Here is a 230,686-nt window from a genome sequence, read left to right as displayed (position 1 = left end):
AGACCATCCGCCGGATGGAGGAGGCTGGGTCACCGGTTGTGACCGACGGCGAGCAGTCCAAGCCCAGCTTCGCGACCTACCCGATCGGCGGGACGGACCTGGCGGGCGACGGGGTGGTGATCCCGTTCGCGGACGGGCATCAGCGGCAGCTGCCGGTTATCACGGCCGGGCCGTTCGGGTACGCCGTGCACGCCGACCGCTATCTGAGGGCGGCCCTGCCGCACGCCAACGTTCCGGTGAAGCAGGCCGTGATCGCACCGTCGGCGTTGAGCCTGCTCTACCCTCCAGGCGGGATCGACGGCTACTCACAGGCCGCATTCCTCGACGACCTGGCCGACGAGGCAGAAGCCGACATCCGAGGCTGCCTGGACGCCGGGGCGCACGCCGTCCAGCTCGACTTCACCGAAGGTCGCCTGTCGCTCAAGCTGGACCCGTCCGGTGGCGTCCTGGACGCCTTCATCGCGTTGAACAACCGGGTGCTGGAGCGGTTCACCCAAGCCGAACGGGCCCGGATCGGCGTCCACACCTGCCCGGGCGGCGACCAGGACTCCACCCACAGCCTCGACATCGACTACACGGGCCTGCTGCCCAAACTGTTCCAGCTCAAAGCCGGCAACTTCTATCTGCAGCTGGCCAGCGAACCCGACCCTGACAAGGTCCTGGCGGTCATCGCCGACCACCTGCCGCCCACCGCCCGCGTCTTCATCGGCGTCACCGACCCCATCAACCCCGAGATCGAAACGCCGGAACAAGTCCGCGACCGCGTCCTGCGGGCCGCTCGCCACCTGCCCGCCGACCGCCTCGGCACCTGCGACGACTGCGGCTTCGCCCCCTTCGCCGACGACACCTCCACCTCCCGCGACACCGCCTTCGCCAAAATCGCCGCCCGCATCCAGGGCACCGCCCTGGCCGCCATCGACCTCGGCCTCTAACCCGACCCGCACAGACACCCGAGAAGCCGGTCGAGAAGCCGGCCGTGACCTCACCATCACCCATGCCCGATGAGAGGCGGACCGGTGGGCGAGCGGCGGTGCCTATGGAGCGGTACGCCACGCACGCTCAGGGCGCGCTGGCCGAGGGCAGGTGCTCCCGACTTGCGGCCGCGCCCGGTGACGCTGGCCGACTGGGAGGCACCGAGCGGACCGTAGAGGTGCTGGTGTGCCGGTCCTGCGATACCGATTGGTTGCCGGCGTGGATCCTGCGGCCGGGCGCGAGGACCGCGCGTTCCACGCCAAGCGGGATCGGCGCGAGGCCATCAAGAGGTGGGGTCGGCTGAGTGGACGGCCGGTGAGGACGCCCCGCAGGCGCTCGTCGAGGCGTACGAGGTCGCCGTCGAGGCACGTCGCAGACCGGCGGCCGGTTGCTGGGCGTTGGTGTCACGACATCGAGACCGTTCTCGGACGTCGCCATGACAACCCGGTAGTGGACTCGTGTGGCGTAACCGACCGACCAAGAAGGCGGAGCATCACATGAGAAAGCTCGTTACGGTCGCCGTCTCGGCGGCCGTCCTCGGCGGTGTCACCACGGCCGGCGGGACGGCAGCCGCGACAGCCACGCCCGCCCAGGAGTCCCCCAAGCCCTCAGCCACAGCCCCCGGTGTCACCGCTGTTGGCGGGATCTACGGCACAGTGATCTCAGGGCCCATGACAGCACCGACCGCGAAAGCCCAGGCTGGCTGGTCCGGCTGCCGTTACGCCTCGAGCGCGATCGCCGGCGCCTCGATTAAGGGCAAGCTGTGCTGGGACTGGGGCGAGGGCATCTCGGTGAAGGGGTCGGTGACCGACAGCGCGCGCGACGGCAAGTACGCGATGTTCCGGATCCACTGGCGCTGGTCGCGCACCCCCTTCCCCGGCTGGCAAACGCAGACGAAATTCATCCGCACGACCAAGGGCAAGAAGGCGCCGATCACGCGCAGGTTCTACTGGGACCAGCCTGACGGCAAGGTCAAGGACTTCTGGATTCAGGTCTGCAAGCAGGGCAGCGGAAAGCGTACCTGCGACTCCCGTTGGCACTGACCTGGCGTCCGGCCACCCGGCGACAAGCCGCCCGTGCCATGCGAGAGCGGCGTCGGGCGGCCGCCGTCACGTCATCACCATGCACGTGAACGACGCCGAGTACGAGGCGATCACCGCGCGCGATCGTGGCCCGGGTGTCCAAGCAACGGCTCGTGATGGTGGCCGCCGGGTCAGCCCACGCCAAGTCGTCTCAAACCAAAGACACCGTCGATATCCGTGTCCCGAGAACACAACGCCGCCGATCTTCGCTAGGCGCAAGTGACGATCGCGCGCCATCGCAAGCGCGCTTACGCACCCTCCAAGCACCGGCCGCCTTCGCGGGCGAGCGACGCCACCACCACGTCGTGGTGATGGCGTCGCTGAGTTCCAGTCGAGCCGGACCGCGCCTGCGGATGCTGGCAGGCGGGCCCGGCAGTGGGCTTAGTAGTAGAAGCGCTGACCGCGTCCGCACTGGAGCCGGGGCCTCGTGGAGCACACCTGGACCTTGACACCCTGCGAAAAGACACCAGGACGATAGTCTCTGTGGAACCCGCGACCGTTGTTGCAGGCGGTGTTGCTGTAGAAGGAGTAGTCCCCCCCAGGCTCCATCCAGGTCATTTTGACGCGGCTGCCGCCGTAGTAGCGACAGTTGCGGTCACGGACGATCCCCTCGATGCGAGTCCGGCCGTTTCTGAGCCTGATGACCTTTCCATCGGCCCATCCGTCCCGGTAGGAGGTCTTGATCTTCTTGGTCCCTCGGTAGGAGCTGGATTTGGCGGCGGTCGACGACTGTCCAGCGGCGGCGGTCTGTGCGGCAGGTGCCGGTTGCGTGGAGACGCGAGTCTGGGTGGCGGCGTTGGCGGCCTCGGCTACCGGAACCACCGCTATCAAGCCGGCCATTCCGATGACCACGCCCGCGAGTGTCTTGCGCATCGACAGAGTCCCTTCTTTGCTCAAGGCCCGCCGCCCGGATGGGTCGGCGTCGAAGGCCTCGGCAGCACTGTCGACGCGGACGTTCGACGGCCACAAGATCTTCGCTGTCCAGGACAGTCCCAAGACATCCACGGACATACAAACAGTGCGCTGAACAGCAGAGATACGGCCCAACACTCGGGTGACGCACTTGAGCTCGTGCCGCCGGCACGGCCCAGTCGGCGCGGTGCGCTGGTTCGCCGCCCGCCACGCCGACGATTGGCGTGCTGATCCGTCAACGTCTCAGCCACACCCGCCCCGGCAGATCACCGGCTAGCGTCGCGGTGTCGTGTGTGCCGCTTGATCGCGGGCGGTCCGGGTGCCATTTGGGTGATAAAGATCTTGAACTCTGATCGACTGGAGTTGATCAGGGCTCTGGGTTGCTTGAAGCGAGTGACGGAAATCGAGCCCGCGCTACCAGCTTGGAAATTTAAATTCTTGTCCATTCCAGTCGCCAGCATGTTCGGCATTTCTTGTTAAGTGCTACCTCGGAAACCGGCAGGTCATCATGCCCTGCCGACGTGGGCGCGACGGCGGCGAACTGCTGGCCTGGCAGGACGAGGTCAACACCGTCCCCAAGAAGGTCCATGCCACCATCGAGCATGCGTTCGCACGGCTGAAGTGGTGGAACATCTTGCGCAACGGCTGCCGCGAACGCGACGGCGTCTACCACGCCACCCGGCGGTATCGCACTCATGCGCAACCTGGCGATGACCAGCTGAGCGGCCGGACGCTAGGCGGTGGCGCTCCAGGCCAGCACTTCATGGCGGCCTCTAGACTGAACGTCGATGGACGTGGTCGCAAAAGGAATGTGGACATACGCCGACTCTGTCCTCATGCCTGTCTTCATCGTGGGACTGCGTCACGACTTCTGGTATGAGGTCGCTAAAGAAGACGGCCGTCTGGACCTCGGCGAAGAACCTCAGCTCAAGAATGAGGGATTCGCCTACTACGTCTCCTTCCACGGCATCCGCGCCGACGGATCGTTCTGGCCGGACTCCGAAGGACACCTCTCCATCGAGGACGCGAAGACGGCCGCGGCATCAAAAGTGCCCACCGCTATCACGTGGTCCGGAACCCCGACCTGACGCGTCGCCCGGCCGTTACCGGAGGGCGGCGGTGGAGTCGCCGAGGAAGACGAACCGCCCGCCTTTCACCTGGTAGGCGTAGCTCACACTGTCGAGGAGCAGCCCATGGGCATCGAACCGGATGCGCTGGGTCGCGCCGGGACGGCTCATCCCAATGAGATAGTCGCTGATCTGTTCTCCGGTGCGTTTGCCGTCCTTGACGGCGTGCAGGATCGCCCAGGTCGAGTCGTAGGCCTCGGGGACGTCATCGGCAGGTTCCTTCCCGCCGTTCGCCTTCGCATAGCGGGACGCGAAGTCAGCGAGCCTGGGTGGCAACGGAACGGCTGCTGCGCCGGTGAAGCGAACGCATGAGCAGATCAGAACGCTTCCTTCGGCTTCGCCATTGGCCGCCTCCTTGAGAAACCACGAGTTCAAGGAACCATCGCCTAGATAGAACCTTCCGGTGAAACCCGCGGCGCGCGCCTCCCGGATGAGTCGCACCGTACGGTCGCCGACACCGCCGTAGTAGATGGCGTCGGCGTCCTTCAGTTGCTTGGCGGCGGGCCTGAAGTCGTGTTTCTCGTCGTCCGGTGGCACCGGGATCCTGACGCGCCGCACCGACTTGCCCCCGGCCTTCACACCGGCTTCGAAAACGTCCGCCGTGGGTGCGAGGCCGTCGTCCACCACCACGACCTTCTCCGTCTCTCGCTGGCGGACCACGAGCCGGGCAAGATCATCCGCGGGCTTCTCGAAGTCGGGACGCATCGTGAACCAGTACTTGCGATGATCACCTGACAGGCCGTAGTTGTCGTGGGTGGGCGAGACGCTGGGGATCTTCTGGGGAGCCAGGATCTCCACGGCCTGCTGGCTCTCCCCGCTCATCATCGGTCCGACCACGGCGTCCACCCCGAGCCGGACCGCCTCGCGCGCCTGCCTCGTGCCCTCTTGCGGGTCGGCGTTCTTGGTGTCCAGGCGTACCAGTTCCGCGCGCCCGGGCGGGTTGGCGGAGTTGTACTCGGCCACGGCCAACTGTGCGCCCGCCCACAACGCCGTGCCCCTGCTCGACTGGAACTTGCCGCTCATCGGTCCCATCACGCCGATCCGTGCAGTCCCGGGGAAGTCATCGCCTGCTTCGCCGGAACGAACCAGGACGACCACCGTCGTACCGACGGCCGCCAGCGCCACAGGCAGGCCGATGCCGAAAATCAGGCGGCTACGACGAGACGATCGGCCACCGGCCGTCGTGGGAGTGGCCATGGGGGTTCCCTTCGTGAGCGGCGAGTTTCCCGATCATGGCAGGAAACCGACGACTCCGACCACGGCCGCCCACATCGACGCTCCACCAGCGCTACCTGACAAGAGCCCACACGCATTTCCAGGTGACTCGCTCCGCAGGACATGGCTGTCGTACAGCAACGCGGCGCGGTGCCTCAGACGGGACGGCCGACCGCTACGGGACAGCCCTTCGCAGCACCGTGTCGTCCAGCAAGACCCAGGCGATCCGGATCCGAGATCGCCGGCAAAGCCGCTGAGACCTGCCAGTTGTCTGGACGCCAACGACAACCTGATCCGGTCCCGCTGTCAGCGGCCTCAGAATGTACGAGGCTCGCACGAGAACACCTCTCGTTTTCCACGACGGCCGAGACGAGGCCAAACAGGGCGTCGTGGTCAACGAGCTGTCGAGTCGTGATGCTGCCCGGGCGATGAGTTCAGCAGGATTTTGGCGTGCTCCCGAACGAGGCGGTCGTGGATGGGGTCGCGTTCGGCGGCTGGAGCAGGATTGCCGCCACGGTGAGCTCGGCAAACCAGCCTTCGGGTGTCGTGAGGATGTCGGCGAAGGTCTTGCGGACCTGGGTGGGGCCTGCTCGGGGATCGGCAGGGTGTAGGCGTGTAGGTGGGGCGGCGTCGAAGCCGTAGGAGGCGGGGCCGAATCCTTCCCAGTCCAGGATGGTTAGTTCGGGGCTGGTGAGGTTGGCTCAGTGCAGGTCACCGTGGACCAGGCTCCATCGCTGAACGGTGGTGTCGATGTCGGTCTCGCCGAGGTAGCGGTCGGGCGCCGTCGACCTTGGCACGGAAGGCCGCTGCGCCAGCCGGCGAAAGGCGACCTGGCCGGAACGTGTCGGGTACGTGCGCTTGTCCGATCCAGACCGCCTGGCCCTTAAGGGTGCCGTTCTCATACCACTCGTACTTCAGGTACGCGGTGGCGCAGGCCGAAAGCGCGACAGGTTCACATACCCGAGCTTGCACACCTCGGTGGTGCGCGGAGCAGCAGAGGGCTTCACCCGGACCGCGCCAGGCGCCAGCTTCGGTTCGGTGAACGACACCGAGCTGCGCACCGTCCGGCCTGGCTTGCCCGAGACGGGGCCACAGTCGGCGGTCTGGTCGGTGCATGCCTGCGGCCGTGGGATCTCCATCATCTCGTCGTCGATGAAGACCGGGTCCAGCGCATTCGGGTCGGCCTCAGCAGCGTGATGTCGGGCATCGAGCCAGAGGTGTCGGTCAGGAAATGGCGGCTGGTATCCGAGGACGCTTCGAGGCCGCACTCACCCATAGCGACGGTAGGGATGTGGTTGCGCTACGGCGTCCGATGCAGACGCGCTGGTCAAGAGCTTGGTGTACATGATTCTCAGTGACTTGAATCACTTTGATCTTGGGAACTGGCTTCTTCCACCCGCTTCGCGATCACGCTAAGTTAAGCCGACTTTATCTCCGCTTTACCTCGTGTTGGGGTGTCTGTGTCTGCTTGGCATCATCGAGGCTCTCTGCGCCTCACCTCCCGGTCTGGTGTAGTTAGAAGGCTTCGATCGCGTCGTTCGCCCAAACGGCCTGCCCCGACGGACTCCGGCCGAGGACTCAACAAGGCGCAGCAGGCGATGCTGCGTCAGGGAGATCAGAAGGGGTTTGGTGCTGGAGCCTTCTAGGGCGCGTGGATGCGAGAAGCTATTCGGCACTACTGGTCGCCCTTACGGTGATGCCAGAGGTGAGAACATTTCTCGGGAAGTGTCGAACAGCTAGGGATGAACTCAGTTGAGGTGCACGACGATATCGCCGCCGAAATCTCCCTGCGGCGACCCGCTGCGTGACGATATAGAACGCGCCAGGGCGTCCTCTACGCTCAGGATGGTAGGCATAGGATGTCTGAAGCCCTTCGTCGCTACCTCGGCGGTAGCACGGTGGTATCGAGCGTCTTCTTAATCCTGCCGGCGTCCTAGGAGAACAGGGGGCGTCGACGGGTTTTTAAGGCCCGCTCTCAAGGGCATGAGAATTGGTATCCGCCAGACCTGGTGTGTCATATTTATTATGTTGAGTTGAGGACTTTTGTGAAAAATAGGGTTGTTGGGCTTCTGCTGCTTGGTGCTGGTTCGGTTGCCGTTGTGCCTGCGGCTGCGGCGGCTGAGGTTGGTGCGCGGGTCGCGTTGGTGGACGTCGGGGCGAGCCGCGCGTTCGTTGACCTGGACAATCAGGTGGTGCATTTTCAGGGTCGGGTCGTGGTGGGCGGGCAGCCGGTGGGCGGGATTTATGTCTACGCCCGGTGTGACGGTCACGAGGGCATGGCCTTGGCCTCCGGGGCCGATGGCGGTTTCCGGGTCTCGGCGGGCGTTTTCGGCGCCGGGGATTGCTCGGTCAACACTGGTGCCAGCAGCGACTACGATCCCGCGACTGTCGCGGTGAAGGTGCCGGTGCGCCGGCAGCAGGTACGGATCAGCGTGAACGGTGGACCGCCGCGGCTCGCCCCGGGCAAGTCGGTGACCATCACCGGTCGCGTACAGCGCCTTGGTTCCTCCGGGTGGGTGGACCTTCGAGAGGGCAGGTGGCTGTCGTTCTACGAGCAGGACGGTCGCCGGCACATCGGTGACGCCTTCAAGCCGGGCGGGACGGCGGCCTTCACCGCCGCGCTCACCTCGGACGGCCTTGGCCCGATCACCGCGCGCTTTGACGGCGATCAGTGGTTGGAGCCCCTGCAGGGGCAGATCGTGGTCCGCAGCCGCTGGCTGACCAACTTCGCGCAGGTGCGGCCGCTGATGCCGGAGTATCCGCACTACGGCAAGAAGATGACGGTCAGTGCCCGCCTGATGCCCATGGTCAGTGCCAAGGGTCCCGTAGCCGGCGCGAAACTGGAGCTGCAGGCGGGCCCCTTCCGCGGCCGTGGGCGCTGGACCACCATCCGCACGCTCACCACCGGACCCCAGGGATACGCGCGGGTCAGCCTGCCGGTGAACAAGCGGCAATCGTTGCGCTTCCTCTTCAGGGGCAGCGAGTCGTACGCGCCCGCGGAGGGTTCCTACTCCCTCGTCCACGCCACCTACCAAACCGCCATCACCAAGTTCAACGCCGGCCCCGAACCTGTGCGCAGGGGTAAGGAGGTCACCCTGACGGGCCGCCTCACGCGGTGGACGACCAAGGGTGGCTGGCGCCCCATAGCCAGCAAGCGGATCAGCGCGCAGTACCGCCTCAAGGGAACCAAGCGGTGGCGTTCGGGCTACTGCGCCAACGGCGGCGCCCCCACCAGCGCTAACGGCTGGTTCCGCCTGAGCTGCGATGTCACGGGCGACGCAACCTGGCGCGTCTACTATCTCACCGACTACGCCTCGCCGTACGGCCTCGTAGCCGACTTCCCCGCGCGTTCTGCAACCGACTACGTCGACGTTCGCTGACAGATGGTGCTGCTGATGCCCGCCCCGACCGAGACGGCCGCCGAGCAGCGATTCGCCGAGTTCGAGGCCACCTGGGGCGACCGCTACCCGGCGGTGATCCGGCTCTGGCGCGACGCGTGGCCGACCTTCATCTACACCACCAACGCGATCGAAAGCCTCAACGCCCGGTTCCGCCAGGCGGCCCGCCGACGAGGACACTTCCCCACCGAGCAAGCCGCGCTCAAGGTCCTCTATCTGGTCATCCGCAACCCGATCAAGAACCGGCCCAACGTGACCGGCCAAATCCGCGGATGGAAGGCCGGGCTGTACGCACTCTCGCTGCACTACGGCGACCGCATCACACTGAACTGACAGCGATCACCGCCTCACCCACAGACTTTCGGACAGTCCCCAAGGCGGCGTGACGAGCCGCGATAGCTGTCACTCGCCACGATAGTTGTCACCAAGATCCCGCTGGTGCGGTTAATGGCTGTGGTTCCCCGGCCATAGATGGCAGTTCCCAGACCTTGTTGGCGGCTGGAGGGTCGGCTTGAACCCAGCTCGGTGTCGATGGCTGGTTGGTGTTGACTTGATCGCTATGACCGAGCTGCCCGCTGGCGCTCCCCTGTCGGATGAAGAATTCCAGACGATGCTTGGCCTGCTCCGCAGGTCCACTGATCGCGAGATGGACCAATTCGCCCTCTGGCAGTTCTGCAGCCGCGTGTGGGGACGGTGTTCGTCTCGGTCGTCTTGGAGCCTGTGGGAGCTTCCGCTGCGGCGTTCACCGAGGTGACACACCTCATGGAGGGGTGAGCTGTTGGGGCGCTATCTCAACAGGTCTTTCGCTGCTGGGGCCGTCTTCAGGGGCGGGAGATCGGTCAGCTGCTGGGTTCCTTCGAAGGGGAGGGCCGCCGGGGTCTGCGGTGGGCCTGTGCCTGGCCGGCTGGCCGGTTCGAGCCCATCCGGGTCCGGCTGTATGAGGTCGAGGATCTCGGCCCGGGGATGCTGCCGATGGATCAGTTCCCTGCCTTCTATCCGGCCGAGAACTTCGATCCGGAGACCCTCCGGGTAAATGAGTTCCGTCGCGACGACGCGGGCGGGGCGCACCGTTGCGACCAGCGAGTCCGCCGAAGAGGCGCTTTCGATCGCAGAACGCGAGGTAAGAGCGGGTCCGAGGCGTTGGGTGAACGGGTCGGTGCTGCTGGACGAATACATCGACTACCTGGAGCGGGCCGCCCGTTGGGCCCGTGGCCGCCCGCCTGAGCGATGTACGTAAGTCGATTGCGAACAGCGTCCAGGTGACAAGAATCTTGAGCAACGGTGACAACCATCCTGGCGAACGGTCAGAGCACAGCCCGTGTGACAACTAACGTGGCGAGTCAAGGCGGACGCGGTGGCGGCACGACTGAACGTCTCGCCGAGTTGCGCGGGGTGCCGTCCTGCTCGGTGGTGGTCTGCACGGGCGTCGGAACTCTTGTGCATGTGCTGCCGCAGGGCGCCCGTCGGCGGACGGCCCACGACCCGCGTGATCACGGTTCGGGGATGATGCTTCTGTGAACCATGTCCTTTGCGGGCTGGCGCGGAATCCGGCTCTTGGCGCTGAGCTGGTCGATCAACTGATCACGATGGTCGATGAGGACATCGCTGCGGATCTGGTCGAGCGTGCGGATCTCACTCGTGCGCAGGCGGTTGCGTTGGCCCCGCGCATCGAACAGAGCATTGTGCGGCTGGTGGCGCGGGGCCTGCTGATGGCCGACGACATCGACCCGGTCGCGCGGCCGGACGCCGCGCTCGCCGTGCTCGCCGATGGTGGCGGCTATGCGGCATGGGCACGCTGGCTTGCGGCGGATCCGAGCGTCGGACGCCGTGAGAGATTGGCCACGTGTCCCGGCCTTCCCGGTGACGTGCGGGAGCTTCTGGCAGCCGATGGGGACCTCCGGGTCGTGGCAGAGCTGGCGTTGTGGACGACACCGGATACGGCGGCGCTGCTCGCGGAGCATCCGCACGCCGAGGTCCGCTGCGCGGTGGCGGGCAATGAAGCGACACCGCCGCAGGTGTTGGCTGCGCTGATCACCGCAGAGGGCGTGGACCCGGCGCGATCGTGCCTGGTCTGCGACCGCGTCGCAACGCCGTTCGCTCATGATCCGCATTGCCCAGAGCCCGACTGTGACCTGCCGCCGGGGGCCTCATGCGACGGCTCCCACGAGTCCACCGTTCACGAAACTCAGCTGAGGGCGCTGCGGAATCCGGCCACGCCGACCGCAGCCGTCATCGGCTTCGCCGACCATCCCTCGATGCTGCTGCGCCAGCAACTGGCCGCCCGCCCCGATCTTCCGCCGGCGACCTACGAACACCTCGCCGGCGCCCCAGAACCCGGTGTCCGCGCCACCCTGGCCCAGAATCCCGCGATCGGGGACCGCCTGATCGGCGAATGGCCACCGACCCCGGCCACGACGTCCAACGCAGCGTCGCGCACAATCCCCGGGTGCCGCTGGAGGTGATCATCCGGCTGGCGGGTACAGCCAAGATCGGCCGCGCTCTGTTGCCCCGGGTCGCCGCTGCCTCACCCGCCGAGGTCAGGGAACTGGCGGGTTCACCGGATCCGGCCGTGCGGATGCTGGTGGCCGGGCGACGTGATCTGCCGCCTGAGATTCGTGACGCGCTGGCCGCCGACCCTGACGCCAAGGTGCTCAAGTCCATCGCACCGCACCCAGGCCTGTCCGACAGGCAACTACGTGCCATGGTCGACCAGCATGGTGTGCGCGTTGTCACCAAGGTCGCGACGAATCCGGACGTCTCACCGGCACTGCTGGAGCACCTGACTCGGCACCGGCCGCCGGTGCGGAAAGCGTTCCGCGAGGTCGCCCGCCATCACAACGCGACGGCCCCGGCACTGCTGGCCTGCCTGACCGACCGGCAGGCCAGGCCCATCGCGGCCGATCACCCGGCCCTGCCGCCGGAGGTCATTGCCGACTTGCTCAGCGATGAGGACTGGCAAGTCGTGGAGGCAGCGGCCGCCAACCCGTCGCTGCCGACCTCGCTGATGTCGAAGCTGATGCCCTGGTGATCAGGGAAGCGACCAACAACTGCGTTTCCAGAAACAGCCTGCAGTGAGCGCCCGGTCAGCGTTTGCGGCCCTATACCCGTGGCAGAGCAGCGATCCCTGTCGTAGTCCGCGCCGCCGTTCAGCTCGTTGCGCCCAGGCCGCCGCCGATTACGCCCTGGCGTCGGCGCACGACTTCAAGTGCATGGCCAGGTAAAATGGCTGGGGGATCGTGCCCGACGCGGTGGCGTCTGGGCACGTGCGGGTGCCATTTGGGTGCCGAATGATCTTGAGCCCTTCATAGACCGAACGATGGCAGTCATGGCGTGCCACACTGAGTGACCATGGCGGAGTACAGCCCCACAGTGCGGCATCGGCGTCTGGCCAGCGAGTTGAGGGCGCTTCGCGAAAGCGCCGGCCTCAGCCCCGAGAACGCCGCCGCAGCACTTGGCTGGAGCCGTCCAAAGCTCGTGCGGTTCGAGACGGCCAAGGCCCAACCCAAGCCGGCGGATGTCGCGGCGATCCTCGATTTGTACGGCTGCGAGGAGAGCCTCAGGCTGGCGCTCATGCAACTGGCCCGCGACATCCGCAAGCGCGGCTGGTGGACGGCTTACGACGATGTCCTCACAGGCCCGTTCGCCGAACTGGAGGACGTCGCCTCCGAGATCAAGAGCTGGCAGATCGAACTCATCCCCGGACTGCTCCAAACGGAGCAGTACGCGTTCGCGATGATCCGCTCAGGTGACCTCTCAGAAGAGGAGCTCGACCGGCGGCTCCAGGCGCGCATGACCCGCAAAACCCTCCTCGCCCGCCAGAACGCACCGAAGCTCACGGTGATTCTCGGCGAGGTCGTCCTCCGCCGGGTCGTCGGCGACGCCGCCACCATGCAAGGCCAACTCCAATCACTGCTCGCCTCGGGCCAGCGCCCCAACGTCTCCATCCGTATCGTCCCGATGTCGGCCGGACTACATCCCGGGCTCGGCGAAGGATCCTTCGTCATCTTCGGCTTCCCCAGCCCGATGGAACTGGACGTGGTCTACCTCGAAAGCGCAGTCGGCGACGTCTACGTCGAAGAGATCGAACAGGTCCGGCGCTGTAATCTCACATTCAGCCGCATATCGGATGTGGCGCTGTCTGAGGAGGACTCGGCACACCTCATCGCCGACATCGCCAAGGAGTACACCCAGTCCCATGAGAACCCCGCCTGACAACCCCCAGCTGATCTGGCGCAAAGCCAGCCGATCAAGCGCCACCGGCAACGACTGCGTAGAGATCGCATCAACCCACCACGGCGTCGCGATCAGAGACTCCAAGAACCCCAACGGCCCCAAGCTGACTCTTAGCCGTTCCCAGTGGCGAGGAATCGCCGCCCACATTACCGCCGACGAACTGAAGCCCTGATCTTCTAGCACGCGACCAGACAACGCTTCACGTAGGCCCAGCCGTCCCGGCTCATAGGGTCCGAGTGTGTAGTGCACGCGCCGGAAGGGCGGCTGTGGCTAGCCTCTTGAGTCTCCGCGCACCCATCGCTTGATGGATGGTTCCCGCCCAATACACGGGCACAGGTCGCGCGGGTCTACTCGAACGGTGGGGGATCGCCCGTGCCGAACCATCCCGCGTGCGCGGGGAGCAGGGCCAGTCCGAGTCGCCCTGGGAGCTGGACCCGGGACCATCCCCGCGCAGGGATGGTCCCAGTTCGGACTCATGGACGTGCCGGGACTGCCACTGCTCCCCGCGCACGCGGGGATGGAGCCGGCTCAAGGCGTTCCTTGGCCGCCCGGATGAACTGCCCCCCGCGCATGCGGGGATGGCCCGCCTGGCGCTACGGCAGATGCGCCCGGTTTGTCTGCTGCCCGTGTGCGGGGGATGGTCCCAACGTGGTCCAAACGGGTTCGGAAGAGAATCCGCTGCCCAAGTGGGGCATGGTCCGGCGAGTGCGCAGCGTCAAGATCGGCTGTAGCCAGCCATGTGATGGGGCTGGTCAAAGAAGCTCGTGAGCTGGCCAGCATGCGCGCCGTGTGAAACTATAGAGCGTATCCATTGTCAAACAATGTCAAACAGATTTCACAGAGCAGTCCAGGCTTGCTCGGCCCTCGAAGATCACTTCCCTCCAGTGCTCCACCCTGCTGACAAGGTTCTAGATCAACGGCCGTGACCGAGCTCTCTCGCGAATGGCGACGTCCGTGGCGCTGGCCTTGTTGGACGTGACTTGGCACCGCCTTCCCGAAGGCAACCGAGTGGCCTTGCCTTCGCGGAGCAAGAAATGGCGTAACCAGCACTTACACAAGTTCTGGACCGGGCGCGGTCCAGAGGGAGGCAGTTCGTCTGAGGCTCTGACAGCTGGTCGGCGCCGGGCCTGCAGAGACGATTTAGGAGGTTCGTTGGACGAAGTCAGCGACGGCATTGCCGAGCAGAGGCAGGGGCGTCGTCGATGTCGGCGTCGTGGCGTGCTGCGGGACAGGAGCTTGCGAGTGCAGGTCTCGGAGTCGGAGTACATCGTCGTGCGTTCGGCGGCCCAGCGGTTGGGCTTAGCGGTGGGTGCCTACGCTGCGGAGGTCGTGGTGGCGGTGGCGTCCCAAAGCGATCCGCCGCAGTGGTCGCCACTCCGCGAGCTGATGAGCGAGGTCATGCGTGCGGCCGGGCAGGTGCGCCGCGTCGGCGTCAATCTCAATCAAGCGGTAGCCGCGTTGCATTCGGCCGGCTATCCCACGGCTGCTCTGCAGGAGTACGCGCGAGTGGCCGTTACGACCGTCACCAAGCTGGACGACGTCGCGGAGGAAATCAGGAGGAACGTTCGATGAGTGCGAACGTCCGGCGGACGTGGTCGCGCTGATCACGCGTTTGTTCGCCGAGGGCTGCTGCGCGAGTGGTGGTGTGCCTCGCATCATCACCGGCTACCCGGACTTGTTCTTGGAGCCTTTCCTGGAACCTGAGCCGCTGGTCGGTGGTGACTGGGACTGCCGCGAGCTGATCACGATGTTGAGTCCTCCGGCGAGATGGCGGCAGGAAGAGCCCGTGTGGCACAGCCGGGTACACATCTCGCCAGAGGAACTCCTCCTAGACGAGGAGGGATGGGCGCAGGTCGCGCTGGCGATCGCGATTCAGAACGGCGTCGCCATCAATGACGGGTTCTCGTCCTCGATCGCACCCTGCACGGCGATCCAGCACGCAGACAATCACATTCACATCGTCATCCGCCTGCACTCCTGCGCAGGCGACCGTCTGCTGCTGTCTCGCGATCATCTGCAGGTCGCGCATGCCTGCGCCGTACTCAAGAGCCGCTTTCGGCTGGCGGCCTCGGGCAACGAAGCCACATATCGGGACCGCGAGGCCAGCGCAGCCGTGTCGAAGGCGAGCAGAACGGTAGCCAAAGGCACGACCTCGCAGGGGGCGTCAGCGCCTCGTGATCGGGAAGGTGTTGCGGGGAAGCCGAGTGCAGGGCCTGATCCGATACCTGTACGGGCCGGGACGATTCAACGAACACCGCAACCCGCACGTCGTCGCGGGATTTGACACTCCAGCCGCCCTGGAACCCGGAATGCTGGCTGATGGACGGCGGGACTTCCGGCGGCTGGAGACGCTTCTGAGCCAACCGCTGGCCCTGTTGGCTGATCGCACCCACCCACGGCCGGTGTGGCACCTTCCCCTTCGCGCTCACCCAGATGACCCAATCCTGTCCGACGACCAATGGGCCGATATCGCGACCGAAATCATGCAGCGCACCGGCCTGGCACCGCGGGGAGATTCTGACGCGGTTCGCTGGATCGCCGTCCGCCACGCCGACGACCACATTCACATTGTCGCCACCCTCGCCCGCGTGGACGGCGGACGGCCGAACGTGTGGAACGACGGCTACCGAGTTAGAGATGCCTGCCGCACCGTCGAAGACCGCTACGGGCTCCGGTCCACCGCCCCAGCGGACCGGACCGCGGCCCGTCGACCCAAACGTGCCGAGGCCGAGAAGGCAGTCCGAGAAGGACGGACCGAACCGGCCCGGACCGCCTTGCGGCGTCAGGTCCAGACCGCGGCGGCCGGAGCGCGGACCGAGCAGGAATTCTTCGACCGGCTGGCCAGCGCAGGCATCTTGATCCACAAGCGCATGAGCCGGCACGATCCGCACACAGCCACCGGATACGCGGTCGCGCTTCCTAGCGACCGCGCTCCATCTGGACAACCGGTCTGGTACGGCGGAGGCAAGCTCGCCGCCGACCTCACCCTCCCCAAACTCCGCCGCCGCTGGTCCGTCCCCGGTCCGCGCAGAACCACCGGTCCGCGCATCGGATTGTGCTCCGGTCCGGCCGGTCCGCAGGCCGCGGACTACCAGCCGGTATCCGGACGGCATCTATCCGGCCGGTCCGCCCGAGCGGTCCTGCGGTCCACCGTCCGCCAAGCCGCAGACCAGGCGCGGACGAGTGACGAGTTCTTCGAGCAGCTTCACCGCGTAGGTGTGTTGATCCGCCAGCGCTTCAGCCAGACCCATCCAGGGCAGATCACCGGCTACGCCGTCTCGCTGCCCGAACATTTAGGGCAGGACGGCAAGCTCATCTGGTACAGCGGCGGACGTCTCGCCGCCGACCTCACCTGGTCCCGTCTCACCCAAAGATGGAACGGCGACGTCCGCCGACAGCGCAGCGACCTCGTGCAGCTCGATCTGATCCCGGATGAACGACAAGCGATCTACCAGGACGCCGCCCGCGCCGCCAGCTACGCCACCGGCCAGATTCGCCGCTACAGCGTCATCAACCCCTACGCGGCCCGTGATGCCTGCTGGGCCGCAGCCGATCTACTGCACTCCGCGGCCCAGGCGACCGGCAATGTGCACCTACGACGAGCAGCCGATGCCTACGACCGCGCCGCCCGCGCACCGTTCGGACGCATCCCCCACCCGACACCCGCCGGCCAAGGCCTCCGCACCGCCGCACGCATCCTCGCGCTCGCCGGTCGCATCACACCGTCCATGAACAACGCGGTCACCGTCTTGACACAGAGCCTGCTCACACTCATGGTCGCCGTCACCCAGCTCCACCGCGCCCGCGGCCGACCTCCTCAGGAAGCAGCCTCCCGCATGGCCTGCACACACCTCCGCCGCAGCAGTGCCTCACCGACCACGCCGGAAGAGACTCCCTGGCTGATCACCTCAATCAGTCCTTCGTCTCCCGCCACGATCGCCATGAGTGGCTTCCCCGCTCCGGAGACGGCGACCGTCGTTCGAAGCCGTGCTGACTCCAGCACGGCACAGCGAAGCGATCAATCCCGACCTTCCTCGGCAAGAAGGCACCGCAGGTAGCCGTCGCTCCTTGGTCACCGGCTCCTTCGGCGGCCTGGGAGACGATCACGGCAGCATGATCGATGGCGCTGGCTACCGGTATGAGGGCTTGGACGTTTCAAGATCCAAGGTGAGCTGGCCGACGGAAACTCACCCGGTCTTGTGTCGGGTGGTGCCGCTTGATCGCGGGCGGTCCGGGTGCCATTTGGGTGCCGAATGATCTTGAGCCCTGATCATCTTCGGATGATCAGGGCTCTGAGCTGGGGGTTCTTGGAGCGAGTGACGGGAATCGAACCCGCGCTACCAGCTTGGGAAGCTGGAGTTCTGCCATTGAACTACACTCGCGCGGGCCGTCGGTGGGGACGGCCGTGCGGTTATGGTACCGGAATCCGGGTGGTTGGCGAGACGGGGTGTGTGGCGGACGCGGGTGGGGGCTCGGCACGGTAGTTTTCTGGCGTGCTGCTCTCCGATCGCGATATCAGGTCCGAGCTCGAGTCCGGGCGGGTCAAGATCGACCCGTACGAGCCGGGCATGGTTCAGCCGTCCAGTGTCGACGTGCGGTTGGATCGGTATTTCCGGGTCTTCGAGAACCACAAGTATCCGCACATCGATCCGGCGGTCGAGCAGGGTGATCTGACCCGGTTGGTGGAGGTCGAGTCGGACGAGGCGTTCGTCCTGCATCCCGGGGAGTTCGTGCTCGCCTCGACTTATGAGGTCTTCGGGTTGCCGGAGGACCTGGCCGCAAGGCTGGAGGGGAAGTCCAGCCTGGGGCGGCTGGGGCTGCTCACGCACTCGACGGCGGGTTGGATCGACCCCGGGTTCAGCGGTCATGTGACGTTGGAGCTGTCGAACGTGGCGACGTTGCCGATCAAGTTGTGGCCGGGGATGAAGATCGGGCAGATGTGCTTGTTCAGGACGAGTTCGCCGGCTGAGTTCCCTTACGGGTCGGAGCGGTACGGGTCGCGGTACCAGGACCAGCGGGGGCCTACGCCGTCGCGGAGTTACCTCAACTTCCACCGCACCAAGGTGTGACCCAGAACACCCAAAGATGAAACATTTGGTGACTGCAGGTAGTTTCGGGTAGCACAAAGCGTTGGTTTATGCCTTCGTGCTCTGTTTCCGCGCTGTGCCGCGGAAGCCCGAAAGGAGACCGTGTCCATACTGCGCGCGGAAAGCGTCACAAAGGTGTTCGGCCGGAGGACGGCGGAGGTCGCTCGGAGGCTCGATTCGGGCGCCGACATTCGTGATCTGGGTTGCACGGCCGCTGTGGTCGACGTCTCGTTCGAGGTGCGCCGGGGCGAGATCTTCGTGGTCATGGGCCTGTCCGGGTCCGGGAAGTCCACGCTGATCCGGATGCTCAACGGCCTGGTGGAGCCCACGTCGGGCAAGATTCTGATCGATGGTACGGACCTGACGAAGCTCTCTCCCAAGGCGTTGCGGGAGGTGCGGCAGAAGAAGGTCAGCATGGTGTTCCAGCACTTTGCCTTGTTCCCGCACCGGACGGTGCTGGAGAACGCGGCGTACGCCTTGGAAGTGCAGAACGTTCCTCGGACCGAACGGCTTGAGAAGGCCACCGAGTTCCTGCGTCTGGTGGGGCTTGAGGGCTGGGGCGACCGGTTTCCGGACGAGTTGTCCGGCGGCATGCAGCAGCGGGTGGGGATCGCGCGGGCGTTGACCGCGGGCACCGAGGTCCTGCTCATGGACGAGGCGTTCAGCGCTCTCGACCCGCTCATCCGGCGGGAGATGCAGGAGCTTTTGCTGGAGCTGCAGAGCGAGCTCGGTAAGACCATCGTGTTCATCACGCACGACCTGAAGGAGGCGATGCGGCTGGGTGACCGGATCGCGATGCTGCGGGACGGGCGCGTGATCCAGATCGGGACCGCCGAGGAGATCCTCACGGACCCGGCGAACGACTACGTGGCGCAGTTCGTGGCGGACGTGGACCGCACACGGGTGCTGACGGCGAGCTCGGTGATGGAGAAGCCGCTGTCGGTCGTTGATCCTGGGAACGGTCCACGGGCCGCGGTACGGGCGATGCGCGAGGCGCAGACCGCCGGGGCGTTCGTGGTGGGACGCGACCGCAAGCTGATCGGTGCCGTGTACGCCAAGGAGGCGGCGCAAGCCGTCCGGGACGGCGTCGGCGCTCTGGACACGCTGATCGAACGTGAGCTGGACCCGGTCGGGCCCGACACGCCGCTGGCCGATCTCTTCAGCCGGTGCGCGGAGAGCGCGTTGCCGGTGCCGGTGGTGGACGGGGCCGGGCGGCTGCTCGGCGTCATCCCGCGGGTCACGCTGCTGGCCGCGCTCGGCAATCTGAACGGTTCGGCGGAGGAGGCGGTGATGGCCGATGCGTAAGATCCCCATCGGCGACTGGGTGAACGACGCCGTCGACTACCTGACCGACCACGGCCGGCCGGTGTTCGACGCGATCAGTGACGCGGTCAGCGGCCTGGTCGGCGGGCTGGAGTCGGTACTCGGGGGCCCGCCCGCGCTGGCCCTGGCCGGCATCGTCGCGGTGCTGGGGTGGTGGCTGCGCGGCCCGCTGTTCGCGGTGCTGAGTTTCGTCGGGCTCGCGCTCATCGACAACCTGGGCGAGTGGGACGCGGCGATGTCGACGCTGGCGTTGGTGCTGGTGGCGAGCATCGCGGCGCTGGTCATCGGGGTGCCGCTCGGCATCCTGGCGGCACGGCGGCCGGGTGTGGCGACGGTGGTCCAGCCGGTGCTGGACTTCATGCAGACGATGCCCGCGTTCGTCTATCTCATTCCGGCGATCTTCTTCTTCGGGGTCGGCGAGGTGCCCGGCGTCATCGCCACCGTGATCTTCGCGCTGCCGCCCGGGGTGCGCCTCACCCGGCTGGGCATCAGCCAGGTCGACAAGGAGATGGTGGAGGCCGCCGACGCGTTCGGCACCCCGCCCGGCCGCACCCTGACCCGGGTGCAGCTGCCGCTGGCGCTGAGCACCATCATGACCGGTGTCAACCAGGTGATCATGCTGTCGCTGTCCATGGTCGTCATCGCCGGCATGGTCGGCGCGGGCGGGCTGGGCGGCGAGGTGTTCGGCGCGATCACGCAGCTGGACGTCGGCCGCGGTTTCGAGGCGGGTCTCTCGGTGGTCATCCTGGCCATCACGCTGGACCGGCTGACCGGCGCGCTCGGCGTCCGGCTGAGCCCGGTGACGCGTGCCCGGTCCGCGGCGGCCACCGCCGCCCGCGGCTGGCAGGGGGCGTTGCACTACCGGCCGCGGCCCGCGTTCGCGCTGGGCGGCGTGCTCGTTCTCGCGCTGGTCTCCGGCGGCATCGGGCTGACCGGTGACGACAAGGGCGACGGCGGCAAGAAGCAGCTGACCATCGGCTACATCCCGTGGGACGAGGACATCGCCATCAGCTATCTCTGGAAGGGCGAGCTGGAGAAGCGCGGCTACGCCGTCAAGCTCCAGCAGGTCGACGCGGGGCCGCTCTACTCGGGTCTCGCCGCCGGTCAGATCGATCTCTTCCTTGACGCCTGGCTCCCGGCCACGCATGCCGACTATTACGCCAAGTACAAGAACAAGATCGAGGACCTGGGCACCTGGTACGACAACGCCAGCATGCAGCTCGCCGTACCCAAGGACGACCCGGCCAACAGCGTCGCCGACCTGGCCGCGAACCCCGGGCGCTACAAGCGCCGGATCATCGGCATCGAGCCCAGCGCGGGCGAGATGAAGCTCGTCAAGAACAAGGTGATACCCGGGTACGGCCTGAACGGCAGGTTCGAGCTGATCCAGGGCAGCACGCCCGCGATGCTGGCCGAGCTCACCCGGGCGACGAACGCCAAGCAGCCGATCGTGGTGACGCTGTGGAAGCCGCACTGGGCGTACGCCACGTTCCCGATCAAGCCGCTGGCCGACCCGAAGGGCACCTTCGGCTCCGCCGAGAAGCTGCACATGCTCGGCCGTCAGGGCTTCGCGAAGGACTTCCCGGAGCTGACCGGCTGGCTTAAGAAGTTCAAGATGGCCGACCAGGAGCTGTTCCCCCTGGAAGACCTGATCATGAACAAGTACAAGGGCCGCGAGGCCGCGGCCGTCGAGGAGTGGACCAAGGCCAATCCCGGCTTCATGAAGAAGATCACCGGCTGATCCACCCTCCGCGTACATGACGGAAGGCCGCCCGGGACGACGCGTCCGGCGTACATGACGGAAGGCCGCCCGGGACGACGCGTTCGGCGTACGTGAACGACGGAAGGCCGCTCGGACGACGTGTCCGGGCGGCCTTCGGCCGTTCTCACCCGGCGATGCCGACGATCAGCATGACCGCCAGCACGCCGAAACCGGTCGCGCACAGGGTCAGCGCGCTCGGATGGCGGCTGTGCGCCTCCGGCAGGATCTCCGCCGCCGCCAGATACAGCAGGACACCCGCGAAGAAGCCGAGGTACGGCCCGAGCGCCGCCTTCGGCACCTGGACGAACAGCGTGACCACGGCCCCCGCCACCGGCGCCAGCGAGTCCGCGATGAGCAACGTGATCGCCGGCCCGCGGTCCGTACGGTGCAGGGACGCGGCGGTGAACGTGTTGAAGCCGTCCGCGAAGTCGTGCGCGATCACGGCCATCGCCACGAAGATCCCCACCGAGGTACCGGACTGGAACCCCAGCCCGATGCTCAGCCCGTCGACGAAGCTGTGCCCGACCAGCGCGCTCGCCGCCACCAGCCCGACCTTGCCCTGTTCGCCGCCCGTCCCGTGACCATGCCCGCCGCCCGTCCCGTGACCATGCCCGCCGCCCGTCCCGTGACCATGCCGGCCGCCCGTCCCGTGACCATGCCCGCCGCCGCACTTTCGGCCGCCGCCTCCGCGCACTTGGTCACCGCCGAACGCCTGGTCACCCTGGGGACCGTGGCGGTGGTGGTGCAGGGCGTAGGCGTTCTCGTGCGCCTGGTGGATCGCGGTCGCCTGCTCGATGACGTGCAGCAGCAGGAACCCGCAGGCGAAGCCCGCCATCGGCGCCGGAACGCCCAGGACCGCCAGGTCCGACAACTCCAGCGACTCGGGTACCAGGTCGAACGCGGAGATGCCGAGGATCAGCCCGCCGACGAGCCCGAGCACCAGGTGCCGGTGGTGGCGTACGCGCATCGCCGCGACGCCGCCGACCAGCGTCATCAGGCACGACACCACCGCCAGGACCACGACCATGATCCGGTCCTATCAGCCGCCAGGCCACCCGGGAGCCAGGCACGGGCCAAGAAAGCCCGACGATGCAACGGAACGGTAACGATCTTCTCGGCCCAGCCCGCACCGCGATAGCGTCCGCATCCGCGAACGATCTTGATTTCGGCGCCCCCGAAGGGAACTCACGCCCATGCGTCGACCGACCGCCGCCCTCACCACCACCACGCTCGCCCTCGCCGCCATGGCCGTCACCGCCTGCTCCGCGGCGGCCCCGAGCCGCGAAGGCCTGCCCGCCGGCGCCGAGACCACCGCGCTGACGGGCAAGCTGCACGCCACCGCCAAAGAGGCCTTCGTCCGTCCGAACGGCAAGCCCGTACGGCTGAACGGCCCGAACCTCCAGCCGATCTGGGACGCCAACTCCTCCGGCACCTGGAACCAGGCCACCTACAACGCCATCAAGGCCAAGGGCTTCACGGGCGTGCGGATGGTCCTCTTCTGGGACGACTTCGAGCCGCGCAAGGGCGCCTGGAACGAGAAAGCCTTCACGACGCTCTCCACGGCTCTCGCCCGCGCCAAGTCCGCCGGGCTCTACGTCGTGCTCGACTGCGTTCACCTGTACGGCAAGCCGGAGGGCCAGTCCCGGGTGCCCGCCTGGGCTCGCAAGGCCGACGGCATGGGCGCGGTAGCGGCCAACGGCCTGCGCTTTCTGCAGCAACTCGCGTCCCGTTACGGCAAGAACCCCGCGCTGGCGGCGTACGACCCGGTGAACGAGCCGTACCGCTGGCCGGTGAACCACAAGAGCGTCCTCGCCGACTACACCAAGATCGTCAACGCCATCCGTGCCAAAGACGCCAAGACCACGATCGTCCTGGAGCCCACCTACGGCGACGCGAAGGTGCCGGTGTCGGCGTTCGCCTCGTTCAAGCCCGCCAAGCGCACCAATCTGGTCTGGTCGATCCACGACTACTACGTGGGGAACGCGGGCGCGGGCTACGACCGCAACGGCATCGGCACCTCGCCGAACGCCTCGGACGGCAAGACCGGCTACCGGCCCGCCGACAAGGCGAACCTCGCCAAGCACCTGAACGTCCAGCTCGCCATGGCCAGGTCGGTCAAGCTTCCGGTCTGGATCGGCGAGTTCGGGATCGGCGCGCGTGCGGCGGGCCACGACCAGTTCATCAAGGACAAGGTCGCGCTCTACAAGTCCAAGGGCATCGGCTACTCGTGGTGGGAGTACCACGACGGCAGCGGGGCCTTCAGCATGATCAACGCCAACGGCACCTGGAAGCCCTGGGCCACCTGGGTCCGCTAGCCGACAAACGACAACCGTGTCATCGGGGCGTGACGGTGACCTTGATCCTGCTGCCCGGAATCCCGGTGGCGTACACGCTCAGGATGTTCTTCGTCCCGTCCCAGGCCTTGGTCGCCAGGCCCTCGATGGCCACGTCGAATCCGTTCGGGTAGACCTCGTCCGGAAGTGAGATCTCCGTCGTGCCGACAGCGGTCAGGGGCAGGGTGTAGGCGGTGCTGAAGACGCGGCTCGAGTCATTGAAGCTGTGCGCGGTCAGCTTTCCCCCGATCCACCGGGCGTACGGGGCGAACGCGGGTTCGTGGCCCGGCGCGGGAGCGCCGCTCGGGTCCAGGGCGCAGTAGCCGCCGGTCCCCTTGCACCAGTACCAGACCGCCTCACCCACGGCGAACCGGTTCATGGCCTCCATCTGCCGGGCGACCAGCCGCCTGTTCCCCTCCGTACGCGCCGTGGGCGGCCCCCATTCGCCGACGACCAGCGGCAGCCGGTTGGCCTTGGCGTAGGCGGTGATGGCCGCCTCGTAGCGCTGGACGAAGCCGCCATCGGGGTCCCAGTCCTGGCCGGACTCGACCGAGGTGTCGTAGAAGTGCGGCGCGTAGGCGATCCGCGCGTCGTCGAACGCGGGCAGCTTGGTGGGCACCCCCTCGCCGACCAGAACGGTCGGCTCGACGAAGATCCACGACCTGCGATCCACCTCCCGGATGCCGGTGATGAGGCGCCGGTACATGTCGGCGAGCTGACCCTGCTCGAACCGGGCGGAGGCGGTCGGCAGGTCCTCGCCCTCCTTGATCTTGGCCATCGGCTCGTTGAACAGGTCGTACCCGAGCAACGACGGATGCGGGGAGGCCGTCCGGGCCAGCTTCTGCCACATCGCCACCTGTGCCTGCCGCAGGTCGGCGTCCTCGTAGAGGTGATCGAACGCCGCCTGGACGCCCGGCTGGAAGTAGTCGTTGAACCAGTTGCCGTCCGGATCCTTCTCGAACGGCAGCCCGTCGTCGCGGGTGGCCCACGCGGGCATGCCGTTGTGGCCGCCGAAGTACGGCCCGAACACGTCCTGGTGCATGTCGATCATGACGAACACGCCATGGCGGTCGCCGTAGCCCAGCACCCGGTCGATGTAGTCGAGATAGGCCTGGTCGTACACGCCCTTCTGCGGCTCGATGTACTGCCACTGCACGACCAGCCGGAGGAGGTTGAGCCCCTTGGCGGCCATCTCCTTCACGTCGGCCTCGGAGACGCGGTCACCGGGGTACTTCCCCCGGTTGGCGCCGCGCAACTGCAGCGACCGGCCGGCGGAGTCGGTGATGAACGTACGGTCGCCGACCGTCACCTTGCCGTATCCGAGGGGCAGCGCTGCCGCCGCGGCGACGGGCGCGACGGTCTCCGCCGCCCCGGACCCGGTCCCGGCATACACCCCCACGGCCGTTCCGGCGACGGCGATCGCGGTGAGCGTGGTGGTGGCGGTGACCGCCAGACGACGGCTGATTCGGCGGTGAAGGCGCACGGGAGCGATCTTTCCCGAACGCCCTACGCCGTCTCTAGACAAATTGTGAGCAAACGGAACGCCCCGGCGGTCCGTGCGGACCTCCGGGGCGTCACCCTTCGAACGGACAGGAGCAGCGAGCCCTACTCGGCTCCGACCGGCTCCTTCTCGGTCGGGGCGGTGCCCTCGCCCTTGATGGAGCGGATGAGCAGCTGGGAGACGTCGACGACTTCCAGCGACTCCTTGGCGGCGCCCTCGTTCTTCTTCTCGTTGATGGCGTCGCCCAGCATCACCAGGCAGAACGGGCAGGCCGTGGAGACGGTGTCGGGGTTGGTCTCCAGCGCCTCGTCGACGCGCTCGGTGTTGATGCGCTTGCCGATGCGCTCTTCCATCCACATCCGGGCACCACCGGCGCCGCAGCAGAAGCCGCGGTCCTTGTGCCGGTGCATCTCCTGCGTCTTGACGCCCGGGACCTTGGCCATGATGTCGCGCGGCTGCTTGTAGACCTTGTTGTGGCGGCCCAGGAAGCAGGGGTCGTGGTAGGTGATGTTCTCCTCGATCGGGGTGACCGGGGTGAGCTTGCCCTCGTCGACCAGGTGCGCGAGCAGCTGGGTGTGGTGGACGACCTCGTACTGGCCGCCGATCTGCGGGTACTCGTTGGCCAGCGTGTTGAAGCAGTGCGGGCAGGTCGCGACGATCTTCTTGACGCCCGCCTCGTTCAGCGTCTCGACGTTCTGCTGGCCGAGCATCTGGAAGACGAACTCCATGCCGAGGCGGCGCGCCGGGTCACCGGTGCAGGCCTCCATCGGGCCGAGCACGCCGAACTTGACGCCCGCGATGTGCAGCAGCTCCGCGACCGCCTTGGTGGTCTTCTTGGCCCGGTCCTCCAGGGCCCCGGCGCAGCCGACCCAGAAGAGGTACTCGACGTCCTCGGGCATCTTCTCGTCGATGACCTCGACCTCGAAGTCGAGCTCCTCGATCCATTCGAGGCGCTTCATCTCGGACATGCCCCACGGGTTGCCCTTGTTCTCGAGGTTCTTCAGCATGACGCCGGCCTCGCTCGGGAATGAGGACTCGATCATCACCTGGAAGCGGCGCATGTCCAGGATGTGGTCGATGTGCTCGATGTCGACCGGGCACTGCTCGACGCAGGCACCGCAGTTGGTGCAGGACCAGAGGACGTCGGGGTGGATGACGCCGTCCTCGGCGACGAGCTCCTTGTCCACCTGCATGGCGAGCTTCTGCTCGTCGGTGAACTTCTCGCGCTCCTCCGACGAGGCGATCATGTACGGCGCCTTGGCGAACGCGTGGTCGCGCAGCTCCAGGATCACCATCTTCGGCGACAGCGGCTTGCCGGTGTTCCAGGCGGGGCACTGCGACTGGCAACGCCCGCACTCGGTGCAGGTGGCCATGTCGAGGAGGCCCTTCCAGGTGAAGTCCTCGATCTTGCCGCGGCCGAAGGTGTCCTCGTCGGGGTCGGCCTCCTCGAAGTCCAGCGGCTTGCCGTTGCTCATCATCGGCTGGACGGCGCCCAGGCCGTCGGGGCGGCGCTTGAACATGACGTTCAGCGGCGCGATGAAGATGTGCAGGTGCTTGCTGTTGACGACGATCACCAGGAAGACGAGCGCGACGCCGATGTGCAGCAGCAGGCCGATGGACCCGAGCACCTCCAGCGTGTCGTGGCTCAGCCCGTCGAACAGCTTGCCGGTGGCGTACGAGCCGTACGCCGCCTTCCCGTAGGCCAGCTCGTCGGCCGCCGACGACACGCCCCGGAAGAAGAACATCGTCCAGATGACGTTGAAGATCATGAAGAGGATGAGCCACGCGCCGCCCAGGTGTGACCCGGAGAATCGGGATTTGCGGCCCAGCTTCTTCGGCGCGTTCTTGAACCGGATGATCGCGAACGTGATCAGGCCGAGCAGGCACAGGATCGCGATCGTGTCCTGGACGAACCCGATCGGCCCCCACGTCTGGAGGAACGGAATGTGCGTGCCGAGCCCGAACAGCAGCTCGACGGCCGCCTCGCCGTAAACGGTCGCCAGGAGGATGAACGCCCACATGACGGCGGCGTGCGCCAGGCCCGCGACGGTCCACTTGAGCAGCTTCTTCTGCCCCATGACCTCGACGACCTGACCCTCGACGTCGGCCTTGGGGTCACGCTTGACCTGCAGGACGCGCTCGGGGTCGGGCTGGCCGCTCTTGAACAGCTTCCACAGGAACAGCACTCGCCGGCCGGCGAGCGCCAACGCGACCGCCGTTCCGGCGAGCCCAATGATCAATGTGAGCCAGAACACTGTTCCGTCCTCCTGAGGTACGGGCGTTGGCTGTCAGCGTAGGGCTCGCGACAGACTGCACTTCATCCGGGGCCCGAATACTACTCGGCAGTAGCTTATGCGTCATAGTCGTCCCCGCCACGAACGCGGGTCCAGATCTTTGACCGCTGTATATATACGCGTACCGATGCCCACCGCAATGCCCTTGCAACCTCGCGTCACGCCCCGACGCCGAACGGGGCGCCCTCCTTGCCCTACGGCAAGAAGAACGCCCCTGCAACAGGCCCCGGCGAAAGTTCCCAGCGACAAGGCCCTGCTGAGAGCTTCCGGCGGGAGGTCCCAGCGCCGGTCGGTCAGAAACGCTTCGGCGGCATGCCCGGGGGAACGGCCGGCGCCTGCGGCTTCGCGTTCGTCCAGCCCGAGTCGAGGAAGATGCTGGCCTTCTGCTTGATCTGCGCGTTCTTGCCGCCGGAGGACTTGATACCCCTGGCCAGTACCCGAGCCGTCTCGGGATCGATGATCAGCTTGAAGTCATCGGCCGCCCAGCGGTAGACGAATCCCACTCCGGACCGGCCCAGGTCGTCCTTCACCCGGCCCTGCGCACGAACGGCGGGCATGTCGGCGAGTGCCCGGAAGGCCGCCGCCCGGACCTTCGCCGTCGCCGGCACGTCGGTCAGCAGGTCCACGAGGCTCTCAATGGCATGGGCGGACCTGGCCTCGGGCCCATCCGCTTCAATTTCACCATCGGGGCCGTCCCACAGCGCGTTCTTCTCGGCCATGGCGCGCAACCGCCGTGGATCGGCCGGCAGCTTCCTCACCTCGGCCAGCGTGAGCTGGCCGGCCGCGAGCCTCACGCGGAAGCGCTCCTTCCCCTCCAGCTTGATCAGGCTCCCCCTGCCGGGCGCGGTCGTGAGGATGTCGTGCCGGCGGTCCGCGGTGTCCATGGGGCCGAGATCCCACTTCCGCGGTGAGCCGTCGGCCTTCCACGCCGCCACGTCGCCCGGTGACCACGGCCCGGCCCCCACCTCCCGCATGCCCATCCAACCGGCCCCGTCGCGGGCGGTCCAGGTCTCAAGGAGCCTCCACCGGTGCACGGTGTACGGCCGCGACTTCGGTCCGACCTGCGTCGGGAATCCGACGGCCGTCGCGACCCGCCAGTATCTGCCGTCGGACGCCTGCTCGGCCTTCTGCGCCGCGGCGAGCAGCACCGTCCGGGAGTTCTGCGGATCGACCGCCGTCCCCTGGGCTCCGTCCTTGCCCTCCGGGCTGCCCGGGCCGGTCGCCGTCGTGGCGACCACCAGGGCGGCGGCCGCCGCGGCGCCGACGAGGCCGAGCCCCCACATCGGCCGTACGCGGCGCCGGGCGGGGAGCACCCCCGCCGAACGGCCCGCCGAACGAGGCGGCGCCGTCATGGCCCGCGTCAGTTCGGCGTTCCTCGTGGCCTCGTCGACCCTCGCCTCCGGGTCGAGCTCCTGCGGCCGGGCCTCCGCCAGCATGCGCAGTACGTCTCTCGTCATGACAACTCCTCACTGGTGATCCCGACACGGGCACGAACGGCGGGGGCGGCACCGGCCGCCGGTTCGTCGACCGCACGCAGCAGCCGCTTGCGCGCCCGGTGCAGCCGTACGCGCAGCGCCGCGGGGGAGCAGCCCACGACGCGGGCCGCGTCGCGGGGCGACAACCCCTCCCAGGCGACCAGGATCAAGATCTCCCGGTCGTCCTCCGAGAGCGTGGCCATGGCCCGCAGCACCGCGAGCCGCTCGGCCACCCCCTCGGCGACGTCCCGTTCGGCCGAGCGGCTCCACCTCCGCAGTTCGGTGTCGAACGCCTCGCGCCGGGCCTGCGCCCGGTAGTTGTCGCGCAGCACGTTGCGAGCGACGCCGAGCAACCAGGGCAAGGCCGGCTCGGGCACGTCGTCCCGCCGCCGCCACGCCACCGCGAAGGTCTCGCTCACCACCTCGTCGGCGACCTGGTGCCCGGCACGGCTGACCGCATAGGCCCACACGCGCTGACGGCAGGCGTCATAGATCGCCGTGAAGCGCCGTGCGCTCTCGGACTCTCCGGCCTCGTCGGCCATCGCCCGCACCTCCGTCCATCCGTCCCGTGTTCTCCATCACCAGGAAGTGGGGCGAGGAGGCCCATCGTTACCGATGGGATGTGACCGGGCGAAGGCGTCGATCACTCGCGGGCAGCATTGCAGAAGTGATTTCTGTAAGACAGACTCCAGATTCCGGCCTCTTCATCCTATTTCGCCCGATGGAGGTCCGCCGTGCTGGATGTGGCCGCCGTCGTCGCCGAGGTCCGGCGCGGCATGATCCCCGCGCACGTCTACAACGACCCGGAGATCTTCGCGCTCGAACGCGACCGGCTGTTCTCGCGCGCCTGGGTCTTCGTCGCCCACGAGTCCGAGATCCCCCAGCCCGGCGACTACGTGGTCCGCCGCGTGCTCGCGGACTCGTTCATCGTCGCGCGGGACGAGGGCGGCACGGTGCGTGCGATGTTCAACATGTGCCTGCACCGGGGGATGCAGGTGTGCCGGGCCGAGATGGGCAACGCCTCGCACTTCCGGTGCCCGTACCACGCGTGGACCTACCGCAACGACGGGCGCCTGGTCGGCCTGCCGTTCCACATGGACGCGTACGGCGGCGAGGACGGTTTCGCCAAGGAGGGCCAGAGCCTGCTGCCCGCCCCGGCACTGGACACCTACCGGGGACTGATCTTCGTCAGCCTGGACCCGGACGCACCGCCGCTGCGCCACTACCTCGGCGACTTCGCCTTCTACCTGGACCTCTACGCGCGGCAGAGCCCGGCGGGCCTGGTGCTGCGCGGCCCGCAGCGCTGGCGCATCAAGGCCAACTGGAAGATCGGCGCGGAGAACTTCGCCGGCGACAGCTATCACACGCCCCACACCCACGCGAGCGTCGTCGACATCGGGCTCTTCCGCGAACCGCGGGCGAACAAGCGCAAGGAAGGGGCGCTCTACACCGCGGGGCCGGGCGCGGGCACCACCTACAAGCTCCCTCCGGGCGACCTCACCGCCAGGCTGCGGCACGTCGGCTATCCGGACGAGATGATCGCGCGCATGCGGGCGTCGTGGACGCGCGCCCAGCGCGGCCTGGTGGAGGACGACGGCTTCATGGTCTCCGCGGCGACGCTCTTCCCCAACCTCAGCCTCGTGCACAACTGGCCGAAGATCGACGACCGGGGCACCGTCGTCCCCTTCATCTCGCTGCGCCAGTGGCAGCCCGTCTCGGCGAACGAGACCGAGGTGCTGTCGTGGTTCGCCGTGGACGCCGCCGCGCCCGAGCCGTTCACGCGCGACTCCTACAAGGCGTACGTGATGTGTTTCGGCAGCTCGGGCATGTTCGAGCAGGACGACGTGGAGAACTGGGTGTCGATCACCGATGTCGCGGCGGGCACCATGGCCCGGCGCCTCAATCTCAACAGCCGGATGGGGCTGACGTCCGCCGGTGAGCCGCTCAGGCCGCCGCTCGCGGGCTTCTCCGGTCCGGGCACCGCCTACCAGGGCTTCGGCGAGTTCAACCAGCGGCACTGGCTGTCCATGTGGGGCGACCACGTGCTGAGACCGCCTCCCGCGCACGCCTCCGCCGACATGGGGGCCGCACAGTGAACGCGCCGCTCCGCTACACCGACCCCGACCACCACGACGCGCACCAGTTCCTCGTCGAGGAGGCGGCGACGCTCGACCGCCAGGACTTCACGGCCTGGCTCGGCCTGCTGACCGACGACATCCGGTACGTGATGCCCGTCAGGGTCACCACGGCCCGCGGCGCGGGCTTCGACTCGCTCGCCGGCATGGGTCATTTCGACGAGGACCTGTACTCGCTGCGCAAGCGCGTCGAACGCTTCGGCACCGAGCACGCGTGGACGGAGGACCCGCCGTCGCGCACCCGCCGCCTGGTCACCAACGTCCGGACGTTCGGCACGGCCGGCGGCGAGCTGCGCGTCGAGTCGTACCTCCTGCTCTTCCGCAGCCGTGGCGACACCCGCGAACCCGACCTGGTGTCGGCCGGCCGCGCCGACACGCTCCGCCCCGCGCCGGACGGGCTCCGGCTCGCCCGTCGCCAGATCACCGTCGACGAGTCCGTGCTCCGCACCCAGAACCTGGCGTTGTTCCTATGACCGGAGTTCCCTCCGCCGACGTTCCCTCGGCCGAACCACTCGTGATCGCCAACGAGTTCGCCGAGGTGCTCATCGAGAAGGTCCAGACGCGCAACGGCGTACGGCTCCGGATCAGGGCACCGCACGCGGGCCGGGAGATCCTGCTCTGCCCGCTGGAGCTGGAGGCCCTGACCCGGCAGGACCACGACCTGTTCTCCCGGCTCCTGGCGGACTGATGGGCTGGCTCGACGGCAAACGCGCGCTGGTGGTCGGCGCGGGCTCGGGCATCGGCCGCGCGGTCCTCGACGCGTTCGCCGCCGAGGGCGCCCGCATCGCCTCGCTGGAAATCGACCCGGCCAAATGCGAACGGCTCGCCCGCGAGCTACCCGGCTGCCTGGTCAACCACGGGGACGCCACCAGCCTGCCGCAGGCCGAGACGGCGATGGCCGCCGTACGCGAGGCGCTGGGCGGGCTGGACGTGCTCGTCAACTGCGTCGGGATCTTCGACTTCTACCGGGGCCTGGGCGACCTGGACGCCGGATCGCTGGACGACGCGTTCGACGAGACGTTCCGCGTCAACGTCAAGAGCCAGCTGGTGTCGGTGAAGGCCGCGCTGCCGGACCTGCGCCGGTCGCACGGCTCGGTGGTGCTGACCGTGTCGACGTCGGGCTTCTACCCGGGACGCGGCGGCGTTCTGTATGTGGCGTCGAAGTTCGCCGTGCGCGGTTGCGTCGTCGCGCTCGCCCATGAGCTGGCGCCCGACGTACGGGTGAACGGCGTGGCCCCGGGCGGGACGCTCGGCACCGAGCTCACCGGCCCCCGGAGTCTCGGCCTGGACGGGCGGAGCCTCGGCGGCGCACCCGGACGGGAGGACGACCTCAAGGGGCGCACGCCGCTCGCCGTCGCGCTGACCGGCGCCGACCACGCGGGCGGTTACGTCTTCCTCGCCTCCGACCGGGCCCGCGGCGTCACCGGGACGATCGTGCACTCCGACGGCGGCATGGGAATCCGCTGACCGCGCCGCAACCCTGTTGTGACCACAGCGTGAGACCCTCCGATCACTCCTTTCGAGCACGGAGTGGACCTTGGGCGATCGGGTTTCTCTCGCCGCGGCGGTACGCGCCCGGCCGGCAGCCGCCGCACTCGTCATCGTGCTGGTCGCGACCGGAGGATCGAGCCGGCCGGCCGACGCGGGATCGTGCTGTGCCCGTCCGGCCGGGCACTCGTCCGCCGACGCCGCCGTCCTGGAACCACCGGCCCCGGCCCCGGCGCCGCCCCCGTCGGCCGGACGTCGCGCACCAGCGCGTCCGGTCCTTACCGGGGCCGCGCGCAAGAAGCTGACCCGCAGCCTGGAGCGGTATCTGGGCGGCCGGTCCGGCACCGTCTCGGTGGCGGTCACCGACCTGACCACTGGCCTCGGCTACGCCTTTCACGGTTCGCGCCAGGTGGCGACCGCGAGCACGGTGAAGGTGGCCATCCTCATGGCGCTCCTGCTCCGGGCACAGCGCGCGAAGCGGGCGCTCAGCCCGCTGGAACGGAGTCTGGCCGCCGCAATGATCAAAACGAGTGACAACGGCGCGGCCACCACGCTGTGGCACATGGTCGGCGGATCGGCCGGGATGGCGTCCGCCTATCGCAGGTTCGGGTTGCGCCGCACGACGCCCGGCAACGGCGACTACTGGGGTTCGACGACGACCACCGCCATCGAGCAGATCCGGTTGCTGCGCGCGCTCACCTTGCGCACGAGCCCGCTGAACGCCAGGAACCGCCGCCACGTTCTGGAGCTGATGGCGAGCGTCGCCCCCGAGCAGGCCTGGGGCGTCAGCGCCGCGGCGGTGAGGGGTGACACGGTCGCGCTCAAGAACGGCTGGCAGCCCCGCAAGTCGGACGGCGGCCTGTATGCGATCAACACGATGGGCCGGGTCCGGGGCGCCGCCCATGACTTTCTCATCGCGGTGATGACGAGCCGCAATGTCAGCTCGGCGGCGGGCATCGACACGGTCGAACGGGTCGCCCAGCTCGTCACGAACGCCCTCCGGAAGGCCGGGCACGTCTGACCGGCTCCTCTCCAAGCCGCTCAAGCCGCCCAAGCCGTTCAAGCCGTTCAGGCCCTCTGGCCCTCCGTCCGGCTCGTTCAGGCGGCGGTACCGAAGCCCACGAGGCGCGCCAGCCGTTCGGCTTCGTCACCGAGGCGCGCCGCCAGCTCCCCGGCACGTTCGCCGGGCAGCCGGGAGACGGGCGCCGAGATCGCCAGCGCCGCGACCGGCCTGCCGCGCGGCCCGAGCACCGCGACCGCCACGGACGCGACGCCGTCCTCGCTCTCCTCGCGGTTGACCGCGTGGCCGCGCTCGCGCACCCGGGCGAGCTCGGCCATCAGGCCGGCCGTGTCGGTGATGGAGTGGCCGGTCTCGGCGGGCAGCGGCCGTCCGGCGGGAAGGAGCGCGGCGACCTCGGCCTCGGGGAGGGCGGCCAGCATCGCCTTGCCCGACGCCGTGCAGTGGGCCGCGAGCGTCGTGCCTATGCGGGCGGCCACCCGCAACGACCTGGCACTTTCCACCGCGTCCAGGTAGCGCACCATCGCCCCTTCGAGCGCGACGAGATGGACCGTCTCCCCGGCCCAGGTCGCCAGATCCTCCAGCAGCGGCCGGGCGTGCAGCCGGATGTCCATGTTGCGGACGGCCGAGAGCCCGATCTCGACGAGCATCGGGCCGGCCACGTACACCCGTGAGTCCGGCTCCTGCCGTACGAAGCCGTGGTAGGCGAGCATCGCCAGCAGCCGGTGCGCGGTCGAGTGCGCGACGCCGAGGAACTCGCGCGCTTCCGACAACCGCACCTTCTCGTTCTCGCGGAACAGCGTCAGCAGGCGCAGGGCGTTGTCGACCGACGCGATCGGATACGCGGGCCGTGGCCCACCGTCTTTCCGCACACCAGAACAATAGAGCGCAGGTCCCTCGCCCACACCGCCCGCGAAGCCTTGACCACCGCGATGTCGAGCGCGGGCTAGTCCTTGGGGAGGTAGGCGCACAGAGCACGCAGGCCCGCGATGACCTCCTCGGCGGTCGGGGCGGACTCGGGGTCGGTGAGGTGCTGCATCATCACGCCGCTGACCAGCGCGAGCTGCACCGCTCCCAGTGAACGGACGGTCGCCTCCGGCAGGTCCTCCTCAGCCTCGCCTGTGACGACTCGCGCCATCCCGCTGCGGCCCTGCCCCTGCCCTCCGGCTATCTGCGCGCGCAAGTCCGGATCGCGTTGCGCCCGCAGCACGGTTTCGAGGTTGGCGATCCAGAAGGTCCGGTTGGACGAGAACGACGCGACCAGGCGCCGCCAGAGCGCCGCGTAGGCCTCCGCGTCCCCGGTCTCCTCGTGCTCCCCGAGGAACGCGTCGCCGCCGTCGAGTGCCTGGAAGAGCGCCTCGTTCAGCAACGCCTCCTTCGACCCGAAGTGGTAGCCGATGGCGGCCATGCTCACGCCCGCCGCCGACGCGAGGTCGCGCACGGTCGTGCGCTCGTAGCCCTTCTCGAAGAGGCACTGCTTCGCGGCCTCCAGCAGCTTCTCCCGATTGCCCATGGCAGGACCCTACCAAAGGACTTGCGCAAACGCCTTAGGCGATCGCCTTGCGCAAACGTCTTGCGCAATTGCCCAAATCCGGGCTACGGTCCTCCCACTGACAGCACACGCCGGTTGGAGCACGAGATGAGCAAGAAGACGCGTTACACCGCCGCGGCCACGGTCGCGGTCGCCGCGACCCTTGGCGGCACGATCGCGGCCGGTTCTGTGGCCGGTGCCGCCACTGCGGCACAGCCCGACGCCACGAAGGTCACGACCGTTGAGGGTCCGGTGCGAGGTGCGGTCTCCGGAGACGTCCGCACGTTCCAGGGCATCCCGTACGCGGCGCCACCCATCGGCGACCTGCGGTGGAAGTCACCGCGACCCGTCACGCCGTGGTCGGCTCCCCTGGACGCGCGGAAGCCGGGAAGCGCCTGCCCGCAACCCGCCGACCAGCCGATCGCCGTGCCCGGTACCAACGGCGAGGACTGCCTGTACCTGAACGTGACGACCCCGGCCAAGACCGGCAAGCGCCTGCCCGTCATCGTGTGGATCCACGGGGGCAGCTTCGTGTACGGCGACGGGGCGACCTACAAGGCGGCCAAGCTGGCGTCCAGGGGCAAGGCGGTCGTCGTGACCGTCAACTACCGGCTCGGCGTCTTCGGCTTTCTCTCCCACCCGGGTCTGCGCGCCCCGGCCAACCTGGGCCTCCAGGACCAGCAGGCGGCCCTCGGCTGGGTGCGGCGCAACGCGGCGGCGTTCGGCGGCGACGCCCGCAACGTGACGATCATGGGCCAGTCGGGCGGCGGCTACAGCGTCTGCGCACAGCTCGCGTCGCCCGGCGCCCGCGGCCTCTTCGACAAGGCGATCGTGCAGAGCGCCGGATGCGTGGGAGAAGACGGGTCGATGTCGTTGAAGCAGGCCCACGCCAACGGCATCGCCACCGCCAAGGCCCTCGGCTGGGACGGCGCGGCCGACGCCGACGCGTACCTGCGGAGCGCGAAGACGGCCGACCTGGTCAAGGCCACGGCCGCGGGCCACGGGGGTTACCGTCCGGTCGTCGACGGCAAGGTGCTGCCTCTCGCTCCCGCGCGTGCCCTCGCCACCGGCCGGTTCAACCGCGTGCCGGTGCTGCACGGCTCCACGCACGACGAGATGAGCGGGCCGGTCGGGGCCGAGGAGACGAGGACCGGCAAGCCGCTCACCGCCGCCGGCTACGCGACCGAGGTCACGAAGGTGTTCGGCGACGACGCGGCGGCGGTGCTGGCCGAATACCCCGCCGGGAGCCACGGCTCGCCCGGCGCCACCCTGTCGGCGGTGCTCACCGACTCCGCGTGGTCGGCCCCCGCGTTCGACACCCAGCGCGTGCTCGCCCGTCACGTGCCGGTCTACGCCTACGACTTCGCCGACGCGGACGCCCCGTACTTCAAGGGCGTCCCCAGGCCGAAGAGCTTCTCCCTCGGCACCGGCCACATGGTCGACCTCGCGTATCTCTTCGAGAACGACCTGTTCGAGCCCCTCAACGAGCGTCAGGCCCGGCTGTCGGACACGGTGATCTCCTACTGGAGCCGCTTCGCGCGCACCGGGCGGCCGAACGGGCACGGGACCCCGGCGTGGCGGCGGTTCACGCCGCGCGACGCCTACGTCCAGAAGCTCTCCTCCGGCAAGGACGGCATCGGCCGCACCGACTTCGCCGCCGACCACCACTACACGTTCTGGACGTCGCTCCGGAAGTGACCCGGTACGACCTGGCGGCGGTCAGGCCTGGACGCGCTCGAAGACGGCGGCCAGGCCCTGGCCGCCGCCGATGCACATGGTCTCCAGGCCGTAGCGGACGCCGCGCCGGTCCATCTCCCGGGCCAGGGTGGCGAGGATGCGGCCGCCGGTCGCGCCGACCGGATGGCCGAGCGAGATGCCGGAACCGTTGACGTTGGTGCGGTCCCAGTCGGCGTCCTTGAAACCCCATTCGCGGGTGACGGCGAGGACCTGGGCGGCGAACGCCTCGTTCAGCTCGATGAGGTCGAGGTCGGCCAGCGTGAGCCCGGCCGCCTCCAGCGCCTTGGCCGTGGCGGGCACCGGTCCGATGCCCATGGTGCGCGGCGGCACTCCGGCACGGGCCCACGACACCAGCCGGACGAGCGGGCGCAGGCCCAGCTGGGCGGCACGTTCGGGCGTCGTCACCACGGCCACAGCGGCGGCGTCGTTCTGGCCGCTCGCGTTCCCGGCGGTGACCGTCGCCTCAGGATCGGCCTTGCCCAGCACCGGCTTCAGCTTGGCCAGGCTCTCCACGGTCGTGTCGGGACGCGGGTGCTCGTCGGTGTCGACGACGGTCTCGCCCTTACGGGAACGTACGGTCACCGGCACGAGCTCGTCGGCGAAGCGGCCTTCCCTTTGGGCGGCCACAGCGCGCTCGTGTGAGCGTACGGCGAGTTCGTCCTGCTCCAGCCGTCCGATGCCGTACTCGCGGCGGAGGTTTTCGGCGGTCTCCAGCATCCCGCCGGGCACGGGGTGGTTGACGCCGCCCGCCGTGACGCGTCCGCGCGCGAGTGCGTCGTGCAGCTCCAACCCGGCGCCGCGGATGCCCCACCGGGCCTCGGTCGTGTAGAACGGCGCGCCGCTCATGCTCTCGGTGCCGCCGGCGAGAACGAGGTCGCTCACTCCCAGCTGTACCTGCATGGCCGCGTTCAGCACGGCCTGGAGACCGGAGCCGCAGCGCCGGTCGACCTGGCTGCCGCCGACCTCGACCGGCAGCCCGGCGTCGAGCGCCGCCACCCGGCCGATCGCGGGGGCGTCGGAGTTGGGGTTGCACTGCCCGAGGATCACCTCGTCGACCGCGTCGCCGGGCAGCCCGGTGCGCGCCAGCACCGCCCTGATCACGGTGGCGGCCAGCTCGACCGGCGGCACGTCCCTCAGCACCCCGCCGAACCGGCCGATCGGGGTGCGCACCGGCTCGCAGATCACCGCTTCGCGCATCGTCGACTCCTCATCCTCGTGTTCCCAGTCGCAGGCTAGCGCCGGGCGTGCCCGCACTCCCACGGTCCTTCCGCTCAGTGGTTGAGTGGGGCCGGTGGCGTGGGTCACGCTCGCTTTGAATATATTTCTAGAATGCTTTTCTAGGATGAGGAGGACGGGCATGGAGCGGTGGGCGCGGCAGGTCTCGGCGATCCGGGTGATCGGGACCGGGGTGATGGGACGCGGGATCGCCCAGCTCGCGGCGGCCTCCGGGATCACCGTCGAGCTCGCCGACGCTCGTGCCGAGGCCGTGGACGAGGCCATCGCCCACATCGGCGGGATGTACGACAAGCTCGCCGCCAAGGGCCGGATGGACGAGGCAGGCGCGGCGGCGGCCAAGGCCCGGCTGCGTCCCCTGGGAGATCCGCTCGCTCCCGCCACCGGCTGCGACCTGGTGATCGAGGCCGTGCGCGAGGATCTGGAGACCAAGCGGGAGCTCTTCGCCTCCCTGGAGAAGGTCGTCGGCGAACGGACCGTCCTCGCCACCAACACCAGCTCCCTGTCGGTCACCGCGATCGCCACCGCGCTGGCCGACCCGTCCCGCCTGGCCGGGCTGCACTTCTTCAACCCGGTGCCGCTGATGCGCCTGGTGGAGGTCATCGCGGGCGCCCGCACGGCCGGCTGGATTCCGGACGCCCTGACCGACCTCGTACGGCGCCTGGGACACGAACCCGTGCGCGCCCCCGACACCCCCGGCTTCCTTGTCAACCACGCCGGACGCGGCCTGCCCACCGAAGCGCTGCAGATCGTCTCCGAAGGCATCGCCGAGCCCGTCGACATCGACCGCATCGCCCGCGACGTCCTCGGCCTCAGGATGGGCCCGTTCGAGCTCATGGACCTGACCGGCCTGGACGTGTCCCATCCCGTCCTGGAGACCGTCTGGTCAGGCTTCCACGGCGAACCGCGCCTGCGCCCGTCCCACCTCACCCGCATCCGCCACGAGGCCGGACTCCTCGGCCGCAAGACCGGCGAAGGCTTCTACACGTACGTGGACGGCGTCAAGCAGGAGCCCGCCGAGCCCACCCCGCCGCAGGCCGAGCCTCGTCCGGTCTGGGTGGACGGCAACGCCGACCTGGCGGCGCGCACCCGCCTGGAGGTGTCGCTGCGGGAGAACGGCGTCGCGATCGAGTTCACCCGGTCGCCGTCCCCCGAAGCGATCGTCCTCACCGCCACGTACGGCACGAGCGTCACGGCGCACGCGGGCGCCCACGGCCTTCCGCTCGAACGCACCTTCGGCGTGGACCCGCTGGGCGACTTCGCGTCCCGGCTCACGCTCGCCGTCCACCCCGGCGCGGATCCGGCCGCCGGACGCGCCGCGCTCGCCGCCCTGGCCTCGCTCGGACGCCCGGTCACCGTGGTCCGGGACGCGCCGGGGTCGGTGGCCCAGCGGATCGTCGCCTCGATCGTGAACGTGGCCTGCGGCATCGCCGAACGCCGCCTGGCCGATCCGCGTGACATCGACACCGCCGTGCGACTCGGGCTCGGATATCCGCGCGGCCCCCTGGAATGGGGCGACCATGTGGGCCCGGCGACCGTTCAGAAAATCCTGCGCGGGCTCCAGGACGCGACCGGCGACCCGCGCTACCGGCCGAGCCAGTGGCTGGTCGAACGCGCCGAGCTGGGAATCCCCCTGGCCTCCACCGGCACGGCCCCCGCCGACCTCTACCGCTAAGGACCTACGACATGGACTTGGAACTCAACGAGACCCAGACCGCCTTCCGCACGATGGCGGCGGAGTTCGTGGACGCGGAGATCATGCCCAACGTGCGCGAATGGGATCGGCGCGAGGAGGTCGATCTCGGCATCGTGCGGCGCCTGGGCGAGCTCGGCTTCCTCGCCCTCGGGATCCCGGAGGAGTACGGCGGCGTCGAGTGCGACATGGTGGGCTACACGACGGTGATCGAGGAGCTCGGCCGGGGTGACTCGTCGGTACGCGGCATCGTGTCGGTGTCGCTGGGGCTGGTGGCCAAGTCGATCGCCGCGTACGGCACCGAGGAGCAGAAGCGCCGGTGGCTGCCGCCGCTGACGAGCGGCGAGGCGCTCGGGTGCTTCGCGCTGACCGAGCCGGGCACCGGTTCGGACGCCGGATCGCTGATCAGCCGGGCGCGCAGGGACGGCGGCGACTGGCTGATCAGCGGTCAGAAGATGTTCATCACCAACGGCACGTGGGCGAAGGTCGCGCTGGTCTTCGCCCGGACGAGCGATGACGGAGGTCGTGGGATCACCGCGTTCCTGGTGCCGGCCGACGCTCCCGGTTTCACCGCCAACACCATCCACGGCAAGCTCGGACTGCGCGGCCAGGCCACCGCCGAGCTCGTCCTCGACGACGTCCGCGTGCCGGACTCGGCGCGACTCGGCGAGGTCGGGAAGGGGCTCGGCATCGCGCTCGGCGCGCTCACCAAGGGCCGCATCTCGGTCGCGGCGGGCGCCACCGGCCTCGCTCAGGGAGCGTTGAACGCCGCCGTGAAGTACGCGGGCGAACGCGAGCAGTTCGGCCGGCCGATCGCCGCGTTCCAGCTCGTCCAGGAACTGCTCGCCGACTCGGCCGTGGAGGTCGAGGCCGCGCGGCTGCTCACGTGGCGGGCCGCGTCGATGGCCGACCGCGGGGCGGCGCGCCAGGAGCTGGCGACCGCCGCCTCGATGGCGAAGTACCACGCCAGCGAGACGGCGGTGAAGGTGTCCAACAACGCGCTCCAGGTCTTCGGCGGCTACGGCTACACCGACGAGACCCCGGTCGGGAAGTACGTGCGCGACGCCCGCGTGCTCACCCTCTACGAGGGCACCAGCCAGATGCAGAAGCTCATCATCGGCCGGGCGCTGACGGGCATCGACGCCCTGGTCCCGCGCTAGCAGCGACGGCCTGTTTCAGACCGGCGCCGCGCTAGCCGATCTTGCCGAGCGGGTAGTCCGGGACCGTGTCCGTCCAGCCGTACGAGACGATCGCGTGGTAGCCGGTCACGGTCGCGGGCTTGCGGACGTCCTGGTGCGCGAGCACCCGCCCGGTCGCCGGGTCGAGCACCAGCCACTCCTCGTACTGGCCGCCCTTGACGACCTGGCGGGCGATGGCGGTGCCCTTCCGGCCGAGCGGGTCGGTGACCTGGCCGACGACGCGGAGCCCGGGGTCGGTGGCGAGCAGCCGGTAGGTCGCGCCGATCGCCTTCGGCGACGCGGGCGTGGTGCCGATCTTCTGCGCGTTGCTGAAGAGCCACTCCACCGGGTCGACCCTGCCGCCCTCGGCCTTCTCCAGCCGCTTGAGCGCCCGCGCCAGGAAGGCCTTGAGCGCCTGCGGGTCTCCCGGGAGCCTCCGCACGTCCGGCGGCGTGAGGGCGCCCCACTCCTGGAGCCGGAACGCATGGCCGCCCGGCACCTTGACCTTCGTCCAGCCGGTCGGGCCGCTGTCGGTGGTGCGTTCGGGCCGCGGCTTGCCGCTCTCCTGGGTGATCACGGGACCGCCGTGCGGCGCGCGACCGAGGTAGCGGGTGCCCAGGCCGCGTTCGGCGTACCAGGCCTCGCGTCCGGGACCGGCGTCCCACCATCCCGTTTGCGAGCTCGTGTCGTACTGGCTCTTCCCTGACGTCATGAGGAAGCGCTCCTGCGTCACCACGTGCCAGTACTTCCCATGGGCGAGCGATGCCCTCTCGACCTTCGACGCCGCCGAGAGCAGCACCGTACGGGCCGACATCGGCGCCGCCGAGACGGAGCCGTCGGAACCGTCGGAGCCGTCGGGCGCTCGCGGGGTGGTGCCGGAGGACATCCCGACCGCGATCGCGGTCACCGCGGCGACCGTGCCCGTGGCCAGCACCGGGACCGCGATCCTCCAGCGCGGCATCGAGAACCGGGGCCTCGGTGACGTGATCTCCCGCTCCAGCCGGGCGCGCCCTTCCTCGACCGACCGCTCGGACGGCCGCTCGTCGAGCAGCGTGCTGATCATCCGCATGTCGTCCATCGCTACAGACCTTCCAGTTCGAGGGCGGCGCGCAGCTTGCGGCGCGCGCGGTTGAGGCGGGAGCCGACCGTGCCGTACGGGATGCCGAGCGCGGTCGCGATCTCGTCATGGCCGAGGTCGCCCAGCGCCACGAGGAGCACGACATCGCGCTCCTTCGCCGACAGGGCGGCGAGCGCCCGGGCGAGCTGCGGCTGGAGGCCCTCAGCGGTCACCCACGTGACGACCCGTTCCTCGTGGCTGCCGATCGCGGGGTCCGACCCGACCCGGGCGAGGGCCTGGAAGCGGCGCGTCTCAGCGCGGCGGTGCTGGGACACCAGCTTGGTCGCGATGCCGAAGAGCCAGGACCGCAGCGTGCCCTTGCCCGCGTCGAAGCTCCGGCGCCGCCGGAACGCGACCAGGAAGGCCTCGGCCGCGATGTCGTCCGCGGCCTGCGGCCCGAGGCGGCCCGCGACGTAGCGATAGATGATCGTGTAATGACGGTCGTAGACGGCGGTGAAACACTCGGGGTCGCGGAGCGACGCGGCGATGAGCCGCGCGTCCTCAGCGTTCGGTATTTCGTCCGCGTTGTGCGCGTGATGCGCGTGATGCGCCGCCCCTGACTCCGATGTCCGGTCGTCGTCGGGCGGCGCATCCACGGGGTAGGTCATGGGGAACCCTCCGGGATCATGTGTCCGGCTGTCACTCCTTACTCCGCCGCGAACACCGATCCCTTTCGCTCCGGAGGGTCAGCGTATGTTGTAGGTCTTGATGATCCGCTGGTCGACGGCGCTGCCCCCCGCGTCGCGGGCGGCGACGCGGAGCGAGATCGACTGGCCCTTCGCCGGGGCCGGGAGCGGCGCCGAGAACCGGCCGCCGCCGAGGGCCTTGACGGTGACGGGCGTCCACGTCCTGCCGTCGTCGGCCGACGTCCAGAACTTCAGGCCGGTGACCTTCGCCGTGCCGCCGCCCTTGACGCGCGCGACCGTGAAGACGGCGGGCCTGCCCACCGGCTGGTTGCGCAGGTCGAGGCCGAGGTCGTAGTCGACGGTCAGGAGCGGGAGCCGTACGGTGCCGGTGCCGGACGGGCCGGCGGACTTGAACGTCCAGGTCGTGGACGTACGCGTGGAGACCGGCAGCTTGGCGGACGCGTCGTTGTCATAGCGGAGGCGGTACGTGGTGGCCGCCCTCGGGACCGGGAACCGGGCGCCCTGGGCGCTCGCCTCTCCGACCTTGCGGTTCCCCGCGTACAGGGTCATCGTCCGCTTGATCGGGTCAGGCTCGTCCAGCAGGCCGCAGTCGAAGCCGTCCGGGCGGGTCTGCAGGTCGACGAGGTAGACGGTCATGACCTCGCGCGACCTGACCGACGGCGGCGGTGAGCAGAAGCTCGGCGAGACGGCGGTCGCCGAGTACGGGCCGGGGCGCATCGGCTGGCGGCCCCACGTCTTGGTTTCCCGGCTGCCGGGCGCGCGCTCGTAGAACGGCTCCTGGTCCACCCAGCCGTCCATCGCGCCGGGGAATGCCTCGTCGTTCCACAGGAGGCCGCGCCCGGCCGACATGTAGTCGGTGCGGGTGGTCCCTGCGGGCGCGTCACTCGCGGCGTCGTGGATCATGAAGCCCTCCGGGGTGATGCCGTACCGCTTCTCTCCCACCGGCTTGGTGGTGTCGCCATCGATCGCGGCGAACCGCTGGTCGAGGCGCGCCATCCTCGACTGGACGGCGGGCGTGACGACGAACGAGGGGTCGGCGGGGAAGCGGTCGCCGAGCCGCTCCTGGAGATCCCAGACGTTGCCCGGCGCGGCCAGCCGGAACCCGACATAGGCGTTGAACGTGCCGGTGCTCACCTTCTCGGTGGGCTGGGCGTAGACGGTCTCGTTGTCGCCCTCGAACGTGAACCAGCCGCCTCCCCAGAGAGCCTGGCCGTTCCCCTGGGACCAGAATCCGTAGGACATGGTGGTCTTGGTGTCCCGGCCCTGGACGCTTCCCTTGATCTCCTTGGCCGCGGCGCCGTCGAACGTGACGGTCAGGTCGCGGTCGAGCATGACGTCCGGGTCTCCCACCAGGGCGGCCCGCAGCTTCCCCTCGGTGCCGTCGACGACCTGGCCCATCACGCTGTAGCGCCCGCGCGGCAGCCGTACCGTCCCGGTGCCGTCGGCGCCGATCTCCACCTCTGGGACCGGCGACGTCACGTCCGTCAGGTTCGTGATGTTGGGGCTGGCCGAGAACGCGCCGTCCGGGGTGCCCGGCAGCGGTGTCGCCTTGATCGTCAGCGTGTGGCCGGGCGGCTCCACGGTGAACGTGACGAACGTCCGGGGCCCGCCCTTGGCCGTCACCTCAGCCACGTACAGGCCCGGCTTGCTCTTCAGCCTGGCGGCGTCGATCTTCAGGCCGACCGTGGCCGTGCCGTTCGCGGGCACCTTTACCGTCGGCGCCGAGAGCTTCAGCGCGCCGTTCACGACCCCGCCCCGGCGCCGGATCAGCTTGGCCGAAAGCGCGAGGTCGGTGGCCTTGCGCCCGGTCCAGCTCAGCTCGACCGCGCGGGTCCCCTCGACGGAGCCGAGATCGATCACCCCGGTCGACGACACGACCGGCGCGGTGACGGCGGCGCCCGCGTTCAGGCGTCCCGCGCCGCGCTCGAACGCGTCGCCGCCCTTGGCCGGGTCCGCCGAGCCGGTCAGCGCGGCCTTGAGCCGCGCCGCGTTCCAGTCCGGGTGCCGCTGTGCCAGCAGGGCCGCCGCGCCCGCGACATGGGGCGTGGCCATCGACGTCCCGGACGCGGCCGTGTAGCGGGCGTCCACCGGCTCGCCCATCGTCGTGCCCTTGGCCCGCGCCGCGACGACGTCCACTCCCGGCGCGACGATCTCCGGTTTCATCGCGGCCCTGCCGGGACGCGGCCCCCGCGAGGAAAACTCGGCCAGCGTGTCCTTGCCGTCGACCGCGCCGACGGTGAGCGCCGAGCCTGCCGCGGCGGGCGTGGAGATGTCCGCCAGCCCGCCGCTGTTGCCCGCCGCGGCGACGAACAACGACCCGTGTGCCGCCGTCAGCTTGTCGATCGCCTGGGAGAGGGGGTCGGTGCCGTCCGACTGCTCCCATCCGCCGAGGCTGAGGTTGACGACCCTGGATCGCGGCGCGGCCCATTCCGCTCCGGCGATGAGGTCGGAGAGCTCGCCCTCGCCCTCGTCGTCCAGCACCTTGCCGATCATCAGGGAGGCTCCGGGCGCCACGCCCCTGCGTTCGCCGCCCGAGGCCTTGCCGGTGCCCGCGACGGTGGCGGCGACGTGCGTGCCGTGCCCGTTGCGGTCCACGACGTCGGCGGCCTTGCTGAAGTTCTTGGACTCGGCCACACGTCCGGCGAGATCGGGATGGGTGGCGTCCACTCCGGTGTCGAGCACGGCGACCTTGACGCCGCTGCCGGTGAATCCCGCCTTCCACGCCCTGGGCGCCCCGACCTGGCTCAGGTTGCGGTCGAGCCTGGGCGCCCTGGACGCCGCTGGGCTGAGCTTTGGAGTGCCCGGCGCCGCCGTGGCCCGCACCTTCTGGTCGAGCCAGATGTGCCGGACGCCGCCGGAACGCGCCGACAGGGCCGACGCCAGCCGTGTCCCCTGCCCCTTGGGCTGCCGGACCGCGACGGCCCCGATGCTGGACAGGCGCTGGTCCTCCCGTGCGCCGAGCGCCCGCACCCCCGGGGCGCCGGCCACGATCAGCGGCAGTTCCCTGGTGCGCGCGTCGTCGTACCCCTGCCGGATCAGGGTCGTCACGTCGAACAGCGCCGGGTCGAGGACCCGTCCCACCTGCGACGCCACGTCCGCCGGCGTCACGATGACCCGCCCGTCCGGACGGAACGACTGGTGGAACAGCCTGTTGGCCCGTCCCTTGCCCGGCTGGACGGACACCAGTGGCGGGCGCCCCTTGACCGTCCGTACCTTCACCACGTCACCCGTGAGCAGGGTGACCGTCCATGATCTCCCCGCCGGTAGTGCCCCGGCCGGTAGTGGCCTCGGCTCCGCCTGCGCGGCGCCGGCCGGTAGCACGGCCATGCCGCCGCCCACCAGCATCGCGCAGACCGCGACTCGCCCTGTTCGTCTCACCCAGACCTCCTTGTGATCGTCCGCCCTTGATCACCCGAAGCGCCGTCGCGCTTTCCCGGCGATCAAGGTCGATCAGAAAGGAGTCCCGGGACGGAGGGCCTTCTTACAGGCGCGGTGGCGGCTCCTGCCTGAGGGGGAGACGCCGGGGCGGGAGGTCGTCCTGGATGAGGAAAACGACCCCGGGATGGCGCCCGGCGGGAACGGGAATACCCGGCTCACTCGTCCTGTTGACGAGGGCAGCAGCAAAGTTGAGTCTGGTCGACTCAAGTCATTTGACAACGTGATCCGTACCAGGCAACCTTGCGAAACAGAGACTCAGTCGGCCGCCCTCCGGGGGCGACGGCGGCCGGGTCGCACAGCGAACACAGAGCAACCAGACACCGACGAAGCAGCATCACGACGGAGGACGAGAGACATGGCACGTGCGGTCGGCATCGACCTCGGGACGACCAACTCGGTCGTCGCGATCCTTGAGGGTGGCGAGCCCACCGTCATCGCCAACGCGGAGGGGTCGCGGACCACGCCGTCCGTCGTCGCCTTCGCCAAGAACGGTGAGGTCCTGGTAGGCGAGGTGGCCAAGCGCCAGGCCGTGACCAACGTTGACCGCACCATCCGGTCGGTCAAGCGCGAGATGGGCACGGACTGGAAGACCACCATCGACGGGAAGGACTTCACGCCGCAGCAGATCAGCGCGTTCGTGCTGCAGAAGCTGAAGAGGGACGCCGAGTCCTACCTCGGTGAGACCGTCACCGACGCGGTCATCACCGTCCCGGCGTACTTCTCCGACCACCAGCGCCAGGCCACCAAGGAGGCCGGCCAGATCGCGGGCCTCAACGTCCTGCGCATCATCAACGAGCCGACGTCCGCGGCGCTGGCCTACCACCTGGAGAAGGAGAACGAGGCCACGATCCTCGTCTTCGACCTCGGTGGCGGCACCTTCGACGTCTCCCTCCTGGAGGTGGGCGACGGCGTGGTCGAGGTCAAGGCCACCAGCGGTGACAACCACCTCGGCGGCGACGACTGGGACCAGAAGGTCGTCGACTGGCTGGTCGAGAAGTTCAAGAACGCCAACGGCGTGGACCTCGGCAAGGACAAGATGGCGCTCCAGCGGCTGCGCGAGGCCGCGGAGAAGGCCAAGATCGAGCTGTCCAGCTCGACCGAGACGCAGATCAACCTGCCCTACATCACGGCGTCGTCCGAGGGTCCGCTGCACCTGGACGAGAAGCTCTCCCGCGCCGAGTTCCAGCGGCTGACCGCCGACCTGCTCGAGCGCACCAAGGCGCCGTTCCACAACGTGCTCAAGGACGCCGGCATCACGGTCGACGGCATCCACCAGGTCGTCCTGGTCGGCGGCTCGACCCGCATGCCCGCCGTCTCCGAGCTCGTCAAGGAGCTGACCGGCGGCAAGGAGCCCAACAAGGGCGTCAACCCCGACGAGGTCGTCGCCATCGGCGCCAGCCTCCAGGCGGGCGTGCTCAAGGGCGAGGTCAAGGACGTCCTCCTGCTGGACGTGACCCCGCTGTCGCTGGGCATCGAGACCAAGGGCGGCATCTTCACCAAGATCATCGAGCGGAACACCACGATCCCGACCAAGCGCTCGGAGACGTTCACCACCGCCGACGACAACCAGCCGTCCGTGGAGATCCAGGTCTTCCAGGGCGAGCGCGAGATCGCCGCGTACAACAAGAAGCTCGGCACCTTCCAGCTGACCGGCCTGCCGCCGGCGCCGCGCGGCGTGCCGCAGATCGAGGTCACCTTCGACATCGACGCCAACGGCATCGTCAACGTCAGCGCGAAGGACCAGGGCACCGGCCGCGAGCAGTCGATGGTCATCACGGGCGGCTCCGCGCTGCCCAAGGACGACATCGAGAAGATGATGCGCGAGGCCGAGGAGTACGCCGAGGAGGACCGCAAGCGCAAGGAGGAGGCCGAGGTCCGCAACCAGGCCGACACCCTCGCCTACTCGACCGAGAAGTTCCTGCGCGAGAACGACGAGAAGGTCCCGGGCGACCTCAAGAAGGAGGTCGGGGACGCGGTCGCCGAGGTCAAGAAGAACCTTGAGGGCACCGACGTCGACGCGATCCGCACCAGCGCCGAGAAGCTGGCCCAGGTGAGCCAGAAGATGGGCGCCGCGATGTACGCGCAGAACCCCGAGGGCGCCGCGGCCGCCGGTGACGACGCCGGTCCGACCGCCGACGCCCAGGGCGGTGAGCAGGCGCAGGACGACGAGGTCGTCGACGCCGAGATCGTGGACGACGACAAGCCGAAGGGCGGTGCCGCGTGACGAACCCTCCCGTCGAGGGCGAGGAGCGCGAGGGCCCGGTGATCCGCGACAAGCGGCGCATCGACCCCGAGACCGGCAAGGTCCGGGAGCCGGCGGAGCAGCCGGCCCCCGGAGCGCCGGGGGCCGGGGGCGCCGCGGCGTCGGGGAGCACCGCGGCCGGCGAGGAGACCGAAGCCCTCAAGACGCAGCTCGACGAGCGCACCGCCGACCTCAAGCGGCTCAAGGCGGAATACGACAACTACCGCAAGCGGGTCGAGCGTGACCGGGTGGCCGTGCGCGAGCAGGCCCTCGCCAACGTGCTGAACGAGTTCCTCCCGGTGCTCGACGACATCGGCCGGGCACGTGACCACGACGAGCTCACCGGCGGCTTCAAGTCGGTGGGCGAGGCGCTGGAGGCCGTGACCGGCAAGCTCGGACTGGAACGTTTCGGTGAGAAGGGCGAGCCCTTCGACCCGATGGTGCACGAGGCGCTCATGCACGCGTACTCGTCCGACGTGACCGAGACGAGCGTGGCGGACGTGCTCCAGCCCGGTTACCGCATCGGCGAGCGGGTCCTGCGGCCCGCCCGTGTCGCGGTGGCCGAGCCCGAGCCGGACGCCGGCGACGCCGAGAGCGGCGGCGAAGGCGAGTGACCCACCGGTCCGGGTGGTCCCGCTATGGAACCACCCGGGCCGGGAACGACCCAGAAGCAGTGAATGACGAAGACGCCGCGGGCGAAGACGCAGTAGACGAAGACGCAGTGGCACTAGCAGAAAGCGGGGCGCCGTGAGCACCAAGGACTACCTGGAGAAGGACTACTACAAGGTCCTCGGTGTCTCGAAGTCCGCCTCGCAGGACGAGATCAAGAAGTCCTATCGCAAGCTGGCGCGCAAGTACCACCCGGACGCCAACAAGGGCGACGTCGACTCCGAGGAGAGGTTCAAGGAGGTCTCCGAGGCCTACGACGTCCTCTCCGACGAGAAGCGCCGCAAGGAGTACGACGCCATGCGGGCCATGCCCGGCGGCTTCCGCGGCCAGCAGGGCGGCGGGTTCGGCTTCGACCTGGGCGACCTGTTCGGCCAGACCGGGACCTCCGGCGCGGGTGGTGCCGGCGAGCGCATAGGCGACATCTTCGGCGGCCTGTTCAACCGCGGCGGCGCGACCGGCGGCCGGACGACCGGAGCACGGCGCGCCCGGCGCGGCGCGGACGTCGAGACCGAGGTGACGCTGTCGTTCGGCCGTTCGATGAACGGCGTCACCGTACCCATCAAGCTGACCAGCGAGGCCGCGTGCCCGACCTGCCGCGGCACCGGAGCCAAGGCCGGGACCGTGCCCCGGGTGTGCCCCAACTGTGAGGGCACCGGGCACGAGACGCGCAATCTGGGCAGCTTCGGCTTCCAGGAGCCGTGCCGCGAGTGCCGGGGCCGCGGGCTCGTCGTCGACGACCCGTGCACCACGTGCCACGGCAGCGGCCGCGCGACCGGTACCCGGACGATCCAGGCCCGCATCCCGGCGGGCGTCGCCGACGGGCAGAAGATCCGCCTGAAGGGCAAGGGCGCGCCCGGCGAGAACGGCGGCCCGGCCGGCGACCTCTACGTGAACATCAAGGTGCTGCCGCACCGGGCGTTCGGCCGCAGCGGCGACAACCTGACCCTGACGGTCCCGGTGACCTTCCCCGAGGCCGCGCTGGGCGCCGAGATCAAGGTCCCCACGTTCCAGGGCCAGCCGGTGACGCTGCGCCTGCCGGAGGGCACGCCCAACGGCCGCACGCTCCGCGTGAAGGGCCGCGGCGCCCCGCGCCGCGACGGCACCAAGGGCGACCTGCTCGTCACGATCGACGTGCAGGTGCCGCAGAAGCTCGACGACACGACCCGCGAGGCGCTGGAGCGGATGCGCGCCGCCGGTGACGGCGACGACCTGCGCGGCGAGCTGCTCCAGCAGGCCCGAGAGGAGTGATCATGGACCCGTTCGGCGACGACACCCCGGTCTATGTGATCTCGGTGGCGGCGCAACTGTCCGGCCTCCATCCGCAGACGCTGCGGACCTACGACCGGCTCGGCCTGGTCTGCCCCGGCCGCACCGCGGGCCGCGGCCGCCGCTACTCCATGCGCGACATCGTGCAGTTGCGGGAGATCCAGCGGCTCTCCCAGGAGGAGGGCATCAATCTCTCCGGCATCAAGCACATCCTCGAACTGCAGCGCGACAACATCCATCTCCGCGAGGAGCTGGCCAAGGCGCACGCGGCACTCGAAGAGCTCGCCAACGAGCTCGAATCGACCCGGGCCGTGGCGGCGCGGCTGGCGCAGCAGCGCCGGCGCGGCGACGTCACCGAGTCACCGGGCACCGACCTCGTGCCGATCCGCCACACGGGCGTCGTGATCTGGCACGAACGCCACTCTGACTGACCACACGGGGCGAACGATGGAAAACAGGCTGACACTCAAGAGCCGCGAGGCGCTGACCGTGGCGCTCCGCCAGGCCGCGGGCGAGGGCAATCCGCAGGTCGAGCCCCTGCACCTGCTCGCGGCGCTGCTGACGGTTCCGGAGGGCACGACGGTGCCCCTGCTGAAGACGGTCGGCGCCGACCCGCAGGCGGTGCGCCGCCGGGTGGACGAGCAGCTGGAGCAGCTGCCCAAGGCCTCGGGCTCCACCGTTCCCGAGCCGCGGCTGTCGGGCCAGCTGCAGCGCGTCATCAACACCGCGCAGCACCGCGCCGAAGAGCTTGAGGACGAGTACGTCTCGACCGAGCACCTGCTGGTCGGCCTGGCCACCGACGGCGGGCCGACGGCCGAGCTGCTCAAGGAGTTCGGCGCGACCCCGCAGGCGCTGCTCGACGCGTTCAAGGACGTGCGCGGCAGCGCCAAGGTGACGAGCGAGAGCCCGGAAGACACCTACAAGGCGCTGGAGAAGTACGGCGTCGACCTGACCTCGGCGGCCCGTGAGGGCAAGCTCGACCCGGTCATCGGCCGCGACACCGAGATCCGCCGCGTCGTGCAGGTGCTCTCGCGCCGCACGAAGAACAACCCGGTCCTCATCGGCGAGCCCGGCGTCGGCAAGACCGCCGTCGTGGAGGGCCTCGCCCAGCGCATCGTCGCGGGTGACGTGCCCGAGTCGCTGCGCAACAAGCGGCTGATCTCACTCGACCTGGGCTCGATGGTCGCGGGCGCCAAGTACCGCGGCGAGTTCGAGGAACGCCTCAAGGCCGTGCTCACCGAGATCAAGGAGAGCGAGGGCCAGGTCGTCACGTTCATCGACGAGCTGCACACGGTCGTCGGCGCGGGCGCGGCCGAGGGCGCGATGGACGCCGGCAACATGCTCAAGCCGATGCTGGCGCGCGGCGAGCTGCGCATGATCGGCGCGACCACGCTCGACGAGTACCGCGAGCGGATCGAGAAGGACCCGGCGCTGGAGCGCCGCTTCCAGCAGGTCTTCGTCGGCGAGCCGTCGGTCGAGGACACGATCGCGATCCTGCGCGGGCTCAAGGGCCGGTACGAGGCGCACCACAAGGTACAGATCTCCGACGCCGCGCTCGTCGCCGCCGCGACCCTGTCCGACCGCTACATCACCGCGCGGTTCCTGCCCGACAAGGCGATCGACCTCGTGGACGAGTCGGCGTCCCGGCTCCGCATGGAGATCGACTCGCGGCCGGTGGAGATCGACGAGCTGCAGCGCGCGGTGGACCGGCTCACGATGGAGGAGCTGACGCTCGCCAAGGAGACCGACGAGGCGTCCAAGCAGCGCCTGGAGCGGCTCCGCAAGGACCTCGCCGACCGGCAGGAGCAGCTCAACGCGCTCAACGCCCGGTGGGAGCACGAGAAGGCCGGGCTCAACCGGGTCGGTGAGATCAAGGAGCGCATCGACCAGCTGCGCGGCGAGGCCGAGCGCGCCCAGCGCGACGGCGACCTGGAGACCTCCGCGCGCCTGACGTACGGGGAGATCCCGGCCCTGGAGAAGCAGCTCGCCGAGGCCTCCGAGCAGGCCGAGAGCGACACCACCGACGCGATGGTCAAGGAGGAGGTCGGCCCCGACGACATCGCCGACGTGGTCGCCTCCTGGACCGGCATCCCGGCCGGGCGCCTGCTGGAGGGCGAGACCGCCAAGCTGCTCCGCATGGAGGACGAGCTCGGCAGGCGCCTCATCGGGCAGCGCGCCGCCGTGAAGGCCGTCTCGGACGCGGTGCGCCGCGCCCGCGCGGGCATCTCCGACCCGGACCGGCCCACCGGCTCGTTCCTGTTCCTCGGCCCGACCGGCGTCGGCAAGACCGAGCTGGCCAAGGCCCTGGCGGAGTTCCTCTTCGACGACGAACGGGCCATCACGCGCATCGACATGAGCGAGTACTCCGAGAAGCACTCGGTGGCCCGTCTGGTCGGCGCGCCTCCCGGCTACGTCGGCTACGAGGAGGGCGGCCAGCTCACCGAGGCCGTCCGGCGCCGTCCTTACTCGGCGGTCCTGCTGGACGAGGTGGAGAAGGCCCATCCCGAGGTCTTCGACATCCTGCTCCAGGTGCTGGACGACGGGCGGCTCACCGACGGGCAGGGCCGCACGGTCGACTTCCGCAACACGATCCTGATCCTGACGTCCAACATCGGCTCCCAGTTCCTGGTCGATCCGACCTTGCAGAACGGGGCCAAGCGCGACGCCGTGATGAACGCGGTGCGGAGCTCGTTCAAGCCGGAGTTCCTCAACCGGCTCGACGACGTGATCCTGTTCGACGCGCTGACCACCGACGATCTGACCCGGATCGTCGACCTGCAGGTCGACCGCCTGGCCGCGCGCCTGGCCGACCGGCAGCTCGGACTGGAGGTCACCGACGCGGCCCGCGAGTGGCTGGCGCTGACCGGCTACGACCCGCTGTACGGGGCGCGCCCGCTGCGCCGGCTCGTGCAGACCGCGATCGGCGACGAGCTCGCCCGGGAGCTGCTGGCGGGCGAGGTCCGCGACGGCGACCGGGTGGTCGTGGATCTCGACGAGGCCGCCGACGCCCTTACCGTCACCCCGGCCAAGGGCCTGTCGCTGGCCAAGTGAATACGCCGAAAGGCCGCCGCCCGGGGCTGCGGGCGGCGGCCTTTCGCATGGGCACGAAATCTGGCGAAGAAAGGGGTTGACGGGCCGGGGACTCGTTTATAAAGTCTCCCGCATGGAGTCCTGATCCTCACGGTTGAGCACAGTCGCCGCCTCGCGCGGCCCGCTCCCAACGCATCGCTCCCGGCCCGTCAGCCCGTGATCTTCGCCGTTCCTCGTTGGTGCCCCATCGTGCCCGCATGGGACGCGACCTCGCGCTGAACGCCCGGCGAGCACACCCCGTCCATTCACCGGTTCGCCATGACCCTTTTTCGGCGACCATTCACAAGCGTGCTCGGAGGTTTGTCTTATGCGTGCCCAAAATCAGGACCTCGCCACTATTCTCGCCGCCAAGAACCTGAGCGAGAACGGCAAGAAGGACAAAAACAAGAAGAAGCCGCAGCGCAACTTCGATCCCAGGTCGGCCGCGGCCTTCACCCGAGGCGCGACGGCGCGCCGCAACGCCCGGCAGATGCCCACGCGGCAGCTCAACCGAGGCCGCTGAGACGACGAGCGGGCCGGCCCTGGTTCACCGGAACCAGGACCGGCCCGCTCATGCCTCATGCCTCACGCCTCCCGCGTCACCGCCGCGCCGGGTCTGCGCAGCGCATCATGCTCCTCTGATGGGGAGTGATCATGTAGGGCGGTCCACATTGTTCACCTCCGCCCGCTTCGCGGGGGTGTATCTGGCTACACCCTGGATTCGGGAGCCTGCTCGCTCGTTGTGGCGGCCCGCGTTCAGCAGAGTGGAGCACGTTCGACAGATCACCCGCACCCTCGGAGGACAACCGTGAAAGCCCTGCTCTGGCTCGTGCTCGCCGCCGGCATCGCCGTCAACGCCTTCGTCAGCCTCACTGGAGGAGGCGCCGTCGAGACCACGGTGAACGTGGCGACCGGCGTGGTCGTGATCGCCGCCATCGCGGGCCTGGTGATGGTCCGCGGCCGGAGCCGCTCCTGACGGCCCGGCCCCGTCCGTTCACGGTCCCCCCGCATGTTTCCGCCCGACAGGGCATGTAACGTACGACGTACATTTGTCCATGGCGCGAAGTACCAACGGTGGGGAATCGATGGACCTGACCGGCGCTGTCTGGCGCAAGAGCAGCCGCAGCGGCCCCAACGGCGGTAACTGCGTGGAGGTCGCGGGGCTTGCCGGTCTGGTGGCGCTCCGGGATTCGAAGAACGGCGCGGACGGGCCCGCGCTGATCCTCACCGGCGACCAGTGGCGCGCACTGCTCGGGGCCCTTCGCGCTCCGGAGACTTCTGGTTGAAACTGCAACCACTGTAGGTCCGCCGGGGTTCCCCCTCATGAGAGCTCACGCGAGAGCTCTTTCCCGTCCACCGGGACGGGACCGTACCTCGTGAGGTAGGAACAGATGGACCTGCAGCTTTCCGGCCGCGTCGCCGTCGTCACCGGAGCGTCGAAGGGGATGGGCCTCGCCATCACCCGCACCCTGCTGGAGGAAGGCGCCCGCGTGGTGGCGGCCTCCCGCAAGACCAGTCCCGAGTTGGACGCGCTCGCCGGCCCGCACCTGGTGCACGTCGCGGTGGACCTCATGGACCCGGAGGCACCGGGGCTGCTGGTGGAGCGGGCGGTCGCTGAGTTCGGCGGGCTCGACATCCTGGTCAACAACGCGGGCGGCCCGCCGCCTGGAGTGTCCCTGCCGCGTTTCGGTTTCCTGACGCCGGACGACGACGACTGGCGGCAGATGTTCGAGTTCAACCTCTTCTCCGTCGTGCGCGCCGTCCGGGCCGCCATTCCGGCGATGCTGGAGCGGGGCGGGGGCTCGATCGTGAACATCTCCTCGGGCGTCGCGCGGCGTCCCGGCCCGATGAACTACGACTACAGCGCCGCCAAGGCGGGTCTGAACAACCTGACCAAGGGGCTGTCGGAGGAGTTCGGCCCGCAGGGCATCCGCGTCAACACGGTGTCTCCCGGCCCGGTGCGCACGGCGTGGTGGACCGAGGAGGGCGGCGCGGCCGACATCCTGGCGGGTGCGACCGGCGCCGACCGCGACGCCGTGCTCACCAAGGTCGCGCCCGAGATGATGAACCTCACCACGGGCCGGCTGGTCGAGCCGCAGGAGGTCGCCGACGTGGTCGCGCTGCTCGCCTCGCCGCGTTCGGCCAGCACGACCGGCGCGGAACTCGCCGTGGACGGCGGATTCCTCAAGGAGCTGTGACGACCTCTTTGCCCTGCTGAACGATTCGCCTTGGCGTGCGGACGGGCACAATCACGCCCGTGACTCCCGCACACGAAGGGAGTCGGAGGAGCCTGTCACTGGCCCGGAGGGCCGGCGCCCCGCCTCTGCGGCCGGGCGCACGCCCCCGGGCCGGGGCAGGCCAGAGACGCCGACCTACTCAGGGAAGCCGTGGAACGGTTCGGCCCCGGCAAGCTCCTCGTCCTGTAGCTCCGGCCCTGCGCGGAGACCCTCTTCGAAGGCGGCGGTGTAGGCGTCGTCTCCCAGGGCGTCGCGTACGGCGGTGGAGATGCGGTCCACGTCTCCGCGTTCCGCCTTGGGCAGGGGAGCGCCGACCGACTCGCGGAGCGCGGTCGCCGCACCCAGCAGCCGTGCGGCCCGTTCCGGCTTTCCGGCGAGCGAGCGGACACCGGCGAGACCTTCGAAGGCGAGGGCGACCGCACGGGGATCGCCGATCTTGCGGGCGGAGGCGAGGCCGTCCAGGTGGTACGCGAGAGCGGCCGAGGCGTCACCACGTTGCTCGGCCGCGAAGCCCAGCTCCGCCAGAACGAGCGCCAGGCCCGGTTCGCCCTTCACACCGCGTATCCAGCCGAGCCACTTGCCCAGGTGCGCCTCGGCCAGGTCGAACCTGCCCTGCCGCCGGGCGCTGAGCGCGAGACCGACCTCGGCGAAGTGTTCGGCCACCTTGTTCGACTGCCCGGACGCCAGTCGCATCGCCCGTTCGTGGAACTCGTCGGCCGCCGCGAAGTCGCCGGTGAGCAGCGCGATCCGCCCCAGCCCCGAGAGCCGGAACGAGGCGTCGGTCCAGAGTCCGAGCTCCTCGGCCATGCGCAGGCCCTCCCGGTGCAGCCGGGCCGCGCGGTCGTAGTCGCCCGCGATCTCGGCCAGCTCGCCGAGGGTGTTGGTCGCCTTCAACCGGCCCCAGCGGTCACCCAGCTCACGGAACCCAGCCTCGCTCTCGGCGGCGTCCAGCCGTGCGCGTCCGAGGTCCCCGCGTGCCCGGCCGACCGTGGCGCGCACGCTCAGCGCCGCCGCGACACCCCAGCGGTCGTCCAGCGCGCGGAACTCGCCGAGCGCCGCCTCGACCAGCTCCACGGTGCGGGCGAGATCGCCGAAACCGCGCCGGGCGAACGCCAGGAACCAGCGGGCCCGCGCACGCGCCTGCGGATCGTCGATCCGCTCGCATGCCCTGGCGGCCGCCTCGTCCCGTTCGGCGCCGTCACTCCCCAGCAGCGCGAGACCCGCCTGCCAGGCCAGCGCCTGTGCCCGCGCCGAGGCCTGCCCGCCGTCGAGCCCGATGGCCCACTCCAGGGACCGCTGCGCCTCGGTCCACCTGCCACGCAGGTACCAATACCAGACCAGCGCGTTGACCAGCCGCAACGCGCTGTCGGCGGACGTCGCGCCCTCGAACGCGGCGCGCAGCTCGGCGGTCTCGCGGTCAAGCCGTTCGAGCCACTCCCGCTGGCCGGGACCACGCAGATGCGGCGCGGCGCGTTCGGCCAGCTCGGTGTAGAACGCGAGATGCCTGCGCCTGATCTCCTCGTACTCTCCCGCCTCCCGCAGTCGTTCGACGCAGTACGCCTTGACCGTTTCGAGCAGCCGGTAACGCGGGCCGTCCGACATGAGGACGAGCGACCGGTCCACCAGGCGCGGCAGGACGTCGAGAACGTCCTCGCCGGTCACCCGTTCCGCCGACGCCAGGGTGAAGCCGCCCGCATGGACCGCCAGGCGCCGCAGGACGGTCCGCTCCGGCCCGGTCAGCAGCTCCCAGCTCCAGTCGATCACCGCGCGGAGCGTCTGCTGGCGCGGCGGGGCACCGCGCCGCCCCGACGTCAGCACCCGGAACCGGTCGTCCAGGCGGGCGGCCAGCTCGTGCACGCCCAGCGCCCGTACGCGGGTCGCCGCCAGCTCCAGCGCCAGCGGAATCCCGTCCAGCCGCCGGCAGATCGTCGCCACGGCCTCCGCGTTGTCCGGCGTCAGCTCGAAACCGGGAGCGGCCGCCGTCGCCCTCTCCACGAAGAGCCGTACGGCGCCGGGCTCCGCGAGCGGCGGCACGTTCCACAGCGTCTCACCGCCGAGGCCGAGCGGCTCCTGGCTCGTGGCCAGGATGCGCAGGCCGGGCGCGGCCTTGAGCAGCGACTCGGCCAAGGCCGCGACGGGCTCGACCACGTGCTCGCAGTTGTCGAGCACCAGCAGCGGCCCGCGGTCGCGCAGAACGCTCTCCAGCTGCCCGGTCAGATCGGCCTCGGCGTCGTCGTCACGGACGCCGAGCGCGGTCGCGACGACATCGGCCGGTGTGGCGCCGGACGCGGGTTCGAGCCCGGCCAGTTCGACGAGCCACACGCCGTCGGCCACCTCACCGGACACGGCCCTCGCCGCCTCGATGGCCAGCCGCGTCTTGCCGACACCGCCAGGACCGATGAGCGTGACCAGCCTCGCCTCGTCAAGCAGCCCGCGCAGCCGCTCCAGCTCCCCGTCCCGCCCGACCAGATCCGTCAATGAGGCAGGCAGATTGCCACCCATACGGCCAGATCTCCCCACCGAACGACCCACTCTGGTTGGAGAGGGAGGGGCGGATGCGGGGATTGGTCGGGACGGGGCTAGCGCGGGGTCTTGACGGAGGATCGCCTTGTGGAGGGCGGCGAGCTCTGGGCTTGGGTCGAGGCCGAGCTCCTCGGCCAGCCGTTCGCGCAGGTCGGCGTAGGCCGCGAGTGCCTCGTTCTGCCGTCCGGCGCGGTAGAGGGCCCGGAGGTGTACGGCGCGCAGCCGTTCCCGGAGCGGGTGCTGTGCCACCAGGTCGCCCAGCTCGCCGACCAGCAGACGGTGTTCTCCCAGGTCCAGCCGGACCTCCGCGTGCTCCTCCAGGACGGCGAGCCGCTTGTCCTCCAGGCGGGTCACCGCGGGCCGCGCGAACTCCTCATCGGCGAAGTCCGCGTACGCCGTGCCCCGCCACAACGCCAGCGCGTCCGCGAGCAGATCCGCCTTGGCGCCGAGATCGTCGGTGGTCCGGGCCCGGTCGACGAGCGTGTGGAAGCGGCCCGCGTCCACAGCCTGTGGATCGAGCGCCAGCAGATAGCCGGGGGCCTGGGAGACCAGGAGGTCCCGCGCGCCCGGCTCGGCCGCCTCCAGGGCGCGCCGTAGCTGCGACACCCGGGTCTGGAGCGTGTTGATGGGGTTGCGCGGCAGCCGGTCGCCCCACAGGTCGTCGATCAGCCGGTCGACCGACGCCGGGCGTCCCTCATGCGCGAGGAGATCCGCGAGCAGCGCGCGGACCTTCAGTTCGGGGAGGCGAACGGGCCGCCCGTCGTCGGTCCAGGCGGCGAGCGGACCGAGTACCCCGAATCGCATGAACGCAGGCTAGCCGCCGACCTACAGCGGACCTACAGGGGACCTGAAGTGCCCGTCGGCACAGTGAGGCCATCGAACGGAACAACCTGAGAAGGGCACCACTGATGATTTCCCGTGAGATCCGCCTTGCGTCCCGGCCCACCGGCGAGCCGACCCTGGAGAACTTCGAACTGGCCCAGGTGGACGTGCCGGAGCCCGGTGAGGGCCAGATCCTGGTCCGCAACACCTGGATGTCCGTGGACCCCTACATGAGGGGCCGCATGGACGACGCCGAGTCGTACATCCCGCCGTTCCAGCTCGGCTCGCCGTTGGAGGGCAGCGCCGTCGGCGAGGTCGTCGCCTCCGGTGACCCGGGCGTCCCGGTCGGCGCGACGGTGTCGCACTTCCTCGGCTGGCGCGAGCACGTGGTCCTGAACGCGGCGGAGGCCGTGGTGATCGACACCGGGCTCGCCCGGCCCGAGGACTACCTCGGGGCGCTCGGGACGACCGGCCTGACCGCCTACCTCGCGGTCACCGAGATCGCTCCGGTGCGCGAGGGAGACGTCGTCTTCGTCTCCGGCGCCGCGGGCGCGGTGGGCAGCGTCGCCGGTCAGCTGGCGCGCGGTCTCGGCGCGGCCAAGGTGATCGGCTCGGCGGGCGGTCCGGAGAAGGCCAGGAAGCTGGTCGACGACTTCGGCTTCGACGCCGCCATCGACTACCGGGCCGGCTCCCTCTCCGAGAGGCTCGCCGACCATGCTCCCGAGGGCATCGACGTCTATGTGGACAACGTCGGCGGCGACCACCTCGAAGCCGCCATCGACGCGTTCAAGGACCACGGCCGCGCGGCGCTGGTCGGCATGATCAGCGAGTACAACGCGCCCGTGCCCGGCCCCCGCAACCTCTACAGCGCCGTCAAGAAGCGCCTCACCCTGCGCGGTGTGCTGGTCAGCGACCACCTCGACCGCTTCCCCGAGTACATCGGCAAGGCCGCGGGCTGGCTCGCCGACGGCACCCTGCACACCGAGAAGACCGTCGTGGAAGGTCTGGAGCACGCACCGGACGCCCTCCTCGGCGTGCTGCGCGGCGCCAACACCGGCAAGATGCTCGTCCGGCTCTGAGGAGAGAACCCATGAAGAACGCGCTACTGGTGGTCGCCCACCCCCGCCGCGACTCACTCACCGCCCAGGTGGCCGAACGGTCCCGCGCACAGCTGGCCGCGAACGGCTTCACCGTCGACCTGCTCGACCTCCACGGCGAAAACTTCGACCCGCGGATGACCTTGGAGGACGAGCCCGACTGGACCGACCGTGACAAGGCCTACTCGGCCGAGGTCCGCGACCACATGCGGCGGATCGACGCGGCGGACCTCATCGTGGTGGTCTTCCCGGTCTGGTGGTACGGCCTGCCGGCCATCCTCAAAGGCTGGATCGACCGGGTGTGGAACTACGGCTTCGCCTACGGCCGCAGCAAGGCGCGCCTTGACGGGAAACGCATGTTGTGGCTCGGCCTGGCAGGGGAGTCACGCGAGTCGTACGCCGAACACGGCCTGGACGAGTTGCTGGCCAAGCAACTGCGCGTGGGCATCTCCAACTACTGCGGCATCAAGGACGCGGAGGTGCGGTTCGTGTACGGAACCATCCCCGAGGAGCCCGCAAGCGCCACACCCCTGGCCGACGCGGACACCGCGCTGGGCGACTACCTGTGACGATCCGAGTGCCCGCGAGGAGCCGAGCGCCCTCGCGGGCACTCGTCCCGCGCCGTCCGCCTCCCTACTTGGGCAGGCGTTCGAGAAGCTCTCCCAGCCGGTCGTCCCGGCGTTTCGCGGCGCTCCAGAAGAACGAGGCCAGGCCGGAGAAGAACGCGGCGCCGGACAGGACCGCCAGGACCACGCCGCGCAGGAACGCGGTGGCCTCGATCGTCTGTGGGCCTTGGTCGGCTTCCCTCAGCACCATGGGCCTGAAGGGCACGGGCTGGAGCGAGGCGAAGACCTGTTGCGTCGATGCGATGGCCAGGATGGCCGCGAGGGTCAGGAAAGCCCATCCCAGGATGATCCAGCGCTGTGGAGTCATGCGGTGATCGTGCTCCCTCCGTGCTCCCGGAGGAAAGCGGCGGCCGGATTCGGCCTCGGGCTCGGAATCCGCCGGATTCCGAGCCCGGCGGCGGTCAGTGGTGCGGGTTGTTGGTGTCGGGGATCTCGATGCTGATGGGCAGCTTGCCCTCGGACAGGAAGAGCAGTGCCCCGATGCGGAGGATCTCGTCGAACGCCCAGTAGGCCTTCTGGAGGGCTCCCGGCGCCTTCTCCAGGGAGAGCAGCCCTTCACGGACGGCGACGAAGGGCTCCCAGGCCACCTCGAAGAGCGGGTCCCACAGCGGGTCCCTGCGGATCTTCAGCCAGCCGGCGATCTCGTCACCGAGCACGTAGCGGGTGAGCGAGCCGAGGATCGGCTTGGTGAGCAGGCCCCCGTCGATCGTGGCGCCGAGGTTGAGCAGGATGTCGGCCAGCTTGACGCCCTCGGGCGTCGGGGCCAGCACCGGGGTGAGGATCTGCTCGGCCTGCGCGTTGGCCTCGGCCCACGACTTGGGGATGTACTCGTCCCTGATGCCGAGCATGTGCGCGGACAGCTGCCAGGTGTGCAGGAAGGCCTCCGACTCGGCGGCGGGGATGGGCACCTTCCACTTGACCAGGTTCTGCATGACGGTCGTGGGCAGGCTGTGCCACGTGACCATCATGTCCCGCTGGCTGATCGGGATCTCCTCGTCGGCGACCTTGGACCAGTACGGGGACTTCGGCAGCAGGTGGCGGACGCCCGCGTGCGCCAGCCGGGTCTTGACGCAGGTCACGATCATTTCGCCGTCGGGCTTGTAGGCGTTCGACGTGCCGATGTCGTAGCCGAGCTTGGCGGTCTTGGTGATGCGGTCCTTCATGTCCGCACCGCCCTTGGAGTAGTAGACCGCGCGGGCCTCCCTGGGGATGACGGTGCTCATCATCCCGCTGGCGAAGCCGTAGGTGACGCCGAGGTAGAGGCCGCGCTTCTCGTTGAAGCCGACCGCGGTGGCGAGCTTGCCCTGGTCGGCCCAGGACGGCAGGCGGCGGGCGCGTTCCATGAAGTCGCGCAGGTCCGCCGGGAGCCCGCTCGGGAGCGGCTGGCCGTTCTTGGTCCAGGTCCGCAGCAGCTTGTTGACCTCGGGTACGGCGCCCCGGTCGAGCAGCGAGGCGACCAGCGGGTCGGCCTCCTCGTCCCACACCCAACGCGGGTCGGCGCCCGCCCCCGTACCGGCGACCGAGCCCTTGGGCGACCACGTCCACGCCTGCGCGGGCGTCGCGGCGCTCACCGCGCCGAACGCGCCCAGCGTCCCCCCCGCCATCAGCACGTTGCGTCTGCTGGGTTTCTCCATGCTTCGCTCCTCCTCGGGGCCGAGAGCGCCGTCCTGATACGATGAAACAGATCAAGCCTCTGCGTATCATCGACCGCGAGTCCCATGACAGCACACTGTGGTGGGCATCACAAGACCTCAGGCGAGGCACAATGAAGCGCCTTAGGAGGAGCACGTGGAACCTACGCAGTCCTTCCTCGCGACCGCCTCGGGTCAAAAGTCGCTGCTCGAACGCGCGTACAGCGACGCCGTCGAACAGGTCGACGACCAGGACGAGAGCCGCGCGCGCATCCTCGACGCGGCCTACGAGCAGTTCTGCCGGATGGGCATCCAGCGGTCCACCATGGACGACGTGGCCCGCCGCGCCGGGGTCTCGCGGATCACGGTCTACCGGCGGTTCGCCACCAAGGACGCCCTGGTGGAGCAGGTCGTGCGCCGGGAGTTCCGCCGTTACTTCGACCAGTTCCTCGTCGAGATCCAGCAGGCCGCCACCGCCGCCGACCGCGTCGTGCTGGGCTTTGTGAGCTCGCTCCGGGCCATCCGCCGCAACCCGCTGATCGGCGGACTGATCACCACGGAACCCGACCTGCTGGTGACCTCCCTGATCAAGGACGGCGGGATGACCGTCGCCACCGTCCGGCAGTTCGTCGCGGGCCAGCTGCGCCACGAACAACGCGCGGACAACGTGCCGGACGACCTCGACATCGACCACGTCGCCGAGCTGATGGTCCGCGTCTCCGCCTCGTTCCTGGCCATCCCCAGCCACCTCATCGACCTCGACGACGACGGCCAGCTGGCCGCGGTGGCCCGCCGGTTCCTCGTGCCCATGCTCGAATCACCGCCCCCCGGGACGTGGTGACCATCCGGCGCTGAGACCACGCGCGGCTGGCGGTGCGTCCTCGTCGGACGCACCGCCTGCCGAATGTTGGGGGCTAGATGCGGCGGTACGACCAGTTCGCGACGGTGGTGTACCCGGTCCTGGTCTTCTTCTTCTGGTGCAGGCGCAGGGTCTTGGCCGTGCAGGTGAACGACACGTGGAGGGGAACGAGCGCCTCGTCGGCCTGGCCACGCTTGAAGAGATGGGTGAAGGACTGCTTCTTCAGGGGGTACTGGGCGGGCTTCATGACACGGCCGTGCAGGGTGGCCCGCCCGGTGGCGGTCTTGGGACGCAGGGTGATGGTGCCCTTCTTGTTGCCGGTGATCTTGGCGTTGATCAGCACGCCCTTGTCGTACTTCAGCCACAGCTGGAACGGCACGCCCTTGGCGCTTCCGTATTCCGTCACACGGGCCGAGCGCGTGAAGGTGTAGATCGCCCTGCCCTTGGGCGTGAGCTGCAGCGTCGTGCCGTGGCCGCCCGCGAACCTGAGCGTTGAGCTGGGTCCCTTCACCTGGCCCGCCGCCTTGGTCAACCGCCACTTACCCACGGTGCACTTGCGCGGCGCCGCCTCGGCCGGTGCGCTGATCGCCACCAGAGTGCTCGCCGCCGTCAGAACGGCCAGGGCCGCCCCCGTCACCTTCCGCATGATTCTCCTCGTCGCCAGAGCGCCGCAGGATGCCGACGCGACCGAAGATTCTCCGGGTGCGCGAGGGGCGGCGCCATGGACTCCACGACGAAAAAGGCGCCGGGGATGTGTGTCCAGGGCAGGTTCCGCCGCCTCCGGGGGACCATTCCTCTCAACGAGAATAATCTCAACGTTCATCTACTTGACGATGAAGCAACTGATGAGGAGCGTCCGACATGGCCAGCATCGCCGCCCCGCGCGCCGCGTCCTTCCCCCACCTCCGGGATCTCGCTCTCACCGCCTACGCGCCTGCCACCTGGGGCACCACCTACGTGGTCACGACCACGATGCTGCCGCCCGATCGGCCCCTCCTGGCCGCCACGCTGAGAGCCCTCCCGGCCGGGCTGATCCTGCTGGCGGTGACCCGGCGCCTGCCGTTCGGCTCCTGGTGGTGGAAGTCGGCGGTCCTGGGCCTGCTCAACTTCGGCGCGTTCTTCCCGCTCCTGTTCTTCGCGGCCTACCGCCTGCCCGGTGGCGTCGCCGCCACCATCGGCTCGGTGCAACCGCTGATCGTCGCGCTGGTCGCCGGCCAGGCCCGCCGCCGGGCCTGACCGCCGCACCGCGCTCCTATTCGATAGATGTCCAAAAAGGCCGTACGGCGGCTACGGTGGGACTCAGTTGATCTACGTCGGTACTCGCCGCAGGGGGCGATGGCATGCGGATCAAGGGCAAGGGCACGCCCGAGGCGGAAGCGCCGTGGCATGAGATCGTCCCCGGGCTCTGGATGGGCGGTCACGTGTACCGCGACGCCACCGGAGCATCGGTGCCCGCCGTGGTCACGGCCGAGTTCGACCTCGTGCTCAGCCTCTACCGGCGCGACGGGCACGGGCCGGACGCCGCGGTCGAGCACCACTGCGTCGAGGTACCGGACGGGCCGCTGGTCCCCGAGCAGATCGCGGCGGTCTGCGAGCTGGCCGATACGGCGGCGGCGGCCGTCCGCGACCGGCGCCGGGTCCTGGTGCGCTGCCATTCGGGATACAACCGCTCCGGGCTCGTCGTGGTGCAGGCCCTCGTCACCCTCGGCTACTCGACCGAGGACGCGATCTTCCTCGTGCGTTACCGGCGCTCCAAGTGGGCGCTCAACAACCCGCTCTTCGTGGAGTACCTCACCTCCGGGCTCGACGTCGCGCGGCTCCTCACAGGATTGGCCGCGCTGGACGGATGATCCGTTCGTGCCCCGGTGCGAACGGCTGCGGTCCCAGGGATTTCCCAGTCAATTCCAGGGCCTTTGGCAGCGCCCGTCGCTTGGCTGGGGCCATGAGAATCGACAGGAAGACCGGCGTGGCGGCGGTCGGCGCGGCGGGACTGCTCGGTCTGGGTCTCTACCTCGCCGTTCCGGCGGCCGCGGCCAAGCCGTCTCCGTCCGCCTCGCCCACGGCGTCGTCCTCGGCCGCCCCCGACCGCCACAAGCACCGGCATCCGCGCCTGCACGCGGCACGCGGCATGCGCGGTGTGCACGGCGAGATGACGGTACGGCGGGACGGCAAGTTCGTGGAGATGGCCTGGCAGCGGGGCGAGGTCACGGCACGGACCGGAACGAGCCTGACCGTGCGCAGCGCCGACGGCGTGAGCTGGACGTGGAGCACGAGCGCCGACACCAAGGTGCGCAAGAACCGGGCCAAGGCCGCCCTCGGTGACGTGGCCGGCGGCGACCAGGTCGTGGTGTGGGGCGACCGGAGCGGGACGGCCCGTACCGCCAAGATCGTCCGGGTGCCGGGCGCGAAGGACCGGCCGCGGCCGACCCCGAGCTGACGGGCGGTTCTCCTCGCCGCCGGGCTGCAGTAACGTCGAGGCCGGACGGCGGGAGGACGGCGGACGGACGCGGCGGGGAGCCCATGAACGAGGAACGGCGGCGCGTTCTCGTCGTGGACGACGAGGCCAACATCCGCGACCTGATCGAGGTGGCGCTGCGTTTCCACGGCTTCGAGCCCGTGACCGCGGGCAGCGGCGCCGCCGCGCTGCGCGAGGCCCGCGACAGGCCGCCGGACCTGATCCTGCTGGACGTGATGTTGCCGGATCTCGACGGGTTCGAGGTCTGCCGGCGGCTCCGGGCCGCCGGCGACGAGGTGCCGGTCATCTTCCTGACGGCCCGCGACACCCCCTCGGACACCGTCACCGGCCTCACGCTCGGCGGCGACGACTACGTGACCAAGCCGTTCTCCATCGACGCCCTGGTGGCCCGCGTCCGCGCCGTCCTGCGCCGGACGGCGCGCACGCCCGTGCTCGACGGCGCGCCGGCCTCCGACGACGTGCTGCGCGTCGGCGACCTGGAGCTCGACGAGGTCCGCTGGACCGTGCGGCGGGCGGGCGTGGAGGTGGACCTGTCTCCCACCGAGTTCCGGCTGCTCGCGCACCTGATGCACAACGTGGGCCGGGTGCTGACCCGCGCGCAGCTCCTGGAGTCGGTCTGGGGCTGGGAGCACCACGGCAACGGCCAGGTCGTGGAGACCTACATCAGCTATCTGCGGCGCAAGCTCGATCCGCTCGGCCCGCCGCTGATCCACACTCGGCGCGGGGTGGGGTACGCGCTGCGGCCATGACGCTGAACGCGCGGCTCACGGCCGGGCTGCTCGCGGTGACGCTGGCCGGGTCGCTGATCACCGGGTTCGTCAGCGCGTTCTTCCTGCACGGCTATCTCATGGACCGGGTGGACGACCAGTTGCGGGCCGCGCGCGACCGGGCGGTGGCGCGGCTGATCCGGCCGGGGCTGTCCGGCGAGGGGGTCGCCCCGGCCCCGTTCATCGTGCTGTCGGTGACGCCGGCGAGCCAGGTCCGCGTGCTCAGCGACCACGAACCCGATCCCATCCCCGCGGTCGTCGAGGTCCGGCGGCTGGGCTACTCCGGTGTCCAGGCCCGCTCGTCCACCCTCGACCCGTTCTCGCTCGCCGGCCTGCGCGCCGTCGCCCGGCCCGCGCGCAACGGCAACCTGATCGTGGTCGCGACCCCGCTGGAGGAGATCAACTCCGAGGTCCGCAACCTGGTGCTCGCCGAGCTCGCCACGACGACGGCGCTGGTCGGGCTGCTGGCGCTGCTGGGCCGGCAGCTGATCGCGCGCGGGCTGCTGCCGCTCGGCCGGATGGCCGAGACCGCGCACGGGATCGCGACCGGCGGCGATCTGCGGGCCCGCATGCCGGACGCGGACGCGCGCACCGAGGTCGGCCGGCTGGCGGCGGCGATCAACGTGATGCTGGACCGCATCGAGCAGGCGTTCTGGGCGCGCGGGCGGTCCGAGGCCCGGGTGCGGGAGTTCGCCGCCGACGCCTCGCACGAGCTCCGCACGCCGCTCACGACGATCCAGGGGTACGCCGAGCTCTACCGGCACGGTGCCCTCGGCCCCGACCAGCTGCCGGACGCGATGCGCCGCATCGAGGAGGAGGCGCAGCGGATGAGCCGGATCGTCGGCGATCTGCTGGAGCTGGCCCGGCTCGACCGCGGGCAGTCGTTGCAGCCCGCCGAGACCGATCTGGCGGCGCTGGTCAGGGACGCGGTCGCGGACGCCTCCGCCGTCGCGCCGGACCGATCGCATGAGGTCGACGTGCCGGACTCCCTGCTCGCCGTGGTGGACGAGGCCCGCATCCGGCAGGTGCTCGCGAACCTCCTGGCCAACGTGCGGGTGCACACGCCCGATGACACCCCGGTGACCGCCCGGGCGGCCCGGACGCCCCACGGGATCGTCCTGGAGGTCGCCGACCGGGGGCCGGGCATGAGCCCCGAGGACGCCGCCCGCGCGTTCGAACGGTTTCACCGCGCCGAACACCAGTCCGGCGGCGCGGGCCTCGGCCTCCCGATCGTCGCGGCGATCGCGGCGGCCCATGGCGGGCGGGCTGACCTGTTCTCCGAGCCCGGGAAGGGCACGACCGTCCGGGTGACGATCCCCGGTGCCGGTGGCGGGTCTGACGGGAAGGCCGCCGGGGGTGGGCGGCGGCCTCGGGCGTCAGGCGCTGCGGAAGGCCCGCCGCGCCGCTTTTTGGGTGGTCCGGCGTTGTGATCCGGCCTGCCGGGCGCGATCGAGGCTGGCGCGGGCCTTCGCGGCGCCGCGCATGGCGATCGTGGAGTCTTTGACCCGGCCCGCATAGGGAGCCAGGACTTCGGCGATGGGTGGCGGGGACGCCTCTTCGCGAACGAGCGCGAAAGGCGCACCGGACGGTTGGCTCCCCGCGGCGGGGACGAGCGTGAGAGCCGTTTGGCAATGCGGGCACCGCAACCCCGGATGGGAGTCTCTGCTCATACCACGGATCATTACCCGAAGGTCTGACATTTGAGCCCCGCCGCTGTCTGAACGGCGGCTTAACCGCGAGAAGAGTTTCCGGTGTCGAAAAGATGATCAAAAGGGTCGACCGCGACCGGGGTCTGTGGAACCTTCGAAGATGATCGTGCTTCCCAGGGAGGGACGGCCTTGTGATCTTGGTCTCGGGTGCGACCGGCAACGTCGGCGGGGAGTTGGCGCGGCGGCTGGCCGCGTCCGGGACGGCGGTCAGGGCGCTGGTACGGGATCCGGCGACGAGCGAGCCACCGGCCGGCGCCGAGCCGGTCGCCGGGGACCTCGATCACCCGGAGTCGCTCGTGGGGGCGCTCAAGGGAGTCGACGGCGTCTTCCTGCTGAGCGGCTACGCGGACATGCCGGGATTGCTGGCGGAGATCGACCGCGCCGGGGTGGGGAAGGTCGTGCTGCTCTCGGGCAGCGCGGTGCTGGCCACCGATACCAAGAACGTCATCTCGCGCTATATGCAGGAATCCGAAAGGGCCGTGCGGGAGTCCGGTGTGCCCTGGACATTCCTGCGCCCCAGCGGCTTCATGTCCAACACCTTGCAATGGGCCCCGCAGATCCGCGCGGGCGGTGACGTCGTGCGGGCGCCTTTCCCGGACGTGCGCGTAGCGATGGTGGACCCGTACGACATCGCGGCGGTGGCGGCCGAGGCGCTGCTGGGAGACGGCCACGAGGGCAACATCTACCATCCGACCGGCCCGGAGGCGCTGCTGCCCGCCGATCGCGTCCGTGTCCTCGGCGAAGTGCTGGGCCGTGAACTGCGCTTCGAGGGGCAGACGCACGCCGAGGCGCGCGAAGACATGATCGGCTCGATGCCGGTCGAGTACGTGGAGGCGTTCTTCGGCTTCTACGCCGACGGCAAGCTCGACGAGTCCCACGTTCTGCCGACCGTACGCGAGGTCACGGGCAACGAGCCGCGCACGTTCGCGCAGTGGGCCGCCGCGCACGCCGACGCCTTCCGCTGAACCGCCGGTACGGCCGGCCGCCCGAACGTCATGCCGACTCGGCCGGCGCGGCGGCGGCCTCCTCGGGCGAGTGCACGCGGATCCAGGTGTGCAGCAGCAGGAGGAGTTCGACCCGCCGGTCCGGGTCATAGAGCACGTCGCCGAACATCTCCTCCAGCCGCCGGATGCGGTAGCGGACGGTCTGCTCGTGGACCAGCAGCCGTTCCGCCGCCGCCACCGCGTTGTCGTGGCACTCCATGTAGGTCAGCAACGTCCGGGCGAGCGGCTCGCGCCGATGACGGGGGAGGTCCATCAGCGGCGCGAGCCGGGTCCGGAGCGCGACGTCGATCAGTTCCTGGCTCGTCGCCGTGACCAGGGTGGGAACGTGGTCCAGGCAGCGGACCGGGTCCTTGGACGGCAGCACGCCGCGTTCGATGAGCCGCAGCGCCTGGCTCGCCCAGCGCAGCGACAGCGCGCCGCGCGTCATCGGCACGGTCGGGCCCACGGCCGCCTGGCAGTCGCGGACGAGCGAAGCGATCAGCCGGTCCTGCCCGGGGCCGTCGGGATCGGGGACGATCAGGTAGGGCGTCGGACCGTGCCAATCGGCGAGCACCGCCGGCGGCAGCACGGGCGCGGTATGCCCGTCCGGCGGCCGGACGGCGATGACGGCGAGCGTGCGGGGCGGCTCCCAGCGCGCCGGGCGGGCGAGTTCGACGATGGCCTCCCGGCTGGCGGGCGGGTCGACGACGAGGAGGTCGCGAAGCCGCCAGCGGAAGCGTTCCCGCTCGGTGGCCAGCAGCTCCTGGGCCTCGGCGTACCCGCGGGCCGCCGCCCCGGCGATCTTCTCCAGGAAGACGAACAGCGACTCGGTGATCTCGCCGAGGGTCTGGAGCGACCAGTTCAGGCGCTGGGCCTCCTTGATGAAACGGCGGCAGGCGACCTGGCCGCTGACCCTGATCGCGCTCTGTAGGCCGTCCAGGCTGCGTCCCTTGCGGGCCTCGTACGCCCCGATGCCCGCGAAGATGTCGGTCACGGTGACCCAGGAGATGTCCTTGTTGCCGAAGGCCTCCACGAACTGCCGGACGCTCTGCGTGACCGCCCATTGCATCCGCTGCCCGTACGCGCTGTCGGTCGGCCGCGCGTACTCCGGTACGAGCGCCTTGATCTCGCGGACCATCTCCTCGGCGGCGGCTTCGAGGTGGGGACGGAGGGGTTCGGCGAGGTCCGCCGAGATCTCCGTGAGTGGACGGCAGGCGGCCGTCGACCGCGCCTCGCCCATGCTGACCTCCCGGGAAGGGTGGTGCCAGATGACTCTGACGGTCCAGGATCAACCGGTGGGGACCCGAGCCATAAGTGGCTCATGGACGAGTTTCCGAGGCGTGAATTGTCACATTCGCAACAAGGGTGTCATGTAGTGCCGTAGCTGCCCCGCCACAACCTGCAGTTCTCGGTATAGGCGGCCAGCTCGTGCTCGCTGAAATACGCCGGATCCCAGTCGTAGGGCTCGGTGGCGTCTTTCCAGACGTACGCCCAGGCCTTCTCGCCGCCGTCGAGAGACAGCAGCGTCGGCTCGTAGAGGTCGTTCTCGTAGTCATCCAGCAGCCGCCGCTCGGCGGGGGCCAGCCCGGTGATCAGCAGACCCTCGGCGACGCCCGCCGGGTCCGCGACGAGCCCGGGATAGACGGCGCCTGGAAGCGCGCGGACGCGCCAGCCCGTCGCGGTGGCGGGGACGAGGTCCGGGACACGGCCGAGGAGGACCTCAAGCACGGCCGGGAAACGCAGCGTCCCGTACACGAACAGTCCGGCGGTCATGTCCTCGGAGCGTACGCCTGCCCGCCCCGAACGAGTGACGGCCCGGAACGAGTGACGGCCCTGGACGAGCCGTGGGCCGGTTCACTTCCTGCGGAAGATCCGGGTGATGCCCCGCGACTTCGCCTTGGACCCGACCAGCGACTTCGGCTTGGACCGGATCACGGCCTTCGGCTTGGACCGCAGCATCGGCTTCGCCTTGGAACGGATCATCGGCTTCGGCTTGGACCTGGTCATCGACCTGGCCTTGGCGCCGGCCTTCGTGCTCGCCTTGGCCCGCGCCTTGGTGGCGGCGCGGGAGAGACGGCGGCCGCGCAGCAGGCGGCGGCCGACGATGAGGGCCACGGCCGCGGCGGCGGTGCCGGCCACGGGTCCCGGGCGCTTGCGCACCTGGTCGGCGGCCTTGGTGGCGGCCTCGGGCGTCGCCTCGCGGGCCCGTTCCTTCAGCTCTCCGGCCTTCTGCTGGGCGCGGGCCTTGACGTCCGCGCGCGAGGCGAGCTCGCCGACCGTCGCGCCCAGGTCGTTGCGGGCCTGTTCGGTGCGGTCGCGCTGCGCCCGGAGTTCCTGGTCATGGTCGGTCATCGGTGGCCCCTGTTCTTGATCTCCTGGACGTCGGCCCGGACGCTCTCGGCGGTCTGCTCCGGTTTGGGCGGGGTGGCCAGGGCCATCTCCTTCTTGCCCCGCTGTGCGAGCACGCCGGCCACGACGAACAGGACGGCTGCGACGATCACGGCGGCGGCCCAGGTGGGCAGGGCCAGCGCAAGCAGCGCGATGATGCCGGCGATCAGCGCACCGCCGCCGTAGAGCGCCGTGATCCCGGCACCTCCGAACATCTTGGCGCCCTTGGCCGCGCTGCTGCCCTTCTGCCGTAGTTCCAGCTGGGCCAGGCGCAGTTCCTCGCGGACCAGCCGGGCACTCTGCTCGCTCAGCTGCTTGACGAGCTCCGACGTCGGCGCGCCTGTCATATCGCTCATCGGTCCTCCCTCATGAGACTGTTCGAATACCCGTTGTCATGGCGTCCTAACGGGGCTTGGCGACGCTGTGCCGAATCGGAGGCGCGGCAAATAGACGCAGGTCACAGGCCTGACGCGGTGGCGCTCCGACGGGCAGGCCGGTGTGAGGCGGCCCAGGGGTCCCGAATACGGGCGGAGTGCGTTCTATGGGGCCTGTTGGGGGAGAATGCTCTTATGAGGTGCCCGCGGTGCGGGCCGGCCGCCGCCCCCGGACATCGAATGATCTCTGGAACCAGGGGGATGACTCGTATGTCTGACCAATGCTGAAACGAGATCGTTCGACTGCTGTTCATCTTGGCCAGGGAACATTAAGAACATGAGCGTCAATCCAGGACATTTCCCCCTCGACGAGGAGTCGCTGCCCGATGACCGGTTCTTGGACCGCGAGGAGAGCTGGCTCCGGTTCAACCAACGTGTCCTGGAGCTCGCCGAGGACCAGGAGCTGCCGCTGCTGGAACGGCTGCGGTTCCTGTCGATCTTCGCCAGCAACCTCGACGAGTTCTTCATGGTGCGGGTCGCCGGGCTGACCCGCCGCATGGCCACCGGCCTCGCGGTCCAGTCCGCCAGCGGCCGCCAGCCCCGTGAGGTGCTGGAACGGACCGGCGCCGTGGCCCATGAGCTGATGCTCCGGCACGCCGCGTGCTTCCGGGACGACCTGTGCCCGGCGCTCTCGGAGAAGGGCATCGAGATCCTGCGGTGGGCCGACCTCGCCGAGACCGAGCAGGAACGGCTGCGCCGGCTGTTCCGCGACCGCATCTACCCGGTGCTGACCCCGCTGGTCGTCGACTCCGCCCACCCGTTCCCCTACATCTCCGGCCTCTCGCTCAACCTCGCGGTGATAGTGCGCGATCCGGAGACCGACGCCACGATGTTCGCGCGCGTCAAGGTGCCGCCGGTGCTGCCCCGCTTCATCGAGGCCTCGCCCGACCGCTTCACTCCGCTCGAAGACGTCATCGCCGCGCATCTGGGCCAGCTGTTCGTGGGCATGGAGGTCGTCGAGCACCACGCGTTCCGCGTCACCCGCAACCAGGATCTGGAGATAGACGACGACATCAGCGAGGGGCTCCTCCAGGCGCTCGAACGCGAGCTGCTGCGCCGCCGCTTCGGCCCGGTCGTCCGGCTGGAGGTGGAGGACTCGATCTCCGACGCCGTGCTGGAGCTGCTCATCGAGGAGCTCACCATCGACGAGGGCCAGGTCTACAAGGTGGACGGCCCCCTCGACCTGGCCGGGCTGGCGGCGATCGCGGACCTGGACCGGCCGGAACTGAAGTACCCCCCTTTCGTGCCGTCGAAGGAGGCGATCCCCGAGGACGCCGGGATCTTCGCCGCGATCCGTGAGCGCGACATCCTCCTGCACCACCCCTACGACTCGTTCACCACGACCGTGCAGCGCTTCATCGAGGACGCCGCGGTCGACCCGCGGGTCCTGGCGATCAAGCAGACGCTCTACCGCACCAGCGGTGACTCGCCGGTCGTGAACTCCCTGATCAACGCCGCCGAGGCGGGCAAGCAGGTCGTGGTCGTGGTCGAGCTCAAGGCGCGCTTCGACGAGCGCGCCAACATCGCGTGGGCACGCGAGCTGGAGAAGGCGGGCTGCCATGTGGTGTACGGCTTCGTCGGGCTGAAGACGCACTGCAAGCTCGCCATGGTCGTACGGCAGGAGCGCGACGGCACGCTGCGCCGCTACTGCCACATCGGCACCGGCAACTACCACCCCAAGACCGCCCGGCTCTACGAGGACTTCGGCATCCTCACCGCCGAGCCGGAGATCGGCGAGGACGTCAGCGTCCTGTTCAACCACCTCACCGGATACTCGCGGCAGAACTCCTACCGCCGCCTGCTGGTCGCGCCGCACAGCCTGCGCTCCGGGCTGGTGCTGCGCGTCGAGCGGGAGATCGAGAACCGCCTGGCCGGACGGCCGGCGCGGGTGCGGGTGAAGTGCAACTCGCTGGTCGACGAGGTCGTCATCGACGCGCTCTACCGCGCCTCCCAGGCGGGCGTTCCGGTCGACATCTGGGTGCGCGGCATCTGCGCGCTGCGGCCGGGCGTCCCCGGTCTGTCGGAGACCATCCGGGTGCGCAGCGTGCTGGGGCGCTTCCTGGAGCACTCCCGGGTGTTCGCGTTCGAGAACGGCGGCGAGCCGGAGGTGTGGGTCGGCAGCGCCGACCTCATGCACCGCAACCTCGACCGGCGTGTGGAGGCACTGGTCCGGGTGGCCGAGCGGACGCAGCGGACCGACCTGGTACGGCTGTTCGACCGGGCCATGGACGACGGCACCCAGGCGTGGTGGCTGGACGGCGACGGCACGTGGACGCGGCGCGCGGAGATGACGGGCGAGCCGCTCCTGGACATTCAGAGCCATCTGGTGAAGAGCCGGCGCTGGAGGACCGTGGATGCGACGCCATGATCCGCAGGGCTCCGGCCGGGACGGGGACCGGGTGGGCGACGACGTGATCCGCGCGGCGGGCGCCGTGTTGTGGCGGAACGGCGCGGACGGCCCGGACGTCGCGTTGATCCATCGGCCCAAGTACGACGACTGGTCGTTCCCCAAGGGCAAGCTCAAGAGCGGCGAGCACGTCCTGCGCGCCGCGGTGCGCGAGGTGGAGGAGGAGACCGGCCTCGTGCCAAGGCTCGGCCGCAGGCTGCCGACCAGCTCGTATCCGAAGGACGGCAGGACCAAGCGCGTCGACTACTGGGTCGCGCGGGCGGCCTCGGCCGCGCCGTTCACGCCGAACGACGAGGTCGACCGGCTGGAGTGGCTGCCGGTCGCGGACGCCTACGAACGGCTCAGCTACTCCCACGACGTCGATCTGCTGCGGGAGTTCGAGGCGGGCCCGGCGGACACCTGGCCGCTGGTGATCCTGCGGCATGGATCGGCGGGCGAGAAACGCGAGTGGGAGGGGCCCGACGAGCTTCGCCCTCTGGACGGTCGCGGGCGCGCCGAGGCGAGCCTGCTGGCCGGACTGCTGCGCTCGTACGGGCCGTCCCGGCCGATCAGCTCGGCCACCGCGCGGTGCCTGGAGACCCTCCTGCCGTACGTCCGGCGGCAGGGCGTGGAGGTCGTCACCGAGGAGGCCTTCACGGTCGGCGCCACCGACGCCGAGCGGGCGTGCGAGCGGCTGTTCCGGCTGGTGGACGGCGGCACCGCGGCCATCGTGTGCACGCACGGCGAGGTCGTCTCCGATCTCGTCACCGGCTTGTGCAAACGCCTCGGCGAGAAGGTCCCCGACGATCCGGGCCTGCGGAAGGGCTCGTTCTGGGTCGCGCACCTCGGCCCGGACGGTGGCGGCGAGCCGGCCATCGCCGCCCTGGAACGCCACGCCCCCGCCGCCCGGTGAGCGGGCGACGGGGTTCGTGACGGGTCCGGGATCCGTCAGGCGGCCGCCTGGTTGACCGCGGTGACCTGGCCCGTCTCCGTGGGAGCGGTGCGCCGGGGCTTGGGCAGCGTCCGCGCGCCCAGCAGACCGAGCAGGGTGAACGCGGCGGCGAGATAGACCGCGGTGCGTAGCCCGTCGGCGGTCGCGACGCGGAGCGCCTCTCCGGTCAGGTCGCCCAAGCCGGAGTTGGCGATCCCGACGAGGACGGCGAGGCCCGCGCTGGTGCCGACCTGCAACGCCGTGTTGGCCATGCCGCCCGCGGTGCCCTGCTCCTGCGCCGCGACTCCGGTGCTCGCGGCGCCGAACATGGTCGGGAAGATGGTGCCCATGCCGAGGCCGTAGACCACGATCCCGGCGAGCACGGTCCAGTACGAACCGTCGGCGAGCATCCCGGCGCCGAGCAGAGCGCCGCCGGCGGCCCCGAGCAGCAGGGCGATCATCAGCGTGGGCCGGTTGCCGATGCGGACGATCAGGCGTTCGGCGATGAAGTTGCCGATCCCGATGACGACGGAGAGCCCGAGGAACGCCAGCCCGCCCTGCAGCGCCGAGTAGCCGAGCACTCCCTGGAAGTAGAGCGTCATGAAGTAGACGATGTTCTGCATGCTCAGGCCGAAGACGAAGATCACCAGCAGGGCGGCGCGGAGGTCGCGGTTACGCAAGAGCCGAAGGGGCATGAGCGGGCTCGCGCTCCTGGCCTCGATGCCGAAGAAGACCGCGAGCAGCACGACCGAGAGCACCCCGGCGACGAGGACGGCCGGGTCGCCCCAGCCCGCCTCCGGACCCTGCGCGATCGCGAACACCAGCGAGGTCACCCCGACAGTGCCGGTCAGCGCCCCCGGGAGATCGAAGCTCCGGCCGCGCTCACGAGGCCCGTCCGGGTTCAGCAGCACGAACGCCGCCGCGGCCCCGACGACGACCAGCGGCACGTTCACCAGGAACACCGCCTCCCAGCCGAACGCGTAGGTCAGGACGCCGCCCAGCAGCGCGCCGAGGCTGAGCCCGCCCGCCCCGGCCATGGCCCAGACCGCCAGCGCCCGGACCCGTTCCCTGCCCTCCGGGAAGCCGGTCGCGACGAGCGACAGCGTGGTCGGGAACAGCACCGCGCCGCCGATCCCCTGGACCACGCGGGCCGCGATGAGCGTGCCGGGCGAGGTCGCCAGCCCGCCGAGCAGTGAGGCGCCGCCGAAGAGCAGCATGCCGAGCACGAACATGCGCCGGCGGCCCAGCAGGTCGGCGGAGCGCCCGCCGAGCAGCAGGAAGCCGCCGAAGAAGATCGCGTAAGCGCTGACGATCCACTGCGTGGAGTGGGCCGACAGCCCGACCTCCCGCGCGATGTCGGGCAACGCCACGTACACGACCGTGAAGTCCAGCGAGGTGATCAGGCTGGAGAAGGCGAGCAGGCCGAGGCCCAGGCCCGCCCTCCCTCGAACGAGCGGTGCGGATTGAACGGAGGTCATCACAAGCTCCTTAGAAAGGTCATCGGGGTGCGGTCATCGCGGCGGGATCAGGCGGCTTGGGGCTGGGGAAGCCCGATGCGGGCCGCGCGCAGCGCGCGGGCCCACCAGGTGAGCTGGTCGAGCAGGCCGTCGGCGGCGGCAGCGGCGCCCTCGGCGTCGACGGGCCGCCCGCGTTCGTCGAACCTGGCCCAGCAGGAGTGGAAGCTGACCGTCTCGCGGATCGTGACGGCCTGCAGCTCGGCGAAGACCGGCCGGAGCTGCTCGACCGCGTGCAGGCCGCCGGACGTGCCGCCGTAGGAGACGAACCCGACCGGCTTGGCCCTCCACTCGTCCACGTACCAGTCGATGGCGGTCTTGAGCGGCGCCGGGAAGCTGTGGTTGTACTCGGGCGTCACGATCACGAAGGCGTCCGCGGCGGCGAGGCGGGGGGCCAGCGCCCGGACGGCGGCGGGCTCGGCTCCGCCGGCCCCGTCGGTCGCGCCGAGCGTGTCGGGGAGCCGGGTCTCGGCCAGGTCGACGACGTCGAGGTCCAGGTCGGCGCGGTGGGCGGCCCGGCCCGTGAACCAGCCGGCCACCGTGAGGCCGAACCTCCCCTCGCGGGTGCTGCCGATGATGATCGCCGTGCGTAGCGGGCGGGTCTCGGACATCGTGGGTGCCTCCTTCGGTCATCCGGTGCACCGAGGCTGCCGGGGCGCGCTTACCGCTCTCTTACGGAGCGCTTTCCACCGGCGGTTATGGTGGCGCCATGCGATTCGGGGTGCTCGGGCCGCTGGCGGTGTGGACGGCGGCGGGAGACCCGGTGACCGTTCCGGGGGCGAAGGTCCGGGCGCTGCTCGCCGATCTGCTCCTGCACGACGGGCGGGCCGTGTCGGCCGACCGGCTGATCGACGATCTGTGGGGTGCCGAGCCGCCGCGCAATCCGGCCGGGGCCTTGCAGGTCAAGGTGTCGCAGTTGCGCAGGACGCTGGAGGACGCCGAGCCCGGTGGCCGCAAACTGGTGGTCTCCGAGGCCGCGGGCTATCTGCTGCGGGCGGACGAGGAGGCGGTGGACGCCGCGCGCTTCACCGCGCTCGTGGCCCGCGCGCGGAGGACGGCGGAGCCCCGGGTCAGGGCGGACCTGCTCGCCGACGCGCTGGCGTTGTGGCGGGGCGCGCCGCTCGCCGATCTGGCCGATGAGAGATTCGTGCGGGCGGGCGCGGCGGCGCTGGAAGAGCAACGGCTCACCGCCGAGGAGGAACGGGCCGAGGCGCGGCTGGCGATCGGGGGCGAGCACGGCGCCCTCGCGGCCGAGCTCGGTGAGCTCGTGGCTCGCCATCCGTTGCGGGAGCGGCTGCGCGCCGCCCACATGCGGGCCCTCTACGGCGCCGGGCGGCAGAGCGAGGCGCTGGAGACGTACGCGGAGCTGCGGGATCGTCTCCGTGACGAACTCGGGCTCGACCCAGGACCCGACATCGCCGCTCTGCACCGGGCGATCCTCGAACAACGTCCCGAGCTGAGCGCCACGTCCGTTCCGGAGGCCGCCGCCGCGCCGCCGCCGTCCGTGCCGAGGCCTCGCACCAACCTCCCGGCTTCGTTCAGCGAACTGGTGGGGCGTGACGAGGCGGTCGTCGAGGTGGAGGCGCTGCTGAACGCCAGGCGCCTGGTGACCCTGACCGGACCGGGCGGGGTCGGCAAGACGCGGCTCGCCCTGGAGACGGCCGCGCGGCTGGTGGACGCCCAGCCCGACGGGGTGTGGATCGTGGAGCTGGCAGGTCTCGACGGGACGTCGGCGGACGGCGTCAACGATGTGGCCGACGTCGTCGCCGCCGCGCTCGGCGTCCGTGACGACGCCGCTCCCGGGCTGCCGCAGGCCAGCCGTCCGGACGAACCCTCGGGGCGGCTCGCCGAGGCGTTGCGCGACCGGACGCTGCTGCTCGTCCTGGACAACTGCGAGCACGTGGTCGAGCCGGTCGCGCGGCTGAGCGAGCGGCTGCTGCGGGCGGCGCCCGGCGTCCGCATCCTCGCCACGAGCCAGGAGCCGCTCGGGCTGGCCGGTGAGTCGGTGTGGGGCGTGCCGCCGCTGGAGCTGCCCCACTCCCCGGCCGAGGCGGAGCCCGCGGCGCTCCGGCGCTTCAGCGCCGTGCGGCTGTTCGCGGCACGGGCGGCCGCCGCCGCGCCGGGCTTCCGGATCGACGCGGACAACGCGCGGGCGGTCGCGGCGATCTGCCGGCGGCTGGACGGCATTCCGCTGGCGCTGGAGCTGGCGGCCACGCGCGTCCGGGCACTGGGCGTGCACGAGCTGGCCGAGCGGCTCGACGACCGGTTCCGGGTGCTGGCCGCCGGCGCACGGCGCGGCGGGCCGGCCCGGCAGCAGACGCTGCGCGCCATGATCGACTGGAGCTGGGAGCTGCTGCCGGAGCCGGAACGCGTCGTGCTGCGGCGGCTCGCGGTGCACGCCGAGGGATGCACGCTGGAGGCCGCCGAAGAGGTGTGCGGCGGGGAGGACGTCCTCGGGGCGCTGGCCCGCCTGGTGGATCGTTCGATGGTCATCATGACCGGCACGGGTCCGGGCGGTTCCCGTTACCGGCTGCTGGAGTCGGTCTCCGCCTACGCGCTGGAGAGGCTGGACGAGGCGGGCGAGACAGACCAGGCCAGGCTCCGGCACGTTCAGTACTACACGGCGCTGGCTGAACGGGCCGAGTCGCACCTGCGCGGCCCTGAGCAGCGGCGCTGGCTGCAACGCCTGGACGCTGAGCACGCCAACCTGCGGGCGGCCCTCGACGAGGCCGTGCGTGCCGGACGGGCGGAGGTCGCGCTGCGCCTGGTGAACGCGCTGGCCTGGTACTGGTTCGTTCGCGGGCGCATCGGGGAGGGGCGGCGCGCGCTGGAACGGGCGCTGTCGCTGGGGGCCGGGGACGGGGACGCGCTCGCCGAAGCCTGGCGGATCGGCCTGGACCTGCTGGGCCGGCGCGGCGCGGGCACCGTCGAACCGATCCGTGCCGTACCCGCCGCTTACGACCGGATCGCCGATCCGGCTCTGCGGGCCAGGGCGGAGTGGTTCCTCAGCGAGGTGCTGCTGGGCGCGGGCGAGGTGGCGACCAGCGCCATGCTGGTCGAGCGGGCGCTCCCGGTTTTCCGCAACCTGGACGACCGCTGGGGTGAGGCGGCGGCGCAGGCCACGACGGCGAACCTCGCGCTGGTGCGCGGCGACATCGCCGGGCTCGAACGGGCCGCGGCCGAAAGCCTGGCGGCCTTCCGCGAGCTCGGCGAACGCTGGGGGCAGGTCCGTGCCACCGAGCTGCTCGGCAAGCACACCGAGATCACCGGCGATCACCGGCGCGCGGCCGAGCTCCTGCGGGACGGTCTGCGGCTGGCCGAGGAGCTGGGGCTGTGGTTGCAGGTGTCCCTGCTGACCTCGGGCCTGGGCAGGCTCGCCCTGCTGGCGGCGGACTACGAGGAGTCCGACCGCCTCCACGAACGTGGCCGGAGCCTCGCCGCCGAACACGGCTACAAGCCCGGCGAGGCGTTCGCGCTCACCGGCCTGGCGCTCACCTCCCGCCGCGCCGGGCGTCTCGACCCGGCCGAGTCGTACATGCGCCGGGCCCTGGAGTGGGAACGCCAGGTCAACTACGCGCCGGGCATCACACTGGCCCTCGCCGAGCTGGGCTTCATCGCCGAATTGCGCGGCGACGCCGAGACAGCGCGCTCGCTGCACCAGGAGAGTCTCGCCGTGGCCCGGGAGCACGGCGATCCGCGCGCGGTGGCTCTCGCGCTGGAAGGGCTCGCGGGAGCGGCGGCCCTCGCCGGCCGCCCGGCCGACGCCGCCCGGCTGCTCGCCGAAGCGGGCGCCGCGCGCGAGTCGGTCGGCGCGCCCCTGCCGCCGGCCGAACGCGGCGACGTCGACCGCATCGCCAAGGCCATCGGCTAGAGGACGGCTAGAGGGACGGCTCGGGGATGGCGTTCCAGGTCTCGGTGAGGGTGGCGATCGTGGCCTTGGCCTCGCACTGCTCCACGCCATAGAGCACGCCGAGGGTGAAGGCCTCCGACGTGCTGCTCGTACGGTCCAGGGCGGCCCTGAGGCGCTCCATGGCGATCACGCCGTCCTGGTAGCCGCCGAGGACCTCCTGCACCGTCTTGGCGCTCTCGGAGATCCGCCTGGCGGGTCTGCCGAGGACGGGCCGGGCCAGATCCGCCGCGTACCTGGCCTTCTTGGCGGCCTTGCGGGTCTCGTGCCGGGCGACGTCGACGTCTTCGGCCTGGTCGATCTGCTCGTAGGCCTTCCCGAGCTTGTTCCACATGCGGATGACGAGGCCGGGCAGCTCCTTGTGCGCCTTGCGCCCGGCCCGTTCCGTGAGAGGCGGGTCGGTGACCAGCGCCTCCAGCGAATCAAGGAGGGCGAAGTATCGGGGCTCCTTCAGCGTCCCGTTGAGGCGCCGGTAGGCGGTCGCCTCCTGGCGGCCGATCTCCTCCAGCCAGCTCTGCGGCCCGGTCTCGCCGAGCTGCTCCAGCCGTTCGGTGAACCGCATCCGGAGCACCTCCAGGTCGCGGACCTCGCCCAGCGCGTCCGCGAGCCGCTTCAGCTCCACCCGCAACGGATCGGTGCGCTCGCGGTCGAGGATCGCCCTATAGCTCTGCAACGCGCTGCGAATCCGCCGCGTCGCCACCCGCATCTGGTGGACCGCGTCGTCCTCGCCCAGCCGCGCCTTGGGATCCCACTTCAGGACGGCCGCCACCTGATCGTTCAGATAGGAGACGACCGCCTCCCCGGCCGTCCCCGAAGGCTCACCGCGAACGGGCCGCCGGATCGACCCGTTGAGCACCCGGCCGAGCTTGGACGACGACTCGGCCTTGCGCGCGCCCGCCTTGAGCAGGCGCTTGCCCGCCGCCTTGAGCAGCGCGGCGTCGCCCGCCGCCAGCTCGACCTCGATCTCGCGCCACACCTGGGCGTCGCCGTCGCCCACCACCCGCCCCGTCACCGCGTCGTCCGCGATCTCGGCGAGGGCGCCGCCCTCCCCGTCCACCAGCCGGACGACCGTCCGTGCGGTCTCCAGCGTGGCGACGGGCGCCAGCGCCTTGCCGCGCGTGTAGGCCGCGACCAGCGAGGCCAGCCGGGCGGGCACGACCTGCGCCCGGCCCAGCGGGGCGCGCAGCTCGTTCTTGCTGTCCGGGCCGGCGGGGATCTTCAGATGCCAGCCCGCGTCCTCACCGCCGCGTCTCCTGCGCAAGGTGATGCCATGCGAGGCCAGTCGCAGATCGTCGGTGTCGAAGTAGGTGGCGACCAGATGATGCGTCTCCGGATCGCCGATCCCGGCCACTCCGGGCAGCCCGGTCAGGTCCGGGACGACGAAGTCCGGCCCGGCATCGTACTTGCGCTCGACCTCAAGGTGATTCACGGCCATGCTCCGGGGCTCCTCCCACGCCAAGGTGGCCAGCATTCCACGCTCAGGTGAACGACGACAGAGAAGATCCCCAACGCTCGGCGCCCGGAGGGTGTGCCGCGTCCATTGGTATAGCGTTCGACAATAGTGTGCGCCACACACTATAGTGTGACGCGTGTCCTCTGAAGATCTGATCCTGAGCCAGGCGCAGGAGTTGCGGCGCGGCACCGTCGTGCTGGCCTGCCTGGCGCTGCTCCGGGAGCCGCAGTACGGCTACGCGCTCCTGGAGACGCTCGACGACGCCGGGATCACCGTTGACGGCAACACCCTCTATCCGCTGCTGCGACGGCTGGAAAAGCAGGGGCTGCTCACCAGCGAGTGGAACACCGACGAATCGCGACCACGGAAGTTCTACCGCGTGAGCCCCGAGGGCTCCCAGGTGCGCGACGGCCTGGTGCGCGAGTGGGAGGACCTGGTCGCCTCTATCTCACGACTGACGAAGGAATGCTGATGAGCCCCCTGACCGAACGTTATGTGCACGAGGTGGTCCGGCGGATACCCGCCGACCAGCGCGATGACATCGCCGAAGAGTTGCGTACGACGATCGCCGACACCGTTGAGGCGCGCGGCTCCGGCGAACGCGAGGTCCTCTTGGAAATGGGCGATCCGCTGCGCCTCGCCGCCCGCTACTCGGGCAGGCCTTTGGCGTTGATCGGCCCCGACCTGTACCCCGCGTACGTGCGCCTCCTGAAGCTGCTCCTGTGGACCGTGCTGCCATTGATCACCGCGATCGCCGTCGTCGCGGACGTTCTCGACGACAACGACGCGGGCTCCGCGATCGGTACGGGCATCGGCACGGCCCTCACCGTCGGCGCCCAGATGCTGGCCTGGCTCACCGTGGTGTTCGCCTTGATCGAACGTGTCTCGAAGGGCACCAAGGTCGACACCTGGACCCCCGACGACCTGCCCGAGCTCCGGGAGCCGGAAAAGGGCACCCTAGGCCCGGCAATCGCGGTGGCCGGCAACGTGCTCCTGATCGGCTTGATCGTTTGGCAGCGCATCGCCGAGCCCTTCCGGGCCGGCTCCGACGAACGGGTGCAGGTGCTCGACCCGGCGCTGTGGTCGGGCTGGATCTGGCCCATCCTCGCAAGCCTCGCCGCGATCGTGGCCATCCAGCTGATCAGGATCGGCATGCGCCGCTGGACCGTCCCTCTGGCCGCCGGATACGCCGTGGCCGAAGCGGCCTTCGCGCTGCCCCTGGCCTGGGTCCTCTACCAGAAGAAGTTCTTCTCCCCGGCCTTCCTGGCGGAGGTCGAGGTGCTCGACTCGTTCTACACCATCGCCGCCCTGGGCGTCCTCGCGGTGAGCGCCGGCAACGTCTTCAGCGCCTTCCGGGCCGCACACCGCTGAGCCGACCGGTCAGGCGTCCCGGAGGTGGTACTTCATGCCCATGTGGGACGGGCGGAAGCCGATCTTCTGGTAGAAGCGGATCGAGTCGGGGCGCTGGCGGTCGGTGGTGAGCTGCACCACGCGGCAGCCGCGGGCCCGGGCCTGGTCGATGGCCCAGCCGATCATGGCCTGGCCGACGCCGTGGCCGCGCTGTTCGGAGGCGACGCGGACGCCCTCGATCTGGGCGCGCTCGCCGCCGGTGTAGGTCAGGCCGGGAATGTAGGTGAGCTGCATCGTGCCGGCGATGGTGCCGTCGATGACGGCGACGACCAGCGTGTTGTTGGGATCGTGCTCGATCGCGTCGAAGGCCTTCCAGTACGCGTCGGGGATCTGCTCGCCGGGGGCCTCGCGGGTGGCGCCCAGCGGGTCGTCGGCGAGCAGGCGCACGATTTCGGGCACGTCGTCCCTGGTGGCGGCGCGGAAGGTCACTTGTCGATCACGGTGCACGCCCACAGGCTATCCGGACGTTGTGTAGCAAACGTCACCCTGGCTTGTAGTACTACGGGTTGTAGTACTACGTTGGGTGGACAACCACCCCGACTCTCCGCGAAGGCGTGTCATGAAGACCAGCAACGAGGAGCACTGGACGGACCGTGCCATCTGCCGTGGCGCCGACCCGGACCTCTTCTTCCCCATCGGCTACTCGGCCGAGGTGCTCCAGGAGCAGCAGCGGGCGGCCAAGGAGATCTGCGGTCACTGCCCGGTGACCGCCGACTGCCTGTCCTGGGCGCTGCGGGTCGGCGAGCCGGACGGGATCTGGGGCGGGACGACCCCCGACGAGCGCCGACACCTGCGCCGCAGGGCCGACGCCCCGGCCCGGCACCGCCTGCCCGTCATCTCCGTCCGCAACGACGTCGAGGACCACGAGCAGGCGGTCAACGCCGCCTAAACGAGCAGCGCACGGCCTGAATGACGCCCGCGCGGCCGCCTTGACGTCCTGCGCGGAGGTGTCGACCACCGCGTCGGGCCCCGCCGCCAGCCCGCCTCGCTCGCGCAGGGCGAAGAGCGCGGTGCAGTAGCTCTGGGTGAACGTGGCGGCCCGCGGGGCGTCGAGCCCGTCCGGGATCGGCACGGCCGCTGCGGCGGGCACCGCGACCTGGCTCGCGAAACCGCCGAGCCCGCAGCCCGCCAGCACGCGCGTGCCGACCGCCGGCCCGGTGACGTCCGGCCCGGTCGCGGTCACCGTGCCCGCCACCTCGGAGCCCGGGACGAACGGGAGGGGCGGCTTGATCTGGTACCGGCCCTGGACGAAGAGCCCGTCGACGTAGTCGACCCCGGCCGCCTCGACCGTGATGACGACCTGGCCGGGCCCCGCTTCGAGCGGTTTCACCCCGGACACCGTCACCGAGCCCGGTTCTTCACACAGCACAGCGTGCATTGGCCCAATATGGCCGAAACCGAATCCCGTTCGCTAGGTGAGAAGGGGTATGAAGGAGACCGCTCCGGGCACCAACCTGGACGGGTGAACGTTTCACGTTCTGACGGCAGGGTCACGAGTACGGGCGGCACACATGAGTTATCCGGCGGTCCCCCAACGCAGTCGTTCCGAGGGCCTGGCCGCCCATGGCGTCCGGGCCGTCTCCGCACTCGCGCTGATCGGTGCCATGACCGCGGTCATGTGGGTGCTGGAGATCGCCGACTACACGATGAACGGCGCGCTCGACCGCTACGGCATCCAGCCCCATGACGTGAACGACCTCCCCGACGTCTTCACCGCCCCGTTCATGCACGGCGGCTTCGAGCACCTGGTCGGCAACACCGTCCCGTTCGTCATCCTGGGCTTCCTCGCCGCCGCCCGCGGCGTCGGCAAGTTCCTCGCTGCCAACTTGATCATCATCGTGGCCGGCGGCCTCGGCGTCTGGTTCACCAGCTCCGCCAATACCCTCGGCTCCAGCATCCTGATCTTCGGCTACTTCGGCTACCTGCTGGGCCGCGGGCTGTTCGAGCGCCGCCTCCTCGACATCGCCATCGCGATCGGCGTCGTCCTGCTCTACGGCGGCATCATCGTCGGGGTCCTGCCCAGCGACCCCGGCATCTCCTGGCAGGGGCACCTCTTCGGCCTCATCGGCGGCGTCCTCGCCTCCTGGACGCTCCGCCGCCGCACCTCGGACTCCGTCTGACCCTCCGGCACGGGCGTTCAGTTGGGGCGAACGGTGATGTCGGAGACCACGGCGTCACGCGGCATTTCCAGCGCCGCGAGCACGCCCCGCGCGACCGATCTCGGATCGGCGAAGTCGGCGGCGTCGTAGGGCTGGCCTTCCTGCGCGCGGACCTTCTGCTGCATCTCCGTGGCGGTCCGGCCCGGATAGACCGTCGTCACCCGCACGGCCGTCTCCTCGGCGCGCAAGGAGTCGGCGAGGGCGCGCAGTCCGAACTTGCTCGCCGCGTACGCGGACCAGTTCTTGTTGGCCTGCAGCCCGGCGGTGGAGTTGACGAAGACGACCTGGCCCTGGGCGGCGCGCAGCGCGGGGAGCAGGATGCGGGTCAGCTCGGCGGCCGAGACCAGGTTGACCATGAGCTGGTCGATCCAGTGGTCGGCGTCCTGCTCGGCGACCGGGCCCAGATCGACCATGCCCGCGCTGTGGACGACGCCGTCGAGCCGGCCCGGCATGGTGGTCTCGGCCAGGGCCGCTTCGAGGCGGCGTGGTTCGGTGAGGTCGAGGGCGATCGTCTGGATCGCGCCCCGCTGCGGGGTCGCGGTGCGGACGGCGCCCGGGTCGCCGTTGTGAATGATCACCTGCGTGCTGGCGTGCGCTCCGGTGCCCAGCGCCTTGGTGAGGGTCGCGAGGCGTTCGGGTGAACGCCCGGTGAGGATGAGGTCGTGGCCGCGCTGGCGGAGTTGCTCGGCGACCGCCCTGCCGATGCCGCCGGTCGCGCCCGTGATGAGGAAGGTGCCCATGGAGGCCCATTCTCACCGATCTTGTGCGCCGAGTCTCGGCAACGGTGAACGCCGCCGGACGGCCCGCGTCAGTTCGGGCGCAGCACGCGGGTCACACCGGCGATCAGCGCGGTGGCCAGCACCCAGCCGACGGCGATCAGGGTGTAGGCCACCCAGCGTGACCAGCCCATCGGGTCGAAGGTCTGCTGCTGGCCGAACGTGTCGATCGGGATCAGCAGGTCGAGCGTGTAGACGAACGCGTGGAACGCGGGCTGCTCGGCGGGCTGCTTGATGCCGCGCGGATGCTGGATCGAGAAGACCGTCGTTCCGATCGCCACCAGCGTGCCGAACCAGGCGAACGCCAGCCACGGCCGGTAGCCGTAGCCCACGGTCCAGTCGAGGAGGAAGTTCCACGCCTTGCCGATCGGGTGGAGGGCGCGGCGGCGGGCACGCAGCTTGGCGAGTTGAACGCGGCGGGCGAGGTTGTCGTGGCCGATCGCGTGATACCAGGCGGCGAGCTGTTCGTACGGCTGCAGGTGGAACCGTTCGTCCTGGTCCACCCACTTCAGCCGGTCCTTGAACTCGCCGCCCTGGAGCCTGTCGTAGACGAGGCCGTTCAGCCAGACCTTGTCGGGATAGATCTCGGGGGAGTCCAGCAGCACGCCGACGCGCGAGTCGGAGAGGTTGACGATCCCCTTGATGCGTTCCTCCGGCCACAGGATGAACTCGTCCACCTGCATGTGGCTGCCGTGCACCGCCATGCGCGCGGGATCGCCCGAGTCGAGGTAGGCGCGGGAGAACGACAGGGTGCCGTTCACCCGCAGGCCGCGCAGCCGCATGGTGCCCTCGGCGCGGAAGCCGCCGGCGAACTCGGCGGCGTCATCGACGATCATGTTCTGGCCGTCGAGCGCGATGCGGCCGGGGTTGCGCAGCACGGTGCGCTCCATGAACAGTCCGCCGCTCATCCGCGCGCCGACGAGCCGTACCCCGCCGGTGATCTCGGCGTCCCGGACGAAGCAGCCGACGTCGACCACCAGACCGCCGCTGAACAGCGCCCACTTCGCCGGATCGGTCTCGGTGATCTTCGTCGCGTTCATCCGGAGACCACCGGTCAGCTGCGCCCGCGGCAGCCGGACCTGACCCTCGATCACCGACCGGGACAGGCTGAGATAGCCGTCGGCGTGCAGCCCGCCGCCGTCGAAGCCCGGCATCCGGCACTCCGACAGCCGCAGCTGCCGGGTGGTGCAGTTGGAGAACTTCGGCGCCTCCAGCAGCCGGCAGGACTCCAGCCGCAGCTCGTGCTCCACCGTGCCGCCGGTCACGTCGATCCGGCCCATGACGTAGGCGCCCCGCAGCCGGACGGCGGGCACGAAACCGTCACGCGTCTCGCACGCGCCCAGAAGCAGCTGGGTGATGATCTCGGCGCGCACGATGCGGTCGGGGTCGGGCCCGGCGGGCAGGTCGTCGCCGAGGGCGACCATCGCTCCGGTCGGGAAGGCTCGCCAGAGGCGGCGTTCGGTCGCGCTCAATCCGGGGGGTTCGGCCACGGGGTCAGTTTCTATGATCGATCCCCTCCGCGATCAAGTGCCGCGGCGGCGTTCGCCGGTCTAGAAGAACCCCCGCCGCCGGCCGGCCTGCTGCAGGAAGCCGTCGAGCTGCTGCTCCCAGTTGGCCTGCTCCACGGTGGCGTAGTCCACGGTGAAGCGGGCGAACGCGTCGTGGCCCTCGGAGACGAAGCCGCCGCGCTTGTCGAGCTCCAGCACGACCTCCATCGAGGTGGGGTAGGAGACGAACGTCACCTCAAGCTGCTTGATGCCGCGCGCGTACTGCTGCGGCGGGTAGAACTCGATCTCCTGGTAGAACGGCAGCTCCTGGTGGACGCCCCAGATGCGGCCCTTCTCGCAGTCGGCGTTGCGGAACTGGAAGCCCAGGTTGGCGAACGCCTTCAGGATGCGCTCCTGCGCCGGCAGCGGGTGCACCGCGATCGGGTCGAGGTCGGTCGCGTCGACCGCCCGCGCGACTTCGAGCTCGGTGGCGAGGCCGACGGTCGTGCCGTGCAGGGCGCGCCCGTAGAAGTGCGTGAGCGGCGCCTCCCACGGGATCGGGAACTGGAACGGGACGGTGTGCCGGGCGCCGTCGTCCAGCCGGAAGCTGCCCGCGATCGGGAGCTTGGCGTACTCCAGGTTGGAGGAGTACTCGTTGTCGCCGGACTCGACCTCGACGCGGGTCTTCAGTGCCAGGTTGACGGCGATGATGTCGGAGTCGTGCTTGCCACCGATGATCGTGACCTCTCCGGTGATGGTGCCGCCCGGCGCCGTGTTGGGGTTGTGCAGGACGGTCTCGACCTCGGGACCGCCGACCCCGGCCGCCTGCAAGAGCTTCTTGAAGACCACTTCGTTTCCCTCCCGTGACGGGCGTGATCACGCCCTCGTCCACTAGACGCCCGTACGGGAGGTTACGTTCCCGCAGGCGCCCGGCGCATCAGGATCGAACGTCCTGGTCGGGCCGGTAACGGACACGCGGCGGACGGTGGTGGCGGACGGGGCGGCGGGCCGGGCGGCGGGCCGGGGGCTCAGTGGCCGCCCGCGAGGTTGAGTCCGACGACCCCGAGGACGATCAGCGCCAGGGCGCCGATCTTGACCGCGGACACCTGGTCGCCCATGACGAGCATGCCGAGCGCGGCGGTCCCGACCGCGCCGATGCCGACCCACACCGCGTACGCGGTGCCGACGTCGAGGGTCTTGAGGGCCGTGTTGAGCAGGCCGAAGCTGATGACGGCGAAGAGCAGGAAGCCGGCGGTGGGGAGGGGTTGCGAGAAGCCCTTGCTGGCCTTGAGGCAGAGCGCCATGACCGTTTCGAAGAGGCCGGCGACGACGATGAGGATCCAAGCCATGATCTAGCTCCCGGAACGAGGCGTGCGTGCAGGTGCCACGCGTCGTCTTCGCGTTCCGGGTACGGCGCGCTCCTCGTCCGGGAGAGGCCTGATCGACCCCTCACTTCACACTAACCGCGCCCCACCTGAGCTTTGTTCCAGGCCCGGGTGGAGCGCGGTACGCCGTCAATGGCCGGTTGGAAGCGGCCTCAGGCCCGGCCCAGGGCTCGGTATTCCCAGCCGGCCTCCCGCCACTGCGCCGCGTCCAGCGCGTGCCGGCCGTCCACGACGCGCTTGTGCTTGACGACCATGGCGAGGGCGTCCGGGGAGACCTCGCGGAAGTCGGCCCACTCGGTGAGGAGCACGACGACGTCGGCGTCCTCCGCGACGTCGAGCGCGCTCTCGCCGTACCGCAGCTCGGGGAAGGCGCGGCGGGCGTTGTCGAGCGCGGCCGGATCATAGACGCGCACCCGCCCGCCCAGCCCGTGCATCGTCCGGGCCACGTCCAGCGCGGGCGCGTCACGGATGTCGTCGGAGTTGGGCTTGAACGCGGCGCCCCAGCAGGCGATCCGGGCTCCGAAGATCCGCCCGCCGAGGAGCTCGCGCACCAGGTCGACCGTGCGGGCCCGGCGGCGCCGGTTGATGTCGTCGACCTCGCGCAGGAACGCCACGGCCTGGCCCACGCCGAGCTCCTCGGCGCGGTGGGCGAAAGCGCGGATGTCCTTGGGCAGGCAGCCGCCGCCGAAGCCCAGGCCCGGCTTGAGGAACCTGCCGCCGATGCGGTCGTCCAGCGCGAGCGAGTCGGCCAGGTCCTTGATGTCGGCGCCGACGGCCTCGCACACCTCGGCCATCGCGTTGATGTAGGAGATCTTGGTGGCGAGGAACGAGTTGGCCGCCACCTTGACCAGTTCCGCGGTGCCCAGATCGGTCCGCACCACCGGCGTGCCCAGCTCCAGGATCGGCCGGAACGCGGCGTACAGCCGCTCCTCCGCCCACGCCGAGGCGACACCGAAGACCAGCCGGTCGGGCCGCATCGTGTCGTCGACGGCGAAGCCCTCGCGCAGGAACTCCGGGTTCCAGGCGAGCTCGACGTCCGCCCCCGCCGGAGCGAGCTCGCGCAGCAGGTCGCTCAACCGGGCCGCGGTGCCGACCGGGACGGTGGACTTGCCGACGACCAGGGCGCGGCGATCGAGATGCGGCGCCAGCGACCGGACCGCGGCGTCCACGTACGTGAGGTCGGCCGCGTCCGAGCCGGGTTGCTGCGGCGTGCCCACGCAGATGAAGTGCACGTCGCCGAACCGTCCGGCCTCCTCGAAGGAGGTGGTGAAGCGCAGCCGTCCCGATTCGAGCGCCTTGGTGAGCAGTTCGGGCAGGCCGGGCTCGAAGAAGGGCACCTCACCGGAGGCGAGTCTGGCGATCTTCCGTTCGTCCACGTCCACACCGAGGACGTCGTAGCCCAGCACGGCCATGCAGATCGCATGGGTGGCGCCGAGGTAGCCGGTGCCGATCACGGTGAGGCGTGGTGGCTCGCTCGGCGGCGGGGTGTCGTTCATGGGTCTCCTTGTTCGTTCAGGATGCCGGCGCCGTCCACCGGGGTGCCGATGCCCTTGTTCCCCTCGGTGACGTACCCGTTGCCCTTGACGTCGATCCACAAGTCGTTGCGCTCGCTGCCGGTCGAGAAATCGCGCGGCTGGTGTAGGCCATCACACCCTTCTGGCTGTCGCGCACCGTGAGCCCGACCAGCCGCCAGTGGTTTGCCCGGTCGAGGTGGAACGCGTAACCCTTCTTGACCCGCCGCCATCAGCCCGACGATCAACTTCAGATCGAGCTTGGACCTCTTCCCTGGACAACCCCTTTCGGGGCCCTGAGAATCTGCTCCGATCCGGCGCGAGGCGGGATCGGGTGGTTCTGGATGGTTGCCACTGGTTACCAACGGGTAGCATGATGATGAGTTACTGACCAGTACGTACAGCGGGGTCCGCGCGGCGCCGCAGGATCTGATGACGGAGTGTCGAAGCGATGGGGCACTACAAGAGCAACCTCCGGGACCTGGAGTTCAACCTCTTCGAGGTGTTCGACCGCCAGGACCTGCTCGGCAGCGGACCCTACGCGGAGCTGGACGAGGACACCGTGCGCAGCATCCTGGACGAGGTCAACCGCCTCGCCGAGGGCCCGCTCGCCGACTCGTTCGAGGACGCCGACCGCAACCCGCCGAAGTTCGACCCGGCGACCGGCGACGTGACGATGCCGGAGAGCTTCAAGAAGTCCTTCAAGGCGTGGATGGACGCCGAGTGGTACCGCGTCGACCTGACGCCGGAGTTCGGCGGCACCGGCGCGCCCCGCAGCCTCACCTGGGCGATCGCCGAGCAGGTGCTGGGCGCCAACCCGGCCGTCTACATGTTCGCCTCAGGCCCCGGCTTCGCCCACATCCTGTGGAACATCGGCACCCCCGAGCAGAAGAAGTTCGCCGAGCTGGCGCTGGAGCGCCAGTGGGGCGCCACGATGGTGCTGACCGAGCCGGACGCCGGTTCCGACGTCGGCGCCGGCCGCGCCAAGGCGATCCAGCAGCCCGACGGCACCTGGCACATCGAGGGCGTCAAGCGCTTCATCACCTCGGCCGAGCACGACATGGCCGAGAACATCTTCCACCTGGTGCTGGCCCGCCCCGAGGGCGCCGGCCCCGGCACCAAGGGCCTGTCGATGTTCCTGGTGCCCAAGTACCTGGTGAACGTCGAGACCGGTGAGCTGGGCGAGCGCAACGGCGCCTACGTCACCAACGTCGAGAAGAAGATGGGCCTCAAGGTCTCCACGACCTGCGAGCTCACGTTCGGCGAGAAGCACCCGGCCATCGGCTACCTCGTGGGCGACGTGCACGAGGGCATCAAGCAGATGTTCATGGTGATCGAGTACGCCCGGATGATGGTGGGCACCAAGGCCATCGCCACCCTCTCCACCGGCTACCTCAACGCGCTGGAGTACGCCAAGGAGCGGGTGCAGGGCGCCGACCTCACCCAGATGACCGACAAGACCGCGCCGCGGGTGACGATCACCCACCACCCGGACGTGCGGCGCAGCCTGCTGACCCAGAAGGCCTACGCCGAGGGCATGCGGGCGCTGGTCCTGCTGACCGCCTCCTACCAGGACGCCGTGCAGATCGCCGAGCACGAGGGCCGCAAGGACGAGCTCGCCGAGAAGATCAACGACCTGCTGCTGCCGATCGTGAAGGGCTTCGGCTCCGAGCGGGCGTACGCGCTGCTGGGCGCCGAGTCGCTGCAGACCCTGGGCGGCTCGGGCTTCCTCCAGGAGTACCCGATCGAGCAGTACATCCGGGACTCCAAGATCGACACCCTGTACGAGGGCACCACGGCCATCCAGGGCATGGACCTGTTCTTCCGGAAGATCCTCCGGGACAACGGCGAGGGCCTCAAGCACCTGGCAGGCGAGATCCAGGCGTTCGCCGGGAGCGACGCCGGCAACGGCCGCCTCAAGAACGAGCGGGCGCTGCTCGGCAAGGCGCTGGAGGACGTGCAGGGCATCCTCAACCCGATGATCGGCTGGGCACTAGGTTCCATGGAGAACCCGAAGGAGCTCTACAAGGTCGGCCTCAACAGCAGCCGCTTCCTGCTCGCCCTCGGCGACGTGGTCGTGGGCTGGCTGCTGCTGCGCCAGGCCGAGATCGCCCTCGGCAAGCTGTCCGGCGGCGACATCTCCGACGCCGACAAGAACTTCTACACCGGCAAGGTGGCCGCCGCGCAGTTCTTCGCGCAGACCGTGCTGCCGAAGATCGCCGCCGAGCGCGTCATCACCGAGGCGACCACGCTCGACGTGATGGACCTCCCGGAAGAGGCGTTCTGAGCCCGGCCTGACCCCGGCCTGAGCCCGGCCTGAGCCCGGCCCCGGCGTCGGCTCCGAGCACCGGTACCGTCCGTCTCCCGCGGACTGGATGGAGCGGCCCCCGTCACCTCAAGGTGGCGGGGGCCGCTCGCTTCATCTGCGGGCGGGCGGTCACTAAGGTTTGGGCGTACCGTCGGCGCCCCCACCGAACGGAGAACCCGATGTCGGCCCGCAGGCTCGCCGTTCCCCTCGTTCTGCCGCTCGCCGGGATCGTCCTCGTGGCCACGGGTTGCACCGGCTCGGGGCCGCCGCGGAAGGTGGAGCCGCCGCGCGCCAAACCGGGGGCCTCGTCCGCGCCCACGCAGCCGCGGCCGGGCGCGGGTCTGGTCAAGGAGGGCTGGTTCGGCGGCGGAGACGCCCTGCGCGCCAGGGTGGAGATCAGAGGCGTCGAACGGCAGGGCGCCAAGTCCGTGCTCAGGCTCGGCGTCACCTCTCTGGACAGCGCCGCCAAGTCGATGGCGTTCCCCGTTCCGCTGGTCGACCCGGTCGGCCGCAAGCTGTACCGCCCGGTCAGCCCCAACACGGCCGTGCAGTTCCAGCCGAACGCGGTCCGCGAGGTCACGGCCGAATACCCGCCGATCCCGCAGAACGTCACGAAGGTCACCGCGCTCACTCCCGGCACCGCCGGGGAGTTCACCGGCGTTCCGGTCACCGGCACCGCGGCGTCCCCCGCCGCGGACGCCCAGGCCGACCAGGCGAACCCGGTCGACCTCTACGACATCACCGAGGGCGAGATCCGGGACGTCACGTCCAGCGGTTCGGACGTGACGGTCAACCTGCGCACCGACGTGCTCTTCGCCGTCGACTCGGCCAAGCTCTCCGACCGCGCCAAGGCGGTGCTCGACCAGGCCGCGCAGGAGATCAAGGCGAAGGCCGACCCCGCGCGACGGCCGCTGACCATCACCGGTCACACCGACAGCAAGGGCGCCGACGACCACAACCTCAAGCTCTCCCGCGAACGTGCCGAGGCCGTGGCGAAGGAACTGAAGGCCCGGCTGGGTGACGGCTACCGGTACTCGACCGAGGGCAAGGGCGAGACGGGCCTGCTCGCCAAGGAGGGCGACAAGGACGACGCCCAGGCCCGTGCGCGCAACCGGCGGGTGGAGATCTCCTATGTCGTACGGCAGGAGGCGCAGAACACGACGGCGGCCACGACTTCCGCGGCCGGTGGCCGGGGCGGCACACCGCAGCCCGCAGCCTTCAGGGCACAGGACGGTAAGACCGTGGCGAGCCGCTACGGGCGCTTCGGGGCGGAGAAACGGCGGCTGGACGTCAAGCCGTTCTACCGGGACGGCGCGTACATCGTCGCGGTGTTCGACCTGGTGAGCGAGGGGCCGGGTACGACCCCTGCCAACGCGGCCTACCCGCACAAGGACTATCCGGGCGGCGCCTTCACGTCGTTCTCCATCGTCGGCCCGAACGGCAAGGACGTCTACCGCGCGGTGCGCGTGGGGCAGTCCGCGGGTGAGGCCACCGTCTACGTCGACCCGGGCCGCGCCGCGTACCGCACCGCGCCCAACCAGCCGAGCCGGGCGTTCGTCTACATTCCGGCTCCGCCGGGCGAACTCACCACCGTCGTCTTCGACGGCGGTCCCTTCGGCAGGGTCAACAACGTTCCGGTCCAGTAGTTCCGGTGGATGGGGCGATCAAACAGGGTGTGATGTACGACCCGAGCGGATAGTTAAAAAGCACGACAACGGATCGTCTGGCGGAGGTCACATGGGTGTCGGCGTCAGTGTTTTCACGATCACGCTCGGGCTGATCCTCAAGTTCGCGATCCGCGAGGACGCGATGAAGGATCCGGTCGACATCCATGTGATCGGGGTCATCCTGATCATCGTCGGCGGTGTCTCGTTCGCCCTGCAGCTGCTGATGATGGTCCGGATGCAGCAGCGGAGCGATCGACATCCCGAGAGCAACCGGGACCGCCTCTACAACGGGGACAACCCGCCCCCGGTCTGATCGTTCACCCCGCGCCGGACACCCCCGGCCGCCCGCGCGTGCGACGGCCGAGGGTGTCCGATGTCTTCATGGCCGCCGCGTCAGCCGGTGGTGCCGGTCCACCAGAGCGGGGTACGGCCCTTGTAGACGACCACGTTGCCGTCGTTCTGTACGGCGAGGAACGCACCCCACTTGCCGCCAGTACGGGTTGACCACAGAGCCGTACGTCCCCTGTAGGTCACCAGGTTGCCGTCCTTCTGCATCACCGTGTAGGCGCCAGGGCGGCCGGCCTGGCGGTTGCTCCACAGAGCCGTGCGGCCCTTGTACAGCACGAGGTTGCCGTCCAGCTGCTGCACGAACCTGTACTTGCGGTTGGGCGAGACCACGTACTGCCCGGCGTTGAGACGCTGCGGCGCGACGAGCGTGCCGATGTACATGTGGCGAGACCAGATCGCCTTGCGCCCCTTGTAGATGACAAGGTTGCCGTCGTTCTGCACCGCCAGGAACGCGCCGTGGCTACGGCCGGTGTTGGACGCCCAGAGCGCCTTACGGCCCTTGTAGACGACGAGGTTGCCGTCCTTCTGCATGATGGCGAAGGCGCCCTTGTGCCCCGCCGTAAGGCTGCTCCAGAGGGCCCTGCGGCCCTTGTAGAGAACGAGGTTGCCGTCCTGTTGCTGGATCAGGCGGTACTTGCCGTTCCGCGACTTGCGGAACTTGCCGGCCTTGAGAGTCTGGCCGGGCTTGAGCAGGTCCCCGACCGCGCGGGTCGCCTGAGCGGTGGGGGCCGAGGTCGTCTCGGCGTGGGCGGTGGTGCCCACGACCAGCGGTGCGACGACGACGCCCGTGGTCATTGCCACCGCGGCGAGGCGCAGTTTGTTCACGAATGGTCTCCCTTGACTCGCGGATACAACGAAATCGTCCGTCACGGACGTCACATCAGATGCCGGAACGACATGCGGGGTTCCCGGCGGGACATGTGACAAGGGCCGCCCCGGTGACGTTCCGGGACGGCCCTTGTGGCACGTCGTGCTACGCGCGTGATGAGCGCTGTGCGACGCGCGTGATGAGCGCCGTGCTACGCGCGCGGTGCGAGCGTCGTGCGACGCGCGCGGTGCGTGCGGTGCGGTGCGCCGTGCGAGGCCCGATCAGCTCCAGGCGAGCATGCGCATCGGGTCTTCGAGCATGTCGCCGATGTCGCGCAGCACCCGCGAGCCGAGCTCGCCGTCGATGATGCGGTGGTCGAACGACAGCGCGAGCGTGGTGACCTTGCGGATCGCCAGCTCACCCTCGTGGACCCACGGCATGTCCCGGACCTGCCCGAACGCGAGGATGGCGGCCTCGCCCGGGGTGATGATCGGGGTGCCGGTGTCGACGCCGAAGACGCCGACGTTGGTGATCGTGAACGTGCCGCCGGAGAGGTCGGCCGGGGAGGCCTTGCCCGCCCGCGCCGTCTCGACCAGCTCGTTCAGCGCCTTGGCCAGGCCGGGCAGCGACAGGTCCTGCGCGTCCTTGACGTTGGGGACCAGGAGCCCGCGCGGCGTGGCGGCCGCGATGCCGAGGTTCACGTAGTGCTTGACCACGATCTCGGCGCCGGATTCGCCCTCGGCCCAGGAGGAGTTGGCTCCCGGGTTGCGGCGCAGCGCGGTGAGCACCGCCTTGGCGACCAGCAGCAGCGGCGAGACCTTGACGTCGGCGAACTCGGGAAGCTCGCGGAGCCGCCGCGTGGTCTCCATCGTCCGGGTCACGTCCACCTGCAGCCACTCGGTGACGTGCGGCGCGGTGAACGCCGAGCTGACCATGGCCGTGGCGATGGCCTTGCGCACGCCCTTGACCGGGATGCGCTCCTCACGGACGCCCGGGGCCGCAGCGGTAGCCGTGGCCGCCGACGGTGCGGGGGCCTCGGCCGGAGCGGTGGTGAGCGCGGCCTGAACGTCCTCACGGGTGATCGAGCCGCGCGGTCCCGATCCGATGAGGGTGGACAGGTCGACGCCGAGATCCTTGGCCATCTTGCGTACGGGCGGCTTGGCCAGGGTTCGTTTATCCACAGGCTGTGGATGGCTGGCCGGTTCCTCTCGTACGGGCTGAGGCGGAGCCGCCGGAGCCGCCTGAGGCGGGGCCGCCGGGGCCGCGGACGCTGCAGGAGCCTGGGACGGCTTGCGCGGACGACGCTTGGTGGCACCGGGCTTCACCCCGTACCCCACCAGCACCGGCTGGCGCTTGGGCTTGTCCGGCGCGACCATCCCGGGCTCCTCGACCCGGGGCACCATGTCCTCCTTGAGCGCCGCGGGCTGCGCCGGAGGCTCCGACACGGGCGTCGCGGCGGCGGCGGACGGAGGCTCCTCACCCTCGGCCGCCACGTCCACCGAGATGATCGGGATGCCCACGTCGATCGTGTCGCCCTCGGTGGCCAGGAGTTCGGCCACCACGCCCTCGAACGGGCAGGGCAGTTCGACGATCGCCTTGGCGGTCTCGATCTCGACGATGGTCTGGTTGACCTCGACCTGGTCGCCCGGCTGCACGTGCCACTTGACGATCTCGGCCTCGGTCAGGCCCTCGCCCACGTCGGGAAGCTTGAACTGCTTGCGGTCCGTCATCGGCGTCACCAGGCGAAGGTCCGGTCGACCGCGTCCAGGATGCGATCGAGGTCGGGCAGGTAGTGGTCTTCGAGGCGGGACGGTGGATACGGGGTCGAAAAACCGCCGACCCGCAGCACCGGCGCCTCCAGCCGGTAGAAGCACCGCTCGGTGATGCGCGCGGCCAGCTCGGCGCCGTACCCCGAGAAGACCGGGGCCTCGTGCACGACCACGCAGCGTCCGGTCCGGTCGACCGACTCGGTGACGGTGTCGATGTCGAGCGGGTTGAGCGACCGCAGGTCGATGACCTCCAGCGAGCGCCCCTCCTCGGCGGCGGCAGCGGCGGCCTCCAGGCAGGTCTTCACCGCCGGCCCGTACGCGAGGACGGTCACGTGCTCACCCGGGTTGACCACGTGCGCGACGTGCAGCGGACGCCAGTCGGCGGCGGCCGCCTCCACGTCCACCGGGGCCTTGTCCCAGTAGCGGCGCTTGGGCTCGAAGAAGATCACGGGGTCCGGCGAGGAGATCGCCTGCTGGATCATCGTGTACGCGTCGGAGGAGTTGGAACAGGCCACCACGCGCAGCCCGGCGGTGTGGGTGAAGTAGTTCTCGGGCGACTCCGAGTGGTGCTCGACCGCGCCGATGCCGCCGCCGCACGGGATGCGGATCACGACGGGAAGCTGGAGGGCGCCCAGCGACCGCATGTGCATCTTGGCGAGCTGCGTGATGATCTGGTCGGCCGCCGGGAACACGAACCCGTCGAACTGGATCTCCACGACCGGGCGGTAGCCGCGCAGGGCGAGGCCGATCGCGGTGCCGACGATGCCCGACTCGGCCAGCGGGGTGTCGATGACCCGCTCCTCGCCGAAGTCCTTCTGCAGCCCGTCCGTCACCCGGAACACGCCGCCGAGCTTGCCCACGTCCTCGCCCATGACGAGGACCTTGGGGTCGTTCTCCATGGCCTTGCGCATGCCCTCGTTGAGAGCCTTCGCCATGGGCAGGGTCTCAGCCGACTTTGTCTCCGTTGACTCCGTCACGAGGACACCTCCTCAAAGGACGCCAGGTAGGCGGCGAACTGCTCTTGTTCCTCGGTCATCAGCGGGTGCTCGGTGGCGTACACGTTCTCGAACATCGCCAGCGGCTGCGGGTCGGGCAGCGCCAGGCAGGCCTTGCGCAGCTCGGTCGCGAACTTCTTGGCCTCGGCGTCGAGGTCGTCGAAGAAGTCGGTGTCGGCCAGGTCGTTGCGGACCAGGTAGGCCTTGACCCGCTCGATCGGGTCCTTGAGCTTCCACGCCTCTTCCTCGGCCTTGAGCCGGTAGCGCGTGGGGTCGTCGGTCGTGGTGTGGGCGCCCATCCGGTAGGTGTAGGCCTCGACGAGCGTCGGACCCTGTCCCGTACGCGCCGCCTCAAGCGCCTTGCGGGTCACCGCCAGGCAGGCGAACACGTCGTTGCCGTCCACCCGGAGCCCGGGGAACCCGTAGCCCTGCGCACGCTTGTAGAGCGGGATCCGGGACTGCTTCTCCAGGGGCTCGGAGATCGCCCACTGGTTGTTCTGGCAGAAGAACACCACCGGGGCGTTGAACACCGAGGCGAACACGAACGACTCGTTCACATCGCCCTGGGAGGTCGCGCCGTCGCCGAAGTAGGCGATCGTCGCGCCGGCCTTGTCGGTGCCGAGCACACCGTCGCGCTGGATGCCCATCGCGTAGCCGGTGGCGTGCAGCGTCTGGCTGCCGATCACGATCGTGTAGAGGTGGAAACCGTGCTCGGCGGGGTCCCAGCCGCCGTGGTTCACGCCGCGGAACAGCCCCAGCAGGTTGAGGGGCTCGACGTCGCGGCACCAGGCGACACCGTGCTCGCGGTAGGTCGGGAAGACCATGTCGTTGGCCGTGAGGGCCCGTCCGGAGCCGATCTGCGCGGCCTCCTGGCCCAGCAGCGAGGCCCAGATGCCGAGCTCGCCCTGGCGGGTGAGCGCCACCGCCTCCAGGTCGACACGGCGGGTGATCACAAGGTCGCGGTACAGCCCGCGGACCTCGTCCGCGGAGAGGTCCAGGGGGTAGTCCGGGTGCTCGACGCGCTCACCCTCGGGGGTGAGCAGCTGGATGAGCTCGGTCCCGTCCGGCCGGGCGAGCTCGGGGGTGTCGGGCGCGCCGCGCACGGAGTCAATCGTCATCGATGACACTCCTCGTTCGGGGTCGGTACGCGGGATCGCCGCGGTCCGACCGGCGTCAGTGACATCCACCCCCAGGTAAAGGGACGAATGCCGCTAATGCCATCGTGGCAGACATCACACCCAGGGACGCAAGTCCCGATTACGGCTGTCCTACCCAGCCGACGGCCCAACCCACCGGATTGTGCGTGTGGCGTGGGCTCCTGGGCTTCAGGAACGGCGAGTCAGCTCCTCGCGAACGCGGTCCCGAACCGGTCCCGAACCGGTCCCGACCGGTCCTGACCCGGTCTCATTCGCGGGACAGGGCACGGGTGGCGCCCGCGGCGACGGTCAGGCCGAGGATGAAGCCCGAGATCACCAGGAAGTTGGCGATCCACTGGTAGGGGCCCTCGGGCGAGAACACCCGTTCCTGGCCGAGATCACCGATCGGCAGCATCAGGTCGAGGGTGTAGAAGAACGGGTTGAAGTGCGGACGGTCGTCGGAGTTGAGGACGTCCGGCTGGTGCAGCGAGAAGACGATCGTGCCGAACGCGAGCAGCCCGACCAGCCAGCTCGCGGCGCGGAACGGGCGGTAGCCGTAGCCGACCAGCACGTCCTGGCCCCAGCCGACGACCTTGCGCGGCAGTCCCTGGGTCTTGCGGCGGTCGCGGGCCTTGGCCAGCAGGACCGTACGGCCGTCGGCGTCCAGCCCTAGCGTCCGGTAGGCCTGGGCCAGCCGCTCGTACGGCTGGGGCGCGTAGCCGTCGGTGTCTCGGCGCAGCCAGTCCAAGCGTTCGCGGGCGGTCATCGGCGGGTCGAGCGTTTCGTACTGCAGCCCGTCCAGTTGGAGGCGCGGCGCCCAGGTCCGCTTGTCGTCGCGGAGCAAACCGATCTTGGCGTACGACATGTCCGTGGTGCCCTCGATCGGGTCCTCCGGAGTGAGCAGGACCTCCTCGGCCTGGAGCCGCTGGAGGCTTAGGGCCGTCCCGGAGGGGTTCGCCAGCTTGGCGCCGCGCAGGCTGAGCTGGCCGTTGACGTGGGCGCCGGCGAAGCTCACCGTGCCGTCGGCGGAGAACCTGTCGGAGCAGTAGACGTCGGTCTCCACCGAGAGGTCGTCGGCGTTCAGCGCGGTCCGTTCCGGATGCGAGAGGACGGCGCCGACGAACGACAGGTAACCGCCCACCCGGGCGCCGCGCAGGCGGATCTCGCCCTGCGCGGAGAAACCGCCGTCGCAGAAGACGTTGGCCGCCACGTCCAGCCGGCTCGCGTACAGGGCGGCGCCGGACGGGTTGTGCAGCCGGGCCTTGCGGAAGATCAGCTGGCCGCCGACGTGGGCGCCGGGGAGCCGCACCTCGCCGTTCGCCATGAAGTCACGGTCGCAGTAGACGTTCGCGTCGACGGTGAGCCGGTCGGCCAGCAGCGCGTCCCCGCCCGGATTGATCAGGTGGACCCCGGACATGTTGAGGATGCCGGCGATGTGCGCCCCGTCCAGCCACAGCCCGTTGGAGACGCGGCTGCCCTCCAGCCACAGGTGGCCGTCGATCCGGGTGCCGGAGGCGACCAGGCCGGGCAGGCGGCAGCGCATCATGTGGACGCTGTTCATGCTCGCCCAGTAGAGGTGCGGTGGCTCGTCGAACGAACAGCCGGTCAGGGCCAGCGGAACCTTCACCTCGGCGTGTCCCAGGTTGAGCGCCCCGGTGATCCGCGCACCGGTGAGCCGTACGGCCGCCACCTGGCCGGGCTCAGGGTCGATGGCACCGGCCAGCAGCGCGACCAGCACCTCCGCGCGCACGAGCCGGTCCTGCCCCCAGTGGTCGGAGAACGCGGGATCGTTCTGCGCCGGATCGGGACTGGACAGGTCGACGGCCTCGCCGCGCGGGAACGCCTCCCAGAGACGACGCTCCTGCGGTGACAGCTCCTCGATGTTCATCGGGACGGCTCCGTTGAGGGGAGGGAGGGTGGGGAAGCCAGCAGGGTATGGCCCACAGGTCAGGGCGATGGGCCGCAAGAGGTAATGGTGCCGTACGCTTCAGCCGTACGGAAAAGAGCAGATCAGTGAGGGGGGCGGTCGTGGCGCGTGTCGTCGTCGACGTCATGCTCAAGCCGGAGATCCTCGATCCGCAGGGACAGGCGATCGCCAGGAAGCTCCCGCAGATGGGTTTCGACGGGGTCGTGGGTGTCCGGCAGGGCAAGCGGTTCGAACTAGAACTGGACGGGCCCGCGGACGAGGCCGCGCTCGAGCAGGCCAACAAGATCGCTGAAACTCTGCTGGCGAATCCGGTCATCGAGAGTTACGAAGTCCGCGTTCTCTGAGGTTCACGTTCACCCTGACGAGTAGAGGCGTTACCGGCTGTGCGCATGACAGGAGTCACTCTGCGAATGACCGGTAAATTGGCGGAGTGGCAAGACTGTGATGATTGCCACATTTGGCGCGGTCCAAAGGTCTAGACCTTAAGCGCCAAAACTCCCAATCTCAGAGCGCGTGAGCACCCGCATCCGGTGTTCATGAGAAAGACCGCCCAGTGTAACGATTACGGAAGTAATCGCCGGGGAAGTCTTACCTGCGTCGAGTCGTCGATAGCGGCCCGCACACGGGGTCGGCCACGGGAGAGCCTGGAAATGACACGAGGTGGCCGGTGGACATGAAGTTCAGCCTCGCGCTACCCCGCGAGGCTCTCAGCATCCCGGTGATTCGCCGCGTCCTGGGTGACGCGCTGCGCGGCCTCGGCGTTTCCGACGACTGTGTCGCGGATATCCTCGTCGCCACTTCCGAAGCGTGCACGAATGTCATCCAGCACGCGCGTTCCAGCGGCAATTACGAAGTCATCGGCTGTGTCGACGACGACGCGTGTGTCCTGAAGATCATGGATTGGGGCCGGGGCCTCCGGACGGCCGACTCCGACGAGGATCGCGGGATATTGAGCGAATCCGGCCGCGGGATTAGGATCATGCGGGCGCTGGTGGACGACCTCACCATCGAGTCCGTTCCGGACGCGGGGACCGTCGTCCATCTGCAAAAGCGCTTGACCTGGCGCGATGAGGCGCTGATCCGCCGCCTTGAGCGCCAGCTCATGCACAGCGCCGGGTAGATTGGTACGCGCGCGGGGGGATCCAGGCGCGCATCGCGAGGCGGGGCTTGACACCCGTCAGGGAGCTGGAACCGGCGGCCGGTGTGCCGCCTGGTGCCGGCGGCCCTCTTTTCGGAGGAACAGAGCAAATGGACGCTGCCCGGGTAGGGGTCATCACCTTCCCTGGTTCGCTAGACGACCGGGACGCCGCACGGGCCGTACGACTCGCCGGAGCCGAGCCGGTGGCGCTGTGGCACGCCGACCACGACCTGCAGGGCGTGGACGCCGTCGTGCTTCCCGGAGGGTTCTCCTACGGGGACTACCTGCGGGCGGGGGCGATCTCACGGTTCGCGCCGATCATGACCGAGCTGGTGGCCGCCGCGGGCGACGGCCTGCCCGTGCTCGGCATCTGCAACGGCTTCCAGGTGCTGTGCGAGTCGCACCTGCTGCCGGGCGCCCTGCTGCCCAACGCCGGACTGCACTTCGTCTGCCGCGACCAGCGGCTCCGTGTGGAGAACGCGGAGACCTCGTGGACCTCCGAATACCGTGAGGGCCAGGAGCTCGTCGTGCCCATCAAGAACCGGGACGGCCGCTTCACCGCCGACCCCGCCACCCTCAAGGAGCTGGAGGAGAGCGGCCGGATCGTGGCCCGTTACCTCGACCTCAACCCCAACGGCTCGCTCGACGACATCGCCGGCATCTGCAACGAGGCCGGCAACGTGGTCGGCCTCATGCCCCACCCCGAGCACGCCGTGGAATCCCTCACCGGCCCGTCCACCGACGGGCTCGGCTTCTTCACCTCGATCGTCAAGAGACTGGTCAGCGCATGAGCGAGCAGCCGCCCAGCACGTCCGGCGAGGGACGTTCCCGTTCGCGGGAGGACGAGCCGAGCCTGGAGTGGCTCGCCGACCTCAAGTCGGACGCCGACGACCCCGAGCTGCAGCCCGTCGACCCCTCCGTCACCCAGGCCTTCGAGGCCATAGCGGAGGAGGCCGAAGCCGAGGCCGCCGCCGGCACCGGCCCCATCCCGCCCGTCCCCGCCTCCGAGGGCATCCCGATCCCACCAGCAGAGCCCACCGGGGAGGCCGTTAAGCCTGCCCACGCCTCCGGCCAGACCCCTCAAGCTCCCGGCCAGGCCGCCCACACCTCCAGCCAGGCCGGTGACACGTCTGGACAGGCCGCCCACGCTTCCGGCCAGACCCCTCAAGCTCCCGGCCAGGCCGTTCAGGCGCCTGGCCAGGCCGGTGACACGTCTGGGCAGGCCGGTCATGCCTTCGGGCAGGGAGCTCACGCTCCCGGCCAAGCCGCGCAGCCATCCGGCGAGCCCGCCCACACACCCGAACAGACCACCCACGCCTCCGGCCAGACCCCTCAAGCTCCCGGCCAGCCCGTTCAGGCGTCTGGCCAGACCGGTGACACGTCTGGGCAGGCCGCTCACGCCTCCGGGCAGATCTCTCAGGCTCCTGGGGAGGCCGCTCACACATCCGGCCAAGCCAGCCACGCGGCGGGAGAGGTCGCTCAGACCTCCGGCCAGGCTTCTCATGCGCCTGGTCAGCCGCCTCACGCCACCGAGGAGCCTCAGCCGTCCGGGCAGGCCACCGACACTTCCGGGCAGGCCGTTCAGGCGCCCGGCCAGGGCGTTCAGGCGTCAAGGCAGGCGGGCCGCGCGTCCGAGCAAGATGCTCAGGCGTCCGGGGAGCACGCCCAGGTGGGCGCAGGGGACGCTCAGGCGGCCGCACAGGCTCTCCACGGGGAGAGCGGGACACCTGGGGGCCGGGAGGCGGAGACGCCCGCTCAGCCCGACGACGCGCTCGCCGCGCTGACCGGTCTCGCCAACGCCGAGCCGCCCAAGCCCTCTCTGTCGGACGCGGACGCGGCCTTGGTCGCCGCGGCGACGACCGAGGAGACCGCCGTTCCGCCCGCCGACACGGGCGAGCAGCCCGCGGTCCGCACGCCGGCGGACATGACGCCGCCCGTGGTGTACGAGACCGACACCGTCGCGGCCGCGACCGCGACGCCGGACCGGCCGCAGCCGTTCGCCGAGCTCGGCATGAAGGAGGAGGAGTACCGGCGGGTCCGCGACATCCTGGGCCGCCGTCCCACCTCGGCCGAGCTGGCGATCTACTCGGTCATGTGGAGCGAGCACTGCTCGTACAAGAGTTCCAAGGTGCACCTGCGCCAGTTCGGTGACAAGGCGCCCAAGACCGACGCCCTGCTCGTCGGCATGGGCGAGAACGCCGGCGTCGTCGACGTGGGCCACGGCTGGGCGGTCACCTTCAAGGTGGAGTCGCACAACCACCCCTCGTACGTCGAGCCCTACCAGGGCGCGGCCACCGGCGTCGGCGGCATCGTCCGCGACATCATGTCGATGGGCGCCCGGCCGGTCGCCGTCATGGACTCGCTGCGCTTCGGCCCGGCCGACGCGCCCGACACCCACCGGGTGCTCCCGGGCGTGGTGGCCGGGGTCGGCGGCTACGGCAACTCGCTCGGCCTGCCCAATATCGGCGGCGAGACCGTCTTCGACGCCTGCTACGCGCAGAACCCGCTCGTCAACGCGCTCTGCGTGGGCGTGATGAAGCACGAGGACATCAAGCGTGCGGTCGCCCCAGGCCCGGGCAACCGGGTGATCCTTTTCGGCGCCGGCACCGGCCCCGACGGTATCGGCGGCGCCTCCGTGCTCGCCTCCGCGACGTTCGACGACGAGTCCCAGGCCAAGCGCCCGAGCGTGCAGGTCGGCGACCCGTTCATGGAGAAGCTGCTCATCGAGTGCTGCCTGGAGCTGTTCCGCGAGGACCTCGTGGTCGGCATCCAGGACCTCGGCGCCGCCGGCGTGTCCTGCGCCACCACCGAGCTGGCCGCGGCGGGCACCGGCGGCATGCACGTCGAGCTCGACTCCGTCCCGCTGCGCGACGCGACGCTCCTCCCCGAGGAGATCCTCATGAGCGAGTCGCAGGAACGCATGATGGCGGTGGTCTCGCCGGACAAGGTCGACCGCTTCATGGAGATCTGCGGCAGGTGGGAGATCCCGGCCACCGTGATCGGCTCGGTCACCGACACCGGCCGCCTGGTGATGACCTGGCGCGGCGAGACGATCGTCGACATCCCGCCGGGCACCGCCGCCGACGAGGGACCGGTCTACGAGCGGCCGTACGAGCCGCCCGCCGACCTCGGCTCGCTCCAGGCCGACACGCCCGGACGTCTGGCCCGTCCCGCCAACGCCGACGACCTGCGCAACACCGTTCTGTGGCTCGCGGGCTCGCCCAACCTGGCCAGCAAGACCTGGGTGACGTCGCAGTACGACCGGTACGTCCTCGGCAACACGGTCCTGGCCATGCCCGAAGACGCGGGCGTCGTCCGCATCGACGACGAGAGCGGCCTCGGCATCGCCCTCTCCCTCGATGGCAACGGCCGTTACACGCGTCTCGACCCCTACTCCGGTGCTCAGCTGGCGCTGTCCGAGGCGTACCGCAACGTCGCGTCGACCGGCGCCCGGCCCCTCGCCGTCACCAACTGCCTCAACTTCGGCTCCCCGGAAGACCCGGGCGTCATGTGGCAGTTCGCGCGCGCGGTCGAAGGGCTCGCCGACGCCTGCCAATACCTGGGCATCCCGGTCACCGGCGGCAACGTCAGCTTCTACAACCAGACCGGTGCCACGCCGATCAACCCGACTCCGGTCATCGGCGTCCTCGGCGTCCACGACGACGTCCGGCGCCGCGTGAACATGTCGTTCACCTCCGAAGGCGCCACCATCGCGCTCCTCGGCGAGACCCGCGAGGAGTTCGGCGGCTCGGAGTGGGCTCACGTGGTCTACGACCACCTGGGCGGCCTCCCGCCCCTGGTCGATCTGGCCGCCGAGGCCGCGCTGGCGTCGGTCCTGGTCAACGCGGCCCGCGAAGGACTCCTGACGGCCTCGCACGACATCTCCGACGGCGGCCTGTCCCAGACCCTCGTCGAGTCCTGCCTGCGCGGCGGCCTGGGCGCCCGGATCACCCTTCCGGGCGACCCGTTTGTGGCGCTCTTCAGCGAGTCCGTGGCCCGCGCCGTCGTGGCGATCCGCCCCGGCGGCGAGGCCCGCCTCGCGGCCCTCTGCGAGCAGGCCGGTGTCCCGGTCACCCAGATCGGCGTCACCGGCGGTGACTCCCTCACCGTCGCCGGACACGGCGACACGCAGGAGCTGTTCTCCATCCCCCTCGCGGAGCTGCGCGAGGCCCACGAGCGCACGCTTCCCAGCTACGCCGACTGACCCACCCGAACGAGTCGAGCGCCCGGGCCCCGAAACAGGGTGTCCGGGCGCTCTTCCATGTCGGTACCCAGTGTTTGCCGTCCTTGCCTGTTTCCTGGGGTAAGGGCGAGTTTTTACTGACAGCGCCGGGGCATTATTGGTGACGTTCGGTACTTATTCACTCACAGAACGTGATTGGAGAAACTTGTGAAGCGTCTCCTCATGCTGGCGGCCACCTGTGCCGCCGCAGCAACCGCCGGCCTTGCCGGCGCCGGGCCGGCCACTGCCGACCCGGGCGTCCCGGGCTGGCTGTGCAAGGAGAAGGGCGGCTCGGTCCTGCCCGTCGGAGATGACTACGTCTGCTACGGCGGTTACTTCAACGGTGAACCGGTCCACAAGTACAAGGACAAGGGCTGGGACAAGAAGAAGGACAAGCACGACGACTGAGCAATAACGCCGCGCCTCGCCGCAGGTGGTGCCGGATGCCTGTCCACCCCGGCACCACCTGCACGTGCGTGGAGCCCCGGCGACCCGCCGGGCCCGGCCGCCGACCGGGCCCGGCAACGCCGCCCGCACCCCGCGCCGCCCGCACCGCACCCGCACAGCGCTTCGGCTGTACCGCGCCTCACCACCTGCGCCCCGCGCCAGCTCCATCTGCGCTCGTCGCGTCCACACCACACCGCCCGCATGCCGCGCCGTCTGCACACCGCGCCTGCACTACGCGCCGTCTGCGTGCCGCGCGTCTGCGTGCCGCGCCGCCCGCACCGCGCCCGCACAGCGCTTCGGCTGTGTCGCGCGTCCACCTGCGCCCGCGCTGGCTTCGTCTGCGCTCGTCGCGTCCACGCGGCGTCGCGTCCACACCGCACCGCGCGCATGTCGCGCTGTCAGCACACCGCGCCTGCACTACGCGCCGTCTGCGTGCCGCGCGTCTGCGTGCCGCGCCGCCCGCACCGCGCCCGCACAGCGCTTCGGCTGTGTCGCGCGTCCACCTGCGCCCGCGCTGGCTTCGTCTGCGCTCGTCGCCTCCACGCGGCGTCGCGTCCACACCGCACCGCCCGCATGCCGCGCCGTCTGCACACCGCACCGTCCGCGCACCGCACCGTCCCACCGCGTCCACACCGCGTCTGATCACGCGCGTCCGCACCGCACCCGCATCGTGCTTCGCCTGTGCCGTGCCTCAGCCACGCTGCGTCGCGCTGTCCACGCCGCGTCTGCACCACGTCGACATCGCACCCGCAGTGCACCCGCGCCGCGTCTGCAGCACGGCGCTTCCACACCGCGCTTCGCTTGTGCTGTGCTACCCGTTCACCCACGCCGCGCTTCGGGTGTGCGGCCCTCACGTCGAGCTGCGGGCGGGGTCTCCGGCTATGCCGGACGTCTTGCCGTGCTTTCGGATGTGTGCGGGGAGCTTGCTAGAAGACTGAGATGTGTACGTGGTCGTAGTGGTTGGCGGTTACGCCGCCTCGGTTGCTCATGGAGTTCCAGCCGGGGCTGCGCATGTCGTAGATGCGCTGGCGCCAGATCACGTACTTGATGCCTAGCTTGCTGGCGTTGGCGATGGCGTACGCGGCGGTGCGGTCGCCCAGGGTTTGGGCGCTGCCGGTGGCCATTCGGCCTCCGGTGGTGACCATGAAGTCGCAGGCGTGGCCGGTGCCGTGGTCTTGGGGGTCGCCGGTGGAGCGTACGCAGCCGATGGTCGGGTACGGGCCGAACTCCACGTCCAGGATGTCGTGGACCTTTTTCATCCGGGGCGTGACGCCGTTCATGCCGACGCTGGGCGACTCGGGCTTGTACTTCTTCAGGAGGGCCTTGACGCGCGCCTTCTCCTTGAGCAGATCCTTGATCTGCTTCTCCAGTTGCTTGATCTTATTCTGGGCCTCGGTCCGGGCCTGTTCCTGTTGCGCGACGAGTTGCTGGATCTGGCGGACCTTGGCGGCCTGGTTCTGGGCTACGTGGCTGACCAGTGAGGCGTTGTTGAGGTACGTGGAGGGGTCGTCGTCGGCCAGCACGGCCACGGAGGGGTCGGCGCCGCCCGTCATGTACTGGGAGGCGGCGATCTGGGCGACCAGCCCGCGTGCCACGGCCAGATCCTGCTTGAGGTCCTGGGCCTTCTTGAGGGCCTCCCTGACCTCGTGCTGGGTGTCCTTCAGCTTGGCCAGGTCGCCGCCGTACGCTTTGTCCAGCTTCTCGATCTGGTCGTTCAGCCTGCTCACGCGGCCGCTGTCGCCGGGATCGGCCTGCGCCGCCGGACCGGTGACCGTGGCGCTCGCCACCAACGGCACGACGCCGGCCACGGCCACAAGGGCGAGCCGTACGCGGCGCCAGCGGGTGGAGGTCGGGGTCTCCACGTATCTCCTCTCCTCGATCGCCTACCGGGTTAGCTGACGGGTTCGGGCTAGAGGTCGCCCTACCGGATCCGCTGGCTGCGAATCCGGATTCACCCCGGTCGGGTCGTCCGACATGTGGGTCCCCGGCTCCCGCGTGGCATCGCGCGGGACTCGGCGGGTTCGGCCAGACTGCCCGTCTAGCCGAGGCGAGTCACCGACCGAATGCCAATGAGCTGGAAAGAACGTTCGTTGCCTCGCCAAGATTAAACCCCTGGCGGGGCTGCGGTGCCCGCCGGTCCCGGAAGCGGGGCGCCACATGGAAGCCGGGCCATCTTATGTGAGCCGGTTCACACTCTCACCTTGAAAAGAAGCTTGTTCGGCGTGCCGTTGCGCAGACCCTTGATACGCCCTTGGGTCGCGTTGGTCTTCAGCCACCGTTCGATTTGGGCGAAGCTCGCCTTGGGTCGGCTCACCAGGAACATCGCGGCCACACCGGACACGTACGGAGCCGCCATCGAAGTGCCGTCGAGTACCTCGCGACCGTTGCCCGGCCAGGTGGAGGGCACGCCCACGCCCGGCGCGTTGATGTCCACGCACTTGCCGTAGTTGGAGAAGTCCGCGCGGCGGTCGGAGGCGTTGGTCGCGCCGACCGTCACGACCCCGGCGGCGCCGGCGGGAGAGGTGTGGCACGCCGGCTTGTCGTCGTTGCCGGCAGCGACGGCGACGAAGACACCGGAACGGGAGAGGTTGGCGACGGCGGTGTTGAGCGCCGGGGACTTCGGGCCGCCGACCGAGATGTTGGCGACCGCGGGCTTGACGGCGTGGCCGCGCAGCCATCTGACGGCGGCCACGACGTTGGACATCGGGCCCGTGCCGTCGCAGCCCAGCACCCGCAGCGCACGGAGCTTGACCTTCTTGGCGACGCCGTACCGCTTCGACCCGATGATGCCCGCGACGTGCGTGCCGTGGCCGTTGCAGTCGGCGCCGTTCGGGTACTGCGCGGCCTTCCAGACGATCGACGCCCGCCCCTCGAACTGGGGATGCTTGACGTCGATCCCGGTGTCGATCACGTACGCGTGGATGCCGCGGGCGACGCTGTTGTACCGGTAGGAGCCGGAGAGCGGGCGCTTGCGCTGGTCGATCCGGTCCAGGCCCCACGGCAGCGGCCGGCGCTGGGTGCCGCCCTCACTGATCTTGACGATCTGGTCCTGCTCGATCGCGACCACGCGGCTGTCGCGGCGGAGCTTGTCGAGCTGGGTGGAGTCGAGCTTGGCGGCGAAGCCGTTGAGCACGCCGTCGAATCGTTCCACCGCGGCGGCCTTGACCTGCTGAGCGGCCGCTGCGGTCGAGGCGCCGTCCTTCAGGGTGACGATGTACTTGCCCGGAATCGGCGTGCCCTCTGCGGCGGTGACCTGAACGAGGGCCGAGTGGTCGGGGTCGGCAAGCACGGGGAACACGGCGGCCGTGGCGGCGCAGGACACGACCGCGCCGGTGATCAGCAGCCTTCGGGGGACAGCCCGCACGAGGGACTCCTTCTGTCGCGGCCACGAGCGGGGGCACGGGCGGTGCGACCATGATCCAGGGGGAACCGACAAGGGGGTACCTTATTGGATGCGTCCCGATATCTGCAGCTAGACCAGACAATTCGGTCGAGCTCGGGCGGCGTCTCCTCGATCAGGCCTTTCTGAGCTTGCCCTGGTAACCGGGGTCGGCCCCGGGCTGGTGCATCCACGCGTACTGCAGCGTGCCGTCAGGCTGGCGCACGACCCGTACATTGCCGCTCGTGCAGGGCTTGGCCACGGTCAGGGACATCTCCAGGCGCTGCGTCGTCCCGCTGGTGAGCGTCAGCGTGCCGACGCAGTTGTTGTTGAGCCGGGCCTGCGCGACCTTGTTGCCGGCCTGGAACGTCACCTCGATGGGGAACGAGGCGGAGCTCCTGGCGTTGACGGCGGTGCCCTTCCAGGTGCCCGCGAAGGACGCGGGGATCGTCGACACCGGGCGGTCGTCGTTCGCCGGCCTTGTCTGCGGCGAGTCGTCGGAGTCACCCTTGAGCTGCGGCCACAGCACCAAAGCGATGATCGCGATGCCGACCAGGACACCGATGGTCAGCGAGGCCGCGACGCCGAGCACGTGGTTGTCGGGTCGCCGGAACCTCGGCATGCGCGGCATCCGCGAGACCGGGGGAGCCGCCAAGACCGCCGTGTGGTGGCGTTGGTCGTCGTCTGGAAGCTGCCGCTGGGCGCCGGTGTCCATACCGGGGATGAGGTGCGGGACCCGTTCGGAAGACTCGGCGGGAGCGGGGATGGCCGCGGGGAGGGACAGCGGGCCGGCCAGGCCTCCCGGGCTCCCCGGGCCGGCGGGGTTTCTTGGGGAGGCCGGGCCTGCCGGGCTTCCCGGGCCTGCCGGGGCCGGGCTTCCCGGGCCTCCCGGAGCGGCCGGGCCTGCTGGGCTTCCCGGGCCTGCTGGGGGCGTCGGCGGACGGGCGGGCGGGAGCGCTTGGGGATGTGCCGGGACGGCGGGCATGGCCTGGGTCGCCTCGTCCGACCGTACGCCCGGAGGGACCTCCTCCGCCTGGCCCACACGAGCCGCCTTCCCCGCCGGGGCCCCGGCGGGGCTTTCGGGTCTGGTGACCTCCATCTCGTTCCGCAGAGCAGGCGGAACGGAGATCGGGGGCCGCACCGTGATCGTGGGCTGGGAACGGGGCGCGGCAGGCCCCGCCGGCGCGGGCCCGGGGACCGGAGCGCTGGCGGCCGCGAGAGCACGCCCCTCGGTCACCATCCGGTCCGGCAGCCGGTCGGCCAACGTCCCCTCCGTCCCGACCAGCCGGTCGAGAACGTCGCGCGCGGCGGGCCGGTCGTCCGGCTCCTTGGCCAGCGCGTCGCCCACCACCTCGCGCAGGGACTCGGGAAGCGCGGAAAGATCGGGCTCGTCGTAGACGATGCGCTGCATCACCTCCGACTGGGAGTCTTCACCGAACGGAGCCGAACCGGTCACCGCGAACAGCAGAGTGGCGCCCCAGGCGAAGATGTCGGCCGCGGGGCCGATGCCCACCCCGCGGAGCTGTTCGGGGGCCTTGTAGGAAGGATCATCGGTGACGCGGCCGGTCGGGGCGGCGGTGACCGCCTCCAGCGCCCGCGCGACGCCGAGATCGGTGACGCGGGGCCCGTCCCTGCCGAGCAGGACGTTGCCGGGCTTGAAGTCGTGATGCACCGCCCCGGCGCGGTGGGCGGCCGCGAGGGCGACCGCCATGCCGGCCGCAAGCCGTTCGGTCACGGCGCCGCCGCGCGGGCCCTCCTCGGTGACCAGCCGGTGCAGCGACGGACCGCCGACGTACTCGCTCACCACGTACGGGCGGTCGCTCTCCACGTCGGCGTCGATGATCGCGGCCGTGCAGAAACCGCTGACCCGCCGGGCCGCGGCGAACGCGCCGGCGAACCGCGCCCGCGCGGCGGGCTCGCCGCTGAGCCGCAGGTGCAGCAGCTTCACCGCGACGGTGCCGCCCGCTGGGCTGCGGCCCAGGAAGACGGCGCCCTGTTCGCCCACGCCGAGCCGGCCGATGATCTCGTAGTCGCCGAGCTGCCGCGGATCACCGGGCTGCAGGGGCAGAGCCTCGGCCATCTAACGAACCTCCGTGTTCTCCCGCCGGGACCTCGTTCCGGCGGGCCCCCCGATCCTTGCTCTTCGCCCCCGTGTCGTCGCCGGTCCCTTTCTACCGGGTGACGTCCGATTGTGGCGGGTGAGGTGGCCGGACGGCCACCGGAAGCGACGCGCTAACCTCGGTGCCGATGTCGCGTAACCGCCTCACCCGTTCCGTGCTGGACGAGCAGCGTGCCGAGCTCGGCCTCGATCCGCACGCCGGCGACGACGAGCCCCGGTCGCTTCGCCGCACCGCGCTCGACACCGTCCTGGCGGCCTATGACGCGGGTGCCGCCGAGCCCGCCCGGCCGGTCGTCAAGGGGGCCGTGAGGTTCCTGCTCGACCGGCTCGCCGAACTCGCGCCCGGCCGTTCGGTGGAGGTCCGGGTCCCGCCACACGCCGCGGTGCAGTGCATCGACGGCCCGCACCATACCCGGGGAACCCCGCCCAATGTGGTGGAGATGGACGCGATCACCTGGATTTCGCTGGCGACCGGGCGTCTGACCTGGACGGACGCTCTGGAGAACGGCCGGGTCCGCGCCAGTGGCTCGCGGGCCGACCTCTCCGCCCACCTTCCGCTGTACTGACCGCACGTCCAATTTCGGGCCTTGCCTCGATGGCGGTGCGCTGAAAACGTGGAGGGATCACAACCCGGGGTGATGCCATGCTCATCGCGCACTGGACGTTCGATGTCACGGACCTCGACGGGCCACGGGTGAACGACACGACCGGCGGGGGGCTGCCCGCGGCACTGGACGGGGACGCCGAGATCGTGCCCGGCCGCGACGGCGAGGCGCTCAGCGTGGACGGGAACGGGCGGGCCGTCGTCCAGGCGGCCCCCCAGCTGGTCCTGAGCCAGGTCTTCGGGTTCAGCCTGGCCTTCTTCGTCAACGTGACCGCGGCCCCGACCGGAGAATGGCGTGGGCTCCTCTACAAACCGGTCGCCGAACACGACGCCCGCGGCATCGGCATGTGGCTCTATCCCGACGCCCAGCGCCTGCGCGTCCAGCTGTTCACGGTCAAGGGGCCCGAATACATGGACAGTCGCGCCGTCCTGGCCGAAGGCGCATGGGCGCACGTGACGTTCGTGGTCGACACCGGCGGCATGTTCCTCTACATCAACGGCAAGCTCGATGTGGCCGTCCCGCTGGAACACGCGGTCGTCACGCCCGGCGGACCGATCTACCTGGGAGGCGAACCCGGCAAACCGGGCCTCAGTGGCCTCCTGGACGACGTCCGGGTGTACGCGTCGGCCCTGGACGAGGAAGCCGTCCGAGCCCTCGCCGAATGATCACGGTGTCTCGGTGTGCCGGGCGAACGGAAACTCCCGTTCGACGCACAATCGCCGCGCCGACTCGTCGGGATACCGCCCCGCATCAGCACATTCCGCGGCCTTGCTGAGCAAAAAGAAGATCGCCACCCCGCCTATGACCAAAGTCACGACCGAACAAACGATCCCCATCACGGCGATATTGCGCCCGCCACCCCGCACGGCCGCGACGACCCCCAGGATGAGCCCCGCCACCCCCAGGACCAGTCCGACACCACACAGCATCAGCGCGGGCAGTCCGGCGACTCCGAGCACCAGAGACGCGACCGCCAGCCCCTTACGCTCAGGCGGCGCGGGCGGCGAGTAGGTCTGGTAACCCGGCATCGTCATGGCGTCCTCCCCCGTGTAGCCCTTCACACTCCCGCGCCAGAGTCACGGCCCGCCGATTCGGCAGGTAAAGGTCGGTTGAAGGAACCGTCCCGGTCACGTCGCGATCAGCGCCCACAGGAGCCGCCGGTCATGCGGACTTCGCGACCTCCCTTTCGAAGATCACGTCCATCGTGGTGGCCCAACACCTGCTCCCAAGCGAGCATGAGCAGGCATTCACTTGCGGCTGTTGCCACCTACGTGCCGCATCCCGTTGCGGCGTGGCTCAACGACCGTCCGGTCTGCTTGCTGTGACCAAGAGAGGCGGCCCGTGGGAAACCGTCCCGGGGCGCACACGGCCGCCTCTACCAGCTGACGCGGTCAGGCGACGGGGCGCTGCCATCCCAAGCGCCGGGCAAGGTCATCGATATCATCGTCGAGCTCGGCCTGCTCCCGCACCTCGTGGAACCGCTCGATCTCCTTCAGCCGCGCCTCGCGCTCATGCTTGAGCTGCTTGGTGCGGATGACGTTGTCGATGGTGCCCGATTCATGGCGCAACCCGTCGGTTATCTCGTGCAGGTTGAGCGCTGTGTCGAGTTGCCGGGTCACCAGATGGTCGTAATACGTAGTGCCCCCCAAACGCTTGATCAGAACGGGCAGGCAGTCCACCAGGATCAGCAACGCCCGCAGGAACCAGGGGGCGGCGAACACCAGGATGCTCTGCGACGACAACGTGCCGAGCGCGTCGTGTTCCTCCAGCAGACCGATCTGCTCCTGCGCACGGCGCCGCTCGTCGACCTTCTTCTCTATCGCAGCGGTGAGCTGTTGCCCGTAGACCTGTGTGTCCGACCCGAGCTGCTGGGTCAGGGACTCGATCGTCCGGTCCAGGGCAGCGAGCTGCTTCTCGCGTTCGGGGAGTCTGCTCGTCGCAATGAACGCGTCCCTTTGAGTCCGGTTGTCCCTGCAGTTCGGCCCTACTCCGGGGATACCGCTGAACTCGGCCCCGCGACTACCGCCGCATTCAGCCCGGGCCAGTGAACCCAGTCGCCGTGCCTCTTTCCTGTCCCGCTCGATCGAGGCCGCCAGCCAGCCCCGCTCTCGCCGCGCCTGCCGCAACTTTTCCCATTGCCCCTCCGGGGCCCCGGCGACGCTCAGCAAATGATCCGCACACTTGTCCTGATCGGCCTGGGCTCCGTCGGGACGGTTGCAGGTCTTCAGGAGACTTTCGTAGGCGATCACTTCGGTCGCTCGGGTCTCACGTACCTGTTGATGGATCGCCGGTTGGAAGACGCGCAGGACCAGCGGCTCGGCGATCACGATCCCGATCACTACCGACAGCACCAGGCGGGGCACGAAAGCCCGCAGCCGACTGCCGGTCCCATGCGTGCTGGCCACGAGCCACCCGTCGATGGTCGCGATCACCCAGCCCCAGAACGCGGCGATCGGAAGAAGTAGGGGCCATGGCAATGACCACACCTTCACCAGGGCCGCCAGCATCGAGAGACCGGCAAGGCAGCCCGCGACCAGGACCACCGCGCCGAGCCGGGTGTAGCGGGGGCGCTCCTCCGGAACCCAGTCCAGGATCTCCTCCCGGACGCCCGCCAGGGCGCGCAGCCGCCGGGCGAACGAGTTGTCCGGAGGAGCGGGCCGGTACGGGTCGATCCGGGCCTGCGCGCGATCGGTTCCCACCGGGATGTCGGTCCTAGTTGACATCCTCTTCCCTCAGTTCTTCCTCGGGGGCCGCAGGGTCCAGAGACCGCGCTTCCAACGCGTCGGAATCCAGCACCTTCTCGCCGACGCCGGAGCCAGGCACCAGTTCCTGCATGAGGCCCTGCACGAGCAGGCGCACGTCGGGGGAGTTCTCATCGAGGTAGCCGGCGTCGGCCAGCTTCCCGATCACACGTTGCACCATCTGGCGCCGATGCTGTTCGTCGGTGCGGTCGTGCTGGCGGGAGAGGCGTTGGTCCGCGCGGTCCTCGCGCCGTGCTTCTTGCTGGATCTCGATGAGCCACCGGCGTTCTTCCCGCGTGGCCCGGTCGCGCTCGCGCTGGTCGGCGAGTCGTTCCTGCCACACCTCCCGGCTGTCACCGCGGTCGCGCTCCCGCGCCTCTTCCAGTGCCCGGACGATCTCCGTTGCGGGCAGGTCGCCGCGTGCCACCGCGTACTTCATCGCTTCGAGGGGATCGCTTCCGAACAAGGGCGCGAGTTCCGCGTATTCCTGCTGGGCATGAACCCGGCGCAGGCGCCCGATCTCCTGTTCCATCCACTCGTCGAAGAGCCGCCGCTGCTCTTCCATCTTCCGGTCGTGGTCGGCCCTCTCCCGCTCGAACTGCAGGTTCATCCGTTCCAACAGGTGGGCCTGCTCCGCGTGAAGCCGCTCCAGGTCGTGGCCATGGTTCTTCTCCTGCCAGACCACACGCTGGTCGTTGGAACCCTTGCGCAGGCGACCGTGGACCTCTCGCAGCTCGTTCGGTGTGAGCACTTCGATGCTATTGAGAACGACCTTCATTCCCGGAATCGGCGCCGGCGCCTTCATGGTGTAGGCCAGCACCTGGGCCTTGACGTCCCGGCGTACTTCGTGGATCTCGCTCAACTCGTACGGCAGGCCCAGCTCGAAGATCCGGTGGTGGCCGCGAAGGTAGCCAAGGAGCGAGACCGAGACGTTCTGCTTTCCCTTCCCGACGATCACCTCCGGATCGGTCACCGTGCACAGGAACGCTGCCTGGATGGTGAACTCGCTGGAGTCCTTCGACGGGATGGCCAACTGGATCGTGACCGGTACGCGATCGCTGATATCGACAAGGCTCACGCTGGTGGCCTCAAGGACTCGCTCGTCGTCGAGACCGAATCGTCCATCGTCCACCAGGTGCTTGCCACCTACGCAGAACACCAGCACCTGGTTGCCCTTCGGCCGGGGCAACTCGTCGTAGTCGCGGCGGCGCCCGCGCAGACCGAACGCCCCGCGCTTGGGCGGCTCGCGCAGGAACCGCTCCTCGATGATCGGATAACTCTGTGTCATGGCCCTTCCTCAGAGGCATGCCGGAATCCCGAGCGGAACTCGTCCAGCACGGTGATCAGGATCTGGATGTGGTCTGTCGGCCGCCCGTGTTTGCGGCAGTTCCGGAGCAGGTGCGCCGCCTCAGTCCGCAGTACGGCCTGCTCGTTCGCATCGAGTGCCCGGACCAGCGCGTCGGCCAGCCGTCGCGCCTCGCCTACGTCGAGCAGCGAGAACAGGGCTCTGTCGAGGGCCTGCATCGCCTCCTCGCGATGGTGAGTGTTCCTCAGCGCCGCCGCCCACAGGGCGCCGAGGCGGACGGCCTGGTCGGGACGGGAGATCAAGAAATGCGCCACCGCGGGCCTGCCACTGACCGGATCGCGTTCTGACAGCACCGCCCGGATCGCGGTGAGGATCAGACGGCGCAGTTCCCTGGTCGTGCCGACGGTCCGGGTCAGCGCGAGCCGCTCACCGAGCAGCCTGATCACCTCGGCGGCGCCTTTCGAACCGTGGACGAGCGTGGCGAACAACCGCCCCATGGCCAGCGCGGCGGGCACGCTCAGGTCGTTGCACTGGGGAATGAGCTGCCAGAGCCTGCGGACGGCATCGGTCGGATAGCGGGCGCCCAGTTCCCCGGAGAAGACCAGTGCCGCGGTCCATCGTTGTGACGAGTTGCCGTGGCTCACCCAGCGGGTCGCGATGTGCAACGCGGTGGTCGAGCGCTCATCTTCGGTGGCCAGGTGCGACAGCGCGTACGCGGCGCAGAGCTGGCCCGCGGTGCCGATCGCGCCCCGCGACCACGGTTCTAGGTACTGCTCTTCAACTTCCTCCGGGGCCACAGTCGCCAGCAGGACCAGACCGGCGGTGGCGGGCAGCCGCAGGTCGATCTCCTGGACCACCTCATACAGCCAGCTTCGTACGGCGTTCCACAGGCCGCTGTCGAAGCGCCTCCACAACTCCGACAGGACGAGCGCGCGGTAGTCGGGCTCTTTGAACCGCGGCGCGAACGTCACAGGCTCTTCCCCGGCGCCAGAATGCGAGGCGATCAGGTTGGACGCATCGGCCCGCTCCGAACGGACCTGCGGCAAGGCCTCTTCGGCGGAGATCCGCTCCTGAGAGTCCTCTCGCGCCGGTGAAGCCTGTGCCGGAGGCATGGACGCCGCCAGCTCATCCTCCAGCCGCGCGAGCAGCTCCTCGAAGCGGCGATCCTTCACCTCTGGCAGCAGTGCGAGGACGACGACCTCGACGATCTCGCGCCGACTCGGCTTCTGCTGGAACCATCCCGTCACGTGTTCGCGATCCACCAGATCCAGGACCTCGTCGACCGCGGCCTGCGGGTCCTTTCCGGCAGCCAGCCGTTCGGCGATTCGGAGCACGCCCGAGACCGCGCAGTCGGCCGGAACGAGGGCCGCCGTCCGCTCGATCTCGGCGGCCCCGACGCGTTCGCCGAGCCGGCGAAAGAGCAGGCGTCGCGGTGGCGGAGGCTCCCACCGGACGGCCGGAACCGCCTTCCCCGCATCCCCGACCGTGCAGTCGACCGTGGTGATCACCAAGTAGGCGCCGGCCCGCCGAATATTGGTTCGCACCGCGAGCCATTCGAGTTCGCTCGCCGGACGACCGGTGTCGAGGCCGTGGTCAGGGTCGCACCAGTCGATCACCGCGTAACCATGGCCCCTGAGGTAGGTGCGGGACGCCAGCCTGCTCAGGGAGATCGTGGGCGACAGCACGATCAACGGTTTCTGGGTGACCTCCCGCAGCAGCTTGATCGCCGCGTGCCGTTTCCCGATGAGGGGCGCCCCGGCCAGCACCACGAACTTCTGCTTCGCCAGTGCCGGCGCGGCCGTGGCGTGCGGGTCCGGAGCGACGTAGCCGTCGATCAGTTCGTCGATCTCGACGTCGTCGATCCTGCCGACCACGGCGGTCGGGGCGCGCTCACCTCCCGCCCCCTTGAAGGCGGCTCCGATCAAGGCGCGGGAGGCGTCCACGTTCCCGTGGAAGATGAACTGGTTGAGCGAGGCGAAGGCCTCCGGGTCCGGCTGGGTCTGCCTCGCGGCCTTGTCGGAGGGTACGTGCGCGAAGTCGTCTTCGCATGACGGACCGGGGGCGTCCTGTGAGTCCTCGTCGTTTGGCTCTTCGGGGTCTCTGTCGTCCATCTGCTCACCCGTGCTGGTGGAACGACCCGGCGTGGACGGTCCCGATCACGCCATGAGACACGACCGGGCCATGGAATGTGGTGACCGTGGTACCCGGGGCATGCGGAGCCGCAGGCGATGGGTCGGACGGCTCCCGACCGTGTGATACGCCATCACTCGCCTCTTCCTGCCCGTCTCCGGCGCTACCAGGCTCTTCGGCGCGTTCCTCCGCTGCGGGGGAGGGGGAGGCGGTACCGCTCGATCGGGGGCGTGTCACCGTCCGCGCACCCGGAAAGACGACCGCGTCGGGCTCCCACAGCTCCGGGTCTCCGCGCAGCATGCGGTCGTGGAGATCCGAGAGTGGCTGCAGGATGTCGAGCCCGTCCCGGTCCACGAGCCGCGCTCGTAGGTCCCGGAAGGCCTTCAGGGCGTCGTCCTGACGGCCCGAGCGGTAGAGGGCGTGCATGAGCAGCCAGGTCACCATCTCGTTGTCGGGATGCTCCGCCGCCAGAGCTGTGAGCTGTGAGATCCGCTCGAGGTGCCGGTCGTTCCTCATCCGGAGCTGGTTGAGCGTGAGTTCGGCGTTGAGCATTTCCTCTTCAAGGGTCACCCGGAATCCCTCGATCTTGCGGCCGTTCAGGCCCGCGAGTGGTTCCCCTCGCACCCGCCGCAGCGCGACCTCCAGCAGCTCTGCCGCTTGCTCCTCGTCCTCGCTCATCGCCTGCCCGGCGTTCGCGAGTTCCGCCGCGAAGCGGTGAAGGTCGACGTCGGCAACGGCCATGTCGAACGCGTAGCATCCGTTGCGCCAGGTCAGGGTGTTGTGCAGGCCCACCGACTCCAGCCGCCGCCGTAGCTTCCTTACGAGCTGGTGGAGGGCGTCCACCTGGCTTTTGAACCTCTCCGGCGTGTCCCAGATCTCGTCCCAGATCCATATGAGGAGCGTGTCTCGCGACACCGGTCGGCCTCCTGCGGCGAGCAGGCCGACCAGCATCCGCTGCATCTGCTCCGTACCGAGATCCAGCTGCCGGCCGTTCACACGAACCTCCAGGTTCCCGAAGATCTGGATGGCCACGGCCGGGGGCCGGGACGGTTCGATCGATCCCGCCATCACTTACCTTTCCTTTGACTTCTTTGTCATGGTCAGAGTCGGTGAGTGCCGCTTCAGGAAGACGCCCATCGGCCGTCTCGGCAGGACGCCCAGGTCGGGGGCCGAATCTGCACTCGTCGGGCTGCACCAGGCCGCCCGGGGAGTCGGAGGACGAGCATGAGCAAGGACAAGACCGCGGTGTCGGGGTACCGAAAGAGCAGCTTCTCGGGAGGCGTGAACGACGCCTGTGTCGAGGTCAAGATCACCAATGACGCGGTCATGATGCGTGATTCCAAGGACCCGGCCGGCCCGGCCCTTTCGTTCACCCATGAGGAGTGGGAGGCGTTCCTGCTCGGTGTCAAGGACGAGCAGTTCGAGCTTCCCGAGGGCTGATCTCATGAGCGTCCGTATGTGGCGGTGGCAGGTTGCCGCCGGCCACCGCCACATACGGGACGCCGCGGCGGAACTCAGCATCGCTTCAGCAGGTCGAGGAGGAACGAGCGGGACCGTTCCGCACTCATCGCGCAGGCTCCGGCCGCGGCGAAGGCCCGTATGTAGGAGGCGATCTCGGCCTGGTCCTCGGCGAACCTCACCCGGTCGAGCATCTCGATCTGCACCGCGGCGGGCTCCCTGCCCGCCGACTCGAAAATGTGAAAAGCGAATCCGACCGCGCGGTGGAGTCCGGCGCTGAGCGGAACCACTCGTACGCTCAGCCGGTCGGTTTCGGTGACTTCCAGCAATCGCTCGTACTGGTCCCGCATCACCGCAGCGGTCCCGACGGGCCTGCGCAACGCGGCCTCATCGAGCACGACCCTCAGGACGGGGCCGTTCTCGTCCGCCACGACACGTTGGCGGGCCATGCGCAGCCGTAGGCGCTGCTCGACCGCGTCCAACGGGATGTCGCCCGCGATCTGCATGAGTTCCCAGGCGTAACGCTCTGTCTGGAGCAACCCGGGTATGAGGCTTGGCTGGTGGGTCTGGATCAGGTCGGCCTCGTCCTCGAGAATCAACATCTGCTCGACATCTCCAGTGACCAGATCGCCGTACGGGTACCACCAGTTCCGCGAGCGCATCGCATCGACCCTCGCCAGAAAAGAGGAGCGCGGCGCACCCTGTATGCCGTACAGATCGAGAAGGCCGATCGCGTGGGCCCGGCGTAGCGCGGCGGTGCCGGTCTCCAGCCGGACCACGAGAGAAGGGGGCTGGTCGAGATGCACCGCGGCCTCGCCCACCGAGCGGGCACTCTCCTCGCGCAACCGCCGGAACTCGGCCGCCAGCTCCTGGCGTGCGGTGCGACCGTGGCCCCGCTGTTCCTTCATGTGAACCCCGTAGTGCTTGCTGTATGGAAGTTGAAGTATGCGACTAGCGATGTGAAATTTGCAATAAGTATGAGGAAAGCAGCAGAACATCACGCATCGTCATCATCTGACCACGATTCGTCACCGTCTTCGCGGCCCCTTTGTGAGCGGGCCTGCGACAGTGCTGACAGCACCAAGAGGCATGCCGACGCGGCCAGGGAGCCTATGGCGAGGCCTATCCCGACTCTCAAATCAGGATGCCACCCCGCAGTGCCGTAGAAGGCCACAATCAGGGCAAAAAGTCGTTCTGCCCGGTCAGAGAGGGTTCGTCTCCACCGAGGGCGCCGAGCGGGCCCTTGGCTCCGGGAGTGCTCGGGGTCGGCCATCACTTCTCCTGAGCTCGTGGCCTGAGTGTGGGGACTGGGAACCAGTATGCATGAAACTTGCTAGTTGCAACTTGCAGAATTCATATCTAGGATGTCAAGTGAATCGGTGGTCCGGATCGACTACTATCCGCATGATCCGCACTACGCCGGTCGGGTCGAACGACCGCGCGGGGAAATGAGCGAACGGTGAACGCAGGCAGAAGCCCGGTGATGAAGCGCCGCAGGCTCGCGGCACAGCTGCACCGGCTTCGCGCGGCCTCAGACTTGACGCTGGAGGCCGTCGCCGAGCACCTCGAATGTTCCCCTGCCAAGATCAGTAGAATCGAGAACGGCCAGGTCGCCGTCCGTATCCAGGACGCCCGCGAACTCCTCGACCTCTACGAGGTCAAGGGGGAGGAGCGGGAGAACCTTCTGCAAATGGTGCGTCAAGCCCGCCGCAAGGGTTGGTGGACCGCTTATGCCGACATCCTTGCCGAGGACACCGAGACTCTCCTGAGTCTGGAGGACGAGGCCGCCACGATCTCGATCTATGAGTCCAACATCGTGACGGGCCTTCTGCAGACCCCGCGTTACGCGTGGGAACTGATGACGTCCTGGTCCGATGTTCCCCTCGAGATGGTCGACCGCAAGGCCGCCCTGCGCGTCGAGAGGCAAGCAGTGCTCGAACGGATCGATGCTCCGGCTCTCACCGTGGTGCTCGACGAGGCTTGCCTGCACCGGCCCGTGGGGAACGAGGAAGTGATGAGGGAGCAGTACCGCCGCCTGCTCGAAGTCTCCGCGCGCCCCGACGAGCTCACGCTGCTGATACTGCCTTTCTCTGCTGGTGCCCACCAGGCGATGGGGTTTCCGTTCCATCTGTTCTCGTTCAGCGGGAACGACCACCCCATCGTCTACGTCGAGTTGCTGAACAAGGGCCAGTTCATCGAGGACATCAGTGAGATCGCCCGTTACAGCACCGCTTTCAACCAGGTGCGTGACGCGGCCCTCAACCCGAAGGAGTCACGGGAGTTCCTCGAAGGAATGATCCGCAGGCCGTGAGTGGGCGCTCGGCATGGAACGCCCACTCCACCGGCGTCAGGTGAGATCGTGCACGCCCTCCTTGATCTCGCCGAGGAAGGCCTTCCACGGAAGCGAGTCGAACCTTAGGACGGTCCCACCGGGATCCTTGGAATGCCGCATCGCCATCCCGGAGCCTGTCATCGCGGTCTCGACACATGCGCCGTTGCCACTGGCGCCGCTGTAGGTGCTCTTGAACCAGCACAGTCCGTTGTCTGCCGCCTTGATGTTCTGCATCGTCCTCTCCTCTCGGGCAGTGAGCCGTTGCATCGCGATGAGGGGAACTCTCTTGGGTCAAGCCGGGTCCACCCCTGAGTCAGCAACTGACCCGTCACCGGTCCAATCGCTGGACGCTCCGGCCAGTGCTTCGCCTTGGATCACTCGAACGGCAGCTGTCCGGTGACGCTGGCCGCCGTGGGCGGGATGTCAGAAAGGAGCGGGCCGCCCTCGGGCGACTTCGGAGTGAGTCGATGCGTGTCGACGTGATGCGATCACCGGCATCAGTCGAAGGGAGGCTCCCAGTTCTTGTTCCAGATCCATCCGGGAAGCAGCTTCCTGGAGGACTCGTTCGTCCAATCCGCCTTCTTGACGATCTGAAAGAACTGGCGCGAACCAGGTGGAACTCCGGCGTTCTTGGAGCCACCTTTCACGACGACGCCTTGGCTGGCGGTGAGCCTACCGGTGGAGGGATCGATGAAGAGCTGCCAGTCGATCGTGCCGTAGGCGGGCGTGGTCTGAACCATGGAGACGGCCCTGCCCTTGCGGCCCGTGGCATCAGTGGCATCGACCATCCGTACGCCCTTCAAGCTGGCCAGGATCCGGTATGTGGCGATGCGAACACGGTCGGAGACCGGTAGCTCGGCAAGCAGAAGCGGAGCGTAGATGAAGAGGTAGAGATCCGGCTGACGCAGGCGCTCGTGGTCGAACTTGGTCGCATAGTTCAGGATCCAGGCACGCAGCTCGGACGGATCAGACGGCAGTTCGCGCGCCTCCGGGGGGCCGATGTCGAAGTAGCCGCCCTCTTCGGGCTCGGGCCCACGCTGACCATGAGGAGGCTCGACCTTGAGAGCGTCGGCATCGGGCTGCCAGTCGGCGGTCCATGCAGCGTGGTCGGCAGGGCTCACAGGACGGACTTCGACGTCATCCCCATCCCACTCATACATCTTCGCCCCGCTGCTCGCGCCGTTCTGCGCCAGGTTGAAGACACTGGCTCTGACTTCGACGGTGTACCGGACGTTCGGTCGCGTAGGAGATCTGACCACTGCGGTCGTGCCGTTCAGCGTGTGCAGGTACCAGTGCCGGCCGGAGGAGGCATGACGTGCCCTGCCATCGGCGGCGGCAAGCAGGAATGATGCGGCCGGCCCGCTCTGGCCCGCCAATGGTTCAGGGTGGTAGAGCGGACGCGTCATCCATGCATGGACACCCCACGCCGCAGCGACCATCATGACGGCGCTCAGACCCGCGACGAGGGCCGTTCGCCGGCTCGTCGCTTTGCCCGCCGGCTCCGAGGAACGTCGAGGATGCCATCGATGGCGCCGGGCCGCCTCGTTCATCAGGCGGCGGCGACTCTTTTCGATCGCCTGGGCGCTCGACGGGTGATCGGCGGTCAGCAGTCCCGCGACCTCAGCCAATTCGTCCACGGGTGCCTCCTTCGATGTCTGCACGATCCTGAGCGTCAAGCGCCGTCCTGATCTGTCGTCGTGCTCGGCTGAGTCGAGAACAGACGGTTCCGTACTTGATCCCTAGCGCCGCGGCGACCTCCGGATAGCTGAGCTCGGCCAAGGCGACCAACATCAGAACGTCCCGATCGGCGCTCGATAGACCTGCCAACGCCTCGCTGAGACCGGTGTTGGCCGCGACCACCGCGGAGGTAACGCGCTCTTCGTGTCCTTCCAGGGCATCGCTCCTGTCCAAACGCGCCAACGCGCGGTAGCGGCGCAGCTCGTCGCGACGGTGCCGGCCGACCAGCTTGGTCGCGATGCCGTACAGCCACGGCCGCGCGGATGCCTGGGCGGTGTCGAAACGAGCGCGCCTGCGAAAGGCGATCAGGAACGTCTCAGCAGCGATGTCGTCGGCATCGTCCCGCCCGAGCCGCCGGTCCACGTATCGCTGGATGTCCCGGTAGTGGCGGTCGAAGATCACAGCGAACCGCGCCGGGACACGGCGCGAGGCGGCGATGATCTCCGCGTCGGACAAGCGCCGGTCAGCCCCAGGAGGCTCGCCCTGCGGGCCGTCACTCGTCACGACCACCTCGAAGATGCCCGGGGGTTGGTCATCGAAGATCCTTCTCGAGGTAGAGGCTACGGTCACACCCCTTGTTGCCCGTTGCGGACCGAACCCTTCTCCCCATCCTCACGACCGTCCTTGACCTACGCCCGCCCAGACCGAAGCGACAAGACCCAGCCGAACCTGGCCACGATCAAGGACCTCAAAAGGTCGGTTAAGGAGATGCGCTGATCGGAGCAGGTGAGGGGGGCAACTAGGATGGGGGCTGTGCCTCTCCGTGACGGACGTCTGAGCCACGACATCGACCCCTCCGACCGTGCCCCCCAGGATGCCTGCGGGGTTTTCGGTGTTTGGGTTCCGCCTGGCGAGGCGAGCCGGGCGGAGGTCAGCAAGCTCGCCTACTACGGCCTGTACGCGTTGCAGCATCGTGGGCAGGAATCGGCTGGGATCGCGGTCAGTGATGGATCGCGCATCGTCGTCTTCAAGGACATGGGGCTGGTGGCCCAGGTCTTCGACGAGTCGGTGCTCAACACGTTGCGTGGCCATATCGCTGTCGGCCACTGCCGCTACTCCACGACTGGTTCGCCTACGTGGGAGAACGCGCAGCCTACGTTCCGGTCTACGGGGGCGGGTGGGCTGGCCCTCACGCATAACGGCAATCTCATCAACACGCCTGAGCTGGCCGCCAAGCTGCCCTCGGGGGTGCTGACCGCCACGAGTGACACCGAGGTCCTCACGGCGCTTCTGGCGACGCGTGAGGGTGGTCCGCTGTCGGCGGCGCGGGAGATCCTGCCGGTGACGCGGGGGGCGTACTCCCTGGTTTTCATGAACGAGAGCACGCTGTACGCGGCGCGCGATCCTGAGGGCATCCGGCCGCTGGTGCTGGGACGCCTCGGTGAGCGCGGGTGGGTGGTGGCGTCGGAGACCGCCGGGCTCGACATCGTGGGCGCGCAGTTCGCCCGGGAGATCGAGCCGGGCGAGCTGATCGCGATCGACGCCGATGGGGTGCGGTCGGAGCGATTCGCGGAGCCGCGGCCTAAGGGTTGTTTGTTTGAGTACGTTTACTTGGCTCGGCCTGACACGACTATCGCTGGGCGCAGTGTGCAGGCCACGCGGGTTGAGGTTGGGCGACGGCTAGCCCGTGAGCATCCGGTCGAGGCCGATCTGGTGATTCCTACGCCCGAGTCGGGGACGCCGGCTGCCATTGGGTATGCGGAGGCTTCGGGCATCCCGTATGGGCAGGGGCTCGTCAAGAATTCGTATGTCGGGCGTACGTTCATCCAGCCGTCCCAGACCATCCGGCAGTTGGGCATTCGTTTGAAGCTCAACCCGCTCCGGGAGGCCATCGAGGGCAAGCGGCTCGTGGTGGTGGACGACTCGATCGTGCGAGGCAACACGCAGAGGGCCATCGTGGGGATGCTGCGGGACGCCGGCGCCGATGAGGTGCATGTGCGGATCTCCAGTCCGCCGGTGGCCTGGCCGTGTTTTTACGGCATCGACTTCGCCAGCCGGGCCGAGCTGATCGCGGGCAACCTGTCGATCGAGGAGGTCCGCGACTCGATCGGGGCCGACTCGCTGGGCTACATCTCGCTGGACGAGCTGATCGCCTCCTCCCAGATCGCCAAGGACCGGCTGTGCCGGGCGTGCTTCGACGGGGTCTACCCGATCCCGGTCGAGGAGGACGCGCGTGGCAAGCACCTGCTGGAAGGGGCCGTCAAGTGACGTCCTACGAGGCGGCCGGGGTCGACATCGCGGCCGGTGAGCGGGCCGTCGAGCTGATGAAGTCGCGGGTGGCGCGGTCGCGGCGCCCGGAGGTCGTGGACGATGTCAGCGGCTTCGCGGGGCTCTTCGACGCGTCGGCGTTCCTCAAGTACCGCCGTCCGCTGCTGGCGACGTCCACCGACGGGGTCGGTACCAAGGTCGATCTGGCCCGGCGGCTGGGCGTCTACGACACCGTGGGGCACGATCTGGTCGGCATGGTGATCGACGACCTGGCGGTCTGCGGCGCCGAGCCGCTGTTCATGACCGACTACATCGCCTGCGGCAAGGTGATCCCGGAGCGCATCGCCGATCTCGTCGGCGGCATCGCGGACGCCTGTGTGCTGGCGGGCTGCGCGCTGATCGGCGGCGAGACCGCCGAGCACCCGGGCCTGCTGCAGCCGGACGAGTTCGACATCGCGGGCGCCGGTACGGGGGTCGTGGAGGCCGACGAGATCCTCGGACCCGACCGGGTCCGCCCCGGCGACGCCGTGATCGGAATGGCGTCCTCGGGCATCCACTCCAACGGGTATTCGCTGGTGCGCCACATTCTGGCTACCACCGATCTGGCGCTGGAGACCCAGCTGGCCGATCTTGCCCGTCCACTCGGCGAGGAGTTGCTGACACCCACACGCATCTACGCCCAGGACTGCCTGAGCCTCGTGCGCGCCGGTGGGGTACGTGCGTTCGCCCACATCACCGGCGGGGGCCTGACGGCCAATCTGGCCCGTTCGCTGCCGCCGACGGCCGACGCCGTGCTGCAGCGGTCCTCGTGGGAGGTTCCGCCGCTGTTCACGGCCCTCCAGACGTACGGCAAGGTGCCGCAGGCCGAGATGGACAAGACGTTCAACCTGGGCGTGGGCATGGTCGCGATCGTGGCTCCCGACGCTGCCGACGCCGCCGTCGCGACCCTCGCCGACCGGGGTGTCCCCGCCTGGGTCCTCGGCGAGATCATCAAAGGCACCGGCTCGGCGAACCTCGCATAACGCTCACGCGTCCCATGAGTGTGATGATCTCTCGTGTGCTGGCCTGGGCCACGCCCGCGCGCCTGCGCCGCCTCGTGCTGCCGCTGTCGGTCCTGGTGGGGTTGCTGGCGTACGGCGTCCTGGCGCCGCTGGGCTGGGCCTACGCGGACACGGCCCGCTACCGGCACTCACCCGACAAGGTCCCCACCACACCCGTGGCTCTGGTCTTGGGCGCGGGCGTCTGGGGCGGCCAGCCGTCGATCCTCCTGGCCCGCCGTCTGGACGTCGCCGCGGACCTCTATCGGCGCGGCAAGGTCAAGGTGCTCCTGGTCTCAGGCGACAACCGGGTCGAGCACTACGACGAGCCCACCGTGATGCGCGACTACCTGATCGCCCACGGGGTGCCCGCACACAAGATCGTCCGAGACTTCGCGGGACTCGACACGTGGGACTCCTGCGCCCGCGCCAAGCGGATCTTCCAGGTGGACCGGCTCACCGTGGTGACCCAGAACTTCCACCTGCCGCGCGCCGTGGCCCTCTGCCGGGCCGCCGGGCTCGAGGCGTTCGGCGTCGGGGACGACAGCATGGCCGACCGCCGGGACGCCACCGTCAAGGGCTACGTCCGCGAACCCCTCGCCATGATCAAGGCCATGACGGACCTCAGCGCCCGCCGCGACCCCAAGCTCCTCGGCCGCCAGGAACCCGGCGTCAAGGAAGCCCTGGCCACCCCCTGATTCCAGAGGCCCGGCCCAACGCTCGGATCAACGCTCGTGGAGACCGGTAAGGCCCCGCCCAACGCTCCCAACGCTTCGCAGACACGAGAAGGCCCGCAAGCCTTGCTTGCGGGCACAGCTCATGAAAGTCAGCCTGAGGTACCGTCCTTGCGGTCGTCCTCAGCGACTACGCCGTATTCCTCGGCGTAGTCGGCGTACTTGTCGGCGAGCTCGTCGTACGGGTCGGTCTCCGTCGAGTCGGGGACTCCCAGCTCACTCTTCAGGCGGTCGAGGTCCGTGTTGCCGCTGTTGTACTTGAGCTGACGGGCAACCTTCACCTGCTTGGCCTTGGCTCGGCCGCGACCCATTGGCTCGACCCCCTCGATGGTCAGGGCTTTCGTGGGCCCATCAACGCGCGCGTCCACCACACGAACCGGTGCCTGATGAGCCATGGTTCAGTCACGGATACAACCGTACCCGTTTTGCGCCCGGCTCGGTACATCGTCAGACCTGTGGCGGCATGCTCGCTGCGGAGAACCCCAGTGTATCGGGTGATTGCGAGTTCACAGACCTGGCGTGTTGGAAGGCTCCTGCGGCTGTGCTGGACGGCTCCTGCGACCTCGGCCCCTCGCCTGGCGGCTCGGGGCCGAACCGCATGAGCGGCGAACGCGACATCGCTTCGCGATCTTCCCGTGGAGCTTCGCCTTCGGCTCGCTCCACGCTCAGGTAGCGCGTTCGCGTGACGGCTGAGGCTTTGTGCGTGGGGAACGAGAGCCAAGTCGTCACGCACGGGGAGGGGACGTGGCCAAAACCACTCCTACGCCACGGCTGAGGTCGGCGGGAGACGACGTGTTTGCTGGAGTGCCGCCGGGCCCGGGGAGAGCGGCCCGGCGGCCAGTGTGACTAAGGCAATAGACCTTTAGCTCAGCCAGATGCTGCGGAGGCGGCCTACGGCCGTCATGCGCTGCTCGGCCAGGCGATCGGCGGCGACGGCTGGGGGTACGCCCTCGTCGGCGGCCAGGACGAAGATCCGGCGAGTGGTCTCGAAGATCTCGGTGGCCCGGGCCTTGGCGCGTTCGAAGTTGAAACCCTCGATCTCGTCGGCGACCTGGATCACACCACCGGAGTTGACCACGTAGTCGGGAGCGTAGAGGACGCCGCGGTCGGCCAGCTGCTTCTCGATACCGGGGTGGGCCAGCTGGTTGTTGGCGGCGCCGCAGACGATCTTGGAACGGAGGACGGGCACGGTCTCGTCGTCGAGTGCCCCGCCCAGCGCGCACGGGGCGTACACGTCGATCTCGGAACGGACCAGGGCCTCGTTGTCGGCGACGACCTCGACTCCGGGATGCCGTTCCAGAACGCGTTCGACGGCGGCCTCGCTGACGTCGCAGATCACGACCTCGGCGCCGTCCTCGCGCAGCAGGTCGACCAGGCGGTGGCCCACCTTGCCCACGCCCTCGACGCCGACCCGGCGGCCGCGGAGCGTGGGGCTGCCCCAGATGTGGTCCGCAGCGGCGCGCATGCCCTGGTAGACGCCGTACGAGGTGAGGATGGACGAGTCGCCGGCGCCGCCGTGCGCGACCGTACGGCCGGTCACGTAGCGGCTCTCGCGGGCGACGATGTCCATGTCCTCGCTGTACGTGCCGACGTCGCAGGCCGTGTAGTAGCGGCCGTTCAGCGACTGGACGAACCGTCCATAGGCGCGCAGCAGAGCCTCGGACTTGTCGGTGTCGGGATCGCCGATGATGACGGCCTTGCCGCCTCCGAGGTCCAGCCCGGCCAGGGCGTTCTTGTACGCCATGCCGCGGGACAGGTTCAGGACGTCGGTGAGCGCCTCTTCCTCGGACCTGTAGGGGTAGAAGCGGGTGCCGCCCAGCCCGGGGCCGAGCGCGGTGGAGTAGAGCGCGATGATGGCACGCAGGCCGCTGGCCTCGTCCTGGCAGAAGACGACCTGCTCGTGTCGGGGTTCTGTGCCCTTGTGGGGCGACCCGAAGACGTTAGGCACGGTAGTGCCCTCCTCTCAGTCTTAAGGATCAGACTAGAACCGGACAGGGCACCACGGGCGAGCCTGCAGGTAACACAGGGATCTCGGTGGGGTCGTCGAAGCCTTGTCCGCGCCCCCTCCATGTCACGATGCGGTGTGCTTCCGTACGCCGCGTATCTACGGGTATATGAACCGCTGACCGCCTTCCCGGAGCCGGAACGGACCCTGTGGACGGCCTACGCCGACTCCCGGCGGCGCCCAAGGCGAATCCACGCGCTGCGTGCCGAGCACCGCGAGGCCGCGTTGCGGCTGGCCGCGTTCCCGCCGGAGCCCGTACCTGAACGGGAGAGCCGGAACGCCTACGTGCGGCGTTCGGCGGACATGATCTATGTGTGCCCGTGGGAGACGCGGCTGCGTTCCTGGCTCGCTTTCGACCGGTTCCAGGCGACGCTTCCGGCGGGCGTGGCCGAGGCGTTCGTGCCGCGGGCGGTGGCGGAGCATGCCGAGCAGGAGTTCGGACGGTGGAAGGCGGCGGGACGCTCCCTACGGCCCCACATCCTCTCCAGTACATGGCACGTCCCCTTGGCCTGGTTCGCGGCGTTCGGCCGTACGGAACGTTGCCTGCTGCTAGGCGAGCCCCCGCGGGCTGAACGTAAATCCGCGACGTGCTTCGGGGAAAACCCAGGCCGTGGGCCTGCGACAGCGGCTGTGACGCGTACTCTCATCTACGTCACGGCGATGCCCGAGGCGCGGCGCCGGGTCGCCGCGGCCCTGCGCATCGTTCGCGACAACCTCGGTGAGGGGACCGGTGAGACCACGGCGCTGGCCGCCGGGCACGTGGAAGCGCTCGGCCGCTGGCTCGACGGGTTCCACCCGCGCGCCCTGGTCGAGCTCGACTACGGCGGACTGGTCCATCTGCTGGACGATCTGACCCTGCGTGCCGACGACTCCGTGGGCGAGCTCGAAGTGGCCCTTGAGGCGATGGAACGTGGTGAGGCCGAACTGGCCGTCGCGATGTACAAGCGTCTCCTCGCCCGGTGGCGGCCTGTACGAGCCCTTGAATCGGCGAACTGAACAAATTTCCCGAATCTGCGCGCGATACGACTATACGTGTCGCTAGAATCACGCAGCGTGACCCAGTCGCCACTGAACACGCAACTACGCTCAGGGACTTGCTTGTTGCGTTGAGTGGTGGCAAGGTTACACGTTGTGATGTCATAGTGGCTCTTTCGGGCCATAGGGGACATCAGTGACCGCGCGAGGATCAATCGCAGGATCGCTGTCATCGGTCCACGGAGGAGAGGCCGCACAAATGTCAGCACGTACGCCAGAGGCTGAGCCCCTGCTGACGCCGGCAGAGGTGGCGACGATGTTCCGCGTCGACCCCAAGACCGTCACGCGGTGGGCGAAGGCCGGAAAGCTCACGTCCATCCGCACCCTGGGGGGGCACCGGCGCTACCGCGAGGCTGAGGTTCGTGCGCTGCTGGCGGGTATCCCGCAGCAGCGCTCGGAGTAACGCACTCCGGCCGGCGAGTGGGGGCTCGCCGGGCGCACACAGTGAAATATTGGGGGGCGACCAGGAGGCCGCTGAACAACCTCGCACCCGGCAGTGGGTGGAAGTCCTGTTCAGGGGTCCCCTGGGCGAAGGTCCAGGGCTGTGGTCATCCGAGAATCGCCGTCCTGGGCCGCGCATCGTCCAACCGGGTGTCCCGCTCGCCCTCGTGCGAGCGGGACATTCCGTCCGCGTGAGCCATGATCATCCCGCGTGAGCTCAAACCCGAGTCTCCGGCGTCCGAGCCTCAACGACGTCCGAGCCCTCGACCTGAGCCGCGCCAGGCTCGCGTGGACCCCAGGCATCGCCGCTCGTGTGGAGCTCAGACGCCGCCGCTCACGTAGAGCTCAAGCGTCGCTGCTCGTGTGGAGCTCAAGCGTCGCTGCTCACGTAGAGCTCAGGCGTTGCCGCTCGTGTGGAGCTCGAACGTCTCCGTTCGCGTGGAGCTCAGGCGTTGCCGCTCGTGTGGAGCTCGAACGTCTCCGTTCGCGTGGAGCTCAGGCGTTGCCGCTCGTGTGGAGCTCAGGCGTTGCCGCTCGTGTGGAGCTCGAACGTCTCCGTTCGCGTGGAGCTCAGGCGTTGCCGCTCGTGTGGAGCTCGAACGTCTCCGTTCGCGTGGAGCTCAGGCGTCGCCGCTCGCGTGGATGCGAGGCGTCGCTGCTCACGTGGAGCTCGAACGTCTCCGCTCGCGTGGCTCCCGGGCGTTGCCGCTCGTGTGGAGCTCAGACGTCGCCGCTCGCGTGGAGTTCAAGCGTCGCTGTTCGCGTGGAGCTTAGGTGTCGCTGCTCGTGTGAAGCTCAGGCGTCTCCGTTCGCGTGGATCCCGGGCGTCGCTGCTCGTGTTGAGCTCGAACGTCGCCGCTCGTGTGAAGCTCAGACGCCTCCGCTCGCGTGGAGCTCAGACGTCGCTGCTCGTGTGGCTCCCGGGCGTTGCTGTTCGTGTGGAGCTCAGGTGTCGCCGGTGGGTAGTTCTTCCTGGGCGAGTCTCTCGAAGAGGTCCGCTATCGCCGGTTCGTGCTGGCCGGCGACGTGCAGCAGGACCACTAGGTGGTCGACCAGCAGGCGTTCGAGTTCCTCCCGGGTGACATCTCTGTTTTCCAGCCAGTCCAGTCCGGCGGTCTCGACCGAGGCCATCCATGAACGCAGCGTGATGCGCAGCACGGGCGTGGGCGTCTCGACGTCCATCGCGTGCAGGATTCGGCCCAGCAGCAGTTGCCGGATGCCGTCGACGATCTCGCCGACCTCGCCCGACCGGTCCGCGGGGCCGCCGCGCAGCAGCGCGGTGTAGCCCGGCGCGTGGCTCTCCACGAAATCGAAGTAGCGCTTCAGCGAGATCTGCAGGCGCTCGATCGGCGTGCCCTCGGTCGGCGGCTCCAGCAGCACCGAGAGCTGCTTGGCCGCACTGGCGAGCGCCGCGATGTAGAGCTCGTACTTACCGCCGAAGTAGTGATAGACGAGCGCGCGGGAGGCACCGGCCGCCGCCGCGACGTCGTCGATCGAGACGTCCTCCGGCGACTTGGTGCTGAACAGTCCGAGCGCGGCCTCGATCAGCTCGTCCCGGCGTTCGTCGACGCTCAGCCTGCGCCGGCCGCGTTGCCGGGGACGAGCGGAGGGGGCGGAACCCTGTCCGCTCCTGGTCTTTCCGCCTGCCACTGCACGATCTCCCACGTGGGCAGCGTATCCGAGCGCGGGCGCGGCGGCGCTCCGGGCGGCGCGCTCGAAAGGGGGTTTTGCTCCGGGTTGGCCCCTGTGACCCAGGACACCACAGGCAAGAACTGGCATTGGCGGCTGCCCGTTACTCACTGTTGCGACGATATGGGGTGAAGGCGAGGCATCATGGCATCTCCCCCCGAGTGGGGAAGGTGTTCCGTCCCGGTCCAAAAGGGCTCGGAGCGCCCTGGCGGCAGGTCCTGCAGGCCCCCCGGACGGAGAGCCATGTCAGCTGGTGATGTAAGGCCCCCCAAGCCCACCATCCGCAACGTTGCCGAGAGGGCCGGTGTCTCGAAGTCGCTCGTCTCCCTCGTCATGCGCGGATCGCCGCACGTCAGCGAGCGCCGTCGCCAGGCGGTGCTGCAGGCCGCGCGAGAGCTCGGTTACCGGCCCAACGCCGTCGCGCGCAGCCTGGTGGAAGGTCGCACCCGCCTCATCGGCGCCATCGTCGCGGATCTGCACAACCCGTTCTTCGCCGAGTTCCTGGACGGCCTCCAGGAGAGCCTGCACGGCGAAGGGCTCCGGATGCTCGTCGGCAGCGGCCGCTGGGACCCCCTCTTCGAGGCCGAGGCCGTCGAGGCCTTCCTGGAGATGCGCGTCGACGGCCTCGTGCTGCTGAGCGTCGTCCCCGACTCCCTCAAGGAGGCGGCCGCCAGCGTGCCCGTGGTCGTGGTCGGCGAACGTGACGTCTCCGGCGTCGACATCGTCGTGGACGACGACGAGCTCGGCGCCAGCCTCGCCGTCGATCACCTCGTCGAGCTCGGTCACCGCCGCATCGCGCACATCGAGGGCGCCCCCTCGACGACCGCCCACTATCGCCGCACGGGTTACGAGAAGGCGATGGACCGCCACGGCCTGACCGCCGAGGTCGTCGTGGAGTCCGGCGACTTCACCGAGGAGGGCGGCTATCGCGCCGCCCGCGCGCTGCTCACCCGGCACCGGCGCCCCACCGCCATCTTCGCGCCGAACGACCTGGTCGCCACCGGGGCGCTGTCCGCCGCCGACGAGCTGGAGCTCACGGTCCCCGGACAGCTCTCGATCGTCGGCTACGACAACACGCACCTGGCCGCCATCCGCCACATCTCGCTGACCAGCGTCGACCAGCCGCGCCGCGACATGGGGCGCGTGGCGGCCGAGCTCCTCACCGCCCGCATCGACGACCCGGCCCGTGCCGCCCGCCAGAATCTGGTCGTTCCGCACCTGGTCGTCCGTTCCACGACCGGTCCCGTTCCCGCCAACTGATCGGGCGGTCGCGCAGCGGCCGCCCGAGCGCCAGGACCGCCGATCGGTCTTGCGAAGGTCGATCAATGGCCTGAACTGGTGGAGGAGAGGTAAGGGGCTGGCCAAGCCTGCCGCAATCGGCAGCGTCAGGGGCGCCGGTGGGGCGTTAATGGGTGCACCGTTCGGCGGGTCGGGGGAACCGCATGACCGGGCCGGTCTCGGGGGAGGCGGCCCGGCCGGGGACTCCGCCGAGTGGACACGGAGCAGGATCATGTTCACCAGGGGGGTTCAATCCGTGCGTGATCCGGAATTGGTGTCGTGCGCCCAGCGCGCGGCTAGTGAGTTGGAACGCGCGTGGTCGGAATGGCGGCACGCGCGTGGACTGGCCGAACAGGTCTCGGAGTCCGTCGCCAGCTACGTGGCCCACTCGATCGATCATCCGTGGGGGCGACCCCGCGTGGTGCTGGGCCTCGACGCGGACGAGGCGCGCGCCCTTGCAGCGCTCCTCGGCAAGGAGGACATGCTTCGCTGACCCGCGGTGCTGTCGCGGCCGTGCGGCCTCATAGGGGAGAGCACGGCCGCGGCGGCGTTTTCTGTGAACCTCGTTTGACGAACGCATGCCGGTGTGCAGACTGGCAGGGTTGGTAACGAAGAAATCACAGGGGGGCGGGTCTTGCTAATCCACCGAAGCGGCATGACGACGGCCGGCTTGGTTCTGTGCCTGGCGGCCCTCTCCGCATGCGGTGGTGACTCGTCGACCGACGGCGGCGAGACCGCGCAGCCGCCCAACGCGGATTCCTCGGCGCGTTCCAAGGCATCCTCCGGAACGTCGCCCGGTGCACCCAGGCAGCTGGGGGACGTGGGCTCGCTCAAGGGGAAGGTCATCGTGATCGACCCCGGGCACAACGGGGGGAACGCCAGGCACCCGGAGGTCATCAACAGGCAGGTCGACATCGGCAACGGGCGCAAGGCCTGTGACACGACGGGGACCTCGACGAACGCCGGCTACAGCGAGGCGGCCTTCACCTGGGACGTGTCCGTCCGGTTCGCCAAGCTGCTGCGGGCCAGGGGCGCCAAGGTCGTGCTCACCCGGGACGGCAACACCGGGGTGGGGCCGTGCATCACCGAGCGTGCCGCGATCGGCAACCGTGCCAAGGCGGACGCGGCGATCTCGGTGCACGCGGACGGCGCCCCGGCGAGCGGCCACGGCTTCCACGTGATCGAGCCCAAGACGGTCAAGGGGCAGAACGCCTCGATGGTGTCGGCGTCGCGCAAGCTCGGCAAGGCCCTCCGGGACGCCTACAGGAGCGGCACCGGCATGCCGTACTCGACCTACATCGGCACCAACGCCCTTGACGCACGCGATGACCTGGGCGGACTCAACCTGTCCACGGTGCCCAAGGTCTTCGTCGAGACCGGCAACATGCGCAATCCTGGGGACGCGGCCAAGCTGTCGAGCGCGTCGTTCCGGCAGCGCATCGCCGAGTCGTTCACCACGGGATTGATCCAGTACTTCCGCTGACGGCGATCCTGACTTCGCCCTAGCCGTCCCGCCGGGCAGGATGTGGCGGGTGTCTGATTCGCTGAGCCGCGTTCGCGGCGCCTTCGCCGAGCACGAGTACACCGTCGCGGGGGTACGGGAGTTGCTCGGCCCGGTCGCGGGCGGGGCGCTGGCGCGGGACGAGATCGTGCCGGCGTTGCGTGCCACGGGCGGCGGGTCGCCGCTGGAGGCGTTCACCCGGTTGTTCTGGTTGCAGGTCACGGTGGGCGAGGCCGCCGTGAAGCACGTGGCCGACGATCTGGTCGCGGCCGGGCTGGTGGAACGGTCGGGAGGCGAGCTGCGGGCTCTGCTGCACGTCGAGCCGCTGGAGTCGGTGAACGGAGCGGGCCATGTCGGATATGCGGTCTCCGATCTGAAGGCCCGGCCCGGAGCCGGCGTCACGCTCAAGCCCGATCATGTCGTGGGAGTGGGAGGTGCCTCCGACAGCCTGGCGCGGCTCGTTGTCCACAGGGCTGTGGATAACGTGCTCGATCTCGGTACGGGATGCGGCGTCCAGGCCGTCCGTCTCGCGGCCGAACCGGGGCGGCCCCGGCCGCGTGCGATCACGGTGACGGACGTCAACGCGCGGGCGCTCGAACTGTCGGCGCTGAGCTTCGCGCTCTCCGGCGTCGAGGGCGTCGAGGCCCTCCAGGGATCACTGCTGGAGCCGGTACGGGACCGGCGGTTCGACCTCATCGTCTCCAACCCGCCGTTCGTGATCGCGCCGCCCGAAGGCGGTTACGTCTACCGCGAGTCGGGGCTGCACGGCGACGAGTTCTGCCGCCGCCTGGTCGTCGAGGGGCCCCGGTCGCTGAACGAGGGCGGCACCTGCCAGTTGCTGGCGAACTGGCTGCATATCGAGGGTGTGCCGTGGGAAGACCGGGTCGGCGCGTGGGTGCGCGAGTCGGGATGTGACGCCTGGGTGGTGCAGCGCGACGTTCAGGATCCGGCCGAGTATGCCGAGCTCTGGCTGCGGGACTCCGTGGAGGCCGGTACGTCCGAGTACGCGGCGCGCTATGACGCGTGGCTGGAGTATTTCGAGCGGCAGCGGGTGACGGGCGTCGGGTTCGGCTGGATCACCTTGCGACGCACGGACACGGCCCAACGGACCGTACGGCTCGAAGAGCTGCGGCACTCCGTAGATCAGCCCGTCGGTGCGTATGTGGATCGTGTCCTCGCCGGACTGAGAGAGGCCGAAAAGTTTTCCACAGCCTGTGCACAAGATCTGGACCGGCTGTCACTGCGTACCGTCCCCGGCATCGTCCAGGAGCAGATCGGCCCGCCCGGAGCCGAGGACCCGGAGCGGATTCTGCTCAGGCAGACCGAACGGCTGCGCCGTGCGGCCGGTGTCGGAACGGTCGAAGCGGGGCTCGCCGGCGTCTGCGACGGCTCCCTGCCGCTCGGCCCCCTCCTGTCCGCCATCGCCCAGCTCACCGGAATGGACCCCGACCAGGTCCGGGCTCACGCGGCCGCCGTCCTGCCCGAACTCATCACCGACGGCTTCTTCGAACCGGCCTGAAGACGTCAGTGTGACCGGGGGGTCACCAGCGTCGCCATCGACTTTCCGAGGTCGCGATGCCGCGCGATGAGGACCGAGAAGCCGATCGCCAGGTAGACCGCCGACAACCACAGCCGGGCCGTCTCGCCCGGCAGCACGAACTGGATCACGAAGAGCCCGAACAACAGCGCCGCCTCGGCCCGCCTGAAGTACAGATCGATCAGCATGGCCAGGCCGAGCACGGTCTGGGCGGCGGTCAGCAGCACCTCTTCGGCCTGCCGCGAGTCCAGCGGGAGCGACCAGCCGCCGCCGCCCGCCTTGTAGGCCAGCGGCAGGCTGCCGACCAGGAGCGTCCACTGGTTCAGCTTGCTGGACAGCAGCGCGCCGATCGCGTCGTTGTCGCGCAGCCGCCAGGCGAAGACGACGGCGACGATCAGCTCCGGCGCCTCGGAGGCCAGCGGGGCCAGCCACTGCACCAGCAGGAACTCGTCGATGCCGAGGCTGCCGCCGGCCTCGACCAGCGCCTCGGCGAACGGCTCGGCCGAGGCGAAGACGATCAACGCGCCCAACGCGAAGCCGCCCCAGGTCACCGCGCGGCGCCGCGGCGTGGGCAACTGTGCCAGGACGGCCGGGACGCCGACCAGTTGTTCGACGTCCTCGCCGCCGCTTCCGGCGATCCGGACGATGTACGCGACATAAAGAGCGATCAGCAGTATGGAGACGTACCAGCCGATCTCGCCCACCAGCGGTGGCACGAACGCGATCACCGCCGCGACCGCCAAGAACCCGAGCTCGATGCGGTGATGCCCGGAAAGGTGCACGTCCCGCCGGTTCGGCGCCGGCCCGCCGCGCCTTGCCACCCGCCGCGTGCCGAGCGCGAACGCCAGCACGACCAGGGCCCAGCCGACCCCGACCAGCAGCCGGTTCGCTCCGGTCATGTTGGCCGCGGCGTACGAGGTGTACTCCGGCTTGGACCCCGCGCGGTACGCGTAATAAAGGTCCACCGCATACTCGGGAAGCACCGCGATCAGTGCCAGCAGGGCCAGCGCCAGCGCCCCCGAGATGTCCGCCCGCGCCGTCTCGGCCGCCCACATCAGCACGACGGCCGCGGCGAGCACCCCCGCCCCAAAGATGATCATCCCCGCCACCGGCGCCGGATGCACGCCCGACAACCGCAGCACGACCGCCGGCAGGGCGAGAACCAGCGTGGCGGCCACCCGGGCGATCAGAGCCCCGCGCGGCATCATCTCAACGGACATACCTGCACGGTGCCGCCATTCAGCTCTGCGAACACCATAGCCCCCGTCGCCGAAAGGCAAAGAAAGCGCCCAGCTCAAAGCCCTGGTAGCTCAGTAACACAACCCGACAGCTCAGTAACGAACCGACAGGTCGGTGATGGTTTTGTAGGGGGTGGCGTGGAGGCGGCGGGATAGGGCTCGGTTGAGGTGGTGTGCCCAGAGGGGGCCGCCGTAGATCATTCCGGTGTAGCCCTGGACGAGGGTTGCTCCGGCGCGGAGGCGGTCCCAGACGTCGTCGGCGGTCTCGATGCCGCCGACCGAGATCAGGACGAGGCGGTCGCCGGTACGGGTGCGGAGGCGGCGCAGGACTTGGAGCGACCGCTCCTTGAGCGGTGCGCCCGAGAGGCCGCCGGTCTCCTTGACCAGTTCGGGGGGGCTTGCCAGCCCCTCCCGGGCGATGGTGGTGTTGGTGGCGATGATGCCGTCCAGGCCCAGTTCGAGGGCGAGGTCGGCCACCGCGTCCACGTCGTCGTCCGCGAGGTCTGGGGCGATCTTGACGAGCAGCGGGACACGGCGGCGGGTCACCCTGTCGGCGGCCTCCCGTACGGCGGTCAGCAGGGGCCGCAGGTGCTCGACCGCCTGCAGGTCGCGCAGGCCGGGCGTGTTGGGGGAGCTGACGTTCACCACGAGGTAGTCGGCGTAGGGCGCCAGCCGTTCGGTGCTCGTCACGTAGTCGGCGGTGGCCTCGGCCTCAGGGACCAGCTTGGTCTTGCCGATGTTGACGCCGACGATTGTGCCGGGTCGCCGTTTCCGCAGTCGCGTGGCTGCGGCTGCGGATCCCTCGTTGTTGAAGCCCATCCGGTTGATGACGGCTCGATCCGGCATCAGCCGCCAGAGGCGGGGCCTGGGGTTGCCCGGCTGTGCTTGGCCGGTGACCGTCCCGATCTCGACGTGGCTGAACCCGAACGCGCCGAGCGCCTCGTACGCCACGGCGTCCTTGTCGAACCCGGCGGCCAATCCTAGTGGTCCCGGGAACTCCAGCCCGAGCGCTCGCACGGTCAGTGCCGGGTCGTGCGGCGCCAAGACCTTGCGGAGCAGCGGGGCCGTTCCCGACCGCTGGATAGCGCGCAACCCGCGCATGGTCGCGTGGTGTGTTCTCTCGGCGTCCATGAAGCGGGCGATGACCTGGGTGAACAGCAGCTTGTACATCGCCGCCGATTGTCTCAAAAACCGGTTGAGCACTAGCGACGGGGGATGCGACGCTGATGAACATGCTGGTCAATGCCTGGGCCACCGCATGGTGGCCCACTCCGCAGCGCGTGGTTCGCGAGCGCCGCACGGCCGGGTCCGGCCGCGCCGCGATCACGTCGTAGATCGCTCCCGCGCGGGTCGGACATGGGACCTCGCACACCTGTCTGACGGGAGAACCACCATGTCCAAGAGCCGTGGCCGAGACGGCCTGCTCGGCGTAGGCGGGCAACGCCGCAAGCTCTCGCGCAAGGCGTTCCGCGGCGATTCGGGGTCGATGCCTCCAGCGGGCCACGACCCTGTCGCCCAGAAGAAGGAACTGCTGCGCAAGCTTCAAGAGCGCTCGCAACAGGCCACCAAGCATCAGGACGGCGACGCCTGAGCTGAGACCCGGGGCGGGGCGCGTCACCAGTGCCCCGCCCCGGGCGGCGTCAGGTTCTGCGGAACGAGCGGCGGAGTTGGAGCCGGACGTCGCGGCCGGTCTGCCGTACGGGGGCGACGATGCTCGCGTTCATCCAGTGTGCGGGTTCGCGGACCGTGATCCGCCAGGTCTCGCGGATCAGGTTTCCGGCCGGGCGGAGTACGGCGTCACGGGCCCAGCGCGCCGGGGACGTCCACAGCCAGCGCAGTAGGCGTCCGGAGCCGTGGAGGACGGGGCGTAGGACGTAGGCCCAGATCGCCAGCGCGGGGATCACGAAGAGGACGCGGCCAAGCCACCGCAGGATGCGGCCTGCCATGCGCCAGGCCCAGCTGAACGCGCTCGCCGTGACACGCCATCCGGCGAGGAACGCGGTGCCGATGCCCCGTCCGGCGTAGGCGAGGCCTGAGCCGATCAACCGGCACAGCCAGGTGAGGCCCAGCAGGGGCGGGCGCAGGACGTACTGCCACAGCAGCGCCAGCGGCAGGACGATTAGTACGGCGAAAAGCCACGCTAGGCCGGTGGCGACACCCCGCGCGGCGTACGCGAGGACGCGGCCGGTGCCGATCAGCAGCCATGCCAGGCCGCCGCCGACGAAGGCCAGCGGGACGACGATGAGGATGTTGAGTAGCCAGAGGAGCCCCCTGCCGACGTACGCCAGGAAGCGGCCAGTCGGGGCTAGCAGCGTCCGGTGGAACCAGCGGGCGAGACGGCCGCTGCCCCGGCCGCACAACCGCAGGAATCCGAGCACGACGACGTTCAGAAGCCAACCGAGCGGGCTCACGATCGTGACGTTGAGCAGCCAGGCCAAGCCGGTGCCGATGGCCTGGGCCGCGGCGGCGATGCCTAGGCCCAGCGGGCGCAGCAGCCACGTGTAGAGCTGACGGAACGGCCATGCCAGCGCTCGCGACAGGCCCTTCGAGCCCGCTTTGAGGCCGCGGCCGGTGACCACGAGCAGGTCGTACACGAGCCGGACCGGCAGCACGACGACGAGCGCGACGAGCCGGGCCGGTATCACGATCCAGGCAGGGCCTGGAGGAGGGGTGGGCCGCGCCTGCCCTGTGAGACGACGCTCAGGAACCGTGGGCCGTGCCGGGGTGATGTTCGCTGCCGGTGCCTTGATCAGGCTGACCGGCTCCTCGTCTGATCGCCTCGCCGTGGTCACCGCCTTGCTCCCCTCGTTGGCCTGCTTGAACTCTGACGCATTGAACCCGTGTGCCGTTCACGCCCGTACTGCCCCTCGATCAGGGGAGAGCGGTGCGGCTGCTCCGCCTTCAGCGAAAGCGACCGACATGGAGGGCACGACATGCAATTCCCACGCTGGGCGATCCCCGCGGCGGCCGCCCTGACCGCGTCTGGAGTTCTCCTCACGGCCTGTGGGCAGGAGAGGCAGCAGAACACCTCGGCCGGCTCGGCTCAGCAGGTGCGGCAGCCGAAGACCCCGGCGAACGAGCCCGCGGCACCTGAGACGGCCACGCTGGAGGTGGCCAGCGTGAGCGAGGTCGGCAAGGTCGTCACCGACGGTGAAGGCCGCACGCTCTACCGGTTCGACAAGGACACGGCTCGGCCCCCCGCCTCCACCTGCCTCGACGCGTGCGCGAAGGCCTGGCCGCCCGTACTGGCCAACGATCAGGAAGTGCAGGTGAAGGGCGTCGACGAGACGCTCGTCGGCAAGGTCAAGCGGCCGGACGGCAAGTGGCAGGTCACCCTCGGCGGCTGGCCGCTCTACCGGTACGCCAAGGACCAGAGTCCCGGTGACGCCAAGGGCCAGGGCGTTCAGGGCACCTGGTACGCCGCCGCGCCCACCGGCAAGAAGGCCGGTGCCAAGGCGACGCAGCCGAGCCGGCCTCCGCGGCAGGCCGAGGGCGGAGGCCGCTGGGCGGGCTGGACCACCATCAAGGTACGGCAGGACCCGGACCTCGGCATGATCGTGACGGACGGCAAGGGCCGCACGATGTACCGGTTCGACAAGGACAGGCCGAAGGTCACCAACTGCTCCGGCGACTGCCGGGCGAAGTGGCCGATCGTGCCCTTCAACGGCTTCAAGAAGCTCAGGGTCACCGGCGTCGACCGCAGCCTGATCAGCTTCATCGAACGCAAGGACGGCAAGCCCGGGGAGTGCCAGCTGCTCATCAACGGCTGGCCCATGTACTACTTCGCCAAGGACGCGCAGGCCGGTGACACCAAGGGGCAGGCCGTGCAGAACGTCTGGTGGGTCGTCTCCCCGCAGGGCAAGAAGATCACCACGAAGGCGGGAGGTGACGGCGGTTACGGCGGCGGCTACTGAGCGGCCTCTCGACCTGTGGCGTGCCGGCCATCCGGACCGGCACGCCGCCGGCATGTTTCAGCTGTTCTTCATGTGTCCGATGGGTTGCGTTTTCCTCACCTGTCACGCATCCGTGCTCGACAGCCTCCGGCTCCGGTGTTTGAGTGGAGATCAATCCGCCCGCTTGGCAGTGGTCTCGGAGAGGCGAGTCCGCGCAGGTGGAGCGGAGCTTCGGGAGGCCTGATGGGCGAGGTCGAGCGAGCACGGACGAGGCGAGGGCGTCGCGGCGGCGGCAGGCGGGGCCGCCGGAGACGGGCGGGCGGGGCCGGTCCGCTTCGCGGGTCGATGGCGCTGGCCCTGCTGGCGGGCGGGCTGACCGCCTGCGGCGGTGAGGGCGGGACGCCGACCCTGACCTGGTACACCAACCCCGACAACGGCGGGCAGGCCAAGCTCGCCGCGGCCTGCACGCAGGCGGCGGGCGGCAGGTACCGCATCAAGACCTCGGTGCTGCCGAACGACGCGACCCAGCAGCGTGAGCAGCTGGTGCGGCGCCTCGCCGCCAAGGACGCGGGTCTCGACCTGATGAGCCTCGACCCGGTGTTCATCGCGGAGGCCGCCAACGCCGGCTTCCTCCGCCCGTTCAGCGCGGCGGAGGAGAGGCAGTTCATCCAGGGCGTCTTCCCCGCCTCGGTGGAGAACGCGCGGTGGGAGGGCAAGCTCTACGCGGCGCCGTTCTGGGCCAACACGCAGCTGCTCTGGTACCGCAAGTCGGCCGCCAAGAAGGCCGGCGTCGATCCGGCCGCACCCGACTTCACCTGGGACAAGCTCATCGACGCGGCCGTGCGCAGCGACACCACGGTCGCGGTCACCGGCAACAAGTACGAGGGCTACATGGTGTGGATCAGCGCCCTCATGGCCTCCGCCGGCGGTCGCATCATCACCAATCCCGAACGCGGATCGGACGCGACCGTCGAGTTCGACAGCCCGGCGGGACGGCAGACGGCGACGATCATCTCCAAGCTGGCCCGGTCCCGGGCGGCCAGCCCGACGTTGTCCACCGAGATCGAGGACCCGGCGCGCAACACGTTCAACGGCGCGCGCGGGGGTTTCATGATCAATTGGCCGTACATCTACGCGGCCGACGTCGCCGACGCCGAGGCGGGTGTCATCGACAAGAGCATCCCCGCCGACATCGGCTGGGCACGCTACCCGCAGGTGACGGCCGGTCAGCAGAGCAGGCCGCCGCTGGGCGGCATCAGCCTGGGCATCGGCGCGTACGGCAAGCGCCAGAACGAGGCGGTCGAGGCCGCCCGGTGCATCACCAGCGAGCCGAACATGAAGGCCTACATGCTCGGCGAGGGCAACTCGGCGGCCCGCCCAGCGGTCTTCGACGATCCCGACATCGTCAAGCAGTTCCCGATGGCCACGCTGATCCGCGACTCCATCAACGCCGCCGCGCCGCGCCCGATCACGCCGTACTACCCGGACGTGTCCAGCGGCGTGCAGAGCAAGTGGCACCCGCCGGCCTCGGTCGACCCCGGCACGACTCCCAAGGAAACCGACGACTTCATTCCCAAGGTGCTGCGCGACCAGCGGCTGCTGTGACCGAAGGAGGGCCATGAAGGACAGACCGGCCGCGAGTCACAGGAGAGCGCCATGACCGTCACCGTGGACAAGCCCCCTCCCGCGAAAGCCGGACGGGCCGAGGTCACCGACCGGGCGAGGGCCGAGCGCCGGCTCGGGCTGCTGCTGTCGGCCCCCGCCATCGTCGTGATGTTGCTGGTGACCGCGTATCCGCTGCTCAACGCCCTCTACCTGTCGATGTTCAGTTACCGGCTGACCGCTCCGGACGACAAGCGGTTCGTCTGGTTCGGCAACTACGTCACCGCGCTGACCGACGGCCTGTTCTGGCAGGACGTGTTCACCACGTTCTTCGTCACGGCGGTGACGGTCGGCATCGAGCTGGTGCTGGGGTTCGCGTTCGCCATGGTCATGCATCGCGCGATCTTCATGCGGCGGACCGTGCGGACCTCGATCCTCGTCCCGTACGGCATCGTCACCGTGATCTCGGCGTTCGCCTGGCGGTACGCCTTCGACCTCAACTCGGGGTTCGTCAACGGCTGGCTCGGCCTCGGCGACTACGCCTGGTTCACCGGGCGCTGGTCGTCGCTGTCGGTCGTCATCCTGTCCGAGGTGTGGAAGACCACGCCGTTCGTGTCGTTGCTGCTGCTGGCCGGGCTGGCGCAGGTGCCGCGCGACCTCGGCGAGGCGGCGACCGTGGACGGCGCGACGGCCTGGCAGCGGCTCTGGCGGGTGACCATCCCCAACATGAAGGCCGCCATCCTCGTCGCGGTGCTGTTCCGCACCCTCGACGCCTGGCGGATCTTCGACAGCATCTTCGTGATGACGGCCGGTCAGAACCAGACCGAGAGCCTGTCGTTCCTCACGTACCGGCAGACGATCACGCGTACGGCGATCGGGCTCGGTGACGCGGTCGGCGTGCTGCTGTTCCTGTCCGTGGTGCTCATCGCGGCGGTGTTCATCAAGGGCTTCAAGGTGGACCTGGCGCAGGCGAGGGGAGAACGCTGATGGAGACCGCACGTTCCCGGTGGTTGTGGCTGGTCGGCGCGCTGCTGATCCTGGCCTGGACGCTGCTGCCGACGCTCTGGATCGTGTCGCTGTCGTTCAAGCAGCCGGGCGAGGTCGGCAACGTCAAGGGCTTCCTGCCCAAGGACTGGACCTGGCAGAACTACGAGACCGTCTTCGACACCAGCATCTTCACCTCCGCGCTCATCAACTCGATCGGCATCTCGCTGATCGCCACGGTCGTCGGGGTGACGTTCGCGACCCTGGTGGCGTACGCGATCGCCCGGCTGGAGTTCCCGGGCAAGCGGCTGATCCTGTCGTTCGCGCTGGCCATCGCGATGTTCCCGGTGGTCTCGCTGGTCGGGCCGCTGTTCGACCTGTGGCGCAACATCGGGCTGTACGACACCTGGCCGGGGCTGATCATCCCCTACATCTCGTTCGCGCTGCCGCTGGCGATCTGGACGCTGTCGGCGTTCTTCCGTGAGATCCCGTGGGAGATGGAGCAGGCGGCGCAGGTCGACGGGGCCACCACCTGGCAGGCGTTCCGCAGGGTGATCGTGCCGCTCGCGGCGCCCGGGGTGTTCACCGCCGCGATCCTGACGTTCTTCTTCTGCTGGAACGACTTCGTCTTCGGGATCTCGCTGACCTCGACCGACAACGCCCGGCCGGTGCCGGCGGCGCTGGCGTTCTTCACCGGGGCCTCCCAGTTCGAGCAGCCCACGACGGCGATCTGCGCCGCGGCCGTCGTGGTGACCATCCCGGTCGTGGTCATCGTCCTGCTGTTCCAGCGCCGCATCGTGGCCGGGCTGACGTCCGGCGCAGTGAAGGGGTAGCCATGGCCGTCATCACCATGAAGAACATCGTCAAGCGGTACGGCGACGGCTTCCCGGCCGTGAACGACGTCTCGCTGGACGTGCAGGACGGCGAGTTCATGATCCTCGTCGGCCCGTCCGGCTGCGGCAAGTCCACGCTGCTGCGCATGATCGTCGGTCTGGAGGACATCACCTCCGGCGAGATGAGGATCGCCGACCGGGTCGTCAACAAGATCGCGCCACGGCAGCGCAACCTGTCGATGGTCTTCCAGAACTACGCCCTCTACCCGCACCTCACCGTCTTCGAGAACATCGCGTTCCCGCTGCGCCTGGCCAAGAAGTCGGGCGACGAGGTGCGGCGCCGCGTCACCGAGACGGCCGAGCTGCTGGAGCTGACCGAGCACCTGGAGCGCAAGCCCGCCAACCTGTCCGGCGGGCAGCGGCAGCGGGTGGCGATGGGCCGCGCCATCGTGCGGCAGGCCGACGCGTTCCTGTTCGACGAGCCGCTGTCCAACCTCGACGCCAAGCTGCGCGGCCAGATGCGCGCCGAGATCTCGCGCCTCCAGCGGCGGCTCGGCGTCACCACGGTGTACGTGACGCACGACCAGACCGAGGCGATGACGCTCGGCGACCGGGTGGCGGTGCTGCGCAAGGGCGTGCTCCAGCAGGTCGGCAGCCCGCGCGAGCTGTACGAGCAGCCCGCGAACCTGTTCGTCGCGGGGTTCATCGGCTCTCCGTCGATGAACTTCCTGCCCGCCACGCTCGGCAGCGCGGCCAGTGGCACGGTGCTGGAGACCCCGCTGGGCCGCTTCGACGTGCCGGGCGACCGCCTGGCCACCGCGATCGAGGGCCGCGACGTGGTGCTGGTGGGCCTGCGGCCGGAGAACTTCGAGGACGCCTCTCTGGTGAGCGACGAGAAACGGGCCCGCGGCACCGTCGTGAGGGTCCACGTCGACGTCACCGAGTGGCTCGGCAATGAGCAGTACGCCTACGTCCCGTACGAGGCGCCCGAGGATCTGGCGGCCCAGCTGCGGGAACTGTCCCGGGAGCTGGACAGTGACCAGCTGCGCACCCAGGCCGTCGTCGCGCTCGATCCGGCCAGCCTGATCAGCGAGGGTCAGGAAGCGGAGTTGTGGATCGACACGAGCCGGGCCCACATCTTCGACCCGGCCACCGGCGACAACCTCACCCGTGACGAGGAACGTGTCGCGGCGCTGGGCCGCCAGGCCCAGGAGGCCCGGTTGCGGCAGCGCCAGGCCCAGGCGGGCCAGGCGGATGCCACCAGCCCCGACTGACCCGACGCCGACCGATGCACTTCGTCTTCCGGCCACCGGGAGAGTCCGCGGCGGGGCTGCTCACGCTTCCGTGGCGGCTGCCGCTGGAGCACTGGACCGACGACCGGCTGGTGGAGATCCGGCAGCGCGGGCTGTCGCGGCATGTGGTGCGGTTCGCCGCCGAGGGCGGGACGCTGTACGCGCTGAAGGAGCTGCACGAACGGCTGGCCCGCCGCGAGTACCGGCTGCTGCGCGAGCTCCACGAGCTCGGCCTGCCCGCCGTCGAGACGGTCGGGGCCGTGGTCGAACGCGGCGGCGACCTGGACGCGATCCTGGTGACGCGCTATCTCGACCACGCCATCTCCTACCGGTCGCTCTTCACCGCTCCGCGCGGCGGGCAGCACCCCACCGACCGGCTGCTCGACGCCCTGGTGGAGCTGCTCGTGAGGTTGCACCTGGCGGGCTTCATGTGGGGTGACTGCTCACTGTCCAACACGCTGTTCAGGCTCGACGCGGGCGCGTTCGCGGCGTACCTGGTGGACGCCGAGACCGCCGAGCTGCACCCCGAGGGACTCAGCGAGGGGCAGCGCGAGTACGACGTCGACCTGGCGCGCGAACGCATCGGCGGCGAGCTGTTCGACCTCTTCGCCGCCGGGCTGCTCCCGTCCGGGGTGGATCCGGTCGAGACCGCCGACGAGGTGGTGCGCCGGTACGAGGGGCTCTGGGACGAGCTCACCCGCGAGGAGATCCTGCATCCGGACGACCAGCGGTACCGCATCGCCGAACGGCTCCGCCGGATCAACGACCTCGGCTTCGACGTGGACGAGGTGGAGCTCGCCGACGCGCGTGGCGACGGCGAAGGCATCCGCATGCGGGTCCGCACCCGCGTCGCCGAACCCGGCCACCATCGCCGCATCCTCTACACCCGTGCGGGGATCGACGCCCAGGAGAACCAGGCCCGCCTGCTCCTCAACGACATCGCGGCCTACCGGGCCCACCTCGAACGTGAGGCGGGCCATCCCGTTCCCGAGGTGGTCGCCGCCAACCGCTGGCTGGCCGAGGTGTACGACCCGGTCGTCCAGGCGATCCCCGACGAGCTGCGCGGCCGGCTGGACGAGGTGGAGATCTTCCTGGAGATCCTGGAACACCGCTGGTTCATGTCCGAGCGGGCAGGCAAGGACGTCGGGACCATGGCGGCCGCCCTCGGCTACTTCGAGAACGTCCTCCCGCACGTTCCCGACGACCTCACCGGCACGCCGTGACCTTCCTCACCGGCACGACGCCGTGAGGCTGCTCAGGCGGGGGTCCAGCCGGGGCGGCGGCCGAGGAAGCGCAGCAGCGCGGCCACCTCGTCGTCGCCCTCCTCGGCCTCGTGCGGCGCGGCGTACATGCCGTACTGCCGGATCGGGTCGGTGACGGTGGCCTCGGCCGCGGGCATGAGCGCGCGGGCCAGCGCGGGGGTGAGCGGTGACGGCCGGCCGGTCGCCACCGCGATGTCCCAGCCGTGGACCGCCGCGTCCAGCGCGCAGGCGGCGACACCGATCTCGGCGGTCAGCTTGTTCGGCGGGATCGGGACCGGCACCTCGCGCGTGCCCGGGGCGACCGTGGACCAGGCGGCGGCGGAGGCCCGGAGGGCGTCGTCGAGGATCGTCTCGGGATCGCCGGACAGCGTGCCGGACGGGGCGAAGGGGTTGTCCTCAGGTCCCGGGCCGCCGGTGATGAACGCGGCGTAGCCGAGCTGGTCGCCCGCCGCGTGCTGGAGCACCTGGGTGACGTTCCACTCCGTGCACGGGGTGGGCCTGGTCCAGGCGTCGGCGGGGACTCCCCGGACGGCAGTGCGCAAGATCTCGTGCGCCTCGTTCAGAACCGCCCACGGGGTGGTGTCGCTCATCGTTCCGCCCTTCTGTCGTCCCGCTGTGACACGCCAGCATACCAGAACGGAATAATCCATTCCACTAGGAACCACTATGACCGCCCGGGGAGATATACCTAGGGTGGTGCGGGTGTTGTACGGCAGGACGGCGGAGATCGCCGTGATCGACCGGCTGCTGGCCGGGGCCCGGCAGGGCACGAGCGGCGCGCTGTGCGTCCACGGCGAGGCGGGGATCGGCAAGTCCGCCCTCCTCGACCACGCGGCGCGGGCCGCGTCGGCGGCCGGGATGCGCGTGCTGCGCGCGGTGGGCACCGAGACCGAGGCCGAGCTGCCGTTCGCCGGGCTGCACCTGCTGCTGAACGCCTACGACGGCCGTCTCGACGACAGGCTGGCCGAGCTCGCCGCGCCGCAGGCCGCCGCACTGCGTGCCGCCCTCGGCGGAACGCTCGACGGGACGCCGGGTGACACGTGCGGCGGGGTGGCGGCGAAGGGCGAAGGGCGATTCCTCATCGGGCTGGCCACGCTGACGCTGCTGTCCGACCTCGCCGAAGACCGGCCGCTCGTGTGCCTCGTCGATGACGCGCAGTGGGTCGACCAGGCGTCGGTGCAGGCACTGGTGTTCGCCGCCCGCAGGCTGCGCTGTGAAGGCGTCATCCTGGTGTTCGCCCTGCGCGACGACCCCGAGACGGTGCCCATCCGGGGCATCCCGGAGCTGCCGGTCGCGGGGCTCGCCGAGCGGGACGCGGCGGCCCTGCTCGCCGACCTGTCGCCGGAGCTGCCCGCGCGGGTGCGGGCCCGGGTGCTGGCCGAGGCCGGCGGCAACCCGCTGGCCCTGATCGAGCTGCCGCGCTCCGCGGCGGGCGAGGGCTGGTCGCCGGTGCGCCCGCTGCCGATCGGGCACCGCGTCCGCCGCGCGTTCGTGACCCAGATCGAACGCCTTCCGGCGCGCACCCGCAGCCTGCTCACGGTCGCCGCGGCCGACGACTCGGGCGAGGCCGCGGTCGTGCTGCGCGCCGCGCGCATGCTGGCGATCCCGGTCGGCGCCATCGAACCCGCCGAACGGGCGGGCCTGGTCACGGTGACCGGAGGCGTGCTGCGCTTCCGTCATCCGCTCGTACGGTCGGCCGCGTACCAGCGCGCGGTACAGGCCGAGCGCAGCGCCGCGCACCGTGCCCTCGCCCGGGCCTGGGACGAGGACCAGGACGCCGACCGCCGCGCCTGGCAACTGGCCGCCGCGGCGACCGGCCCGGACGACGAGGTCGCCGACCTGCTCGAACGCACCGCGCGGCGGGCCGCCGAACGCAGCGGTCATGCCGCCGTCGTCGCGGCGTACGAACGTGCCGCGCAGCTCACCACCGACCCGCGTGAGGTGGTCCGCCGGGGCGCCGCAGCCGCGCTCGCCGCGACCGACGCGGGCCAGTTCGACCGCGCGGCCGAGCTGACCGAACGGGTCGCCAGGTCCGCCGGGGAGCCCGCCGACCACGCGCTGCTGGCCGTCGTGCGCGGCCTGGTGGAGTTCGAGTGCGGATCACCGCGCGAGTCGGGACGCGCGCTCATCAGCGGAGCGCGGCGGGTCGCCGAGGTGCAGCCGGGCTGGTCGGGCAAGCTGCTGGTGATCGGCGTGCACAACGCCTGGCACGGCGGCGACGCCAGGTCGGTCGCCGACGGCGTCGCGCGGCTCCGCGAGCTGCCGCTGTCCCCGGACGATCCGATCGTTCCGTACATCGGTGCCGTCGAAGCACTCAACCGGCTGGTGAGCGACGACGTTCCGGGCGCGTACCCGTTGCTGCGCTCGTTCGCCGCGCGGGCGCGCGACCTCGTGCCCGAGACCGACTGGCTGCGGCAGTTCACCGCGCAACTGCTGCTCATCGCCGGCCAGGACCCGGCGCTCGTCCACGAGCTCGCGGCCGCGATGGTCGCCGACTGGCGCGGCACCGGGCAGATCGGGCATCTCACCGTAGGGCTCCACCACCTCGCGTACGCGCAGATCCTGCTGGGGCGCCACAAGGTCGCCGCGGTCACGGCGGCCGAGGGGCTGCAGCTGGCCACCGACACCGGGCACAGTCCGATCGCCGCGCATTTCAGCAGCTGGCTCGGCTGGCTCGCCGCCCTCGAAGGGGACGAGGAGCGCTGCCGTGCCCTGGCGAACGAGGGCATCCGCTACGGCGAGGATCACCAGAGCCCGCACAGCGTGCTCAGCGGCCAGTGGGCCCTCGCGCTGCTCGACCTCGGTCTCGGACGGCATCGCGCGGCGTTCGACCGCATGTCCGAGCACTGGCGCGGCTGGTCGTTCGTCGCCGGCCGCAGCGTCGCCGACCTGGTCGACGCCGCCGTGCGCGTCGACCGCGCCGACGCCGCCCGCGGGCCGCTGGCCCAGGCCGAGGAGTGGACCGCCGGCTGCGAGGAGGAATGGGCCGCCGCGATCCTGCTGCGGTGCCGCGCGATGCTGGGCCCCGCCGACTCCGCCGAGGCCCTCTTCACCGAGGCCCTGAGCCTGCATCAGAAGAGCGACCAGCCCTACGAGCAGGCGCGGACCTGGCTGGCGTACGGCGAGTGGCTGCGCCGCCGGCGCCGCAAGCACGAGGCACGAGCCCCGCTCCGCAACGCGCTGGAGAGCTTCGAACGCCTGGGCGCCCGGCTGTGGGCCGAACGCGCCCGCCTCGAACTGCGCGCCGCCGGGGAACGGACCGCCGCGCGCCGGCCGAAGACCGAGGCGGCGGCGTCCCTCACCCCGCAGGAGCTGCAGGTCGCCCGGCTCGCGGCCACCGGTGCCACCAACCGGGACATCGCGGCGCAGCTGCTGATCAGCCCGCGTACGGTCGGCCGGCACCTCTACAACGCGTTCCCCAAGCTCGGCGTCTCCACCCGGGCCGAGCTCGCCAGCCTCGATCTCGACGCCGCGCTCTAGCCGGAGCGACCCGCGGTCAGCGGCCGTCAGCCGGTGGTGCGTTCCCGGTCAGCGCGGTCAGCGAGTCTCTGCGCATCGAGACGGACGCCTGACCGAGGAGCCCGAAATGCAGAACACCCCCGAACCGAAGAACCGCGACGTGCTGATCTCCGGCGCCAGCATCGGCGGCCCGGCCCTGGCGTACTGGCTGGTCCGGTACGGCTTCAACGTGACGATCGTGGAGCTGACCCCCGGCCTGCGCGTCGGTGGACAGGCGATCGACGTGCGCGGCCCGGCGCTGGAGGTCGCCGAACGGATGGGCGTACTGGACGAGATCCGCGCCAAGCGTGTCCAGATGCGCGGGATGTCGATGGTGGACGCCGACGGCAACGAGCTGTTCAGCACGACCGAGCGCACGATCACGGGCGGCGACCTGGCCGGCCCGGACATCGAGATCCTTCGCGACGACCTGTCGTTCGTCATGGCCGCGGCGGCGGAGTCGGCCGGGAAGGTCGAGTACCTGTTCGGCGACTCGATCACCGCGATCGACCAGGACGGCGACGGCGTGCGCGTCACGTTCAGGAACGCCGAGCCGCGGACCTTCGACCTGGTGGTGGGCGCCGACGGCCTGCACTCCACCACTCGCAGGCTGGCCTTCGGCCCGGAGACCGACTACATCAAGTACATGGGGACCTACCTGGCCGTGTGGAGCATCCCCAACTACCTGGAGCTGGATCGCTGGCAGCTGTTCCACCAGGTGGCGGGCGGCTCCTGGGGCGGCGGCGTGATGAGCGTCCGCGACGACACCGAATGCCGCATCTACCTGGGCTTCGAGACCGACGCGACGCTGGACTACGACTATCGGGACACCGACGCACAGAAGCGGATCCTGGCCGGCCGCCTCGGCGGTGAGGGCTGGGAGGTGCCGCGGATGCTGGAGTACATGTGGGAGGCCGAGGACTTCCACTTCGACGCCATGGCGCAGATCCACATGGACACCTGGTCCAGCGGACGGGTCGTGCTGCTCGGCGACGCGGCGTACTGCGGGTCGCCGCTGTCCGGACAGGGCACCACGATGGCGATGGTCGCGGCGTACGTGCTGGCGGGCGAGCTGAAGGCCGCGGGCGGCGACCACGTGCGGGCGTTCGCCGCGTACGAGCGGGAGCTGCGCGAATACGTGCAGGGCAACCAGGAGCTGGCCTACACCAACAAGGCCCGGGTCGAGGCCCAGGCCGCCGTGGACATGGGCGGCGACGTCGAACTGGACGAGGCGGTGCCCGACTTCCAGGAGGCAGGCGACATCATCAACAACCTCGTCCTCAAGGAGTACTGAGGTCTGAGCAGCAGCGGCAGCGGCAGCAACAGCCGTCCGGACGGCCTGAAACCACGGTGAAACCGCCGTGAATCCGGGCGGCCGCATGCTCGGGGCATGACTTCGAGCTCCTCGCCAACGGCGATTCACGTGGCCGGGCTGCGCAGGTCGTTCGGCGACAAGGTCGTGCTCGACGGCATCGGCTTCGATGTCCCGCGCGGAACGATCTTCTCGCTGCTCGGCCCCAACGGCGCCGGCAAGACCACCGTCGTGCGCATCCTCTCCACGCTGATCGGCGCCGACGCCGGGGACATCTGGATCATGGGTCGTGACCTGGCCGCGGATCCGGACGGTGTGCGCGGCGCGATCGGGGTCACCGGCCAGTACTCGGCGATCGACGGCCTGCTGACCGGTGCGGAGAACCTCCGGATGATGGCCGACCTCCACCATGTGGGCAGAGCGGCGGGCCGGCGGCGGGCCGCGGAGCTGCTGGAGCGGTTCGACCTGGCCGAGGCGGCCGGGAAGCCCGCCGCCACGTACTCCGGCGGGATGCGGCGCCGGCTCGACCTGGCGATGACCCTGATCGGCGAGCCGCGACTGATCTTCCTGGACGAGCCCACGACCGGCCTCGACCCGCGCAGCCGGCGGACCACCTGGGAGATCATCCGCGAACTGGTCGCGGCCGGGGTAACGATCTTCCTGACCACGCAGTACCTGGAGGAGGCCGACCAGCTCGCCGACCGGATCGCGCTGCTCGACCGCGGCAGGATCGTCGCCGAGGGCACCGCGCGGGAGCTCAAGCGCATGGTGCCCGGCGGGCACGTCCGGCTGCGGTTCGCCGAGGCCGGCGATCTCCGGCGGGCGGCGGACGTGCTCGGCGGGGTGTCGCGGGCCGAGGACGAGCTCACCCTCCACGTGCCCGGCGACGGCGGCGTCAGGTCGCTGCGCCTCCTGCTCGCCGCGCTCGACGCCGAGTCGATCGAGGTCGTGGACCTGTCGATCCACACCCCCGATCTCGACGACGTCTTCCTCGCCCTGACCGGCCGCCCGAAGGAGAACGCGCGATGAGCACGATGACCCATGCCGTGCACGACACGGCGACCATGGTGCGGCGCGCCCTCAAGCACATGCTCCGCTACCCCTCCATGACGCTGACGATGATCGCTGTGCCGGTCGTGTTCCTGCTGCTGTTCGTCTACGTCTTCGGGGGGACGCTGGGCGACGGGCTCGGCGGGACGTCCGGCGGCCGGGAGGCGTACGTCAACTACGTCACCCCGGGTGTCCTGCTCCTCGCCGTGGTCGGCACCGCCACCGCGACGGCGGTGATGGTCTCGGTCGACATGACCGAGGGCATCATGGCGCGGTTCCGCACGATGCGGATCTTCCGGCCGGCGATCCTGACCGCGTACGTCATCGGCAGCATGATCCAGACCCTGCTCTGCATGGTGGTGGTGCTCGGCGTCGCCCTGCTCGTCGGTTTCCGGCCGAACGCCGAGCCCGTGGAGTGGCTGGCGGCGGCGGGCATGTTCACGCTGCTCGTGCTCGCCGTCACCTGGATGGCGGTGGGGTTCGGCCTGACGGCCCGCGGGCCCGAGACCGCGAGCAACATGCCGATGCCGCTGATGCTCCTGCCTTTCCTCGGCAGCGGCTTCGTCCCGACCGGCTCCATGCCCGCCTGGCTCGGTGAGTTCGCCGAGCACCAGCCGTTCACGCCGGTCATCGAGACCGTGCGAGGGCTGCTGCTGGGCACCGAGATCGGAGACAGCGCCTGGGCGGCGATCGCGTGGTGCGCCGGCATCACGGTCGTCTGCTTCGTCTGGTCGCGAAGCCGGTTCAACCGCGAGCCGGCGCCCTAGCGCGCGGGACGTTCCCGCAGTGCCGTCAAGGCGGCCACGCGCAGCTCGTCCTGGCCGAGACGGGCGTATTCCGACTTCGCGTCGGCGTACGCCCGTTCGTCGGCGTTCTGGGCGGCGGCACGGGCTCGCGCGGACGCCATGGTGGGATGGATGCGCCGCAGATATCCGCAGCGTTCCGCCAGCGCGACGAGACGGGCACCCGAACGCGCCGCCGCCTCGTCCCCGGTACGCGTGCCCCGGTCGATGTCGACCATTCCCAACGCGAGCAGGCCCGTGGCGTAGGTCGGCAACTCCACGAGATAGGACGGCGGGTGAAGCATGGGGTGCGACAGGAGCGGAGTCAGCCGGGCGGCCAGGTCGGTGACGAGCCCCTCGACCAGGTCGAGCCGCCCGTGCCGCGCGTGCGCGACCACGGCCGCCGCGCGGGTCTCCATGCTCCAGGGCTCCGGACCGGACAGGTGGTAGACCGCGCCGACACTGTCCTCCCACGACTCCGTGGCGTTGCGCCAGAGCCGGAGACCCTCCTCGATCTTTCCGCGGGCGAGCAGGATCTCCGCCCGGGCGCCGAGTATCGCCGGGAGCAGTCCGAAGTCGTCGCCCGCGTCGCCGCTCGCCGCGGGCTCCAGCCAGCGTTCCGCCTCGTCGATGTCACCGCACGCCAGGTTGGCCAGCACCATGGCGAGCATGGCGTTGTCCGTGGAGGGCCGTGGCGACAACCTCTCCGCCAGCCGCATGCCCTCCTTGACATGGTCGAGCGCCTCGTCGCCGCGTTCGAACTGGACGCACAGCTCGGCCAGCCGCGAGTGGAGGCTGCATCGCATCCACAGCTGCGACCCCGCCTCGAAGGCGCGCAGCGAGCGGGCGGCGGACTCCAGCGAACCGCGCACGTCACCGGCGTGCTCGCGCAGATAGCTGACCAGGAGGTTGGCGACCCCGGCCAGCAGCGGTTCGTCGCGGTCGCACAGGCGGTCCAGTTCCGGCCGGCTGGACCACGGCGCGTCGGGCAGGGCGGCGATCGCGATCGTGACGGCCCGGATGACGTTGGTCGGCGGAGCCGGTGGCAGCCGCCGCAGCGCGGCGACGGAGTGCGGCTCGTACGGCCCCTGCATGAACGCGCTCGTGGCGCACACCGTCAGGGCCGTCCGGGTGACCTCGACCAGGCCGGGCTCGGGCCGGTGATGGGCCAGCGCCGACGCGGCCCGGGCCGAGAGCTCGGCGAGCCGCGTGAAACTCGATCCGACGAACCACAGCCCGCCCAGCACGGCGAACCCGGCCGCGACGGTGGAACGGTCGTCCCGGTCGAAGCCGTACCGCAGAGCCTGGAGCAGGTTGTCCTGCTCGGCTTTCACGCGCTCCACGGCGGCGGCCGTGACGCCGGACTCGAAGACCAGCTCGTGGTGGGCCACCGCGAAGTCGCGCGCCCAGCCGAGGAAACCCACGACCGAGCGTTCCGACTCGCCGGCGGCGTCCCGCTTGGCGGCGCTGAACTCCCGTACGGTCTCCAGCATCCGGAACCGGGTGCCGGACGGTGTCTCGCCCACCTTGAGCAGCGACTGGTCGACCAGCCGCTCCAGCACGTCGAAGACGTCGTCGCCGACCAGCCGCCGCGCCGCGTCCGCCGTGAAGCCGTCAGGGAAGACCGCCAGCGCACGCATCGCGGCCTGCTCGCCCGGCGAGAGCAGATTCCAGCTCCAGTCCACGACGGCGTGCAGCGTGTGGTGCCGCTCCGGTGCGTCGCGCGGTCCTCCCCGCAGGACGGTGAAACGGTCGGCAAGGCGGCGGGATATCTCGGCGACCGACATGACCCGGACGCGTGCCGCCGCCAGCTCCACCGCGAGGGGCAGCCCGTCCAAGTGGCCGCACAGCCCGGTCACGTCCTCGCCGGGCAGCTCGACGTCGGGACGCACGGCCCGCGCACGCTGCTCGAACAGCTCGACGGCCGTGGCCAGGCTCAACTCCGGCAGCGGGTAGACCGCCTCCGACGACAGGCCAAGCGGGGCGCGGCCGGTCGTCAGCACGCGCAGGTTCCGCGTCATCGACACCAGCGACTGAACGAGGTCGGCGACGCCGCCGACGACCTGCTCGCAGTTGTCCAGCACCAGGAGCACCGAGCCCGCGCCGAGCGCCTGGACGATCCCGGCGAGCGCCTCTGCCGACCCCCGTCCCGAGATGCTCCAGGCGTCACCGGCGCCGAGGGCCGAAGCGACCTCGCCGGCCACGTCGGCGTCGGCCCTGACGCCGGCGAGGGGGACGAAGTGCACGACCCGGTGCCCGGTCTCGCGGCTCACGGCGTGCGCCAGCCGGGTCTTGCCCAGCCCGCCGGCCCCGACGATCGAGGTGACCCGGGACGTCCGCAGGAGCTTCGCCACCGCGGCGATGTCGCCATCGCGGCCGAGCAGCGGGTTGGGCTCGTGCCGCACGCCGTGCCGGACCGGCGGCGACTTCTCCTCCAGCAGTTCCCGGTGCAGCGACTGGAGCTCGTGTCCGGGATCGGTGCCGAGCTCGTCGCGCAGCTCGCGCCGATAGAGCTCGTACCTCGCCAGCGCCGCGGACGGACCGGCGGTCGCCGCCTCGCACCGCAGCAGCTCCGCCAGCACCTCCTCGTCGCGCGGACGGTCGCGGACCAGCTCGGTCAGCGGTTCCAGTGCCTCGGCCCGCCGCCCGAGGCGGCCCAGCGAGAGCGCTCGCACACGCGCCAGGGAACACCGTGCGGACCGCCGTGCCGTGCGCAGCGCCGCCACCGGGTCGTCGAGCGGTCCGTCATCGTCGTCGGCCCCGTCCCACAGCGCGAGCCCTTCCTCGGCGCACGCGAGGGCCCCCGCGTGATCGCCCGCACCCGCGAGCCGTACGGCCGAGGACGACAGGGCCAGCACCGCGGCGGCGTCGACCCGGTCTTCGCCCAGTGTCAGCCGGTAGCCGTTCGGGGTGCTCTCGATGAGGTCGGAACCCAGCTGTGCCCGCGCCCGCGACACGATGACCTGGAGCGCTTTGGCCGGGTTCTCCGGCCGTTCGCCCGGCCAGAGCTCCTCGGCCAGCCGGGCGCTGCTCCGGCCGGTGCCCGGCGCGCCGGGGGCTCGTGATCTCCCGTCCCCGGCAGACCACCCCGGTCAGCAGCCTCAGCTCGATGGTCACCGGCCCAGGCTAACCATCCGGCGCGTCATCCAGGGGGACGTACCATGCGCGCACGGACAGATCAGAGCAAAGGCCATGTAGTGGAACAAAGCATTCCGTTCTGGTAGGGTGGAGGTGCACGGACGGCCGGAGTACGTGCCGGCCGGAAGAAAGGGAGATCATCATGATTCTGGTCATCGGAGCGACCGCTCATTTCGGACGTCAGACCGTTGAGGCCCTGGTGGGAGCGGGTGAGCAGGTACGCGCGCTGACGCGTGACCCGGCGAGCGCCGGGCTCCCGGAAGGGGTCGAGGTGGTGCGGGGCGACCTGGAGAAGCCCGAGACCTTCGGAGCGGCGCTGGCGGACGTCACATCGGTTTTCCTGGTTCTGCCGTACGGATTGGACGCGACCGCGTTCATTGAGGCCGCCGCCAAGGCCGGGGTAGAGCGGATCGTGTTCCTGTCGTCCGGCGCCATCGTGGACGGCCTTGACACGCAGCGGGATGTCATCGCTGAGTACCACGCGGGGGTGGAGAAGGCCATTACGGCTACGGGCGTGGACTCGACGATGATCCGCATCCTGTTCCCGGCCATCAACTCGCTGGCGTTCGGCATGCAGCTCAAGGGCGGTGACGTCGTCCGCGGCGCGTACGCCGGCGCGGCCTACTCGATGATCCACGAGCGGGACGTCGCGGACGTGGCGGCCAGGGTGCTCACCACCGGCGGGCACGCCGGCCGGGTGTACGAGCTCACCGGGCCGCAGTCGCTCACCCAGGTCGAGCAGATCCAGGTGCTCGGCGAGGCGCTCGGCCGGCCGCTCCGCTTCGAGGAGGTCGACGACAAGGTGCTGCGCGAGCAGATGGGCCGGTTCATGGACCCGGCGTTCGTCAACGCCCTGTTCGACCTGATGGGCGCCACGGTCGGCAGGCCCGCCCCGCTCAACTCCCTCGTCAAGGAGATCACCGGGCACGAGCCCCGCACGTACGCCCAGTGGGCCTCCGAGCACGTCGCCGACTTCGCCTAGGCCCGGTCAAGCCAGGTCGGGGCCGGTCAAGCCAGGCCAGGGCCGGTCCGTCAGGGGAGGTCAGGTCAGCGGGGTGGTGGTCACCGGCTGCTTCAGGACACCGCCCTGCATCCACTTGGCGAAGGACATCTGCCAGTAACCCCAGCCGTTCCACCACTCCAGGGAACGGGCCGTCCCGGTGATCGTCACGATGTCGCCGCGGTAGGCCCAGTTGTACAACCACCGCGCGTCGTCAGCCGGTGAACGCACGCAGCCGTGGCTGCAATTGCGCCTGCCCAGGCAGCTCGGATCGGACATGTTCTGGTGGATGTACTCACCGCTGTTGGAGATGCGGGTCGCCCACGGGATCTGCTCGTCGTAGTACCCCGGGTCGCCCTTCTTCTTGCCCGGCGAGATCATGCGCTCCATCCGGCTGCGGTCCATGGCCAGGTGGACCCCGCTGGTGGTGAGCAGCTTGTCGACCCCGTTCTGGACCTCGCCGCCGGAACCGAGGCTGACGCCCCAGCTCCGGACCGTGCGGCCGTTCTTCCTGGCCACCAGCCGATGGGTCCTGGCGTTGATCGTGACGGTGTGCGAGTCGCCGATCCGGAACCTGCGGGTGACGTCCTTGTCGCCGAACACGTTGTCGCCGATCCTGAGTCCGGCGTAGTGCACGGTGACCGAGACCCTCTGGCGCGGCTTCCAGGGGCTGCGGGGACGGAAGACCAGGGACGGCAGCCCGTTGAACGACTCGCCCGGCTCAAGCCAGCGCCAGGCGCCCTCGGTCGGGGTGGTGGAGGAGATCTCGACCGCGCGCTCCACCGCCGCCCGCGCCTTCTCGGGCACCGGCTTGGTGAACTGGATGAAGATCGGCATCCCGGTGCCGACCGTCTCGTTCGCGCTCGGGATCACGTTGTTGATCCTGGTCGCGGCGGTGTCCTTGACGGTGCGGAACGCGGCGGTGGCCGTGGCCGTGCGGCCCTTCGGTGAGGCGGCGGTCGCCGAGACCTGGTAGCGGCCGCCCGGGACGAGCGTCCAGGCCGAGCGCCAGGTGGTCTTGTCGGGCGACAGGCGGCCCGGCACGTCGACGCCCTTGAACTTCACGGCGACCTGGCTGAGCGTGCCGCCCGCCGCCGTGATCGAGACGCCCGCGTCGGGCCGGGCGTCGCCGGTGCCGTGCGCCGGGGTGATGGTCAGCTTGGGCGTGCCGTCCCCGTCGCCCTTGCCGGCCGGCGTGCCGCCGCCGTCCCCGCCGCCCGCGCAGGCGGCCGTCGCCAACCCGGCGGCCAGCGCCACCACCAAGGCTCGTACGCGCACCCCGATCTCCCTCAGCCGCTCGGCCTCAATTCTGATCATCTGATGCCGTTCGGCGGGGAAATGTTCATCACCTTTCGGTCACGGTCGCCCGCGATCGGAGGCGGCCGTCAGGGCCTGCCGGCGGCGGGGGCGTGTGCGGGGACGGCCGGACGCCGCGGTGCGATCGGGGTGAGGCGCCGGTACGCGGCGCCGAGCTCGGGCCTGGTGTCCGGCTCGCCCCGGTTGGGCCACAGGGACATGGCGCGTTCGGCCTGGGCCGTGATGGTGAGCGAGGGGTTGACGCCCAGGTTGGCCGTGACCGCCGAACCGTCCACGATGTGCAGTCCGGGATGACCGTAGACCCGGTGGTACGGGTCGATCACGCCGGTGCCGGGCGAGTCGCCGATGACGCAGCCGCCGATGAAGTGGGCGGTGGTCGGGATGTTGAAGAGGTCGAACCAGGTGCCGCCCGGCGTGGCGTCCAGTTCCTCGCCCAGCATCCGGACGGCGTCGTGGGCGATGGGGATCCAGGTCGGGTTGGGCTCGCCGCCGCCGTGCCGCGCGGTGAGCCGGCGACGCCTGAGCAGGCCCCGCCGCCGCTGGGTGACCGTGATGGAGTTGTCGGCGGTCTGCATGACCAGCGCGATGATCGTCCGCTTGGACCAGTCGCGCACCGACAGCCCGCGCAGGATGATCCCCGGCTTGCGGAACGCCTCGACGATGAACTTCGCCCAGCGCGGGGCACGGCCGCCGCCGTCGATGAGCAGCGTCCGGATGAGGCCCATCAGGTTGTCGCCGGGGCCGTACCGGGTCGGCTCGATGTGGGTCTTGTCGTCCGGGTGGAACGACGAGGTGATGGCCAGCCCGGTGCTGTGGTCCACGTCGCCCTTGCGGTGCCAGCCGGTCATGCGTTCCACGCCGAGGAGGGCCTCGGAGTTGGTGCGGGTCAGCTCGCCCAGCCGGGGCGAGAGGCCGGGCAGGCGGCCGTTCGACCGCATGCGGTGCAGCAGTTGTTGCGTGCCGTACGTGCCGGCGGCGAGCACGACGTGCTCGGCGGTCAGCCGCCGGTGCCTGCGGAGGGGGAGGGCCTGGGTCCGGGCGATGTCGACCTCGTAGCCGCCGCCGTCACGCGGCGTGATCCCGGTGACCGTGGTGTCGGGGAGCACCTGCGCCCCGGCCTGCTCGGCGAGGTAGAGGTAGTTCTTGACGAGGGTGTTCTTGGCGCCGACCTTGCAGCCGACCATGCACGCGCCGCAGGCGGTGCAGGCGCTCCGCCGTGGCCCGGCGCCGCCGAAGTACGGGTCGTCGGTCTCCTCGCCGGGGACGGTCTTGTCATCGCCGAAGAAGACGCCCACCGGGGTCGCGTGCCAGGTCTCGCCCACGCCCATGCGCTTGGCGACCTTCTGCATCGCCTCGTCCGCCGGTGTCATCAGCGGGTTGAGCGTCACGCCCAGCATGCGCTTGGCCTGGTCGTAGAACGGCGCGAGCTCCTCCCGCCAGTCGGTGATGTGCCCCCACTGCCGGTCTTTGTAGAACGGGTCGAGCGGCTCGTACAACGTGTTGGCGTACACCAGCGAGCCGCCGCCGACACCGGCCCCGGCCAGCACCAGCACACCCGCCTTGCCGCCGACCAGATGCATGCGCTGGATGCCGCGCAGACCGAGGCGCGGTGCCCACAGGTAGCGGCGCAGCCGCCACGACGTCTTGGGCAGGGTGCTCTCGTCGAACCGGCGGCCGGCCTCCAGCACGGCGACCCGGTAGCCCTTCTCGACCAGGCGCAGCGCCGCGACGCTGCCGCCGAATCCCGAGCCGACGACGATCACGTCATAGTCGTGCGAACGAGCCTGCGACCCGTCTGTCACAACGCGACACCTCCACGCATGGCCTCGGAGAGGTCCCCTACGATCGGCCGCGTGGAGTCGCCGCGCTATTGAGTTGGGTTGATAGTTTTTGTCGGTTTTGTCACCCGACTGACAAACCCCTCATCGACGTGCGGTGATGAAGTGGCTCTGCATCGGCAGGATCACGCCGTCGTCGTCGGTCCACGGCCTCAGGCGTTCGTCGAGATCGGCGCGCAGGGCCGCGCGGGCGTCCGCGCCGAGGCCCCCGAGCGGTCCTTTCAAGGGAGAGCCCTGCTCCTCCTTGTCGATCAGGTCGCCCGCCGAGTCGAACCGCGCCGCGCCCACGCCGATGCGCATCCGCACGTCCGTCAGCCCGGTCTGCTCGACCATCCGCCGCAGGTCGTCCTGGGACAGCACGGCGAACGGAGACCGCATGATCAACGCGGTCTCGGCGTCCACGTGCTGCTCCAGCGCGGCGACGAAGGCGGCGAAGCCGGGGTTGTAGTCGACCGTCCGCCAGACCGCGAGCGCCAGCCGGCCGCCGGGCGCCAGCACCCGGTGCATCTCCTTCAGCGCGCCGTCCCAGTTGGGGAAGAACTGCAGGCCCTGCTGGCAGTAGAGGAGATCGAACGACCCGTCCGGAAAGGGCAGCTCGCAGGCGCAGCCCCGCCGCCAGTCGATGCGGGGCCTGAGCTCGCCCGACACGGCCCGCGCGACCTGGAGCATCTCCTCGTTGACGTCCACGCCGACGATCTGGCCCCGGTCCTCCATGCGCCGCGCCGCCGTCCGCGCCACGATGCCGGTGCCGCAGGCCAGGTCGAGCACCCGCTCGCCGGGCCGGGGCGGGGCCAGGCCGATCAGCCGTTCGGCCCACGGGGCGAAGATCGCTGGTACGAGATGCCGCTCGTACCCCGCCGCGGTCGATCCGCCGAGCTGCCAGCCGGACTGGTTCATGGCGACCTCCCGTACGCAGGGCCTCTGCCTTTCGAGCGTACGCGTCGTGCCGCCGGCGGCCAGACCCCAACCCTGCCCGGCGGCCGGCCTCGTCAGGAGAGCTGGGCCTCCAGCTTGGCGAGCTGGCCCTCGTAGATGCGCCGCAGACCGGCGGGGGCGAAACGCCGCTCGAAGAACCCGCCGACCCCGCCCGCGCCGTCCCAGGTCGTCTCGACCCGGACCCGCGAGCCCGTGCCCTCCGGCGCGACGGTCCACGTGGTGACCATCGAGGAGTTGGCGTCCCGTTCCACCAGGGTGTGCTCCCCCGGGACGGAGACCGAGACCAGGCAGTCGCGCACGCGCTTGCTGGTGGCGGCGAGCCGCCAGTGCACCACCGTGCCCTCGCCCTGCCCGCCCTCGCGCACCTCGTACTCGCTGAAGTGCTCGGTCAGCATCCGGCTCCGGACGCCGGTGTAGTCGCTGAGCGCGGCGACCACCTTGCCGGGGTTCGCGGTGAGCGTCTTCTCTGCGGTGGCGGTGACCTTTCCCATGCCGTCATCCTCTCGCACCCGCGGACCGGGGGCGAAGGAAGGGGACCGTCAGCGAAAGTTCGCAACCGTCAGCCGATTGTGCGATGAATGTCAGGGGGGTCGCCGAGTCTGCATTGCATGGACGTTGTGGTGGTGATCGGCAAGGTGGCCCTGCGCCTCGGCTTGGGCGCGTGGTCGGTCAAGCTGTGGTGCGATCTGCTGGTCGGCACGCTCGTCGCGCAGACCGCCGGGCTCGACCGGCTGCTGACGGGCGGCCTGATCCTTTTCGCCACCGATCTGACCGTCAACGTCGTGATGGGCCTCGCGCCCGGCCTGGTCGCGCGGCTTCAGCGGCCGCGCACGATGAGGCGCAGCAGCCTGCGGGGCCGTTTGCGCCGGAACGCCGCGCGTTCGTTGACCTGGGGATACGGCTCGGCGGGCACGGGAACGCCGAGGAACGCGCACAGCGGGCCCCACCCGTCGCCGGCCTCGAAGACCAGCAGGCGTTCGGGCGGGATCGTGGCCTTGACCTCGGCGATGTGGCGTTCGAAGACCGCGGTCACATGTTCTTGGTCGTCGATCCTGCCGTCGAAGACCCGATCGATGAACGTGGCCCTGGCCATGCGCGGATAGAGGGCGAAGTCGGGAGAGCGGAGGCGGACCAGCCGGCGGACCAGGCGGCGGCGGAGCGGGAGGCGGCGCCGTTCGGCGAGCGCGCCGGCGAAGATGGTCTCGCTGACGCTGGCGTACCACCTCGCCGGGTCGCGAACGGTCAGGATGACCTTCGAGCCGGGATAGTGCTCGGCCAGCTCGCGCCAGTAGGAGGCGGCGGGCCAGTCGACCGCCGCCTGGTATCCGGCGAACACCTCGTCCCAGTCCGACCCGCGGCCCTCGCCGACGTCGAGCCACTGGCGCACCCGGTGGGGCTCGGCGATGACCTCTGACATGTGGTAGCAGGGCCCGAAGCCGAGCGTCTCCAGCGCCGCCTTCAACGATCTCGTACCCGTCCGCCCGAATCCCGCGCCGATGACCTTCACATCTGATCCGTTTCTGATCTGGGATGCCTACTGTGCGGGGTGATGAGCCGGTTGTATGTCGATAAGTCTGCTCTGGCAATCGGGTGGAGCTGAAGCGATGGACGGTTTGGGCTTTCCGGAGTCGGTCATCGACGCGCTGTGGAGTTCGCCGCGCACGACCGCCTTCGAGCAGGGCGGCCGGAGGGTCTCGCGGGGCGAGCTGCTGGAGTTGATCTGGCGCTGGGCGAGCACGCTGCGCGAGGCGGGTCTCGGGCCGGGGCGTGGACTCGCCGTGTGCACCGCGGTCTCGCCCGAGGCGTTCGCCGCCCATATCGGCGCGCATGTGCTCGGTTGCAGGGTGGTGGGCGTACGGCCCGGATACACGGCGGGGCAGCTCGCCCATGTGCTCGGGATGGAGGTCGACTCCCTCGTCGTGGACCGTTCGTCCGCGACGCCGGACCTGCTGGCGGCGGCCGAGGCGCTCGCGATCCCGGTCCTGCCGCTTGAGGCGTGCGGTGCGGAACGGCGGCCGGTGGACGTGACGGCCCGCCCGGACGACGTCGCCGCGTTGAACTTCACCAGCGGCAGCACGGGACGGCCGAAGGGATGCGCGATCACCTATCGGGCGCTCGGCGAACACTGGGCCTGGCAGCCGCGCGCGTGGTCTCCGGTCGCGCGGGAGCTCTCCGGCGCGTTCGAGCGCTATCTGGTGTTCGGGACGCTGGCCAGCATGGTCGTCATGGAGTTCCTGGCGCTGTGCGTGCTGGGAGGGGGGACGGCGGTGATCCCCGAGGAGGACGGGCGGCCGCTTTTCCCGTACGCGATCGAACGCCATGGGATCACCGGCTCGATCATCACCGTGCCGCGGCTCCACCGGATGCTCGGCGTGCTCGGAAACGAGCCGGTCGACGTCGGCGGCCTGCGCGGGCTGATGGTGTCCGGCTCGCCGATCAGCCCCGCCCGGCTGGCGGCGGCGGTCGAACGGCTCGGGCCGGTGGTCTACCAGGGGTACGGGCAGACGGAGGCGGGCTCGATCTCGATGCTCACGCCTGCCGACATCGTGCGCGGTCCCGCCCACGTGCTGGCCTCGGTCGGCCGCCCGCATCCGGGGGTGGAGGTCAGCGTGCGTGACGGCGAGATCTACGTGCGCAGCCCGTACCTGATGGCGGGCTACTGGGGGGACGAGGCCGAGACCGGCGAGACCCTGCGGGACGGCTGGCTGCGGACGCGCGACCTCGGCCGGGTGGACGAGCACGGGTTCCTCTACCTCACCGGCCGCACCCGCGACGTGATCATGGTGAACGCGATGGTGGTGTACGCCGGGCCGATCGAGGGCGTGCTGGCCCGCCATCCGGACGTGATGGAGGCGTACGTCGTCGGGACGCCGGACGACCGTACGGGCGAGGCCGTCCACGCGTTCGTCGTGCCGCGCGGCGGCCGGGAGCCGGCCGCGGACGCCCTCCGCGCGCTGGTCCGTGCCGAGCTGGGCGCCGACAGCGTGCCGCAGACGATCACGACCGTGGCCGGCGTGCCGGTCGCCCCGAGCGGCAAGCCCGACAAGGCCGCCCTGCTCTCCGTCCCCGCCCGGCGGCGTTCTGATCGTTCTCTGAGGATTCGCCGCGAGCATTGAGGTTGTCCGTTCAACCACCTCGCTGTCACGGAGGCGACCGTGCCGGACAACTCCCTGGACTATCTGGTGATCGGTGCCGGTCCCGCGGGGCTTCAACTGGGGCACTTCCTCGCCCGCGCGGGGCGGAGTCACCTGATCCTCGAAGCGGGACCGACGCCGGGCATGTTCTTCCGCACCTTCCCCCGCCACCGCACGCTCATCTCGATCAACAAGCGGCACACGGGCTGGGACGACCCGGAGCTCAACCTCCGGATGGACTGGAACTCGCTGCTGTCGGACGACCCGGACCTGCTGTTCACCCGCTACAGCGACCGGTACTTTCCCGACGCGGACGACATGGTCCGCTACCTCGCCGACTACGCCCGCGCGTACGACCTGCCGGTCCGCTACGACACGCGCGCCGTCCAGATCGGGCGCGCCGACGACGGCGGCCCGTTCCGGGTGACCGACCAGCACGGCCGGACGTACGAGGCGCGGCGGCTGGTCGTCGCCACCGGCGTCAGCCGGCCCAACATCCCCGCCATCCCCGGCATCGAGACGGCCGAGCTCTACGGCACCGCCTCCACCGACCCGGACGACTACGTCGATCGCCGGGTGCTCATCATCGGCAAGGGCAACTCCGCCTTCGAGACCGCCGACAACCTGGTCGCGACGGCGGCGGTCATCCACGTCGCCGGGCCCAGCTCGATCCGCATGGCGTGGCGGACCCACTACGTCGGGCACCTCCGCGCGATCAACAACAACCTGCTGGACACCTACCAGCTCAAGTCCCAGAACGCGATCCTCGACGGCGACGTGAAGCGCGTGGACCGGCAGGCGGACGGCTCGTACCTGGTGACGGTGAGCTTCGCGCGAGCCGACGAGGTCACCAAGGACATCCCGTACGACCGGGTGATCGTGTGCACCGGCTTCCGCTTCGACGCCTCGGTCTTCGAGGCGGGCTGCCGGCCCGCGCTGACGATCGGGGACAGGTTCCCGGCGCTGACGCCCGCCTACGAGTCGGCCGACGTCCCCGGTCTCTACTTCGCCGGGACGATCACGCAGTCCCGCGACTTCAAGCGCGGCACCAGCGGGTTCATCCACGGCTTCCGGTACGGCGTCCGCGCGCTGCACCACGTCCTCGAACACCGCCACCACGGCGTCGCGTGGCCGTCGCGCGACCTTCCCGCGACGCCGGAGGCGCTGGCGGCGGCGGTGATCGAACGGGTCAACCGCACGTCGGCGCTGTGGCAGCAGTTCGGGCTCCTGAGCGACGTCATCGCCCTGAACGGGCGGGGCGGGGCGCGCTTCCTGGAGGAGCTGCCGGTCGATCTCGATCCGCCGGTGCCGCACGACGCCGGGTGTTTCAGGATCACGCTGGAGTACGGGCCGGAACACGACCAGGTCGATCCGTTCGACATCTCGGTGGGCCGCATCCGGCAGAGCGACGCCGCGCGGGCGGCCGAGGGCCACTACCTGCACCCGGTGGTCCGGTACCACCCGCCCGGGGACGCGGCACCGGCCGTTCACCACGTCACCGAGAACCTGGAGAACGAGTGGACCTCCCAGGAGGTGCACGTCGAACCGCTGCGCGCGTTCTTCGCCCGTCATGTTCAGCGTGCGTGAGTTCGAGGCCCTGGCGCGCGAGCGGCTCGACCCGGCGCACTACGACTACTTCGCCGGGGGCGCCGGCGACGAGGTCACGCTGCGGGCCAACGAGGCGGCCTTCGAGCGGCTGGCGCTGCTGCCGCGCGTGCTCACCGGGGCCGAGAAGGTCCGGCTGGACGTCACGTTGCTGGGCAGCCGGGCGGCGATGCCCGTGCTGGTGGCGCCCACGGCGTTCCACCGGCTGGCCCATCCCGAGGGTGAACGCGCGACGGCGCGGGCGGCCGCCGCGGCCGAGACGATCATGATCGTGAGCATGGCGTCGACGGTCGCCGTCGAGGAGGTCGCGGCCGCGGCGCCCGAGGCCGTGCTCTGGTTCCAGCTCTACGTCCAGCCGGACCTGGACTTCACCGAGTCGATCGTGCGGCGGGCGGAGGCGGCCGGCTGCCGTGCCCTGGTCGTCACCGTCGACTCGCCGGCGCGCGGGCGGCGCGACCGCGAGCTCCGGCACGGCTTCGACGACCTGCCGGACGGCCTGTGCTGCGAGAACCTGCGGGACGGCGACACCGGGGTCCGGCCCATCGTCATGTCGCCCTCCATCTCGTGGGAGCACCTCCACCGGCTGCGGCGGATCACGGCGCTCCCGATCGTGCTCAAGGGCGTCCTGCACCCGGAGGACGCGCGGGCGGCGGTCCTGCACGGGGCCGCAGCGGTGATGGTGTCCAACCACGGCGGACGCCAGCTCGACACCGTCCCGGCGACACTCGACCTGCTGCCCGAGATCGTGGCGGCGGTCTGCGGGGCCGTTCCCGTGCTGCTCGACGGAGGTGTGCGGCGCGGCACCGACGTGCTGAAGGCGCTGGCGCTCGGCGCGACGGCGGTCGCGGTCGGCCGTCCGGTCGTCTGGGGGCTGGCGGCGGACGGTGAACGCGGCGTCGGCCGGGTGCTGGAGCTGTTGCGCGACGAGATCGAGCAGGCCCTCATGATGTGCGGCCGCGCGTCCGTGCGCGACCTCGACCCGGGCCTGGTGCGACGCCCATGTTGATCAACCGCGTCGTGGCGCTGCGGGGCCGGGTCTTCGCACGGATCAACGGGGACGCCGCCATCCCCGTCCCCGGCGACCTGGTGGGCGTGGAGCGGTTCAGGGAGCTCTACTCGCATCCGGCGGCCGGCGGCCGGAGCAAGGGAGCCGCGCTGTCGGACCTGTTCTGGTACTGGCTGTCTCCGGGCGCCGAAGTGCACCAGGAACATCTGGAGGCGGGGGAACGGTACGACGCCGTGGCCAAGGCCACGCGTGCCTTCCTTGCCGTGCCTCGCGCGGAGGCCGAGGAGATCACGCGCCGATGTGTCGAGAGCGAGCTGCGGCCAAGGCGGCGAGGGCGGCCCGGGCTCGTCCGGTTGCGTGACCTGATGATGCCGGTCTGGGCCGCGTTCTACTACGAGCTGGTGTTCGGCCGACCTTGCCCCGCCGAGGCGCGCGACCTGATCGTGGGACACGCGAACGATGTCGTCACCGCGCTCAAGTGCTGCGGGCTGCGGCACATGGGCAAGCGTCACCGGCTGACCGCGTACCTCTCCGAGCGGCTGGACGAGGTGCGATGCCCGCTCCCGGAAGGGTTGTCGGCCAAGGAACGGGCGTTCTATCTGCAAGGCACGTTCTTCAACACCGCGGTCGTCCAGATGTCGGAGGCGATGGCGCACCTGCTGATGGTGTTCGCCGAGCATCCCGGAGTGCAGGACAAGGTGCTCGCCGATGACGACGACCACTATCTCGACCGGGTGATGGCGGAGACGCTGCGGCTCTACCCGCTCTTCGGCATCGCCCACCGCGTCACCACCGACGACATCGAGCTCGGCGGGAACGAGACCGGGAACGAGCCCGGGGAAGGGGCCGTCCGCATTCCCAAGGGTTCGGTGTTGTGCTTCGGCTATCCCGAGTTCCACCGTGCGGGCTTCGCCGATCCCGACCGGTTCGACCCCGATCGATGGTCGAAGCGAACGAGTGGCCGGGACGTCAACCACATCCCGTTCGGCATCGCCGCCAACCGGCCCTGCCCGGCCTGGCGGATCGCACCGATCACCATGCGCGTCGCGGCGCGCGAGATCCTGCGCCGGTACGCGCTCGCCACCACCGCCTCGCACACCCGGTCGCTGCCCAACCGCGGACCGGCCCTGCTGCTCCCGAGGGACGGCCGCGTCCGCGCCGCGCCCCGGCTGGTCTTGTCGTTCATGCGGCTGCGCGACCGGTTGGAGGACCTCTGGCGCAGCCTCGTCCAGCTCGTCCTCGGCACCGCCATGGTCCTGCACGCGCGGCGCCTGCGGCTCTGCGAACGCCACTTCTCAGAAGCGGAGACTTCCCATGCCCCCACTCGCCCAGGTCACCGCGAGCGGTGGTGACCCCAACCTCCACCTGATGCTCGACGTCTTCCCCGCGCTCGTCGTGATCCTGCTGGCGGCCGGAATCTGCGGCCGCCTAGCACTGACGGTGATGCAGCCGCGTGTGCTCGGCGAGATGGTCGCCGGCGTGCTCCTCGGCCCGACGTTGTTCGGGGCGCTGTTCCCGGAGGCACAGAAGGCGATCTTCCCGGCCGAGGTGAGGCCGATCCTGTACGTGCTGAGCACGATCGGGCTGACGCTCTACATGTTCCTGGTCGGCGCGGGGCTCGACCACGGCGCGCGCGTGCCGGGAGAGGAACGGCGGGCCGGCCTGCTGGCGGCGTCGGGCGTCGTCCCGTCGCTGACCTTGGGCGTCGGTGCCGGGCTGCTGCTCTGGAGCACGCTGTCGCGGCCCGACGTGAGCCGGCTGGAGTTCGCCTTCTTCGTCGGCGGAGCCCTGTCGCTGACCGCGTTCCCGATGCTGGCGAGGATCCTGTACGAGCGGGGGCTGGAGAACTCCGCCCCGGGCCGGCTGTCACTGCTCGCGGCGGCCGTGGACGACGCCGCCGCGTGGTGCCTGCTCGCCGTGCTGACGGCCGTGCACCTGGAGTCCGGCCTGGACGGGGCCCTGCGGACCATAGTGCTGACCGCCGGTTTCGCCGTGCTGATGCTCGTCGTCGTCCGGCGGGCGTTGCGGCCGCTGGGCCAGGAATTCGCGCGGACGGGCCAGCTCGGGCCGGCGGCGATGTACGTGGTGGTCCTCGTGCCGCTGGCGGCGGGCTGGCTCACCGACTGGATCGGGGTGTACGCGGTCTTCGGCGGCTTCCTCGCCGGGCTGGCCATGCCGCGCGATCCCGCGTTCCGCGAGGCGCTGCACACCCGGATGATGGGCGTCGTCTCGACGTTGCTGCTGCCCGTCTTCTTCACGTTCTCCGGGCTCAACACCCATCTCGGCGGCATCACGGGCGGCACCATGCTGCTGGCCCTGCTCGCCATCATGGCCGCGGGCTTCTGCGGCAAGTACTTCGGCTGCGCGTTCTCGATGCGGGCGATGGGATTCTCCTGGCGCGAGTCGTACGCGGTGGGGGCGCTCATGAACGCGCGCGGGCTGATGATCCTCATCTTCATCAACATCGGGCTGTTCCACGGAATGATCACGCAGGAGCTGTTCGCCATGCTCGTGCTGGTGGCCATCATCACGACGGCGAGCGCCCTGCCGCTCTACAAGCTCGCCCTTCCGGAACGGTTCGAACCGGGCCGCCAGGCCGAGCGGCGCGAGCCCGGCGGCCCGGAGGCGGCACCGGACGTGTCAGCCGCGGGGGCGGTTCAATGAGTACCCGGATTGTCCACAATTGCCCTAACTCTGGCGGCCGATGGACGGCGAATGCGACCGTTGACGGGTGCCGGATCGAACAGCCGAGACCTCGGGATCAGGCGACCGGCCCGCCCGGCGGCTCCTGGTCGTCGAGGACGACCGCGATCTCGGGCGGATGCTGGTCGGGCTCTTCACCGAACACCGCTACACCGTCGACCTCGCCCTGGAGGGACAGCGCGGCCTGCACCTGGCCCTGACCCGTGGGTACGACGCGATGGTCATCGACCGCGGCCTGCCCGCGCTCGACGGGGTGGAGCTCATCCGCCGCCTGCGCCGGCGGGCCGTGACGGTCCCGGCCCTGGTGCTCACCGCGTTCGGCACGGTCGCCGACCGGGTCTCGGGGCTGGACGCGGGCGCCGAGGACTACCTGGTCAAGCCGTTCGACATCGACGAGCTGCTCGCCCGGGTCCGGGCCCTGCACCGCCGCAACCTCGACCAGGCGCTGCTGCTGCCGCTCGGCGCCGGCTGGCTGGACTCCGAAGGACAGGTCGTCCGGATGCCGACCGGCGAGCACGTGACGCTCTCGGGCCAGGAGTGCCGCCTGCTGCGCGCGCTGGCGGTCCGTCCCCGGCACGTCCACACCCGCGCCTCGTTGCGGCGCGGCGTGTTCGACGGCGCCCGCGCCGAGTCGATCGTCGATACCTACGTGTACTACCTGCGCAACAAGCTGGGGCCGGACGTCGTGCGCACCGTGCGAGGCGTCGGCTACCGCGTGGGCGAGCTGTGAACGTCCGGGACCACCCCGATCCCGGACGCCGCTTACTCCGGCGGGCGCGCCGGCTGGTCACCCTGCAGATCGCCGGTCTGGTCTCCCTGGTCCTCGCCCTGGCCGGGACGCTGGTGTACGCCGTCACGGTGCACGGCCAGGACGCCGCCGCACGCGAGGACCTCGCCGCCGCGTCGCGTGCCGCGCCCGTCGCCCACCCGCCGCGCCGCGTCTGGATCGTCGAGGTCCGCGGAGACGTCGTCCGCCGTTCGCCCGGTGCCCCGCCGGAACTGCCGTTCGTCACCGGGCTGACGCGAGTCGCCGGCAGCGGGCGGAGCGTGGCCGCGGAACGGGCCGAGATCGGAGGGCGCGACTACCTCGTGCACACCGAGCGGCGCGGGGACACCGTTGTGCAGGCGGTCATGGACCTGCGGCGGCAGAACGCCGAACGGCGGCGGTTGCTGCGCACGCTGGCCGTCACGGAGGTCGGCGGCGTGCTCGGCTCGCTGCTGGTCGGCCAGGCGCTCGCGCGAAGGGCTGTCGGCCCGCTGGGCGAGGCGCTCGAACGGCAGCAGCGGTTCGTGGCGGACGCCAGCCACGAACTGCGCACCCCGCTGGCCCGGCTGCACACCCGCGCGCAGCTCATCGCCCACCGGCTGCGGCAGGGCGACGACGTGACCCAGGAGGTGGACCGGCTCGTCGCCGGGACCCGGCAGTTCGGCGAGGTGGTCGACGATCTGCTGCTGTCGGCGCGGTTCGCGCGGACCGGACGGCCGTGCGAGCCGGTCGACCTCGCCGCGCTCGCGGAGGAGGCGGCCGTGGCGGAGGCCCCGCGGGCGCAGGCCCGCGGCGTGGCGATCGAGGTCCGGCGGCAGGGACACGGCGGCCATGTCGTTCGCGGGGTGGAGCCCGCGCTGCGCCGGATGGTCTCCGCCCTGCTCGACAACGCGCTCGGTCACACCGGTGAAGGAGGGCACATCCGGGTGACGCTGACCGGCGGCGGCCCGGCGGTCACGCTCACGGTGCGCGACGACGGCGAGGGGCTCGATCCCCGCGACGCCGAACGCCTCTTCACCAGGTTCGCCGGCGGGCCCGGCGGTTTCGGCCTCGGCCTCGCGCTCGTCCGGGAAGTGGTGGAGGGGCACGGCGGCACGATCACCGCGGACGGCCGGCCCGGCGCCGGCGCCGCCTTCACCGTCCGGCTTCCGGCGGCGCGGAAGACGGGGGAGGCGGGGGAGGCGCCTGGTCGATCTCGACCGGCTTGAGCGGCCTGGTCGCCGGGCCGTGGCGCACGGAGCCGTCGACGCCGAACCGGGAGCCGTGGCAGGGACAGTCCCAGGTCTGCTCCGCGTCGTTGAACGCGACCAGGCAGCCGAGATGGGTGCAGACCGCCGACACCGCCGTCAGCCGCCCTTCGGCGTCGCGGTGCGCGGCGACCGGATGGCGGCCGACATGCGTGACCGTGCCCTCGCCTGGACCCAGCTCCGCGATCTTGTCGCCGGGCGCGAAGGCGCGCGGATAGTCGGCCGTGTAGTGGCGGCCGGTCTTCAGGCCGAGGCCCGCCAGCTTGGACGCCGACTGGCGCACGTTGAGCCGGGCCGGATCGTACAGCCGCGACCACGGGTTCTCGTCGCCGGTGATCAGGTCGGCCAGCAGCAGTCCGGCCACGGTGCCGTTCGTCATCCCCCACAGGCCGAACCCCGCGGCCACCCAGAGGTGCCTGGCCAACGGGTGGTAGCGGCCGATGTACGGCAGCCTGTCGATGCTGCTGTTGTCCTGCGTCGCCCATCGATGGCTGAAGCGGCTCACGTTCAGCCGGTCCTGGCCCCAGGCCGCCAGCTTGCGGAACCGCTCCTCCACCTCGGGCTCCTCGCCCGGGTGGTAGCCCTCGCCGCCGAGCAGGAGCATCTCGCCGCCGTGGCCGTCCGGGGTCGTACGCATCGAGTGCCCGGTGTCGGCGGCGATGTACATGCCCTCGGCGAGGGTGCCCGGCTCGGCGGGAGCCGCCGTCAGCAGGACCCGCTTCGGGACGAGCCGCGAGAAGAAGGCGCCCCGGTCGAAGACGGGATAGTGGGTCGCCACCACGACGTCACGTGCCCGGACGTCGCCGGCGCTGGTGTGCACGAGGGATTCGTCGGTACGGCCGAGACCGGTCGCCCTGACGCCCTCCAGGATCAGCCCGCCCGCCTCGGTGATCTCCTTGGCGAGTGCCAGCAGCCATTTGCGCGGGTGGAACTGCGCCTGGTTCCTGAATCTGACCGCGCCTGCCACGGGGAACGGCAGCCCGACGTCGGAGACGAACTCGGCGGGAAGCCCGAGTCCGGCTGCCGCGTCGGTCTCGTTGCGCAACGTGTCCAGGTAGGACGGGTCTTCCGCGTAGACGTGGTTGTGGCGCCGCCGGAAGTCGCAGTCGATGCCGAGCTCGTCCACCTGCCCGGCGACCCAGTCGATCGCCGCCTGCTGGCTCGCCCCGTACAGCGCCGCCTTGTCATGGCCGTAGCGCCTCGTCAGGTCGGCATAGATCAGGTTGTGCTGGGAGGTGACCTTCGCGGTGGTGTGGCCGCTGACCCCCTCGGCGATCCGAGCCGCCTCCAGCACGGTCACCGACCGTCCGGCACGCGCCAGCCGGTACGCGGTCGTCAGCCCGGCGATCCCCGCGCCCAGCACGAGCACGTCCGCCTCGCGCGGCAACCGCGCCGGGCCGTCGCCCGCCGGGCCGGGCGCGCTGTCGACCCAGTAGGAAAGCGTCGCGTCGGGTAGCAGGTCCACGCTGGTCCTCCAAGCCGGCCGGGGTTCTCGCATTGGTCGCTCTGCCCGGCGTGCGACCCGCTAACCGGCCTCAGCGGCTCGCGTGCGTCGCCAGCAGCTCGCCGGGGGAGCCGGGCTCCCAGCTGAGCGGGATCTCGAAACGAATGATCGCGCCGTGCTGGCGGCGGTTGACGATCTGGAGGTTCTCGGCGAGCGCGTCGATGATCTGGAGGCCGCGCCCGTGCTCGGCGGTCACGGCGGCGTCCGCGGCGACCTTGTCCAGCAGCACCCCGTCGAAGCCGCGGCCGGTGTCGATCACCTCGATCCGGCATCGCGAGTCGCCGGTATGGACCCGTACCTCGTACTCGTCGCTCGTATCGGCGTGCTGGACGACGTTCGCGCACGCCTCACCGACGGCCAGGTTGACGTCACCACGGACCTCGTCCTCGACGCCCAGAGTGGTGAGCGACGCCTCCAGCACCTCCCGCGTCAGGTGTGCCGTCTCCGCGTCCCTGGGCAAGCACAACACCAGCAGGAGTTCCATCGCGGTGTCCTCCGATCGATTAGGGGTCGCAGGACTGCCATGCCCGTGGAATCGACGGGAAATCACCGCCATGGACGGGGATGCCGGATGATGGCCTTCGATCGACCTCCACCAGCGGCAATATTCTTTGTCGCGCGGCAACTATGATTCGCCCGCGATGTCCGATTATCGAGCCGGTCGAGGCTTCGGGTGCCTGCTCGTTCCGGCTCCCCGCAGACCCGCCTAAGGCTATATTTGTCGCACGACAACTAGCTTTGCCGGGGGTGGGCTTTGGGCTTCTCAGGCCGGCAGCGAGAACGACTCGCCGGCGGAGCCGGGCCCCTTGTCCGCCTTCGCGGCGTCCCGGAACTGGGCCAGCCCCCAGATCAGGGCGGCGCGCGCCGGCGAGGACATGGTGTCCAGCACCCGGGCCAGATCGTCCCGGCGCCGCACCTTGAGGCGGTCGAGCAGCGCCTGCCCGTCGGTGGACAGCCGGACGGTCACCTCCCGCCGGTCGCGGCCGTGGTCGCGCAGCAGCAGCCCCGCGGCCTCCAGCCGGTCGCACAGCCGGCTGGCCGACGACACGAGCGCGCCCATCTCGGCCGCCAGATTGCTGACGTTGACCGGTCCGTGTTCAAGGATGAACAGGACGCGCAACTGGGTCGCGGGCACGGGGACGTCGGGCGCGTTGTGGGCGAGAGACCACAGCGACACCAGGCTCTCGGCCACCTCGTCGAGAGCAGCCGCGGATTCGGCGGCTCCCTCCTCCGGTGTGGCGCCCATGCTTCCCACTGTTACATACCGCGTTCGCTCCGGCATCCAAGCCCCCTGGTTCGCTCGGGGATTCCCAGGCGACGATCACATCAGAAGAGGCCCCGTGCACGCTGACCCCTTGCCGGAACTCGAGCATGCCATCTGGAACGCTCGGCCCCACGAACTCGTCGACACGGTGACCGACCGCGTCAAGGCCGATCTCGACGTGGCCGATGTGGAGATCCTGCTCGTCGACTACCACATGACCTTCCTGGTGCCGGTCCGCCCTGGCCGCGAGCCGGTCCGGCTGGACAACACCACGGCGGGCCACGCGTTCGCCGCGCAGGAGGTCGTGGCGGAGGCGCTCACCGCCGGGCCCGGCGACGCGCATCTCCTCCACCTGCCGCTGGCGGTGCACGGTGACCGGCTCGGCGTGCTGATCGTGCGGCTCCCCGGCCGTCCCACCGAGACCCAGCGGACCGCCGGCGCGAGGATCGCCACCGTCGTGGCGCGGGCACTGAAGATCGCCGATCAGCACACCGACCTCTTCCGGCGCGTCCGCCGCCGCTCGCGGCTGACCCTCGCCGCCGAGATGCAGTGGGAGCTCCTGCCCGGCCGCGCCTGCAGCACCGACGAGTTCCATCTGGCCGGGCAGCTCGAACCCGCGTACTCGGTGTGGGGAGACAACTTCGACTGGTCGGTCTCCGCCGACCGGCTCACGCTGACCGTGACGAACGGGATGGGCGCAGGCACCGAGGCCGCCGCCCTCACCCACCTGGCCATCAGCGCCCTGCGCAACGCGCGCCGATCGGGCGCCGACATCGTCGATCAGGCCGCCCTGGCCGACCAGACGGTCTACGCCCAGCACCGCGGGACCCGGCACCTGGCGACCCTCCTGCTGGACTTCGAGCTGGCGACCGGCCGCGTGCGCACCATCGACGCCGGTTCGCCGTACATGTACAGGATGCGGGGCAACGTCACCGAGATGGTGCAGTTTGACGCGCAGTTGCCGCTGGGGATGTTCGGCGACGTGCGCTACACCGTCGAGGAGTTCACCGTAGAACCCGGCGACCGCCTCGTCGTCGTCAGCGACGGCGTGCACACCGCCGAGTCCCCGATGGGCGAGCTGTACGGCGCCGTGGCGCTGATGCAGACCCTGCGGGCGACCCGCCTGCAGAACCCCTCAGAGGCCGTCCGCACGTTCATCCGGCACTATCTCGACCATCACGAGGGCAGCGATCCTCTGGACGACGCGGTCGTCGTCTGCCTGGACTGGACGGGGAAGACGGCCGCGGCCCGGACGCTCAGCGAGGAAGCTTGACCACGGTGACGAAGAAGTCGTCGATCTGCCGGACGACGCGAATGAACTGGTCGAAGTCCACCGGCTTGGTGACATAGGCGTTCGCGTGCAGATGGTAGCTGCGCAGGATGTCCTCGTCGGCCTCGGACGTGGTGAGCACGACGACCGGCACGCTGCGCAGCTCCTCGTCATCCTTGATCTCCTCCAGGACCTCCCGCCCGTCCTTGCGGGGCAGATTGAGGTCCAGCAGCACCAGGTCCGGCCGGGGTGCGCCGGCGTACGGCTCCTCGCGGCGCAGGAAGGCCATGGCCTGCTCGCCGTCGTTGACGACGTGCAGGTTGTTCTTGACCTTGTTGTGCTCGAACGCCTCGGTGGTGAGGAGCACGTCACCGGGGTCGTCCTCGACGAGCAGCACCTCGATGGGGCGTGCCTGGTCATTCACCGTCTTCATCTCCAACCGGAATGGTCCAACGTATGGTCGTGCCCGTGGTCGTGCCCGGGCCCTGCGGCTCTGAGGTGTCGAGCCAGATACGGCCCCCGTGGTACTCGACGATCTTCTTGCACAGGGCCAGGCCGATCCCGGTCCCGCCGTACTCGTCGCGCGGATGCAGCCGCTGGAAGATCAGGAAGACCCGGTCGGCCTGGTGGGGTTCGATCCCGATCCCGTTGTCCGAGCACGAGAACTCCCAGTCGGCACCGTCGCGGCGCACACCGATGTGGACGCGCGGCGGCTCGTCGCCGCGGAATTTCACGGCGTTGCCGACGAGGTTCTGGAAGAGCTGGGTCAGCTGGGTGCGGTCGCCCGCCACGGTCGGCAGCTCGTCCGAGGTCACCTCCGCCCCGGTCTCCTCGCGGAGGGTGGACAGGTTGTCGAGCGCCTGCCCGAGCACCGCGCCGAGGTCGATGGCGTCCTCGGGGCGCGCCATCCGGCCCACGCGGGAGAAGCTGAGCAGATCGTTGATCAGCGCCTGCATGCGCTTCGCGCCGTCCACGGCGAAGTAGACGTACTGCCGGCCGCGCTCGTCCAGCTGGTCGCCGTACCTGCGTTCGATCATCTGGCAGAAGCTCGCCACCTTGCGCAGCGGCTCCTGAAGGTCATGGCTGGCGACGTAGGCGAACTGCTCCAGCTCGGCGTTCGACCGCCGCAGCTCGACCGCCTGCTCGTCCAGGAGCCGGGTGGCCTCGGAGGAGGTGTGCCACTCCGCCAGGATGCGGCGCCGCATCGCGTCGACGATCGTCGAGAGTTCGGCGATCTCGACGGCGCCCCGCACCTCCAGCGGGTGCTCGAAGTCGCCCTGCGAGACGGCGCGTACCCGTTCGGAGAGCGTGCCCAGCGGCTGCAGCAGGGTCCTGCGCAGGACGATGACCGCGAGCAGTCCCGCGATCGCGACGATGCCCAGCGCGAGCCCCACCGACCAGGCCGTGAGCGTCGCGCGCCGGTTCAGCCGGTCGGCGGACCGCTGGTGCAGGACGGTGAGCGTGCCGCGGAGCCCGGTGGCCGCCGACCACGCGCCCGAGAACAGCCGTTCCCCGTTCCGGGCGGTGGCGGGTGGGACGGTGCCCGGCCGCTGCCGTGCCATCAGCGGATCGGCATGTCCGGAACGCCACGCGGCGGACGCCACCACGAGCCGGTCGAGCTGCCGCAACGTCGGCCGCGAACCCGGCACACCGGAGAGCAGCGCGCGGAGATCGGAAACGGCGGCGGCCTCCTCCCGGACGGCCGTGCGGTACTCCGCGAGGTCCTGGGCCGATCCGGTCGCCGCGTACCTGCGTACGGCGGTGTCCTGGCTGCGCAGCGTTTCGGCGATCTCGGAGTGCCGGAGGATCGCCGGGTCGACACGGGTAAGGAGGGTGTCGCGTGCCCGGCCGTTCGCCTGGAGGCCCAGCAGTGCCTGCGCCGCCGCTGCCGCCAGCAACAGGGCCAGCAGGATCGCGCCCATCCGGTAGAGCCGGGAGATCCGGATCCGTGCCATCCCGGTCGCGGCGCGCTGGAGATCCTCCTCGGCGATCAGCTCTGGAGGCCGGTCGGCCGGGGCGGCTTCCGGGGCGGCTTCTGGGGTGGGTTCCGGGGTGGGTTCGACGCCGCCGGGCACGGCCGTCACCGCGAGTATCCCCGGCTCATCAGCAGCAACGCGAGGTCGTCCGCGAGCACCCCGCCGTTGAGGCGTTCGGCTTCGGCGATGAGGCCGTCGAGCAGGGCACTCCCGCGTTCGCCGCGACCGTGCGCGAGCCGGGCGAGACGCAGCAGCCCGTCCAGGTCCAGCCGTTCGCCGCCGTCGCCCACGAGACCCTCGATGAGCCCGTCCGTATAGAGCATCAGACCCCAGCTGTCGCCCAGCTCGATCCGGCAGGCCGGCCACTCGCTGAAGGGGAGCAGCCCGAGCGCCGGGCCGCCCGGCTCGTCCGGCAGCGGCTCCACCCCGCCCGGGCCGAACAGCAGCGGCCGGGGATGCCCGGCACGGAAGACCTGGGCCGACCGCCGGTCGGGCGAGATCGTCAGCATGCACACCGTCGTGAAGATCTCCTCGGACCAGCGTTCATGCCGGAGCACCGCGTCCAGTGTCGTCAGCAGCGGCGCGCCGGCGAGCCCGGCGAGGACCAGCGCGCGCCACGCCATGCGCAGCCGCACCCCCAGCGACGCCTCGTCCGCGCCGTGCCCGCTGACGTCCCCGATCACGACATGGACCGATCCATCGCCGGTCTCCACCGTGTCGTAGAAGTCGCCGCCCAGCAGCGCCCTCGCCCGCCCCGGCCGGTAGCGGGCGTCGTGACGCAGGGACGGGTCCGTCAGGATCGGCACCGGGAGCAGCCCGCGTTCGAGACGGGCGTTCTCGCGGCTGACCGCCCGCGCCTCGACCAGCTGCCGTTCGGTCTCGTCGGCGCGTTTGCGTTCGACCGCGTAACGGATCGCGCGCATGAGCAGCGCGCCGTCCACCGCCTGCTTGACCAGGTAGTCCTGCGCGCCGGCACCCACGGCGGCGACGCCCACGTGGGCGTCGTCGAGCCCGGTGAGCACGAGGACGGCCGTGCCGGGCGCCTCCGCCAGGACCTGCCTCAACGTCTCCAGCCCCTGCGCGTCCGGCAACGCCAGATCGACCAGCACGCAGTGCACGTCGGCGTCGAGTACCTTCAGCGCCTCGCGCAGCGTCCTGGCCAGCGTGATGTCGACGCCCGGATCGGCTTCGCGGAGCAGTTCCTCCACCAGGAAGGCGTCTCCGGGGTCGTCTTCGACGAGCAGCAGCCGCAGGCGCTCACCGTCCAGCGGCCGCACGCCACGGTCGTTGGTCGCGGTCACGGCGTCAGCACCTTCATCTGCCAGATCGTGTCCCCGGTCGCGGCACCTTCCTTGTCATGGGGCAAATATTAGGCCACCGAGGCAACCGCGGGCGCGACGGCGGAAGGAAACACGTGGCCGCAGGCCTTCTAGACCTAAGAAATTCAAAGTGAAAATACAACAGGCGTTGAAGATGTCACAGACGCCGGTGGCCGTTCTATCTTCATGGGGCTCCTGCACATACCCCCGACAAAGGAGCTGTGCATGCCCACCCGCCTCACCATTACCCTGGTAGGGGCCATTGTGGCCCTGCTTTTCGGGATGGTCGCCCCCGCCACCGCGGCCGGCGCCGCCAAGCCTCCCGCCCCGACCACCAAAGCGGCGCCGCCCATCATCGGCGGCAGCCCGGTGACCAACGCCCCCTGGGCCGCCTCGATCTACCGCAACGGATCGTTCACCTGCTCGGGCACCATCATCGCCCCGACGTGGGTCCTGACCGCGCGGCACTGCGTCGGCAGCGGCCTGACGGTCCGCGTCGGAAGCGTCTACCGGTCGCAGTCCACCACCATCAGCGTCAGCAGCTACCAGTCGTCGCCCCAGGGCGACCTGGCACTGGTGCGGCTGGCCAGCGCGCACAACACCACGTTCTCCCAGCTCGCCAGCACGAACCCGCCGGTGGGCTCGACCAACCAGATCTGCGGCTGGGGCCGCACGAGCTACAACGGCCCGGTGTCGGACCAGCTCAAGTGCGCGGACGTCCGGGTCACGTCGACGACCTGCCGCGACTACTACGGCGGTCAGGCCGTCTGCAGCAGCAGGATCACGGGCAACGCCTGGAGCGGTGACTCCGGCGGCCCGCAGCGCTACAACGGCCAGCAGGTCGGCGTGGCCTCCACTGCTGACGGCCGCTCGACGCAACAGTACGGAAGCGTCCCTTACAACCGTTCCTGGATCCGTTCGGTATCCGGCGTCTAACCGCGTTGGAAAGCCCCGGGGCCGCCTGGCTCCGGGGCTTCGCGCTGCTCGGGGCGGCGTCTACGTACGGCTACGTACTGCATCCTGCCGATGGTGCGGGCGGGTTCCGCTCGACGATGCTGGTGTGCGCACCGTTCGGCGAGGAAGGGAGCACGCGTGCAGCCATCGGACACCGTGATCGAACGAGTCGGATGGCCGCTGTTCGCGGACGCGGCGACCGTGGCCGCGTTGCGGGCCTGCGTGCCCGACGTGGCGGCCGAGATCACCGTCCGGATCCGCCGGGAGATCCCGGGCCTCGGCGGCGCTCCCCAGCTCGCCTCGCTGGTCGAGGATCTCGTCGGGCACTTCGTGGAGTCGACGGCCGATCCGGCCCTGCCGGCCGAGGAGGTACTGGAGCGCGTCCGCCGGGCCGGGGCGGCGGAGGCGATCGCGGGGCGCGGCCCCGAGGCGCTGCACGCGGCGATACGGCTCGGGGCCGGGATCGCGGTCGCGAGGCTGGCCGACCGTGGAGCGCGCGCGGGAACGGGCTCCCACGCGGTCGGCCTGATCGAGGCGATGTTCGCCTATACCGGGCGCATCGAGGAGGCGGTGACCAGGGGGCACCGCGGCGCGATCAGCAAGGAGGAGCAGGGGCGCCGGGCCCTGGTCGATCTGCTGGTCCGGCCGGATGCCGACGAGCTCGACATCAGGGAACTGGCCGCCCAGGTCGGGTGGCGGCCCGCCGGGCGCGTCGCGGTGATCGCGCTGCGGCCCCGCGGAACGGAACCGGCCCGGCCCATGCTCCCGCCCGGCGCCCTCCTCGGCCTGCACCGCGACCCGGCCTGCGTGATCCTTCCCGACCCGGACGGGCCGGGGAGGCGGCAGGGACTCGAAGCCGGCCTCGGCGAGTGGATGGCCGCGATCGGCCCGACGGTCGACCTCGTGGACTGCGAACGGTCACTGCGGTGGGCGTCGCGGGCACTCGACCTGATGCGGAGGGGACGCATCCCGGCACGTCGGCCGGCCGCCGCCGCCGAACACCTGCCCCTTCTGATGCTCGATCACGATCTGGAGCTGGTGGACCTGGTCGCCGCCGACCGGCTCGCCCCGCTGGACACGGTACGGCCGTCGCTGCGCCATGAGCTGGCGGTGACCATGCTCGCCCTCATGGAGTGCCACTTCCGGGCCAACGTGGTGGCGGCGAGCCTGCACGTCCACCCGCAGACCATCCGGTACCGGCTGCGCAAGCTGGAGGACCTCTTCGGGGAGGGCCTGTACGACCCGCGCCACCAGCTTGAGCTGCATCTGCTGCTGCACGCTCGGCTCAAGGGGCGGCGGCGCGACGTCCCCCAGGCCTCCTGAGGCGTTTCTGGGTCCCATCAGACGCCTCCGGGCCTCCTGACCTGCGGACCGAGCCTGGCGGCACCCCCGGCGGTCGGCTACCGTGAACGTCCCGCTCGGGATCGTTCCGGGCGACGTCCGATCGTGAGGTGGTCGCGCTGGTTGACGCGCTCGGTGCCACCACCAGTTACATCGGGCGGCGGCGTGAGGCCGCCGAGGTGCGCTCGGCGCTCGGCGAGAGCCGGCTCGTGACGCTGGTCGGTCCCGGCGGCGTGGGCAAGACCAGGCTCGTCAAGTCCGTCGCGGCCCAGGTCGCGGGCGAGTTCGGCGACGGCGTGGTCTTCATCGGGCTGGCCGAGCTGCGCGAGGGCGACCGGCTGCCCTATCTCGTGGCGACCCGGCTCGGCCTGCACGCCCGGTCGGGGCAGCCCGCCGCGGAGATGGTGCTCGATCACCTTCGGGATCGCGAGCTCCTGGTCATCCTCGACAACTGCGAGCACCTGGTGGACGCCGCCGCCGCGTTCGCCGCCGAGGTGCTCGCCGAGTGCCCCGGGGTGGTCACGCTGGCGACCAGCAGGCAGTCGCTCGCGCTGGCGGGGGAACGGGTGTTCCGGGTCCCGCCGCTGCCCGTCCCCTCGGGTCCCGCCGACTCGGCGGACGCGACCGCGGAGCCGGCCCGTTTCGACGGGGTGCGCCTGTTCGTGGAGCGCGCCGCCGAGGCCGTCCCCGGCTTCGAGCTCACCGAGGACAACGGGCCCGCCGTCATCCAGATCTGCCGCAGCCTGGACGGGCTTCCGCTGGCGATCGAGCTGGCGGCGGCCCGCGTACGGTCGTTGTCGCCCGCGCAGATCGTCGAACGGCTGCCGCGGAGCCTGCGGCTCCTCACCACCTCGCCGCGGCGCGCGCCGGAGCGGCAGCGGACCCTCCGCGCCACCATCGAGTGGAGCTTCGAGCTGTGCTCTCCGGCGGAGAAGGCCGTCTGGCTGCACTCCTCGGTGTTCGCGGGGTCCTTCGACCTTGAGGCCGCCGAACATGTCTGCGCGGGTACGGAGGTGCCGCGCGACGCCGTCCTGGACACGGTGGAGGGTCTGCTCGACAAGTCCGTCCTCATGCGGATCGACCACGGACGCGTCGTTCGTTATCGCATGCTGGAGACGCTGAGGGAGCACGGGCAGGAGCTGCTGGAACAGGCGGGGGAACTGGCGCGGACCGCCCGGCTGCACCGTGACTGGGTCGACACGCTGACCGCCGCGGCGGACGCGGCCTGGGCCGGTCCCGAGCAGCTCGACTGGATCGCCAGGCTCAGGCACGAGCACGCGAACCTGCGAGCCGCCATGGAATGGTGCCTGGCGGAGCCGGGCGAGGCCGGCGCCGTGCTCCGCATCGCGTCACGGCTGGACGAGTACTGGACCTACTTCGGGCACAGCGTGGAGTGCCGCCAGTGGCTCGACCGGGCGCTCGCGGTGACCGCCGCCGACCACCCGGATCGGGTGAAGGCCCTCACCGCCTGCGCGCTCCAGGCGGTCTGGCACCTCGATCTCGAACGTGCCGGAGCCCGCCTCGACGAGGCCGAACGGCTCGCCCGCGGGCCGCGGCCCGGTGCCGAGCACGAGCCGCGGCCCGGTGCCGAGGTCGCGTCGGCGTTCATCACCTATGTGCGTTCGCTCGCAGCGCAGATCCGGACCGACCCCGGGGCGGCGGAGCTCGCGGCGTCGGCCGCGGCGACCTTCCGCGCGCACGGCGACGTCCGCCGCGAGCTGCACCCGCTGTGGATCTACGGAGTGTCCGTCGGCTACCGGAGAGGCGACGTCGAGGAGGGCAGGCGGGCGCTGCGCAGGATGCTCCAGCTCACCGAGGCGTGCGGCGAGACGCGGTATCGCGCCATGGCGCAGTTCGGGCTGGCCTATCTGGAGGTCGAGCGCGGAGACGTCGAGGTGGCCGCCGGCCTGGCCCACCGTTCGCTGGACAATCTGAGGAAGATCGGCAGCGGGTCCGGAACCGCCTATCTGCTCGACGCCCACGCGTGGATCGCCGACCGTCAGGGTGAGCACGAACGGGCGGCGGTGCTGTTCGGCGCGGCGGCCACGGTCTGGCGGGCCATCGGGTCGAGCCCGGAGATCGCGGTGTCCGGGCCGCACCTGTCGCACAAGGCCGCGGCGCGCGCCGCACTGGGCGCGGACGCCTTCGACCGCGCGTTCGCGGCGGGCCGTGTCATGCCGGGCGAGGAGGCGGTGCGGTACGCGCTCGGCGAGACCGGGCCGGGACCCGCCGAGCGCCCCGCGATCCTGACCCGGCGCGAGCACGAGATCGCCGAACTCGTCGCCGCGGGCCTGTCCAACCGCGAGATCGCGACCAAGCTGGTCATCTCGCAGCGGACGGCCGCGACCCACGTCCAGAACATCCTGGCCAAGCTCGGCTTCCACAACCGTGCCCAGATCGCGGCCTGGTTCGCCGCGAGCAGCGGCTGACCGGATGGGGCCCGGGCGTCATTGGAGGGAAGCCCACAGGCCACATTTGTGGTCGGCGGCGAATCCGCTGGTAAGAGTCGTACTCGGGGTGGCGTAGGACATCATTTGCCGCCGCGTCGCCGTGTACGCGGGCCATTGACCGGGCGCGGGCCGATGCGTCTTGGCGAACGCCGCCCAGTGCCGCCGCATCGTGGCGGCGAGCACCTGCTGCTCGTCCGACAGCGGCGCCGGATAGACGGCGTTGCGGACGTCGAAGAGGTACTGCAACTCAGAGGCGTGCGAGGCGCCGTAGGGGAAGGAGACCTTGCCCAGGTAGAGCTGCGGCGCGTTCCGGTCGTTGAACTCGTAGGCGTACGTCGGCACGCGCCGTGCGAGCCAGGCGTCGAGCCGCAGGGCCGGGCAGGCGAACGACGCGTCGGTGGCCACGGCGGCCAGCGCGGACGCCGGATCGGGGTAGTCGGTCAGCGGATACCTGTCCGCGACGCGCTTCGCATCGTCCTCTGACAGCGACGCCATCTGCCGGATACCGTCCAGATAGTTGTCGGACGTGACCCGCCTGCCCGCGAGGTCGTAGTTCGTCGCGACGAAATACGTGGACTCGTCGTGCGTGGTGCCGTTGACGACGGGGACACGGTGGAACGCCCCGCTCCGGAAGGCCCGGTCCAGAGAACGCGGCAGGATCTTGCCGTCGGTCTGCAGGAAGAGGATCGCCTTCTGCCGCGCGAGGAGGGCGGCGGGCGAGAGGGACCGCAGGCAGCCGGCCGTCTGAGCGGTACAGCCGACGGCGGCTCCGTAGGCCTCGCCCTCCGCCTTCGCGTCGGCCAGGGTCTGCAGCGACAGGTTGTACGCGCCGCTCTGGTTGATCGCGGCCGAGAACAGGCCCGCCGCGCCGGGCGAGGCCAGCTGCGCGAGGACGCTGAGGCCGCCGGCCGACTCGCCGAAGACGGTGACGTTGCCGCGCTCGCCGCCGAAACGGCCGATGTTGCGCTGGACCCAGCGCAGCGCGGCCTGCTGGTCCATCAGCCCGTAGTTGCCCGCGGAACCGTCGCGCGCGGCCAGCGCCGGGTGGGCCAGGAAGCCCAGCATCCCGAGCCGATAGTTGATCGTGACGACGACGGTGCCGCGCTCCACGAGCTTCGTCGGGTCGTACGCGCCGCCCGTTCCGCTCGTCAGCGCCCCGCCGTGGATGTAGACCATCACGGGGAGCCGCTTGCCCCGGTGCGCCGCGCCCTTGGGCGTGTAGACGTTGAGGTAGAGACAGTCCTCCGAGGTGGGGGCCTTGCTGACCTGGACGCACCGGGGCGCGAGGTCGGTGGCCGGGCGGATTCCGTTCCACCGGGCGACCGGCCGCGGCGGCGTCCACCGGTGGCGGCCGGTCGGGGGCGCGGCGTAGGGAATGCCCTGGAACCTGTCGGTCGTCGCGTCCGTGGCGCCGCGCACCACGCCCGCGTCGGTGGCGACAACGGGAGATCCGCTCCGGCCGACGCCGACAGCGCTCTGGGTCGGCTGTGCGGCGGCGTTCTGGATGGTCACGGCCGACGTGGCGACGGTGACGAGTCCGGCCGCGACGGCGACCCGTACACGAGAACGAACGAGGCTCATCCGAACGCCTTCCTGGTGTCGACCGGCTGGCCGAAGAGATTCCAGCGCTCGCCCTTGAACCGCTGGAGCTGCAAGGTCTCGATCGGGAAGCCGTCCTGCGCCGTGGTGTTCATCGAGACCCCGGGCAGGAGCAGGTCGGAACGCACGTCCTTGAGGTCGCGGACGGCCTTCATCAGCCCTTCGCGGGTGGGGCACTTCAGCGTCGCGAGGGCCTTCTCCATGGCACTGCCAGAGGCCCATCCGAGGCTGTGATACGGGATCTGGGGGTCGAGGCCGCCCGCGTACTTCTTCAGCTTCTCGCGGTAGAGCCTCATCTCGGTGTCGTCCGCCCACTGGGGGTCCGACGGGTCCTTGAGGAACGCGGCGGAGACGATGTCCTGGACCTTGCCGAACCCGACCGGCCTGAGGACGGTCGGCGAGGAGGCCACGTTGTTGATGATGTGGAGGGGGTTCCAGTCGGTGTTCTTGGCGTCGGCGGCCAGCGCCTGGGTGCCGAACTTCGGCGTCGTGATGTCCAGGAGCACGTCGGCGCGGGAGTTGGCGAGGTTGCGCATCTGTGGGTCGATGCTGGGGTCGGTCACCTCGTAGGTCTGCTCCGCGACGACCTTGACGCCGCTGCCCTCGATCGCCTTGACGAACCCCTCGCGCAGGTCCTTGCCGAAGTCGTCGTTCTGGTAGAGGACGGCGACCTTGGCGTTGGGCTTCTCGGTCTTGAGGTACTGCCCGTAGACGCGCCCCTCGGACAGGTAGCTCGGCTGCCATCCGATGGTCCACGGGTGCGCGACCGGGTCGGAGCCCCACTTCGACGCGCCGCTGGAGACGAAGACCTGGGGCACCTTCTTCTTGTTGGCGTACTCCATGACCGCCGAGGACGTCGGCGTGCCGAGCGTCTGGAAGAGCGCGAACACCTGCTCCTGCTCGACCAGCCGCCGGGCCTCCTCCACCGACTTGGGCGGCTGGTAGCCGTCGTCCCGGACGATGAACTCGATCTTCCGCCCGTTGACGCCGCCCTTCTCGGCGTTCACGTAGTCGAAGTAGGCCTTGATGCCCTTCGGTATGTCGCCGTAGGCGGACGCGGGCCCGGACAGGGGGTAGATGCCGCCGAGCTTGACGGACTTCTCGGCGATGCCGGTGGCCTGCTGGCCCTTGCATTCGCCCTGGGCGACGGTCGGTCCGGAGCCGTCGCCGCGCCCGCCGCAGGCGCTCGCCGCCAGGAGGGCGGCCAGGGCCGCGGTGACCGAGGTCAGGCGGATCGTCTTGGTGTGCATGGTCACTTCTTCCGTCGGACTTGCTCGATGACACGGCCCGCCCGGCCCGCCAGACCGGCGAGCCCGGTGGGGGCGGCGTACATGACGAGGATGATCAGCAGGCCGAAGACCACCCCTGGCGCGGCGTCGTTGACGCCCTGGGAGAGGGTCGGCACGTACAGCACGAACACGCCGCCGAGCAGCGGGCCCGCCAGCGAGCCCAGCCCGCCGACGACGATCCCGGCGAGCAGGATGATGGACAGGTTCGCGGTGAACGAGTCGGGGGAGACGAACGCGATCACCCAGGTGTTCATCGCGCCCGCGGCCCCGGCCAGCATGGCGCTCCACGCGAAGGTGAGGGTCTTGTAGCGCGCCAGCCGGACGCCCATGACCTCGGCCGCCGCCTCGTTGTCGCGCACGGCGTGCAGGGCGCGTCCGACCCGCGAGCGCAGCAGCCAGACGACCGCCAGGCTGAGCGCCGCCGTGACGGCCAGCACCACGAGGTACAGCCACTGGTCCTCGGCGAGGCTCGTCCAGGCGGGCGGCGACGGCCGCGAGAGCGTCAGCCCCATCGACCCGCCGGTCAGCGACGAGAACCGCTTCAGCAGCGGCACCAGGAAGATCGCGATCGTCATCGTGACGAGGGCGAGATACAGGCCGCGCAGCCGCAGCGCCGGAACGCCGAGCGCGAACCCGAGCACGAACGTCACGGCCATGGCCGCGGGCAGCGTGAGCAGATACGGCACGTCCCAGCGGTCCAGCATGATCGCCGCCGTGTACGAGCCGAGCGCGAAGAAGCCGCCATGCCCCAGCGAGATCTGCCCGGCATGGCCCACCAGCAGGTTGAGGCCCAGCAGCGCGACCGTGTAGACGAGCACCATGGTCAGCTGGAACACCCTGAAAGGGGCGAGCTGGAACGGCGCGGCGACGGCGGGCAGGACGAGCAGCACCGCCACCGCCCACCGCCATCGGCCGACGTGGCCGCCCACGGGCAGCCGGGCCGGAAACCGCGGGAACCGCCGGAAACGCAGGCTCTCGTCGCTCATGCGCGTTCCACCGCCGCCCGGCCGAAGAGGCCCTGGGGCCGGACGAGGAGCACGCCCAGGATGATCGCCAGCGGCACTCCGATCTTGAGATCGGAGCCGATCGTGCCCACATAGGCGCCGGCCAGCGTCTCGGCGACGCCGACGATCAGCCCGCCGAGCACCGCGCCCGCCGGGCTGTCGAACCCGCCGAGCGTCGCCGCCGCGAAGGCGTACACCAGGACGCCGCCCATCATGTTGGGCTCCAGGAAGAGCACCGGCGCGACCAGTACCCCCGACACCGCGCCGACCAGCGCGGCCAGTCCCCAGCCGAGCGCCAGCACGCCGCTCGTCCGGATGCCGACGAGCCGAGCCGATCCGGGGTTGGCGGCCACCGCCCGCATGGCGAGACCGATCTTGGTGTAGCGGAAGAGCAGGTAGAGCAGTCCCATGACCGCCGCGACCACGCCGAGCACGCCGAGCGTGGAGTGGCCCAGGCTGACGCCGCCCGCCTTGAACGCGCCGCTCGGGAACGGGTTGGGGAAGTCCTTGATGAGGAACGACCAGATCCATCCCGCCGCCGCGTTCACCAGGATGAACAGGCCCAGGGTGACGATCACCAGGGTCAGTTCCGGCGCGCCCTCGACCGGGCGGATGAGCACCCGTTCGATCAGCATGCCGCCGCCGAACGAGATCGCGAGCGTGAGGATCAGCGCGAGCCAGAACGGCAGTCCGGCGTGCGTGAACTGCCAGGCGATGAACGTCGAGAACATGGCCAGCTCGCCCTGGGCGAAGTTGACGATGCCGGTGAACTGGTAGATGAGGACGAGAGCCAGGGCGAGGCTCGCGTAGATCGCGCCCGCGCCGAGCCCTTCGACGAGCTGCTGGACGAAGCCGGCCACGCTAGACCTCGATCCCGAGGTAGGCGCGGGCCATCTGCTCGTCGGCGCGGACCTCGTCCGCCGATCCCGACAGCACGATCCGGCCCGCCTCCAGGACGTGAGCCCGGTGGGCGAACTCCAGGGTGAGATGTGCGTTCTGTTCGACCAGGATCACGGTCGTACGCTCCTCCTCGTTGATGGTCCGGACGATCTGGAACAGCTGCCGGGTGATCAGCGGCGCGAGGCCGAGGGACGGCTCGTCGAGCAGGACCAGCCGCGGCCGGGACATGAGGGCGCGCCCGATGGCGACCATCTGCTGCTCGCCGCCGCTGAGGCTGCCCGCCGCCTGCGTCCGCCTCTCCCGCAGCACCGGGAAATGGCCGTACATCCGGTCGAGGTCGGCGGCGACGCCCTGCCGGTCGCGGCGCGTGTACGCGCCGAGCCGCAGGTTCTCCTCGACGGTCAGGGGGACGAACGTGCCGCGGCCCTCGGGAACGTGGGCGACGCCGAGCCGGGCGATGGCCTCTGGCCGGCGGCGCGGGAGGGCCCGGCCGTCGAGCCGGACCGTCCCCTCGGTGCGGACCATGCCGCAGAGGGCGCGGAGCAGGGTGGTCTTGCCGGCTCCGTTGGGCCCGAGGACCGCGCAGATCTCGCCCTCGGCGACCGCCAGGTCCACCCCGTCCAGGACCGTTCCGTCGCCGTAGCCGGCGCGCAGGTCCGCCACCTCCAGGAACGTTCCGTTCTTCGCGGTCATCCCGTTCTTCGCGGTCATCCCGGTCACGCCGCCGTTCCGAGGTAGGCGGTCCGGACGGCCTCGTCGGCCTGGACCTCCGCGGGCGTCCCTTCGGCGATCTTGCGGCCGAACTCCAGGCAGACCACCCGGTCGCAGGTGCCCATGACGAAGCCCATGTGGTGCTCGACCACGATCACCGTCAGATCGGCCCGGTCGCGGATGCCGCGCAGGATCGCCGCGAACGCGTCGACCTCGCCGTGGCTCAGCCCGTTGCAGGGTTCGTCGAGCAGCAGGAGGCGCGGACGGGCGGCCAGGGCGCGGGCGAGCTCGATGCGTTTCAACGTGCCGAACGGCAGGCCCGCGGCGGGCCGGTCGGCGACGCCGGTCAGCTCCAGCGATTCGAGCAGCTCGTTCGCGCGAAAGCGCAGCTCACGCTCCTCGCGCCGGACCGAGGGCAGCCGCAGCGCCGCCGACACGAACCCGGCGCGGGCGTGACCGTGCGCGCCGACCATGACGTTCTCGCGTACGGTCATGCGCGGGAAGAGCCCGAGGTTCTGGAACGTCCTGGCGATGCCGAGGTCGACGATCGCGTGCGGCGCGACCGAGAGCAGGTCGCGGCCCTCGTACCGGGCCTGGCCTTCGTCGGCCTGGTAACGCCGGGTCAGGCAGTTGAAAAGCGTGGTCTTGCCCGCGCCGTTGGGGCCGATCAGCCCGACCATCTGGCCCCGGTCGACGGTGAACCCGACGCCGTCGAGCGCGGTGATGCCACCGAAGCGCACGGTGAGACCGGTGACTTCCAGCATTCGGTCTGTCATGGCGGCTTCCTTTCAGCCGGTCACACCGGCGACCCAGGCGACGAGGTCGGCGATGATCTCGTCGGCGTTGGTCTCGTTGAACAGTTCGTGGCGGGCGCCGGGATAGGCGCGATAGGTGAGGTCGGTGAGGCCCGCGGCCCGGTAGCGGCTCACGAGAAGGTCGGACAGGGTGAGCCCGGCATTGAGGGGATCGCGGCTGCCGACCATCACGTACAGCGGAAGGCCCGCGGGCACCGACTCGGGGCAGGCCAGCCGCGCCGCCGCCGCGTGCATGTCGCGCATGCCGTCGGCGTCCAGCGGGGTACCGCACAGCGGATCGGAGATGTAGGCGTCCACCTGTGCCTCGTCCCGGCTGAGCCAGTCGTACCTGGTGCGGACCGGCTGGAACCCGGCGTTGTAGAGCTCGTGCCGGCTGCGTGCCCGTTCGAGCATGGCGAGCTGGCCGTCGAGGGCGGTGGTGCCCGCCAGGACGGCGCCGTCCAGCAGGTCGCCGTGGTCGAGCAGGAAATGCTGGACGGCCGAGGAGCCCATGCTGTGACCGATCAGGACGAGCGGCAGGTCAGGGTGCCGTTCCTTGAGCAGCCGGGTCAGCGTCGCCATGTCGGCGACCAGGCGGTTCCAGCCGTCCTCCCCGAGGTGCCCGGGTCTGCCGTTCATGGACAGGCCGTGACCGCGGTGGTCGTTGCCGTACACGGCGAAGCCCTCGGCGCTGAGCGCCTCCGCGAGCCGCCGGTAACGGGCGGCGTGCTCGCCCATGCCGTGCGAAAGCTGGACGACGCCGCGCGCTCCCTTGGCCGGCGGCCATTCATGAACGTGAATGTCGAGGCCGTCGTCGCTGACAAAGGAGAACATGCTCAGCGGCTCCGATAATGCGGCATTTACGTGACCTTCCCTTGGTGAGGTGGCTCACGTTAAGCCGGTGCACAATGCCGGGCAATGAGGCCGTTGACAACGTTCTCGGGAACGTTGTCAACCGTGGCTAACGGGCACCGCGGCCGATAAAACATCAATGGGGAGCCTTGTTGGGCGAAAAGGCCCGACCTAAAGTGTGCGGAACCTCGCTGCGGAAACGTCAATTCTGAAACGCATTTCTCGCGGCGGACACCCGCCCCCACCGGAGGTCTCCATGAGAGCAGGCATCAAGGGAACACTGGCCGCGCTCGGAACACTGGCCGCGCTCGCACCGAGTCTCGGCGCCATCAGCGCCGCACCGGCGGCGGCGGCAGGCCACCAGCGCGGGCCCGCTCCCACCGAGCAGAGCGTCCTGTCCGCCCGCGGCCCGTTCACCTACTCGACGGTCAGCGTCCCCGAGTCGGCCGGCGGGGCTTTCGGGACGGGCACGATCTACTACCCCGACGACACTAGCCAGGGCAGGTTCGGCGGCGTCGCGATCGTCCCCGGCTACACCTCCGTGGAGGCCCACATCGCCTGGCTGGGTCCTCGCCTGGCCTCGCATGGCTTCGTGGTCATGACGCTCAACAGCAACGGCCTCTACGACCAGCCCACCGCTCGGGGCCAGGCGCTCCTGGGCGCCCTCGACCACCTGGCGCGGACGTCGCCGGCCGCCGTACAGGCCCGGCTGGATCCCCAGCGCATGGGCGTGATGGGGCACTCCATGGGCGGCGGAGGAGCGCTGTACGCCGTCTGGTCACGTCCCAGTCTCAAGGCAGGCGTGCCGCTGGCTCCCTGGCATTCCATCAAGAACTGGTCCGCCGTCACCCCCGCCACGATGATCATCGGCGGCTCCGCCGACACGGTCGCACCGGTGGACCGGCACTCCGAACGCTTCTACGGGAGCCTCACCCAGGCCAAGGAACGTGCGTACGCCGAGTTGGCCGGTGCCAATCACTCCTCCTCGTTCCTCCACGAGGACCATCCCGTGATCGGCAAGCTCGCCGTCTCCTGGCTCAAGCGCTTCATCGACGGTGACACCCGGTACGACCAGTTCCTGTGCCCGCCCCCGGCGAGCCCTGCCCTGACGGAGTACCGCGGTTCCTGCCCGCACCCCTAGTGCGACGAAAAAGGAGGGGCACACCGGCCCCTCCACTATCAACCTATAGCGCACCGGGGGGCTTGCCACAAGACCCCCGTCATGCCGCAGAATCATCGGCCGAAGCCATAACCTGCGGAAACGGGGGTGCGCGTGACCACCAGCGCGTTCGATCTTCCTGCCAACCTCGCGCCGAAGGCCGATCCAGCGCTGATCGCCGACGACGAGCGGCAGTTCGCCGCGATCGGCGAGAGCCTTGAGCAGGCGATCGCGGACGTGACCGCCCGCCTCGACACCGAACGCAAGGCGCCGGGAGGCGAGGGCCAGGCGGCGCTGGAACGGGATCTGGAGATCCACCGGCTGGCCGCTCGCCTGCGCACCCTGCGCCGCTTCGGCATCGACCTGTGCCTCGGACGCATCGTCGGCGCGGACGGCGCCGAGCCCGTGTACGTCGGACGGCTCGGCCTCACCGACAGCACGGGTCGCAGGCTCCTGGTCGACTGGCGTTCTCCCGTGGCCGAACCGTTCTTCGGCGCGACCCACGCCAATCCGATGGGGCTGGCGAGCCGCCGCAGGTACCGCTGGACCGGCGGCCGGATCAGCGACTACTGGGACGAGGTCTTCACTCCGGACGGGCTCGAAGGGCACGCCGCGCTCGACGACCAGTCCGCGTTCATCGCCAGCCTGGCCGGCCACCGGTCGACCCGGATGCGCGACGTGCTCGGCACCATCCAGTCCGACCAGGACGCCATCGTCCGCGCGGGCTCCCGCGGCGCCCTCGTCGTCGACGGCGGCCCGGGCACCGGGAAGACCGTCGTCGCTCTGCACCGCACCGCCTACCTCCTCTACTCCGACCCCCGTCTCGGTCACCGCCGGGGCGGCGTGCTGTTCGTCGGCCCGCACGAGCCCTACCTGGCCTATGTCGCCGACGTCCTGCCCAGCCTCGGAGAAGAGGGCGTGCAGACCTGCACCCTGCGGGACCTCCTCCCCGAGGGGGCCACCGCCGCGATCGAGACCGACCCGGACGTGGCCCGCCTGAAGGCATCGGCGGACATGGTGAAGGCGATCGAGACGGCCGTCAGGTTCTACGAGAACCCGCCCGCCAAGGGAATGACGGTCACGACGCCCTGGTCGGACATCTGGCTGAGCGCCGACGAATGGGCCGAGGCGTTCCGGGCTCCGGACCCCGGCACTCCGCACAACGAGGCACGGGACCAGATCCTGGAAGAATTGCTCGCGATCCTGGTCGACAAGTACGACGGCGAGATCTCGGCCGAGCTGCTCAGGAAATCGCTGCTCCAGGACCGGGAGCTGCTCATGGCCCTCAACAGGGCATGGCCGCTGATCGAGCCCACCGACCTCGTCGCGGATCTGTGGTCGGTGCCCGCCTATCTGCGGATGAGCGCGCCCTGGCTCAGCCCCGAGGACGTCCGCAGGTTGCAACGCGAGGACGCCCAGGCCTGGACGGTCTCCGATCTGCCCCTCCTCGACGCGGCACGGCAGCGGCTCGGCGACCCGGAGACCGCACGCCGCAAGCGCCGGCAGGAAGCCTCCCTCGCCGCCCAGCGCGAACGCATGGCGCAGGTCGTCGACAACCTCATCGCGGCCGACGACGACGGCGAGGGCCTGGTGACGATGCTGCGGGTCCAGGACGCCAAGAACAGCCTGGTCGACGAGAGTGAGTTGCCCACCGCCGACCCCGACGTCCTGGCCGGTCCGTTCGCGCACATCGTCGTGGACGAGGCGCAGGAACTCACCGATGCCGAGTGGCAGATGTTGCTGCTCCGATGCCCGTCCCGGAGCTTCACCATCGTCGGGGACCGCGCCCAGGCCCGGCACGGGTTCACCGAGTCGTGGGAGGAACGGCTCAAACGCGTCGGCCTCGACCAGGTCGAGCCGGCCTCCCTGAGCATCAACTACCGGACACCAAAAGAGATCATGGCCGAGGCCGAGCCGGTCATCCGGGCCGCGCTCCCGGACGCCAACGTGCCGACGTCCATCCGGAGCGGCGGCGTCCCGGTGCTCCACGGCTCCGTGTCCGAACTGGACTCGATCCTCGACACCTGGCTCGCCGAGCATGTCGACGGGACCGCCTGCGTGATCGGCGACCCCACGTTCGAGGAACGACCCCGCGTCCGCTCCCTGACCCCGGAGCTGGCCAAGGGCCTTGAGTTCGACCTCGTCGTCCTCATCGCCCCGGAGACGTTCGGCAACGACATCGAAGGAGCAGTCGACCGCTACGTGGCGATGACCCGGGCGACCCAGCGACTGGTGATCCTGAACGCTCCGGCCTGATGCCGTTCCCGGGAGCGGTTACGATCAAATGCCACGTTCGCCTGCACGGAAGGGAACCATGTCCGATCAGTACGAGGCGGTGTTCGCTCGCTACGACACCGATGGGGATGGCCGGCTCACAGTGGACGAGGTGACCGCGGCGATCGCGGGGCTGTTCCCGGCGAACGAGGTGAACGACCTCTCCGGGATCGTTCAGTCCCTGTTCACCGAGTACGACACCGATCACGACGGGTTCCTGTCGATGGCCGAGTTCGTCCCGCTGGCAAAGAACCTCCCCGAACTGGCCTGAGCCCGTCGCTCATCGAGCGCTGTGGTCACGGTGAGTTCCGGTCGGAGACCGGCTCGGGCGTGTTCCACGGGCGGCCGGCGGCGATTCGGCCGGGGGAGCCGTCGCCGATCACCTGGGCCTCGGCCTGGTGGAGTTCGGTCAGTTCGGAGTCGGCCATATCGACTTGCCCCCGGGCGGCCTTCAGCCGCGCCAGTTGGTAGCGCGTCCTCAGGGTCAGAGGATGGTCGGGGCCGAGTGCCCGGGTCTGGTCGCCGGCGAGCGCGCCGAACTCGGCTTCGGCCTCTTCGGTGTGGCCGCGCCTCAGAGTGATCTCGGCGATCGAGTAGCGCGTGATCAGGGTCTCGGTGTTGTGCGCGCCGAGGATGCGCAACTGGTCGGAGAGCAACTCGCGAAGGCTCAGGTCCGCTTCCGCCACCTGGTCTCGTGCGGCCTTGATGCACGCAAGTGAGTACCTGGTCGCCAGCGTGCTCATGTCTTCGGGACCGAGGGCCAGGGTCTTGTCGTCCAGGAGGGTACTCAGTGCGGCCTCGGCCTCGGTGACCCTGCCGAGGGCGGCCGCGATGCCGGCGAGCTCATGCCGGCTCGCGAGCGTGAGTGGATGATCGTTTCCTAGGACGCGTCGCTGGTCTTCGAGCAGGTCGAGGAATCGTCGCTCGGCCTCCCCCTGCTCTCCCGTGAACCGGTACGAAATGGCCAGGGCGAAGCGCGCCCCCAGGATCTCGCGGCTCGCGGGCTCCAGGCGTTCCGCCGCTCGGAGGAGGTCGGTCGTGAATCCCCTGAGCGCCAGGTAGCGGCCTTTCGTGGCCATGGCGAACGATGCCGTAGTCGACACATCGATGAGCTTGGCAAGGGCGATGCCACGCAACACCGGAACAGCTTTCGCCAACAGTTCCTCAAGATGGGGAAGCAGGGCTGCCCATGCAGGCCAGTGGTCCGGGTCGGCGTAATCGATGCCGTCCGCCGCGGCCACGACGAGCTCGACTGCGACGTCCACCGGAGCTGCGACGTCTACGGGAGCCTCGACGGCATCCTCCCGCCGGGTCCGCATCGCTTCGCATACGAGCGGGTGGATGACCACGTCCTGGCGCGAGCCGCCGTCCGCGGAGTCCGCCGTGTCGATCAACCCTGTCGAACGCAGTGCCTCCAGGCCCTCCACCACCTCGGGCACATCGGCCGTACATGCCCGGCCGAGCAGCTCGTGGTCGAGGGCGCGCGCGGGAATCGGCGTCGGGCCGGCGAACCATGAGAGCACTTCGAGCAACCTTCTGGCGTGCGAGGCGCCTTGCCCGGCGAGCTGGTCCAGTGACAGATCCCAGGTGCTCGCGATCGTTCCTCTGGCCAGTGGGGCCGGGCGCGAACGGAGCGCCTCCCGGTAGTCCAGAAAGGTGCGTTCTCGGGCGAACGGAGACGACAGGTACGAGCCTGATTGGCGCAGAGCGAGGGGCAGTCCGCCGAGTTTGCCGGACAGCGCACGAGCCTCGTCGAGACCGCCCGCGTCCGGCGCCAGATCGAGGAGGACCCGGGCGCCGTCGTCCTCCGCCAGCCACGGCACCTGGTGCGGCTCGACGTGGCGCCCCCAGTGGCTTGGATCGCCATCGCGGCTGGTCACCAGCACCAGCCCGGCACGTGTGGGACGCAACCACCCGTTGCCGTCCGCCGCGGAACGCGTTCCGGTGGACAGCGCGGACACGTCGTCAGCGTTGTCGAAAACGAGCACCCAGCCTGAGCGTGCCTCCAGGTATCCCCACAGCAGGTCGGACGCGTCGATCCGGCCGCTCGACGCGTCGTCCAGCTCGCTGGGAGTCGCTCCGAGCGCGTGTGCCAGTGAAAGAAGGTCAGTGGCCACGGATCTGGAGTCGAGCGCCGATACCCACCACGCGGCTTTGCCCGTGTCCGCCAGCTCGGCGGCGACCAGTCCGGCGACCGTTGACTTGCCCACCCCGCCCAGCCCGGTGAGCAGGTGAACCTGTCCATCCGGCTCAAGCGCGAGGGGTCTCAGCAAACCGAGCAGGTCGTCGCGACCCCTGACATTGGCAGGAAGCCGGCCGATCGGCACCGGCAAGATTCGTCGCGCCTCGCCAGACGGAAGGGGAGGCCGTGGCCTGGCTTCCTCATCCTCGATCGGCCGTGCCGGGGTACGGCGTAGCTGGAGCCAGGTGAAGACCCCGGTGACCAGTGCGATGGCGGTACTGGCCACCCCTACGACCAGTTCAGGATCCATTCGCTTAACCCCCGCCTAGGCCGTTGGCGCACTTCCAGCCTAAGGCGGTCACCGCGGCGAGAAGTGTCAGCCGCTCAATATGACGACGTACCGCCGCTCAGCGGTCAGTTGGAGAAGTCGCGGATCAGCGCGTCGTTGGAGTCGGTCAGCTGGATTCGGCGGGCCAGATCCTCCAGGGCACTCTGCGGGCTCTTGTCGCGGAGAGACGCGCGGAGGCCGCGAAGGGCCTTGAGCTCCTCGGGGCTGATGAGCAGGTCTTCGTTCCTCGTGCCCGACGCATGGACGTCGATGGCGGGGAAGAGGCCTTCGCCCGCGAGATCGGAGGTGAGATGGAGCTCCAGGTTGGCCGCGTCCTTGAGCTCCTCGATGAACATGACGTGGTCGTGGGGCGCGGACGGGGCGGGCGGATTCAGGGTCGCCATGACGGTCAGAGAGCTGCCGTGCTCGATCCGGCGGGCACTGCGAAAGAGGTCGAGGAGGGAGGGCGACAGTCCGGGGAAGCGCGAGAGCCGGGTCAGCGAGTCGAGGAGGAAGACCACGTCATGCCCGAGCTCCACCAGGCGCTTCGCCCGTTCGATGGCGACCTCGGCGGTCCTGGCACGGTCGTCGTTCACGCCGGTGACGTCGAAGGGGATCACTTCACCCTTGATGGATCGCCGCAGCTCGGTGACCTCTTCGGGGCGAGGGTTCGCCAGGACCACCATCAGATGGACGTCGGGATCGTTGCGCGGGATCGCGTCGGCGATCAGCCGCAGGGTCGTGGTGGCGCCCGACCGGGGATCAGCGAAGATCAACCCGCGCTGACCCTTGCCGATCGGGCAGATCAGGTCGATGAGGCGGGTGGTGACGCCGTCGCCGTCGGTCTCCAGGCGCAGCCGCTCGTTCGGATGGACAGGGGTGAACCGGGCGAACTCCGGTCGATCCCGGATGAAGGAGTCGTCGGGATCCAGGCCGTTGACCGTGTCGAGGCGGGTCAGCTCCGGCAGCGGCTGATCCTCGCTGCCTCGGGGGACCGCGCCCGTGAGCACATCACCCCTGCGCAGTGTGGCGTTGAGAAAGGAGGCCGGGACGGAGACATCGTTGGGGCCCGGTTGATAACCCGAAGTCCGCACGTGCGCGCCGTTCTCCGTTATTTCGAGGATGCCGGCGATGGGGAGGGACGTCTCGCTGGTGGTCTCCGGCTCGTCCTGGGGTTGCGAGAAGACCGGCGATCCTGACGCACGGTTGCGGGCGAGCGCGAGGAGCCCGGCGGTACGGGTCGTGCGGCGCTGGGGCAAGGGAAGCCCCTCGGCCTTCATCGTGACGAGAAGCTGCTCGTACACGTCGTCGATGGTGAGCAGATCCGGCCCGCCGGGCACGCCGAGCCGCAGCAGACGCAGGAATCGTCCGGAGAAGGCCGGGTGCTCCTCACCGGGGAGGATGAGCGCCAATCGATCACGTGGCGCCGAGGTGAGCACGTATGTGCCGTCCACGTCGATCTGGCCGATCACCTCGGCGACCGGATCGGCCATGGTCTCGCTCACCGCACGGCCCGAGAAACAGCAGTCAAGAATGATGACCTTGGTGGTCGCCGGGCTGTCCAGCACGGCACTGCGCAGCTTGTCGTATTCGAGCGAATTGAACTCGGGCTCGGCCCAGTCGCTGTCAGGCAGGGCGAGGTAGAGCTCGTGCCTCTTGCCGCCTACCAGGCCATGGCCGGTGTAATAGACGAACAGCAGGTCTTCCGCCTGCCGGGCCGCGAGCCTGAGCCGGTAGCCCAGCTTGCGAATGTCTCCCTCGTCGACCATGACCGTGCAGTTGCTCTGCGGTATGAGACCGTGGCCGGGCTCGGTGAGGATCGACGCCAGGTCGCGGATCGTCCGGTCCACCACCGGCAGGTCAGGGAGACGGTCATCGGTGTAGGTGCTCGCACCCAGCAGCACGACCCGCGAGCGCTGCGGGTTGGGGAGGCCCAACGCGTCAGTCTCTCGGGAGCACCGGGGGGCGGAGCGCCCGGCGGACCAGGGTCTCGATCTCGTCACCCGGCACGTTGTCGGTCTCGATCTCCACGACCGCCCCGGACTCGTTCTCGATCCGGATCCGTACCTTCGCGCCGCCCGGGCGAGACAGCCAGGCGGTCAACGAGGTGACCAGGACCGAGACCGTGCCGCCCGAGCCGACCGCGATGAGCAGCGCCTGCGTGAGCGCGCCCATCTCGCCGGGCCGCGGCGGCTGCGCGTCCATCCGCACCCGGCCGGACAGTTCCGGCTCTCCCCTCAGCCAATCCGACAACGATTCCAACGCGGACGTCCCGCCCCCGTCGTCGATCACGGAAATCCGAGCCTGCACGCCTTCCCCCTTCTGCCACTGCTTCGCTGAGTCTGTCTTCATCGCCCTACCTTGTACAGGCACTTCTACGAATTGCTCGGCGACGTCGCCATAGGACGTGACGGCACCGCGTTGCGTTCCCGTGGGGACCTTTCACGTGCGTCCCTCTTGACCGTTCAGTAGCGGGGCCGGCGCGCCCGTGCGAGCGCTGCCTTGCGTTCCAAAGTGGACGACCTTTCAGCCACGAAAGCGCGGTGCCCTCTCCCCGCCACGTCCCCGAACGGTCGCGCCAGCCCGATCAGCCGTTCGTCCCTGGAAGCCGACCACCCGGAACTGGGCGTTCAGCATCCAACTCGGCTGCTCCAGCGGCCGGCGACCCCTGTCCGGGAAGACGTGGAGATCGACCCCGAAGCCGTTCTCGACGATGACGCTTTGGCGTTCGGCTCCCGTCACTGCCCGGCGCCTCGTGGACGATCACATTGCCGCCGCCTGGGGCGAAGACGCGTCCGTTGTCCCGCGGGCGGTTGATCTGGACCCGTGACTCAGCCGGCGTACCGGACCGCTCCACTAGCGCACCGAGCTCGGTCGCGGCCTCGGGACGCTCGTCGAACAGCCGCTCGAACTCCAGCGCCCACAACCCGCCGAGGCTCTGCCGCGCGAACTCCGCGTCCGCTGCGGCTCCCTCCGAAGACGCACCAGCCCCGCCGCGGTCACCGCAATTATCCAGACCCGGCCGGACGCGTCCGGAGTCGGCTGGACAATGTCGATCTTCTTGTGCCCCGGGTGATCGATCCGATGGACTTGTGGCATCGCCTCGCAAGTTCCTGCAACCCGGAGAAACAATGAAGCTCCCCACATACGCCGCTGCCCTCGTGGCGACCGGCCTGCTCGCTTCCCTGACCGGACCGGCCGGAGCGTCCGAGACACCCGCGGCGCGCAAGCCCCTGCCGAGCGTGAACATGGAAGCCACCGTCAAGGCGGCCCAGATCGACCCGCGACGGCCCAACAACAAGCTGACCCCGGGCGCCAAGGCCAGCGTGCTCCTCGTCGAGCGGGCCCTGCGTGACCGGCGCCTGCTCGCCGCGAAGTACGTGGACGGTCACTACGGCACAACGACGGTCGCCGCGTTCACCAAGTACCAGAAGTCGCTCGGCTACAAGGGCATCGCCGCCAACGGCCTGCCGGGCAAGGCGTCGCTCACCAAGCTGGGAGCCGGCCGATTCAGAGTCACGTACGCCATCGGCCCAGGCCCCCGAGTGCCCAGCGGTCGTTTCATCCTCAACACCCGCACGAAGAAGATGCTGGCCGAAGCCAAGCGCCGGCTAGGCGGCCGCAACCTCGTGCTGGACCAGGGTTCGTACAACCCCGGCGGTGACCCCACGTCCAAGGGCACCCACGACGGCGGCGGCGTCGTCGACATCTCGGTGAAGGGGATGAACGCCGCCACCCGCACCAAGGTCGTCCGGGAACTGCGCCGAGTCGGCTTCGCGGCATGGGTGCGCAGCCCCCGCCAAGGCAACTGGCCATGGCACATCCACGCCACCGCCATCAACGACACCGACCTGTCCACCCCGGCCCAGCACCAGGTCGGTGACTACTACCTCGGCCGGAACGGACTCGCCAACCGCGGCAAGGACGACGGCCCGAAGGTCCCCATCCGCACCTGGGAGGAATACCAGCGCGCCCGCCGCTGAACAACGCCGCCAAGATGGCTCCGGGCAACCCCGCCCGGAGCCATCGCCTTTGGCGACCGTTCGCGCCATCTACAAGACAAGTGCCTGACAATCGACAACGTGTCGTACTCGCCAAGACGATCTCTGTGGCGAACGTAGTCGGCGGCGTACTTCCTTCGCCTCACAGCGGTGCGACCAAGCCGCTGTCCGCGCAAGAGCTAAAGGAGCCGCAAATGCAGGCACCACCGCGGCCAAGCCGGCAGGCGGAAGGGCGAGGCAGCGCCACAGGCACCACCTGGTCAGTCCCTGGAGAACGAGCGGATGTGCGGGCTCGAGTCGCAGCTGACCGCGAGGAAGCCACTACACGCGTCTGAGGCTGGACGATGAAGCGTCCGCTGACAAGTTGTGAGAGACGGTTCTCTCAAGCGGTGTAAAGCTGCAAGCGCGTTGCGGAGGAACGAGATCCCTCCTGTCATGTCTCCCACTGGTCAGAGATGACAGCTGGGTCGCGGCGGAACCGGGCCAGCGACCTTCCAATTTCCCGGAAGTAGCAACGATCACGATCACGCGAATGCTGCCAAGGTAGGCGATGCGTACGGGTCGGCGTCGTACTCGACGAGATGTGCCAAGGCTTCCCCGGCGTTGGGGAACAGTGCCCCCGGCGGCGGACCTGGTCCTGCCAGATCGTCCAGTCATCTCCACCTCGTCCGCACTCCGACGGCGACCTGCCCGGCTTGCAGCATGGGGCGGCGAGAAACCACGGGTCCGAGGACAACCGATCTAGGGCTGCTCGCCCCGGGTATCTGAAGCGGAGCGTCAGCGCCTCCGTCTCAGCTCGTGACGGTGCGGCGACAAACCGTTGCCGGACGTTCTGCCTCCGAAGTCACTCGAGCTTTCCCGCTCGCCACGGGTGCTGGATTCTGTTCACGGCTGTTCCATGTCGTTCCGAGCCGTACGGAAACGAGGAACGGCCGTCGAGTTGGCGTCTTGCTCGCCATCATTGTTTCGGATGCGAAAAGCCGAGGCTTGCCAGTCCGGTGTCTGCGTCCAGGTGGGGCCGTGGGGGTGGAAGCCCACGGACCCACCCCTCGGCCACGGAGTGCATACACGAGCGTCCGACGGATTGCAGCCGAAGCGCCTGAATTTCTATATCCGCCTGCGCTTCATGCTGATCCCCTAGTCTCGGGACCGCCAACATCGCAAGTGTGGTCGGGCTTCCACGCAGTCCCCGATCACGCTCTCTTTGGCGAGCATATTTCAGGCATCGGACTGGCAAGTCGAGGGAGTCACGTGAATCAAGATCCGCTTCCCATCATGGCTGGGGTGTTCGTCACCATCGCGTTCTTCGCGTTGGTTGCCTACCTCGCCTCGATTCTCCGCTCTTCTCATCGCCCATATCTGACGATCAGCTCTCTCGTAGGGCTGGTCACAGCCTTCCCAGCACTCCTCTATGCATTGCTCGGATAAAAGCTGGGTACAGGTCGTGGTGCAAATCTTCGAAGGCTCCTTCTTTACAACGTTCCCGGACCGGGAACGTGAAGTACTCCTGTCCTCGGCCCAAAAATGCCAGTTCCAGCCCCGGGAACCCCTCAGCCACGCCGGGAAGTTCTCGGAGGCTGTGATCGTCATCGTGCACGGCTGGGCAGCCGCTGATGTGCCCATCGACAGAATGCTGACCTATGGCCCGGGCGACTGCGTCGGCTTCGAGGACGTGGCCAGGCAGAACCTCGCCACATCGACGATCTGGGCGCTGACAAAGGTTCATGGCCTGTCCATCGACAGTGCCAGTTTCTTGGAAGTCTTGGAGGGATTTCCGCAAGTCAGTGAGCTGATATCTGCTCAACTTGAGCGCGACCGTCCAGCAGCTCGGCCCGAGATAACTAAATCGCCGTGTAACCACTCTTCATCAGTGACCGACCTCCCAGAGGTAACAGAATTCGTCGACCTGCTCAAGGCATACCATTTGGCGTGCGGCCAGCCCAGCTACAGGAGGCTCACCCAATTGTCGTACAGCCAGCGGCATGGCAACTTTCACTTCGCCCCTCTTTCGCCGGCTGCCGTCAGTGACGTACTGAACGGGCGTCGACGGAACAAGGTGCCTCGCTGGGAATGGGTCGCAAGTTTCATTATTGCGTGTCTAAGGCACGCACAGCAGTCTGCGCTCACAACTTCATCGGAGAGCGAGGTATTGCAGCGGTGGCGCTCACTCTATGCTGCCGCCCACAAAGAACAGACCACCGTGCGGCGTGACTCTCAACTCGATCCGTCCTCCTGACCCTTCGGCTGCGTTGCTCCACCCTTCCGACCGGCCTCGCATCCGGGGACTGTGCAGTCGTGCCCAGTCTCGCCGGTCAGAGAGCGGAGCGCGGCGTCCTTAGTGGCAACAGGCGCGAACGGCGGGCCGAAGGCGGGATTGGTAGCGCAACCCTGGAAGTCGTCCAACTTCCAGGGGATCGGAGGAGCGCTGCCCTCTGTACCGCCCAAGACGGCAGCAGCCGGCCCAAACCATTCCGTTGCCGGAAACCGCGGTCAGGGCTCTGTATGAACACGAGATCCGCCAGGACGGCGGCTGGCAAGCCGCCTGGATGACCGCAGGCGCACAGTCGACAAAGGAAGATGACGTGCCCTATTTCGAGGCTCTCTTGGCCGCCCGAGACCTGTGTCCCACGTTGTGGGAGCTACTTCGTTCGCGAGAGTATCCATTGCCGGCCGATTGGTTCAATGGCTATCGCGCGTCGGTCGGCGAATTATATGAAGTGTGGGCATCACTAAGGGTGAATTATCCCCCTGGGGAAGTCAGGTAGTTAGTGAGCCATACTTGTCGCAGCGCTTTGCTGAACTACTCGCGCAATTGGAAGAACGTCCCCTTGAGTTCAAGTTCGAAATGCTTGAGCTCGGAGCCGCTTTCGTTTCGCCGCTTCCGGACTTGCCGCTTCAGTGTCGGAGCCTCCATGCAGCTTCCGTGTTCGGGATCCGCCAAACGATGCGGATCTACTCGTCCAGGAGCCGCGAAGGGCCGTAGACACAAACGCGATCAATGAGGTACAGAAGGGGCAGGCCAGAACGCCTCTGGCGCGATGCCATTGGTCGTCGTCACCATCGCTCGGCACAACGCCTTCACCTGGCGCACGATGCGTGGATCGGATTCGAGAGGTCCGAGCCCGGCGACGGGCTCCGGGTCGAGGTCGTCCTCCCGCATCACCAGAATCGACCGCTGAACCACATCGGGCTCGGCTTCGATACGGCCGAGGGTCCGCGCGAGGAGGAACACTTTGAGCCGACTAGGCAGTGTGCCCTGCCAAAGGCTATGCAGCGTAGCCATCTAACGCTCATGCGCAATGCGTTGGCAGTGGCGAGGCCGTGGTTGGCAGAGCAGGCTGATGTTCGTTGTGGATTCGGGCCGGTGGCTTCTGCAGGTCCGGCGCTACGGCCGGTCAGTCAGGTCCGCCATGCCGGGCCGCGGGCGATCTGCAGCACGATCCGTGCCCGGAACACCTGCCGGTGTGGGAGGGGCCGGTCTGGGCCGCGGGCCCCTGTGTCCGGTCATTCCGAGTGCAGGGCCGCGGCCGTTCTCAGCCGGGCCGCGCGGCCTGCGGGGATCAGGGCGCCCAGCAGGGCGATCGCTACGCCCGCCAAGACCAACAGCACCATCAGCTCCCAGGGAAAGATCTCGGTGAGGCCGTAGGGGAAGACCAGGCCGCCGGTGCCGCCCATGGCGGGCAGCACTACGTGGTGGGCGGCCAGGCCCAGCGGCAGTCCGATGATCCCGCCGAGCAGGCCCAGTGCCGTCATCGAGCTGAGCACCACGGCCATGACCTGCCCCGGTGTCGCGCCCAGTGATTTGAGCACGCCGAAGTCGCGTGCGCGGTCGCGGGTGTTGAGGACGACCGTGTTGAAGACCCCGAGTGCGGCGACGGTGGCCAGGCCGAGTGTCAGCAGGGCGATGAGCCCGAGCACGATCAGCTGGCTGGCCTCGACCTCATCGGCGGCCGGGTGGGCTTCCACGCCCTCGGCGCGGAGCGCGGCGGCGTAGGCCTCCGGTGAGGTGCCCGGAGTGAGAGTGACCTCCAGGAAGGAGCTGGAGAGGCCCGATCCTTCGGAGGCCGGGCCGCCGAGCGCGGCGAGGGTGCCCCAGTCGGTGAGGATGCCGTCGCCGCCGTCCACGAGCGCGGTTCCGACGATGCGCAGCGTGGCCTTCCTGCCGTCCTTGGACACCACGACGGCGTCGCCGATCTTCTTGCCGGTCTTCTTGAGGAACGGGTCGCCCACGACCGCCTCACCGGGACCGGTCAGCCAGCGGCCGTGCACCATCCGGTGACCGTGCCGGTCGGTGACGGATCCCTGGTACGCCCTGGTGTGCACGGCCCGGTCGAATCCCGGTACGTGGAGCTGTTCGAACCGCGTGACGGTGACCTTCGCCGTCCCGGGGCGTCCGTCCAGGGAGATCGACCGGCCGGGCGGGACGGGGACCTCGACGTCCACGCTGCCGGTCTTCTCCGCGTCGGTGAGGTAGGCGTTGATGGTCCGATCGAGACCGACGCTGAACGTCACCGCGGCCACCCCGAACGCGACGGCGGCGACGGTCATCGCGCTGCGTGCCGGCCGGGCGAGCGGCAGGCCGAGACCCAGGCTGACGGGGCGCGGCACCCGCATCCCGGCCAGCGCCCGCTGCGCTCGCAGCGCCCGGCCGCGGTTCGGCGCCGCACCCGCGCTGACCGCGATCGCCGCTGGTATCCGCCCCGCCCGTACGGCCGGAACCCCCGCGGAGACGGCCACGACCGCGAGCACGCCCGCGAGGGCCAGCACGTCCACCGTGAGGGAAACACCGCTGGCCTTCGGCAGGTCGAACGAGTCGGCCAAGGCGGTGGCGAGCACTCCGGCCAGCAGGTTGCCGATCGCGATCCCGGCCAGACCGCCCAGAACGCCCGGCACCGCCACCATCATCAGGTACACCCCGGTGACCTGCGTGGGCGTGAACCCGAGGGACTTCAGCACGCCGATGTGCCGGAACCCCGACACGACCGTGCCGCTGACCACGTTCCCGATGGTGAGCACCGCGACGATCAGTCCCGCGATCCCGAACGCGACCAGGAACGGGATCGCGACCTTGCCGTTCTCGGTGGCGTCGGAACGCGACACCAGGTAGCTCTGGCTCGCGGTCACCGGCAGCCCCGCGGTGACCGTCCCGGACGGAGCGTCACGGTCGACCAGCCGGTAGAGCATCTGCAGGCCGTCCGGGGCGGTCAGCTGTCCCGGCGCCACCCACGCCTGGGCGGACCTGGTGATCGACCGGCCGATGCCGACGATGGTGAACGACGCCCCGTCCTCGAAGGTGATCTTCTTGCCGACCGGGTCGAACGGGAACCGCCCGTAGTCGCCGGCGAGGACGATCTCGCCGGGACCGGTGGCCCAGCGGCCGGACCTGAGCGTCAGCCGGTCCACTGGGTCGTCGCCACGCGCGGTCCGCGCCGCGACCACGACCGGGCCGGGCGGGAACGACTCCGGCCCGGCCGTCTCCGAAATCGTCATGACCCGCGTGGGATAGGGCCCACCCGACGCCGTAACGCCCGGCCGCGACGCCGACGCCGCCACCTGGGCGGGGGTCGCCTTCGCCGCGTCATAGCCGACGGTCAGATGTGCGCCGTGCTGCTGGGCGAACGCTCTGTCGTACGGGCCGTCCACAGTGGTCAGCAGGCCCATCGCCATCACGATCGTCGCGGTCGACAACAGCAGCACCAACGCGATGATGGACGTCTGAAGCCTGCGCCGCCGCACCGCGAACCGCGCGGCCCGCCACACCGCCCTCACCGGGTCACTTCCACGGCGACCCGCCCGTCCTCGAACGCCACCACGCGGTCGGCGACCCGGGTGGCCAGCCGTTCGTCATGGGTGACGATGAGCAGTGTCTGACCGATCTGGTTGAGGTCCAGCAGCAGGTCCATGACCTGCTCCCCGGCACGTGAGTCGAGCGCGCCGGTCGGCTCGTCGGCCAGCAGCAGCGCCGGCCGGTTCATCAGCGCGCGGGCCACGCCGACCCGCTGCCGCTCCCCGCCCGACAGCACCACCGGATAGGCGTTGCGGCGATCGGCGATGCCGAGCTCGTCCAGCAGTTCCATCGCGCGGGTCTTGGCCTGCTTGCGCGGAATGCCCAGCAGCTGCGCGGCCAGCGTCACGTTCTCCAGCACGGGAAGGTCGTCCAGCAGATTGAAGAACTGGAAGATCATGCCGATCCGGCGGCGCCGGTAACGGGCCAGCTCGGCCTCGCCCATCGCCGTGATGTCCTCGCCGCGCACCGTCACCGTGCCCGACGTCGGACGATCCAGGCCCGCGATCATGTTGAGCAGGGTCGACTTGCCCGACCCGGACGGGCCCATCACCGCCACGGCCTCACCCGCCTGGATGTCGAGGCTCACCCCGGAGAGCGCGACGGTTTCGCCGTACTCCTTGCGCACGTCCTTCAGCCGGACCATCAGTTCCATGGCAGGGACAGTACGAGCCGGTCCGCCCACCGCGCGTCAGGCCCCGGATGTAAGAACGCGGCCGGCTCATCCGGGGGATGTAGGGCCCTCGCACACGGGGATGATGTGATCCGTCCCAGTTCAAGCCAGGATGGTGGGATGTTGTCCGCGTGGATCGTGCCTTTTCTCATGGCCGTCCCGTGCGCGTGGGCCCTGTGGGAGCGGCGCAGGCGGCGTGCCGAACTCGGCGCGCGGATCTGGCTGCTGGAACGCGAACGCGAGAGCGCCGCGTACCGAGCCGTCGAGGAGGAACGGGCCAGGGTCGCGCGGGACCTGCACGACATCGTCAGCCACAGCGTCAGCGTCATGGTCATCCAGGCGGGCGCCGCCCGGCACGGCCTGGACGGTGAGGCCGAGGAGGCGCTGCTGGCCGTCGAACGGACGGGGCGGGAGGCGATGACCGAACTGCGCCACCTGCTGGGAGTACTCGCACCCGACCCCGACGGCCACGACGCCTTCGCCCCGCAGCCGTCGCTGGCGCAGCTCGGCAGCCTGGTCGACCGCATCGCGTTCGCGGGCCTGCCGGTGGACGTGACCGTGACCGGGGAACCGCGTCCGCTATCTGCCGGAATCGACGCCACCGGGTACCGCATCGTTCAAGAGGCGCTCACCAACGCACTCAAACACGGCACACCCGGAGCGAGGGCGGAGGTCAAGGTGAGCTACGGAACGCGCAACCTGCGACTGGAGGTGCTCAACACCGGCCCGAGCGCCCTCACCGGCACCACGGTCGCCGCCGCCGAGAACAAGAAGGGCCGCGGCCTGGCCGGCCTGCGTGAGCGCGTCGCGGTGTACGGCGGAGACCTGGACGCGCGGCGGCGGCTGGGCGGCGGCTACCGGGTGCGCGCCCGAATCCCACTGGAGTCGGCATGACGCGGGTGCTGATCGCCGACGACCAGACACTGGTGCGCGGCGGGTTCCGGATGATTCTCACCCGCGCCGGAATCGAGGTGGCCGGCGAGGCCGCCGACGGGCTCGAAGCGGTCACCGTGGCCCGACGCCTCCGTCCCGACGTCGTCCTGATGGACATCCGGATGCCCGGCATCGACGGCCTGGAGGCCACCCGCCGCGTCCTCGCCGACCTCCCGCACTGCCGGGTCCTGATGCTGACCACCTTCGACCTCGACCAGTACGTGTACGCGGCGCTCGCAGCCGGCGCCAGCGGGTTCCTGCTGAAGGACATCACCCCCGAGCACCTGGTGTCGGCGGTGAAGCTGATCGCGACCGGCGACGCGCTGCTCGCCCCGTCCATCACCCGCCGGCTCGTCGAACGGTTCGCCCGCCCCCAACCGGCCCCCGAGGGCCTGGACGACCTGACGCCCAGGGAAAAAGAAGTGCTCCGCCTGGTCGGCGGCGGCCTGTCCAACACCGAACTGGCCAACCACCTCCAGCTCAGCGAGGCGACCGTCAAAACCCACGTAGCCCACATCTTCGCCAAACTAGGCCTCCGCGACCGCGCCCAGGCCGTAGTAGTCGCCTACGAATCCGGCCTAGTAGTCCCAGGCTCCCCCGAGTGACCCACGCACCCTGACCGAAGCTCGTACGCTCCGCCCCTGCCGTAAAGACCGGATTCCGATTCAAACCCAAGGCTGAGCCACAGGGCGGAAGGCGTTCGAACGGTGCACTCCCATCAAGACTGAGAGACGGCGTCGAACCCCCGACCTTCCAAGTGCCAACCGCTCCGAGGTAGGACGGTGTCCGACGGTGCGCGCTAGCCCTTCATCTGCGGATAGGTTGGTCATTCTGTGATGGCAGGTCTGAATCGGTGGCCGAAGATCGACCGTGAAGGTAACCCCGAAGATGCTGCGCTGCTCATCCTGGAGTGGCTCGCGAAGCATGGCGTGAACGCCATGATCAGGGTGGACCCCGAGCGGCTTGCTGAGGGCAAGCCCGCATGGACCTTCGTCGCTAGTGGCGGTCCGTTGAAGGCAACGACACGGGTCGATGCGGACACCGCCAACGAGTGCTTCGCTCGTGCACTGGCTTACCTGCGTGAGGCTGGCCTGGTAGTGCCCTGGTGAGCGCGGAAGTTCGTCATCCTCGCGCACGTGCCCTGGCTTGCCGCTGCGTACCTAGGACGGGCGCACCCGGGCTGCGCTTCTCATCCGGCACCTAGCGCACCGGGGACCCTAGGGCCTCAGAGGAGTTGCTCCTCGGTCGCGGTGCAACTGCCTAGGTCGATGTCGTTCTGCCGAACGTACCCCGGCACTCTCCAGCGACGTGCGGAGGCCCGGGTCCCGGGCGTAGACCTCATCACCGGTCACCCAATCGGTGAGTCGGCGGCCCTCGGCAGGCAGGTCGGCCAGGAGTTGGCGACCCAGCTCGCGCTTGGTCGCGAAGACGCCTTCGTCGGGGACGCGGCCCGTTGCCGCCGCTGTGGAGCGGTGGCCTGTTCTGCGGGCAGGTACAGACGGGCGCCGACCAGGGCGTGCCCGGCGGCCGTGGCGAAGCTGCAGTACACGACGTTGATGGCGTTGGAGACCCGGCTCGCACAACGTATTGGCGCTTGACTCCGATCATGGCGGTGACCCGACTCGTCCAGGATCGCCGCCGCGTCACTGTCGTCCAGCCGGTCGCGCGCAAAGCCGCGGACCTGGGCAATCGCCCACTTCGCGCGCTCCAGCAGGTACTGCGTCTTGCCGGGCGTGGCGTCGTCAGCGTGTTCGGTGATCGTCCAGCAGTTCTTGCGCGGCAAGCCGCTCATCAACGCCGGCATGTGCTTGCGTGCCGAGACCCGGTGCTCCACCTGGCGAAACATCCGGCCACCACGGCTATCAGATCGTCGAAATGGCCGCCGACCGCTCCGGCAACATCGGGCGGCTGCCCTGCACTACGAGGCGGCCGCTGAACGCCCAGATCGCGGTTTACGACCGCCGTACCAGGGCCCGGAGGTCGAACCGGCCGGGTGGATATCACTGGATCACCCGAAATGATAAACCGACCTTGGCTGCGGCACCGAGGTTTATGGGGAATCACGTAGATGATCCCACCTGCATCCTGACACGATTTCGCCAAGTCAGAGCCATTGCGGGCAATGGGTTCGCGGGCTCGAAAAGGATGTGAGGTACCTCAGTGAACGAACAGCGAACGAATCTCGTCAAGAGAGTCGCCGCGACGGCAGGAGTGGCTGGGGCATTGGCCATCGGTGGCGTGATGACCGCGGGGGCGGCGAGCGCGGAAACGGTCAGCAAGCCCAGTTCGACCGTGCTCACCAATGTCACGCCCGGGGTCGTTGACGCCAGCATCATGGCCAACAGAACCTGCTGCCAGAATCAGCAGGTTCAGAACAACACCTGCTGCTGAGACCTGGTGGGGCGCGGATGAAGCGAGGCCGCGCCCCACCATTCCATCGACCCATGATCGGGAGTAATGATGCACGCGACTCAGTTTCTGGTTGCGTCGGATGAAGTCCTGCTCGACGACGGCGGGAATCCCGTGCGGCTCGTGCTGCAGACCGCGTCGGAACAGGTCTACGTCCTGGCCGATGACGTCCTGCAACGGCTGGTAGGCCGCCCCGCCGCGCTGTCGGACGGTGAACGGGCCGAACTCGCCGCCGCGGATCTGCTCGTGGCGGATTCGCGGGACGAGTTCAGCGAGGTGGTCGAGGAGAACCGCGCCTATCTCGCGAAGCTCACTGATCGCATGTTCGTGCTCATGCCGGCCGCGTACTGCAACATGGGATGCGGGTATTGCGGGCAGAAACATTTCAGGCTGCCGAAACGGGAGCAGCATCGAGACGCGATCAAGCGGCGGTTGATCGCGGCCGCCGAGGATCCGTCGACCAGCGGAATCAGTGTCGCCTGGTTCGGTGCCGAGCCCATGATGGGATACGCGCAGATCCTCGATCTTTCCGCAGCCGTGATTCCGGCCTGCGGCTCCGCCGGGATACCATATTCGGCCAAGATGGTGACCAACGGAGCATTGCTCACCCTGGACAAGATCCGGCGGCTTTACCATGAATGCCGGCTGCGCTTTTTCGAGATCACGCTCGACGGCGACGCGGAGACGCACAATTCCCAGCGGCCGCTCAAGAGCGGCCGGGGAAGTTTCGGCCATATCGTTAACGTGATCCGGCAGGCCTGCGACGAGGACCTTCCCGGGCTCCAGTTCAGCATTCGCACCAACGTCAGCCGGGCCAACCAGGGCAGGCATGCCCAGTTCGCACGCGAGATGCAGGATGCCGGTCTCGCCGATCCCCGGGTGAGTTTCTACGCGACGCCCGTACGCGAATGGGGAAACGACGTCTCCGACTACGCGATCGCGCACCGCGATGTGGTCGACGTCGAGCGCGACTGGCTCGAGGCCTACGCCGACCACGGCCTCGCCGCCGGCACTCTGCCGATCGAACGTCGGCACATGGTCTGTGTGGCCGTGAACAGGCGTGCCGAGGTCATCGCGCCCGCAGGGCAACTGCACTCCTGCACTGAGCAGCCGCTGGTCCCCGGACGAGAGGACACCGCACTCGGCCACGTGACGCAGGCACAGTCCGCCGAGCTGCGGCCCGAAGGCCGTTATGACGACTGGAACAAGAACCTGCTGGGCGACACGAGTGCGTTCTGTCCAAGCTGCGCCATCTTCCCTATCTGCGGTGGAGCCTGTCCGTTGGTGTGGGACGAGGGCAACCCGGCTTGCCCGCCCGTGAAGTTCAGCCTGCCGATGCGGCTTACGCGGTACGGACTGCACCTCGGGCTGCGCAACGCCGTCTGATGGCCAGGGTTCAGCTCCAGCGTCCGGCGAGCACGTGGGTGACCACGGCGCTGAGGACGCGCACGCCCTGGAGCGAACCAGGGTCCATCTCGACGAGTTCCCGGGCCCGGCGGAGGCGGTAGTCGAGCGTCCGCGGGTGGATACGCAACGCCCCGGCGGTGTGCAGCCGATTCATGTCGTGCTGGTAGTACGCGTCCAAGGTGGCGACCAGGTCAGGGCCGCCCGCCAGCCGCCGTGCGAGGCCGCGCAGCCATTCATCGGCCTGCGGCAGCTCCGCGACGCCGAGCTCAACGAAGACATCGGCCATGACATGCACGCGGCGCGGCACCGTGTCGACGGGGGCGACCCGGCTGATCCGGCGTGCCAGAGCGACCGTGTCGCGCAGCGCGCGGGCCTGCCCGGCGGCCGCTCCGGCCGCGCACGGTCGGCCGACCATTCGCGCGAAGTCGCGGACGAGGCAGAGCGCGTGCTCCTCTGCCGCCGCGACGTCGCCGCAGGGCAGCACTGCCACCAGCTCATCGGGTTCACGCCAGGTCATCGGCACCTGATGGCTCTTCAGCAGCGCGCCGACGATCTCTTCGCGCCCTCGGCCGTTCGGCAACGGACCACCGGTGACCCGCACGACCGTGATCACATACCGGTCCGCGAGCCGCATCCCGAGGCGTTCCGGAAGGCCGGACGCCACGGAGATGTCCGCGAGCAATGTCGCCGCAAGGTCCTGGACCCGCTTGACGAAAGACTGTGATCGTTGGTGCCCGTTCAGGAAACCTCGGGTGTAGGCGTTCTGCCCGGCCAGCCCGTTGGCGGGAAGCCAGCCGATCATCTCCGTCACGTGGTCGACCTCGTTCAGGCCGGCCGCTTCGTGGATCTCCCGGAGGGTGAGAACGTCATGCAGATCAAGAACGCGTCCCCGGGACATCAGCGAAACGCCCTGTCCGCCGCGTTCCTCGCCGAAGGCCGTCAGCATCGCCAAGTCCCGGTCAGTGAAGGGCGCTCCATCGGCTGCGAGCTCGGCCTCCCGGCGTCTGAGCCGCACCGCGAAATCCAGCATCGAAGCTCGGGCGCGCTCGTCCTCCGCCACCGAACGGAAATCAGGGACCTCGCTGATATAGACATCGACAGCGCGGCGCGCGTTCTCGTCCACACGGTCCCAGAGCAGCTTGAAAAGCCCATTCATCTCCCACCGCCTCCCCTGCCACCGCAGGCCTCTGCAAGCACCACTCCGGTGATCAAGACGTGGATACGCACCACGAGGACCTCCGATTCGGATCGTTCGCGACCTACCCGCTATTCGCACCGCCCCGGCGCGCGGATTGTCCCGCGTCCACGAAAGCGCGTGTCATCGTCGGGAGACTGAGCGCCGGAACGTCTCGATCCCATTCGGCGCCGTCCGGCGGCGTAGGTCCACGATGCCGATCGCCTGCCGGTGCTGTCCGCGGCGGACCTCCAGCCATCGCGCAGCGCCGTCCGGGCCACAGCCAGCGCAGGTGAGGATGTTGAATCAGGCCTCACCTGCGCTGTGCCGGAGCTTGCTGAAGATGATGGCCGCATAAGTTCGGCGTAGCGATGGGAACCGGCGAGACATGCTCGGGTCGGCGGCCTTGGCGTGCTGACGGTCCTCGTCAGAGCGGTGAAGGAGCAGCAGTGACCGCAGTCGGCCGCTGCTGTGTGGGAGGAGGAAGCCATACCCAGGCCCGTGTGCGAGTCTCCTTCACGGTGACCCGGATTGGTCGGTAGGCGTCGTGGTTGACGAGGTCGCCCCGTTGGGCGGCTTCCCGGAAGAGGTGGTCGGTGACGACCAGGCCGAGGTCGGCGTCGGGGTTGCTGTGCATGAGTCGCTTGAAGGCCGGTGCCTCCAGGTGTCGGAACAGGTCTATGGCAGCACGTCCGGCGATGCCGTGCTGGTCATGTTCGACGTTGCCGTGGTGAGCGGCGGCGCGCAGCCGGAGGCGCAGGTGGGGAGGAGCGAATCGGTTCTCGCGGCGCAGCAGGGCGTTGAGGTGATGAGCAAGGGGATCCATCAGATGTGACGGCTCAGCATCGGCCGGCGCCACGATGAAAGCTCCGTCGCCACGGTCCTCGTGGTGACAGGCCTCCAGCGACATGCCGGTGATCGTTAGCGCTTTGTCCAACAACTGGTACATGCGCTCTCGGAGCTGAATCTGGAGTCCGGTGTCCCGGCGCGAGTCGCCGAAAGCGACGATGTCCACGGCGGACAGGGGTTTGTGCATGGTTGATGGACCTTCGGTTCTGGTTGGTCGGACAAGTTGATCGTCTGCCCAGAAGTCCTCGAGCTCTGTGGCGCTGAGCTGGGAGACGGGGACAGGCCGCAACCACCTGCCGGTCCGCGCCGCCCAGGTGGCGAACAGTGCGCAGGCCACCTCACGCCACACGGCTTCGGCTTCCTCGAACACCGGGAGCGAGGGCATCATCGCGGGACCAATTCCTCTCGGGCAGGTTCGGCTGCTCCAAGAGATCGTCGTAATGACTGGCCAGGAATGTCCGCTACTTCGGAAAAGACGGACAAATCCGAACAGCCCCCAAGCGGATCTTGAAACTTGAGCCTCGTGACTCACCGGTCATATCTACCGGCGGGTAGTCATATCTTCGATCATGGGTGAACTTGTGTACGTTTGATTCTGTATGTGGAAGCTGTACCGTGTGTGATCGGTGATGATCTCGACGAGGAGTGAGAGGCTCCATGGCGGATGAACGAAAGCGCATCATCAAGGCATTCCAGGAAGACCTGATGGCCGCCTATGTCTGCGCCGGAATCCGCAGTTATGGAGACCTGGCCAAACGGCTGAAGAAGATCGCTGGTGAAAGCAGACCTAGCCAGAGTGTCCATGTCAGCAGGACGACCGCCCACAGCCTGCTGGTGGGCGATCGCAAGAAGCTTCCGTTCTGGGATCAGGTCGCTCAACTCCTCCGTGCATTCCACGCCGAAGCCGCCACGCGAGGTATCGACCCTGTTCAGATCGGCTCACTGGAGAAATGGAAGGCCAAACACGAAGCCGCCGCCGCGGCGCTTCGCGCTCTCGACGCCCCGGCGCTCTCACTCGCGTCGGGATCGCCGACGACAGGCCCTTCGGTGCCGGCGCTGGAATCAGGCGAAAGTCAGGCTTGGTACCGCGACTACGCCGACCTTGTCCCCGGCTGGGTCGAGTGCTACCTGAACCACGAGCCTCTCTCCAGCCGTATCAGCTGCTACGAGAAGGCCTACGTGCCCGGTCTGCTGCAGACCAGGCCGTACGCCACCGAACTGATGCGTCACGCACTCGGGAACGAGCCGGAGATCCAGATCGTCCGACGTGTCGAACTGCGCATGATGCGCCAGCTCCACCTGCTTCGCGCCATCGGAACGCCACGCCTGTGGGCGATCATCAACGAGGGGGCGCTCCGCGACGGCCCAGTCAGCCCGCCGACCATGCGGGCACAGCTCCGCCATCTCCGCAGCCTGGGAAAGCACATCAAGATCCAGATCCTGCGTGCCTCACACCCACTGCATGATGCGGCAGGCGGGCCTATCACCATCCTGAGGTTCGAGGTTCCGCCGATACCAGATCTGATCTTTCTTGAGCATGCCGACAGCGCCATCTATCCGTCCGGCGACGACGACCAGGAACACTACCTGCGTGAGTTCCACAAATACTCCATCGCCGCCCTGCTGCCGAGTGATTCGCAAGAGTTTCTTCGCCGTCTCGAATCCCAACTGTAAGGGAGTGCGACGCGGAGGGGGTTGTCGTGCTGTTCCCTCGAATGCACCATGGAGGCTGCCCTCGTAGCAGAGTGACCATGGAGCCGAAGTGGACGCCGAAAAAGAGTTCTTTGCGCAGGCCGAGAAGGACCACGCCGGCGGTATCGACACCTCGGTCCCTCACTCGGCGAGAATCTGGAACTACTGGCTCGGTGGTAAGGACAACTTTCCGGTCGATCGCGCTGCCGGCGATCAATACGTCCAGACCTTCCCCGGCATCATCGACGTCGCACGCCTCACGCGTCACTTCCTCAAGCGCTCTATCACCTTCATGGCCAGAGAGGCCGGCGTACGGCAATTCCTCGACGTCGGCACCGGCCTGCCCACCGAGGACAACACCCACGAGGTCGCCCAGCGCATCACACCTGAGGCTCGCATCGTCTACGTCGACAACGACCCCCTCGTGCTGCGCCACGCCCATGCACTCCTCACGAGTACGGACGAAGGCGCCACCGACTACATCGAGGCGGACATGCACGACCCCGCGGCCATCCTCCGAGGCGCCGCCCGCACACTCGACCTCACCCAGCCTGTCGCCCTGACATTCATGGGCGTTCTCGGTCATGTCCAAGACGACGATGAGGCCGTCGCTACCGTGACCCACCTCATGGACGGACTGGCGCCGGGCAGCTACCTGGCCATCGCCGACGGCTCCAACGTCATCTCCACAGAATTCGCCGAGGCGCAACGCGACTACGACGAGGGCGGCTCCGTCCCCTACAAGCTCAGGTCCTTCGACCAGGTCCGCCGCTTCTTTACTGGCCTCGACCTTCTCGAACCCGGCATCGTCCCGTGCCTCGAATGGCGTCCTGAAGTTGCATCCGTCGAACCGGCGCCAGCCATCCAGCCACTGGCCGCCATCGCCCAGAAAGCCTAAGCAAGCCGCTCGGGTGACTGCGCCTTACGTTCCAGCGTTCGGGCTGTTTAGCCGGACGTGGTTCAAGGCGAACTTTCCGATGCTGCCGACACTGGCGTTTCCTGTCCTACGACAGGACAAGCGCTTGGGGACCGCAGGACGCCGTACCGTAGCCTGAGGCAGCGAACGCCGACGTTGTTGGCTGTTGCACGCCCTCACGTGGAGGAGACCGTATGCAGGAGCCCTCGGACTCGATGCGGGACGCCGCGCGTGAGGAGAACGGCCGGAGCAACGCCACCGACTCAGCTGTCGCGGACGATCCGGCGTCCAACTCGGACAGCGACACGATGGCGGCATCGACGGTCATCGCGGAGGTGCTCCCAGGGGTTGCCGTCGTCTCCGGCGAGGTCCCGGACGAACTCAAGCTTGATCTCATCGATCTGGAGCTCGTGTCAGCCGCCGACCGCCAGCAGATCTCCACGGTCCTCGCCTCGATCGCGAACACGGCGACTGTGGCCGGCAACCTCAGCAACGCATCCGCCGGCGTGCAGGGGCTTTACAGGCTCAGCGACTCGACACTGGGCCTGCTGAAGGCCGGTGGAAGGCTTGCCGCCAAGGACGGCGCGAACCTCGGAACAGTGATCTCGTCCGGTGGCCTCGCTCAGGCCCGCTTCATTCCCGTGACCAGGGGGAGCGCGGCGCTGACCGCGGCCGCGGTCGCGCCGGCGCTGGCCATGATCGCCCTTCAGGTGCAGCTGAGCGAGATCACGGGCCTTGTCAGGACCAACATCGCGCTGACGAGCCAGGTACTCACCACCATCCGCCGCGAGCAGTGGGCGGAGCTGACGGGGCTCGTCGCCACCGTCGATCACGCCGTTGACAAGGCGCGAGAGGTCGGATCGGTTCCCGGGACCCTGTGGGACGCCGTCGTGGGCAGAGAGGCGGACCTGCGTAAGCAGCTTGAGCTGTACCGGCTGAACGTCGGCAATCACGCCCAGCAGATTCATCGGCTCGACACTCGTGGCCGCCGTGGATATCTCGAGACGAACGCGGACGCAATCGTCTTCGATGCCCATGCTCTTCTGTCTTCCGTCAAGGCCTGGACCGGATATCAGGCACTCCATGCGGCGCGGGCGAGAGCCGCTGCGCCCGAAGATGCCGGCGAGGCACGGCTCGTCGACGCCATTGCGCGCGACACTGGCGAGAGGCTCGGCTCCGCTCTCACCGAGACGACGAGCCTCGTCGACTCGCTGACGCGGGAGCTGCGAATCATCGCCGAGCTTCCCGGGCGCGACGCACGGTCACAGTCGCTGACGAGGAAGCGGAGGGAGTCGAAGGAGGTCCGCCAAACCTCCGCGCGTCTCCTCAAGGCGATCGAGCCGCTTGCCGACGCTCTCCACCCCCCGGCCCCTCCGCTTAAGGCTCCGGATGTCGTCTGCGCACCCGAATCGCTGGATCTCGAGCCGCACCTTCGCATCCTGCGGTGGTTCCTCGAAGACGATGAGACCCTTCGTGTCCTCGGCTTCCCCGACCAGCTCGATGCCCTCGGCCCACTTTCTGCGATCTTCAGCGTGGCGAAGGAGCGATTGGCGGCAGTGATCGACAAGGCGGCGGCAAAGACCCTGGTCGCTGTCACGGATCGCCGCATCATCACGGCCAAGACGAGCGCGTTCCTTGAGCAAGGCGAGATCGGTCAGGACATCCCGATCGACCGAGTGCGATACGTCCGAGCAGCGACCACACAGGACGGAAGCGGACGCATCGCGATCGACCTCATCACGCGCGACGAGAACATCCGGTGGCTCTTCCACGCTGACATCGACAACACTCAGGTGGACGCGCTCACCGCCGTGCTGGCCGAATCGATGTCGATTCCGGACATCGAACGCGATGAGCTCGCACGGCGTCGCCACGCCTCCATCGAGGCTGACGGGACGGGCGGAAGTACGGGGCCGAGGCCTACGGGACCGACGGAACCCGAAGCCGCGACCGGTGATGCCGAGTAGGACTCGGGCCAAGGGGCGAGAGCGTGCCCCATGACGATCCCCCACATCACGGAGTGACGTCCATCCGGACGACCTCGTGAGAAAACCCAAACGGCGTGCTCTTGGCACGCCGCGGCAGTAGCGTCCTACCGTTCTCTTGTCGGCAGGCAGGCAGGCAGGCCGCCCGCCCGCTGCACCGGAACCCTCGCGCGACCGTTCGCTGGCCTCGGCGCGCCCAGTAGAGATGGAGCCCGCATATGGAGCGAGTCCTCATCGTGGTCATAGTGATCCTGGTGGCGCTGATCGCGGCGTTGCTGGCCGGATTCCTGAAGTGGCTCGACGGCGGCCGGGTCGTCGGTGCCATCGCAGCCGGGGCCGCTGCTTTCGCCGCCGCGGTCCCGGTGATCGTCCTGCTCATGAAAACGGGCGGCATGGCGTGAGCAAGTACGCGGGAACGGCGTGCCCGGTCGCGAAGAGGAGTGGCGATGTCTCCTGAAGTGCCAATCCAAGTCCGTGGCTCAGTGCGTGACCTGGGACGTCTGCTCAGCTTCCATGACGCCTGTCGCGTCGTGGCCGGCCTCATGATTCTGAGAGACCAGGCACTACAGCACCCGCAGAGCGATCAGAGTTCCTGGTGGCGGCGGCTCTTGGCGCGAACGGAGACGCCGCAGTCCGCGATGGGGCCTTTGGTGCGGGAAAGCCTGCTCCAGCATCAAGAAGGGGAGGACCGTGCGTTCGTGCCGCGTTTTCCCCCAACGGCTGACGATGTTCTACGTCGTCTGGTCAAGGCGGCAGATCGAGTCGTCCACCTCGATGATTGGCTGGACCAGTGCTTTCAGGAGCTGTCCGAAGCGCACGGGAGGAGCGGGGATTACTTCACCCGCAAAGATGTCGCGCGGTTGATGGTGGCGGCGGTGGATCCCCAGGAAGGCCAGCGGGTGCTCGATCCGGTCTGCGGCTCAGCCGGATTGCTCATAGGCGCCGCCCGGCACGTGTCCGAACGTACGGGCCGGGCACCGGATCTCGAGCTGACCGGCCAGGACGTCCACGCCTCCACGCTCCATGTCGCCCAAATGAACCTGACCGCCCGCAACGTGGACGCACAGCTGCTCGCACCGATGAACAGTCTGGCGCGGCCTGCCGAGTCCTCCTATGACATCGTCCTGGCCAATCCGCCGTTCAACAGTTCGTGGCATGCCGAACCACACGCGGACGATCCGAGGTGGTCGCACACGGCGCCTCCCCGGGACAACGCGAACCTGGCGTGGATCCTCCATATCGTCCACGCGCTCGCTCCTCGGGGCAGGGCGGCGATCCTCATGGCGGACGGGGCCGCGACCGGGGCACGGCAGGTGGAGCAGCAGCTGCGCGAACGGCTCGTCCAAGACGATGTCGTCGAATGTGTGGTGGCTCTACCGCCGGGCCTGTTCTCTCACAGCCGCGCTCCCTGTTGCCTGTGGCTGCTCAACACCGATAAAGGGCCTCGCGATGAGTGGGGTAGCAGCGACCGTCGGGGCAAGGTGCTCTTCATCAACGCGCGGGCGGCGTACGAACCAGTGCCGGGAACGCGCAAGCGTCGCCTCAGCCCGGAAGGGGCCGAGCAGATATTGCACACGCTCGGAACGTGGCGAGAGGCGGCCGAGCCATACCGCGACGAGCCCGGTCGGTGCCGTTCGGTCGGCGCCGAAGAGATCGCCGAGCAGCGATACGACCTGCAACCGCCGAGATACACCGGTGAGCTCAGCATCGAAGGTGCTTCAGAGCAGCGGCAGATCGATGAACTCGCCGCCGAACTCCGGTACAAGTTCGAGGAGGCGCGCACGCTGGAATCCGAACTGCTTCGAGTCTTGGACGAACTGTGATGCGCGAACTCACCGCCGAGGGCTGGCAGCGCATGACGGTGAAGGAGGCCGCGGACCTCAAGGTCACCTACGGGCTCCCCGAGCAGGAGCTTCCCAGCGGAGGGGGAGTGATCAGAGCAGGTGACGTCCGCGATGGCCGCCTTCGGACCACTTCTCCGGATCATGCCGCGGAGCCGGACACCAAGGACAGTCGCGCCGTCCTCGCCGAGGGTGACCTGGTCGTGGTGCTCGTCCGCCGGGTGGGTGACGCGGCGCTGATCGACCAGCGGCATTCGGGCTGGGTGACGACACGCTCTGTCGGCATCCTCCGCTCGCGGGACCACCGCCTCAACCGCTGGCTGAAGATCTGGTTCCAGACGCCGACCGCCCGCGCGTGGTTCGACCGGCACGTGTCGGCGTATGTCGAGCCGACACTGAGCATCGACCGGCTAAGGGCGATGGAGGTGGCCGTCCCGCCCCCCGAACGAATCGAGACCATCACTCGGCTGGTCGAGCTGGTGCAGGACAAGAGGGACCTGAACCAGCGGATCGCCGCAGACGCCGTCGCCTTGGCCGACGCTCATCACGCCATGCTGGCGCGGCAGCAAAGACGATCGTGGACGCCTTCCACGTTCGGTGCCGTCGCCTCCGTGCTGACCGGTCGGCCCGCTCAGCCGCCTACCACGGGCGGTATCGCGACGTTCCGGATATCGCCGGCCGACGTCCTGGCCGCTGATCCGCCCTACATCCAGGGAGGACGCGAAACGCTCGCCGAGCTGGGCAACGTCTGCGCACCGGGAACCGTACTGGTCGCCTCAAGACCCGAGGGCGCCCGCACCGCGGTGACCTGGGTGCCGACCATCCCGAACCGGGGCGTCCTCGCGGTGCGCCCGTCCGTCCCCTCGGACCGCTGGTGGCTGCTGCATGAGCTGCGTTCCCGAAGCGAGGAGCTTCCCAGGATCGCGCAAGGCCGGCAGGCCAGGGAGATCAGTCGACGCGCCTTCTCACAACTAGAACTGCCCTGGCCCGATCCAGAAGTTCGCCGACGTTTCCAGGAAACGGTCGAACCCCTTCACGACAGAGCCCGCGTGGCCCTTGAGGAGAACCGTCTGCTGGAGGAACTGCTCGATCGGGTGCTGCGGGACGTGTCCTTGATCGCAGCACGCATCTGACGGCATCCCCTTCGGAACACGCAGGGGAGTGGGTCTCTGCGCTGTCCGGATGCTCGTGAAGCAGGCGCCCGGCGAGAGCCCGCACGTCGGCGAGCAGGGTGGACCCGCCGCGGGCTCAGCACTTAGGGAGGCAGGGAAGCGGGTTGGTCAGCGGGCCGTGAGGGCGGACTGGACGGCGGTGCGCAAGGCCGCGCGGGTCAGCAGCAGGACGGGACCGTCTGGATCCTTACTGTCCCGCACCGCCACCACCGCACCGGCCACCTCAGCCAGCTCGACGCAGTTGCCGCCGTTCTCGCCACTGCGGCTTGCCTTGCGCCAGGTGGCGTTGCTCAGGTCCATTTCTCCTGTGCCTCTCTCATCATGTCCCGGGACATGTCTTCGGGGAGTGCCCTCGCTCGCAACTCTCGGAGCGTTTCGGAGAGTTTGGCGAGGTCCGAGGGGTTGTCGGTCGTGATGCCTCGTACCGTCGTCTCCATGTACGCGACCTCGCTCCGATCCTCCATGGTAGCCACCACGAAGGCGCCGCCTGTGCCCGCCGGACGCCCATTGTTGCGGACGATCTGGATGGTGACATTGGGCAGCTCACTGAGAGCGATGAGATGCTCGATCTGCTCCCTCATTACCTCAGGCGAGCCCACCATGTAGTCGAATACCTTTTCGCTCAGGAGTGCGGTCAGGACCGTAGGCGGTGCGTCCTCCCGATTGAGGATGGACTGGCGTGCCATGCGGGCCTCTACGGCCTCATCGGAGCTGAGGAATACGCGGGCATAGGACGGAGTCTGCAGCAGACCGGGAACGATGGTGTGTTCCCAAGTGACCAGCTCTACGGCTTCCGACTCCTGCTGTGGCCAGTCGAACCAGATCGGGACCGGATGACCGTCCTTGTTGAGGTCCTCCCACAGGCTGATGAGGGAGCCGCCCGCTTCCAGGTAGTCGTCCACGAGGTCCACGAAGGTTCGCGTGGCACGCTTCTTGCCGCTCTCGATTCGGCTCACCTGGGCGGGACTGACCTTCGTCAGGTGAGCGATCGTTTCCTGCTTGATGTCCTTGGCCTCCCGCAGCCGCCGCATCTGGCGGCCGAACGCCACGAGGGCGGGGGACTCATCGGGACGCTGGCGCCGTGCTGCCATGGCGGCTTACCTCTCTCGGCAACTTGCACAAACGGTCCTGCTCTTGCCGTTGCAATCCACTTCGGGGCTGCATGCCCATTCTGGCTTCGAAAGTGGCTGAATGTGCAGAGTTCGGCACACAGGGTGAGGAGAGGTCATGGGTCAGGCGGCGGCGGAGAACGAGATGGTGGTGAAGCGCGACCTCAAGGTCGTTGCAGAGGTGCGACGGTTCGTGCGGCTGGTAACTGGCCAGTGGGGCATGGACGACCTCGCGGCTTGCCTGGTGGCCAGTGAGCTGGTCACCAACGCTCTGCGCTACGCCTCCGCATCCGACGGCGACGTGACGTTCCGGATCGGACGCGCCGACGACGGTGCGCTATGGATGGAGGTCCAGGACGCGACCTGCGACCTTCCCTGCGTCCAGCGCGCCGACACCATTAGCGAGGCCGGGCGGGGCCTGTTCATCATCGACCAGCTCTGCCGTTACTGGGGAGTCCGCCCGCTCGCCGGCAACCCCGGCAAGGTCGTCTTCGCGGTCCTCAACGCGACATGAGGATCACCGAGGACGCCCTTCTGCCGCTGCCTGGTGAGCCTGCCGACAGGCCGATGACGGACTCGCCGCGCGGACGCAGGGCGGCATGCCTAGGGTTACCGCAGATCACCGCCGAGCTGCAGGGCTTACCGGCTCGCCGAGGCGACACGAACCCCTGCCGTAGCTATCGAGCCAGCAGCTCTCCTCTGCTCAAGCGTTGGACACCGAGTCCAACCACCCGATCATCCACGTTCCTGCTGGTCAGTGGAGGGCCAGCAGTGTGGGTGCTGGCGGGGGTGCGCAGTTTCCGCAGATAGGCGGATTGTGTTCGGCCAGTGCGGACTGCGGTTCAGGCTTTGAACAGAAACACCCCTGACCGTGTGTCCTGCTGGTCAGAGGTGGGCAGGGGCGGGCAGGGGCGGGGCCGAACCGCCGACCTTCCGCGTTTCAGGTCACAACGCCTGAGCGCTGTACTGACCTGCGAAAACCCAGGTCGCTCACGAGCGAGAAGCCGATAAGCGGATTGTGTTCCCCCGCGGGTTAACACTGCCGCGTATCTCCAACCTCCCCACGTAAGCCACACCTCACGCTCGGGAAACCACGCTCGATGGATGCCAATGATCTCGTTCTCGGGCGCGGCCGGCTCGCCTTCGATGATTCTCAACGGATCCCGACCCACCGCGCGACGCAACGCCTCATGCCGGGCGAACGGTTGATGTCCGGTCGATCCGAAGTCGGCCCTCGTCGGTATGGCACTGCTGCATGCCGCGGATGCATGCGCCGCCGTCGCGGGGCACCACTACGACGCGGTCAACGACATCGCCGCACTGGGAACGCTCTACTCAACCAGGAGCACGGCGTCCAAAAACGCGTCGCTGCTCGCCGCGCGCGGTGCGGTGAACGAGCGACTCGTCGACATGCGGCAGCGCCTATCGCCGTCGTGAGTTACTCCACCGGATGCGACGCACACCGTACACCCCAAGGTCGTAGCTCATGGGATTATCTCGTGTAGAACGACCCTTAGCTGATCCAGTCTTGCAGCTCTTCGGAAAGCTTCGTGTCCGGGTTGCCGCCGGGGAAGGTTCCTTTTCCACGTTATCGCACTCAGGAGTCCAGATCGACCCTGCCTTTCGTTCCCGTCCAAGGTGGGCTCCCGAACATGGCTTCGAGGAAATTGGGATTGTCGAGCAACTCTGGATAGTCGTCGACGAGTTGTCCCGTGTGCTCGTCCAGAAATCCAAGCAGGGATCGGAAAAACTGAACTTTGTCCCCCACGATGACGTCACTTGTGTAGGTGGCGGAAACTTGAAGTGACCGCCCCTGACTTTCCATGTGCAGAAGGGAGTCAAGGTCTACGAAACCGAACGACGCATGTCCATGCGTGCTCGCTCGCAGATAGGCGCGCGGCAGAAGCACGATCATGTCCAGCAAGCTGACGATGCCAGAATGGGTGCTCAGGTCGGCGTCCTCGGACCGCAGGATGAGGTCGCCGGGAAACAACGAGCTTCGCAGTTGAATCCTGGAAGCCGTGCGCAGATCGACGGCGGATCCGTCGGGCATGAGGTGCCCTTGCGAACGTCGGTTGAAATCTATGCGAATGATCATTCAGTCGCCAGGGTCGGATGTACGGTGAGGAGTTCGCCGTCCTCCATCCGGAGTACCACACGCCTGGTATCCACCCATTGATTATCGCCTTCTCTCTGCGACTGCCCGATAACGCGATCGAGTGTAACGAGGTGTCGGTGGTTTCCCGTCTGATCCGATGGGAAATTAGTAAGAATTTCGAACACTAGATTCAGGATGTCTTCCACTTCGAAGCCATCCGAGAACTTGCTGCCGGACGCCTCTGTTCCTGGGCCATGCAGGGGGAAGACGTGCCTTCTCACGCGGTCGAGAGCCTGGAAGGGGTCAAGGTCGTTGGCGCCACAGTTGTGCACCAGGGCCGACCGGACCCCTAACTCCACATAATAGGTGGGGATCCCGGCAATCGTAAGGTTGTGAACTTGCTGCTCGGGCGTGGTCCACGTACGGGTCGCCTTGACTTGCATATGGACGCCGGTGCTCGTCCGCAGCCACATCCCGAGTTCGAGGTCCTTGGCCTTCACCCATCTGCGTTCCGCGCCGGCGACCCAGAAAGGATGTTCGTCCGTGGCCGTTACGGACGCGCCCGGCCCAGCACCGTGAGCAGAGATCGCGACAAGGCGCTTCTCGCCCCTGCTGGTGATCGTCCTCAACACTCGCCGGGACGCCGTCTTGCCGGTTTTCGGATCAGTGGCCAATACCCGGTCACCGGCTCGAACCTCATCGATCCGCCGTCGGCTCGCGTCTGCCATCAGGACCCGTGTATTGGGAACGAAGCTGCTGCTGCACCCCTTGATCAGCCTTCGCATCACCCAGATCAGGCGGTGCTTCTTGCGCACGTAGGTCTGCGCCGCCGCGACCGTACGACGGAAGCTCGGGATGCCGGTCGCGATTCGCCAGATAAGCCTGCCAATCCGGGAAAGCTTGCCCGTGAACGCGATGAGCTTCAGAGGACCGAGAGCGTTGAGCGCGGTGAAGAGGCATCCGACGATGTCGCCCCTCGTGAAGCATGCTTTGGCGTCGTTGTAGCCGATGACATCCAGCACGAGCTGGCCACCGATGTCGATGACGAAAGACAGGACGCTCTTCCCTGCATCGGCGTAAGCCTGGCGATAGGCGTCCAGCCCCGCCTGCCCCGGCGGCGGCTGAATACTGACCCCCAGCGGGCGGGTGGGTTCAAGTCCTTGTCGCAACACTCCTGGTATTTGATGGGGTGTGGATTTGGGACTCAGGGGACAGAAGCGGCGGCTTGAGGTTGAGGATGCCTACTGGCGTCTGATCCTGTCGGGGATGGGGACCGTTGAGGCGTGCCGTGAGGTCGGGATCGGGCGGAAGACCGGCTATCGGTGGCGGGCCGAGCGCGGTGGCGTTCCGCCGGCGCGGTTGGCCGAGGACGCGCGATCGTCGCGGTACCTGTCGTTGTTGGAGCGACAGCGGATCGCGACGCTCAAAGAACGCGGCCATGGCGTGCGAGAGATCGCCCGCCGTCTCGGCCGGGCACCGTCCACAATCTCGCGTGAGCTGCAACGGAACATGCTCTCCCACGACAAAGGCATCTACGACGCCGATCTCGCCCACGCCCGGGCGCGGGAGACAGGACGGCGGGAGCGCACCGGCAAGCTCCTGCGCGATGGCTGGCTGCGTCGCACCGTCCAGGCCAAGCTCGAGCTGGACTGGAGCCCGCAGCAGATCGCGGCCTGGCTGCGCATCGCCTACCCCGACCGACCCGACTGGCATGTCTGCCACGAGACCATCTACCAGGCCGTCTACTACGCACGAAAGAGCGGCCTGAGCAGGAAACTGACCAGCCGCTTGCGCACGGGCCGACCGCTGCGCAGACGCCGTCGGCGGCCAGATCAGCGGGGCATCCGATTCATCGCTCCGGCATCCCCGATCGACGCACGCCCCCCGATCGTCGAGCTTCGGACCAGGATCGGCGACTGGGAAGGGGATTTGATCGTAGGCAGGATGGGCCACTCGGCGATCGGCACCCTGGTCGACCGCACCAGCCGCTACCTGCGTCTGGTCCACCTGAACGGCAGCCGCTCCTCCCACGACTTCGCCCAGGCCGTCACCGCGGTCTTCGCCTCGATCCCCGAGAACGCCCGCAGGAGCTTGACCTGGGACCAAGGCTCGGAAATGGCCCGCCACGACCTGATTGCCCACCAGCTCTCCGACGGCGTCTACTTCGCACAGCCCGCCAGCCCTTGGCTCCGCGGCACCAACGAAAACACGAACGGGCTGCTCCGTCAGTACTTCCCGACTTCTATGGCTGCAGCGGCATCGTGGTCGGGTTAGCTGCCCGTAGCCTGCCGCAGGATGTCGGGCGGGCTGGCTCGAGTACTTCCTGCCGCCCTCCGAGGGTTGGCTCGCTTTG

The 230,686-nt window shown here is 69.5% G+C and carries 196 protein-coding genes, 1 tRNA gene, 4 pseudogenes and 2 riboswitches (1 of these 203 cut by a window edge); of the genes and pseudogenes, 112 read left to right on the top strand and 89 right to left on the bottom strand.

The genetic code is table 11. The features are described 5' to 3' along the window. Window positions 1-932, top strand: the 3' portion of a protein-coding gene (locus tag ABD333_RS32895; RefSeq protein WP_344546438.1) for a cobalamin-independent methionine synthase II family protein. The gene continues 130 nt to the left of window position 1, outside the view; 932 of the gene's 1,062 nt are visible here — the last part of the coding sequence; the start codon falls outside the window, past its left edge; the stop codon is at window positions 930-932. A 537-nt stretch (window positions 933-1,469) separates the two neighbouring features. Beyond that, complete coding sequence (locus ABD333_RS32890) at window positions 1,470-2,015, top strand: hypothetical protein (RefSeq protein WP_344546437.1); 546 nt, start codon at window positions 1,470-1,472, stop codon at window positions 2,013-2,015. 420 nt (window positions 2,016-2,435) lie between these two features. On the opposite strand, the gene ABD333_RS32885 is transcribed toward ABD333_RS32890, so the two are convergent. Then, window positions 2,436-3,065, bottom strand: coding sequence for a hypothetical protein (locus ABD333_RS32885; protein ID WP_344546436.1), 630 nt, complete (start codon window positions 3,063-3,065; stop codon window positions 2,436-2,438). A 689-nt stretch (window positions 3,066-3,754) separates the two neighbouring features. Between ABD333_RS32885 and ABD333_RS32880 the strand changes: the two genes are divergently transcribed. Further along, entirely contained in the window at window positions 3,755-4,054 is a 300-nt protein-coding gene (locus tag ABD333_RS32880; protein ID WP_344546435.1) for a hypothetical protein, read from the top strand. 15 nt (window positions 4,055-4,069) lie between these two features. Here the strand turns inward: ABD333_RS32880 and ABD333_RS32875 are convergent, their stop codons facing one another. Continuing rightward, window positions 4,070-5,290, bottom strand: coding sequence for a branched-chain amino acid ABC transporter substrate-binding protein (locus ABD333_RS32875; protein ID WP_344546434.1), 1,221 nt, complete (start codon window positions 5,288-5,290; stop codon window positions 4,070-4,072). A 2,051-nt stretch (window positions 5,291-7,341) separates the two neighbouring features. Here ABD333_RS32875 and ABD333_RS32870 point away from each other — a divergent pair. The 9 genes and pseudogenes from ABD333_RS32870 to ABD333_RS32830 all read left to right on the top strand — a co-directional run bounded on the left by ABD333_RS32870 (window position 7,342) and on the right by ABD333_RS32830 (window position 16,997). Further along, entirely contained in the window at window positions 7,342-8,688 is a 1,347-nt protein-coding gene (locus tag ABD333_RS32870) for a hypothetical protein (RefSeq protein ID WP_344546433.1), read from the top strand. Window positions 8,689-8,709: 21 nt separating this feature from the next. Then, window positions 8,710-9,039, top strand: a pseudogene (locus ABD333_RS32865) (transposase); the annotation flags it as partial. A 1,181-nt stretch (window positions 9,040-10,220) separates the two neighbouring features. Further along, window positions 10,221-11,168 (top strand): hypothetical protein, encoded by a 948-nt coding sequence (locus ABD333_RS32860; protein ID WP_344546432.1) that lies wholly within the window; start codon window positions 10,221-10,223, stop codon window positions 11,166-11,168. Next, a complete protein-coding gene (locus tag ABD333_RS32855) occupies window positions 11,153-11,734 on the top strand; it encodes a hypothetical protein (protein ID WP_344546431.1) in 582 nt (193 codons plus the stop codon). The genes ABD333_RS32860 and ABD333_RS32855 overlap by 16 nt, the downstream gene beginning before the upstream one ends. Before the next feature lie 320 nt (window positions 11,735-12,054). After that, entirely contained in the window at window positions 12,055-12,918 is an 864-nt protein-coding gene (locus ABD333_RS32850; RefSeq protein ID WP_344546430.1) for a helix-turn-helix domain-containing protein, read from the top strand. Continuing rightward, the gene (locus tag ABD333_RS32845) at window positions 12,833-13,111 is read left to right on the top strand and encodes a DUF397 domain-containing protein (RefSeq protein WP_344546429.1); all 279 of its coding nucleotides are present in this window, start codon (window positions 12,833-12,835) and stop codon (window positions 13,109-13,111) included. Before ABD333_RS32850 ends, ABD333_RS32845 begins: the two co-directional genes overlap by 86 nt. Window positions 13,112-14,091: 980 nt before the next feature. After that, window positions 14,092-14,511: a hypothetical protein gene (locus ABD333_RS32840; protein WP_344546428.1), complete on the top strand. Its 420-nt coding sequence runs from the start codon at window positions 14,092-14,094 to the stop codon at window positions 14,509-14,511. A 19-nt stretch (window positions 14,512-14,530) separates the two neighbouring features. Then, a complete protein-coding gene (locus ABD333_RS32835) occupies window positions 14,531-15,223 on the top strand; it encodes a hypothetical protein (RefSeq protein ID WP_344546427.1) in 693 nt (230 codons plus the stop codon). A 25-nt stretch (window positions 15,224-15,248) separates the two neighbouring features. Then, complete coding sequence (locus ABD333_RS32830) at window positions 15,249-16,997, top strand: relaxase/mobilization nuclease domain-containing protein (protein ID WP_344546426.1); 1,749 nt, start codon at window positions 15,249-15,251, stop codon at window positions 16,995-16,997. Between the two features lie 250 nt (window positions 16,998-17,247). On the opposite strand, the gene ABD333_RS32825 is transcribed toward ABD333_RS32830, so the two are convergent. Next, window positions 17,248-17,321: transfer RNA gene (locus ABD333_RS32825), tRNA-Gly, on the bottom strand. 111 nt (window positions 17,322-17,432) lie between these two features. On the opposite strand from ABD333_RS32825, the gene dcd reads away from it, so the two are divergent. The 3 genes from dcd (at window position 17,433) to ABD333_RS32810 (ending at window position 21,090) form a co-directional block, all read left to right on the top strand. Further along, window positions 17,433-18,008 carry a dCTP deaminase gene (gene dcd, locus ABD333_RS32820; RefSeq protein ID WP_344546425.1) on the top strand — a complete coding sequence of 192 codons (576 nt, stop codon included), beginning with the start codon at window positions 17,433-17,435 and terminating at the stop codon, window positions 18,006-18,008. Window positions 18,009-18,128: 120 nt separating this feature from the next. After that, window positions 18,129-19,331, top strand: coding sequence for a quaternary amine ABC transporter ATP-binding protein (locus tag ABD333_RS32815; protein ID WP_344546424.1), 1,203 nt, complete (start codon window positions 18,129-18,131; stop codon window positions 19,329-19,331). Next, entirely contained in the window at window positions 19,324-21,090 is a 1,767-nt protein-coding gene (locus ABD333_RS32810) for an ABC transporter permease/substrate binding protein (RefSeq protein ID WP_344546423.1), read from the top strand. Before ABD333_RS32815 ends, ABD333_RS32810 begins: the two co-directional genes overlap by 8 nt. Window positions 21,091-21,235: 145 nt before the next feature. Here the strand turns inward: ABD333_RS32810 and ABD333_RS32805 are convergent, their stop codons facing one another. Continuing rightward, window positions 21,236-22,138 carry a ZIP family metal transporter gene (locus ABD333_RS32805; protein WP_344546422.1) on the bottom strand — a complete coding sequence of 301 codons (903 nt, stop codon included), beginning with the start codon at window positions 22,136-22,138 and terminating at the stop codon, window positions 21,236-21,238. A 166-nt stretch (window positions 22,139-22,304) separates the two neighbouring features. Between ABD333_RS32805 and ABD333_RS32800 the strand changes: the two genes are divergently transcribed. After that, complete coding sequence (locus ABD333_RS32800; protein WP_344546421.1) at window positions 22,305-23,426, top strand: glycoside hydrolase family 5 protein; 1,122 nt, start codon at window positions 22,305-22,307, stop codon at window positions 23,424-23,426. Window positions 23,427-23,445: 19 nt separating this feature from the next. Here ABD333_RS32800 and ABD333_RS32795 read toward each other — a convergent pair whose 3' ends face one another. The 4 genes from ABD333_RS32795 to ABD333_RS32780 all read right to left on the bottom strand — a co-directional run bounded on the left by ABD333_RS32795 (window position 23,446) and on the right by ABD333_RS32780 (window position 29,256). Further along, window positions 23,446-24,927 (bottom strand): cellulase family glycosylhydrolase, encoded by a 1,482-nt coding sequence (locus tag ABD333_RS32795; protein ID WP_344546420.1) that lies wholly within the window; start codon window positions 24,925-24,927, stop codon window positions 23,446-23,448. A 122-nt stretch (window positions 24,928-25,049) separates the two neighbouring features. Next, window positions 25,050-27,200 carry a (Fe-S)-binding protein gene (locus tag ABD333_RS32790; RefSeq protein ID WP_344546419.1) on the bottom strand — a complete coding sequence of 717 codons (2,151 nt, stop codon included), beginning with the start codon at window positions 27,198-27,200 and terminating at the stop codon, window positions 25,050-25,052. A 332-nt stretch (window positions 27,201-27,532) separates the two neighbouring features. After that, complete coding sequence (locus tag ABD333_RS32785; RefSeq protein ID WP_344546418.1) at window positions 27,533-28,696, bottom strand: CU044_5270 family protein; 1,164 nt, start codon at window positions 28,694-28,696, stop codon at window positions 27,533-27,535. Beyond that, window positions 28,693-29,256, bottom strand: coding sequence for an RNA polymerase sigma factor (locus tag ABD333_RS32780; protein ID WP_344546417.1), 564 nt, complete (start codon window positions 29,254-29,256; stop codon window positions 28,693-28,695). Before ABD333_RS32780 ends, ABD333_RS32785 begins: the two co-directional genes overlap by 4 nt. A gap of 192 nt (window positions 29,257-29,448) precedes the next feature. Between ABD333_RS32780 and ABD333_RS32775 the strand changes: the two genes are divergently transcribed. The 5 genes from ABD333_RS32775 to ABD333_RS32755 all read left to right on the top strand — a co-directional run bounded on the left by ABD333_RS32775 (window position 29,449) and on the right by ABD333_RS32755 (window position 33,358). After that, complete coding sequence (locus tag ABD333_RS32775) at window positions 29,449-30,810, top strand: Rieske 2Fe-2S domain-containing protein (RefSeq protein ID WP_344546416.1); 1,362 nt, start codon at window positions 29,449-29,451, stop codon at window positions 30,808-30,810. Continuing rightward, window positions 30,807-31,322, top strand: a complete 516-nt coding sequence (locus ABD333_RS32770) for a 3-phenylpropionate/cinnamic acid dioxygenase subunit beta (RefSeq protein ID WP_344546415.1) — start codon at window positions 30,807-30,809, stop codon at window positions 31,320-31,322. The genes ABD333_RS32775 and ABD333_RS32770 overlap by 4 nt, the downstream gene beginning before the upstream one ends. Beyond that, on the top strand, window positions 31,319-31,537 hold the full coding sequence (locus ABD333_RS32765; RefSeq protein ID WP_344546414.1) for a hypothetical protein: 219 nt from the start codon (window positions 31,319-31,321) through the stop codon (window positions 31,535-31,537). The genes ABD333_RS32770 and ABD333_RS32765 overlap by 4 nt, the downstream gene beginning before the upstream one ends. Beyond that, window positions 31,537-32,316 carry a 3-(cis-5,6-dihydroxycyclohexa-1,3-dien-1-yl)propanoate dehydrogenase gene (hcaB, locus tag ABD333_RS32760; RefSeq protein ID WP_344546413.1) on the top strand — a complete coding sequence of 260 codons (780 nt, stop codon included), beginning with the start codon at window positions 31,537-31,539 and terminating at the stop codon, window positions 32,314-32,316. The genes ABD333_RS32765 and hcaB overlap by 1 nt, the downstream gene beginning before the upstream one ends. Before the next feature lie 70 nt (window positions 32,317-32,386). Then, complete coding sequence (locus ABD333_RS32755) at window positions 32,387-33,358, top strand: serine hydrolase (protein ID WP_344546412.1); 972 nt, start codon at window positions 32,387-32,389, stop codon at window positions 33,356-33,358. A 77-nt stretch (window positions 33,359-33,435) separates the two neighbouring features. Here the strand turns inward: ABD333_RS32755 and ABD333_RS32750 are convergent, their stop codons facing one another. After that, window positions 33,436-34,227, bottom strand: a complete 792-nt coding sequence (locus tag ABD333_RS32750; RefSeq protein ID WP_344546411.1) for an IclR family transcriptional regulator — start codon at window positions 34,225-34,227, stop codon at window positions 33,436-33,438. A gap of 74 nt (window positions 34,228-34,301) precedes the next feature. Further along, entirely contained in the window at window positions 34,302-34,868 is a 567-nt protein-coding gene (locus ABD333_RS32745) for a TetR/AcrR family transcriptional regulator (protein ID WP_344546410.1), read from the bottom strand. 126 nt (window positions 34,869-34,994) lie between these two features. On the opposite strand from ABD333_RS32745, the gene ABD333_RS32740 reads away from it, so the two are divergent. After that, window positions 34,995-36,584: a carboxylesterase/lipase family protein gene (locus ABD333_RS32740; protein WP_344546409.1), complete on the top strand. Its 1,590-nt coding sequence runs from the start codon at window positions 34,995-34,997 to the stop codon at window positions 36,582-36,584. Between the two features lie 21 nt (window positions 36,585-36,605). Here ABD333_RS32740 and ABD333_RS32735 read toward each other — a convergent pair whose 3' ends face one another. Beyond that, a complete protein-coding gene (locus ABD333_RS32735; protein ID WP_344546408.1) occupies window positions 36,606-37,820 on the bottom strand; it encodes an acetyl-CoA C-acetyltransferase in 1,215 nt (404 codons plus the stop codon). A gap of 160 nt (window positions 37,821-37,980) precedes the next feature. On the opposite strand from ABD333_RS32735, the gene ABD333_RS32730 reads away from it, so the two are divergent. Further along, a complete protein-coding gene (locus ABD333_RS32730) occupies window positions 37,981-39,531 on the top strand; it encodes a 3-hydroxyacyl-CoA dehydrogenase (RefSeq protein ID WP_344546407.1) in 1,551 nt (516 codons plus the stop codon). An 11-nt stretch (window positions 39,532-39,542) separates the two neighbouring features. After that, the gene (locus ABD333_RS32725) at window positions 39,543-40,709 is read left to right on the top strand and encodes an acyl-CoA dehydrogenase family protein (protein ID WP_344546406.1); all 1,167 of its coding nucleotides are present in this window, start codon (window positions 39,543-39,545) and stop codon (window positions 40,707-40,709) included. Window positions 40,710-40,740: 31 nt separating this feature from the next. Here ABD333_RS32725 and ABD333_RS32720 read toward each other — a convergent pair whose 3' ends face one another. The 3 genes from ABD333_RS32720 to ABD333_RS32710 all read right to left on the bottom strand — a co-directional run bounded on the left by ABD333_RS32720 (window position 40,741) and on the right by ABD333_RS32710 (window position 45,869). Beyond that, window positions 40,741-41,805, bottom strand: a complete 1,065-nt coding sequence (locus tag ABD333_RS32720) for a CU044_5270 family protein (protein ID WP_344546405.1) — start codon at window positions 41,803-41,805, stop codon at window positions 40,741-40,743. 2 nt (window positions 41,806-41,807) lie between these two features. Continuing rightward, window positions 41,808-42,452 (bottom strand): RNA polymerase sigma factor, encoded by a 645-nt coding sequence (locus ABD333_RS32715; RefSeq protein WP_344546404.1) that lies wholly within the window; start codon window positions 42,450-42,452, stop codon window positions 41,808-41,810. 78 nt (window positions 42,453-42,530) lie between these two features. Beyond that, window positions 42,531-45,869 carry a S8 family peptidase gene (locus tag ABD333_RS32710; protein WP_344546403.1) on the bottom strand — a complete coding sequence of 1,113 codons (3,339 nt, stop codon included), beginning with the start codon at window positions 45,867-45,869 and terminating at the stop codon, window positions 42,531-42,533. Window positions 45,870-46,284: 415 nt separating this feature from the next. On the opposite strand from ABD333_RS32710, the gene dnaK reads away from it, so the two are divergent. The 9 genes from dnaK (at window position 46,285) to ABD333_RS32665 (ending at window position 55,373) form a co-directional block, all read left to right on the top strand. After that, window positions 46,285-48,153 (top strand): molecular chaperone DnaK, encoded by a 1,869-nt coding sequence (gene dnaK / locus ABD333_RS32705; protein WP_344546402.1) that lies wholly within the window; start codon window positions 46,285-46,287, stop codon window positions 48,151-48,153. Beyond that, window positions 48,150-48,785 carry a nucleotide exchange factor GrpE gene (gene grpE / locus ABD333_RS32700; protein WP_344546401.1) on the top strand — a complete coding sequence of 212 codons (636 nt, stop codon included), beginning with the start codon at window positions 48,150-48,152 and terminating at the stop codon, window positions 48,783-48,785. The genes dnaK and grpE overlap by 4 nt, the downstream gene beginning before the upstream one ends. A 133-nt stretch (window positions 48,786-48,918) precedes the next feature. Next, the gene (gene dnaJ, locus ABD333_RS32695; RefSeq protein WP_344546400.1) at window positions 48,919-50,088 is read left to right on the top strand and encodes a molecular chaperone DnaJ; all 1,170 of its coding nucleotides are present in this window, start codon (window positions 48,919-48,921) and stop codon (window positions 50,086-50,088) included. 2 nt (window positions 50,089-50,090) lie between these two features. Beyond that, window positions 50,091-50,537 carry a heat shock protein transcriptional repressor HspR gene (locus tag ABD333_RS32690; protein WP_344546399.1) on the top strand — a complete coding sequence of 149 codons (447 nt, stop codon included), beginning with the start codon at window positions 50,091-50,093 and terminating at the stop codon, window positions 50,535-50,537. 16 nt (window positions 50,538-50,553) lie between these two features. Beyond that, window positions 50,554-53,157 (top strand): ATP-dependent chaperone ClpB, encoded by a 2,604-nt coding sequence (clpB, locus tag ABD333_RS32685; protein ID WP_344546398.1) that lies wholly within the window; start codon window positions 50,554-50,556, stop codon window positions 53,155-53,157. Between the two features lie 346 nt (window positions 53,158-53,503). Continuing rightward, window positions 53,504-53,698 carry a hypothetical protein gene (locus ABD333_RS32680; protein WP_344546397.1) on the top strand — a complete coding sequence of 65 codons (195 nt, stop codon included), beginning with the start codon at window positions 53,504-53,506 and terminating at the stop codon, window positions 53,696-53,698. 285 nt (window positions 53,699-53,983) lie between these two features. Continuing rightward, window positions 53,984-54,151, top strand: a complete 168-nt coding sequence (locus ABD333_RS32675) for a hypothetical protein (RefSeq protein ID WP_344546396.1) — start codon at window positions 53,984-53,986, stop codon at window positions 54,149-54,151. 109 nt (window positions 54,152-54,260) lie between these two features. Continuing rightward, the gene (locus ABD333_RS32670) at window positions 54,261-54,461 is read left to right on the top strand and encodes a DUF397 domain-containing protein (protein ID WP_344546395.1); all 201 of its coding nucleotides are present in this window, start codon (window positions 54,261-54,263) and stop codon (window positions 54,459-54,461) included. A gap of 105 nt (window positions 54,462-54,566) precedes the next feature. Further along, entirely contained in the window at window positions 54,567-55,373 is an 807-nt protein-coding gene (locus ABD333_RS32665; protein WP_344546394.1) for an SDR family NAD(P)-dependent oxidoreductase, read from the top strand. A gap of 174 nt (window positions 55,374-55,547) precedes the next feature. Here ABD333_RS32665 and ABD333_RS32660 read toward each other — a convergent pair whose 3' ends face one another. Further along, window positions 55,548-58,739 carry an AfsR/SARP family transcriptional regulator gene (locus tag ABD333_RS32660; RefSeq protein ID WP_344546393.1) on the bottom strand — a complete coding sequence of 1,064 codons (3,192 nt, stop codon included), beginning with the start codon at window positions 58,737-58,739 and terminating at the stop codon, window positions 55,548-55,550. Between the two features lie 104 nt (window positions 58,740-58,843). Between ABD333_RS32660 and ABD333_RS32655 the strand changes: the two genes are divergently transcribed. Further along, complete coding sequence (locus tag ABD333_RS32655) at window positions 58,844-59,836, top strand: NADP-dependent oxidoreductase (RefSeq protein WP_344546392.1); 993 nt, start codon at window positions 58,844-58,846, stop codon at window positions 59,834-59,836. Between the two features lie 11 nt (window positions 59,837-59,847). Next, entirely contained in the window at window positions 59,848-60,423 is a 576-nt protein-coding gene (locus ABD333_RS32650; RefSeq protein WP_344546391.1) for an NAD(P)H oxidoreductase, read from the top strand. A 64-nt stretch (window positions 60,424-60,487) separates the two neighbouring features. On the opposite strand, the gene ABD333_RS32645 is transcribed toward ABD333_RS32650, so the two are convergent. Continuing rightward, window positions 60,488-60,787: a hypothetical protein gene (locus ABD333_RS32645; protein WP_344546390.1), complete on the bottom strand. Its 300-nt coding sequence runs from the start codon at window positions 60,785-60,787 to the stop codon at window positions 60,488-60,490. 94 nt (window positions 60,788-60,881) lie between these two features. After that, on the bottom strand, window positions 60,882-62,114 hold the full coding sequence (locus tag ABD333_RS32640) for an oxygenase MpaB family protein (protein WP_344546389.1): 1,233 nt from the start codon (window positions 62,112-62,114) through the stop codon (window positions 60,882-60,884). 154 nt (window positions 62,115-62,268) lie between these two features. On the opposite strand from ABD333_RS32640, the gene ABD333_RS32635 reads away from it, so the two are divergent. Further along, window positions 62,269-62,952: a TetR/AcrR family transcriptional regulator gene (locus ABD333_RS32635; protein WP_344546388.1), complete on the top strand. Its 684-nt coding sequence runs from the start codon at window positions 62,269-62,271 to the stop codon at window positions 62,950-62,952. A 73-nt stretch (window positions 62,953-63,025) separates the two neighbouring features. Here ABD333_RS32635 and ABD333_RS32630 read toward each other — a convergent pair whose 3' ends face one another. Next, window positions 63,026-63,616: a hypothetical protein gene (locus ABD333_RS32630; RefSeq protein WP_344546387.1), complete on the bottom strand. Its 591-nt coding sequence runs from the start codon at window positions 63,614-63,616 to the stop codon at window positions 63,026-63,028. Between the two features lie 215 nt (window positions 63,617-63,831). Between ABD333_RS32630 and ABD333_RS32625 the strand changes: the two are divergent. From ABD333_RS32625 to ABD333_RS32600, 6 genes and pseudogenes are all read left to right on the top strand, one after another. Next, window positions 63,832-64,179, top strand: a pseudogene (locus tag ABD333_RS32625) (EamA family transporter); the annotation flags it as partial. Between the two features lie 131 nt (window positions 64,180-64,310). Then, window positions 64,311-64,820, top strand: coding sequence for a hypothetical protein (locus ABD333_RS32620; RefSeq protein ID WP_344546386.1), 510 nt, complete (start codon window positions 64,311-64,313; stop codon window positions 64,818-64,820). 92 nt (window positions 64,821-64,912) lie between these two features. Beyond that, window positions 64,913-65,407 carry a hypothetical protein gene (locus tag ABD333_RS32615; RefSeq protein WP_344546385.1) on the top strand — a complete coding sequence of 165 codons (495 nt, stop codon included), beginning with the start codon at window positions 64,913-64,915 and terminating at the stop codon, window positions 65,405-65,407. 83 nt (window positions 65,408-65,490) lie between these two features. After that, window positions 65,491-66,195: a response regulator transcription factor gene (locus tag ABD333_RS32610; RefSeq protein ID WP_344546384.1), complete on the top strand. Its 705-nt coding sequence runs from the start codon at window positions 65,491-65,493 to the stop codon at window positions 66,193-66,195. After that, a complete protein-coding gene (locus tag ABD333_RS32605; RefSeq protein ID WP_344546383.1) occupies window positions 66,192-67,643 on the top strand; it encodes a sensor histidine kinase in 1,452 nt (483 codons plus the stop codon). The genes ABD333_RS32610 and ABD333_RS32605 overlap by 4 nt, the downstream gene beginning before the upstream one ends. 410 nt (window positions 67,644-68,053) lie before the next feature. Further along, window positions 68,054-68,887: an NmrA family NAD(P)-binding protein gene (locus tag ABD333_RS32600; RefSeq protein WP_344546382.1), complete on the top strand. Its 834-nt coding sequence runs from the start codon at window positions 68,054-68,056 to the stop codon at window positions 68,885-68,887. Between the two features lie 28 nt (window positions 68,888-68,915). On the opposite strand, the gene ABD333_RS32595 is transcribed toward ABD333_RS32600, so the two are convergent. The 4 genes from ABD333_RS32595 to ABD333_RS32580 all read right to left on the bottom strand — a co-directional run bounded on the left by ABD333_RS32595 (window position 68,916) and on the right by ABD333_RS32580 (window position 71,649). Continuing rightward, on the bottom strand, window positions 68,916-70,145 hold the full coding sequence (locus ABD333_RS32595) for a PucR-like N-terminal domain-containing protein (RefSeq protein ID WP_344546381.1): 1,230 nt from the start codon (window positions 70,143-70,145) through the stop codon (window positions 68,916-68,918). 128 nt (window positions 70,146-70,273) lie between these two features. Next, complete coding sequence (locus ABD333_RS32590; protein ID WP_344546380.1) at window positions 70,274-70,678, bottom strand: gamma-glutamylcyclotransferase family protein; 405 nt, start codon at window positions 70,676-70,678, stop codon at window positions 70,274-70,276. 81 nt (window positions 70,679-70,759) lie between these two features. Next, window positions 70,760-71,257, bottom strand: coding sequence for a DUF3618 domain-containing protein (locus ABD333_RS32585; RefSeq protein WP_344546379.1), 498 nt, complete (start codon window positions 71,255-71,257; stop codon window positions 70,760-70,762). Next, entirely contained in the window at window positions 71,254-71,649 is a 396-nt protein-coding gene (locus ABD333_RS32580; RefSeq protein WP_344546378.1) for a phage holin family protein, read from the bottom strand. Before ABD333_RS32580 ends, ABD333_RS32585 begins: the two co-directional genes overlap by 4 nt. Before the next feature lie 355 nt (window positions 71,650-72,004). On the opposite strand from ABD333_RS32580, the gene ABD333_RS32575 reads away from it, so the two are divergent. Then, window positions 72,005-74,095, top strand: coding sequence for an RNA degradosome polyphosphate kinase (locus tag ABD333_RS32575; RefSeq protein WP_344546377.1), 2,091 nt, complete (start codon window positions 72,005-72,007; stop codon window positions 74,093-74,095). Continuing rightward, window positions 74,082-75,026, top strand: a complete 945-nt coding sequence (locus tag ABD333_RS32570) for an NUDIX hydrolase (RefSeq protein WP_344546376.1) — start codon at window positions 74,082-74,084, stop codon at window positions 75,024-75,026. Before ABD333_RS32575 ends, ABD333_RS32570 begins: the two co-directional genes overlap by 14 nt. 35 nt (window positions 75,027-75,061) lie before the next feature. Here the strand turns inward: ABD333_RS32570 and ABD333_RS32565 are convergent, their stop codons facing one another. Next, on the bottom strand, window positions 75,062-76,522 hold the full coding sequence (locus tag ABD333_RS32565) for an MFS transporter (RefSeq protein ID WP_344546375.1): 1,461 nt from the start codon (window positions 76,520-76,522) through the stop codon (window positions 75,062-75,064). 47 nt (window positions 76,523-76,569) lie between these two features. Further along, window positions 76,570-77,169 carry an NADPH-dependent FMN reductase gene (locus ABD333_RS32560; protein ID WP_344546374.1) on the bottom strand — a complete coding sequence of 200 codons (600 nt, stop codon included), beginning with the start codon at window positions 77,167-77,169 and terminating at the stop codon, window positions 76,570-76,572. A gap of 98 nt (window positions 77,170-77,267) precedes the next feature. Here ABD333_RS32560 and ABD333_RS32555 point away from each other — a divergent pair, with 98 nt between their 5' ends. Beyond that, window positions 77,268-80,429 (top strand): AfsR/SARP family transcriptional regulator, encoded by a 3,162-nt coding sequence (locus ABD333_RS32555; RefSeq protein WP_344546373.1) that lies wholly within the window; start codon window positions 77,268-77,270, stop codon window positions 80,427-80,429. 7 nt (window positions 80,430-80,436) lie between these two features. On the opposite strand, the gene ABD333_RS32550 is transcribed toward ABD333_RS32555, so the two are convergent. Continuing rightward, entirely contained in the window at window positions 80,437-81,900 is a 1,464-nt protein-coding gene (locus ABD333_RS32550) for a CYTH and CHAD domain-containing protein (RefSeq protein WP_344546372.1), read from the bottom strand. 154 nt (window positions 81,901-82,054) lie between these two features. Here ABD333_RS32550 and ABD333_RS32545 point away from each other — a divergent pair, with 154 nt between their 5' ends. Continuing rightward, a complete protein-coding gene (locus tag ABD333_RS32545; protein WP_344546371.1) occupies window positions 82,055-82,390 on the top strand; it encodes a PadR family transcriptional regulator in 336 nt (111 codons plus the stop codon). Next, a complete protein-coding gene (locus ABD333_RS32540) occupies window positions 82,390-83,289 on the top strand; it encodes an HAAS signaling domain-containing protein (protein ID WP_344546370.1) in 900 nt (299 codons plus the stop codon). Before ABD333_RS32545 ends, ABD333_RS32540 begins: the two co-directional genes overlap by 1 nt. Before the next feature lie 9 nt (window positions 83,290-83,298). Here the strand turns inward: ABD333_RS32540 and ABD333_RS32535 are convergent, their stop codons facing one another. Continuing rightward, on the bottom strand, window positions 83,299-83,757 hold the full coding sequence (locus ABD333_RS32535) for a GNAT family N-acetyltransferase (RefSeq protein ID WP_344546603.1): 459 nt from the start codon (window positions 83,755-83,757) through the stop codon (window positions 83,299-83,301). A 130-nt stretch (window positions 83,758-83,887) separates the two neighbouring features. On the opposite strand from ABD333_RS32535, the gene ABD333_RS32530 reads away from it, so the two are divergent. Beyond that, a complete protein-coding gene (locus ABD333_RS32530; protein ID WP_344546369.1) occupies window positions 83,888-84,217 on the top strand; it encodes a WhiB family transcriptional regulator in 330 nt (109 codons plus the stop codon). Window positions 84,218-84,445: 228 nt separating this feature from the next. On the opposite strand, the pseudogene ABD333_RS47645 reads toward ABD333_RS32530, so the two are convergent. Then, a pseudogene (locus ABD333_RS47645) lies at window positions 84,446-84,706 on the bottom strand (alcohol dehydrogenase catalytic domain-containing protein); the annotation flags it as partial. 133 nt (window positions 84,707-84,839) lie between these two features. On the opposite strand from ABD333_RS47645, the gene ABD333_RS32520 reads away from it, so the two are divergent. Next, entirely contained in the window at window positions 84,840-85,448 is a 609-nt protein-coding gene (locus ABD333_RS32520) for a rhomboid family intramembrane serine protease (protein ID WP_344546367.1), read from the top strand. Between the two features lie 17 nt (window positions 85,449-85,465). Here the strand turns inward: ABD333_RS32520 and ABD333_RS32515 are convergent, their stop codons facing one another. The 6 genes from ABD333_RS32515 to ABD333_RS32490 all read right to left on the bottom strand — a co-directional run bounded on the left by ABD333_RS32515 (window position 85,466) and on the right by ABD333_RS32490 (window position 90,894). Then, on the bottom strand, window positions 85,466-86,227 hold the full coding sequence (locus tag ABD333_RS32515) for an SDR family oxidoreductase (protein ID WP_344546366.1): 762 nt from the start codon (window positions 86,225-86,227) through the stop codon (window positions 85,466-85,468). A gap of 68 nt (window positions 86,228-86,295) precedes the next feature. Further along, window positions 86,296-87,753: a hypothetical protein gene (locus tag ABD333_RS32510; RefSeq protein WP_344546365.1), complete on the bottom strand. Its 1,458-nt coding sequence runs from the start codon at window positions 87,751-87,753 to the stop codon at window positions 86,296-86,298. Between the two features lie 60 nt (window positions 87,754-87,813). Then, window positions 87,814-88,599: a sporulation protein gene (locus ABD333_RS32505; RefSeq protein WP_344546364.1), complete on the bottom strand. Its 786-nt coding sequence runs from the start codon at window positions 88,597-88,599 to the stop codon at window positions 87,814-87,816. 179 nt (window positions 88,600-88,778) lie between these two features. Continuing rightward, window positions 88,779-89,099 carry a DMT family transporter gene (locus tag ABD333_RS32500; protein ID WP_344546363.1) on the bottom strand — a complete coding sequence of 107 codons (321 nt, stop codon included), beginning with the start codon at window positions 89,097-89,099 and terminating at the stop codon, window positions 88,779-88,781. A gap of 36 nt (window positions 89,100-89,135) precedes the next feature. Next, window positions 89,136-89,203: riboswitch (guanidine-III (ykkC-III) riboswitch) on the bottom strand. Window positions 89,204-89,287: 84 nt separating this feature from the next. Beyond that, the gene (locus tag ABD333_RS32495) at window positions 89,288-90,631 is read right to left on the bottom strand and encodes a UDP-glucose dehydrogenase family protein (protein ID WP_344546362.1); all 1,344 of its coding nucleotides are present in this window, start codon (window positions 90,629-90,631) and stop codon (window positions 89,288-89,290) included. Then, window positions 90,628-90,894, bottom strand: coding sequence for a hypothetical protein (locus ABD333_RS32490; RefSeq protein WP_344546361.1), 267 nt, complete (start codon window positions 90,892-90,894; stop codon window positions 90,628-90,630). Before ABD333_RS32490 ends, ABD333_RS32495 begins: the two co-directional genes overlap by 4 nt. A 203-nt stretch (window positions 90,895-91,097) precedes the next feature. Between ABD333_RS32490 and ABD333_RS32485 the strand changes: the two genes are divergently transcribed. The 3 genes from ABD333_RS32485 to ABD333_RS32475 all read left to right on the top strand — a co-directional run bounded on the left by ABD333_RS32485 (window position 91,098) and on the right by ABD333_RS32475 (window position 94,934). Then, window positions 91,098-92,933: an acyl-CoA dehydrogenase gene (locus tag ABD333_RS32485; protein WP_344546360.1), complete on the top strand. Its 1,836-nt coding sequence runs from the start codon at window positions 91,098-91,100 to the stop codon at window positions 92,931-92,933. 200 nt (window positions 92,934-93,133) lie between these two features. Beyond that, complete coding sequence (locus tag ABD333_RS32480) at window positions 93,134-94,600, top strand: OmpA family protein (protein ID WP_344546359.1); 1,467 nt, start codon at window positions 93,134-93,136, stop codon at window positions 94,598-94,600. A 91-nt stretch (window positions 94,601-94,691) separates the two neighbouring features. Continuing rightward, window positions 94,692-94,934, top strand: a complete 243-nt coding sequence (locus tag ABD333_RS32475) for a DUF6458 family protein (RefSeq protein WP_344546358.1) — start codon at window positions 94,692-94,694, stop codon at window positions 94,932-94,934. An 80-nt stretch (window positions 94,935-95,014) separates the two neighbouring features. On the opposite strand, the gene ABD333_RS32470 is transcribed toward ABD333_RS32475, so the two are convergent. The 5 genes from ABD333_RS32470 to ABD333_RS32450 form a co-directional block, all read right to left on the bottom strand. Beyond that, window positions 95,015-95,794, bottom strand: a complete 780-nt coding sequence (locus tag ABD333_RS32470) for a hypothetical protein (protein ID WP_344546357.1) — start codon at window positions 95,792-95,794, stop codon at window positions 95,015-95,017. Window positions 95,795-96,058: 264 nt separating this feature from the next. Then, on the bottom strand, window positions 96,059-97,507 hold the full coding sequence (locus tag ABD333_RS32465) for a dihydrolipoamide acetyltransferase family protein (protein WP_344546602.1): 1,449 nt from the start codon (window positions 97,505-97,507) through the stop codon (window positions 96,059-96,061). Between the two features lie 5 nt (window positions 97,508-97,512). After that, window positions 97,513-98,481, bottom strand: a complete 969-nt coding sequence (locus ABD333_RS32460) for an alpha-ketoacid dehydrogenase subunit beta (protein ID WP_344546601.1) — start codon at window positions 98,479-98,481, stop codon at window positions 97,513-97,515. A 38-nt stretch (window positions 98,482-98,519) separates the two neighbouring features. Beyond that, a complete protein-coding gene (pdhA, locus tag ABD333_RS32455; protein WP_344546356.1) occupies window positions 98,520-99,659 on the bottom strand; it encodes a pyruvate dehydrogenase (acetyl-transferring) E1 component subunit alpha in 1,140 nt (379 codons plus the stop codon). A 286-nt stretch (window positions 99,660-99,945) separates the two neighbouring features. After that, window positions 99,946-101,565, bottom strand: coding sequence for a hypothetical protein (locus tag ABD333_RS32450; protein WP_344546355.1), 1,620 nt, complete (start codon window positions 101,563-101,565; stop codon window positions 99,946-99,948). Between the two features lie 140 nt (window positions 101,566-101,705). Between ABD333_RS32450 and purS the strand changes: the two genes are divergently transcribed. The 5 genes from purS (at window position 101,706) to ABD333_RS32425 (ending at window position 107,372) form a co-directional block, all read left to right on the top strand. After that, window positions 101,706-101,948: a phosphoribosylformylglycinamidine synthase subunit PurS gene (gene purS, locus ABD333_RS32445; protein WP_151561117.1), complete on the top strand. Its 243-nt coding sequence runs from the start codon at window positions 101,706-101,708 to the stop codon at window positions 101,946-101,948. 329 nt (window positions 101,949-102,277) lie between these two features. Beyond that, window positions 102,278-102,724, top strand: coding sequence for an ATP-binding protein (locus ABD333_RS32440; RefSeq protein ID WP_344546354.1), 447 nt, complete (start codon window positions 102,278-102,280; stop codon window positions 102,722-102,724). A gap of 128 nt (window positions 102,725-102,852) precedes the next feature. Beyond that, window positions 102,853-103,533, top strand: coding sequence for a phosphoribosylformylglycinamidine synthase subunit PurQ (purQ, locus tag ABD333_RS32435; protein ID WP_344546353.1), 681 nt, complete (start codon window positions 102,853-102,855; stop codon window positions 103,531-103,533). Between the two features lie 1,133 nt (window positions 103,534-104,666). Continuing rightward, window positions 104,667-106,946, top strand: a complete 2,280-nt coding sequence (purL, locus tag ABD333_RS32430; protein WP_344546600.1) for a phosphoribosylformylglycinamidine synthase subunit PurL — start codon at window positions 104,667-104,669, stop codon at window positions 106,944-106,946. A 186-nt stretch (window positions 106,947-107,132) separates the two neighbouring features. Beyond that, window positions 107,133-107,372: a hypothetical protein gene (locus ABD333_RS32425; protein WP_344546352.1), complete on the top strand. Its 240-nt coding sequence runs from the start codon at window positions 107,133-107,135 to the stop codon at window positions 107,370-107,372. A gap of 965 nt (window positions 107,373-108,337) precedes the next feature. On the opposite strand, the gene ABD333_RS32420 is transcribed toward ABD333_RS32425, so the two are convergent. The 3 genes from ABD333_RS32420 to ABD333_RS32410 all read right to left on the bottom strand — a co-directional run bounded on the left by ABD333_RS32420 (window position 108,338) and on the right by ABD333_RS32410 (window position 112,870). Beyond that, on the bottom strand, window positions 108,338-109,273 hold the full coding sequence (locus ABD333_RS32420; RefSeq protein ID WP_344546351.1) for a coiled-coil domain-containing protein: 936 nt from the start codon (window positions 109,271-109,273) through the stop codon (window positions 108,338-108,340). A 2-nt stretch (window positions 109,274-109,275) separates the two neighbouring features. Continuing rightward, a riboswitch (cyclic di-AMP (ydaO/yuaA leader) is annotated at window positions 109,276-109,439 on the bottom strand. Between the two features lie 160 nt (window positions 109,440-109,599). Beyond that, window positions 109,600-110,775 carry a S8 family peptidase gene (locus tag ABD333_RS32415; RefSeq protein WP_344546350.1) on the bottom strand — a complete coding sequence of 392 codons (1,176 nt, stop codon included), beginning with the start codon at window positions 110,773-110,775 and terminating at the stop codon, window positions 109,600-109,602. A 151-nt stretch (window positions 110,776-110,926) separates the two neighbouring features. Further along, window positions 110,927-112,870, bottom strand: coding sequence for a serine/threonine protein kinase (locus tag ABD333_RS32410; protein ID WP_344546349.1), 1,944 nt, complete (start codon window positions 112,868-112,870; stop codon window positions 110,927-110,929). Between the two features lie 167 nt (window positions 112,871-113,037). On the opposite strand from ABD333_RS32410, the gene ABD333_RS32405 reads away from it, so the two are divergent. Both ABD333_RS32405 and ABD333_RS32400 read left to right on the top strand, forming a co-directional pair. Continuing rightward, the gene (locus tag ABD333_RS32405; RefSeq protein WP_344546348.1) at window positions 113,038-113,475 is read left to right on the top strand and encodes a sterol carrier family protein; all 438 of its coding nucleotides are present in this window, start codon (window positions 113,038-113,040) and stop codon (window positions 113,473-113,475) included. Window positions 113,476-113,552: 77 nt separating this feature from the next. Continuing rightward, window positions 113,553-114,179, top strand: coding sequence for a LamG domain-containing protein (locus tag ABD333_RS32400; protein ID WP_344546347.1), 627 nt, complete (start codon window positions 113,553-113,555; stop codon window positions 114,177-114,179). Here the strand turns inward: ABD333_RS32400 and ABD333_RS32395 are convergent, their stop codons facing one another. The 5 genes from ABD333_RS32395 to ABD333_RS32375 all read right to left on the bottom strand — a co-directional run bounded on the left by ABD333_RS32395 (window position 114,180) and on the right by ABD333_RS32375 (window position 120,759). Beyond that, entirely contained in the window at window positions 114,180-114,548 is a 369-nt protein-coding gene (locus ABD333_RS32395; RefSeq protein ID WP_344546346.1) for a DUF4190 domain-containing protein, read from the bottom strand. A gap of 357 nt (window positions 114,549-114,905) precedes the next feature. Further along, complete coding sequence (locus ABD333_RS32390) at window positions 114,906-116,213, bottom strand: DUF4407 domain-containing protein (RefSeq protein ID WP_344546345.1); 1,308 nt, start codon at window positions 116,211-116,213, stop codon at window positions 114,906-114,908. 13 nt (window positions 116,214-116,226) lie between these two features. After that, window positions 116,227-117,543: a hypothetical protein gene (locus tag ABD333_RS32385; protein ID WP_344546344.1), complete on the bottom strand. Its 1,317-nt coding sequence runs from the start codon at window positions 117,541-117,543 to the stop codon at window positions 116,227-116,229. Continuing rightward, window positions 117,540-119,672 carry a hypothetical protein gene (locus ABD333_RS32380; protein ID WP_344546343.1) on the bottom strand — a complete coding sequence of 711 codons (2,133 nt, stop codon included), beginning with the start codon at window positions 119,670-119,672 and terminating at the stop codon, window positions 117,540-117,542. The genes ABD333_RS32385 and ABD333_RS32380 overlap by 4 nt, the downstream gene beginning before the upstream one ends. Before the next feature lie 4 nt (window positions 119,673-119,676). Continuing rightward, window positions 119,677-120,759 carry an AfsR/SARP family transcriptional regulator gene (locus ABD333_RS32375; RefSeq protein ID WP_344546342.1) on the bottom strand — a complete coding sequence of 361 codons (1,083 nt, stop codon included), beginning with the start codon at window positions 120,757-120,759 and terminating at the stop codon, window positions 119,677-119,679. 156 nt (window positions 120,760-120,915) lie between these two features. Between ABD333_RS32375 and ABD333_RS32370 the strand changes: the two genes are divergently transcribed. After that, window positions 120,916-121,131, top strand: a complete 216-nt coding sequence (locus ABD333_RS32370; RefSeq protein WP_344546341.1) for a DUF397 domain-containing protein — start codon at window positions 120,916-120,918, stop codon at window positions 121,129-121,131. A 74-nt stretch (window positions 121,132-121,205) separates the two neighbouring features. Here the strand turns inward: ABD333_RS32370 and ABD333_RS32365 are convergent, their stop codons facing one another. After that, a complete protein-coding gene (locus ABD333_RS32365; RefSeq protein WP_344546340.1) occupies window positions 121,206-122,057 on the bottom strand; it encodes a helix-turn-helix domain-containing protein in 852 nt (283 codons plus the stop codon). A gap of 575 nt (window positions 122,058-122,632) precedes the next feature. Between ABD333_RS32365 and ABD333_RS32360 the strand changes: the two genes are divergently transcribed. Next, window positions 122,633-123,460, top strand: a complete 828-nt coding sequence (locus tag ABD333_RS32360; RefSeq protein ID WP_344546599.1) for a helix-turn-helix domain-containing protein — start codon at window positions 122,633-122,635, stop codon at window positions 123,458-123,460. Window positions 123,461-123,496: 36 nt separating this feature from the next. On the opposite strand, the gene ABD333_RS32355 is transcribed toward ABD333_RS32360, so the two are convergent. From ABD333_RS32355 to ABD333_RS32345, 3 genes are all read right to left on the bottom strand, one after another. Then, window positions 123,497-123,715 (bottom strand): DUF397 domain-containing protein, encoded by a 219-nt coding sequence (locus tag ABD333_RS32355; protein WP_344546339.1) that lies wholly within the window; start codon window positions 123,713-123,715, stop codon window positions 123,497-123,499. Between the two features lie 263 nt (window positions 123,716-123,978). After that, the gene (locus ABD333_RS32350) at window positions 123,979-125,118 is read right to left on the bottom strand and encodes a hypothetical protein (RefSeq protein WP_344546338.1); all 1,140 of its coding nucleotides are present in this window, start codon (window positions 125,116-125,118) and stop codon (window positions 123,979-123,981) included. Then, window positions 125,102-125,722, bottom strand: coding sequence for an RNA polymerase sigma factor (locus tag ABD333_RS32345; RefSeq protein ID WP_344546337.1), 621 nt, complete (start codon window positions 125,720-125,722; stop codon window positions 125,102-125,104). The genes ABD333_RS32350 and ABD333_RS32345 overlap by 17 nt, the downstream gene beginning before the upstream one ends. 240 nt (window positions 125,723-125,962) lie before the next feature. On the opposite strand from ABD333_RS32345, the gene purF reads away from it, so the two are divergent. The 3 genes from purF to ABD333_RS32330 are packed head-to-tail and all read left to right on the top strand — an operon-like array spanning window position 125,963 to window position 129,161. Next, a complete protein-coding gene (gene purF / locus ABD333_RS32340; RefSeq protein ID WP_410557681.1) occupies window positions 125,963-127,426 on the top strand; it encodes an amidophosphoribosyltransferase in 1,464 nt (487 codons plus the stop codon). Then, window positions 127,423-128,448, top strand: coding sequence for a phosphoribosylformylglycinamidine cyclo-ligase (gene purM, locus ABD333_RS32335; protein ID WP_344546335.1), 1,026 nt, complete (start codon window positions 127,423-127,425; stop codon window positions 128,446-128,448). The genes purF and purM overlap by 4 nt, the downstream gene beginning before the upstream one ends. A 23-nt stretch (window positions 128,449-128,471) precedes the next feature. Continuing rightward, window positions 128,472-129,161: a SanA/YdcF family protein gene (locus tag ABD333_RS32330; RefSeq protein ID WP_344546334.1), complete on the top strand. Its 690-nt coding sequence runs from the start codon at window positions 128,472-128,474 to the stop codon at window positions 129,159-129,161. A 128-nt stretch (window positions 129,162-129,289) separates the two neighbouring features. Here the strand turns inward: ABD333_RS32330 and ABD333_RS32325 are convergent, their stop codons facing one another. Both ABD333_RS32325 and ABD333_RS32320 read right to left on the bottom strand, forming a co-directional pair. Next, on the bottom strand, window positions 129,290-129,508 hold the full coding sequence (locus tag ABD333_RS32325; RefSeq protein WP_344546333.1) for a DUF3073 domain-containing protein: 219 nt from the start codon (window positions 129,506-129,508) through the stop codon (window positions 129,290-129,292). 551 nt (window positions 129,509-130,059) lie between these two features. Further along, on the bottom strand, window positions 130,060-131,145 hold the full coding sequence (locus tag ABD333_RS32320; RefSeq protein ID WP_344546332.1) for a Glu/Leu/Phe/Val family dehydrogenase: 1,086 nt from the start codon (window positions 131,143-131,145) through the stop codon (window positions 130,060-130,062). Window positions 131,146-131,280: 135 nt separating this feature from the next. On the opposite strand from ABD333_RS32320, the gene ABD333_RS32315 reads away from it, so the two are divergent. Together ABD333_RS32315 and bldC are read left to right on the top strand one after the other, a co-directional pair. Continuing rightward, complete coding sequence (locus tag ABD333_RS32315; protein WP_344546331.1) at window positions 131,281-132,198, top strand: DUF8083 family protein; 918 nt, start codon at window positions 131,281-131,283, stop codon at window positions 132,196-132,198. 238 nt (window positions 132,199-132,436) lie between these two features. After that, the gene (bldC, locus tag ABD333_RS32310; RefSeq protein WP_012850682.1) at window positions 132,437-132,640 is read left to right on the top strand and encodes a developmental transcriptional regulator BldC; all 204 of its coding nucleotides are present in this window, start codon (window positions 132,437-132,439) and stop codon (window positions 132,638-132,640) included. A 983-nt stretch (window positions 132,641-133,623) separates the two neighbouring features. Here bldC and ABD333_RS32305 read toward each other — a convergent pair. Continuing rightward, window positions 133,624-134,343, bottom strand: a complete 720-nt coding sequence (locus ABD333_RS32305; RefSeq protein WP_344546330.1) for a TetR/AcrR family transcriptional regulator — start codon at window positions 134,341-134,343, stop codon at window positions 133,624-133,626. 267 nt (window positions 134,344-134,610) lie between these two features. Between ABD333_RS32305 and ABD333_RS32300 the strand changes: the two genes are divergently transcribed. From ABD333_RS32300 to ABD333_RS32285, 4 genes are all read left to right on the top strand, one after another. Continuing rightward, complete coding sequence (locus ABD333_RS32300; protein WP_344546329.1) at window positions 134,611-135,627, top strand: LacI family DNA-binding transcriptional regulator; 1,017 nt, start codon at window positions 134,611-134,613, stop codon at window positions 135,625-135,627. Between the two features lie 250 nt (window positions 135,628-135,877). After that, window positions 135,878-136,138, top strand: coding sequence for a hypothetical protein (locus ABD333_RS32295; RefSeq protein WP_344546328.1), 261 nt, complete (start codon window positions 135,878-135,880; stop codon window positions 136,136-136,138). 162 nt (window positions 136,139-136,300) lie between these two features. Next, window positions 136,301-137,128, top strand: coding sequence for an N-acetylmuramoyl-L-alanine amidase (locus tag ABD333_RS32290; RefSeq protein WP_344546327.1), 828 nt, complete (start codon window positions 136,301-136,303; stop codon window positions 137,126-137,128). 40 nt (window positions 137,129-137,168) lie between these two features. Continuing rightward, window positions 137,169-138,665: a DUF7059 domain-containing protein gene (locus ABD333_RS32285; RefSeq protein ID WP_410557650.1), complete on the top strand. Its 1,497-nt coding sequence runs from the start codon at window positions 137,169-137,171 to the stop codon at window positions 138,663-138,665. Between the two features lie 5 nt (window positions 138,666-138,670). Here the strand turns inward: ABD333_RS32285 and ABD333_RS32280 are convergent, their stop codons facing one another. Next, window positions 138,671-139,903, bottom strand: coding sequence for a sodium:proton exchanger (locus ABD333_RS32280; protein ID WP_344546325.1), 1,233 nt, complete (start codon window positions 139,901-139,903; stop codon window positions 138,671-138,673). A 111-nt stretch (window positions 139,904-140,014) separates the two neighbouring features. Further along, window positions 140,015-141,091 (bottom strand): quinone-dependent dihydroorotate dehydrogenase, encoded by a 1,077-nt coding sequence (locus ABD333_RS32275; RefSeq protein ID WP_344546324.1) that lies wholly within the window; start codon window positions 141,089-141,091, stop codon window positions 140,015-140,017. Window positions 141,092-141,314: 223 nt separating this feature from the next. On the opposite strand from ABD333_RS32275, the gene ABD333_RS32270 reads away from it, so the two are divergent. Next, entirely contained in the window at window positions 141,315-141,512 is a 198-nt protein-coding gene (locus ABD333_RS32270; RefSeq protein ID WP_344546323.1) for a DUF6243 family protein, read from the top strand. A 49-nt stretch (window positions 141,513-141,561) separates the two neighbouring features. On the opposite strand, the gene ABD333_RS32265 is transcribed toward ABD333_RS32270, so the two are convergent. Then, the gene (locus ABD333_RS32265; protein ID WP_344546322.1) at window positions 141,562-142,713 is read right to left on the bottom strand and encodes a hypothetical protein; all 1,152 of its coding nucleotides are present in this window, start codon (window positions 142,711-142,713) and stop codon (window positions 141,562-141,564) included. A gap of 141 nt (window positions 142,714-142,854) precedes the next feature. Here ABD333_RS32265 and ABD333_RS32260 point away from each other — a divergent pair, with 141 nt between their 5' ends. The 6 genes from ABD333_RS32260 (at window position 142,855) to ABD333_RS32235 (ending at window position 149,748) form a co-directional block, all read left to right on the top strand. Further along, window positions 142,855-143,835 carry an SCO0930 family lipoprotein gene (locus ABD333_RS32260; RefSeq protein ID WP_344546321.1) on the top strand — a complete coding sequence of 327 codons (981 nt, stop codon included), beginning with the start codon at window positions 142,855-142,857 and terminating at the stop codon, window positions 143,833-143,835. A gap of 222 nt (window positions 143,836-144,057) precedes the next feature. Beyond that, entirely contained in the window at window positions 144,058-145,419 is a 1,362-nt protein-coding gene (locus ABD333_RS32255) for an extracellular solute-binding protein (protein WP_344546320.1), read from the top strand. 51 nt (window positions 145,420-145,470) lie between these two features. Further along, window positions 145,471-146,403: a carbohydrate ABC transporter permease gene (locus ABD333_RS32250; RefSeq protein WP_344546319.1), complete on the top strand. Its 933-nt coding sequence runs from the start codon at window positions 145,471-145,473 to the stop codon at window positions 146,401-146,403. Further along, window positions 146,403-147,233 (top strand): carbohydrate ABC transporter permease, encoded by an 831-nt coding sequence (locus tag ABD333_RS32245; protein ID WP_344546318.1) that lies wholly within the window; start codon window positions 146,403-146,405, stop codon window positions 147,231-147,233. The genes ABD333_RS32250 and ABD333_RS32245 overlap by 1 nt, the downstream gene beginning before the upstream one ends. A gap of 2 nt (window positions 147,234-147,235) precedes the next feature. Beyond that, entirely contained in the window at window positions 147,236-148,507 is a 1,272-nt protein-coding gene (locus ABD333_RS32240; protein ID WP_344546317.1) for an ABC transporter ATP-binding protein, read from the top strand. A gap of 14 nt (window positions 148,508-148,521) precedes the next feature. Next, a complete protein-coding gene (locus ABD333_RS32235) occupies window positions 148,522-149,748 on the top strand; it encodes a DUF4032 domain-containing protein (RefSeq protein WP_344546316.1) in 1,227 nt (408 codons plus the stop codon). A gap of 32 nt (window positions 149,749-149,780) precedes the next feature. Here the strand turns inward: ABD333_RS32235 and ABD333_RS32230 are convergent, their stop codons facing one another. Next, complete coding sequence (locus ABD333_RS32230; protein ID WP_344546315.1) at window positions 149,781-150,377, bottom strand: TIGR03086 family metal-binding protein; 597 nt, start codon at window positions 150,375-150,377, stop codon at window positions 149,781-149,783. Between the two features lie 112 nt (window positions 150,378-150,489). Between ABD333_RS32230 and ABD333_RS32225 the strand changes: the two genes are divergently transcribed. The 4 genes from ABD333_RS32225 (at window position 150,490) to ABD333_RS32210 (ending at window position 156,414) form a co-directional block, all read left to right on the top strand. Next, window positions 150,490-153,267 (top strand): ATP-binding protein, encoded by a 2,778-nt coding sequence (locus tag ABD333_RS32225; protein ID WP_344546314.1) that lies wholly within the window; start codon window positions 150,490-150,492, stop codon window positions 153,265-153,267. 106 nt (window positions 153,268-153,373) lie between these two features. Next, entirely contained in the window at window positions 153,374-154,579 is a 1,206-nt protein-coding gene (locus ABD333_RS32220) for an FAD-dependent monooxygenase (protein ID WP_344546313.1), read from the top strand. A 96-nt stretch (window positions 154,580-154,675) separates the two neighbouring features. Further along, entirely contained in the window at window positions 154,676-155,626 is a 951-nt protein-coding gene (locus tag ABD333_RS32215) for an ATP-binding cassette domain-containing protein (RefSeq protein WP_344546312.1), read from the top strand. After that, window positions 155,623-156,414 carry an ABC transporter permease gene (locus ABD333_RS32210; RefSeq protein WP_344546311.1) on the top strand — a complete coding sequence of 264 codons (792 nt, stop codon included), beginning with the start codon at window positions 155,623-155,625 and terminating at the stop codon, window positions 156,412-156,414. Before ABD333_RS32215 ends, ABD333_RS32210 begins: the two co-directional genes overlap by 4 nt. On the opposite strand, the gene ABD333_RS32205 is transcribed toward ABD333_RS32210, so the two are convergent. Further along, window positions 156,411-159,386 carry an ATP-binding protein gene (locus ABD333_RS32205; RefSeq protein WP_344546310.1) on the bottom strand — a complete coding sequence of 992 codons (2,976 nt, stop codon included), beginning with the start codon at window positions 159,384-159,386 and terminating at the stop codon, window positions 156,411-156,413. The two genes, ABD333_RS32210 and ABD333_RS32205, sit on opposite strands and share 4 nt — an antisense overlap. A 323-nt stretch (window positions 159,387-159,709) precedes the next feature. Between ABD333_RS32205 and ABD333_RS32200 the strand changes: the two genes are divergently transcribed. Next, entirely contained in the window at window positions 159,710-160,549 is an 840-nt protein-coding gene (locus tag ABD333_RS32200) for an NmrA family NAD(P)-binding protein (protein WP_344546309.1), read from the top strand. 60 nt (window positions 160,550-160,609) lie between these two features. Here the strand turns inward: ABD333_RS32200 and ABD333_RS32195 are convergent, their stop codons facing one another. The 5 genes from ABD333_RS32195 to ABD333_RS32175 all read right to left on the bottom strand — a co-directional run bounded on the left by ABD333_RS32195 (window position 160,610) and on the right by ABD333_RS32175 (window position 166,165). Then, entirely contained in the window at window positions 160,610-161,884 is a 1,275-nt protein-coding gene (locus ABD333_RS32195) for a L,D-transpeptidase (protein ID WP_344546308.1), read from the bottom strand. A gap of 68 nt (window positions 161,885-161,952) precedes the next feature. Next, window positions 161,953-163,686, bottom strand: a complete 1,734-nt coding sequence (locus tag ABD333_RS32190; protein ID WP_344546307.1) for an FAD-dependent oxidoreductase — start codon at window positions 163,684-163,686, stop codon at window positions 161,953-161,955. Between the two features lie 120 nt (window positions 163,687-163,806). Further along, window positions 163,807-164,619 carry a class I SAM-dependent methyltransferase gene (locus tag ABD333_RS32185; RefSeq protein ID WP_344546306.1) on the bottom strand — a complete coding sequence of 271 codons (813 nt, stop codon included), beginning with the start codon at window positions 164,617-164,619 and terminating at the stop codon, window positions 163,807-163,809. A 92-nt stretch (window positions 164,620-164,711) separates the two neighbouring features. Continuing rightward, window positions 164,712-165,149 carry an SRPBCC family protein gene (locus ABD333_RS32180; protein ID WP_344546305.1) on the bottom strand — a complete coding sequence of 146 codons (438 nt, stop codon included), beginning with the start codon at window positions 165,147-165,149 and terminating at the stop codon, window positions 164,712-164,714. Between the two features lie 326 nt (window positions 165,150-165,475). Then, entirely contained in the window at window positions 165,476-166,165 is a 690-nt protein-coding gene (locus ABD333_RS32175) for a sulfotransferase family protein (protein WP_344546304.1), read from the bottom strand. A 97-nt stretch (window positions 166,166-166,262) separates the two neighbouring features. On the opposite strand from ABD333_RS32175, the gene ABD333_RS32170 reads away from it, so the two are divergent. The 7 genes from ABD333_RS32170 to ABD333_RS32140 all read left to right on the top strand — a co-directional run bounded on the left by ABD333_RS32170 (window position 166,263) and on the right by ABD333_RS32140 (window position 175,080). Beyond that, complete coding sequence (locus ABD333_RS32170; RefSeq protein ID WP_344546303.1) at window positions 166,263-167,774, top strand: class I adenylate-forming enzyme family protein; 1,512 nt, start codon at window positions 166,263-166,265, stop codon at window positions 167,772-167,774. 39 nt (window positions 167,775-167,813) lie between these two features. Continuing rightward, window positions 167,814-169,379: an NAD(P)-binding domain-containing protein gene (locus ABD333_RS32165; protein WP_344546302.1), complete on the top strand. Its 1,566-nt coding sequence runs from the start codon at window positions 167,814-167,816 to the stop codon at window positions 169,377-169,379. Further along, window positions 169,372-170,403, top strand: coding sequence for an alpha-hydroxy acid oxidase (locus ABD333_RS32160; protein ID WP_344546301.1), 1,032 nt, complete (start codon window positions 169,372-169,374; stop codon window positions 170,401-170,403). Before ABD333_RS32165 ends, ABD333_RS32160 begins: the two co-directional genes overlap by 8 nt. Next, the gene (locus ABD333_RS32155; protein WP_344546300.1) at window positions 170,397-171,755 is read left to right on the top strand and encodes a cytochrome P450; all 1,359 of its coding nucleotides are present in this window, start codon (window positions 170,397-170,399) and stop codon (window positions 171,753-171,755) included. The genes ABD333_RS32160 and ABD333_RS32155 overlap by 7 nt, the downstream gene beginning before the upstream one ends. After that, window positions 171,718-173,067, top strand: coding sequence for a cation:proton antiporter (locus tag ABD333_RS32150; RefSeq protein WP_344546299.1), 1,350 nt, complete (start codon window positions 171,718-171,720; stop codon window positions 173,065-173,067). The genes ABD333_RS32155 and ABD333_RS32150 overlap by 38 nt, the downstream gene beginning before the upstream one ends. 67 nt (window positions 173,068-173,134) lie before the next feature. Continuing rightward, window positions 173,135-173,836, top strand: a complete 702-nt coding sequence (locus tag ABD333_RS32145; protein WP_344546298.1) for a response regulator transcription factor — start codon at window positions 173,135-173,137, stop codon at window positions 173,834-173,836. Further along, window positions 173,833-175,080, top strand: coding sequence for a sensor histidine kinase (locus ABD333_RS32140; RefSeq protein ID WP_344546297.1), 1,248 nt, complete (start codon window positions 173,833-173,835; stop codon window positions 175,078-175,080). Before ABD333_RS32145 ends, ABD333_RS32140 begins: the two co-directional genes overlap by 4 nt. Here ABD333_RS32140 and ABD333_RS32135 read toward each other — a convergent pair. The 3 genes from ABD333_RS32135 to ABD333_RS32125 all read right to left on the bottom strand — a co-directional run bounded on the left by ABD333_RS32135 (window position 175,007) and on the right by ABD333_RS32125 (window position 177,869). Next, window positions 175,007-176,584 carry an FAD-dependent oxidoreductase gene (locus ABD333_RS32135; RefSeq protein WP_344546296.1) on the bottom strand — a complete coding sequence of 526 codons (1,578 nt, stop codon included), beginning with the start codon at window positions 176,582-176,584 and terminating at the stop codon, window positions 175,007-175,009. The two genes, ABD333_RS32140 and ABD333_RS32135, sit on opposite strands and share 74 nt — an antisense overlap. A 70-nt stretch (window positions 176,585-176,654) precedes the next feature. Further along, entirely contained in the window at window positions 176,655-177,107 is a 453-nt protein-coding gene (locus tag ABD333_RS32130; RefSeq protein ID WP_344546295.1) for an ATP-binding protein, read from the bottom strand. A 279-nt stretch (window positions 177,108-177,386) separates the two neighbouring features. Further along, window positions 177,387-177,869: a MarR family transcriptional regulator gene (locus tag ABD333_RS32125; RefSeq protein WP_344546294.1), complete on the bottom strand. Its 483-nt coding sequence runs from the start codon at window positions 177,867-177,869 to the stop codon at window positions 177,387-177,389. 109 nt (window positions 177,870-177,978) lie between these two features. Between ABD333_RS32125 and ABD333_RS32120 the strand changes: the two genes are divergently transcribed. Further along, window positions 177,979-179,160 (top strand): PP2C family protein-serine/threonine phosphatase, encoded by a 1,182-nt coding sequence (locus ABD333_RS32120; protein ID WP_344546293.1) that lies wholly within the window; start codon window positions 177,979-177,981, stop codon window positions 179,158-179,160. On the opposite strand, the gene ABD333_RS32115 is transcribed toward ABD333_RS32120, so the two are convergent. Genes ABD333_RS32115 through ABD333_RS32105 form a run of 3 tightly spaced genes read right to left on the bottom strand, consistent with a single transcriptional unit; the run spans window position 179,144 to window position 182,434 of the window. After that, entirely contained in the window at window positions 179,144-179,590 is a 447-nt protein-coding gene (locus ABD333_RS32115) for a response regulator (protein ID WP_344546292.1), read from the bottom strand. The two genes, ABD333_RS32120 and ABD333_RS32115, sit on opposite strands and share 17 nt — an antisense overlap. Continuing rightward, the gene (locus ABD333_RS32110; protein WP_344546291.1) at window positions 179,574-181,241 is read right to left on the bottom strand and encodes a sensor histidine kinase; all 1,668 of its coding nucleotides are present in this window, start codon (window positions 181,239-181,241) and stop codon (window positions 179,574-179,576) included. The genes ABD333_RS32115 and ABD333_RS32110 overlap by 17 nt, the downstream gene beginning before the upstream one ends. After that, window positions 181,238-182,434 carry a PP2C family protein-serine/threonine phosphatase gene (locus tag ABD333_RS32105; protein ID WP_344546290.1) on the bottom strand — a complete coding sequence of 399 codons (1,197 nt, stop codon included), beginning with the start codon at window positions 182,432-182,434 and terminating at the stop codon, window positions 181,238-181,240. Before ABD333_RS32105 ends, ABD333_RS32110 begins: the two co-directional genes overlap by 4 nt. Before the next feature lie 243 nt (window positions 182,435-182,677). Here ABD333_RS32105 and ABD333_RS32100 point away from each other — a divergent pair, with 243 nt between their 5' ends. From ABD333_RS32100 to ABD333_RS32090, 3 genes are all read left to right on the top strand, one after another. Then, on the top strand, window positions 182,678-183,388 hold the full coding sequence (locus ABD333_RS32100) for a S1 family peptidase (RefSeq protein ID WP_344546289.1): 711 nt from the start codon (window positions 182,678-182,680) through the stop codon (window positions 183,386-183,388). Between the two features lie 156 nt (window positions 183,389-183,544). Beyond that, window positions 183,545-184,729 (top strand): PucR family transcriptional regulator, encoded by a 1,185-nt coding sequence (locus ABD333_RS32095; RefSeq protein WP_344546288.1) that lies wholly within the window; start codon window positions 183,545-183,547, stop codon window positions 184,727-184,729. Window positions 184,730-184,857: 128 nt separating this feature from the next. After that, window positions 184,858-187,176 (top strand): LuxR C-terminal-related transcriptional regulator, encoded by a 2,319-nt coding sequence (locus ABD333_RS32090; RefSeq protein ID WP_344546287.1) that lies wholly within the window; start codon window positions 184,858-184,860, stop codon window positions 187,174-187,176. 18 nt (window positions 187,177-187,194) lie between these two features. Here ABD333_RS32090 and ABD333_RS32085 read toward each other — a convergent pair whose 3' ends face one another. The 7 genes from ABD333_RS32085 to ABD333_RS32055 are packed head-to-tail and all read right to left on the bottom strand — an operon-like array spanning window position 187,195 to window position 194,328. Next, the gene (locus ABD333_RS32085; RefSeq protein ID WP_344546286.1) at window positions 187,195-188,778 is read right to left on the bottom strand and encodes a carboxylesterase/lipase family protein; all 1,584 of its coding nucleotides are present in this window, start codon (window positions 188,776-188,778) and stop codon (window positions 187,195-187,197) included. Next, on the bottom strand, window positions 188,775-190,046 hold the full coding sequence (locus ABD333_RS32080; RefSeq protein WP_344546285.1) for an ABC transporter substrate-binding protein: 1,272 nt from the start codon (window positions 190,044-190,046) through the stop codon (window positions 188,775-188,777). Before ABD333_RS32080 ends, ABD333_RS32085 begins: the two co-directional genes overlap by 4 nt. A 2-nt stretch (window positions 190,047-190,048) precedes the next feature. Then, the gene (locus tag ABD333_RS32075; RefSeq protein ID WP_344546284.1) at window positions 190,049-191,071 is read right to left on the bottom strand and encodes a branched-chain amino acid ABC transporter permease; all 1,023 of its coding nucleotides are present in this window, start codon (window positions 191,069-191,071) and stop codon (window positions 190,049-190,051) included. Then, entirely contained in the window at window positions 191,068-191,949 is an 882-nt protein-coding gene (locus tag ABD333_RS32070) for a branched-chain amino acid ABC transporter permease (RefSeq protein ID WP_344546283.1), read from the bottom strand. Before ABD333_RS32070 ends, ABD333_RS32075 begins: the two co-directional genes overlap by 4 nt. A gap of 1 nt (window position 191,950) precedes the next feature. Then, window positions 191,951-192,700 (bottom strand): ABC transporter ATP-binding protein, encoded by a 750-nt coding sequence (locus tag ABD333_RS32065; protein ID WP_344546282.1) that lies wholly within the window; start codon window positions 192,698-192,700, stop codon window positions 191,951-191,953. A 5-nt stretch (window positions 192,701-192,705) separates the two neighbouring features. Beyond that, window positions 192,706-193,476: an ABC transporter ATP-binding protein gene (locus ABD333_RS32060; protein WP_344546281.1), complete on the bottom strand. Its 771-nt coding sequence runs from the start codon at window positions 193,474-193,476 to the stop codon at window positions 192,706-192,708. A gap of 12 nt (window positions 193,477-193,488) precedes the next feature. After that, the gene (locus ABD333_RS32055; protein WP_344546280.1) at window positions 193,489-194,328 is read right to left on the bottom strand and encodes an alpha/beta hydrolase; all 840 of its coding nucleotides are present in this window, start codon (window positions 194,326-194,328) and stop codon (window positions 193,489-193,491) included. A 274-nt stretch (window positions 194,329-194,602) separates the two neighbouring features. On the opposite strand from ABD333_RS32055, the gene ABD333_RS32050 reads away from it, so the two are divergent. From ABD333_RS32050 to ABD333_RS32040, 3 genes are all read left to right on the top strand, one after another. Beyond that, window positions 194,603-195,487, top strand: coding sequence for a dienelactone hydrolase family protein (locus tag ABD333_RS32050; protein ID WP_344546279.1), 885 nt, complete (start codon window positions 194,603-194,605; stop codon window positions 195,485-195,487). 132 nt (window positions 195,488-195,619) lie between these two features. Further along, a complete protein-coding gene (helR, locus tag ABD333_RS32045; protein WP_344546278.1) occupies window positions 195,620-197,761 on the top strand; it encodes an RNA polymerase recycling motor ATPase HelR in 2,142 nt (713 codons plus the stop codon). A gap of 58 nt (window positions 197,762-197,819) precedes the next feature. Next, on the top strand, window positions 197,820-198,050 hold the full coding sequence (locus ABD333_RS32040; RefSeq protein ID WP_344546277.1) for an EF-hand domain-containing protein: 231 nt from the start codon (window positions 197,820-197,822) through the stop codon (window positions 198,048-198,050). Between the two features lie 25 nt (window positions 198,051-198,075). Here ABD333_RS32040 and ABD333_RS32035 read toward each other — a convergent pair whose 3' ends face one another. The 3 genes from ABD333_RS32035 to ABD333_RS32025 all read right to left on the bottom strand — a co-directional run bounded on the left by ABD333_RS32035 (window position 198,076) and on the right by ABD333_RS32025 (window position 202,641). After that, window positions 198,076-200,271 (bottom strand): tetratricopeptide repeat protein, encoded by a 2,196-nt coding sequence (locus tag ABD333_RS32035; protein ID WP_344546276.1) that lies wholly within the window; start codon window positions 200,269-200,271, stop codon window positions 198,076-198,078. Between the two features lie 104 nt (window positions 200,272-200,375). After that, on the bottom strand, window positions 200,376-202,226 hold the full coding sequence (locus ABD333_RS32030; protein ID WP_344546275.1) for a caspase, EACC1-associated type: 1,851 nt from the start codon (window positions 202,224-202,226) through the stop codon (window positions 200,376-200,378). A gap of 4 nt (window positions 202,227-202,230) precedes the next feature. After that, entirely contained in the window at window positions 202,231-202,641 is a 411-nt protein-coding gene (locus ABD333_RS32025; RefSeq protein ID WP_344546274.1) for an effector-associated constant component EACC1, read from the bottom strand. Between the two features lie 779 nt (window positions 202,642-203,420). On the opposite strand from ABD333_RS32025, the gene ABD333_RS32020 reads away from it, so the two are divergent. Continuing rightward, the gene (locus tag ABD333_RS32020; RefSeq protein WP_344546273.1) at window positions 203,421-204,272 is read left to right on the top strand and encodes a peptidoglycan-binding protein; all 852 of its coding nucleotides are present in this window, start codon (window positions 203,421-203,423) and stop codon (window positions 204,270-204,272) included. Window positions 204,273-205,734: 1,462 nt separating this feature from the next. Then, window positions 205,735-206,526 carry a Crp/Fnr family transcriptional regulator gene (locus tag ABD333_RS32015; protein ID WP_344546272.1) on the top strand — a complete coding sequence of 264 codons (792 nt, stop codon included), beginning with the start codon at window positions 205,735-205,737 and terminating at the stop codon, window positions 206,524-206,526. Between the two features lie 759 nt (window positions 206,527-207,285). Here ABD333_RS32015 and ABD333_RS32010 read toward each other — a convergent pair. The 3 genes from ABD333_RS32010 to ABD333_RS32000 form a co-directional block, all read right to left on the bottom strand. Continuing rightward, window positions 207,286-207,573, bottom strand: coding sequence for a hypothetical protein (locus tag ABD333_RS32010; RefSeq protein WP_344546271.1), 288 nt, complete (start codon window positions 207,571-207,573; stop codon window positions 207,286-207,288). 221 nt (window positions 207,574-207,794) lie between these two features. Beyond that, on the bottom strand, window positions 207,795-210,059 hold the full coding sequence (locus tag ABD333_RS32005) for an ABC transporter permease (protein ID WP_344546270.1): 2,265 nt from the start codon (window positions 210,057-210,059) through the stop codon (window positions 207,795-207,797). Continuing rightward, a complete protein-coding gene (locus ABD333_RS32000) occupies window positions 210,056-210,730 on the bottom strand; it encodes an ABC transporter ATP-binding protein (RefSeq protein ID WP_344546269.1) in 675 nt (224 codons plus the stop codon). Before ABD333_RS32000 ends, ABD333_RS32005 begins: the two co-directional genes overlap by 4 nt. A gap of 138 nt (window positions 210,731-210,868) precedes the next feature. On the opposite strand from ABD333_RS32000, the gene ABD333_RS31995 reads away from it, so the two are divergent. The 3 genes from ABD333_RS31995 to ABD333_RS31985 all read left to right on the top strand — a co-directional run bounded on the left by ABD333_RS31995 (window position 210,869) and on the right by ABD333_RS31985 (window position 212,790). Then, on the top strand, window positions 210,869-211,642 hold the full coding sequence (locus tag ABD333_RS31995) for a sensor histidine kinase (protein WP_344546268.1): 774 nt from the start codon (window positions 210,869-210,871) through the stop codon (window positions 211,640-211,642). Then, window positions 211,639-212,286: a response regulator gene (locus ABD333_RS31990; RefSeq protein WP_344546267.1), complete on the top strand. Its 648-nt coding sequence runs from the start codon at window positions 211,639-211,641 to the stop codon at window positions 212,284-212,286. The genes ABD333_RS31995 and ABD333_RS31990 overlap by 4 nt, the downstream gene beginning before the upstream one ends. A 231-nt stretch (window positions 212,287-212,517) precedes the next feature. Continuing rightward, window positions 212,518-212,790: a hypothetical protein gene (locus ABD333_RS31985; protein ID WP_344546266.1), complete on the top strand. Its 273-nt coding sequence runs from the start codon at window positions 212,518-212,520 to the stop codon at window positions 212,788-212,790. Window positions 212,791-213,029: 239 nt separating this feature from the next. Here the strand turns inward: ABD333_RS31985 and ABD333_RS31980 are convergent, their stop codons facing one another. Then, window positions 213,030-213,527 (bottom strand): transposase, encoded by a 498-nt coding sequence (locus ABD333_RS31980; protein ID WP_344546265.1) that lies wholly within the window; start codon window positions 213,525-213,527, stop codon window positions 213,030-213,032. A gap of 314 nt (window positions 213,528-213,841) precedes the next feature. Here ABD333_RS31980 and ABD333_RS31975 point away from each other — a divergent pair, with 314 nt between their 5' ends. Next, on the top strand, window positions 213,842-214,072 hold the full coding sequence (locus tag ABD333_RS31975) for a hypothetical protein (protein ID WP_344546264.1): 231 nt from the start codon (window positions 213,842-213,844) through the stop codon (window positions 214,070-214,072). A gap of 66 nt (window positions 214,073-214,138) precedes the next feature. Continuing rightward, window positions 214,139-215,476: a radical SAM/SPASM domain-containing protein gene (locus ABD333_RS31970; protein ID WP_344546263.1), complete on the top strand. Its 1,338-nt coding sequence runs from the start codon at window positions 214,139-214,141 to the stop codon at window positions 215,474-215,476. A 10-nt stretch (window positions 215,477-215,486) separates the two neighbouring features. Here ABD333_RS31970 and ABD333_RS31965 read toward each other — a convergent pair whose 3' ends face one another. Next, the gene (locus tag ABD333_RS31965) at window positions 215,487-216,653 is read right to left on the bottom strand and encodes a PucR family transcriptional regulator (RefSeq protein WP_344546262.1); all 1,167 of its coding nucleotides are present in this window, start codon (window positions 216,651-216,653) and stop codon (window positions 215,487-215,489) included. Between the two features lie 445 nt (window positions 216,654-217,098). Continuing rightward, window positions 217,099-217,890, bottom strand: a complete 792-nt coding sequence (locus ABD333_RS31960; protein ID WP_344546261.1) for a hypothetical protein — start codon at window positions 217,888-217,890, stop codon at window positions 217,099-217,101. A 287-nt stretch (window positions 217,891-218,177) separates the two neighbouring features. On the opposite strand from ABD333_RS31960, the gene ABD333_RS31955 reads away from it, so the two are divergent. The 6 genes from ABD333_RS31955 (at window position 218,178) to ABD333_RS31930 (ending at window position 225,087) form a co-directional block, all read left to right on the top strand. Further along, window positions 218,178-219,194: a DUF5753 domain-containing protein gene (locus tag ABD333_RS31955; RefSeq protein ID WP_344546260.1), complete on the top strand. Its 1,017-nt coding sequence runs from the start codon at window positions 218,178-218,180 to the stop codon at window positions 219,192-219,194. Between the two features lie 88 nt (window positions 219,195-219,282). Next, window positions 219,283-220,110, top strand: a complete 828-nt coding sequence (locus ABD333_RS31950) for an SAM-dependent methyltransferase (RefSeq protein WP_344546259.1) — start codon at window positions 219,283-219,285, stop codon at window positions 220,108-220,110. 212 nt (window positions 220,111-220,322) lie between these two features. Further along, the gene (locus ABD333_RS31945; RefSeq protein ID WP_344546258.1) at window positions 220,323-222,095 is read left to right on the top strand and encodes a hypothetical protein; all 1,773 of its coding nucleotides are present in this window, start codon (window positions 220,323-220,325) and stop codon (window positions 222,093-222,095) included. Window positions 222,096-222,331: 236 nt separating this feature from the next. Beyond that, window positions 222,332-222,514 carry a hypothetical protein gene (locus tag ABD333_RS31940; RefSeq protein ID WP_344546257.1) on the top strand — a complete coding sequence of 61 codons (183 nt, stop codon included), beginning with the start codon at window positions 222,332-222,334 and terminating at the stop codon, window positions 222,512-222,514. Between the two features lie 45 nt (window positions 222,515-222,559). Further along, window positions 222,560-223,936 (top strand): N-6 DNA methylase, encoded by a 1,377-nt coding sequence (locus ABD333_RS31935; RefSeq protein WP_344546256.1) that lies wholly within the window; start codon window positions 222,560-222,562, stop codon window positions 223,934-223,936. Continuing rightward, entirely contained in the window at window positions 223,936-225,087 is a 1,152-nt protein-coding gene (locus tag ABD333_RS31930) for a restriction endonuclease subunit S domain-containing protein (protein WP_344546255.1), read from the top strand. The genes ABD333_RS31935 and ABD333_RS31930 overlap by 1 nt, the downstream gene beginning before the upstream one ends. 147 nt (window positions 225,088-225,234) lie before the next feature. Here the strand turns inward: ABD333_RS31930 and ABD333_RS31925 are convergent, their stop codons facing one another. Together ABD333_RS31925 and ABD333_RS31920 are read right to left on the bottom strand one after the other, a co-directional pair. Then, on the bottom strand, window positions 225,235-225,426 hold the full coding sequence (locus ABD333_RS31925; protein ID WP_344546254.1) for a DUF397 domain-containing protein: 192 nt from the start codon (window positions 225,424-225,426) through the stop codon (window positions 225,235-225,237). Then, on the bottom strand, window positions 225,417-226,217 hold the full coding sequence (locus tag ABD333_RS31920) for a helix-turn-helix domain-containing protein (protein ID WP_344546253.1): 801 nt from the start codon (window positions 226,215-226,217) through the stop codon (window positions 225,417-225,419). The genes ABD333_RS31925 and ABD333_RS31920 overlap by 10 nt, the downstream gene beginning before the upstream one ends. A 136-nt stretch (window positions 226,218-226,353) precedes the next feature. Here ABD333_RS31920 and ABD333_RS31915 point away from each other — a divergent pair, with 136 nt between their 5' ends. Together ABD333_RS31915 and ABD333_RS31910 are read left to right on the top strand one after the other, a co-directional pair. Next, on the top strand, window positions 226,354-226,749 hold the full coding sequence (locus ABD333_RS31915; RefSeq protein ID WP_344546252.1) for an ATP-binding protein: 396 nt from the start codon (window positions 226,354-226,356) through the stop codon (window positions 226,747-226,749). 728 nt (window positions 226,750-227,477) lie between these two features. Continuing rightward, complete coding sequence (locus ABD333_RS31910; RefSeq protein ID WP_344546251.1) at window positions 227,478-227,672, top strand: hypothetical protein; 195 nt, start codon at window positions 227,478-227,480, stop codon at window positions 227,670-227,672. Between the two features lie 160 nt (window positions 227,673-227,832). Here the strand turns inward: ABD333_RS31910 and ABD333_RS31905 are convergent, their stop codons facing one another. Next, window positions 227,833-228,288: a hypothetical protein gene (locus ABD333_RS31905; RefSeq protein ID WP_344546250.1), complete on the bottom strand. Its 456-nt coding sequence runs from the start codon at window positions 228,286-228,288 to the stop codon at window positions 227,833-227,835. 41 nt (window positions 228,289-228,329) lie between these two features. Beyond that, window positions 228,330-229,505, bottom strand: coding sequence for a polymorphic toxin-type HINT domain-containing protein (locus tag ABD333_RS31900; protein ID WP_344546249.1), 1,176 nt, complete (start codon window positions 229,503-229,505; stop codon window positions 228,330-228,332). A gap of 19 nt (window positions 229,506-229,524) precedes the next feature. Between ABD333_RS31900 and ABD333_RS31895 the strand changes: the two are divergent. After that, window positions 229,525-230,571: pseudogene (locus tag ABD333_RS31895) on the top strand (IS30 family transposase); the annotation flags it as partial. Window positions 230,572-230,686 lie beyond the last annotated feature (115 nt).

Source organism: Actinomadura fulvescens, assembly GCF_039533225.1.
Classification (GTDB): Bacteria; Actinomycetota; Actinomycetes; order Streptosporangiales; family Streptosporangiaceae; genus Spirillospora; species Spirillospora fulvescens.
This window is presented reverse-complemented; position numbering and strand designations above follow the sequence as displayed.

Bases quoted from the DNA above. Each gene is read 5' to 3' on its own strand.
- ABD333_RS32550 (WP_344546372.1), bottom strand. From the start codon at position 81,900: ATGGCCGTGAATCACCTTGAGGTCGAGCGCAAGTACGATGCCGGGCCG.
- ABD333_RS32885 (WP_344546436.1), bottom strand. From the start codon at position 3,065: ATGTCCGTGGATGTCTTGGGACTGTCCTGGACAGCGAAGATCTTGTGG.
- ABD333_RS32605 (WP_344546383.1), top strand. From the start codon at position 66,192: ATGACGCTGAACGCGCGGCTCACGGCCGGGCTGCTCGCGGTGACGCTG.
- ABD333_RS32725 (WP_344546406.1), top strand. From the start codon at position 39,543: ATGGACTTGGAACTCAACGAGACCCAGACCGCCTTCCGCACGATGGCG.
- ABD333_RS32500 (WP_344546363.1), bottom strand. From the start codon at position 89,099: ATGGCTTGGATCCTCATCGTCGTCGCCGGCCTCTTCGAAACGGTCATG.
- ABD333_RS32260 (WP_344546321.1), top strand. From the start codon at position 142,855: ATGCAATTCCCACGCTGGGCGATCCCCGCGGCGGCCGCCCTGACCGCG.
- ABD333_RS32035 (WP_344546276.1), bottom strand. From the start codon at position 200,271: ATGGATCCTGAACTGGTCGTAGGGGTGGCCAGTACCGCCATCGCACTG.
- ABD333_RS32590 (WP_344546380.1), bottom strand. From the start codon at position 70,678: ATGACCGCCGGACTGTTCGTGTACGGGACGCTGCGTTTCCCGGCCGTG.
- ABD333_RS31985 (WP_344546266.1), top strand. From the start codon at position 212,518: ATGGCAGGTCTGAATCGGTGGCCGAAGATCGACCGTGAAGGTAACCCC.
- ABD333_RS32730 (WP_344546407.1), top strand. From the start codon at position 37,981: ATGGAGCGGTGGGCGCGGCAGGTCTCGGCGATCCGGGTGATCGGGACC.
- ABD333_RS32245 (WP_344546318.1), top strand. From the start codon at position 146,403: ATGGAGACCGCACGTTCCCGGTGGTTGTGGCTGGTCGGCGCGCTGCTG.
- ABD333_RS32255 (WP_344546320.1), top strand. From the start codon at position 144,058: ATGGGCGAGGTCGAGCGAGCACGGACGAGGCGAGGGCGTCGCGGCGGC.
- ABD333_RS32080 (WP_344546285.1), bottom strand. From the start codon at position 190,046: ATGCACACCAAGACGATCCGCCTGACCTCGGTCACCGCGGCCCTGGCC.
- ABD333_RS32465 (WP_344546602.1), bottom strand. From the start codon at position 97,507: ATGACGGACCGCAAGCAGTTCAAGCTTCCCGACGTGGGCGAGGGCCTG.
- ABD333_RS32440 (WP_344546354.1), top strand. From the start codon at position 102,278: ATGAAGTTCAGCCTCGCGCTACCCCGCGAGGCTCTCAGCATCCCGGTG.
- ABD333_RS32075 (WP_344546284.1), bottom strand. From the start codon at position 191,071: ATGAGCGACGAGAGCCTGCGTTTCCGGCGGTTCCCGCGGTTTCCGGCC.
- ABD333_RS32740 (WP_344546409.1), top strand. From the start codon at position 34,995: ATGAGCAAGAAGACGCGTTACACCGCCGCGGCCACGGTCGCGGTCGCC.
- ABD333_RS32595 (WP_344546381.1), bottom strand. From the start codon at position 70,145: ATGGGCGAGGCGCGGTCGACGGCCGCCTGCCGTCCACTCACGGAGATC.
- ABD333_RS31970 (WP_344546263.1), top strand. From the start codon at position 214,139: ATGATGCACGCGACTCAGTTTCTGGTTGCGTCGGATGAAGTCCTGCTC.
- ABD333_RS32125 (WP_344546294.1), bottom strand. From the start codon at position 177,869: ATGGGCGCCACACCGGAGGAGGGAGCCGCCGAATCCGCGGCTGCTCTC.
- ABD333_RS32780 (WP_344546417.1), bottom strand. From the start codon at position 29,256: ATGGCCGACGAGGCCGGAGAGTCCGAGAGCGCACGGCGCTTCACGGCG.
- ABD333_RS31940 (WP_344546257.1), top strand. From the start codon at position 222,332: ATGGAGCGAGTCCTCATCGTGGTCATAGTGATCCTGGTGGCGCTGATC.
- ABD333_RS32365 (WP_344546340.1), bottom strand. From the start codon at position 122,057: ATGAAGGAACAGCGGGGCCACGGTCGCACCGCACGCCAGGAGCTGGCG.
- ABD333_RS32845 (WP_344546429.1), top strand. From the start codon at position 12,833: ATGTGGCGCTGTCTGAGGAGGACTCGGCACACCTCATCGCCGACATCG.
- ABD333_RS31965 (WP_344546262.1), bottom strand. From the start codon at position 216,653: ATGAATGGGCTTTTCAAGCTGCTCTGGGACCGTGTGGACGAGAACGCG.
- ABD333_RS32615 (WP_344546385.1), top strand. From the start codon at position 64,913: ATGAGAATCGACAGGAAGACCGGCGTGGCGGCGGTCGGCGCGGCGGGA.
- ABD333_RS32805 (WP_344546422.1), bottom strand. From the start codon at position 22,138: ATGGTCGTGGTCCTGGCGGTGGTGTCGTGCCTGATGACGCTGGTCGGC.
- ABD333_RS32485 (WP_344546360.1), top strand. From the start codon at position 91,098: ATGGGGCACTACAAGAGCAACCTCCGGGACCTGGAGTTCAACCTCTTC.
- ABD333_RS32055 (WP_344546280.1), bottom strand. From the start codon at position 194,328: ATGTTCTCCTTTGTCAGCGACGACGGCCTCGACATTCACGTTCATGAA.
- ABD333_RS32850 (WP_344546430.1), top strand. From the start codon at position 12,055: ATGGCGGAGTACAGCCCCACAGTGCGGCATCGGCGTCTGGCCAGCGAG.
- ABD333_RS32690 (WP_344546399.1), top strand. From the start codon at position 50,091: ATGGACCCGTTCGGCGACGACACCCCGGTCTATGTGATCTCGGTGGCG.
- ABD333_RS32495 (WP_344546362.1), bottom strand. From the start codon at position 90,631: ATGAACGACACCCCGCCGCCGAGCGAGCCACCACGCCTCACCGTGATC.
- pdhA (WP_344546356.1), bottom strand. From the start codon at position 99,659: ATGACGATTGACTCCGTGCGCGGCGCGCCCGACACCCCCGAGCTCGCC.
- ABD333_RS32300 (WP_344546329.1), top strand. From the start codon at position 134,611: ATGTCAGCTGGTGATGTAAGGCCCCCCAAGCCCACCATCCGCAACGTT.
- ABD333_RS32610 (WP_344546384.1), top strand. From the start codon at position 65,491: ATGAACGAGGAACGGCGGCGCGTTCTCGTCGTGGACGACGAGGCCAAC.
- ABD333_RS32530 (WP_344546369.1), top strand. From the start codon at position 83,888: ATGAAGACCAGCAACGAGGAGCACTGGACGGACCGTGCCATCTGCCGT.
- ABD333_RS32210 (WP_344546311.1), top strand. From the start codon at position 155,623: ATGAGCACGATGACCCATGCCGTGCACGACACGGCGACCATGGTGCGG.
- ABD333_RS32170 (WP_344546303.1), top strand. From the start codon at position 166,263: ATGGACGGTTTGGGCTTTCCGGAGTCGGTCATCGACGCGCTGTGGAGT.
- ABD333_RS32375 (WP_344546342.1), bottom strand. From the start codon at position 120,759: ATGGCGGGATCGATCGAACCGTCCCGGCCCCCGGCCGTGGCCATCCAG.
- ABD333_RS32515 (WP_344546366.1), bottom strand. From the start codon at position 86,227: ATGGGCACCTTCCTCATCACGGGCGCGACCGGCGGCATCGGCAGGGCG.
- ABD333_RS32650 (WP_344546391.1), top strand. From the start codon at position 59,848: ATGAAGAACGCGCTACTGGTGGTCGCCCACCCCCGCCGCGACTCACTC.
- ABD333_RS32010 (WP_344546271.1), bottom strand. From the start codon at position 207,573: ATGGCTACGCTGCATAGCCTTTGGCAGGGCACACTGCCTAGTCGGCTC.
- ABD333_RS32765 (WP_344546414.1), top strand. From the start codon at position 31,319: ATGACCGGAGTTCCCTCCGCCGACGTTCCCTCGGCCGAACCACTCGTG.
- ABD333_RS31945 (WP_344546258.1), top strand. From the start codon at position 220,323: ATGCAGGAGCCCTCGGACTCGATGCGGGACGCCGCGCGTGAGGAGAAC.
- ABD333_RS31915 (WP_344546252.1), top strand. From the start codon at position 226,354: ATGGGTCAGGCGGCGGCGGAGAACGAGATGGTGGTGAAGCGCGACCTC.
- ABD333_RS32285 (WP_410557650.1), top strand. From the start codon at position 137,169: ATGTGGCGGGTGTCTGATTCGCTGAGCCGCGTTCGCGGCGCCTTCGCC.
- ABD333_RS32670 (WP_344546395.1), top strand. From the start codon at position 54,261: ATGGACCTGACCGGCGCTGTCTGGCGCAAGAGCAGCCGCAGCGGCCCC.
- ABD333_RS32235 (WP_344546316.1), top strand. From the start codon at position 148,522: ATGCACTTCGTCTTCCGGCCACCGGGAGAGTCCGCGGCGGGGCTGCTC.
- ABD333_RS32570 (WP_344546376.1), top strand. From the start codon at position 74,082: ATGCGACGCCATGATCCGCAGGGCTCCGGCCGGGACGGGGACCGGGTG.
- ABD333_RS32065 (WP_344546282.1), bottom strand. From the start codon at position 192,700: ATGACCGCGAAGAACGGGATGACCGCGAAGAACGGAACGTTCCTGGAG.
- ABD333_RS32560 (WP_344546374.1), bottom strand. From the start codon at position 77,169: ATGTCCGAGACCCGCCCGCTACGCACGGCGATCATCATCGGCAGCACC.
- ABD333_RS32655 (WP_344546392.1), top strand. From the start codon at position 58,844: ATGATTTCCCGTGAGATCCGCCTTGCGTCCCGGCCCACCGGCGAGCCG.
- ABD333_RS32115 (WP_344546292.1), bottom strand. From the start codon at position 179,590: ATGAAGACGGTGAATGACCAGGCACGCCCCATCGAGGTGCTGCTCGTC.
- ABD333_RS32040 (WP_344546277.1), top strand. From the start codon at position 197,820: ATGTCCGATCAGTACGAGGCGGTGTTCGCTCGCTACGACACCGATGGG.
- ABD333_RS32200 (WP_344546309.1), top strand. From the start codon at position 159,710: ATGATTCTGGTCATCGGAGCGACCGCTCATTTCGGACGTCAGACCGTT.
- clpB (WP_344546398.1), top strand. From the start codon at position 50,554: ATGGAAAACAGGCTGACACTCAAGAGCCGCGAGGCGCTGACCGTGGCG.
- ABD333_RS32000 (WP_344546269.1), bottom strand. From the start codon at position 210,730: ATGGAACTGATGGTCCGGCTGAAGGACGTGCGCAAGGAGTACGGCGAA.
- ABD333_RS31955 (WP_344546260.1), top strand. From the start codon at position 218,178: ATGGCGGATGAACGAAAGCGCATCATCAAGGCATTCCAGGAAGACCTG.
- ABD333_RS32085 (WP_344546286.1), bottom strand. From the start codon at position 188,778: ATGAGCCTCGTTCGTTCTCGTGTACGGGTCGCCGTCGCGGCCGGACTC.
- ABD333_RS31930 (WP_344546255.1), top strand. From the start codon at position 223,936: ATGCGCGAACTCACCGCCGAGGGCTGGCAGCGCATGACGGTGAAGGAG.
- ABD333_RS32540 (WP_344546370.1), top strand. From the start codon at position 82,390: ATGAGCCCCCTGACCGAACGTTATGTGCACGAGGTGGTCCGGCGGATA.
- ABD333_RS32355 (WP_344546339.1), bottom strand. From the start codon at position 123,715: ATGCAGAACATCAAGGCGGCAGACAACGGACTGTGCTGGTTCAAGAGC.
- ABD333_RS32660 (WP_344546393.1), bottom strand. From the start codon at position 58,739: ATGCGATTCGGGGTACTCGGTCCGCTCGCCGCCTGGACCGACGACGGG.
- ABD333_RS32640 (WP_344546389.1), bottom strand. From the start codon at position 62,114: ATGGAGAAACCCAGCAGACGCAACGTGCTGATGGCGGGGGGGACGCTG.
- ABD333_RS32180 (WP_344546305.1), bottom strand. From the start codon at position 165,149: ATGGGAAAGGTCACCGCCACCGCAGAGAAGACGCTCACCGCGAACCCC.
- ABD333_RS32150 (WP_344546299.1), top strand. From the start codon at position 171,718: ATGCCCCCACTCGCCCAGGTCACCGCGAGCGGTGGTGACCCCAACCTC.
- ABD333_RS32745 (WP_344546410.1), bottom strand. From the start codon at position 34,868: ATGGGCAATCGGGAGAAGCTGCTGGAGGCCGCGAAGCAGTGCCTCTTC.
- ABD333_RS32385 (WP_344546344.1), bottom strand. From the start codon at position 117,543: ATGACACAGAGTTATCCGATCATCGAGGAGCGGTTCCTGCGCGAGCCG.
- ABD333_RS32890 (WP_344546437.1), top strand. From the start codon at position 1,470: ATGAGAAAGCTCGTTACGGTCGCCGTCTCGGCGGCCGTCCTCGGCGGT.
- ABD333_RS32130 (WP_344546295.1), bottom strand. From the start codon at position 177,107: ATGGAACTCCTGCTGGTGTTGTGCTTGCCCAGGGACGCGGAGACGGCA.
- purL (WP_344546600.1), top strand. From the start codon at position 104,667: ATGACGCCGCCCGTGGTGTACGAGACCGACACCGTCGCGGCCGCGACC.
- bldC (WP_012850682.1), top strand. From the start codon at position 132,437: ATGTCAGCACGTACGCCAGAGGCTGAGCCCCTGCTGACGCCGGCAGAG.
- ABD333_RS31935 (WP_344546256.1), top strand. From the start codon at position 222,560: ATGTCTCCTGAAGTGCCAATCCAAGTCCGTGGCTCAGTGCGTGACCTG.
- ABD333_RS32380 (WP_344546343.1), bottom strand. From the start codon at position 119,672: ATGGACGACAGAGACCCCGAAGAGCCAAACGACGAGGACTCACAGGAC.
- ABD333_RS32785 (WP_344546418.1), bottom strand. From the start codon at position 28,696: ATGACGAGAGACGTACTGCGCATGCTGGCGGAGGCCCGGCCGCAGGAG.
- ABD333_RS31980 (WP_344546265.1), bottom strand. From the start codon at position 213,527: ATGTTTCGCCAGGTGGAGCACCGGGTCTCGGCACGCAAGCACATGCCG.
- ABD333_RS32280 (WP_344546325.1), bottom strand. From the start codon at position 139,903: ATGTCCGTTGAGATGATGCCGCGCGGGGCTCTGATCGCCCGGGTGGCC.
- ABD333_RS32555 (WP_344546373.1), top strand. From the start codon at position 77,268: ATGCGATTCGGGGTGCTCGGGCCGCTGGCGGTGTGGACGGCGGCGGGA.
- ABD333_RS32585 (WP_344546379.1), bottom strand. From the start codon at position 71,257: ATGACCGACCATGACCAGGAACTCCGGGCGCAGCGCGACCGCACCGAA.
- ABD333_RS32630 (WP_344546387.1), bottom strand. From the start codon at position 63,616: ATGCGGAAGGTGACGGGGGCGGCCCTGGCCGTTCTGACGGCGGCGAGC.
- ABD333_RS32410 (WP_344546349.1), bottom strand. From the start codon at position 112,870: ATGGCCGAGGCTCTGCCCCTGCAGCCCGGTGATCCGCGGCAGCTCGGC.
- ABD333_RS32830 (WP_344546426.1), top strand. From the start codon at position 15,249: ATGCTGGCTGATGGACGGCGGGACTTCCGGCGGCTGGAGACGCTTCTG.
- ABD333_RS31910 (WP_344546251.1), top strand. From the start codon at position 227,478: ATGGCACTGCTGCATGCCGCGGATGCATGCGCCGCCGTCGCGGGGCAC.
- purF (WP_410557681.1), top strand. From the start codon at position 125,963: ATGGGGGCTGTGCCTCTCCGTGACGGACGTCTGAGCCACGACATCGAC.
- ABD333_RS32155 (WP_344546300.1), top strand. From the start codon at position 170,397: ATGTTGATCAACCGCGTCGTGGCGCTGCGGGGCCGGGTCTTCGCACGG.
- ABD333_RS32250 (WP_344546319.1), top strand. From the start codon at position 145,471: ATGACCGTCACCGTGGACAAGCCCCCTCCCGCGAAAGCCGGACGGGCC.
- ABD333_RS32400 (WP_344546347.1), top strand. From the start codon at position 113,553: ATGCTCATCGCGCACTGGACGTTCGATGTCACGGACCTCGACGGGCCA.
- ABD333_RS31905 (WP_344546250.1), bottom strand. From the start codon at position 228,288: ATGCCCGACGGATCCGCCGTCGATCTGCGCACGGCTTCCAGGATTCAA.
- ABD333_RS32025 (WP_344546274.1), bottom strand. From the start codon at position 202,641: ATGAAGACAGACTCAGCGAAGCAGTGGCAGAAGGGGGAAGGCGTGCAG.
- ABD333_RS32645 (WP_344546390.1), bottom strand. From the start codon at position 60,787: ATGACTCCACAGCGCTGGATCATCCTGGGATGGGCTTTCCTGACCCTC.
- ABD333_RS32325 (WP_344546333.1), bottom strand. From the start codon at position 129,508: ATGGGTCGCGGCCGAGCCAAGGCCAAGCAGGTGAAGGTTGCCCGTCAG.
- ABD333_RS32295 (WP_344546328.1), top strand. From the start codon at position 135,878: ATGTTCACCAGGGGGGTTCAATCCGTGCGTGATCCGGAATTGGTGTCG.
- ABD333_RS31990 (WP_344546267.1), top strand. From the start codon at position 211,639: ATGACGCGGGTGCTGATCGCCGACGACCAGACACTGGTGCGCGGCGGG.
- ABD333_RS32215 (WP_344546312.1), top strand. From the start codon at position 154,676: ATGACTTCGAGCTCCTCGCCAACGGCGATTCACGTGGCCGGGCTGCGC.
- hcaB (WP_344546413.1), top strand. From the start codon at position 31,537: ATGGGCTGGCTCGACGGCAAACGCGCGCTGGTGGTCGGCGCGGGCTCG.
- ABD333_RS32735 (WP_344546408.1), bottom strand. From the start codon at position 37,820: ATGCGCGAAGCGGTGATCTGCGAGCCGGTGCGCACCCCGATCGGCCGG.
- ABD333_RS32100 (WP_344546289.1), top strand. From the start codon at position 182,678: ATGCCCACCCGCCTCACCATTACCCTGGTAGGGGCCATTGTGGCCCTG.
- ABD333_RS32810 (WP_344546423.1), top strand. From the start codon at position 19,324: ATGCGTAAGATCCCCATCGGCGACTGGGTGAACGACGCCGTCGACTAC.
- ABD333_RS32720 (WP_344546405.1), bottom strand. From the start codon at position 41,805: ATGGACGACATGCGGATGATCAGCACGCTGCTCGACGAGCGGCCGTCC.
- ABD333_RS32875 (WP_344546434.1), bottom strand. From the start codon at position 5,290: ATGGCCACTCCCACGACGGCCGGTGGCCGATCGTCTCGTCGTAGCCGC.
- ABD333_RS32195 (WP_344546308.1), bottom strand. From the start codon at position 161,884: ATGATCAGAATTGAGGCCGAGCGGCTGAGGGAGATCGGGGTGCGCGTA.
- ABD333_RS32665 (WP_344546394.1), top strand. From the start codon at position 54,567: ATGGACCTGCAGCTTTCCGGCCGCGTCGCCGTCGTCACCGGAGCGTCG.
- ABD333_RS31920 (WP_344546253.1), bottom strand. From the start codon at position 226,217: ATGGCAGCACGGCGCCAGCGTCCCGATGAGTCCCCCGCCCTCGTGGCG.
- ABD333_RS31925 (WP_344546254.1), bottom strand. From the start codon at position 225,426: ATGGACCTGAGCAACGCCACCTGGCGCAAGGCAAGCCGCAGTGGCGAG.
- ABD333_RS32575 (WP_344546377.1), top strand. From the start codon at position 72,005: ATGAGCGTCAATCCAGGACATTTCCCCCTCGACGAGGAGTCGCTGCCC.
- dnaK (WP_344546402.1), top strand. From the start codon at position 46,285: ATGGCACGTGCGGTCGGCATCGACCTCGGGACGACCAACTCGGTCGTC.
- ABD333_RS32460 (WP_344546601.1), bottom strand. From the start codon at position 98,481: ATGGCGAAGGCTCTCAACGAGGGCATGCGCAAGGCCATGGAGAACGAC.
- ABD333_RS32405 (WP_344546348.1), top strand. From the start codon at position 113,038: ATGTCGCGTAACCGCCTCACCCGTTCCGTGCTGGACGAGCAGCGTGCC.
- ABD333_RS32715 (WP_344546404.1), bottom strand. From the start codon at position 42,452: ATGACCTACCCCGTGGATGCGCCGCCCGACGACGACCGGACATCGGAG.
- ABD333_RS32050 (WP_344546279.1), top strand. From the start codon at position 194,603: ATGAGAGCAGGCATCAAGGGAACACTGGCCGCGCTCGGAACACTGGCC.
- ABD333_RS32370 (WP_344546341.1), top strand. From the start codon at position 120,916: ATGAGCAAGGACAAGACCGCGGTGTCGGGGTACCGAAAGAGCAGCTTC.
- ABD333_RS32360 (WP_344546599.1), top strand. From the start codon at position 122,633: ATGAAGCGCCGCAGGCTCGCGGCACAGCTGCACCGGCTTCGCGCGGCC.
- ABD333_RS32240 (WP_344546317.1), top strand. From the start codon at position 147,236: ATGGCCGTCATCACCATGAAGAACATCGTCAAGCGGTACGGCGACGGC.
- ABD333_RS32060 (WP_344546281.1), bottom strand. From the start codon at position 193,476: ATGACAGACCGAATGCTGGAAGTCACCGGTCTCACCGTGCGCTTCGGT.
- ABD333_RS32580 (WP_344546378.1), bottom strand. From the start codon at position 71,649: ATGAGCGATATGACAGGCGCGCCGACGTCGGAGCTCGTCAAGCAGCTG.
- ABD333_RS32230 (WP_344546315.1), bottom strand. From the start codon at position 150,377: ATGAGCGACACCACCCCGTGGGCGGTTCTGAACGAGGCGCACGAGATC.
- ABD333_RS31995 (WP_344546268.1), top strand. From the start codon at position 210,869: ATGTTGTCCGCGTGGATCGTGCCTTTTCTCATGGCCGTCCCGTGCGCG.
- purQ (WP_344546353.1), top strand. From the start codon at position 102,853: ATGGACGCTGCCCGGGTAGGGGTCATCACCTTCCCTGGTTCGCTAGAC.
- ABD333_RS32275 (WP_344546324.1), bottom strand. From the start codon at position 141,091: ATGTACAAGCTGCTGTTCACCCAGGTCATCGCCCGCTTCATGGACGCC.
- ABD333_RS32680 (WP_344546397.1), top strand. From the start codon at position 53,504: ATGCGTGCCCAAAATCAGGACCTCGCCACTATTCTCGCCGCCAAGAAC.
- ABD333_RS32880 (WP_344546435.1), top strand. From the start codon at position 3,755: ATGGACGTGGTCGCAAAAGGAATGTGGACATACGCCGACTCTGTCCTC.
- ABD333_RS32480 (WP_344546359.1), top strand. From the start codon at position 93,134: ATGTCGGCCCGCAGGCTCGCCGTTCCCCTCGTTCTGCCGCTCGCCGGG.
- ABD333_RS32450 (WP_344546355.1), bottom strand. From the start codon at position 101,565: ATGAACATCGAGGAGCTGTCACCGCAGGAGCGTCGTCTCTGGGAGGCG.
- ABD333_RS32330 (WP_344546334.1), top strand. From the start codon at position 128,472: ATGATCTCTCGTGTGCTGGCCTGGGCCACGCCCGCGCGCCTGCGCCGC.
- ABD333_RS32185 (WP_344546306.1), bottom strand. From the start codon at position 164,619: ATGAACCAGTCCGGCTGGCAGCTCGGCGGATCGACCGCGGCGGGGTAC.
- ABD333_RS32220 (WP_344546313.1), top strand. From the start codon at position 153,374: ATGCAGAACACCCCCGAACCGAAGAACCGCGACGTGCTGATCTCCGGC.
- ABD333_RS32565 (WP_344546375.1), bottom strand. From the start codon at position 76,522: ATGACCTCCGTTCAATCCGCACCGCTCGTTCGAGGGAGGGCGGGCCTG.
- ABD333_RS32800 (WP_344546421.1), top strand. From the start codon at position 22,305: ATGCGTCGACCGACCGCCGCCCTCACCACCACCACGCTCGCCCTCGCC.
- ABD333_RS32270 (WP_344546323.1), top strand. From the start codon at position 141,315: ATGTCCAAGAGCCGTGGCCGAGACGGCCTGCTCGGCGTAGGCGGGCAA.
- ABD333_RS32020 (WP_344546273.1), top strand. From the start codon at position 203,421: ATGAAGCTCCCCACATACGCCGCTGCCCTCGTGGCGACCGGCCTGCTC.
- ABD333_RS32620 (WP_344546386.1), top strand. From the start codon at position 64,311: ATGCGGATCAAGGGCAAGGGCACGCCCGAGGCGGAAGCGCCGTGGCAT.
- ABD333_RS32290 (WP_344546327.1), top strand. From the start codon at position 136,301: ATGACGACGGCCGGCTTGGTTCTGTGCCTGGCGGCCCTCTCCGCATGC.
- ABD333_RS32475 (WP_344546358.1), top strand. From the start codon at position 94,692: ATGGGTGTCGGCGTCAGTGTTTTCACGATCACGCTCGGGCTGATCCTC.
- ABD333_RS32395 (WP_344546346.1), bottom strand. From the start codon at position 114,548: ATGACGATGCCGGGTTACCAGACCTACTCGCCGCCCGCGCCGCCTGAG.
- ABD333_RS32520 (WP_344546367.1), top strand. From the start codon at position 84,840: ATGAGTTATCCGGCGGTCCCCCAACGCAGTCGTTCCGAGGGCCTGGCC.